Annotated in this window: 213 protein-coding genes, 3 tRNA genes, 3 rRNA genes and 1 riboswitch (2 of these 220 only partly in view); of the genes, 171 read left to right on the forward strand and 48 right to left on the reverse strand. The window is 70.1% G+C overall.

Annotated elements, in window-relative coordinates:
* A protein-coding gene (locus NFX31_RS06140; RefSeq protein WP_262957012.1) for an alpha/beta hydrolase family protein crosses the window boundary here: on the reverse strand, positions 1–841 show its start. It extends 1,061 nt beyond the left edge of the window; only the first 841 of its 1,902 coding nucleotides appear in the window; it begins with the start codon at positions 839–841; the stop codon falls past the left edge of the window.
* A gap of 159 nt (positions 842–1,000) precedes the next feature.
* Between NFX31_RS06140 and NFX31_RS06145 the strand changes: the two genes are divergently transcribed.
* Together NFX31_RS06145 and metE are read left to right on the forward strand one after the other, a co-directional pair.
* Positions 1,001–2,011 (forward strand): methylenetetrahydrofolate reductase, encoded by a 1,011-nt coding sequence (locus NFX31_RS06145; RefSeq protein ID WP_262957013.1) that lies wholly within the window; start codon positions 1,001–1,003, stop codon positions 2,009–2,011.
* Between the two features lie 35 nt (positions 2,012–2,046).
* Positions 2,047–4,368, forward strand: coding sequence for a 5-methyltetrahydropteroyltriglutamate--homocysteine S-methyltransferase (gene metE, locus NFX31_RS06150; protein WP_262957014.1), 2,322 nt, complete (start codon positions 2,047–2,049; stop codon positions 4,366–4,368).
* A gap of 61 nt (positions 4,369–4,429) precedes the next feature.
* Here metE and lexA read toward each other — a convergent pair whose 3' ends face one another.
* On the reverse strand, positions 4,430–5,116 hold the full coding sequence (gene lexA, locus NFX31_RS06155) for a transcriptional repressor LexA (protein ID WP_045249846.1): 687 nt from the start codon (positions 5,114–5,116) through the stop codon (positions 4,430–4,432).
* A gap of 321 nt (positions 5,117–5,437) precedes the next feature.
* On the opposite strand from lexA, the gene NFX31_RS06160 reads away from it, so the two are divergent.
* The 6 genes from NFX31_RS06160 to NFX31_RS06185 all read left to right on the forward strand — a co-directional run bounded on the left by NFX31_RS06160 (position 5,438) and on the right by NFX31_RS06185 (position 9,893).
* Positions 5,438–5,794: a LysM peptidoglycan-binding domain-containing protein gene (locus NFX31_RS06160; protein WP_045249845.1), complete on the forward strand. Its 357-nt coding sequence runs from the start codon at positions 5,438–5,440 to the stop codon at positions 5,792–5,794.
* A gap of 119 nt (positions 5,795–5,913) precedes the next feature.
* Positions 5,914–6,999 carry a histidinol-phosphate transaminase gene (locus NFX31_RS06165; protein ID WP_045249844.1) on the forward strand — a complete coding sequence of 362 codons (1,086 nt, stop codon included), beginning with the start codon at positions 5,914–5,916 and terminating at the stop codon, positions 6,997–6,999.
* Positions 6,996–7,598, forward strand: a complete 603-nt coding sequence (hisB, locus tag NFX31_RS06170) for an imidazoleglycerol-phosphate dehydratase HisB (protein WP_091740137.1) — start codon at positions 6,996–6,998, stop codon at positions 7,596–7,598. Before NFX31_RS06165 ends, hisB begins: the two co-directional genes overlap by 4 nt.
* Complete coding sequence (hisH, locus tag NFX31_RS06175) at positions 7,595–8,245, forward strand: imidazole glycerol phosphate synthase subunit HisH (RefSeq protein ID WP_045249842.1); 651 nt, start codon at positions 7,595–7,597, stop codon at positions 8,243–8,245. Before hisB ends, hisH begins: the two co-directional genes overlap by 4 nt.
* 111 nt (positions 8,246–8,356) lie before the next feature.
* Positions 8,357–9,103, forward strand: a complete 747-nt coding sequence (priA, locus tag NFX31_RS06180; protein WP_045249841.1) for a bifunctional 1-(5-phosphoribosyl)-5-((5-phosphoribosylamino)methylideneamino)imidazole-4-carboxamide isomerase/phosphoribosylanthranilate isomerase PriA — start codon at positions 8,357–8,359, stop codon at positions 9,101–9,103.
* Positions 9,087–9,893: an SseB family protein gene (locus NFX31_RS06185; protein ID WP_091480483.1), complete on the forward strand. Its 807-nt coding sequence runs from the start codon at positions 9,087–9,089 to the stop codon at positions 9,891–9,893. Before priA ends, NFX31_RS06185 begins: the two co-directional genes overlap by 17 nt.
* Positions 9,894–9,961: 68 nt before the next feature.
* Here the strand turns inward: NFX31_RS06185 and NFX31_RS06190 are convergent, their stop codons facing one another.
* Positions 9,962–10,342, reverse strand: coding sequence for a DUF1844 domain-containing protein (locus NFX31_RS06190; protein WP_045249885.1), 381 nt, complete (start codon positions 10,340–10,342; stop codon positions 9,962–9,964).
* Positions 10,343–10,654: 312 nt separating this feature from the next.
* Here NFX31_RS06190 and infC point away from each other — a divergent pair, with 312 nt between their 5' ends.
* The 25 genes from infC (at position 10,655) to rrf (ending at position 39,983) form a co-directional block, all read left to right on the forward strand.
* Positions 10,655–11,245 carry a translation initiation factor IF-3 gene (gene infC / locus NFX31_RS06195; protein WP_374703407.1) on the forward strand — a complete coding sequence of 197 codons (591 nt, stop codon included), beginning with the start codon at positions 10,655–10,657 and terminating at the stop codon, positions 11,243–11,245.
* A 90-nt stretch (positions 11,246–11,335) separates the two neighbouring features.
* Positions 11,336–11,530: a 50S ribosomal protein L35 gene (gene rpmI / locus NFX31_RS06200; protein ID WP_045249838.1), complete on the forward strand. Its 195-nt coding sequence runs from the start codon at positions 11,336–11,338 to the stop codon at positions 11,528–11,530.
* A gap of 33 nt (positions 11,531–11,563) precedes the next feature.
* Positions 11,564–11,950: a 50S ribosomal protein L20 gene (gene rplT / locus NFX31_RS06205; protein WP_045249837.1), complete on the forward strand. Its 387-nt coding sequence runs from the start codon at positions 11,564–11,566 to the stop codon at positions 11,948–11,950.
* A 100-nt stretch (positions 11,951–12,050) separates the two neighbouring features.
* A complete protein-coding gene (locus NFX31_RS06210; protein WP_262957015.1) occupies positions 12,051–12,851 on the forward strand; it encodes a TrmH family RNA methyltransferase in 801 nt (266 codons plus the stop codon).
* 21 nt (positions 12,852–12,872) lie between these two features.
* Positions 12,873–13,541 carry a response regulator transcription factor gene (locus NFX31_RS06215; RefSeq protein ID WP_045249836.1) on the forward strand — a complete coding sequence of 223 codons (669 nt, stop codon included), beginning with the start codon at positions 12,873–12,875 and terminating at the stop codon, positions 13,539–13,541.
* A 3-nt stretch (positions 13,542–13,544) separates the two neighbouring features.
* Positions 13,545–14,939, forward strand: a complete 1,395-nt coding sequence (locus tag NFX31_RS06220) for a HAMP domain-containing sensor histidine kinase (RefSeq protein ID WP_045249835.1) — start codon at positions 13,545–13,547, stop codon at positions 14,937–14,939.
* Positions 14,936–15,925 (forward strand): TAXI family TRAP transporter solute-binding subunit, encoded by a 990-nt coding sequence (locus NFX31_RS06225; RefSeq protein ID WP_248700389.1) that lies wholly within the window; start codon positions 14,936–14,938, stop codon positions 15,923–15,925. Before NFX31_RS06220 ends, NFX31_RS06225 begins: the two co-directional genes overlap by 4 nt.
* Before the next feature lie 174 nt (positions 15,926–16,099).
* Positions 16,100–16,864 carry an amino acid ABC transporter ATP-binding protein gene (locus tag NFX31_RS06230; protein ID WP_045249834.1) on the forward strand — a complete coding sequence of 255 codons (765 nt, stop codon included), beginning with the start codon at positions 16,100–16,102 and terminating at the stop codon, positions 16,862–16,864.
* Positions 16,865–16,905: 41 nt separating this feature from the next.
* A complete protein-coding gene (locus NFX31_RS06235) occupies positions 16,906–17,814 on the forward strand; it encodes a glutamate ABC transporter substrate-binding protein (RefSeq protein WP_045249833.1) in 909 nt (302 codons plus the stop codon).
* A gap of 89 nt (positions 17,815–17,903) precedes the next feature.
* Positions 17,904–18,560: an amino acid ABC transporter permease gene (locus tag NFX31_RS06240; protein WP_045249832.1), complete on the forward strand. Its 657-nt coding sequence runs from the start codon at positions 17,904–17,906 to the stop codon at positions 18,558–18,560.
* Positions 18,557–19,486 (forward strand): amino acid ABC transporter permease, encoded by a 930-nt coding sequence (locus NFX31_RS06245; protein ID WP_045249831.1) that lies wholly within the window; start codon positions 18,557–18,559, stop codon positions 19,484–19,486. Before NFX31_RS06240 ends, NFX31_RS06245 begins: the two co-directional genes overlap by 4 nt.
* A gap of 50 nt (positions 19,487–19,536) precedes the next feature.
* Positions 19,537–20,175, forward strand: coding sequence for a hypothetical protein (locus tag NFX31_RS06250; RefSeq protein WP_045249830.1), 639 nt, complete (start codon positions 19,537–19,539; stop codon positions 20,173–20,175).
* A gap of 48 nt (positions 20,176–20,223) precedes the next feature.
* Entirely contained in the window at positions 20,224–21,276 is a 1,053-nt protein-coding gene (pheS, locus tag NFX31_RS06255) for a phenylalanine--tRNA ligase subunit alpha (protein ID WP_045249829.1), read from the forward strand.
* A complete protein-coding gene (pheT, locus tag NFX31_RS06260; protein WP_262957016.1) occupies positions 21,276–23,819 on the forward strand; it encodes a phenylalanine--tRNA ligase subunit beta in 2,544 nt (847 codons plus the stop codon). The genes pheS and pheT overlap by 1 nt, the downstream gene beginning before the upstream one ends.
* A gap of 129 nt (positions 23,820–23,948) precedes the next feature.
* Positions 23,949–24,042, forward strand: a riboswitch (TPP riboswitch).
* Complete coding sequence (gene thiM, locus NFX31_RS06265; protein ID WP_262957017.1) at positions 24,033–24,881, forward strand: hydroxyethylthiazole kinase; 849 nt, start codon at positions 24,033–24,035, stop codon at positions 24,879–24,881. Its footprint overlaps the riboswitch before it by 10 nt.
* Complete coding sequence (locus NFX31_RS06270) at positions 24,878–27,085, forward strand: bifunctional hydroxymethylpyrimidine kinase/phosphomethylpyrimidine kinase (protein ID WP_262957018.1); 2,208 nt, start codon at positions 24,878–24,880, stop codon at positions 27,083–27,085. The genes thiM and NFX31_RS06270 overlap by 4 nt, the downstream gene beginning before the upstream one ends.
* Before the next feature lie 344 nt (positions 27,086–27,429).
* Positions 27,430–28,482: an N-acetyl-gamma-glutamyl-phosphate reductase gene (argC, locus tag NFX31_RS06275; protein ID WP_091480416.1), complete on the forward strand. Its 1,053-nt coding sequence runs from the start codon at positions 27,430–27,432 to the stop codon at positions 28,480–28,482.
* On the forward strand, positions 28,479–29,636 hold the full coding sequence (gene argJ, locus NFX31_RS06280; RefSeq protein WP_262957019.1) for a bifunctional glutamate N-acetyltransferase/amino-acid acetyltransferase ArgJ: 1,158 nt from the start codon (positions 28,479–28,481) through the stop codon (positions 29,634–29,636). The genes argC and argJ overlap by 4 nt, the downstream gene beginning before the upstream one ends.
* Complete coding sequence (argB, locus tag NFX31_RS06285; protein ID WP_045249824.1) at positions 29,633–30,532, forward strand: acetylglutamate kinase; 900 nt, start codon at positions 29,633–29,635, stop codon at positions 30,530–30,532. Before argJ ends, argB begins: the two co-directional genes overlap by 4 nt.
* Positions 30,529–31,767 (forward strand): acetylornithine transaminase, encoded by a 1,239-nt coding sequence (locus tag NFX31_RS06290; protein WP_262957020.1) that lies wholly within the window; start codon positions 30,529–30,531, stop codon positions 31,765–31,767. The genes argB and NFX31_RS06290 overlap by 4 nt, the downstream gene beginning before the upstream one ends.
* Positions 31,764–32,714 carry an ornithine carbamoyltransferase gene (gene argF / locus NFX31_RS06295; RefSeq protein WP_045249822.1) on the forward strand — a complete coding sequence of 317 codons (951 nt, stop codon included), beginning with the start codon at positions 31,764–31,766 and terminating at the stop codon, positions 32,712–32,714. The genes NFX31_RS06290 and argF overlap by 4 nt, the downstream gene beginning before the upstream one ends.
* The gene (argH, locus tag NFX31_RS06300; RefSeq protein ID WP_045249821.1) at positions 32,711–34,144 is read left to right on the forward strand and encodes an argininosuccinate lyase; all 1,434 of its coding nucleotides are present in this window, start codon (positions 32,711–32,713) and stop codon (positions 34,142–34,144) included. Before argF ends, argH begins: the two co-directional genes overlap by 4 nt.
* Positions 34,145–34,738: 594 nt before the next feature.
* Positions 34,739–36,263 (forward strand): 16S ribosomal RNA (locus NFX31_RS06305).
* A 401-nt stretch (positions 36,264–36,664) separates the two neighbouring features.
* Positions 36,665–39,762: ribosomal RNA gene (locus tag NFX31_RS06310) — 23S ribosomal RNA — on the forward strand.
* A gap of 104 nt (positions 39,763–39,866) precedes the next feature.
* Positions 39,867–39,983: ribosomal RNA gene (gene rrf, locus NFX31_RS06315) — 5S ribosomal RNA — on the forward strand.
* The 16S, 23S and 5S rRNA genes sit together here, the layout of an rRNA operon.
* Before the next feature lie 45 nt (positions 39,984–40,028).
* Here the strand turns inward: rrf and NFX31_RS06320 are convergent.
* Complete coding sequence (locus NFX31_RS06320; RefSeq protein WP_262957021.1) at positions 40,029–40,976, reverse strand: hypothetical protein; 948 nt, start codon at positions 40,974–40,976, stop codon at positions 40,029–40,031.
* Positions 40,977–40,982: 6 nt separating this feature from the next.
* Here NFX31_RS06320 and NFX31_RS06325 point away from each other — a divergent pair, with 6 nt between their 5' ends.
* Genes NFX31_RS06325 through recN form a run of 6 tightly spaced genes read left to right on the forward strand, consistent with a single transcriptional unit; the run spans position 40,983 to position 46,349 of the window.
* Positions 40,983–41,720: a hypothetical protein gene (locus NFX31_RS06325; protein ID WP_045249710.1), complete on the forward strand. Its 738-nt coding sequence runs from the start codon at positions 40,983–40,985 to the stop codon at positions 41,718–41,720.
* Positions 41,717–42,748 carry an HAD-IIA family hydrolase gene (locus NFX31_RS06330; RefSeq protein ID WP_045249711.1) on the forward strand — a complete coding sequence of 344 codons (1,032 nt, stop codon included), beginning with the start codon at positions 41,717–41,719 and terminating at the stop codon, positions 42,746–42,748. Before NFX31_RS06325 ends, NFX31_RS06330 begins: the two co-directional genes overlap by 4 nt.
* 37 nt (positions 42,749–42,785) lie before the next feature.
* On the forward strand, positions 42,786–42,950 hold the full coding sequence (locus NFX31_RS06335; RefSeq protein WP_169748211.1) for a hypothetical protein: 165 nt from the start codon (positions 42,786–42,788) through the stop codon (positions 42,948–42,950).
* Positions 42,947–43,747, forward strand: coding sequence for a TlyA family RNA methyltransferase (locus NFX31_RS06340; RefSeq protein ID WP_045249712.1), 801 nt, complete (start codon positions 42,947–42,949; stop codon positions 43,745–43,747). The genes NFX31_RS06335 and NFX31_RS06340 overlap by 4 nt, the downstream gene beginning before the upstream one ends.
* Entirely contained in the window at positions 43,744–44,667 is a 924-nt protein-coding gene (locus tag NFX31_RS06345; protein WP_045249713.1) for an NAD kinase, read from the forward strand. The genes NFX31_RS06340 and NFX31_RS06345 overlap by 4 nt, the downstream gene beginning before the upstream one ends.
* Entirely contained in the window at positions 44,664–46,349 is a 1,686-nt protein-coding gene (gene recN, locus NFX31_RS06350) for a DNA repair protein RecN (protein WP_091475567.1), read from the forward strand. The genes NFX31_RS06345 and recN overlap by 4 nt, the downstream gene beginning before the upstream one ends.
* Positions 46,350–46,377: 28 nt before the next feature.
* Here recN and NFX31_RS06355 read toward each other — a convergent pair whose 3' ends face one another.
* A complete protein-coding gene (locus NFX31_RS06355) occupies positions 46,378–47,397 on the reverse strand; it encodes a LacI family DNA-binding transcriptional regulator (protein WP_262957022.1) in 1,020 nt (339 codons plus the stop codon).
* Positions 47,398–47,577: 180 nt separating this feature from the next.
* Between NFX31_RS06355 and NFX31_RS06360 the strand changes: the two genes are divergently transcribed.
* The 22 genes from NFX31_RS06360 to der all read left to right on the forward strand — a co-directional run bounded on the left by NFX31_RS06360 (position 47,578) and on the right by der (position 71,349).
* Positions 47,578–48,990, forward strand: coding sequence for an ABC transporter substrate-binding protein (locus NFX31_RS06360; RefSeq protein WP_262957023.1), 1,413 nt, complete (start codon positions 47,578–47,580; stop codon positions 48,988–48,990).
* Between the two features lie 113 nt (positions 48,991–49,103).
* Positions 49,104–49,961, forward strand: a complete 858-nt coding sequence (locus tag NFX31_RS06365; RefSeq protein ID WP_262957024.1) for a carbohydrate ABC transporter permease — start codon at positions 49,104–49,106, stop codon at positions 49,959–49,961.
* Complete coding sequence (locus NFX31_RS06370; protein ID WP_045249718.1) at positions 49,958–50,845, forward strand: carbohydrate ABC transporter permease; 888 nt, start codon at positions 49,958–49,960, stop codon at positions 50,843–50,845. Before NFX31_RS06365 ends, NFX31_RS06370 begins: the two co-directional genes overlap by 4 nt.
* Before the next feature lie 88 nt (positions 50,846–50,933).
* Complete coding sequence (locus NFX31_RS06375) at positions 50,934–52,346, forward strand: glycoside hydrolase family 32 protein (RefSeq protein ID WP_262957025.1); 1,413 nt, start codon at positions 50,934–50,936, stop codon at positions 52,344–52,346.
* A 26-nt stretch (positions 52,347–52,372) separates the two neighbouring features.
* Positions 52,373–53,836, forward strand: coding sequence for a glycoside hydrolase family 32 protein (locus NFX31_RS06380; RefSeq protein WP_258955275.1), 1,464 nt, complete (start codon positions 52,373–52,375; stop codon positions 53,834–53,836).
* Complete coding sequence (locus NFX31_RS06385; protein WP_262957026.1) at positions 53,833–54,771, forward strand: carbohydrate kinase family protein; 939 nt, start codon at positions 53,833–53,835, stop codon at positions 54,769–54,771. The genes NFX31_RS06380 and NFX31_RS06385 overlap by 4 nt, the downstream gene beginning before the upstream one ends.
* Positions 54,772–54,797: 26 nt before the next feature.
* Positions 54,798–56,483: a CTP synthase gene (locus NFX31_RS06390; protein ID WP_045249722.1), complete on the forward strand. Its 1,686-nt coding sequence runs from the start codon at positions 54,798–54,800 to the stop codon at positions 56,481–56,483.
* A 1-nt stretch (position 56,484) separates the two neighbouring features.
* Positions 56,485–57,081 (forward strand): NUDIX domain-containing protein, encoded by a 597-nt coding sequence (locus tag NFX31_RS06395; RefSeq protein WP_262957027.1) that lies wholly within the window; start codon positions 56,485–56,487, stop codon positions 57,079–57,081.
* A gap of 17 nt (positions 57,082–57,098) precedes the next feature.
* Entirely contained in the window at positions 57,099–58,001 is a 903-nt protein-coding gene (gene xerD / locus NFX31_RS06400) for a site-specific tyrosine recombinase XerD (RefSeq protein WP_045249724.1), read from the forward strand.
* Positions 58,002–58,135: 134 nt separating this feature from the next.
* Positions 58,136–59,683 (forward strand): amino acid permease, encoded by a 1,548-nt coding sequence (locus NFX31_RS06405; RefSeq protein WP_045249725.1) that lies wholly within the window; start codon positions 58,136–58,138, stop codon positions 59,681–59,683.
* Between the two features lie 7 nt (positions 59,684–59,690).
* Positions 59,691–60,413: a FadR/GntR family transcriptional regulator gene (locus tag NFX31_RS06410; RefSeq protein ID WP_262957028.1), complete on the forward strand. Its 723-nt coding sequence runs from the start codon at positions 59,691–59,693 to the stop codon at positions 60,411–60,413.
* A 14-nt stretch (positions 60,414–60,427) separates the two neighbouring features.
* Positions 60,428–61,819: a glutamine synthetase family protein gene (locus NFX31_RS06415; RefSeq protein WP_262957029.1), complete on the forward strand. Its 1,392-nt coding sequence runs from the start codon at positions 60,428–60,430 to the stop codon at positions 61,817–61,819.
* Positions 61,820–61,853: 34 nt separating this feature from the next.
* Complete coding sequence (locus tag NFX31_RS06420) at positions 61,854–63,257, forward strand: aldehyde dehydrogenase family protein (RefSeq protein ID WP_262957030.1); 1,404 nt, start codon at positions 61,854–61,856, stop codon at positions 63,255–63,257.
* 33 nt (positions 63,258–63,290) lie between these two features.
* The gene (locus NFX31_RS06425; protein WP_262957031.1) at positions 63,291–64,070 is read left to right on the forward strand and encodes a 3-oxoacyl-ACP reductase; all 780 of its coding nucleotides are present in this window, start codon (positions 63,291–63,293) and stop codon (positions 64,068–64,070) included.
* A gap of 22 nt (positions 64,071–64,092) precedes the next feature.
* On the forward strand, positions 64,093–64,815 hold the full coding sequence (locus NFX31_RS06430) for a gamma-glutamyl-gamma-aminobutyrate hydrolase family protein (RefSeq protein WP_262957032.1): 723 nt from the start codon (positions 64,093–64,095) through the stop codon (positions 64,813–64,815).
* Between the two features lie 31 nt (positions 64,816–64,846).
* Positions 64,847–65,710: a ParA family protein gene (locus NFX31_RS06435; RefSeq protein WP_045249729.1), complete on the forward strand. Its 864-nt coding sequence runs from the start codon at positions 64,847–64,849 to the stop codon at positions 65,708–65,710.
* Complete coding sequence (locus NFX31_RS06440; protein ID WP_091475593.1) at positions 65,694–66,569, forward strand: segregation and condensation protein A; 876 nt, start codon at positions 65,694–65,696, stop codon at positions 66,567–66,569. The genes NFX31_RS06435 and NFX31_RS06440 overlap by 17 nt, the downstream gene beginning before the upstream one ends.
* A complete protein-coding gene (gene scpB, locus NFX31_RS06445) occupies positions 66,559–67,185 on the forward strand; it encodes an SMC-Scp complex subunit ScpB (RefSeq protein ID WP_045249731.1) in 627 nt (208 codons plus the stop codon). Before NFX31_RS06440 ends, scpB begins: the two co-directional genes overlap by 11 nt.
* Positions 67,185–68,003: a pseudouridine synthase gene (locus NFX31_RS06450; RefSeq protein ID WP_045249732.1), complete on the forward strand. Its 819-nt coding sequence runs from the start codon at positions 67,185–67,187 to the stop codon at positions 68,001–68,003. The genes scpB and NFX31_RS06450 overlap by 1 nt, the downstream gene beginning before the upstream one ends.
* Entirely contained in the window at positions 68,000–69,121 is a 1,122-nt protein-coding gene (locus NFX31_RS06455; RefSeq protein ID WP_045249733.1) for a prephenate dehydrogenase, read from the forward strand. The genes NFX31_RS06450 and NFX31_RS06455 overlap by 4 nt, the downstream gene beginning before the upstream one ends.
* Positions 69,114–69,836, forward strand: a complete 723-nt coding sequence (gene cmk / locus NFX31_RS06460; RefSeq protein ID WP_262957033.1) for a (d)CMP kinase — start codon at positions 69,114–69,116, stop codon at positions 69,834–69,836. Before NFX31_RS06455 ends, cmk begins: the two co-directional genes overlap by 8 nt.
* Entirely contained in the window at positions 69,829–71,349 is a 1,521-nt protein-coding gene (der, locus tag NFX31_RS06465; protein WP_045249735.1) for a ribosome biogenesis GTPase Der, read from the forward strand. Before cmk ends, der begins: the two co-directional genes overlap by 8 nt.
* A 19-nt stretch (positions 71,350–71,368) precedes the next feature.
* Here the strand turns inward: der and NFX31_RS06470 are convergent, their stop codons facing one another.
* Positions 71,369–71,803: a GNAT family N-acetyltransferase gene (locus NFX31_RS06470; protein WP_262957034.1), complete on the reverse strand. Its 435-nt coding sequence runs from the start codon at positions 71,801–71,803 to the stop codon at positions 71,369–71,371.
* Positions 71,804–71,917: 114 nt separating this feature from the next.
* Here NFX31_RS06470 and NFX31_RS06475 point away from each other — a divergent pair, with 114 nt between their 5' ends.
* Positions 71,918–72,895: an NUDIX domain-containing protein gene (locus NFX31_RS06475; RefSeq protein ID WP_262957035.1), complete on the forward strand. Its 978-nt coding sequence runs from the start codon at positions 71,918–71,920 to the stop codon at positions 72,893–72,895.
* Positions 72,896–72,933: 38 nt separating this feature from the next.
* On the opposite strand, the gene NFX31_RS06480 is transcribed toward NFX31_RS06475, so the two are convergent.
* The 4 genes from NFX31_RS06480 to NFX31_RS06495 form a co-directional block, all read right to left on the reverse strand.
* Positions 72,934–74,292: an HNH endonuclease signature motif containing protein gene (locus NFX31_RS06480; protein WP_045249738.1), complete on the reverse strand. Its 1,359-nt coding sequence runs from the start codon at positions 74,290–74,292 to the stop codon at positions 72,934–72,936.
* 64 nt (positions 74,293–74,356) lie between these two features.
* On the reverse strand, positions 74,357–74,740 hold the full coding sequence (locus NFX31_RS06485; protein WP_045249739.1) for an RNA-binding S4 domain-containing protein: 384 nt from the start codon (positions 74,738–74,740) through the stop codon (positions 74,357–74,359).
* Complete coding sequence (locus NFX31_RS06490; protein ID WP_262957036.1) at positions 74,737–75,453, reverse strand: lysoplasmalogenase family protein; 717 nt, start codon at positions 75,451–75,453, stop codon at positions 74,737–74,739. Before NFX31_RS06490 ends, NFX31_RS06485 begins: the two co-directional genes overlap by 4 nt.
* A 58-nt stretch (positions 75,454–75,511) precedes the next feature.
* Positions 75,512–76,096 carry a GNAT family N-acetyltransferase gene (locus NFX31_RS06495; RefSeq protein ID WP_262957037.1) on the reverse strand — a complete coding sequence of 195 codons (585 nt, stop codon included), beginning with the start codon at positions 76,094–76,096 and terminating at the stop codon, positions 75,512–75,514.
* Between the two features lie 120 nt (positions 76,097–76,216).
* Here NFX31_RS06495 and NFX31_RS06500 point away from each other — a divergent pair.
* The 6 genes from NFX31_RS06500 (at position 76,217) to NFX31_RS06525 (ending at position 82,129) form a co-directional block, all read left to right on the forward strand.
* Positions 76,217–76,290, forward strand: a tRNA-Pro gene (locus tag NFX31_RS06500).
* Between the two features lie 267 nt (positions 76,291–76,557).
* On the forward strand, positions 76,558–77,499 hold the full coding sequence (locus NFX31_RS06505) for a MerR family DNA-binding transcriptional regulator (RefSeq protein WP_262957038.1): 942 nt from the start codon (positions 76,558–76,560) through the stop codon (positions 77,497–77,499).
* 189 nt (positions 77,500–77,688) lie between these two features.
* A complete protein-coding gene (locus NFX31_RS06510; protein WP_262957196.1) occupies positions 77,689–78,366 on the forward strand; it encodes a GntR family transcriptional regulator in 678 nt (225 codons plus the stop codon).
* The gene (locus NFX31_RS06515) at positions 78,363–79,889 is read left to right on the forward strand and encodes an MmgE/PrpD family protein (protein ID WP_262957039.1); all 1,527 of its coding nucleotides are present in this window, start codon (positions 78,363–78,365) and stop codon (positions 79,887–79,889) included. Before NFX31_RS06510 ends, NFX31_RS06515 begins: the two co-directional genes overlap by 4 nt.
* Positions 79,890–80,004: 115 nt before the next feature.
* Positions 80,005–80,916 carry a methylisocitrate lyase gene (prpB, locus tag NFX31_RS06520; RefSeq protein WP_262957040.1) on the forward strand — a complete coding sequence of 304 codons (912 nt, stop codon included), beginning with the start codon at positions 80,005–80,007 and terminating at the stop codon, positions 80,914–80,916.
* 31 nt (positions 80,917–80,947) lie between these two features.
* The gene (locus tag NFX31_RS06525) at positions 80,948–82,129 is read left to right on the forward strand and encodes a bifunctional 2-methylcitrate synthase/citrate synthase (protein WP_045252409.1); all 1,182 of its coding nucleotides are present in this window, start codon (positions 80,948–80,950) and stop codon (positions 82,127–82,129) included.
* A gap of 18 nt (positions 82,130–82,147) precedes the next feature.
* Here the strand turns inward: NFX31_RS06525 and NFX31_RS06530 are convergent, their stop codons facing one another.
* A complete protein-coding gene (locus tag NFX31_RS06530; RefSeq protein ID WP_045252462.1) occupies positions 82,148–82,768 on the reverse strand; it encodes a TetR/AcrR family transcriptional regulator in 621 nt (206 codons plus the stop codon).
* A gap of 168 nt (positions 82,769–82,936) precedes the next feature.
* On the opposite strand from NFX31_RS06530, the gene NFX31_RS06535 reads away from it, so the two are divergent.
* From NFX31_RS06535 to NFX31_RS06550, 4 genes are all read left to right on the forward strand, one after another.
* On the forward strand, positions 82,937–83,722 hold the full coding sequence (locus NFX31_RS06535) for an SDR family NAD(P)-dependent oxidoreductase (protein WP_045252408.1): 786 nt from the start codon (positions 82,937–82,939) through the stop codon (positions 83,720–83,722).
* Positions 83,723–83,729: 7 nt separating this feature from the next.
* A complete protein-coding gene (locus NFX31_RS06540) occupies positions 83,730–84,848 on the forward strand; it encodes a DUF5938 domain-containing protein (RefSeq protein WP_262957041.1) in 1,119 nt (372 codons plus the stop codon).
* A 64-nt stretch (positions 84,849–84,912) separates the two neighbouring features.
* Positions 84,913–86,379: a class I adenylate-forming enzyme family protein gene (locus tag NFX31_RS06545; RefSeq protein ID WP_262957042.1), complete on the forward strand. Its 1,467-nt coding sequence runs from the start codon at positions 84,913–84,915 to the stop codon at positions 86,377–86,379.
* Positions 86,376–87,578 carry a lipid-transfer protein gene (locus NFX31_RS06550; protein ID WP_211256085.1) on the forward strand — a complete coding sequence of 401 codons (1,203 nt, stop codon included), beginning with the start codon at positions 86,376–86,378 and terminating at the stop codon, positions 87,576–87,578. Before NFX31_RS06545 ends, NFX31_RS06550 begins: the two co-directional genes overlap by 4 nt.
* On the opposite strand, the gene NFX31_RS06555 is transcribed toward NFX31_RS06550, so the two are convergent.
* From NFX31_RS06555 to NFX31_RS06575, 5 genes are all read right to left on the reverse strand, one after another.
* The gene (locus NFX31_RS06555) at positions 87,550–88,014 is read right to left on the reverse strand and encodes a VOC family protein (RefSeq protein WP_045252405.1); all 465 of its coding nucleotides are present in this window, start codon (positions 88,012–88,014) and stop codon (positions 87,550–87,552) included. The genes NFX31_RS06550 and NFX31_RS06555 overlap by 29 nt on opposite strands.
* 102 nt (positions 88,015–88,116) lie before the next feature.
* Positions 88,117–89,334: an SGNH/GDSL hydrolase family protein gene (locus tag NFX31_RS06560; protein WP_262957043.1), complete on the reverse strand. Its 1,218-nt coding sequence runs from the start codon at positions 89,332–89,334 to the stop codon at positions 88,117–88,119.
* Entirely contained in the window at positions 89,331–90,119 is a 789-nt protein-coding gene (locus NFX31_RS06565) for an alpha/beta hydrolase (protein ID WP_156156843.1), read from the reverse strand. Before NFX31_RS06565 ends, NFX31_RS06560 begins: the two co-directional genes overlap by 4 nt.
* Before the next feature lie 28 nt (positions 90,120–90,147).
* Positions 90,148–91,392, reverse strand: coding sequence for an MFS transporter (locus NFX31_RS06570; protein ID WP_262957044.1), 1,245 nt, complete (start codon positions 91,390–91,392; stop codon positions 90,148–90,150).
* 178 nt (positions 91,393–91,570) lie between these two features.
* Positions 91,571–92,641 (reverse strand): LacI family DNA-binding transcriptional regulator, encoded by a 1,071-nt coding sequence (locus NFX31_RS06575; RefSeq protein ID WP_262957045.1) that lies wholly within the window; start codon positions 92,639–92,641, stop codon positions 91,571–91,573.
* Between the two features lie 88 nt (positions 92,642–92,729).
* Here NFX31_RS06575 and NFX31_RS06580 point away from each other — a divergent pair, with 88 nt between their 5' ends.
* The 4 genes from NFX31_RS06580 to NFX31_RS06595 all read left to right on the forward strand — a co-directional run bounded on the left by NFX31_RS06580 (position 92,730) and on the right by NFX31_RS06595 (position 95,366).
* Positions 92,730–93,449 (forward strand): hypothetical protein, encoded by a 720-nt coding sequence (locus NFX31_RS06580; RefSeq protein WP_262957046.1) that lies wholly within the window; start codon positions 92,730–92,732, stop codon positions 93,447–93,449.
* A gap of 125 nt (positions 93,450–93,574) precedes the next feature.
* The gene (msrB, locus tag NFX31_RS06585) at positions 93,575–94,057 is read left to right on the forward strand and encodes a peptide-methionine (R)-S-oxide reductase MsrB (protein WP_045252400.1); all 483 of its coding nucleotides are present in this window, start codon (positions 93,575–93,577) and stop codon (positions 94,055–94,057) included.
* The gene (msrA, locus tag NFX31_RS06590) at positions 94,054–94,611 is read left to right on the forward strand and encodes a peptide-methionine (S)-S-oxide reductase MsrA (RefSeq protein WP_045252399.1); all 558 of its coding nucleotides are present in this window, start codon (positions 94,054–94,056) and stop codon (positions 94,609–94,611) included. Before msrB ends, msrA begins: the two co-directional genes overlap by 4 nt.
* Positions 94,612–94,727: 116 nt before the next feature.
* The gene (locus NFX31_RS06595) at positions 94,728–95,366 is read left to right on the forward strand and encodes a DUF1275 family protein (RefSeq protein ID WP_045252398.1); all 639 of its coding nucleotides are present in this window, start codon (positions 94,728–94,730) and stop codon (positions 95,364–95,366) included.
* A gap of 49 nt (positions 95,367–95,415) precedes the next feature.
* Here the strand turns inward: NFX31_RS06595 and NFX31_RS06600 are convergent, their stop codons facing one another.
* The 3 genes from NFX31_RS06600 to NFX31_RS06610 are packed head-to-tail and all read right to left on the reverse strand — an operon-like array spanning position 95,416 to position 97,796.
* The gene (locus NFX31_RS06600; protein WP_091475675.1) at positions 95,416–95,790 is read right to left on the reverse strand and encodes a UBP-type zinc finger domain-containing protein; all 375 of its coding nucleotides are present in this window, start codon (positions 95,788–95,790) and stop codon (positions 95,416–95,418) included.
* Between the two features lie 16 nt (positions 95,791–95,806).
* A complete protein-coding gene (locus tag NFX31_RS06605) occupies positions 95,807–96,280 on the reverse strand; it encodes a carboxymuconolactone decarboxylase family protein (protein ID WP_045252396.1) in 474 nt (157 codons plus the stop codon).
* Positions 96,281–96,317: 37 nt separating this feature from the next.
* Complete coding sequence (locus NFX31_RS06610) at positions 96,318–97,796, reverse strand: amino acid permease (RefSeq protein WP_045252395.1); 1,479 nt, start codon at positions 97,794–97,796, stop codon at positions 96,318–96,320.
* Between the two features lie 180 nt (positions 97,797–97,976).
* Between NFX31_RS06610 and NFX31_RS06615 the strand changes: the two genes are divergently transcribed.
* Complete coding sequence (locus NFX31_RS06615; RefSeq protein WP_091475682.1) at positions 97,977–98,756, forward strand: thioesterase family protein; 780 nt, start codon at positions 97,977–97,979, stop codon at positions 98,754–98,756.
* A gap of 8 nt (positions 98,757–98,764) precedes the next feature.
* Here the strand turns inward: NFX31_RS06615 and NFX31_RS06620 are convergent, their stop codons facing one another.
* Both NFX31_RS06620 and NFX31_RS06625 read right to left on the reverse strand, forming a co-directional pair.
* Positions 98,765–99,391, reverse strand: coding sequence for a GyrI-like domain-containing protein (locus NFX31_RS06620; RefSeq protein ID WP_045252393.1), 627 nt, complete (start codon positions 99,389–99,391; stop codon positions 98,765–98,767).
* Between the two features lie 55 nt (positions 99,392–99,446).
* The gene (locus tag NFX31_RS06625) at positions 99,447–99,794 is read right to left on the reverse strand and encodes a hypothetical protein (protein ID WP_091475685.1); all 348 of its coding nucleotides are present in this window, start codon (positions 99,792–99,794) and stop codon (positions 99,447–99,449) included.
* Between the two features lie 131 nt (positions 99,795–99,925).
* Here NFX31_RS06625 and NFX31_RS06630 point away from each other — a divergent pair, with 131 nt between their 5' ends.
* Both NFX31_RS06630 and NFX31_RS06635 read left to right on the forward strand, forming a co-directional pair.
* Positions 99,926–100,453: a flavin reductase family protein gene (locus tag NFX31_RS06630; protein WP_262957047.1), complete on the forward strand. Its 528-nt coding sequence runs from the start codon at positions 99,926–99,928 to the stop codon at positions 100,451–100,453.
* A gap of 61 nt (positions 100,454–100,514) precedes the next feature.
* Positions 100,515–100,889 carry a hypothetical protein gene (locus NFX31_RS06635; protein WP_052674506.1) on the forward strand — a complete coding sequence of 125 codons (375 nt, stop codon included), beginning with the start codon at positions 100,515–100,517 and terminating at the stop codon, positions 100,887–100,889.
* A gap of 66 nt (positions 100,890–100,955) precedes the next feature.
* Here the strand turns inward: NFX31_RS06635 and NFX31_RS06640 are convergent, their stop codons facing one another.
* The 4 genes from NFX31_RS06640 to NFX31_RS06655 all read right to left on the reverse strand — a co-directional run bounded on the left by NFX31_RS06640 (position 100,956) and on the right by NFX31_RS06655 (position 107,496).
* Positions 100,956–104,474, reverse strand: a complete 3,519-nt coding sequence (locus NFX31_RS06640; protein ID WP_262957048.1) for an error-prone DNA polymerase — start codon at positions 104,472–104,474, stop codon at positions 100,956–100,958.
* Positions 104,474–106,060, reverse strand: a complete 1,587-nt coding sequence (locus NFX31_RS06645; RefSeq protein WP_045252389.1) for a DNA polymerase Y family protein — start codon at positions 106,058–106,060, stop codon at positions 104,474–104,476. Before NFX31_RS06645 ends, NFX31_RS06640 begins: the two co-directional genes overlap by 1 nt.
* Positions 106,057–106,902, reverse strand: coding sequence for a hypothetical protein (locus NFX31_RS06650; RefSeq protein WP_262957049.1), 846 nt, complete (start codon positions 106,900–106,902; stop codon positions 106,057–106,059). The genes NFX31_RS06645 and NFX31_RS06650 overlap by 4 nt, the downstream gene beginning before the upstream one ends.
* A gap of 144 nt (positions 106,903–107,046) precedes the next feature.
* Entirely contained in the window at positions 107,047–107,496 is a 450-nt protein-coding gene (locus NFX31_RS06655) for a YybH family protein (RefSeq protein ID WP_045252457.1), read from the reverse strand.
* Positions 107,497–107,609: 113 nt separating this feature from the next.
* On the opposite strand from NFX31_RS06655, the gene NFX31_RS06660 reads away from it, so the two are divergent.
* The 7 genes from NFX31_RS06660 to NFX31_RS06690 all read left to right on the forward strand — a co-directional run bounded on the left by NFX31_RS06660 (position 107,610) and on the right by NFX31_RS06690 (position 112,970).
* Positions 107,610–108,464: a Rieske (2Fe-2S) protein gene (locus tag NFX31_RS06660; RefSeq protein WP_262957050.1), complete on the forward strand. Its 855-nt coding sequence runs from the start codon at positions 107,610–107,612 to the stop codon at positions 108,462–108,464.
* A gap of 68 nt (positions 108,465–108,532) precedes the next feature.
* A complete protein-coding gene (locus NFX31_RS06665) occupies positions 108,533–109,003 on the forward strand; it encodes a prepilin peptidase (RefSeq protein ID WP_045252388.1) in 471 nt (156 codons plus the stop codon).
* Between the two features lie 39 nt (positions 109,004–109,042).
* Positions 109,043–109,255 (forward strand): hypothetical protein, encoded by a 213-nt coding sequence (locus NFX31_RS06670; protein ID WP_045252387.1) that lies wholly within the window; start codon positions 109,043–109,045, stop codon positions 109,253–109,255.
* Positions 109,248–109,877 carry a CYTH domain-containing protein gene (locus tag NFX31_RS06675; RefSeq protein ID WP_262957051.1) on the forward strand — a complete coding sequence of 210 codons (630 nt, stop codon included), beginning with the start codon at positions 109,248–109,250 and terminating at the stop codon, positions 109,875–109,877. The genes NFX31_RS06670 and NFX31_RS06675 overlap by 8 nt, the downstream gene beginning before the upstream one ends.
* Positions 109,878–109,959: 82 nt before the next feature.
* Positions 109,960–111,114 (forward strand): type III polyketide synthase, encoded by a 1,155-nt coding sequence (locus tag NFX31_RS06680; protein WP_045252385.1) that lies wholly within the window; start codon positions 109,960–109,962, stop codon positions 111,112–111,114.
* Positions 111,104–111,844, forward strand: coding sequence for a methyltransferase domain-containing protein (locus NFX31_RS06685; RefSeq protein ID WP_045252384.1), 741 nt, complete (start codon positions 111,104–111,106; stop codon positions 111,842–111,844). The genes NFX31_RS06680 and NFX31_RS06685 overlap by 11 nt, the downstream gene beginning before the upstream one ends.
* 4 nt (positions 111,845–111,848) lie before the next feature.
* Entirely contained in the window at positions 111,849–112,970 is a 1,122-nt protein-coding gene (locus NFX31_RS06690; RefSeq protein ID WP_175491156.1) for an FAD-dependent oxidoreductase, read from the forward strand.
* A gap of 69 nt (positions 112,971–113,039) precedes the next feature.
* On the opposite strand, the gene lpdA is transcribed toward NFX31_RS06690, so the two are convergent.
* Positions 113,040–114,437: a dihydrolipoyl dehydrogenase gene (gene lpdA / locus NFX31_RS06695; protein ID WP_262957052.1), complete on the reverse strand. Its 1,398-nt coding sequence runs from the start codon at positions 114,435–114,437 to the stop codon at positions 113,040–113,042.
* Positions 114,438–114,549: 112 nt separating this feature from the next.
* Between lpdA and NFX31_RS06700 the strand changes: the two genes are divergently transcribed.
* The 3 genes from NFX31_RS06700 (at position 114,550) to NFX31_RS06710 (ending at position 116,382) form a co-directional block, all read left to right on the forward strand.
* Positions 114,550–115,026 (forward strand): FHA domain-containing protein, encoded by a 477-nt coding sequence (locus NFX31_RS06700; RefSeq protein ID WP_045252382.1) that lies wholly within the window; start codon positions 114,550–114,552, stop codon positions 115,024–115,026.
* Positions 115,026–115,703, forward strand: coding sequence for a transcriptional regulator FtsR (gene ftsR, locus NFX31_RS06705; protein ID WP_045252381.1), 678 nt, complete (start codon positions 115,026–115,028; stop codon positions 115,701–115,703). Before NFX31_RS06700 ends, ftsR begins: the two co-directional genes overlap by 1 nt.
* Before the next feature lie 133 nt (positions 115,704–115,836).
* Positions 115,837–116,382, forward strand: a complete 546-nt coding sequence (locus NFX31_RS06710; RefSeq protein WP_045252380.1) for a MerR family transcriptional regulator — start codon at positions 115,837–115,839, stop codon at positions 116,380–116,382.
* Positions 116,383–116,460: 78 nt separating this feature from the next.
* Here NFX31_RS06710 and NFX31_RS06715 read toward each other — a convergent pair whose 3' ends face one another.
* Positions 116,461–117,270, reverse strand: a complete 810-nt coding sequence (locus NFX31_RS06715) for a ParA family protein (protein ID WP_045252454.1) — start codon at positions 117,268–117,270, stop codon at positions 116,461–116,463.
* Between the two features lie 84 nt (positions 117,271–117,354).
* Between NFX31_RS06715 and NFX31_RS06720 the strand changes: the two genes are divergently transcribed.
* From NFX31_RS06720 to NFX31_RS06730, 3 genes are all read left to right on the forward strand, one after another.
* Positions 117,355–120,768: a pyruvate carboxylase gene (locus NFX31_RS06720; RefSeq protein ID WP_091475709.1), complete on the forward strand. Its 3,414-nt coding sequence runs from the start codon at positions 117,355–117,357 to the stop codon at positions 120,766–120,768.
* A gap of 130 nt (positions 120,769–120,898) precedes the next feature.
* Entirely contained in the window at positions 120,899–122,854 is a 1,956-nt protein-coding gene (locus tag NFX31_RS06725; RefSeq protein ID WP_262957053.1) for a MinD/ParA family ATP-binding protein, read from the forward strand.
* A complete protein-coding gene (locus NFX31_RS06730; RefSeq protein WP_045252377.1) occupies positions 122,854–123,345 on the forward strand; it encodes a peptide deformylase in 492 nt (163 codons plus the stop codon). Before NFX31_RS06725 ends, NFX31_RS06730 begins: the two co-directional genes overlap by 1 nt.
* A 73-nt stretch (positions 123,346–123,418) precedes the next feature.
* Here NFX31_RS06730 and NFX31_RS06735 read toward each other — a convergent pair whose 3' ends face one another.
* Positions 123,419–125,245, reverse strand: coding sequence for an AMP-dependent synthetase/ligase (locus NFX31_RS06735; protein ID WP_262957054.1), 1,827 nt, complete (start codon positions 125,243–125,245; stop codon positions 123,419–123,421).
* Positions 125,246–125,414: 169 nt separating this feature from the next.
* Here NFX31_RS06735 and NFX31_RS06740 point away from each other — a divergent pair, with 169 nt between their 5' ends.
* Positions 125,415–126,104, forward strand: coding sequence for a lysophospholipid acyltransferase family protein (locus NFX31_RS06740; RefSeq protein WP_045252375.1), 690 nt, complete (start codon positions 125,415–125,417; stop codon positions 126,102–126,104).
* A gap of 61 nt (positions 126,105–126,165) precedes the next feature.
* Positions 126,166–127,500: a class II 3-deoxy-7-phosphoheptulonate synthase gene (locus NFX31_RS06745; protein ID WP_091475717.1), complete on the forward strand. Its 1,335-nt coding sequence runs from the start codon at positions 126,166–126,168 to the stop codon at positions 127,498–127,500.
* A 62-nt stretch (positions 127,501–127,562) separates the two neighbouring features.
* Here NFX31_RS06745 and pknB read toward each other — a convergent pair whose 3' ends face one another.
* Both pknB and NFX31_RS06755 read right to left on the reverse strand, forming a co-directional pair.
* Positions 127,563–129,503, reverse strand: a complete 1,941-nt coding sequence (pknB, locus tag NFX31_RS06750) for a Stk1 family PASTA domain-containing Ser/Thr kinase (RefSeq protein ID WP_091475722.1) — start codon at positions 129,501–129,503, stop codon at positions 127,563–127,565.
* A gap of 115 nt (positions 129,504–129,618) precedes the next feature.
* Positions 129,619–130,653 (reverse strand): muramidase family protein, encoded by a 1,035-nt coding sequence (locus NFX31_RS06755; RefSeq protein WP_262957055.1) that lies wholly within the window; start codon positions 130,651–130,653, stop codon positions 129,619–129,621.
* A 189-nt stretch (positions 130,654–130,842) separates the two neighbouring features.
* Between NFX31_RS06755 and NFX31_RS06760 the strand changes: the two genes are divergently transcribed.
* Positions 130,843–131,178 (forward strand): Rv2175c family DNA-binding protein, encoded by a 336-nt coding sequence (locus NFX31_RS06760; protein WP_262957197.1) that lies wholly within the window; start codon positions 130,843–130,845, stop codon positions 131,176–131,178.
* 42 nt (positions 131,179–131,220) lie between these two features.
* Here NFX31_RS06760 and NFX31_RS06765 read toward each other — a convergent pair whose 3' ends face one another.
* Positions 131,221–132,243, reverse strand: coding sequence for a polyprenyl synthetase family protein (locus NFX31_RS06765; RefSeq protein WP_082072514.1), 1,023 nt, complete (start codon positions 132,241–132,243; stop codon positions 131,221–131,223).
* Between the two features lie 197 nt (positions 132,244–132,440).
* Here NFX31_RS06765 and NFX31_RS06770 point away from each other — a divergent pair, with 197 nt between their 5' ends.
* From NFX31_RS06770 to NFX31_RS06860, 19 genes are all read left to right on the forward strand, one after another.
* Positions 132,441–132,812 carry a DUF3040 domain-containing protein gene (locus NFX31_RS06770; RefSeq protein ID WP_045252369.1) on the forward strand — a complete coding sequence of 124 codons (372 nt, stop codon included), beginning with the start codon at positions 132,441–132,443 and terminating at the stop codon, positions 132,810–132,812.
* A gap of 273 nt (positions 132,813–133,085) precedes the next feature.
* A complete protein-coding gene (gene mraZ / locus NFX31_RS06775) occupies positions 133,086–133,517 on the forward strand; it encodes a division/cell wall cluster transcriptional repressor MraZ (RefSeq protein WP_045252368.1) in 432 nt (143 codons plus the stop codon).
* Between the two features lie 122 nt (positions 133,518–133,639).
* Positions 133,640–134,593: a 16S rRNA (cytosine(1402)-N(4))-methyltransferase RsmH gene (gene rsmH, locus NFX31_RS06780; RefSeq protein WP_262957056.1), complete on the forward strand. Its 954-nt coding sequence runs from the start codon at positions 133,640–133,642 to the stop codon at positions 134,591–134,593.
* Entirely contained in the window at positions 134,590–135,171 is a 582-nt protein-coding gene (gene ftsL, locus NFX31_RS06785; protein ID WP_045252366.1) for a cell division protein FtsL, read from the forward strand. The genes rsmH and ftsL overlap by 4 nt, the downstream gene beginning before the upstream one ends.
* Positions 135,172–135,233: 62 nt before the next feature.
* Positions 135,234–137,015: a peptidoglycan D,D-transpeptidase FtsI family protein gene (locus tag NFX31_RS06790; RefSeq protein WP_045252365.1), complete on the forward strand. Its 1,782-nt coding sequence runs from the start codon at positions 135,234–135,236 to the stop codon at positions 137,013–137,015.
* 48 nt (positions 137,016–137,063) lie between these two features.
* On the forward strand, positions 137,064–138,476 hold the full coding sequence (locus tag NFX31_RS06795; protein ID WP_045252364.1) for a UDP-N-acetylmuramoyl-tripeptide--D-alanyl-D-alanine ligase: 1,413 nt from the start codon (positions 137,064–137,066) through the stop codon (positions 138,474–138,476).
* Entirely contained in the window at positions 138,473–139,588 is a 1,116-nt protein-coding gene (gene mraY / locus NFX31_RS06800) for a phospho-N-acetylmuramoyl-pentapeptide-transferase (RefSeq protein WP_045252363.1), read from the forward strand. Before NFX31_RS06795 ends, mraY begins: the two co-directional genes overlap by 4 nt.
* A complete protein-coding gene (gene murD / locus NFX31_RS06805; protein ID WP_045252362.1) occupies positions 139,585–141,123 on the forward strand; it encodes a UDP-N-acetylmuramoyl-L-alanine--D-glutamate ligase in 1,539 nt (512 codons plus the stop codon). The genes mraY and murD overlap by 4 nt, the downstream gene beginning before the upstream one ends.
* Positions 141,086–142,312: an FtsW/RodA/SpoVE family cell cycle protein gene (locus tag NFX31_RS06810; RefSeq protein WP_045252361.1), complete on the forward strand. Its 1,227-nt coding sequence runs from the start codon at positions 141,086–141,088 to the stop codon at positions 142,310–142,312. The genes murD and NFX31_RS06810 overlap by 38 nt, the downstream gene beginning before the upstream one ends.
* A gap of 1 nt (position 142,313) precedes the next feature.
* The gene (locus tag NFX31_RS06815) at positions 142,314–143,387 is read left to right on the forward strand and encodes a UDP-N-acetylglucosamine--N-acetylmuramyl-(pentapeptide) pyrophosphoryl-undecaprenol N-acetylglucosamine transferase (RefSeq protein ID WP_045252360.1); all 1,074 of its coding nucleotides are present in this window, start codon (positions 142,314–142,316) and stop codon (positions 143,385–143,387) included.
* Positions 143,388–143,470: 83 nt separating this feature from the next.
* On the forward strand, positions 143,471–144,871 hold the full coding sequence (murC, locus tag NFX31_RS06820) for a UDP-N-acetylmuramate--L-alanine ligase (RefSeq protein WP_045252359.1): 1,401 nt from the start codon (positions 143,471–143,473) through the stop codon (positions 144,869–144,871).
* A 2-nt stretch (positions 144,872–144,873) separates the two neighbouring features.
* Positions 144,874–145,869 carry a cell division protein FtsQ/DivIB gene (locus NFX31_RS06825; protein ID WP_052674501.1) on the forward strand — a complete coding sequence of 332 codons (996 nt, stop codon included), beginning with the start codon at positions 144,874–144,876 and terminating at the stop codon, positions 145,867–145,869.
* Positions 145,870–146,037: 168 nt separating this feature from the next.
* Positions 146,038–147,198 (forward strand): cell division protein FtsZ, encoded by a 1,161-nt coding sequence (gene ftsZ / locus NFX31_RS06830; protein ID WP_091475739.1) that lies wholly within the window; start codon positions 146,038–146,040, stop codon positions 147,196–147,198.
* A 36-nt stretch (positions 147,199–147,234) separates the two neighbouring features.
* Entirely contained in the window at positions 147,235–147,933 is a 699-nt protein-coding gene (locus NFX31_RS06835) for a YggS family pyridoxal phosphate-dependent enzyme (protein WP_091477405.1), read from the forward strand.
* Between the two features lie 40 nt (positions 147,934–147,973).
* On the forward strand, positions 147,974–148,462 hold the full coding sequence (locus NFX31_RS06840; protein WP_091475743.1) for a cell division protein SepF: 489 nt from the start codon (positions 147,974–147,976) through the stop codon (positions 148,460–148,462).
* A gap of 27 nt (positions 148,463–148,489) precedes the next feature.
* Entirely contained in the window at positions 148,490–148,771 is a 282-nt protein-coding gene (locus NFX31_RS06845; RefSeq protein ID WP_374700504.1) for a YggT family protein, read from the forward strand.
* Between the two features lie 160 nt (positions 148,772–148,931).
* Positions 148,932–149,504, forward strand: coding sequence for a DivIVA domain-containing protein (locus NFX31_RS06850; protein ID WP_045252355.1), 573 nt, complete (start codon positions 148,932–148,934; stop codon positions 149,502–149,504).
* 9 nt (positions 149,505–149,513) lie between these two features.
* Positions 149,514–150,125: a signal peptidase II gene (gene lspA, locus NFX31_RS06855; protein ID WP_091475748.1), complete on the forward strand. Its 612-nt coding sequence runs from the start codon at positions 149,514–149,516 to the stop codon at positions 150,123–150,125.
* A gap of 2 nt (positions 150,126–150,127) precedes the next feature.
* On the forward strand, positions 150,128–151,051 hold the full coding sequence (locus NFX31_RS06860; RefSeq protein ID WP_091475751.1) for an RluA family pseudouridine synthase: 924 nt from the start codon (positions 150,128–150,130) through the stop codon (positions 151,049–151,051).
* A 20-nt stretch (positions 151,052–151,071) separates the two neighbouring features.
* Here the strand turns inward: NFX31_RS06860 and NFX31_RS06865 are convergent, their stop codons facing one another.
* Complete coding sequence (locus NFX31_RS06865) at positions 151,072–151,674, reverse strand: TetR/AcrR family transcriptional regulator (RefSeq protein WP_091475758.1); 603 nt, start codon at positions 151,672–151,674, stop codon at positions 151,072–151,074.
* A gap of 118 nt (positions 151,675–151,792) precedes the next feature.
* Here NFX31_RS06865 and NFX31_RS06870 point away from each other — a divergent pair, with 118 nt between their 5' ends.
* Genes NFX31_RS06870 through NFX31_RS06885 form a run of 4 tightly spaced genes read left to right on the forward strand, consistent with a single transcriptional unit; the run spans position 151,793 to position 154,281 of the window.
* Complete coding sequence (locus tag NFX31_RS06870) at positions 151,793–152,407, forward strand: DUF6230 family protein (protein WP_091475762.1); 615 nt, start codon at positions 151,793–151,795, stop codon at positions 152,405–152,407.
* A gap of 14 nt (positions 152,408–152,421) precedes the next feature.
* Positions 152,422–152,931 carry a DUF6114 domain-containing protein gene (locus NFX31_RS06875; protein WP_248700525.1) on the forward strand — a complete coding sequence of 170 codons (510 nt, stop codon included), beginning with the start codon at positions 152,422–152,424 and terminating at the stop codon, positions 152,929–152,931.
* Complete coding sequence (locus NFX31_RS06880) at positions 152,928–153,653, forward strand: hypothetical protein (protein ID WP_248700524.1); 726 nt, start codon at positions 152,928–152,930, stop codon at positions 153,651–153,653. The genes NFX31_RS06875 and NFX31_RS06880 overlap by 4 nt, the downstream gene beginning before the upstream one ends.
* A 55-nt stretch (positions 153,654–153,708) precedes the next feature.
* Positions 153,709–154,281: a GNAT family N-acetyltransferase gene (locus NFX31_RS06885; protein WP_045252350.1), complete on the forward strand. Its 573-nt coding sequence runs from the start codon at positions 153,709–153,711 to the stop codon at positions 154,279–154,281.
* On the opposite strand, the gene NFX31_RS06890 is transcribed toward NFX31_RS06885, so the two are convergent.
* Complete coding sequence (locus NFX31_RS06890; protein WP_091475765.1) at positions 154,278–154,784, reverse strand: NUDIX hydrolase; 507 nt, start codon at positions 154,782–154,784, stop codon at positions 154,278–154,280. The genes NFX31_RS06885 and NFX31_RS06890 overlap by 4 nt on opposite strands.
* Before the next feature lie 122 nt (positions 154,785–154,906).
* On the opposite strand from NFX31_RS06890, the gene NFX31_RS06895 reads away from it, so the two are divergent.
* The 7 genes from NFX31_RS06895 (at position 154,907) to NFX31_RS06925 (ending at position 164,592) form a co-directional block, all read left to right on the forward strand.
* Positions 154,907–155,509 carry an RNA polymerase sigma factor gene (locus NFX31_RS06895; RefSeq protein WP_091475768.1) on the forward strand — a complete coding sequence of 201 codons (603 nt, stop codon included), beginning with the start codon at positions 154,907–154,909 and terminating at the stop codon, positions 155,507–155,509.
* Positions 155,484–156,572, forward strand: a complete 1,089-nt coding sequence (locus NFX31_RS06900) for a hypothetical protein (protein ID WP_045252348.1) — start codon at positions 155,484–155,486, stop codon at positions 156,570–156,572. Before NFX31_RS06895 ends, NFX31_RS06900 begins: the two co-directional genes overlap by 26 nt.
* Positions 156,573–156,655: 83 nt before the next feature.
* On the forward strand, positions 156,656–160,174 hold the full coding sequence (gene dnaE, locus NFX31_RS06905) for a DNA polymerase III subunit alpha (protein ID WP_045252347.1): 3,519 nt from the start codon (positions 156,656–156,658) through the stop codon (positions 160,172–160,174).
* A gap of 136 nt (positions 160,175–160,310) precedes the next feature.
* Complete coding sequence (locus NFX31_RS06910; RefSeq protein ID WP_262957057.1) at positions 160,311–161,693, forward strand: hypothetical protein; 1,383 nt, start codon at positions 160,311–160,313, stop codon at positions 161,691–161,693.
* A 6-nt stretch (positions 161,694–161,699) separates the two neighbouring features.
* Positions 161,700–163,022 (forward strand): histidinol dehydrogenase, encoded by a 1,323-nt coding sequence (hisD, locus tag NFX31_RS06915; RefSeq protein WP_091475774.1) that lies wholly within the window; start codon positions 161,700–161,702, stop codon positions 163,020–163,022.
* A 10-nt stretch (positions 163,023–163,032) separates the two neighbouring features.
* Positions 163,033–163,506 carry a transcriptional regulator NrdR gene (gene nrdR, locus NFX31_RS06920; protein WP_045252345.1) on the forward strand — a complete coding sequence of 158 codons (474 nt, stop codon included), beginning with the start codon at positions 163,033–163,035 and terminating at the stop codon, positions 163,504–163,506.
* A gap of 63 nt (positions 163,507–163,569) precedes the next feature.
* Positions 163,570–164,592 (forward strand): quinone-dependent dihydroorotate dehydrogenase, encoded by a 1,023-nt coding sequence (locus tag NFX31_RS06925; RefSeq protein WP_262957058.1) that lies wholly within the window; start codon positions 163,570–163,572, stop codon positions 164,590–164,592.
* A 72-nt stretch (positions 164,593–164,664) separates the two neighbouring features.
* Here the strand turns inward: NFX31_RS06925 and NFX31_RS06930 are convergent, their stop codons facing one another.
* The gene (locus NFX31_RS06930; RefSeq protein ID WP_045252343.1) at positions 164,665–165,228 is read right to left on the reverse strand and encodes a DUF3043 domain-containing protein; all 564 of its coding nucleotides are present in this window, start codon (positions 165,226–165,228) and stop codon (positions 164,665–164,667) included.
* Between the two features lie 54 nt (positions 165,229–165,282).
* Between NFX31_RS06930 and NFX31_RS06935 the strand changes: the two genes are divergently transcribed.
* The 5 genes from NFX31_RS06935 to NFX31_RS06955 all read left to right on the forward strand — a co-directional run bounded on the left by NFX31_RS06935 (position 165,283) and on the right by NFX31_RS06955 (position 170,368).
* Positions 165,283–166,698: a dipeptidase gene (locus NFX31_RS06935; protein ID WP_262957059.1), complete on the forward strand. Its 1,416-nt coding sequence runs from the start codon at positions 165,283–165,285 to the stop codon at positions 166,696–166,698.
* A gap of 114 nt (positions 166,699–166,812) precedes the next feature.
* Positions 166,813–167,175 carry an iron-sulfur cluster insertion protein ErpA gene (erpA, locus tag NFX31_RS06940; protein ID WP_045252341.1) on the forward strand — a complete coding sequence of 121 codons (363 nt, stop codon included), beginning with the start codon at positions 166,813–166,815 and terminating at the stop codon, positions 167,173–167,175.
* Positions 167,176–167,297: 122 nt separating this feature from the next.
* Complete coding sequence (gene ctaC / locus NFX31_RS06945) at positions 167,298–168,197, forward strand: aa3-type cytochrome oxidase subunit II (protein ID WP_045252340.1); 900 nt, start codon at positions 167,298–167,300, stop codon at positions 168,195–168,197.
* A 5-nt stretch (positions 168,198–168,202) separates the two neighbouring features.
* Positions 168,203–169,930: an aa3-type cytochrome oxidase subunit I gene (gene ctaD / locus NFX31_RS06950; RefSeq protein ID WP_045252339.1), complete on the forward strand. Its 1,728-nt coding sequence runs from the start codon at positions 168,203–168,205 to the stop codon at positions 169,928–169,930.
* A gap of 3 nt (positions 169,931–169,933) precedes the next feature.
* Positions 169,934–170,368 carry a cytochrome c oxidase subunit 4 gene (locus NFX31_RS06955; protein ID WP_045252338.1) on the forward strand — a complete coding sequence of 145 codons (435 nt, stop codon included), beginning with the start codon at positions 169,934–169,936 and terminating at the stop codon, positions 170,366–170,368.
* Between the two features lie 188 nt (positions 170,369–170,556).
* On the opposite strand, the gene NFX31_RS06960 is transcribed toward NFX31_RS06955, so the two are convergent.
* The 5 genes from NFX31_RS06960 to ctaE form a co-directional block, all read right to left on the reverse strand.
* On the reverse strand, positions 170,557–170,973 hold the full coding sequence (locus tag NFX31_RS06960; RefSeq protein ID WP_045252337.1) for a rhodanese-like domain-containing protein: 417 nt from the start codon (positions 170,971–170,973) through the stop codon (positions 170,557–170,559).
* Between the two features lie 99 nt (positions 170,974–171,072).
* The gene (qcrB, locus tag NFX31_RS06965) at positions 171,073–172,884 is read right to left on the reverse strand and encodes a cytochrome bc1 complex cytochrome b subunit (protein ID WP_262957060.1); all 1,812 of its coding nucleotides are present in this window, start codon (positions 172,882–172,884) and stop codon (positions 171,073–171,075) included.
* Positions 172,881–173,954 (reverse strand): cytochrome bc1 complex Rieske iron-sulfur subunit, encoded by a 1,074-nt coding sequence (gene qcrA / locus NFX31_RS06970; RefSeq protein ID WP_045252335.1) that lies wholly within the window; start codon positions 173,952–173,954, stop codon positions 172,881–172,883. The genes qcrB and qcrA overlap by 4 nt, the downstream gene beginning before the upstream one ends.
* 33 nt (positions 173,955–173,987) lie before the next feature.
* Positions 173,988–174,785, reverse strand: coding sequence for a cytochrome bc1 complex diheme cytochrome c subunit (gene qcrC / locus NFX31_RS06975; protein ID WP_045252334.1), 798 nt, complete (start codon positions 174,783–174,785; stop codon positions 173,988–173,990).
* 21 nt (positions 174,786–174,806) lie between these two features.
* Positions 174,807–175,439 (reverse strand): aa3-type cytochrome oxidase subunit III, encoded by a 633-nt coding sequence (gene ctaE / locus NFX31_RS06980; protein WP_091475785.1) that lies wholly within the window; start codon positions 175,437–175,439, stop codon positions 174,807–174,809.
* A gap of 181 nt (positions 175,440–175,620) precedes the next feature.
* On the opposite strand from ctaE, the gene trpD reads away from it, so the two are divergent.
* Together trpD and NFX31_RS06990 are read left to right on the forward strand one after the other, a co-directional pair.
* Complete coding sequence (gene trpD / locus NFX31_RS06985; RefSeq protein WP_091475789.1) at positions 175,621–176,685, forward strand: anthranilate phosphoribosyltransferase; 1,065 nt, start codon at positions 175,621–175,623, stop codon at positions 176,683–176,685.
* A 15-nt stretch (positions 176,686–176,700) separates the two neighbouring features.
* Positions 176,701–177,687 (forward strand): PHP domain-containing protein, encoded by a 987-nt coding sequence (locus tag NFX31_RS06990; RefSeq protein WP_262957061.1) that lies wholly within the window; start codon positions 176,701–176,703, stop codon positions 177,685–177,687.
* A gap of 24 nt (positions 177,688–177,711) precedes the next feature.
* On the opposite strand, the gene NFX31_RS06995 is transcribed toward NFX31_RS06990, so the two are convergent.
* Positions 177,712–178,647 (reverse strand): 5'-3' exonuclease, encoded by a 936-nt coding sequence (locus NFX31_RS06995; RefSeq protein ID WP_262957062.1) that lies wholly within the window; start codon positions 178,645–178,647, stop codon positions 177,712–177,714.
* Between the two features lie 322 nt (positions 178,648–178,969).
* On the opposite strand from NFX31_RS06995, the gene rpsA reads away from it, so the two are divergent.
* The 4 genes from rpsA to NFX31_RS07015 all read left to right on the forward strand — a co-directional run bounded on the left by rpsA (position 178,970) and on the right by NFX31_RS07015 (position 183,251).
* The gene (rpsA, locus tag NFX31_RS07000) at positions 178,970–180,427 is read left to right on the forward strand and encodes a 30S ribosomal protein S1 (protein ID WP_045252330.1); all 1,458 of its coding nucleotides are present in this window, start codon (positions 178,970–178,972) and stop codon (positions 180,425–180,427) included.
* Positions 180,428–180,598: 171 nt separating this feature from the next.
* On the forward strand, positions 180,599–181,810 hold the full coding sequence (locus tag NFX31_RS07005; RefSeq protein ID WP_262957063.1) for an MFS transporter: 1,212 nt from the start codon (positions 180,599–180,601) through the stop codon (positions 181,808–181,810).
* A gap of 44 nt (positions 181,811–181,854) precedes the next feature.
* Positions 181,855–182,463, forward strand: coding sequence for a dephospho-CoA kinase (gene coaE / locus NFX31_RS07010; RefSeq protein WP_091475805.1), 609 nt, complete (start codon positions 181,855–181,857; stop codon positions 182,461–182,463).
* On the forward strand, positions 182,460–183,251 hold the full coding sequence (locus NFX31_RS07015; protein ID WP_262957064.1) for a GNAT family N-acetyltransferase: 792 nt from the start codon (positions 182,460–182,462) through the stop codon (positions 183,249–183,251). Before coaE ends, NFX31_RS07015 begins: the two co-directional genes overlap by 4 nt.
* Here NFX31_RS07015 and NFX31_RS07020 read toward each other — a convergent pair.
* Positions 183,248–183,847 carry a DUF4126 domain-containing protein gene (locus NFX31_RS07020; protein WP_262957065.1) on the reverse strand — a complete coding sequence of 200 codons (600 nt, stop codon included), beginning with the start codon at positions 183,845–183,847 and terminating at the stop codon, positions 183,248–183,250. The two genes, NFX31_RS07015 and NFX31_RS07020, sit on opposite strands and share 4 nt — an antisense overlap.
* Before the next feature lie 308 nt (positions 183,848–184,155).
* Between NFX31_RS07020 and NFX31_RS07025 the strand changes: the two genes are divergently transcribed.
* The 3 genes from NFX31_RS07025 to NFX31_RS07035 are packed head-to-tail and all read left to right on the forward strand — an operon-like array spanning position 184,156 to position 187,215.
* Entirely contained in the window at positions 184,156–184,710 is a 555-nt protein-coding gene (locus NFX31_RS07025; RefSeq protein WP_045252325.1) for a hypothetical protein, read from the forward strand.
* A gap of 58 nt (positions 184,711–184,768) precedes the next feature.
* A complete protein-coding gene (gene uvrB / locus NFX31_RS07030) occupies positions 184,769–186,838 on the forward strand; it encodes an excinuclease ABC subunit UvrB (protein WP_045252324.1) in 2,070 nt (689 codons plus the stop codon).
* Between the two features lie 44 nt (positions 186,839–186,882).
* Complete coding sequence (locus NFX31_RS07035) at positions 186,883–187,215, forward strand: TfoX/Sxy family protein (protein WP_045252323.1); 333 nt, start codon at positions 186,883–186,885, stop codon at positions 187,213–187,215.
* A 27-nt stretch (positions 187,216–187,242) separates the two neighbouring features.
* Here the strand turns inward: NFX31_RS07035 and NFX31_RS07040 are convergent, their stop codons facing one another.
* Positions 187,243–187,494, reverse strand: a complete 252-nt coding sequence (locus tag NFX31_RS07040; protein WP_420847429.1) for a hypothetical protein — start codon at positions 187,492–187,494, stop codon at positions 187,243–187,245.
* 41 nt (positions 187,495–187,535) lie between these two features.
* Between NFX31_RS07040 and NFX31_RS07045 the strand changes: the two genes are divergently transcribed.
* The 16 genes from NFX31_RS07045 to NFX31_RS07120 all read left to right on the forward strand — a co-directional run bounded on the left by NFX31_RS07045 (position 187,536) and on the right by NFX31_RS07120 (position 203,627).
* Positions 187,536–187,979, forward strand: a complete 444-nt coding sequence (locus NFX31_RS07045; protein ID WP_045252321.1) for a MarR family winged helix-turn-helix transcriptional regulator — start codon at positions 187,536–187,538, stop codon at positions 187,977–187,979.
* Between the two features lie 63 nt (positions 187,980–188,042).
* On the forward strand, positions 188,043–188,753 hold the full coding sequence (locus tag NFX31_RS07050) for a DUF4129 domain-containing protein (protein ID WP_262957067.1): 711 nt from the start codon (positions 188,043–188,045) through the stop codon (positions 188,751–188,753).
* Positions 188,750–189,223, forward strand: coding sequence for a hypothetical protein (locus tag NFX31_RS07055; RefSeq protein WP_262957068.1), 474 nt, complete (start codon positions 188,750–188,752; stop codon positions 189,221–189,223). Before NFX31_RS07050 ends, NFX31_RS07055 begins: the two co-directional genes overlap by 4 nt.
* Positions 189,220–190,215: an AAA family ATPase gene (locus NFX31_RS07060; protein ID WP_091475827.1), complete on the forward strand. Its 996-nt coding sequence runs from the start codon at positions 189,220–189,222 to the stop codon at positions 190,213–190,215. Before NFX31_RS07055 ends, NFX31_RS07060 begins: the two co-directional genes overlap by 4 nt.
* Positions 190,212–191,519 carry a DUF58 domain-containing protein gene (locus tag NFX31_RS07065; protein WP_262957069.1) on the forward strand — a complete coding sequence of 436 codons (1,308 nt, stop codon included), beginning with the start codon at positions 190,212–190,214 and terminating at the stop codon, positions 191,517–191,519. Before NFX31_RS07060 ends, NFX31_RS07065 begins: the two co-directional genes overlap by 4 nt.
* The gene (locus NFX31_RS07070) at positions 191,516–192,085 is read left to right on the forward strand and encodes a hypothetical protein (RefSeq protein ID WP_139168237.1); all 570 of its coding nucleotides are present in this window, start codon (positions 191,516–191,518) and stop codon (positions 192,083–192,085) included. Before NFX31_RS07065 ends, NFX31_RS07070 begins: the two co-directional genes overlap by 4 nt.
* Positions 192,086–192,094: 9 nt before the next feature.
* Entirely contained in the window at positions 192,095–195,013 is a 2,919-nt protein-coding gene (gene uvrA / locus NFX31_RS07075) for an excinuclease ABC subunit UvrA (protein ID WP_045252316.1), read from the forward strand.
* The gene (gene uvrC / locus NFX31_RS07080; RefSeq protein WP_082072502.1) at positions 195,013–197,007 is read left to right on the forward strand and encodes an excinuclease ABC subunit UvrC; all 1,995 of its coding nucleotides are present in this window, start codon (positions 195,013–195,015) and stop codon (positions 197,005–197,007) included. The genes uvrA and uvrC overlap by 1 nt, the downstream gene beginning before the upstream one ends.
* Before the next feature lie 27 nt (positions 197,008–197,034).
* A complete protein-coding gene (rapZ, locus tag NFX31_RS07085; RefSeq protein WP_045252315.1) occupies positions 197,035–197,904 on the forward strand; it encodes an RNase adapter RapZ in 870 nt (289 codons plus the stop codon).
* A gap of 87 nt (positions 197,905–197,991) precedes the next feature.
* Positions 197,992–198,969, forward strand: a complete 978-nt coding sequence (gene whiA / locus NFX31_RS07090; protein ID WP_045252314.1) for a DNA-binding protein WhiA — start codon at positions 197,992–197,994, stop codon at positions 198,967–198,969.
* 197 nt (positions 198,970–199,166) lie between these two features.
* Positions 199,167–199,793, forward strand: a complete 627-nt coding sequence (locus tag NFX31_RS07095; protein ID WP_045252313.1) for a superoxide dismutase — start codon at positions 199,167–199,169, stop codon at positions 199,791–199,793.
* A gap of 100 nt (positions 199,794–199,893) precedes the next feature.
* Complete coding sequence (gap, locus tag NFX31_RS07100; RefSeq protein WP_045252312.1) at positions 199,894–200,904, forward strand: type I glyceraldehyde-3-phosphate dehydrogenase; 1,011 nt, start codon at positions 199,894–199,896, stop codon at positions 200,902–200,904.
* Positions 200,905–200,914: 10 nt separating this feature from the next.
* On the forward strand, positions 200,915–202,141 hold the full coding sequence (locus tag NFX31_RS07105; RefSeq protein ID WP_091475839.1) for a phosphoglycerate kinase: 1,227 nt from the start codon (positions 200,915–200,917) through the stop codon (positions 202,139–202,141).
* Positions 202,132–202,923: a triose-phosphate isomerase gene (tpiA, locus tag NFX31_RS07110; RefSeq protein ID WP_045252310.1), complete on the forward strand. Its 792-nt coding sequence runs from the start codon at positions 202,132–202,134 to the stop codon at positions 202,921–202,923. The genes NFX31_RS07105 and tpiA overlap by 10 nt, the downstream gene beginning before the upstream one ends.
* Positions 202,924–203,022: 99 nt before the next feature.
* Positions 203,023–203,271, forward strand: coding sequence for a preprotein translocase subunit SecG (secG, locus tag NFX31_RS07115; RefSeq protein ID WP_045252309.1), 249 nt, complete (start codon positions 203,023–203,025; stop codon positions 203,269–203,271).
* Complete coding sequence (locus tag NFX31_RS07120) at positions 203,271–203,627, forward strand: RNA polymerase-binding protein RbpA (protein WP_045252308.1); 357 nt, start codon at positions 203,271–203,273, stop codon at positions 203,625–203,627. Before secG ends, NFX31_RS07120 begins: the two co-directional genes overlap by 1 nt.
* Positions 203,628–203,720: 93 nt before the next feature.
* On the opposite strand, the gene NFX31_RS07125 is transcribed toward NFX31_RS07120, so the two are convergent.
* Both NFX31_RS07125 and NFX31_RS07130 read right to left on the reverse strand, forming a co-directional pair.
* Positions 203,721–204,089, reverse strand: a complete 369-nt coding sequence (locus NFX31_RS07125; protein ID WP_262957070.1) for an A1S_2505 family phage non-structural protein — start codon at positions 204,087–204,089, stop codon at positions 203,721–203,723.
* 52 nt (positions 204,090–204,141) lie between these two features.
* Positions 204,142–204,215, reverse strand: a tRNA-Gly gene (locus NFX31_RS07130).
* Positions 204,216–204,348: 133 nt separating this feature from the next.
* Here NFX31_RS07130 and NFX31_RS07135 point away from each other — a divergent pair.
* The 11 genes from NFX31_RS07135 to clpX all read left to right on the forward strand — a co-directional run bounded on the left by NFX31_RS07135 (position 204,349) and on the right by clpX (position 215,333).
* A tRNA-Pro gene (locus NFX31_RS07135) sits at positions 204,349–204,422 on the forward strand.
* Positions 204,423–204,485: 63 nt separating this feature from the next.
* Entirely contained in the window at positions 204,486–205,970 is a 1,485-nt protein-coding gene (gene tig / locus NFX31_RS07140) for a trigger factor (RefSeq protein ID WP_262957071.1), read from the forward strand.
* A gap of 74 nt (positions 205,971–206,044) precedes the next feature.
* Positions 206,045–206,539, forward strand: coding sequence for a tetratricopeptide repeat protein (locus NFX31_RS07145; protein WP_262957072.1), 495 nt, complete (start codon positions 206,045–206,047; stop codon positions 206,537–206,539).
* Between the two features lie 80 nt (positions 206,540–206,619).
* Positions 206,620–207,219, forward strand: coding sequence for an ATP-dependent Clp protease proteolytic subunit (locus NFX31_RS07150; RefSeq protein ID WP_045252304.1), 600 nt, complete (start codon positions 206,620–206,622; stop codon positions 207,217–207,219).
* A gap of 17 nt (positions 207,220–207,236) precedes the next feature.
* A complete protein-coding gene (locus NFX31_RS07155; protein ID WP_045252303.1) occupies positions 207,237–207,887 on the forward strand; it encodes an ATP-dependent Clp protease proteolytic subunit in 651 nt (216 codons plus the stop codon).
* Between the two features lie 146 nt (positions 207,888–208,033).
* Complete coding sequence (locus NFX31_RS07160) at positions 208,034–208,990, forward strand: sugar-binding transcriptional regulator (RefSeq protein ID WP_245762786.1); 957 nt, start codon at positions 208,034–208,036, stop codon at positions 208,988–208,990.
* A gap of 41 nt (positions 208,991–209,031) precedes the next feature.
* Positions 209,032–210,000: a deoxyribose-phosphate aldolase gene (deoC, locus tag NFX31_RS07165; RefSeq protein ID WP_248700528.1), complete on the forward strand. Its 969-nt coding sequence runs from the start codon at positions 209,032–209,034 to the stop codon at positions 209,998–210,000.
* A 13-nt stretch (positions 210,001–210,013) separates the two neighbouring features.
* Positions 210,014–211,528, forward strand: a complete 1,515-nt coding sequence (locus NFX31_RS07170; RefSeq protein WP_045252301.1) for an aldehyde dehydrogenase family protein — start codon at positions 210,014–210,016, stop codon at positions 211,526–211,528.
* A complete protein-coding gene (locus NFX31_RS07175; protein ID WP_091475847.1) occupies positions 211,525–212,376 on the forward strand; it encodes an aldehyde dehydrogenase family protein in 852 nt (283 codons plus the stop codon). Before NFX31_RS07170 ends, NFX31_RS07175 begins: the two co-directional genes overlap by 4 nt.
* Positions 212,377–212,506: 130 nt before the next feature.
* A complete protein-coding gene (locus NFX31_RS07180; protein ID WP_262957073.1) occupies positions 212,507–213,892 on the forward strand; it encodes an FG-GAP repeat domain-containing protein in 1,386 nt (461 codons plus the stop codon).
* A 172-nt stretch (positions 213,893–214,064) separates the two neighbouring features.
* Positions 214,065–215,333: an ATP-dependent Clp protease ATP-binding subunit ClpX gene (gene clpX, locus NFX31_RS07185; RefSeq protein ID WP_045252299.1), complete on the forward strand. Its 1,269-nt coding sequence runs from the start codon at positions 214,065–214,067 to the stop codon at positions 215,331–215,333.
* A 43-nt stretch (positions 215,334–215,376) separates the two neighbouring features.
* Here clpX and NFX31_RS07190 read toward each other — a convergent pair whose 3' ends face one another.
* Together NFX31_RS07190 and NFX31_RS07195 are read right to left on the reverse strand one after the other, a co-directional pair.
* Positions 215,377–217,428, reverse strand: coding sequence for a M3 family metallopeptidase (locus NFX31_RS07190; protein ID WP_262957074.1), 2,052 nt, complete (start codon positions 217,426–217,428; stop codon positions 215,377–215,379).
* 69 nt (positions 217,429–217,497) lie between these two features.
* Positions 217,498–218,400, reverse strand: a complete 903-nt coding sequence (locus NFX31_RS07195) for a LysR family transcriptional regulator (RefSeq protein ID WP_262957075.1) — start codon at positions 218,398–218,400, stop codon at positions 217,498–217,500.
* Positions 218,401–218,487: 87 nt separating this feature from the next.
* Here NFX31_RS07195 and tdh point away from each other — a divergent pair, with 87 nt between their 5' ends.
* The 4 genes from tdh to NFX31_RS07215 all read left to right on the forward strand — a co-directional run bounded on the left by tdh (position 218,488) and on the right by NFX31_RS07215 (position 221,737).
* Positions 218,488–219,531, forward strand: a complete 1,044-nt coding sequence (gene tdh, locus NFX31_RS07200) for an L-threonine 3-dehydrogenase (protein ID WP_045252296.1) — start codon at positions 218,488–218,490, stop codon at positions 219,529–219,531.
* Between the two features lie 8 nt (positions 219,532–219,539).
* Positions 219,540–220,718: a glycine C-acetyltransferase gene (locus NFX31_RS07205; protein ID WP_045252295.1), complete on the forward strand. Its 1,179-nt coding sequence runs from the start codon at positions 219,540–219,542 to the stop codon at positions 220,716–220,718.
* 147 nt (positions 220,719–220,865) lie between these two features.
* Positions 220,866–221,522 (forward strand): ArsR/SmtB family transcription factor, encoded by a 657-nt coding sequence (locus NFX31_RS07210; RefSeq protein WP_262957076.1) that lies wholly within the window; start codon positions 220,866–220,868, stop codon positions 221,520–221,522.
* Positions 221,519–221,737 (forward strand): hypothetical protein, encoded by a 219-nt coding sequence (locus NFX31_RS07215; protein WP_262957077.1) that lies wholly within the window; start codon positions 221,519–221,521, stop codon positions 221,735–221,737. Before NFX31_RS07210 ends, NFX31_RS07215 begins: the two co-directional genes overlap by 4 nt.
* A gap of 28 nt (positions 221,738–221,765) precedes the next feature.
* Here the strand turns inward: NFX31_RS07215 and NFX31_RS07220 are convergent, their stop codons facing one another.
* The gene (locus NFX31_RS07220) at positions 221,766–222,026 is read right to left on the reverse strand and encodes a hypothetical protein (RefSeq protein WP_262957078.1); all 261 of its coding nucleotides are present in this window, start codon (positions 222,024–222,026) and stop codon (positions 221,766–221,768) included.
* Positions 222,026–224,647, reverse strand: coding sequence for a valine--tRNA ligase (valS, locus tag NFX31_RS07225; RefSeq protein ID WP_262957079.1), 2,622 nt, complete (start codon positions 224,645–224,647; stop codon positions 222,026–222,028). The genes NFX31_RS07220 and valS overlap by 1 nt, the downstream gene beginning before the upstream one ends.
* A 164-nt stretch (positions 224,648–224,811) precedes the next feature.
* Between valS and NFX31_RS07230 the strand changes: the two genes are divergently transcribed.
* A protein-coding gene (locus tag NFX31_RS07230; RefSeq protein ID WP_262957080.1) for an ABC transporter substrate-binding protein crosses the window boundary here: on the forward strand, positions 224,812–225,593 show its start. It continues 838 nt past the right edge of the window; the window shows 782 of its 1,620 coding nt (coding positions 1–782); it begins with the start codon at positions 224,812–224,814; its stop codon lies beyond the right edge, outside the window.

The raw sequence follows: 225,593 nt of genomic DNA on the forward strand, positions 1-225,593 counted from the left end.
AGCGCTGGCCGAGCACCCAGAGACCGCCGCCCGTGTCGGCGTCGGCGGGGGCGAACGGCTCCGTGACCGCCGGCGGCGCCGGAGCGGGCGGCTCGGGCTGCACGCCGATGCGCGCGCGATGCAGGTTCCAGCGTCCCGTCGCGTCGTCGGCGAACAGCAGCTCGTCGTCGGAGATCCACTCGAGCTGCAACGCGGCCCTGGCCGGGATCGCGCTGTGCGCGCCGTCGGCGAGGTTCGCGACGACCCCGATCGCCGCCTCCCACGGCATGCGCGTCTCGCCCCACTCGACGACCGCGAGCCGGGTGCCGTCCGGGGAGAGCGCTGGATGGGCGAAGAAGCCGCTGCCGGAGCGGATCCGGCGGACCGCGGCGTCGTCATCCGCCGCCGAGCCGTCGACGGGGATCTCGGCGATCGCCCGCTCGTGGGGTGTCGGGCGCAGATCCTCCCGGACCGCGAAGAGGCGCCCCTGCTGCAGGCGCAGGCCGCCGTACTGCGCGCCGGCGGCGGTCAGCGGCACCGGGACGTCGGCGCCCGGATCCCATCGGTGCACGCGCTGGTCGTCGCCGTCCACGAAGAACAGCGTCCCGTCGTCGGCCACCGTCCACGCGCCGCCTCCGTACTCGTGCACGCGCGAGCGCGCGTTCCAGGGAGCGGGGAGCACCTCCTGAGCCGGTCCGTCCGCATCCTGCCGGAGCACGCGCATGCGTCCGCGCTCGGCAGGCACCGACTCGCTCCACCAGATGCCGCCCGCGGCGTACTGCGCGCCGTCGATCCGGATGCCGGCCGCGGCGAGGGCGGCGGCGGACAGCGGGGAGGGCCAGGAACCGTATGCAGCGCTCATGTCTCGAGCCTAGAAGAGCCGGTCGTCGGCGAGCCGCGCCGACCCGGCACGGCGGGACCCGACAGGGGCGGAACCGGGACCCGACACATGGTGAAACAGAGAATGCGTGCGACCCCGGCGCCGCCTAGCGTGGGGGGACCGCCCCGATGCTGGAGAGAGATGTCCTTCGACGTGCCGCCGTTCGCCCCGACCGGGGCCGTCTCGCCGCGCGTGCCGATCTCCTTCGAGCTGTACCCGCCGCGCACCCCCGCGCCGGTCGAGGCGCTTCACGAGACGATCCAGCAGCTGGCCTCCGTGTCGCCGCGCTTCATCTCGGTGACCTACGGTGCCGGCGGCTCCGTGGGCGGCCGGTCGCTGGACGTGCTGCGCTACATCCGCGAGCAGACCGCGGTCGAGCCGCTCGCGCACCTCACCTGCGTCGGCAGCACCTATGCGGGCGCGTCCCGGTTGATCCGGGAGTTCCTCGACGCCGGGATCCTCAGCTTCCTCGCGCTCCGCGGCGATCCGCCGCTGGGTGAGAGCGAGCCGTTCCTGGGGGATCTGGAGAGCTCGGCACAGCTGGTGCAGCTGATCGACCGCGCACAGGCGGAGCGTGCGCCGTATCAGGAGAGGCCGATCCCCGGCGTTCCCGGGGCGGTGCAGGTCACGCCGCGTCGCAAGGTGAACATCGCCGTGGCCGCCTACCCGAACGGGCACCCGCGCTCCACGTATCGCAATCAGGACATCGACGCGCTGCTCGCGAAGCAGGCGGCGGGGGCCACCCTCGCGATCACCCAGCTCTTCTTCCACCCCGACGACTACTTCGCCTTCGTCGAGCGCGCGCGTCGTGCCGGCGTCACGATCCCGATCCTGCCCGGCATCATGCCGATCACCTCGCCCGCCCGGCTCCGTCGCGTGCTGGAGCTCAGCGGTGAGGAGCTCCCGGCCGAGCTGTCGATCGCCCTCGAGGTCGAGCCGACCACCGAGGGGCGCACCGAGATCGGCGTCGCCCAGGCGGCCGCGCTCGTGCGCGAGCTCGTCGACGGCGGCGCACCCGGCGTGCACCTGTACGCGTTCAACCAGCACCGCACCGTGCTCGACGTGCTCGAGGAAGCAAGGGTGCTCGACGCGGCGCCTCCGGCGTCCCGCCATGTCGACCGGCGACCCGCGGTGCCCACAGGCCGGCGCTGAGCCGCATCTTCCCCCTTCCGTCAGAGAGGACCGTCATGACCGCATTCCCCGAGGGCACCGTTCTGGGCTACCCCCGCATCGGCCGCCGCCGCGAGCTCAAGAAGGCCGTCGAGGCGTTCTGGGCCGGACGGATCGACGAGACCGAACTCGAGCGCACCGCCGCCGAGCTGCGCGCCGCCACGCGCGAGCGTCTCGCCGCACAGGGGCTGGGCCGGAGCGACTCCGCGATCCCCGAGTCGTTCTCGTACTACGACCAGGTGCTCGACGCCGCCGTGACCGTGGGCGCGATCCCGGCGCGCTTCGAGGACCTGCGCGCCGAGGACGGCACGATCGGGCTGCCCGCGTACTTCACGATCGCACGCGGCGAGGGCGATCGCGCCCCGCTCGAGATGACGAAGTGGTTCGACACGAACTATCACTACCTCGTGCCGGAGATCGGTCCGGAAACCGTGTTCTCGCTCTCCAGCGACCGGATCGTGCGCCAGGTGCAGGAGGCGGCGGACGCCGGCTTCCGCACCCGTCCCGTGGTCGTCGGCCCTGTCACGTTCCTCGCGCTGGCCAAGGCCGCAGACGAGGCGCCGGAGGGCTTCGACCCGCTGTCCCGGCTCGACGACCTCGTGCCGGTCTACGCGGAGCTGCTCGGTGCGCTCAAGGCCGCGGGTGCCGAGTGGGTGCAGCTGGACGAGCCCGCCCTCGTGAGCGAGTCGCTGCCGGCTTCCGTCGCGGAGCTGGGCGCCGCCGCGGCGCGCGCCTACGCAGTCCTCGGCGGACTGGCCGAGCGCCCCGCGATCTTCGTCGCGGCGCCCTATGCCGCCCTCGATGCCAACCTCTCCGTGCTGGCCGCCGCGCCGATCGAGGCGATCGGTCTCGACCTCGTCCGCGGCACCGTGCCCGCGGCCGTTCCCGGCCTTGCGGACAAGGTGCTCGTCGGCGGTGTTATCGACGGCCACAACATCTGGCGGGGCGACCTCGCCGCGGCGTTCGACACCCTCGAGGTACTGCGAGGCCTCGGGGCGGCCGGAGTCTCCGCCGCGACCTCGACCTCGCTGCAGCACGTGCCGCACGACGTCGAGGACGAGTCCAAACTCGACGCCCGCCTGGTGAGCTGGCTCGCGTTCGCCGACCAGAAGGTCGCGCAGATCACGACGCTCGCCCGCGGTCTCGCCGAGGGGCGTGCCACGATCGGCGCCGAGCTCGACGCCGCCTCGGCCGCCCTGGCCGACCGTCTGAGCGCCCCGGGCGTGCGGGTCGATGCCGTCCGTGCGCGCACCGCGGCGCTGACCGAGGCCGACTTCACCCGCGGCGACTACGACGCCCGCGTGGCGGCGCAGTCGATCGCCCTGGATCTGCCGGCGCTGCCGCTCACCACGATCGGATCCTTCCCGCAGACCGGCGAGATCCGCCGAGCGCGCGCGCAGTTCACGAAGGGCGAGATCACGGCGGAGGAGTACGACGGCTTCCTCCGTGACGAGATCGGCCGCGTCGTCGCGCTGCAGGAGGAGCTGGGGCTGGACGTGCTCGTGCACGGCGAGCCCGAGCGCAACGACATGGTCCAGTACTTCGCCGAGAACCTCGACGGGTTCGACGTCACCGAGAACGGCTGGGTGCAGTCCTACGGATCCCGCGCCACGCGTCCGTCCATCCTCTGGGGCGACGTGTCGCGTCCCGCTCCGATCACGGTCGCCTGGTCGCAGTACGCCCAGTCGCTCACCGCGAAGCCGATGAAGGGCATGCTGACCGGCCCGGTGACGATCCTCGCGTGGTCGTTCGTCCGCGACGACCAGCCCCTGGCCGAGACGGCGAACCAGGTGGCGCTGGCGCTGCGCGACGAGATCGCCGACCTCGAGGCCGCCGGGATCGGCGTGATCCAGGTCGACGAGCCCGCCCTGCGCGAGCTGCTGCCGCTCAAGAAGGCCGACCAGCCCGCGTACCTGGATTGGTCCGTCGCCTCGTTCCGGCTCTCCACCGCGGGCGCCGAGACCGCGACCCAGGTGCACACGCACCTCTGCTACTCGGAGTTCGGCGTCGTCATCGACGCGATCCGCGCCCTCGACGCCGACGTGACCTCGATCGAGGCCGCGCGCAGCCGCATGGAGGTCGTGACCGACATCGCCGCGGCCGGCTTCGACCACGGCATCGGCCCGGGCGTCTACGACATCCACTCGCCGCGCGTGCCGGAGACCGCGGAGGTCGAGACGCTCCTGCGCCGCGCGGTCGCCGAGATCCCGACGCGCCAGCTCTGGGTCAACCCGGACTGCGGTCTGAAGACGCGCGGCTACGAGGAGACCAACGCGTCGCTGCGCAACATCGTGGAGGCGACCCGTCGCGTCCGTGAGGACGTCTCGGTCGCCGTCTGAGCGAAAAAAGACGAAGCCCTCCCGGATCCGCTCCGGGAGGGCTTCGTCGTGAGGGAGGGCGTCAGACGGCGCGCAGCACCGCGACGACCTTGCCGAGCACGGTGGCGTCGTCGCCGAGGATGGGCTCGAACGCGCTGTTGCGGGGCAGCAGCCACACGTGACCGTCGCGGCGCCGGAAGGTCTTCACCGTGGCCTCGCCGTCGAGCATGGCGGCGACGATCTCGCCGTTCTCCGCGGTGCCCTGGGAGCGCACGACCACCCAGTCGCCGTCGCAGATCGCCGCGTCGATCATCGACTCGCCGGAGACCTTGAGCATGAACAGCTCGCCCTTGCCGACCAGCTGGCGGGGGAGCGGGAAGATCTCCTCGACCTGCTGCTCCGCGGTGATGGGGACTCCGGCCGCGATCCGGCCCACGAGCGGCACCAGCGCGGCGTCGCCCACGGAGGGCGTCGTGTCGGCGGGGTTCTCCGTGGAGGTGCCTGGCAGGTCGATCAGCACCTCCATGGCGCGCGTCTTGCCCGCATCGCGGCGGAGGTAGCCGCTCAGCTCGAGCTGGCCGAGCTGATGGGTCACGCTGCTCAGGGACTTGAGGCCGACGGCGTCGCCGATCTCGCGCATGCTCGGCGGGTATCCGTACCGGGCGATCGAGGTCTGGATGACCTCGAGGATCGCCATCTGCTTCGCACTGAGGCTCTTGCGGCGCCGCGTCCGCGGGGCCTCGGAGCCGGGGGTCGCGCCGTCGCTCATGCCATCTCCTTCGTGTGCGTCGTGCCCCGCGGATCCGGTCGAACGAGCCGATCTCGCGGGCGGCGATTCGAATGTCGGTGGTCCGTGATGGGGTCTTCGTATCGAAACCGTATCCGAGATCGGGGCGGAATCGGTAGATCTGTTCGAGCGTGTCGGCGAAGTGGGTGAACCGAATTTCGAAGAACGCTTGACAGATGTTCGAACTCGAAAGTAGTTTCGGAACGTAGGTTCGCCTCTCCAGAGGCCCGGATCCCCAGATCGTCACACAGAGGATCGGGATCCGGGGAGAGGCGGACCCGCACCACACAGAGGAGAAGCACCATGAGCAGCATCACCTTCGCCGGTCCGGTCACCGCCACGCGCCTGCGGATCACCCCGCGCGGACGACGCGTGCTGGCTGCGCTGGTGGCGCTGCCTGTCGCTGGTGCGATCGCGTTCGCGGCTCTCAGCGGCGGATCGGCCCTCGCCTCGGGCGAGCACACGGCGGGCGACGGCTTCGCGACCGTCACGGTGCAGCCGGGCGACACGCTGTGGTCGATCGCCGGCGAGGTCGCTCCCGACGCCGACCCGCGCGACGTGGTCGCGGAGATCTCCAAGCTGAACATGGTCGACGGCGGCGTGATCGAAGTCGGTCAGCACCTGGCGATCCCGGCCCGGTACGGTGCCACCGGCCGCTGAGCCCCCGCAAGGAGCTCAGCAACCGTGCTTCGACGGAGCTCAGCAACGGTGCTTCGACGGAGCTCAGCAACCGCTGACATCTGTGCTCGGCGCACAGCGGAGCCGCCTAGCATGGCAGGGTGACTGTCTCGCTCGACGACTTACCCCTCCGTGACGATCTCCGCGGTCTGCGCCCGTACGGCGCACCGCAGGCACCGCTTCCCGTGGCGCTCAACGTGAACGAGAACACGCATCCGGTGCCCGAGCACGTCGCCAGCGACATCCTCGACGACATCGCCGTCGCACTGCGCGATGTCAACCGCTACCCGGATCGCGAGTTCACCGAGCTTCGGCGGGCCTTCGCCGGCTACCTCGGGCACGATCTCGACGCATCGAACATCTGGGCGGGCAACGGCTCCAACGAGGTGCTGCAGCACATCCTTCAGGCGTTCGCGGGCCCCGGTCGCACGGTCTTCGGGTTCGCCCCGACCTACTCGATGTATCCGCTGCTCGCGCAGGGGACCGGCGCGACCTGGGTCGCGGGCACCCGGCACCCGGATTACGAGATCACGGTCGACGAGGCGGTCTCCCAGGTACGCCGGCACGATCCCGACGTGATCCTGCTGTGCGCGCCGAACAACCCCACGGGCACGCCCCTTCCGCTCGACGTGATCGAAGCGGTCTACGAGGCCGCCCGGGGGATCGTGATCGTCGACGAGGCGTACCAGGAGTTCGCCCCGCGTGACTCGCCCTCCGCCCTCACGCTGCTCGAGGGCCGCCCGCGGCTCGCCGTCTCGCGCACCATGAGCAAGGCCTTCGCCTTCGCCGGCGCGCGCGTCGGATATCTCGCCGCCGATCCCGCCTTCATCGACGCGCTCCGGCTTGTCCGCCTGCCGTACCACCTGAGCGCTCTCACGCAGGCGGCCGCCGTCGCGGCGCTGCGCAACGCACCGACCATGCTGGCGATGGTCGATGAGATCGTGGCTCAGCGGGATCGGATCACGGCGACCCTGGAGGCCCTGGGGTACGCGCCGCACCGCTCCTGGTCGAACTTCGTGCTGTTCGGCGGGGTCGCCGATCCCGCCGCGACGTGGCGCGCCCTCTACGACAAGGGCGTGCTGATCCGCGACGTCGGGATCCCGAACCACCTCCGCGTCACGGCCGGCACCGAGGCCGAGACCACCGCGTTCCTGGACGCGCTCGCCTCGATAGGATCGGCCTCATGACCGCTCGCACCGCCCGCCGCACCCGCTCCACGTCCGAGTCGACGATCGAGCTCGAGCTGAACCTCGACGGCACCGGGCAGAGCCACATCGACACCTCGGTGCCGTTCTTCGACCACCTCCTCACGGCGTTCGCGAAGCACTCGCTGACCGACCTCACGGTCCGCGCCTCGGGGGACACCCACATCGACGCGCACCACACCGTCGAGGACGTCGCGATCGTGCTCGGACAGGCGATCCGGGAGGCGCTCGGAGACAAGTCCGGCATCTCCCGCTACGGCGACGCGCTCGTCCCGCTGGACGAGGCGCTCGTGCAGGCCGTCGTCGACATCTCCGGACGCCCGTACCTCGTGCACGAGGGCGAGCCCGCCGGCTACGAGCACCACCTCATCGGCGGTCACTTCACCGGATCCCTGGTGCGGCACGTCTTCGAGGCGATCGCTTACAACGCCGCGCTCACCGTGCACGTGCGCGTGATCAGCGGACGCGACCCGCACCACATCGCGGAGGCCGAGTTCAAGGCGTTCGCGCGGGCGTTCCGCCAGGCCAAGGCGCTCGATCCGCTGGTGGTCGGGGTGCCCTCGACCAAGGGCGCACTGTGACCGCCGCCGCCGAGGGGCGCCGCCCCACCGTGGCCGTGTTCGACTACGGCTCCGGCAACGTGCACTCCGCGGTGAAGGCCCTGATCCGCGCCGGCGCGGACGCCGAGCTCACGGGCGACCGCACCGCGGCGCTCGAAGCGGACGGCCTCGTGGTGCCGGGCGTGGGTGCCTTCGCCGCGGTCCGTGAGGCCCTGGCCGCACACCACGGCGACGAGATCATCGAGCGCCGCCTGGCCGGCGGGCGCCCCGTGCTGGGCATCTGCGTCGGCATGCAGGTGCTGTTCGCAGGGGGAGTGGAACGCGGCGCGGAGGTCGACGGCCTCGGTGAATGGCCCGGCGTCGTCACCGAGCTCGACGCCCCGGTGCTGCCGCACATGGGCTGGAACACCGTCGAGCCCGATGCGGGCAGCGTGCTGTTCCGCGGCATCGAGCACGAGCGGTTCTACTTCGTGCATTCGTTCGCCGCGCAGTCGTGGGAGCTCGACGTCATCCCGCCGTTCCCGCAGCCGAGGCTGACCTGGGCCGAGCACGGCTCCCGCTTCCTCGCCGCGGTGGAGAACGGCCCGCTCTCGGCGACGCAGTTCCACCCGGAGAAGTCCGGAGAGGCCGGCATCCAGCTGCTGCGCAACTGGATCTCGACGCTCTGAACACCCGGGCCGTGCGACGGCGGGGGATTGGTGCCCCGTCGACGCCCGGACTACTCTCTTCTCTCGTGCCGCGCCCGCAGCGGGCCGGCGCATCGTGACCCGAAGGACGACATGAACGAGTTCGCGCAGTCCCCCTCCCTGACCCTGCTCCCGGCCGTCGACGTAGCCGGAGGACAGGCCGTGCGCCTGACCCAGGGCGAGGCCGGAAGCGAGACCAGCTACGGCGACCCGATCGACGCCGCTGCCGAGTGGGTCGACCAGGGGGCGGAGTGGATCCACCTCGTCGACCTCGACGCCGCCTTCGGACGCGGCAGCAACGCGCCGATCCTGCGTCGCGTGATCAAGCAGTTCCGCAGCGTCAACGTGGAGCTCTCCGGCGGGATCCGCGACGACGCCAGCCTCGAGGCGGCGATGGAGTCCGGTGCGGCCAGGATCAACCTCGGCACCGCTGCACTCGAGAACCCCGAATGGGCCGCCGACGTGATCGCGCGCTACGGCGACGCCGTCGCGGTCGGCCTCGACGTGCGTGGCACGACGCTCGCCGCCCGCGGCTGGACGAAGGAGGGCGGCGACCTCTGGACGGTGCTCGACCGTCTCGAGGACGCCGGCTGCAGTCGTTACGTCGTCACCGACGTCACCAAGGACGGAACCCTCAAGGGCCCGAACCTCGAACTCCTCCGCGAGATCACCGCGCGCACCCCGAAGCCTGTCGTGGCGTCGGGCGGGATCGCCAACCTCGACGACATCGCGGCGCTGCGCGAGCTCGTGCCGCTGGGCGTCGAGGGCGCGATCGTCGGCAAGGCACTGTATGCGGGTGCGTTCACCCTGGCCGAGGCCCTGGATGTCGCCGGATCCTGATCGTCCGTCCGCAGCCTGCGACCACGGCGATCACGCGGGCGCGGCGGACTCCGCCGGCGTCCCGTGGGCGGGGCGCTCCTTCCAGGAGAACACGCGAGCGGCGGATGACGGGTCGGCCGACCCTGCGCTCTCGGCGGCTCTGACGCGCTTCCGCGCCGGCGAGGGCTCGCAGTCGGAGGTGGTCGACGCGTTCCGCGCCGCCCGCGTGCTCGTGCCCCTCGTCGCGGAGAAGGGCGAGGAGGGGGTCGCTCCCTCGGGGCTCGCCGTCGACAAGACCCAGGAGTTGTCGCTCGTGACGGTCGCCGCACCCGATGGGCGCACCGTGCAGCCCGCGTTCACGAGCGTCGACACCATGCGCTCGTGGGATCCGATCGCACGGCCGATCCCGGTCGAGGCCGCCCGCGTCGCGCTCTCCGCCTCGTCCGGCGACGCGGAGCTGATCGTGCTCGATCCCGGATCCGAGACCGAGTTCGTGCTGCGGCGGCCCGCGGTGTGGGCGGTCGCCCAGGGGCAGCACTGGGAGCCGAGCTTCCTCTCGCCCGAGGTCTACGCCGGTCTCCAGGAGAGCGTGGGCAGCGAGCTCGCCGTGATCGACGTGGCGGTGTCCGCCGGGGATCCGGAGGCGCGACTGCGCGGCCCGGAGCTCGTCGTCACCCTCGAGCTCGTCGAAGGGCTGGACCGCGAGACCCTCGACGCCGTGCTGGCCCGACTGGCCCAGCGCTGGGCCGCGGATGACCGCATCGCGGTGCTCGTCGACTCGCTCACCGTGCGGCTGCGCGCGAGCGCCTGATCCGCGTCACGTCGCCGGGTCCGGGCGACGCGGTCGCACCCCGGCGGGCGCGGCCGCGTCGCGCGCGCTCAGCTGACCGGACCGGTCCACTTCTCGCCCGGACCCTGACCGATCGGGTCGGGGATGACGGACGCCTCGCGGAACGCGAGCTGGACCGAGCGCAGCCCGTCGCGCAGGGAGCGCGCGTGCATGTCGCTGATCTCCGGAGCGGCGGCGGTGATGAGGCCGGCCAGCGCGTTGATCAGCTTGCGCGCCTCGTCCAGGTCCTTCTGGGCCTCCGGGTCATCGGCGAGGCCGACCTTGACGGCGGCGGCGCTGAGCAGGTGCACGGCGGCGGTCGTGATCACCTCGACGGCCGCGACGTCGGCGATGTCGCGCGCGGCGCTCACGGCGCCGTCGTCGTTCGCGGAGGTGGGGGAGACGTGCTCGTGGCCGTCGGGCGCGGGAATGCTCACTGTGCCGGCTTTCCGAAGGTCTTGCCTTCTGATAGACTCTTGCGGGCTCCGGGGCTTATGTCCCGGCACGAAAGAGGATTCACTTCCCACCCGCGCTTGCCGCTCAAGGCTACCGGGTCCAGCACTCCGCCGATTCACGTCGGTAGCCGTCGCGCAGCGAGAGCTGCACGACGGGTCAGGGTGCCGCCGACGTCTGAGTGTCGGCGGGTGGGACGATTCCGCTTTCGCCCGTGATCCGTCCGGATCACGGTGGCCGAAACCATCGTCTAAGGAGTCCGCATCAGCGATCCCCGCACCAATGAGCGCATCCGCGTCCCCGAGGTCCGCCTCGTCGGCCCCGCGGGTGAGCAGATCGGCGTCGTCCGTATCGAGGCGGCGCTGCGTCTTGCGCAGGAAGCCGACCTCGATCTCGTCGAGGTCGCCCCGAACTCGAAGCCTCCCGTGGTCAAGATCATGGACTACGGCAAGTTCAAGTACGAGGCTGCGCAGAAGGCGAAGGAAGCTCGCCGCAACCAGGCGAACACCATCCTCAAGGAGGTGCGCTTCCGTCTGAAGATCGAGGCGCACGACTACACGACCAAGCTCAAGCGCGCCGAGGGCTTCCTCAAGTCCGGCGACAAGGTGAAGGCCATGATCCTGTTCCGTGGTCGTGAGCAGTCCCGCCCCGAGCAGGGCGTCCGGCTGCTCCGCAAGTTCGCAGAGGACGTCGCGGAGTTCGGAACGGTGGAGTCCAACCCCACCATCGACGGACGCAACATGGTCATGGTGATCGCCCCGCTGAAGAACAAGTCCGAGGCGAAGGCCGAGCAGAACGCGGTGCGTGCGGCGAACAAGCAGGCCGCGCGCGACGCCAAGGCGCCGGCCGAGCCGGCCGCGCCGGCCGCCCCGGCCGAGTGATCCACCGGATCCCGTAGCCCCACACAGACCTCCCGCAGCATGCGGGCAGAACCCTGTCGCCCAGCTGGGCGCCATACGAAGGAAGAGAAGATGCCGAAGCAGAAGACCCACTCGGGTGCCAAGAAGCGCTTCAAGATCACCGGCAGCGGCAAGCTGAAGAAGCAGCAGGCCGGGATGCGCCACAACCTCGAGCTGAAGTCGAGCCGTCGCACCCGCCGCCTGAACCAGGACGAGGTGCTGTCGAAGGCAGACACCAAGGTCGCCAAGAAGCTCCTCGGCCGCTGACGCGCCCGAACGCACGAATAGGAACACACGAAAATGGCTAGAGTCAAGCGCGCCGTCAACGCTCAGAAGAAGCGCCGCGTCATCCTCGAGCGCGCCTCGGGTTACCGTGGCCAGCGCTCGCGCCTGTACCGCAAGGCGAAGGAGCAGGTCACCCACTCCCTCGTCTACGCGTACCGCGACCGTCGCAAGCGCAAGGGCGACTTCCGTCGTCTGTGGATCCAGCGCATCAACGCCGCTGCCCGCCAGAACGGCATCACGTACAACCGCTTCATCCAGGGCCTCGGTCTCGCCGGCGTCCAGGTCGACCGCCGCATGCTCGCCGAGCTCGCGGTGAACGAGCCGGCGACGTTCGCCGCTCTCGTCGAGACGGCCCGCAAGGCTCTGCCGGCGGACGTCAACGCGCCCAAGTCGGCTGCGTAAGCGCGGCTCGACAGGCTCAGCGACCGAGCACCGCACGGGGCGTCATCCTTCGGGGTGGCGCCCCGTCGTCGCACCCGCCCGGTATCCGTAGACTGTGACCGTGCTGGAGAACCCTCGATCCCCGCGCGTGCGCGCCGTCGCCAAGCTCACCAAGCGCAGTGCCCGCACCGAGACCGGCCTGTTCCTGCTGGAGGGACCTCAGGCCGTCCGCGAGGCGCTGTCCTACCGGCCGGATGCGATCGTCGAGCTCTTCGCGACGCCCGCCGCCTGGGACAGGCACAGCGATCTGCGCCACGCGGCGGCCCAGGCGGACGTGCGTCTCGAGTACGTGACCGAGTTCGTACTCGCCGCGATGGCCGACACCGTGACCCCGCAGGGGGTCGTGGCCGTCGCCCGGCAGACGCCGACCTCGGTGCGCGACATCTTCGCGGCCGCGCCGCGGCTCGTCGCGATCTGCGAGGAGGTGCGCGATCCGGGCAACCTCGGCACGATCATCCGCGCCGCCGATGCCACGGGCGCCGACGCGGTCGTGCTCACCGGTCGCACCGTCGACCTCTACAACCCGAAGGTCGTCCGCTCGACGACCGGATCCCTGTTCCACCTGCCGGTCTCGGTCGGCGGCGACCTCGCCGATGTCGTCTCCCGCGCGCACGAGGCCGGGCTCCAGGTGGTCGCCGCGGACGTGAAGGGCGACGACCTGCTCGCGGCGCGCGCCGAGGGCGCCCTCGCGCGTCCCACGGCGTGGCTGTTCGGCAACGAGGCGCGCGGACTCGAGGACGAGGCCCTGGCGCTGGCGGACCGCGCGCTGCGGCTGCCCATCTTCGGACGGGCCGAATCCCTCAACCTGGCGACGGCGGCGAGCGTCTGCCTCTACGAGAGTGCTTTCGCGCAACGCGCCTAGGGCAGGAGACCTGCGTCCGGTATGAAGATCCTCATCGTCGAAGACGACGAACGCGTGGCCGATGCCCTCGCCGGCTTCCTCGGCCGCGCCGGCTACGCGGTCGAGCGAGCGGGCGACGGGCGCGCCGCGCTCGAGATGCTCGGAACCGACACCGAGGCGGTGATCCTGGATCTGGGCCTCCCCGACGTCGACGGCATCGATCTGTGCCGCCGGATCCGCGCGGTCAGCGGCGTGCCGATCCTCATCGCCACGGCGCGCAGCCAGGTGCACGAGCGCATCCGCGGGCTCCGCGCCGGGGCGGACGACTTTCTGGTGAAGCCCTACGACGTGCAGGAGCTGCTCGCCCGGATCGAGGCGGTGACTCGCAGGACCCAGGCCATCCCGGGGGAGGTCGGTCCGGTCGGCATCGACATCGACGGGGTGCGGATCGACCTGGTCGCCCGTCGCGTGCTGGTCGACGGCGAACAGGTCGAGCTCACCCGCAAGGAGTTCGACATCGTCGCGGTGCTGGCGCGCTACCCCGGTGTCGCGGTGCCGAGGGAGCGGCTCATCCGCGAGGTGTGGAACACCGACTGGCAGAGCTTCGCGCGCTCGCTCGAGGTGCACGTCGCCTCGATCCGCCGCAAGCTCGGCCGGCCCGCGCTCATCGAGACCGTGCGCGGCGTCGGATACCGCCTGACGGGACTCTGAGCCGTGCGCCGGCGCCTGTTCATCGTCTTCCTCGTGCCGCTGGCGGCGGTGCTGCTCCTGCTCGGCGGTGCCTACGGCTGGGCGGCGTCGCGCAGCGTCCAGCAGTCGTTCTACACGCAGCAGATCGGCGACATCGGCACGTTCGTGACGAGTGCGCGGCAGGCGCTGCTGTCGGGGAGCGCCGAGGTGCTGGACGGCGAGCTGCGCCGGTACCACGAGCTCTACGGCACGCAGGTGGTCGTGGTCGACCGCTCGGGCCGGTCCTGGTCGCCGCAGCAGGCGGACACGGAGCTGTGGGACCAGGCCACCGCCGACAAGGTGCAGCTGGCGCTGTCCGGCCGCCGCAGCGACCTTCCGGAGCCGGTGCTGCTGCCCTGGCAGTTCTCCGAGCAGTCGCTCGTGGAGCCGATCTTCGACGGCGGAGACGTGATCGGCGCCGTGATCATGTCGGCGAGCGTGGACGCTCCGCGTGCCGAGATCGTGCGGCAGTGGATCCTGCTCGGAATCGTGAGCGTGCTCGCGATCGGCTTCGGCCTGCTCGTGGTGGTACGCCTGGCCGGGTGGGTGCTGCGGCCGGTGCGGCGCGTGGACGAGGCGATGGAGGCCATCGAACGCGGCGACATGGAGGCGAGGATCGCCGACGACACGGGACCTCCCGAGCTGCACCGCATGATCCTGCTCTTCAACCGGATGGCCGAGGAGATCGAGCGCGTGGTGTCGCGGCAGCAGGAGTTCGCGCTGAACGCCTCGCACGAGCTGCGCAACCCGCTGAGCGCCCTCCTGCTGCGCGTCGAGTCGCTGGCCACGGGCCTGGACCGCAGCTGGGCCCCTGAGGTCGAGGCGACCAGGGAGGAGGGGCGGCGCATGACGCGGATCCTGGACACCCTGCTCGCCTTCGCGCGCGGCGCGGATCCCGCCCCGTCGCGCGATCCGATCGACCTGGTGGCTCTCGCCGAGCGCCGGGTCGCGGCCTGGCGGGATGCCGCCGCGGCGAACGGCGTGGATCTCGCGCTGCACGTCGACGGCGCGGGTCCCGACGGCCGGGTGCTGTCGGCGACGGACGAGACCATCGCCGAGAGCGCCCTGGACGCCGTCATCGACAACGCGGTCAAGTTCTCGCCGTCCGGCACCCGCATCGACGTCACCGCGTCGCACGCCGACGATCGGTGCGAGCTGGCCGTCCGCGACCACGGCCCCGGTCTGCCCGAGGAGGAGCTCGCGCACGCCGCCGACCGCTACTGGCGCAGCGACCGCACCCGCACCGTGCCGGGATCGGGACTGGGCCTCGCGATCGCGACGGATCTGCTCGCCACGGTCGATGCGCGCGTGCGGTTCGAGGCGCCCGACGGCGGAGGGCTCCGCGTCGTGCTGGAGCTCCCTGCGGCGGAGACGCGATGAGCGCCGCGACGGGGCGCCTCCTGCGCGCGGGCGGCGTCGTGCGCCTGCTCGCGATGCTGCTGTGCCTGGTGAGCGCCCTCGGCCTCGGCGCGTGCGCGCCCGCGGACCGCAGCTGGGCGGACAAGCCGCAGGCCATCGCCGGCGGGGGAGCGACGGGCGTGTACTACGCGTACGGACAGCAGTTCGCCCGGGCGCTGAGCACGCATCTCGGCGCGACGTTCACCGCGCAGCGCACGAACGGATCGGTTGACAACCTCGAGCGCGTCGGGGACGGCACCGCGGTGCTCGGCTTCGCCCAGGGCGACGCCGTGGCGGACGCGGTCGCGGGCACGGGCGCGTTCCACGAGCCGATACCGATCGTCGCGGTCGCGCGGCTGTACGACGAGTACGTGCACATCGTCGTGCGGTCCGGCTCCGACGTGCACGATCTCCGCGACCTCGCCGGGCGCGCCGTCTCGCTCGGCGCGAGAGGCTCCGGCGTCGAGCTGGTCGCCCGGAGGATCCTCAGCGCCGCCGACGTGGATCCGGCGTCGATCCGCAACCCCGAGCTCGGATTGGAGGCCTCGATCGGGGCGCTGCGGCGAGGAGAGATCGACGGCTTCTTCTGGGTCGGCGGACTGCCCACTCCCGGCATCGCGGCGCTCGCCGCGGACACCCCGATCCGCCTGCTGTCGATCCCGCCGGCCGTCGTCGATGCGGTCAACGCGGCGCACGCGGGCGCCTACCGCCAGGCCGATTTCCCGATCGGCGCGTACGGCGTCGACAGCGCGACCGTGACCATGACGGTGCCCAACTACCTGGTCGCGCGCGCCGACGCGCCGGAGGCGCTGATCCACGACGCCACCGCCGTGCTGTTCGAGCAGCGCGCCGTGATCGCGCGCGGCGCTCCGGCCGCCGCCCTGCTCGACCGCAGGCAGGCGATCTTCACCGATCCGATCGCCCTGCACAGCGGCGCCGCGCGGTACTACCGCGAGACCCACGACTGACCGTCGGACGCCTCCGCGGGAACACCGCTGTCGCCTGCCGGAAACGGCACGGAAACCTGAGCGACGAAACCCTCAAGGAATCCTCAAGCGCAGTGCTCCTGCGGGCGCGGAGCCAATAACGTCATCGGCACCCCGCGGTCTCATCCGCCCCGCTCGTCCTCACGGAGTTCCGACATGCCCGATTCCCGCCCTGCCTCCGTCGGTGCGCCCCTGGTCGTCGTCGACCACGTGCAGAAGCACTACGGCGACTTCCAGGCCCTGACCGACATCGACCTCACCGTGCACAAGGGCGAGGTGGTCGTCATCATCGGCCCGTCCGGATCCGGCAAGTCGACGCTCTGCCGGACGATCAACCGCCTGGAGACGATCACCAGCGGCTCGATCACGATCGACGGCAAGGAGCTCCCGGCCGAGGGCAAGGGGCTCGCGCAGCTGCGCGCGGACGTGGGCATGGTGTTCCAGTCGTTCAACCTGTTCGCGCACCTCACGATCCTTGAGAACGTCACGCTCGGGCCGATCAAGGTGCGCGGGATGAAGAAGGCGGATGCGGAGAAGGAGGCCATGCAGCTCCTCGAGCGCGTCGGCGTCGCGAAGCAGGCCGCCAAGCTCCCCGCGCAGCTCTCCGGAGGCCAGCAGCAGCGCGTGGCGATCGCCCGCGCGCTGGCCATGCACCCCAAGGTGATGCTCTTCGACGAGCCGACCAGCGCGCTGGATCCGGAGATGATCACCGAGGTCCTCGACGTCATGGTCGAGCTCGCCGCGAGCGGCATGACGATGATCGTCGTCACGCACGAGATGGGCTTCGCCCGCAAGGCGGCGAACCGCGTCGTGTTCATGGCCGACGGCCGGATCCTCGAGGAGGCCGGCCCCGAGGAGTTCTTCACGAACCCGAAGTCGGACCGGGCCAAGGACTTCCTGTCCAAGCTGCTCACCCACTGACCTGATCCCGCACCACAGCACCTGCACCGAAGGAGAAGCACATGCGCAAGTCACGGATCCTCACCGGCGTCGGCATCGCCGCCGTCGCCCTGATCGCCCTCACGGGCTGCAACAGCGGCAGCCCGACCAGCCCGGGCGCGACCGGCGAAGGCGTCGCGCCGACCAGCGACAAGCCCCTGTTCGAGGTGGCCAAGGACGTGAAGCTCGAGGGCAGCCCCACGTTCGACCGGATCACCAAGAACGGCAAGATCACCGTCGGCGTCAAGGAGGACCAGCCCGGTCTCGGCTTCAAGGACGCGACCACCGGCAAGCGGAGCGGTTTCGACATCGACATCGCGCGCTGGATCGCCGCGTCGCTCGGCTACAGCGAGGACAAGATCGAGTTCAAGCCGATCCCGTCGGCCAACCGCGAGCAGTCGATCGTGAACGGCGACATCGACTACTACGTCGGCACCTACTCGATCACCGACAAGCGCAAGGCCGTGATCGACTTCGCCGGACCGTACTTCGTCACGGGCCAGGGCCTGCTGGTCCGCAAGAGCGAGGACACGATCAAGAGCGAGAAGGACCTGGCGGGCAAGACCGTCTGCTCCGCGACCGGATCCACCCCGCTGCAGAACATCCAGGCGAACTTCCCCGACACCAAGACGGTCGGACTCGACCTGTACTCCGCCTGCGTCGAGCAGCTGATCAACAAGCAGGTCGACGCGGTCACCACCGACCAGGCGATCCTGATCGGCTACGCCTCGCAGGACCCGGAGGAGCTGAAGGTCGTCGGCGAGCCGTTCACGACGGAGAAGTACGGCGTGGGCCTGGCGAAGGGCGACACGGCGCTGCAGACGTTCATCGACACGATGTTCACCGACGGAGGGGACACCTGGAAGGCGATCTTCGAGAAGAACCTGGGCGCGAGCGGCATGAAGGTCACTCAGCCCGCGGTCGAGAAGTGACCCGCGGCGGCCGGCGGGACTGACCCGCCGGCCGCCTCTTCCTCCGGCGTCCTCGGACGCCCCCGACCCGAACCCGAAAGAGAGAACGCGTGGACGCACTCCTGGGCAATCTCGACCTGTGGGGGCAGGCGACCCTCAACACCGTCGTGCTGTTCCTCGGCGGCGGGGCGCTCGCCCTCGCGCTGGGCACCATCGTCGGCGCCATGCGCGTGTCGCCCGTGCCGATCGCCCGCGCCGTGGGCACCGTGTATGTGAACCTGGTGCGCAACACCCCGCTCACCCTGGTGTTCTTCTTCTTCGTCTTCGGATACCCGAAGCTCGATCTTCCGGAGATCCCGTTCATGCCGCTGGGCATCATCGCCCTCGGCATCTACACCGCGACGTACGTCGCGGAGGTCCTCCGCGCCGGCATCAACACGGTGCCGGTCGGTCAGGCCGAGGCCGCACGCGCGATCGGTCTGTCGTTCGGCCAGGTCATGACCCTGGTGGTCGTGCCGCAGGCCTTCCGCTCCGTGGTGCCGCCCATGATGAGCGTGTTCATCGCCCTGCTGAAGAACACGACGGTGGCCGCCGGCTTCTCCATCGCCGAGCTCGCGGCGCTCCGCGCCACGGTCGCCGATTCGCCGAACCGGCCGGGGACCGTGATGGAGATCCTGCTCTGGGTCGCCGTCGTGTTCGTCGTCCTGGTGACGCTGCTGAGCCTGGTTCAGCGGCACTTCGAGAAGAAGTGGAGGATCGTCCGATGAGCGGCGCATCCGTGCTCTACGACGTCCCCGGCCCGAAGGCCGTGCGGCGCAACCGGCTCCTCGGCCTCGTCACGGTGCTGGTCGTGCTCGCCGTCGTCGGCTTCATCGTCTACCGCTTCGCGGTGACCGGCCAGTTCGACGCCGCGCGCTGGAACCTCTTCACCTACACCCTCGTGTGGCAGGGCATGGCGCAGGCGCTGTGGGCCACCGTGAGCGCCTTCCTCGCCGCAGGCGTCGGAAGCATCGTCCTCGGCTTCGTGCTGGCGATCGGTCGGCTCTCCGACCACGCCTGGGTGCGCGTGCCGGTCACGCTCGTCATCGAGCTGCTGCGCGCCGTGCCGGTGCTGGTCATGATGATGATCTTCTTCTACGGCGTGAACTCGATCCCCGGATCCACGTTCCGGATGTCGGCGTACGCCGCGGTCGTGATCGGGCTCGTGCTCTACAACGGCTCGGTGCTCGCCGAGGCGCTGCGCGCGGGTGTGGAGGCGCTGCCGAAGGGGCAGAAGGAAGCGGGCTACGCGATCGGGCTGCGCAAGTCGGGCGTGATGGCGTTCATCCTGCTGCCTCAGGCGATCCGGGCGATGCTGCCGGTGATCGTGGCGCAGCTCGTGGTGACGCTCAAGGACACGGCGCTCGGCTTCATCATCACCTACCCCGAGCTCATCTACTACGCGAAGTACCTCAGCTCGCAGCCCGGACGTCCGCTGCTGCAGGCAGGGCTGATCGTCGCCGTCATCTACATCTCCATGTGCCTTCTCCTGTCGGGAGTCGCGAAGTGGCTCGAAGTGCGCACCCGGCGCTCGCCGAAGGTGCCGCACGGGCCCGGGGGCAACGCGGCGGCCGACGACGAGTCCACGCTGACCGAGGTGATCGCGCTCCAGGGACGGGCCGGTCGCCTCGACGCCGGCGGGGGACCCCGCTGACTCCGGCGCGCTCAGCCGGGGGGCCTGAGCGCGCCGGTAGGCTCGCACCCATGCAGCGCGTCGATCCGGTCTCCGCGTATCCGCCTGCGTCGAGCCGGACCATCGAGCAGTGGCTGGATCCCGACCTCGGATCGCGGTACTCCGCGGAGTTCGGCACCCGTCTGCGCGAGATCGCCGACGCCCGCGCCGGCGTCGCCGCCATGTGGGCAGCCTTCCTGAGCCTGGGCCTCTCGGCCGTGCTGTTCGCCCTCGTCATGCTCGCGGTCACCGCACGCGTCGACGCCACGGTCCCGTGGATGATCGCCGGGGCGGCCGTCGCCGCGGTCAGCGCGCTGTTCCTGCGCAGGGTGCGGCGCTGGATGCCGAGACCGGGGGCGTCCGTGGCGAGCCGCGGTCCGGGGGACCTGCGCGGCGGACTGTGGGCCGCAGGGGCGATCCTCGTCGCGCTCAACGCCCTCTTCGCGATCAGCGTGCTCACCACGGGCGACTTCGGTCCGATCCTGTTCGTCGACCTCGGCACGGTGCTGCTCCTTGCGTCGGCGTTCATCGTCCCGCCGGCGATCATCGGCAGGAGCCGGGAGACGCTGCGGCGGCAGGCGGCGAAGGATCCGCGGCTCCTCGCCACCCTGGAGCGGGAGCGGCTCACCTGGACGCCCCGCCCGGGGACGTCGATGTTCGGTCCGCTCTGAGCGGGCCTGCTCCAAGGGGGCGCGGACGCGCCGGTAGACTCGGTTCTCGTGTCCGACAACGCACAGAACTCTCCCGACATCACGCCCGAGGCGGTGGAATCCGCCGTCGAGGCCGCGCTCGCCGCGATCGGATCCGCGGCCGACACGGCCCAGCTCAAAGCCGCGCGCGCCGCGCACGTCGCCGAAGGGTCGCCGCTCGCGGTCCTGAACGCGTCGATGCGCCAGGTCGCGCCCGAGCACAAGGCCGCCTTCGGCAAGCTCATCGGGCAGGGCCGCGGCCGGGTCACGCAGGCGCTCGCGGCCAAGGAGGCGGAGCTCGCTGAGGCGGAGACCGCCGCCCGCCTGGAGGCGGAGCGCGTCGACATCACCGCCGTGGCCTCGCGCACCCCGGTCGGCGCCCGGCACCCGCTCACCCTGCTGCAGGAGCAGATCAGCGACGTGTTCGTCGGCATGGGCTGGGAGATCGCGGAGGGGCCCGAGCTCGAGCACGAGTGGTTCAACTTCGACGCGCTGAACTTCGACGTCGATCACCCCGCGCGGCAGGAGCAGGACACCTTCTACGTGGATCCGGCCTCGCGCCACCTCGTGATGCGCACGCACACGAGCCCGGTCCAGGTGCGCTCGATGCTCGACCGCGAGGTGCCGATCTACGTGCTCTGCCCCGGCCGGGTGTACCGCACCGACGAGTTCGACGCGACGCACCTTCCGGTGTTCACGCAGTTCGAGGGCCTCGTCGTCGACAAGGGCATCTCGATGGCGCACCTGAAGGGCACGCTCGACCACGTCGCGCGTCAGCTCTTCGGCCCGGAGGCGAAGACGCGCTTCCGCACGAACTTCTTCCCCTTCACCGAGCCGTCCGCCGAGCTCGACCTGTGGCACCCCACCTTCAAGGGCGGTGCGCGCTGGATCGAGTGGGGCGGCTGCGGGATGATCAACCCCAATGTGCTGCGCGCCGCGGGCATCGACCCCGACGTGTACAGCGGCTTCGCGTTCGGCATGGGCGTGGAGCGCGCTTTGATGTTCCGCAGCGACGTGCAGGACATGCGGGACATGGCCGAGGGCGATGTCCGTTTCAGCGAGCAGTTCGGGATGGTGGTGTGATGCGCGTCCCGCTTTCGTGGCTGCGTGAGTACGTGGATGTGGCCGACTCGGTCACGCCGGACGACGTCTTCGCCGCGCTCGTCGCGGTGGGCTTCGAGGAGGAGGAGCTGCACGGCTTCGGCATCTCGGGCCCGGTCGTCGTCGGGCAGGTGCTCTCCTTCGAGGAGGAGTCGCAGTCCAACGGCAAGACGATCCGCTGGTGCCAGGTCGACGTCGGCGAGGCGGACGCTTCGACGGGCTCATCGACCGATCCGGCCCATCCGGGCCGCGATATCCGAGGCATCGTCTGCGGCGCCCGCAACTTCGCCGTCGGCGACAAGGTCGTCGTGACGCTGCCCGGCGCGGTGCTGCCCGGCCCGTTCCCGATCGCGGCCCGCAAGACCTACGGCCACGTCTCCGACGGGATGATCGCCTCGGCGCGCGAGCTGGGCCTCGGCGACGAGCACAACGGGATCCTGATCCTGGCCGAGCTCGGCATCGACGCCCCCGTCGGCGCCGACGCGATCGCGCTTCTCGGGCTCGACGACGTGGCCGTCGACATCAACGTCACGCCCGACCGCGGCTACGCGTTCTCGATCCGCGGGGTGGCGCGCGAGTACGCGCACGCCACGGGCGCATCCTTCCGCGACCCGGCCGAGCGCGACTTCGCGGAGCTGCAGCCCGGCACCGGCTTCACGGCGGTGGTCGAGGACGCGGCGCCCATCCGCGGCGCCGTGGGAGCGACCGAGTTCGTCACGCGCGTGGTGCGCGGCGTGGATCCGTCCCGCCCCACCCCGCCGTGGATGATCGCCCGGCTGACGCTCGCGGGCATGCGCTCGCTCGGGGTGCTCATCGACATCACCAACTACGTCATGCTCGAGCTCGGCAACCCCGTGCACGGCTACGACCTCGACAAGCTGGACGGCGGCATCGTGGTGCGTCGCGCCGCGGCGGGGGAGACCATGGTCACCCTCGACGGTCAGGAGCGCACGCTCAGCGACGAGGATCTGCTCATCACCGACGGATCCGGACCGATCGGCCTCGCCGGCGTCATGGGCGGCGGCACCACCGAGATGAGCGACACCACGCGCAACGTGCTGATCGAGGCGGCCACGTTCGACCCGATCACCATCGCGCGCTCGGCCCGCCGTCACAAGCTGCCCAGCGAGGCGTCCAAGCGCTTCGAGCGCGGCGTGGACCCGCTCATCCCGTTCGCCGCGGCGCGGCGGGTGGCCGACCTGATGGTCGAGCTCGCCGGCGGCACCCTGACCGAGGAGGGCGGGGCCCTCTTCGCCGAGGTGTTCATCGAGGGCATCGATCTGCCGTCCGGCTTCGTGCAGGGGCTCATCGGCGTCGACTACGACGACGACGAGGTGACCGGCGCGCTCGAGACGATCGGCGCCGAGGTCACGGCGGTCGACGGCGGCTGGAACGTCATCCCGCCGAGCTGGCGGCCCGATCTCACCGACAAGTGGACGCTGGCCGAAGAGGTGGCGCGCATCCACGGGCTGGACCGCATCCCCTCGGTGCTGCCGACGCCGCCCTCGGGTCGCGGTCTCACCGAGCTGCAGCAGGGACGCCGCCGCGTCGCGAACGCCCTCGCCGCCGCAGGACTCGTGGAGACCCCCGCGTTCCCGTTCACCACGCAGGAGCAGAACGACCTGCACGGCTCCGCGTCGGGCGAGAGCCTCCCGGGCGTCCGCCTGGCGAACCCCCTCGACGGGCAGGCGCCGTTCCTGCGCCGTTCGCTCGTCCCCGGCCTGCTGCAGATCGCGCACCGCAACATCGCCCGCGGGCTGGTGGATCTGGCGATCTTCGAGACCGGCGTCGTGTTCCTGCCCGAGCCGGGCGTCGTGTACGGCACGGAGGACGTTCCTCCGCTGGGGATCCGTCCTTCGGACGAGACCCTTGCCGCCCTGAACGCATCGATCCCGCCGCAGGCGCGCCACGTGGCGGCGCTGTTCACGGGGCACGTCACCCCGCGTCAGCCGGGCCGCGCGGCCGAGGAGTACGGCCTCAGCGAGGCGCTCGACGCCGTGCGCGTGATCGCGGATGCCGCCGGCGTGCCGATCGACGTGGTGCAGGGCAGCCGCGCGGCGCTGCACCCCGGCCGCACCGGCGTGCTGCAGGTGCGCGGCGCCGAGGTCGGCTACGTCGGGGAGCTGCACCCGCAGGTCGCCGCGGACGCGGATCTGCCGGGTCGCGCCGTCGTCCTCGAGCTCGACCTCGACGGCGTGCTGGCGATGGCCGGCGAGCGCGTCGTCGCGGCGTCGCTGTCCACGTACCCGGCCGCCACGCAGGACGTCTCGCTCGTGGTCGCCGCCGAGGTCCCGGCGGCCGACGTCCGCGCGGCGCTGGCCGAGGGCTCCGGGGCGCTGCTCGAGTCCGTCCGCCTCGTCGACGACTACCGCGGCGAAGGCGTGCCGTCCGGGTCCAAGAGCCTGACCTTCGCGCTGCGCTTCCGCGCCGACGACCGCACGCTCACCGCGGCCGAGGCAACGGAGGCGAAGCTCGCCGGCGTCGCGGTGGCGACCGAGCGGCTCGGGGCGCAGATCCGAGACTGAGACGCGACGCGCACGACGCGGGAACGCCTGCACGACCCGGATCCACGGATCCATCGTGCAGGCGTTCTCCCGTCCTGCACCCGGCGCACGGCGGACGCTGCGCCGGAGGCGTTCGTGGCTAGACTGACCGGCAGTGACACGGGGTGCCGCATCCGCGGCTGAGATCACACCCGTCGAACCTGATCTAGGTCGTACTAGCGAAGGGATGTCGCGATGAACGCGCGTCTGGAATTGTCGTCCGAGTCCGTGGTGGAGTCCGCCGCGGGCCTTCTCGAAGAGCTGCGGGCCGAGCCTCCGCTCGTGCACTGCATCACGAACTCGGTGGTGACCGGCTTCACGGCGAACGTGCTGCTCGCCCTCGGCGCCGCACCCGCGATGGTGGACATCACGGGTGAGGCCGGCATGTTCGCGGCGATCTCGTCCGGACTGCTCGTCAATCTCGGCACCCCGACGCCCGAGCAGCGCTCTGCGAGCCTCGAAGCCGTCGGAGGAGCACGCACGGCGGGGACGCCCTGGGTGCTCGACCCGGTCGCGGTCGGCGCCCTGCCGGTGCGCACGGCGCTGGCGCAGGATCTGCTGGCTCTGCGCCCGACGGTGATCCGCGGCAACGCCTCCGAGATCCTGGCCCTCGCCGGCGTCTCCCAGGGCGGTCGCGGTGTGGACGCCCTGGACTCGACCGAGGCCGCGGCCGACGCCGCCCGCGACCTCGCCCGCCGGACCGGGGGAGCGGTCGCCGTCTCCGGTCCCGTCGACCTCCTGGTCGATGCGGACCGCGAGCTGCGCCTGGGCAACGGCGATGCCCTGCTCACACGGGTCACGGGAGGCGGCTGCGCGCTCGGCGCCGTGATGGCGGCGTTCCTCGGCACCGCCCGCCGCACGGGCGACAGCCCGCTCCTGGCCGCGTCCGCAGCGACGCTGGTCTACACCCTCGCCGCGGAGGACGCCGCGGCGAGGGCCGCGGGGCCGGGCTCGTTCGCGGTAGGTCTGCTCGATGCGCTGTCGGCGGTCGAACCCGGGCGGATCGCGGCGCGGGCCCGCGTCGAGACGGGTGTCGCCGCATGACCGCCGTCGACCTGCTCGACGCGGTGCCCGCCCCCGAGACGGCTCCGCCGGAGCGCGGAGGCGACGCGCTCGCGTCCCGTCTGCGCGCAGACGATCTCGCGCTGTACCTGGTGACCGATCCGGTGCTCAGCGGTGAGCGGGGCGTGGCCGCCGTGGTCGACGCGGCGGTGACGGCGGGCGTGCGGATCGTCCAGCTGCGCGACAAGGAGGCAGACCACGCGTCGTTCGTCGCACAGCTCGAGGTGCTGTCCCGCGTGATCGACGGGCGGGCGCTGCTCGTCGCCGACGACCGCCTCGACGCGGTCCTCGAGGCGCGGCGCCGTGGTGCCCGGGTGGACGGCATCCACCTCGGCCAGTCGGACGCGTCGCCGACGGCGGCGCGTTCGCTGCTCGGTCCGGAGGCGATCGTCGGCCTCACGGCGAACCGTCCGGAGCATCTGGACGCCGTGCGCGCGCTGCCGCCCGGGACGGTGGACTATCTCGGCGTCGGCGTCATCCGCCCCACGAGCACCAAGCCGGATCATCCTGAGCCTCTCGGCGTGGCGGGGTTCGCGGCCTTCGCCGCGCAGAGCCCGCTGCCCTGCGTCGCGATCGGCGGGATCGGGTACGACGACGTCGCCCCGCTGCGGGCGGCCGGCGCGGCCGGCGTCGCCGTGGTGTCCGCGCTGTGCGCGGCGCCGGATCCGCAGGGGGCCGCCCGAGGACTGCTGCGGGCGTGGGGCGCCGGCGGGGTTCCGCGGGTGCTCTCGATCGCCGGCAGCGACCCGTCCGGAGGTGCGGGCATCCAGGCCGACCTCAAGGCGATCGCCGCGAACGGCGGCTACGGGATGGCGGTGATCACGGCGCTGACCGCGCAGAACACCCGCGGCGTGAGCGCGGTGCACGTGCCGCCGGCGGAGTTCCTGCGCGCCCAGCTCGACGCGATCGGCGAGGACGTGCGCGTCGACGCCGTCAAGATCGGCATGCTCGCCGGATCCGCCGTGATCGCCGAGGTCGCGTCCTGGCTGCGCTCCCATCGCCCGCCGACGGTCGTGCTGGATCCGGTCATGGTCGCCACCTCCGGTCACAGGCTCCTCGACGACGATGCCGAGCAGGCGCTCCGGGAGCTCCTGCCGCTGGCGGATCTGATCACGCCGAACCTGCCCGAGCTGGCGGTCCTGCTCGGCGAGCCGCCGGCTGCCGACTGGGCCGCCGCGCGCGGTCAGGCCCAGCGGCTCGCGGCCGCGTCCGGCGCCCTGGTGCTGGTCAAGGGCGGCCACCTCGGCACAGCCGAGGCCCCGGACGCGCTCGTCGGCCCCCGGGGAACGCTGCGCGACTATCCGGGTCCGCGCCTGCGGACGACCAGCACCCACGGCACCGGGTGCTCGCTGTCCGCGGGCGTGGCCACGCGCCGCGCCGCCGATCACGAGTGGCGTGACGCGGTCGCGGAGGTGCGGGAATGGCTGCGGGAGTCGATCGCGGCGGGCACGGAGCTGCAGGTCGGATCCGGTCACGGACCCGTCAGCCACTTCTCCGGGCTCTGGCGGCGCGGCGGCCTGACCACGGCACCCGCCGCGGATGCCGTTGCGGCCGAGTGGTGGGAGACCATCGCGCCGATCCGTCGCGCCATCGACGAGCTGCCGTTCCTGCGCCGGATGGCGGACGGGACGCTTCCCGTGCCGACGTTCCTCGGCTACCTCGCGCAGGACGCGCTCTATCTGCGGGAGTACGCGCGCACGCTGGCCGAAGCGGCCCGCATCGCGCCGACGCCGCAGGAGCAGGCGTTCTGGGCCCGGTGCGCCGAGCAGTCCGTGATCGCCGAGCTGCAGCTGCACGCGAGCCTGCTGTCCCCCGAGGGGATCGGCGCCGCGACGTTCGACGCACCCGCCGCGCCCGCCACCGTCGCCTACCTCGACCACCTGCGCGGGGCGGCCTTCGACGGAGACTACGGCGTGCTCGTCGCTGCCCTGCTGCCCTGCTTCTGGATCTACGCCGACGTGGGCACGCGCCTGCACGCCGAGGCGGGAGGGGATCCGTCGCATCCGTTCGCGGCCTGGCTGGACGAGTATGCGGATCCGCGGTTCGCGGAGGCGACCGCGCAGGCGATAGACATCGTCACCGGGCATGCCGGGCGCGTCGACGCGGCGACGCGGGATCGGATGCGGGTCGCGTTCGTGCGCTCGAGCGAGCACGAGCGGGCCTTCTTCGCCGCGGCCGCTCCCTGAGCGGACGCACCGGTCCCTGAGCGAGCGCCGCGAGACGACGCACCGCCGCCCCTCGTCTGGCCGGGCAACGCGCTCAGGGACCGCCCGCTCCGCCCTCGATTTGGCGGAGGAGGCCGCGCCGCGATATCGTCGCGGCATGCTCACGGCTCCGTACACGACCGCCCCGAAGGGCGCTGTCGTCGCGCGTCGACGCCGTTCGGGCGACCGCCGACTCTAGGCGACCCCGCGCTCCCGCGTCGCTCGCGGTCGAGTGCCGGCGTCGCCGCCTCCGGCCCCGCACCGCACTCCTGTCGCACGCCGTCTTCATGGGCGTCGTCGGCAGACCCGACCGTTAAGGTGGAAGCATGACGTATTCCGTCGCCGTCTCCGGCGCATCCGGTTATGCGGGCGGCGAGATCCTTCGCCTGCTCGCGAACCATCCCGACATCGAGATCCGCACCGTCACGGCGCACTCGAACGCCGGTCAGAAGCTCTCCGAGCACCAGCCGCACCTGCGCTCCCTCGCTCACCTCACCCTCCAGGAAACGACGCCGGAGACCCTCGCCGGGCACGACATCGTCTTCCTCGCCCTCCCGCACGGCCAGTCCGGGCAGTACACCGACGCGCTCGGCGATGTCCCGCTCGTGATCGATGCCGGAGCGGACCACCGGCTGACGTCGCAGAGCGCGTGGGACGCGTTCTACGGCGGCGCCTTCCACGAGCCGTGGACGTATGGCGTCCCGGAGCTGCTCGTCGCCGGCGCCAAGCAGCGCGAACAGCTCCGCGGCGCGACCCGCATCGCGGCCCCCGGCTGCAATGCGTCCACGGTGAGCCTGAGCCTCGCGCCCGGCGTCGCAGCGGGAGTGATCGACCCCTCCGACATCGTGACCGTGCTCGCCGTCGGCCCGTCCGGTGCGGGCAAGAGCCTCAAGACCCACCTGCTGGGCAGCGAGATCCTCGGATCCGCGAACCCGTACGCCGTCGGCGGGTCGCACCGGCACATCCCAGAGATCCGGCAGGCGCTCGCCGCCGCGTCCGGCGCCGAGCCCGACGGGATCCGGATCTCCTTCACGCCCGTCATCGTGCCGATGGCCCGCGGGATCCTCGCGACCTCGACCGCGCCGATCGCCCCGGGCGTCACGGACGCGGAGATCCGCGCGGCCTGGGAGAGCGCCTACGGAGGCGAGACCTTCGTGCAGCTGCTCCCCGAGGGATCCCTGCCGCGCACGGCCGACGTGCTCGGCGCCAACACCGCGCTCCTCGGTCTCGCGATCGATCGTGCGGCGAATCGCGTCGTGGTCGTCGCCGCCGTCGACAACCTCGTGAAGGGCACGGCGGGAGCCGCCATCCAGTCCATGAACATCGCGCTCGGTCTCGCCGAGACCACGGCGCTCAGCATCAACGGAGTCGCCCCATGAGCGTGACCGCACCCCAGGGTTTCGAGGCGGCCGGCGTCGTCGCAGGCCTCAAGTCGACCGGCAAGCCCGACGTCGCCGTGGTGGTGAACCGGGGCCCGCGCAAGGTGGGCGCGGCCGTGTTCACCAGCAACCGCGCCAAGGCCAACCCGGTCATCTGGTCCCAGGAGGTCGTCAAGGACGGCGTCGTCGAGGCCGTCGTGCTGAACTCGGGGGGAGCGAACTGCTTCACCGGGCCGTTCGGCTTCCAGACCAGCCACCTCACGGCGGAGCGTGCGGCCGAACTGCTCGGCGTGAGCGCCGGCGACGTGGTGGTCTGCTCGACCGGGCTCATCGGGACCGGCGACGAGGTCTTCCGCAGCAAGGTGCTCGCAGGGGTCGAGGCGGGAGTCGCCCAGCTCAGCGTCGACGGCGGCCAGGCCGCGGCCGAGGCGATCATGACGACCGACACCGTGGCGAAGACCGTCGTGGTGAGCCGCGACGGCTGGACGATCGGCGGCATGGCGAAGGGCGCGGGCATGCTCGCACCCGGCCTCGCGACGATGCTCGTCGTGCTCACGACCGACGCCGAGCTCGATGCCGGCGAGGCGCATGCGCTGCTGCTTCGCGCGACCGGCACGACGTTCGACCGCCTCGACTCCGACGGATGCATGTCGACCAACGACCAGGTCACGCTCCTCGCCAACGGAGCGAGCGGGATCCGTCCCGACCTCGACGCGTTCGCCGCAGCCCTGACCGAGGTCTCCGATGAGCTGGCGCGCAAGCTCCAGGACGACGCGGAAGGCGCCAGCCACGCCATCTCGATCGAGGTGGTGCACGCGCGGAGCGAGCAGGATGCCGTGGAGGTGGGCCGCTCGGTCGCCCGCAACAACCTGTTCAAGGCGGCGATCTTCGGAAACGACCCCAACTGGGGGCGGGTGCTCGCCGCGATCGGCACCACGACGGCGGAATTCGACCCGTACGACGTCGACGTGTGGATGAACGGCGTGCGCGTGTGCACGGCGGGCGGGCCGGACCGGCCGCGCGAGGAGGTCGACCTGACTTCACGGGCGACGCACGTGCTGATCGACCTCAAGGTCGGCGACGCGGCGGCCACGATCCGCACCAACGACCTGACCCACGACTACGTGCACGAGAACAGCGCCTACTCCTCATGAGCGACCTTCAGGACACCGCCCCCGAAGAAGCCGCGGTCAAGGCGCAGACCCTCATCGAGTCCCTGCCGTGGCTGAAGAAGTTCCGCGACCAGATCGTGGTCGTCAAGTACGGCGGCAACGCCATGATCTCCGACGAGCTGCAGGAGGCCTTCGCGCAGGACATCGCGTATCTGCGCTACGTCGGCGTGCAGCCGGTGGTCGTGCACGGCGGCGGCCCGCAGATCTCCCACATGCTGGATCGCCTCGCGATCCCGAGCGAGTTCAAGGGCGGCTACCGCGTCACCTCGACCGAGGCGATCAGCGTGGTGCGGATGGTGCTCACCGGGCACATCAACCCGCAGCTCGTCGCGAAGATCAACAGCCACGGCCCGATCGCCACGGGGCTCAGCGGTGAGGACGCCGGCCTGTTCGGCGGCCGTCGTCGCGGCGTCGTCGTCGACGGGGAGGAAGTGGATCTCGGTCGCGTCGGCGACGTCGTCCAGGTGGATCCGACGCCGGTGCTCGACCACCTCGCTGCGGGCCGGATCCCGGTCGTGTCCAGCATCGCGCCGGACCTCGACCACCCCGGCCAGTCGCTCAACGTGAACGCCGACGCCGCCGCGGCCGCCCTGGCCACGGCGCTCGGCGCGGTCAAGCTCGTGATCCTCACCGACGTCGCGGGCCTGTACGCCGACTGGCCGAACCGCGACTCCCTGGTCTCGCATCTGACCACGGGGGAGCTGAAGCGGCTGCTGCCGTCGCTCGAGTCGGGCATGATCCCGAAGATGACCGCGTGCCTCGAGGCCGTGGAGTCCGGGGTGCACGCGGCGGCCATCATCGACGGACGGGTGCCGCACTCGGTGCTCGTCGAACTCTTCACCAGCAAGGGAATCGGAACGGAGGTGGTGGCGGGATGACCTCGCACGCCGCACAGACATCGGAGACGGCACAGGCCTGGCAGGACGCGGCCGACCGCGACCTGATCCTGAACGCCGGACCGCGATTCGAGCTGCTCGTCCGCGGCGAGGGCTCGCACCTGTGGGACGGCGAAGGCCGGCGCTACCTCGACTTCCTCGCGGGGATCGCGGTCACCGCACTCGGTCACGCCCACCCCGTGTTCGTGGAGGCCGTGTCGCGCCAGGCGGGCACCCTCGCCCACGTCTCGAACTACTTCGCCACGCCGCCGCAGCTCGAGCTGGCCGCGCGGCTCAAGCGGCTGGCCGGCACGGGGGACGCGGGCCGCGTCTTCTTCGGCAATTCCGGCACCGAGGCCAACGAGGCGGCGTTCAAGCTCGCCCGGCTGCACGGAGGAGTCGAGCGCCCGCGGATCCTGTCGCTCGACAACGCGTTCCACGGCCGCACGATCGGCGCGCTCGCGCTGACCGCGAAGGCGTCCATGCGGGATCCGTTCCAGCCGCTTCCCGGCGGCGTCGAGCACATCCCCGCGACCATCGAAGCGCTCGAAGCCGCGATGGACGACCGCGTCGCCGCACTCTTCGTCGAGCCCATCCAGGGCGAGGCCGGCGTGCTCGAGCTGCCGGAGGGGTACCTCCGCGCCGCCCGCGAGCTCACCACCGCCCACGGTGCGCTGCTCATCGTCGACGAGATCCAGACCGGCGCCGGCCGCACGGGTGACTGGTTCGCCTTCCAGCACGACGGCATCGTGCCCGACGCGATCACGCTCGCGAAGGGCATCGGCGGAGGCTTCCCGATCGGCGCGCTCGTCGCGTTCGGCGAGGCCGCGGCGCTGCTGCAGCCCGGTTCGCACGGCTCGACCTTCGGGGGCAATCCGCTCGCCACGGCGGTGAGCAACGCGGTGCTCGAGGAGATCGAGCAGTCGGGTCTCGTGCAGAACGCGCGCGACCGCGGCGCGCAGGTGCGCGCGGCGGTCGGGGGGATCGGATCCCCGCTGGTCGCTGGCGTGCGCGGCCGCGGACTGCTGATCGGCGTCGCGCTGTCGGCTCCCGTTGCCGGTCAGGTGGTGGCCGCGGCGCAGCGCCTCGGCCTGATCGTGAACGCCGCGAACCCCTCCTCGGTGCGTATCGCGCCCGCGCTCACCATCGGCGACGCCGAGATCGCCGAGTTCACCGACCTGTTCACCGCCGCCCTCGCCGAGGTCGCGGCCGCCGCCCCTACGGAGACCCCGAAGTGACCCGCCACCTGCTGCGCGACGACGATCTGACCACCGCCGAACAGACGGAGATCCTCGATCTCGCGCTCGAGCTCAAGAAGGACCGCTGGGCCGACAAGACCCTCGCGGGCCCGCAGACGGTCGCGGTGATCTTCGACAAGTCGTCCACGCGCACCCGCGTCTCCTTCGCGGTGGGGATCGCGGATCTGGGCGGCTCCCCGCTCATCATCTCGACGGCGAACAGCCAGCTCGGCGGCAAGGAGACCCCGGCGGACACGGCTCGGGTGCTGGAGCGTCAGGTGGCTGCGATCGTGTGGCGCACTTACGCGCAGGCGGGCCTGGAGGAGATGGCCGCGGGCACCAGGGTTCCCGTGATCAACGCGCTGTCCGACGACTTCCACCCCTGTCAGCTGCTCGCCGACCTGCTCACGATCCGCGAGCACAAGGGCGACCTGAAGGGGCTGACGCTGTCGTTCTTCGGCGACGGACGCAGCAACATGGCGCACTCCTACGTGCTGGCCGGCGTGACCGCGGGCATGCACGTGCGGGTGGCGTCGCCCGAGGCGTACGCCCCCCGGGCGGACGTCGTGGCGGATGCGCACCGGAGGGCCGCGGAGACCGGGGGATCGCTGACCCTCGTCACGGACCCGGACGCGGCCGCCGACGGCGCCGACGTGATCGTGACCGACACCTGGGTGTCCATGGGCAAGGAGGAGGAGAAGGCGCAGCGCCTGCGCGACCTCGGCGGCTACAAGGTGACCGCCGCGACGATGGCGCGCGCGGACTCCGCGGCGATCTTCATCCACTGCCTGCCGGCCGATCGCGGCTACGAGGTCGACTCCGAGGTCATCGACGGCCCGCAGAGCGTGGTCTGGGACGAGGCGGAGAACCGTCTGCACGCCCAGAAGGCGCTGCTGGTGTGGCTGATCGGGAAGTCCTCGGAATCGTCGAGCGAGGGGGCGAAGTGACGAAGAGCGACGCCGCGCACGGCACCAACCAGGGCGCGCTCTGGGGCGGCCGGTTCGCCGGAGGCCCGAGCCCCGAGCTCGCCGAGCTCAGCCGCTCGACGCACTTCGACTGGATCCTCGCCCCCTACGACATCGCGGGATCGCACGCGCACGCGACCGCCCTCGAAGCCGCCGGATACCTTGAGGCCGACGAGGCCGTGCGGATGCACGCCGGACTGGACGCGCTCGCCGCGCGCATCGCCGACGGCACGCTGCTCCCGCAGCCGGGGGACGAGGACGTGCACGGGGCGCTCGAGGCGGCGCTCATCGCAGAGGTCGGTGCGGATCTGGGCGGGCGCCTGCGCGCGGGCCGCAGCCGCAACGACCAGATCGCCACGCTCGTGCGGATGTACCTGATCGACCACGCGCGGATCATCGCCCGCGAGGTCCTCGGCCTCATCGACGCGCTGGTCGCCCAGGCCCAGGCCCACGAGAAAGCGATCCTGCCCGGGCGCACGCATCTGCAGCACGCGCAGCCGGTGCTTCTCGCGCACCACCTGCAGGCGCACGCCTGGCCGCTGGTGCGCGACCTGGAACGCCTGGTCGACTGGCGCGCCCGCGCCGGCGTCTCGCCGTACGGCGGGGGAGCGCTCGCCGGCTCCACTCTGGGGCTCGACCCGGCGCTCGTCGCCCGTGAGCTGGGGCTCGACCGCCCGGCCGAGAACTCGCTCGACGGCACCGCGTCCCGTGACGTGGTCGCCGAATTCGCGTTCATCACCGCGATGATCGGCATCAACCTGTCGCGGCTCTCCGAGGAGATCATCCTCTGGAACACGCGTGAGTTCGGCTTCGTCACGCTCGACGACGGCTACTCGACCGGATCCAGCATCATGCCGCAGAAGAAGAACCCGGACATCGCCGAGCTCGCGCGCGGCAAGTCCGGCCGGCTGATCGGCAACCTCTCCGGCCTGATGGCGACGCTCAAGGGACTGCCGCTCGCGTACAACCGCGATCTGCAGGAGGACAAGGAGCCGGTCTTCGACTCCGTGCGCACCCTCGAGGTGGTGCTTCCCGCCTTCACCGGCATGATCGCGACGCTGCGCTTCGACACTGAGCGGATGGCGGCGCTCGCCCCTCAGGGATTCTCGCTCGCGACCGACGTCGCCGAGTGGCTGGTCAAGAACCGGGTTCCGTTCCGCGAGGCGCACGAGATCTCCGGATCGCTGGTGCGCGCGTGCGAGCAGCGGGGGATCGGTCTCGAAGACGCGGACGACGCGCTCCTCGCAGAGGTCTCTCCGCACCTCACTCCGGATGTGCGTGAGGTTCTGACGATCGAGGGCTCGGTCGCAAGCCGTGACGGCGTGGGCGGCACTGCTCCGGTGCGAGTCGCCGAGCAGCGCACCGAGCTCGTCGCCCGTGCACAGTCCGCCGCGCACGCGCTCGGCATGTGACGAGCGGAACCCCGCTCGAGGCACCCGATGAAGCATCGAAACCCCCTCCTGGTCGCCGGCCGGTAGGGGGTTTCGTCGTTCATCAGGTGTTTCACCGGGGAGGAGCGGAAACCCCCGATGCCCGACACGCCCGGGATGCGGCCCGGATTTGCCGGAACCCCGGGATCCGCGTAACTTATTACTTGTTCGCCCCAAGCGGTAGAGCGAAGGGCCGGAAGGCCTGACTCCCCAAGCGGCGAACGAACCCCCATCTCGATGAAGAACTTCCCTTGCGGAAGAACTTCAGCTATGATGGGGAACTCCCAGCTCAGGTTCGCCGCAAGGCGCAGCGAGCGGGAGTGAGATCAAGCCCTACTTGTGATGCCGCGAGGCTGAACTGTAGGAGCATCCGATCCTTGAGAACTCAACAGCGTGCACTTGTCAAATGCCAATTTATTCCTCGTCCAGTCTTCGGGCTGGTTGAGAAATTCCTTTGGATCAAAGACCAGCCCTTCGGGGTTGGCATTCGGATGAAGTCAGCAATGATGTCATCTCTTTGGTCAGTTTCAAACTCGCTGCGTTACTGGTTTTCCCTGGTTTCGTATGCTTTTCTTTTTTACGGAGAGTTTGATCCTGGCTCAGGATGAACGCTGGCGGCGTGCTTAACACATGCAAGTCGAACGATGAACCCGAAGCTTGCTTTGGGGGATTAGTGGCGAACGGGTGAGTAACACGTGAGCAACCTGCCCCTCACTCTGGGATAAGCGCTGGAAACGGCGTCTAATACTGGATACGAGACGCGACCGCATGGTCAGTGTCTGGAAAGATTTTTTGGTGGGGGATGGGCTCGCGGCCTATCAGCTTGTTGGTGAGGTAATGGCTCACCAAGGCGTCGACGGGTAGCCGGCCTGAGAGGGTGACCGGCCACACTGGGACTGAGACACGGCCCAGACTCCTACGGGAGGCAGCAGTGGGGAATATTGCACAATGGGCGGAAGCCTGATGCAGCAACGCCGCGTGAGGGATGACGGCCTTCGGGTTGTAAACCTCTTTTAGCAGGGAAGAAGCGAAAGTGACGGTACCTGCAGAAAAAGCACCGGCTAACTACGTGCCAGCAGCCGCGGTAATACGTAGGGTGCAAGCGTTATCCGGAATTATTGGGCGTAAAGAGCTCGTAGGCGGTTTGTCGCGTCTGCTGTGAAATCCCGAGGCTCAACCTCGGGCCTGCAGTGGGTACGGGCAGACTAGAGTGCGGTAGGGGAGATTGGAATTCCTGGTGTAGCGGTGGAATGCGCAGATATCAGGAGGAACACCGATGGCGAAGGCAGATCTCTGGGCCGTAACTGACGCTGAGGAGCGAAAGGGTGGGGAGCAAACAGGCTTAGATACCCTGGTAGTCCACCCCGTAAACGTTGGGAACTAGTTGTGGGGTCCTTTCCACGGATTCCGTGACGCAGCTAACGCATTAAGTTCCCCGCCTGGGGAGTACGGCCGCAAGGCTAAAACTCAAAGGAATTGACGGGGACCCGCACAAGCGGCGGAGCATGCGGATTAATTCGATGCAACGCGAAGAACCTTACCAAGGCTTGACATACACGAGAACGGGCCAGAAATGGTCAACTCTTTGGACACTCGTGAACAGGTGGTGCATGGTTGTCGTCAGCTCGTGTCGTGAGATGTTGGGTTAAGTCCCGCAACGAGCGCAACCCTCGTTCTATGTTGCCAGCACGTAATGGTGGGAACTCATGGGATACTGCCGGGGTCAACTCGGAGGAAGGTGGGGATGACGTCAAATCATCATGCCCCTTATGTCTTGGGCTTCACGCATGCTACAATGGCCGGTACAAAGGGCTGCAATACCGTGAGGTGGAGCGAATCCCAAAAAGCCGGTCCCAGTTCGGATTGAGGTCTGCAACTCGACCTCATGAAGTCGGAGTCGCTAGTAATCGCAGATCAGCAACGCTGCGGTGAATACGTTCCCGGGTCTTGTACACACCGCCCGTCAAGTCATGAAAGTCGGTAACACCTGAAGCCGGTGGCCTAACCCTTGTGGAGGGAGCCGTCGAAGGTGGGATCGGTAATTAGGACTAAGTCGTAACAAGGTAGCCGTACCGGAAGGTGCGGCTGGATCACCTCCTTTCTAAGGAGCATCTGACTCTTCGGAGTCCAGAACCCAGATCGAAGGCACACGTTCTTCGCTGGGAGCTCATGGGTGGAACATTTGACATGGCTCTCGTTGAGTCTTCTGGTTTTAGTACGCCGCTTGCGGTGGGAACGGACTGGGGGATGATGTGGGGGCCTGCACGCTGTTGGGTCCTGAGGGACCGGGTGTGGGAACACATGCGGTACTTCTGGCCTTCATGCCTTTCACTGCGGTGAGGGGGTGGGGGACCGCCCGTACTTTGAGAACTACACAGTGGACGCGAGCATCTTCAGCATGACCCTTTGGGGTTGTGTTGTATTGATGATCTTAAAGATCATTAGTCAATTTCGAACTGGATCCTTCGGGGTCTGGTACCGATTCTTGATGAACTCATGTGATTTCAAGTCTTTAAGAGCAAACGGTGGATGCCTTGGCATCTGGAGCCGAAGAAGGACGTAGCAATCTGCGATAAGCCTCGGGGAACTGATAAGCGAGTTTTGATCCGAGGGTGTCCGAATGGGGAAACCCCGCTGGGCGGCGTGCCGACCTAGTGACTCCCGCCTGAATATATAGGGCGGGTAGAGGGAACGTGGGGAAGTGAAACATCTCAGTACCCACAGGAAGAGAAAACAACATGTGATTCCGTGAGTAGTGGCGAGCGAAAGCGGATGAGGCTAAACCGGGTGTGTGTGATAGCCGGCAGGCGTTGCATGCTCGGGGTTGTGGGACTTTTCTGATTGTTCTGCCGAACTTTCAGCGTTACAAGCAGGTATAGACGAACGGTTTTGAATGGCCGGTCATAGAGGGTGCGAACCCCGTAGTCGAAATGCCTGGCTTGGCGTGAAGAGTATCCCAAGTAGCACGGGGCCCGAGAAATCCCGTGTGAATCTGTCAGGACCACCTGATAAGCCTAAATACTCCCAGATGACCGATAGCGGACAAGTACCGTGAGGGAAAGGTGAAAAGTACCCCGGGAGGGGAGTGAAATAGTACCTGAAACCGTTTGCTTACAAACCGTTGGAGCCTCCTTAGTAGGGGTGACAGCGTGCCTTTTGAAGAATGAGCCTGCGAGTTAGTGATACGTGGCGAGGTTAACCCGTGTGGGGTAGCCGTAGCGAAAGCGAGTCTGAATAGGGCGATTCAGTCGCGTGTCCTAGACCCGAAGCGAAGTGATCTATCCATGGCCAGGCTGAAGCGACGGTAAGACGTCGTGGAGGGCCGAACCCACTTAGGTTGAAAACTGAGGGGATGAGCTGTGGATAGGGGTGAAAGGCCAATCAAACTTCGTGATAGCTGGTTCTCTCCGAAATGCATTTAGGTGCAGCGTTGCGTGTTTCTTGCCGGAGGTAGAGCTACTGGATGGCCGATGGGCCCTACAAGGTTACTGACGTCAGCCAAACTCCGAATGCCGGTAAGTGAGAGCGCAGCAGTGAGACTGTGGGGGATAAGCTTCATAGTCGAGAGGGAAACAACCCAGACCACCAACTAAGGTCCCTAAGCGCGTGCTAAGTGGGAAAGGATGTGGAGTTGCTGTGACAACCAGGAGGTTGGCTTAGAAGCAGCCACCCTTGAAAGAGTGCGTAATAGCTCACTGGTCAAGTGATTCCGCGCCGACAATGTAACGGGGCTCAAGCACGCCACCGAAGTTGTGGCATTGACATTAATGGTAGGCCTTCGTGGTCCAGCCGTGTTGATGGGTAGGAGAGCGTCGTGTGGCGAGTGAAGCGGCGGAGTGATCCAGCCGTGGACGCTACACGAGTGAGAATGCAGGCATGAGTAGCGAAAGACGTGTGAGAAACACGTCCTCCGGAAGACCAAGGGTTCCAGGGTCAAGCTAATCTTCCCTGGGTAAGTCGGGACCTAAGGCGAGGCCGACAGGCGTAGTCGATGGACAACGGGTTGATATTCCCGTACCGGCGAAGAACCGCCCACATGAAATCAGGAGTGCTAAGCATCCCAAGACGCGTGGATCCCTTCGGGGACGATCGTGAGGCGGCATGCGACCCCATCTGGTGGAGTGAGCGTATTAACAGGTGTGACGCAGGAAGGTAGCCCAAGCCAGGCGATGGTTGTCCTGGTGCAAGTGCGTAGGCCGAGAGATAGGCAAATCCGTCTCTCATTCAGGCTGAGACACGATGCGGATAAAAAGTGGGTGATCCTATGCTGCCGAGAAAAGCATCGACGCGAGGTTCTAGCCGCCCGTACCCCAAACCGACTCAGGTGGTCAGGTAGAGAATACCAAGGAGATCGAGAGAATCGTGGTTAAGGAACTCGGCAAAATGCCCCCGTAACTTCGGGAGAAGGGGGGCCACCCGCTTATACGGATTTACTCCGAAAAGGGCGTGGTGGCCGCAGAGACTAGTGGGTAGCGACTGTTTACTAAAAACACAGGTCCGTGCCAAGTCGCAAGACGATGTATACGGACTGACGCCTGCCCGGTGCTGGAAGGTTAAGAGGACGGGTTAGCTTCGGCGAAGCTCAGAATTTAAGCCCCAGTAAACGGCGGTGGTAACTATAACCATCCTAAGGTAGCGAAATTCCTTGTCGGGTAAGTTCCGACCTGCACGAATGGCGTAACGACTTCCCAACTGTCTCAACCGCGAACTCGGCGAAATTGCATTACGAGTAAAGATGCTCGTTACGCGCAGCAGGACGGAAAGACCCCGTGACCTTTACTACAGCTTGGTATTGGTGTTCGGTGTGGCTTGTGTAGGATAGGTGGGAGACTGTGAAGCATGGACGCCAGTTCATGTGGAGTCATTGTTGAAATACCACTCTGGTCACTCTGGATATCTAACTTCGAACCGTGATCCGGTTCAGGGACAGTGCCTGGTGGGTAGTTTAACTGGGGCGGTTGCCTCCCAAAAAGTAACGGAGGCGCCCAAAGGTTCCCTCAACCTGGTTGGCAATCAGGTGTCGAGTGTAAGTGCACAAGGGAGCTTGACTGTGAGACTGACAGGTCGAGCAGGGACGAAAGTCGGGACTAGTGATCCGGCAGTGGCTTGTGGAAGCGCTGTCGCTCAACGGATAAAAGGTACCTCGGGGATAACAGGCTGATCTTGCCCAAGAGTCCATATCGACGGCATGGTTTGGCACCTCGATGTCGGCTCGTCGCATCCTGGGGCTGGAGTAGGTCCCAAGGGTTGGGCTGTTCGCCCATTAAAGCGGTACGCGAGCTGGGTTTAGAACGTCGTGAGACAGTTCGGTCCCTATCCGCTGCGCGCGTAGGAAGTTTGAGAGGATCTGACCCTAGTACGAGAGGACCGGGTTGGACGAACCTCTGGTGTGCCAGTTGTTCCGCCAGGAGCACCGCTGGTTAGCTACGTTCGGGATGGATAACCGCTGAAAGCATCTAAGCGGGAAGCCGGCCTCAAGATGAGACTTCCATACCTTCGGGTGAGAGGCTCCCAGCCAGACTACTGGGTTGATAGGCCAGATGTGGAAGCGTGGTAACACGTGCAGCTGACTGGTACTAATAAGCCGATGACTTGATAACACACCGTTCTTGGTGCTTGCGTCCACTTTGTGGTTCTCGACGTACGGTCGAAAACCAAACAACAACACACATGCTTGTGTTTGTTTGAGACACGTCAATAGTGTTTCGGCGGCCATAGCGTGAGGGAAACGCCCGGTCACATTCCGAACCCGGAAGCTAAGCCTCACAGCGCCGATGGTACTGCAGGGGGGACCCTGTGGGAGAGTAGGACACCGCCGGACTTCCTTTAACAGAAAGGCCACCCAACGCAGGGTGGCCTTTCTGCGTTAACATGCTCGAACGGAAGGAGTCACGACATGGCCGATGACGGCAAGCCCTCGCGCGACCGCAAGGAAGGCGGTGCGGGGCGTCCCCGCCGCTATGTCGATGGCGACCGTTCCGAGCGTACGTTCCGTCCACGTCAGGATGGCGATCGCCCGTTCCGCAGTAATGACGATCGTCCTCGCCGTGACGGCGACCGGCCGTTCCGCGGCAATGACGATCGTCCTCGCCGTGACGGTGATCGTCCGTTCCGTGGTGCCGGCGAGCGTTCCGATCGTCCGCGTCGTGACGGTGATCGTCCGTTCCGCAGCAACGATGACCGTCCGCGCCGTGAGGGGGACCGCCCGTTCCGTGGTGCCGGCGAGCGTTCCGATCGTCCGCGTCGTGACGGCGACCGGCCGTTCCGCGGCAATGACGATCGTCCTCGCCGTGACGGTGACCGTCCGTTCCGTGGTGCCGGCGAGCGTTCCGACCGTCCCCGCCGCGACGGTGATCGTCCGTTCCGCGGCGCCGGCGAGCGTTCCGACCGTCCGCGTCGTGACGGGGACCGGCCGTTCCGCAGCAATGACGACCGTCCCCGCCGGGACGGGGATCGCCCGTTCCGTGGCAACGACGACCGTCCCCGCCGGGACGGGGATCGCCCGTTCCGTGGCAATGACGACCGTCCCCGCCGGGATGGAGACCGGCCGTTCCGCGGTGGCGAGCGGTCCGACCGTCCGCGTCGTGACGGGGACCGGCCGTTCCGCGGCAATGACGACCGTCCTCGCCGGGATGGAGACCGGCCGTTCCGCGGTGGCGAGCGTTCCGATCGTCCGCGTCGCGACACCTACGCGAGCGACCGTCCGCGTGACCCCGAACTTCCCGAGGAGATCACGGCACGTGATCTGCACCCGTCGGCCCGTAATGAGCTGAAGACTCTCAGCAAGGAGAACGCCGAGCAGGTGGCGCGTCATCTTGCGATGGCAGCACGGCTCATCGACGAGGACCCGGAGCGCGCGCATCAGCATGCGCTGGCGGCGTCGCGTCGTGCCGGTCGCGTCGCGGTGGTGCGTGAGTCCGTGGCGATCACCGCCTACGCGATGGGCGACTTCGCGCTCGCTCTGCGCGAGCTGCGCACCTACCGTCGCATCTCCGGGAACGACGACCAGATCGCCCTCATCGTCGACAGCGAGCGGGGCATGGGCCGCCCCGATCGCGCGCTCGAGGAGGCGCGTTCGGTCGATCGCTCTGCGCTTCCGACGCCGACGCGCGTCGCACTCGCGATCGCGATGTCGGGCGCGCGTCTCGATCGCGGCGAGCTCGAGCTGGCGCTGGGCGAGCTCGAGATCCCCGAGCTGAACCCTGACCTCGCCTTCGAGTGGAGTCCCGCGCTGTTCGACGCACGTGCGGCCGTCCTTGAGGATCTCGGCCGCACGGACGAGGCGGCGTTCTGGCGCGAGCGCGCCGAGGTCGCCTCCGCGGCGCTCGGCCACGGCGACGACGACGAGATGATCATCGAAGACGCCTACGAGGATCTTCCCGACGACCCGCAGACCGACGACGACGCGGAGACTGACGACGACGCGGCACCCGAGGATCCCACGGAGGACAGCGCGGTGGACGGCAGCGTGGCGGAGGAGCAGCGCGCCGAGGCCGATCCCGTCGACCCCGCGGCGCCGGCGTCCGATGACGCGGAGGACGCGGAGCGCGCCGAGTGAGTCTGTTCACCCGGTCGCGCCGCACGCCGCTCTCCGACGTCGACGTGGTCCTCGCGGACCTCGACGGCGTGGTCTACGCCGGAGCGGGTGCGATCCCGTACGCGATCGACAGCCTGAAGCAGGTCGAGGCCACGCGTCGTCTCGGCTACATCACCAACAACGCCTCGCGCACCGACGCCTCCGTCGCCGCGCACCTCAGCGAGCTCGGCCTCACGGTCGCTCCGGACGAGGTGGTCACCAGCCCGCAGGCGGCGATGCGACTCGTCAGCGGTCTCATCCCCGCGGGGTCCACGATCCTGGTCGTGGGCGGGGAGGGCCTCGTGCACGAGGTGCGCAAGGCGGGGTTCGAGGTGACCCGCAGCGCCGACGACGCGCCGGCGGCCGTCGTCCAGGGCTTCGCGCCGGAGGTGGGCTGGTCCGATCTCGCTGAGGCGGCGTTCGCGTTGAAGGTCCCGGAGAACGAGGGCGGCATCCCGTGGATCGCCACCAACACGGACTGGACGATCCCGCAGTCGCGCGGAGTGGCCCCGGGCAACGGGACGCTGGTGTCGGCCGTGCACACGGCCATCGGTCGCCTCGCGACGGTCGCAGGAAAGCCCGAGACGCCGATCTTCGAGGAGGCCGTCGCCCGGTTCGGCGCGAAGCATCCGCTGTTCATCGGCGACCGCCTCGACACCGACATCGCCGGGGCGTCCCGTGCGGGGATCGAGTCCGCGCTCGTGCTCACCGGCATCGACCGCCCCAAGCACGTGCTCGCCGCGGCCGAGGGACAGCGCCCGACCTACATCCTCGGCGACCTGCGCGAACTGCACGAGCCGTATCCCGAGGTGAAGGTCACGGGCGATACAGTCACCGTGCGCGACGCCGCGGTGCGCGTGGACGGCGTCGACGTCACGATCCTCCGGGAGGGGGACCGGCCCATCGATCTCGTCCGCGCCGGAGCGGAGGCGATCTGGCGCACAGGGCGGCAGATCTTCGGCTTCCGCGTGCCCGAGCGGCTGTACGCGGACCCGTTCCACCGCCCGTAATCCGCCGGAACCGAGCGGACCCCCGTAGGCTGGTCAGGTGAGCGAGAACACCGAACCGGACCCGGCGGACGGGCTCTGGAGCCGGCTGCGCCTCATCGAGGGCCAGCCGCTGGAGTCGCGCGCCGCCGCATATCAGGCGCTGCACGACGATCTCGCGCGGCGCCTGGAGAGCGCCCCGAAGACCGCTTCCGACCGCGGATGACGGCCCGCCTGGACGCCGCGCTCGCGGAACGCGGGCTCGCCCGGTCCCGCACCCACGCGGCGACCCTCATCGGCGACGGTCTGGTGACCGTCAACGGCGCACCGGTCGTGAAGGCCTCGATGAAGGTCGAGGACAGTGACGTCCTGGAGGTCGCAGGCGCCGATCACTACGTCAGCCGCGGCGCGCACAAGCTCATCGCCGCCCTGGACGGATTCAGCATCGCGGTCGACGGCGTCCTCGCCCTGGACATGGGGGCCTCGACCGGCGGCTTCACCCAGGTGCTGCGCGAACGCGGCGCTCGGCGGGTGCTCGCGGTCGATGTGGGACATGACCAGCTCGCCGCCGTGGTCCGCGCGGATCCGGGCGTCGTGGCCGTCGAGGGCTTCAACGTCCGGCACATGGACGCGCGTCTCCTGGCCGAGGCGACGGGGGAGCCGCAGCGGCCGACGCTGGTGGTCGGGGACCTCTCGTTCATCTCGCTCGACCTGGTGCTCCCGGCGGTCGCGGCGACCGCGGCCGAGGATGCCGACGTCGTGCTGCTCATCAAGCCGCAGTTCGAGGTCGGGCGCACCGCGGTGCGCGGCGGTCTCGTGACCAATCCGACCATCCGCGCCGATGCGGTCGCGCGCGTGCTGTGGACCGCGTGGGATCAGGGCTTCGGCGTGCTCGGTCTGCTGCCGTCGCCCATCCTCGGGACGCATGGCAACGCAGAGTACCTGGTGCATCTCGCCCGCGGGCAGGGGAGCAATCCGACAGAATGGTTGAGCACGATCGACCACATGGCAGGAGGCCGATGAACGAGCGCAGGATCCTCGTCGTCGCACACGCGCGCCGGGACGACACGGTGCAGGCGGCCCACCGGGTCGTCGCCGCTCTGCGCGCCGCGGGTGCGACGCCCGTGCTCTCCGCCGAGGACCGCGACGAACTCGCGGCCGCGGACCCGCTCTTCCGCGACGTCGAGCTGCTGGCGGACCGGACCGGCGAGGGCGGTGTGCCCGTCGAGGACATCGAGCTCGCCATCGTGCTCGGCGGCGACGGCACGATCCTGCGTGCCGCGGAGCTCGTCCGCGAGGGGACCGCGCCCATCCTCGGCATCAACATGGGCCACGTCGGCTTCCTCGCGGAGATCGAGCGAGACGACATGGACGCCGCCGTCGCCCGCGTCATCGATCGCGACTACTCCGTCGAGGAGCGCATGGCTCTCGCCGTGCGGGTGAAGGACGCCGAGGGCGCCGTCGTCTACAGCACCTGGGCGCTGAACGAGGCCACCGTCGAGAAGAGCAGCCGGGAGCGGATGATCGAGGTCGTCGTCGAGATCGACGGCCGCCCCCTGACGAGCTTCGGGTGCGACGGAATGGTGGTCTCCACGCCCACCGGCGCCACCGCCTACAACTTCTCCGCCGGGGGACCGGTGATCTGGCCCGGGGTCGAGGCCATCGCCGTCGTCCCGCTGTCGGCTCACGCCCTCTTCGCACGCCCTCTCGTCGTCGCGCCGGGAGCCCCGGTCGCGATCGAGCTCCTGGACCGCAACGACGGCAACGCGATCCTCTGGTGCGACGGCCGGCGCTCGCACGATCTGCCCCGCGGCGCCAGGGTCATCGTGCGCCGGTCGTCGCGCCCGGTCCGCCTCGCGCGGCTGCACCCGAGCGTGTTCACCGACCGCCTGGTGCGCAAGTTCCAGCTGCCCGTCTCCGGCTGGCGAGGAGCCGACTCATGATCGAGGAGATGCGCCTGCGCGATCTGGGCGTGATCGCCGAGGCGGTGCTGCCGATCGGTCCGGGATTCACCGCGATCACGGGTGAGACCGGCGCGGGCAAGACGATGGTCGTGACCGGTCTGGGGCTGCTGCTGGGTGCCCGCGCCGATTCCGGCGCCGTCCGCGCCGGGGCCGCGCAGGCCTCGGTCGCCGGGGTGTGGATCGTGCCGAGCACCGGATCCGTGGCGGACACGGTCGCCGATGCCGGTGGCGAGCTCGAGCCCTACGACGACGATCGAGGCGAGCTGTACGTGTCCCGCACGCTCACCGCCGAGGGGCGCAGCCGTGCGAGCGTGGGCGGACGTGCCGCTCCGGCCGGCGTGCTGGCCGACCTGGCCGATGATCTCGTCGTCGTGCACGGGCAGTCCGAGCAGCTGCGTCTGCGGTCCGCGGCGGCGCAGCGCGACGCGCTCGACCGTTTCGGGGGGTCCGCGATCGCCGTCGTCCGCGCCGAGTACGAGGCGACGTGGGAGCGCTGGCGCTCGCTCTCCGCGCAGCTCGACGAGATCGCGGGCAATCGTGAGCGCCGCCAGGCCGAGGCCGAGGAGCTGCGCCAGGCCCTCGCGCTCATCGAGGCGACGGATCCGCAGCCGGGGGAGGACGACGCGCTCGCCGAACGCGCCGAGCGTCTCGCCAATGCGGAGGAGCTGCGTCAGGCCGCGGCCGTCGCGCGGTCCGCGCTCTCGGACGAGGACGGCGAGAACGACGTGTCCACGCTCGCGGCGGAGGCTCGCCGTGCACTCGAGCGTGCCAGCGACCCCGCTCTCGCCGAGATCGCCGAGAGCATCGCCGAGATCGGCTATCGCGCGACGGACATCGCCGCGCAGCTGAGCGGATACCTCGCCGACCTGGACGAGTCGGGGCCGCACGAGCTGGCTGCCGTCGAGGAGCGCCGCTCGGCGCTCGCGGCGCTCGTCCGCGCACACGGCACTCTCGATGCCGCCCTCGACCTCTGGAACACCGGTTCGGCGCGTCTCGCCGAGCTCGACGACGATTCCGACCACATCGAGCGGCTCACGGCCGAACGAGACGCCGCCCGCGCGGCCCTCGACGAGGCGGCGGCCGCGCTGACGGCCACGCGGACAGAGGCGGCCGGGCGACTGGGCGCGGCGGTGACGGAGGAGCTGCACGCCCTCGCGATGCCGGACGCTCGCCTCGTGGTCGCCGTCACCGAGGGCGCCGAGAGCGCGCACGGCCGCGACGACGTCGCGATCCTGCTTGCACCGCACCCCGGCGCCGAGCCGCGCTCGGTGGCCAAGGGCGCGTCGGGCGGCGAGCTCTCTCGTGTCATGCTCGCGATCGAGGTCGTCATCGCCGGAACGGATCCGGTGCCGACCTTCGTCTTCGACGAGGTGGATGCCGGCATCGGCGGCGCCGCCGCGATCGAGGTGGGCCGGCGGCTCGCCCGCCTCGCACGCAGCTCGCAGGTCATCGCCGTCACGCACTTGGCGCAGGTGGCGGCGTTCGCCAACAACCACCTGAGCGTGGTGAAGGCGAACGACGGGCAGGTCACCGCGTCGAGCGTGCGTCGGCTGGACGGTGAGGACCGCGAAGCCGAGATGGCGCGCCTGCTCTCCGGGCTCACCGACTCGGATGCCGCTCTCGAGCACGCCCGCGAGCTGCTCGCCCTGCGCGAGGACTGAGCTCCACCCGCGATCGGATCCCGGCGCGTCAGCGCAGGTCGCGCACCGATTCCCGCATGATCAGGGGCATCGGGAGGAGCTCATGAGCCAGGTCGCGCTCGCCGAGCAGCATCTCCACGCCGACACGCGCCATCTGCTCGTAGGGCAGTCGAGCGGTGGTGAGCCCTGGACGGACCAGGGAGGCGAGATCCTCGTCGTCGAACGACACGACCGAGATGTCGTGCGGGATGCGCAGGCCGCGCTCGTTCAGCGCCTGGTAGATCCCGAACGCCACCCCGTCGGTCGCGGCGATGATCGCCGTCAGGTCCGGATGCGCGTCCAGCATCTGCGGCGCGTGCGCGAAGCCGATCGCCGTCGTCCAGTTCTCGACGACGACCTCGACCGGACCGGCGACGCCGCGCTCGGCGAACGCGTCGCGGATGCCCTGGAGGCGTCGCGCGATCGTGACGGACCGGCGCGGGTCCCCGGCGACATGCGGGATGTCGCCGATGAAGCCGACGCGCACGTGACCAGCGTCGAGCAGCACGGAGGCCATCGCGTGGCCCGCCGCGTATTCGTCCGGCAGCACGCTGGGCAGGTCGTCGGGGGTGCGGCCGTTGACGATCACGACGGGGATGCCTCGGGGAGCGGCGGGCACGTCGACCATGCGGGCGGCCATCAGGCCGACGATCACGCCGTCGACCCGCCGGTCGATGAGCTCGTCGAACGCTGCGGCCAGCTGGCTGGGGTCGTCGCCGGTCTCCGTGATGAGCACGGTGTGATCCAGCTCCCGGGCGGCGCGAAGCGTGCCGCGCACCATCGCGGAGGCGAAGCGGGTGATGGTGACCTGGTCGGAGATGAACCCGATCGAGCGGGTCTTGCCCGAGCGCAGGCTCTGCGCGGCCGGATTCGGCTTGTAGCCCAGCTGTGCCGCAGCGGTGCGGACGCGCTCCACCGCGTCGTCGGAGAGCCGGGACGGGCGATCGTTGAGGATGAGGCTGACCGCCGTCTTCGACAGGCCGGAGAGCCGGGCGACATCGGCGAGCGTCGGTCTCGGTGCCGTGGACATCGGCAGCCCTCCTCTCCCGTGCGTCCTCCCAATCTAGCGGATCCATGCGATTGGTGAATTAATTTAGCAACACTGCTTGCGCGGCTTCTCGGGGGAGTGTTACCGTCGGATAAATCGGTTCACCACCCATTGATCTGCGCATGAGGCGCAAGCCGATTCACTCTCAGAGAGGAGAAGTTGATGGCACGAGAGTTCGGGCCTGTGATGGGCCGCCGTGATCTTCTGCGGCTCGGAGGCTACGGCCTCGCGGGCGCCGCACTGCTGGGGATGGGTGCGGGCCTGACGGGCTGCGCCCCCTCCGGCGGCGGGTCTCAGAGCGGCACCCTGACGATGCTGTACTTCGGCGATCAGAAGTCGGCCACCACCCTGCAGAACGCCCTCCAGCCCAAGGTCAAGAAGATCGACAAGGATCTCTCGCTGAAGGTCAGCGCGATCAACGGCAAGGACTGGAACGACTTCCTCGCCAAGGTCCTCACCCTCATCGCGTCGGGTCAGGCGCCCGACATCGTGAGCGTCGCCACCGAGGGCCTGCAGCTGATGGTCGGCAAGAAGCTGATCACCCCGCTGGACAGCTACGTCACCAAGGACATGTCGACGCTGAAGTCGAGCTACTTCAACGACATCCATCCGGCGCTCATCGAGGCCATGATGGTCGACGGGCATCTCTACAACATGCCGGACAGCTTCAACGCGGGCAGCATGTTCTACAACTCCGACGTGCTGCAGAAGGCGGGCGCCGCGGCCCCCGCCGCGGGCTGGACGATCGACGATTTCCACTCCACGGCGGAGAAGATCTCGAAGCTGGGCGGCGACATCCTGCCGTTCGACTGGGTGGTGCGCCTCTGGGGCAGCTGGACCTCGTTCCTCTACGCCAACGACGGCAACCTCATCGAAGAGGGCAAGTACGGCGGCGGCGACTGGCTGTGGAGCAAGGCGTACGAAGCCGGCGACAAGAGCATCGAGGGCCGCAAGGGCGGATGGAAGTGGGGGGCGCCGACGGCGAACTCCGACGCCGCGATCGAGGCCCTCCAGTACGTCATCGATCTGCAGAAGGCCGGCTACTCGCCCTCGCCCGACGTGGGCGGCGGCGGCACCCTGCAGGGGCTGTTCTCGTCGGGCCGCATCGGCATGACGATCGGCGGCGGGTTCTGGGCCGGGGGTCTGCACAACGCAGGCATGAAGGACGGCAGCTTCGAGGTGCAGGCCTTCCCGACGTGGAAGAGCAACAAGTCGCTCTTCGGCACGGGCGGGTACTCGATCTTCGAGTCGTCGAAGAAGAAGGACGCCGCGTGGGAGGTCATCAAGATGATGATCGAGGCCGAGACCTTCGACATCATGTTCCCGGGCAACATCACCACCACGGGACGCAAGTCGCTGATGACCGCCGAACGCTACGCGAGCACCGGTCCGAAGAACTGGCAGGTGTTCTACGACCAGCTCGACGGCTCCGTCCCGATCTCGGCGCCCTCGTACTACAACGCCCTCGCGACCTCGCTCAACCAGCGCACGACCGAGGCGATCTCCTCCGGGAACGCGAAGGCCGCGCTCGACGCGATGCAGTCGGACCTGGAGAAGGTGGCGAAGGGCAGCTGATGTCCGCCCCCGTCTCCGCCCCGCACGCGGTCCTGCGTGTCTCGTCGCGCGAGGTGAAGCCTCCTCGGCCCGTCCGCCGCCCCGGTGCGCGGCGGGCGGCCCGGAGGGAGGGGATGTTCGGCTACGCGATGATCGCGCTGTCGATGCTGTTCGTGACGGTGTTCACGTTCATCCCGATCCTCGCTTCGCTCGGCCTGTCGTTCTTCCACTGGGACGTCATCTCCCCGCCCACCTGGGCGGGGCTGGAGAACTACCAGAGGTTCTTCACGGACGCTCCCGTGCTGCAGTCCTTCGGTGTCACGATCGTCATGGCGATCGCGATCGTCGCCCTGCAGCTCACGATCGGACTCTTCCTGGCGGTCCTCGTGAACCAGCGGACATCCACCTTCGGCAGGACGTTCTTCCGCACGGCGTTCTACCTGCCGCTGCTCGCCTCGACGGCGGCTGTCGCGATCTTCATGGGCTACCTGTTTGACGCGAAGTTCGGCGCGATCAATTACTACCTCGGCCTCCTCGGGATGTCGGGCGTGCCGTGGCTGACCAGCCCCTTCGGTGCGCAGGTGACGATCGTGCTGATCGTGGTCTGGCAGCAGGTCGGCTTCACCTTCGTGCTGTTCGTCTCGGCCCTCATGGCGGTGCCGACGGACGTGCTCGAGGCGTCGTCGATCGACGGCGCAGGCCCGCTGCGCACGCTGTTCCGGATCAAGATCCCGTTGATCAGCCCCACGATCCTCTTCGCCGCGGTGATCGCGTTCATCAACGCGATGCAGCTGTTCGACCAGCCCTTCATCATGACCAAGGGCGGGCCGGGCACGGCCACCACGACCGCGACCATCTCGATGTACCAGACCGGGTTCCAGAATCTGCAGTTCGGCTACTCATCGGCGATCGCGATCATCCTCCTCCTGCTGATCCTCGCGATCACCGGGATCCAGTTCCTCGCCTCCCGGAAGCTGGTGTTCTACCAATGAGCGCGACATCCCTGATCGTGACGGGCCGCCGCCGGCGGCCCCGCAGCGGCGGCCCCGGAGCCCGCTTCTGGAGTCTCGGCAAGATCGCCGGCCTGATCGCCCTGATCGTCGCCGCCGTGTTCGCCCTCGGTCCGCTGCTGTGGACGGTGACGACATCGTTGCGCTCGCCGTCGCAGGCGTTCGACAATCCGCCGCAGTGGATCCCGTTCGACGCCGACTTCAGCAACTACGCGGCGGTGTTCGACCAGATCCCGATCGGGCAGTTCTTCCTGAACAGCACGATCGTGACGCTGCTGATCGTTGTCGGTCAGACGATCACCTGCACGCTGAGCGGGTACGCGTTCGCGATGATCTCGTTCCCCGGCAAGAACGTGATCTTCGGGGCGTTCCTGGCGACCATGATGGTGCCGCTGCAGACGATCATCATCCCGGTGTTCCTCATCGTGAAGTCGCTGGGCCTCCAGGACGGTCTCGGTTCCCTGATCGTCCCGGCGCTGGGCAGCGCCTTCGGCACGTTCCTGATGCGGCAGTACTTCATGCAGATGCCCAGGGAGCTCGGCGAGGCCGCGCGGATCGACGGTGCGACGCAGTTCGGCGTGTTCTTCCACGTGTACGCGCGGATGGCGGCGCCGGCGATCTCGACGCTCGCGATCCTGAACTTCTCGGGGTTCTGGGCCGAGTTCTACCGGCCCCTGATCTTCCTGCAGGATCAGAGCACCTTCACCCTGCCGCTCGGCCTGGTCGGCCTGCAGGGGAACCTGGGCACCGGATCGATCTCGGTCGTCCTCGCCGGCGTGGTGCTCTCGATGATCCCGAGCGTGCTGCTGTTCATCGTCGCCCAGCGCTACTTCATCGCGGGCGTGACCGCGGGCTCGTCCCGCTAGCACCCCCGCTCTCGTCCCCGACACGATCGAGGCGCCCCGCCCGGGGCGCGCTCGTCCCTTCCCGACCACCCGAAACGGAGCAGTCCCGATGACCGACACCGTCTTCTTCCGTCCCGACGGAGGCTGGGTCGGAGATGTCATCCCGTTCCAGCGCGATGGCGTCTTCCACCTCTGGTACCTCTTCGACGACAGAGAAGTGCCGAAGACCGGCATGCCGTGGCATCTCGTCACGACGACCGACTTCGTGCACTTCGAGGATCGCGGTCTCGCGGTGCCCAGCGGCGGCCCGGACGCCGAGGACTTCAACGTCTACACCGGATCCGTGGTGATCGACGACGACGGGGTCGCGCACCTGTTCTCCACCGCCCAGAACCCGACGCGGCGGGGCGCCGACGGGCGCCCGCTGCAGCTGGTCGCGCATGCCGTCAGCACCACCGGACTGGAGGGATGGATCAAGCATCCGGAGCTCACGGTGGGCGCCCCCGAGGGGTACGAGACGGGGGACTGGCGCGATCCGTTCGTGTTCCGCGACGGCGACCGCTGGCGGATGCTGGTCGCCGCCCGGCACTCCGACGGGCCGGAGCGCCGGCGCGGCACGATCGCGCAGCTCACCTCGACGGATCTCGATTCGTGGATCCCCGTCGAGCCCTTCTGGGACCCGCGTCGATACATCGCCCACGAGTGCCCGGACGTGTTCCGGTGGGGCGAGTGGTGGTACCTGGTGTACTCGGAGTTCTCCGACGCGTTCTGCACGCGCTACCGGATCGCACGCTCCCTGGACGGGCCGTGGCTCGCGCCGGACGACGACACGGTCGACGCCCGCCCGTTCTACGCGGCCAAGACGGTCGAGCGCGACGGACGCCGCTTCTTCGTCGGCTGGATCGCCACCCGGGAGGGCCACGCCGACGACGGAGCATGGCAGTGGGCCGGGACGATGTCGACCCTCGAGGCGACGCAGCGTGCGGACGGCACCCTGGCGTTTCACCTGCCGGACGAGTTCCTCGGATCCTTCACCGTGCCCGTGGCCTCCGGCGTGCCGGTGCCCGCGCATCTGGACGGCACGGACCGCTTCGTGCAGAGCATCGGCGACCTCGACCTCCCCGACACCTGCCTGCTGACCGCCGAGTTCGACATCGCCGACGGAACAGAGGAGGTCGGGATCCTGCTCCGCGCCACGGCCGACGGCGAGGAGGCGGGAGCGATCCGGCTCGAGCCGCGTCGCAACCGGGTGGTGTTCGATCGCTGGCCCCGCACCTGCACCGGCGACGAGCAGTGGCAGATCTCCGGCGACGTGCCGTTCGTGCTCGAGCGTCCCTGCCCGCTGCCGGCGGGCCGGCATCGGGTCGAGGTCGTCGTGTCCGGCGACATCCTCGTCGCGGTCGTCGACCGCCGCGTGGCGCTGAGCACCCGCCTGTATCGGCGGGCCGGGGAGCGCGTCGGGGTGTTCGTCAACGGAGGGGCCGCCGACCTGGTGTCCCTCGAGATCCGCACGCGCCCATGACGACATCCGCGCTGGAGGCCTCGCCCGTGACACGTCCGCTCATCCACTTCTCCTCGGCCCGCAACTGGCTGAACGATCCCAACGGCCTGATCTTCCACGACGGTCGCTACCACCTGTACTTCCAGTACAACCCGAACGGCGCCGAGCACGGATACATGAGCTGGGGTCACGCCTCGAGCCGGGATCTCGTGCGGTGGGAGGAGCACCCCGTCGCGCTGCGGTACACCTCGGAGCACGAGATCTTCTCGGGTTCCGCGGTGTTCGACGCGCGCGACACCAGCGGCCTCGGCGTCGACGGCCAACCGCCCCTGATCGCCGTGTTCACGCTCGCCGATCAGACGGGCGGACATCAGTCGCAGGGGATCGCCTCGAGCGCGGACGGCGGAGAGACCTGGGCGATGCACGCCGGCAATCCTGTCCTGGACCGCGGTTCGGCCGACTTCCGCGACCCCAAGGTGTTCCGCTACACGGGCGCCGCGGGCGAGTACTGGGTGATGGTGGCCGTCGAAGCGGTCGAGCGCAAGGTCGTGCTCTACCGCTCGGCGGATCTGCGGCACTGGGAGTTCCTGTCCGACTACGGGCCGCGCGGCACGGCTCTCGGGGTGTGGGAGTGCCCAGACCTGTTCCCGCTGGCGGTGGACGGCGATCCGGACGACGTGCGCTGGGTGCTGATCATCAGCATGAACCCCGGCGGCCTGGCCGGCGGGTCGGGGACGATGTACGTCATCGGCTCCTTCGACGGCGTGCGCTTCGTCCCCGACACCCCGGTCCCGGACGTCGCTCCGGGAGACGAGACGGGCGCCGCCGAGCTGGCGGCCCTGGACTGGATCGACTACGGCCGGGACTGCTACGCGGGAGTCACGTTCTCGGGACTCCCGGACGACGAGCGGACGCTCATCGCCTGGATGAGCAACTGGGAGTACGCCGGGGCGATGCCGCCCGCGGGGCCCGAGCCGCAGCGCGGAGCGATGACGCTCGCGCGACGGCTGTCGCTCGTGACCGCGGGCGGGCGGATCCGGCTGCGTCAGGACCCGGTCGGCCCCGCGGTGGTGCCGATCGTGGCGATCACGGGTGCCGAGGTGCGGCCGGGTGCGCCGCGGATCCTCGATGCGCCTCCGGTGGCGCGGATCCGGCTGCGGCTCCGGCTGGACGACGGCGCCTCGGCCGAGCTGCGCCTCGGCGACGGCGCCGCACCGATCGCGATCCTGCGCGTGCGCGACGGGGAGCTCTCCCTGGATCGCCGGGTCGGCGCCGCGGGGCTCCCGGAAGCGTTCGGCAGCGTCGAGCACCTGCCCCTGCAGCCGGGCGGACTCGACGCCGTGCTCTGGCTGGACCACGGGTCGATCGAGGTCTTCGCCGATGACGGGACCGCCGTGCTCACGGACAGACTCGCCGACCGGACGTGCTCGCGCTTCGAGGTGCGCGCGGTGAGCGGTAGTGTGCGGATCGACGAACTCGTCGTCGAGGCGGGAGAGGGGCTCCAGGCATGAACCAGGCGCGGATCGCGGTCATCGGGGAGGCGCTCGTCGACATCGTCGTCGGTGGTGGGGCCCATGCGGGCGGGTCGCCGATGAACGTGGCCGTCGGCCTCGCACGGCTCGGCCGGCCGCCGGTGCTGCACGCCAGGATCGGCAACGACGCGTACGGGGATCTGATCCGTGCGCACCTCGCGGAGGACCGCGTCGGCGTCGGGGCGCACACGCTCGTCGACGGTCCGTCGTGGACGGCGACCGCGACGATCGCCGAGGACGGCAGTGCCGATTACGACTTCGCGCTGGCCGGCGAGATCGCGGTGCCGGAACTGGACGAGCTCGCCCTCGTGCACACCGGATCGATCGGCGCGCTGCGCGAGCCGGGTTCGAGCGCTCTGCTCGCGGCCTACCGCGACGCGCCCGCGGGCACGCTGAGATCGTTCGACCCGAACATCCGCGCCGACGTCATCGGCCCGGCGGACGCCGCACGCCGGCGGGTCTTCGAGCTCGCCGCGGCCTCACAGGTCGTCAAGCTCAGCGACGAGGACGCCGCGTGGCTGCGGCCCGGCGCGAGCCTCGAGGACGTCCTGGACGCGCTCGCCGAAGGCGGCACGCGCTTCGTCGTGATCACGCGCGGCGCGCAGGGAGCCGTGGCGCTCGTCGACGGCGTGCGGTACGAGCGTCCCGCCGTGAGAGTGGACGTCGTCGACACGATCGGCGCCGGCGACGCGTTCATGTCCGGGCTGCTGTTCGGCCTGCTGCGCGACGGCACGGACCGCCTGCTCGTGGACGGCGCGCCGATCCCGGCGGAGGACGTCGTCGCGGCGCTGGACACGGCGCTCGTGTCCGGCGCGATCACGGTGTCGCGCGCCGGTGCCAACCCGCCGCGCCCGGCCGAGCTCGAGGAACGTCTCGACGCGACGCGCGCCGTGTCCGACGGTGACGGCCGCTGATCCGGCTGATAGGATAAAAGCCCGTGATGCAGAACTCAGCCGCGCGGACAGACAACGACACCACCAAGCACATCTTCGTGACGGGCGGTGTCGTTTCCTCGTTGGGCAAGGGGCTGACGGCGGCCAGCCTCGGCAACCTGCTCACCGCCCGCGGACTGCGCGTCGTGATGCAGAAGCTGGATCCCTATCTGAACGTGGACCCGGGCACGATGAACCCGTTCCAGCACGGCGAGGTCTTCGTCACGGACGACGGCGCGGAGACCGACCTCGACATCGGCCACTACGAGCGCTTCCTCGACATCGAGCTCAGCCAGGCCGCCAACGTCACCACCGGCCAGATCTACTCGCAGGTCATCGCCAAGGAGCGCCGCGGCGAGTACCTCGGCGACACCGTGCAGGTGATCCCGCACATCACCGACGAGATCAAGCGCCGCATGCGCCTGCAGGCCGACGAGACGCCGAAGCCGGACGTCATCATCACCGAGATCGGCGGCACCGTCGGCGACATCGAGTCGCAGCCGTTCATCGAGTCGGCCCGCCAGATCCGTCACGAGCTCGGCCGCAAGAACGTGTTCTTCGTGCACGTCTCGCTCGTGCCCTTCATGGGCGCCTCCGGCGAGCAGAAGACCAAGCCGACCCAGCACTCCGTCGCAGCCCTCCGCTCGATCGGGATCCAGCCCGACGCGCTCGTGCTGCGCAGCGACCGCCCCGTCACCGAGTCGAACAAGCGCAAGATCGCCCTCATGTGCGACGTCGACGAGGACGCCGTCGTGAACGCGGTCGACGTGCCGAGCATCTACGACATCCCGACGATGCTGCACGACCAGGGGCTCGACGACTACATCGTGGACGCCCTCGGCCTCACCAAGGCCGACGACGTGGACTGGTCGCGCTGGCAGAAGGTGCTCCAGGCGGTGCACAACCCGAAGCACGAGGTCACGATCGGTCTCGTCGGCAAGTACATCGATCTGCCCGACGCGTACCTCTCGGTCACCGAGGCGCTCAAGGCCGGCGGCTTCGCCCATGAGGTCGCGGTGAAGATCCGCTGGATCCCGTCCGACTCCTGCGAGACGCCCGAGGGCGCCGCGAAGGCGCTCGCCGACGTGGACGGCATCTGCGTGCCCGGCGGCTTCGGCATCCGCGGCATCGAGGGCAAGCTCGGCGCGCTGCGCTTCGCCCGCGAGCAGGGCATCCCCGCCCTCGGCCTGTGCCTGGGACTGCAGTGCATGGTCATCGAGTACGCGCGAAACGTCGCCGGCATCGAGGGCGCGTCCTCCAGCGAGTTCGACCCGGACACCGCCGAGCCGGTCATCGCGACGATGGCCGAGCAGGTCGAGATCCTCGACGGGGGCGACCTCGGCGGCACCATGCGCCTGGGCCTGTACAGGGCGGCGCTCGGCGAGGGCTCGCTCGCGGCCGAGCTCTACGGCGCGTCCGAGGCGTCCGAGCGTCACCGTCACCGCTACGAGGTGAACAACGCCTACCGCGGCCGTCTCTCCGACGCCGGACTCTCGTTCTCGGGCCTCAACCCTGAGCTCGACCTGGTCGAGTACGTGGAACTGCCGCGCGACGTGCACCCGTTCTACATCGCCACCCAGGCGCACCCGGAGCTGCGCTCGCGGCCGACCGAGCCGCACCCGCTGTTCCGGGGCCTCGTGGGCGCCGCGATCGAGCGGCACCGTTCCAGCGAGCTGTTCGACGACGAGAGCTGACGTGAGCGACTCCGGCGCCGCGCCGCAGGACGAGACGTTCGAGCCCGAGGTGCTCGGGAGCCGCGAGGTCTACCGCGGCGCGGTGTGGAGCGTGCGTGAGGACCGCGTCCGGTACGGTGACGGCGAGATCGTACGGCAGTACATCGATCACAGCGGAGCCGTCGCGGTCGTCGCGATGGACGAGGAAGGGCGGGTGCTGCTGATCCAGCAGTACCGGCATCCGATCCGCGAGCGCGACTGGGAGCTGCCGGCAGGACTGCTCGACGTCGTCGGCGAGGACCCCATGGCCGCCGCGCGCCGGGAGCTCGCCGAGGAGGCCGACCTGACGGCGTCGGGCTGGGAGCCGCTCGTGTCGACGTACACGACGCCCGGCAGCAACTCCGAGATCATCCATATCTACCTGGCGACGGGGCTGGCCGCGGCCGACGAGGCGTTCGCGCGCACCGACGAGGAGGCGGACATCCGCCTCGCCTGGGTGCCGCTCGCCGAGGCCGCGGATGCGGTCGTGGCGGGGCGCCTGCGCAACGGGATCCTCGCGGTCGGCGTGCTGGCCGCGGAACGGCGCCTGTCGTCGGGACGGGCCCGCCGCGAGGCCTGACGTGCGGGAGGCCTGAGGTGCAGCTCGACCGCGCGCTCGACGCGTACCTGCGGCATGTGACGATCGAGCGCGGCCTCGCCGAGCACACCCTCGCCGCCTATCGTCGAGACCTCGGCGGCTACCTGGCGTGGCTCGGCGAGCAGGGCATCGACGACACCGAGGCGATCACCCCGGAGGTCGTCGCCGCCTTCGCCGCGGAGCGCGCGAGCGCCGAGCCGCCGCCGGCGGCGTCGAGCCTCGCGCGCCTGCAGTCCTCGGTGCGGGGCTGGCACCGCTTCCTCGCGCGGGAGGGCGTCGCCGTGGCGGACCCCAGTGCGCGGCTGCGCCCGCCCAAGCAGCCCCGCCGTCTGCCCAAGGCGCTCACGATCGACCAGGTCGAGCGTCTGCTCGCCGCGCCCTCGGCGGACGAGCCGATCGGGATCCGTGATCGGGCGCTGCTCGAGCTGCTCTACGCGACCGGCGCCCGCGTCTCCGAAGCGATCTCGCTGGACGTCGACGACCTGGCGCACGGCGATGTGCTGCGCCTGCGCGGCAAGGGATCCAAGGAGCGCATCGTTCCCGTGGGATCGTTCGCGCGGGCGGCGGTCGACGCCTACCTCACCCGGGTGCGTCCTGCACTGGCGAGCTCGGGGCGCGCCTCGGCGAAGCTGTTCCTCGGCGCCAGGGGGGCGCCGCTCAGCCGACAGAGCGCATGGCTGATCATCCGCGCCGCGGCCGAGCGGGCGCAGATCACGACGGAGATCTCGCCGCATACACTGCGGCACTCGTTCGCGACGCACCTGCTCCAGGGCGGCGCCGACGTGCGCGTCGTGCAGGAGCTGCTCGGGCACGCCTCGGTCGCGACGACGCAGATCTACACCCACGTGTCTGTGGACACGCTCCGTGACGTGTACGTGACCGCGCATCCCCGGGCGCGCTGACGTGTCGGGGGAGGTCCCGCGTGTTTCCGGCGTGTGACATCTCAAAAGGTTTGAAGTCAGACCATTGACAGTGAAGGAGTCGAGTCGCCAGAATCGCTGCACACGCTCCCTCCACTGAAAGCAGGCAGCACTCCATGAGCGAATCGACAAAGGCGCCCGACTCACACCCGATCGACGACGACGCCGCAGCCCTGGCCGCCCTGGGCTACAAGCAGGAACTGCACCGGGGGATGTCGGGGTTCAGCAACTTCGCCGTCTCCTTCTCGATCATCTCGATCCTCGCGGGATGCATCACCTCGTACGCGATCGCCCTGAAGTCCGGCGGCCCGTCCGCCATCAACATCGGCTGGCCGCTCGTCGGCGTCTTCGTGCTCATGGTCGCGCTCGCGATGGCCGAGGTGTGCTCGAAGTACCCGACGGCCGGCGGCCTCTACTTCTGGGCCGGACGGCTCGCGAAGCGGAACAAGCGCCAGTGGGCCTGGACGGTCGGCTGGTTCAACTTCCTCGGCGAGGTCGCGGTCACCGCCGCGATCGACTTCGGCGCGGCGACCACGATGATGGCGTTCGCGAACCTGGTCTGGGGCGTCGAGGTCAACCCGTTCAACACCTTCGGGCTCTTCGTCGTGCTGATCGTGATCCATGGTCTGCTCAACACCTTCGGCGTCAACCTCGTGAGCCTCCTCTCGAACGTCTCCGCCTGGTGGCACATCGTCGGCGTGCTCATCATCGTCGCGGCGCTGTGGATCATGCCCACGCAGCACCAGTCGGTCGGCTGGACCTTCACCGGCTTCTATAACGGGACCGGCTGGTCGTTCGCACCGTACGTGTTCCTGATGGGTCTGCTGATGGCGCAGTACACGTACACCGGGTACGACGCCTCGGCGCACGTCGCGGAGGAGACGAAGAACGCCTCGATCGCGGCGCCCAAGGGCATCGTGATGAGCGTCGTGATCTCGATCGTCGGCGGCTGGATCCTGCTCTACTCGATCACCGCGGCCATCCAGGACTCGTCGGACAAGGGCATCGACAAGCTGCTCGGCAGCGCGACCGGCCTTCCTCCCGCCCAGATCTTCCTCGACGCGCTGAACAACCCGACGATGGCGAAGTTCCTGCTGTTCATCGTGTGCGGCGCCCAGTTCTTCTGCGGCATGGCCTCGGTCACCGCGAACTCGCGGATGAGCTACGCGTTCTCCCGCGACAACGCGATCCCCGGCTCGCGTCTGTGGGCCAAGGTGAACCCGCGCACCGGGACGCCGACGAACTCGATCTGGCTCTGCGTCGCGCTCTCGATCATCCTGACCGTTCCCGCGATGTGGAACCTGACGGCCTACCTCGCCGTGACGTCGATCGCGGTCATCGGGCTCTACATCGCGTACGTCACCCCGGTCTTCCTGCGCCGCCTCGACAAGAGCTTCGTGCCCGGGCCGTGGAACCTCGGACGCTGGAGCGGGATCGTCGGCTGGATCGCCGTCGTGTGGGTCGTGATCATCATCATCCTGTTCGTGCTGCCGCCGGTGAACCCGATCACCATCGACACGTTCAACTACGCGCCCATCGCGGTCGTCGTGGTGGCGCTGCTCGCGGCGGTCCTGTGGTTCGCTTACGGAAAGCGCGACTTCATGGCTTCGAGCGTCGAGGCCGAGCACCTCACGGTGGCGCCCGAGCAGCTGCTGGAGGAATGATCCCCGAATGACCGACACGATGGACTCTCCTCTGGTGGATGCCGCGCTGCACCCGGTCCGGGGCCACATGGCCTTCGAGAGCTGCGTGGAGCAGCTGGGATCGGCGATCCGGCTCGGGATCTTCCGGGTGGGGACGAAGCTTCCGGGCGAGCGCGAGCTCGCCGAGAAGCTCAACGTCTCCCGCGCCACCCTGAGAGAGGCCATCAGCGCCCTCCGCGCCGCCGGGCTCGTCGCCACGACCCGGGGGCGCGGAGGGGGCACGGTCGTCCAGCCGGCCACGGAGCAGTGGCCGGCGGACCAGACCCCGCCCCGCCGGGCCGAGATCGACGACGTGATCGTGTTCCGCTCCGTCATCGAACCCGGTGCCGCGTACCGCGCGGCGCTGACGCCCCTGGACGAGGCGCAGCGTGCTCTGCTCGCCGACAGCCTCGCCGACCTCGCGGCCGCGCAGACCCCGTCCGACTACCGGCAGGCCGACGCCCGCCTGCACCTGGCGATCGCCACCGTATGCGGATCCGACGAGCTCTCCCGCAGCTGCAGCGAGGTGCAGGTGCGGATCCATCAGCTGCTCGCCGAGATCCCCTTCCTCAAGACCAACATCGACCACTCCGAGACCGAGCATCGCGCGATCGTCGCCGCGATCCTGGACGGCGACGCCGACCGGGCCCGCGACATCATGACCGCGCACTGCGATGCCACCGCTGCACTCCTCAAGGGCCTTCTGAAGTAAAGGACACCGCCGCAATGACCACCTCCGATCTGAGCACCCCTGCCCGCAACGACCGCATGCTCACCGTCGAGCAGCTGCGCGGGAGCATCCGGGACGGATCCGTCGACACCGTGATCCTCGCGTTCACCGACATGCAGGGGCGCCTGCAGGGCAAGCTCCTGCACGCCCGCTTCTTCCTCGACTCGGTGCTCGGACACGGCACCGAGGGCTGCAACTACCTGCTCGCCGTCGACGTCGACATGAACACGGTCGACGGCTATGCGCACGCCTCGTGGGCGGACGGCTACGGCGACATGGAGTTCGAGCTCGACCTCGCGACCATCCGGCCGATGCCCCACCGCCCCGGCACCGTGATGATCCAGTGCGACCTCGCAGGCACCGGCGGAGACCCTGTGCGGGTGTCGCCGCGCGAGATCCTGCGCGCGCAGACCCAGCGGGCCGCCGCGCACGGCTGGAAGGCCCTCGCCGGCACGGAGCTCGAGTTCGTGATCTTCAACACCCCCTACGAACGCGCCTGGGACAGCGGCTACCGCGACCTGGAGCCGGCCAACCGCTACAACGTCGACTACTCGATCCTCGGTTCCACGCTCGTCGAGCCGCTGCTGCGGGAGATCCGCAACACCATGTACGCCTCCGGCCTGAACGTGGAGTCGGCCAAGGGGGAGTGCAACTTCGGTCAGCACGAGATCGCGTTCCTCTACGACGAGGTCATCACCACGGCGGACAACCACGCCTACTACAAGACCGCGTCGAAGGACATCGCACGCCAGCACGGGCAGTCGATCACCTTCATGGCCAAGCCGAACCAGCGCGAGGGCAACTCCTGCCACGTGCACATGTCGCTGCGCGGCAAGGACGACGACGCGCTCGTGTTCTGGGATGCGGAGCGCGGAACCCGCTCCGCCCTCTACGACCACTTCATCGCCGGGGTCCTGGCGACGATGCGGGACTTCACGCTCTTCTACGCCCCCAACATCAACTCCTACAAGCGCTTCGTGAAGGGGTCGTTCGCCCCGACCGCGATCGCCTGGGGCATCGACAACCGCACGAGCTCGGTGCGCCTGGTCGGGAAGGGGGCAGGCGCCCGCATGGAGAACCGCCTCCCGGGCGGCGACATGAACCCGTATCTGGGCCTCGCGGCGATGCTCGCCGGCGGCCTCTACGGCATCGAGCACGAGCTCGCGCTCGAGCCGGAGACCCGGGGCAACGCCTACGAGTCCGGGGCGCCGACGGTGCCGTCGACGATGCGCGAGGCGCGTGAGGCCCTCGCGCAGTCCGCGATCGCGAACGAGGTGTTCGGCGAGGACGTCGTGCAGCACTACGTGAACTATGCCGACGTGGAGATCGCCGCCTTCGACGCGGCCGTCACCGACTGGGAGCTGCGCCGCGGCTTCGAGCGGCTGTGAACGCGTTCATCGGAGACTTCGAAAGGCTGTGGGCATGAGGATCCCTTCTTCCCGATTCGGCGCGGGCGGCGCCTTCACCGTCCTCAACCCGGCGACGGGCCGCCCCGTGGCGGACGTGGGTCTCGCCGATCTGGGCGAGACCGATGCGGCGATCGCGCGCGCTCATCGCGCCTACCCTGCCTGGCGCGCGGTCGCGCCGGGGGAGAGGGCGCAGCTGCTGCGGTCGTTCGCCGCGGTCGTGGAGGCGCACATCGACGAGCTCGCCGCGCTCGAGGTGGCCAACGCGGGCCACACGATCGGCAACGCCCGCTGGGAGGCCGGCAACGTGCGCGACGTGCTGAACTACTACAGTGCGAGCCCGGAGCGGCACTTCGGCAAGCAGATCCCCGTGCCCGGTGGCATCGACGTGACCTTCCACGAGCCGCTCGGCGTGGTCGGCATCATCGTGCCCTGGAACTTCCCGATGCCGATCGCCGGCTGGGGGTTCGCCCCCGCGCTCGCCGCAGGCAACACGGTGGTGCTCAAGCCGGCCGAGCTCACCCCGCTCACCGCGATGCGCCTGGGTGAGCTCGCCCTCGAAGCGGGCCTCCCCGAGGGCGTGTTCACCGTGATCACCGGCAAGGGCAGCGTGGTCGGCGATCGCTTCGTCACCAACCCGCTCGTGCGCAAGGTGTGCTTCACCGGGTCGACCGAGGTCGGCAAGGGGATCATGCGCGGCTGCGCGGATCAGGTCAAGCGCCTCACGCTCGAGCTCGGCGGCAAGAACGCGAACATCGTGTTCGACGACGCGGACCTGGAGGCCGCGGCTGCGGCGGCCCCCGGGGGCGGCCTCGACAACGCCGGCCAGGACTGCTGCGCACGCTCGCGGATCCTCGTCCAGGAGACGGTCTACGAGCGGTTCCTCGAACTGCTGCAGCCCGCGGTCGAGGGCTTCCGCGTGAAGGATCCGACCGCCGAGGACGCGGAGATGGGACCGATGGTCTCGGCCGCGCAGCGCGATGCGGTCGCCGCGCACCTGGACGGCGCGGACATCGCGTTCCGCGGCCAGAGCGGTGCGGGCGCGGACGGGGACGGCGGATTCTGGCTCGCACCCGCGGTCGTGCTGCCCCGGGACGCCGCGGACCCCGTCTGGTCCCAGGAGCTGTTCGGCCCGGTGCTCGCGGTCATGCCATTCCGCGACGAGGCCGACGCGATCGCCAAGGCCAACGACACCGAGTACGGACTGAGCGGATCCATCTTCAGCCGGGACATCGGTCGCGCCCTGCGCGTCGCCCGCGGCGTGGAGAGCGGGAACCTCTCCATCAACTCGCACTCCTCGGTGCGCTACTGGACCCCGTTCGGCGGGTTCAAGCAGTCCGGACTCGGGCGCGAGCTCGGACCCGACGCGCCGGACTCCTTCTCCGAGGTGAAGAACGTCTTCATCTCGACGACGTACTGAACCCCTCCCCACACAGCGAAAGGCAACACAGGAATGGGAAAGCTCGAAGGCAAGGTCGGCGTCATCACCGGCGGCTGCAGCGGCATCGGACTGGCGACGGCGAAGAAGTTCGTCGCGGAGGGTGCGAAGGTCGTGATCGGCGATCTCGACGAGACCAACGGCTCGCGCATCGCGGAAGAGCTCGGCGGTACGTTCGTGAAGGTGAACGTCACCGACCAGGCCGAGGTCGAGAACCTGTTCAAGGTCGCGCACGACACCTACGGCCGCATCGACATCGCCTTCAACAACGCCGGGATCTCGCCCGCCTCGGACGACTCGATCCTGAAGACCGGCATCGAGGCGTGGAACCTCGTGCAGGACGTGAATCTCACCAGCGTCTACTACTGCTGCAAGGCGGTGCTGCCCTACATGCTGGAGCAGGGCAGCGGATCCATCATCAACACCGCGTCGTTCGTGGCGATCATGGGCGCGGCGACCTCGCAGATCTCGTACACGGCGTCGAAGGGCGGCGTGCTCGCGATGACCCGCGAGCTCGGTGTGCAGTTCGCCCGCAAGGGGATCCGCGTGAACGCGCTGTGCCCCGGCCCGGTGAACACGCCGCTGCTGCAGGAGCTGTTCGCGAAGGACCCGGAGCGCGCCGCACGGCGTCTCGTGCACGTCCCGATGGGGCGCTTCGCCGAGCCGGAGGAGATCGCGAACGCCGTCGCCTTCCTCGGCAGCGACGAGTCGAGCTTCATCACCGCGATGGACTTCCTCGTCGACGGGGGGCTCTCGAACGCGTACGTCACGCCGCTGGATTCGGACTTTGACTGACCCTTCGACGGGCTCGGGGACCGTGACTCCGATCATCGGGCTCACGACCTACCGCCAGGCCGCAGACTGGGGCACCTGGCGGCAGGTCGAGGCCGATCTGCTGCCGAGCGACTACGCGCGCTCGATCGAGCGCGCCGGCGGGATCCCCGTCCTGCTGCCGCCGGTCGCCGCCCCGGACGCGGCCGCCGACGTGCTCGCCCGGCTCGACGGCATCCTCATCGCGGGGGGCGCCGATGTGAACCCCGAGCGCTACGGCCAGCAGCCCGATCCGAGCGTGGTGCGCTGGTACGACGACCGCGACGCCTGGGAGCTCGCGCTCCTGGCCGAGGCGGAGCGGATCCGGCTGCCGCTGCTCGGGATCTGCCGGGGCATGCAGCTCATGGCCGTGGCGTCCGGCGGTGCTCTCGTGCAGCACCTGCCCGACGTCGTGGGGCACGACCGGCACGCCGGCGGACCGACCTCGTACGGCACGGCCGAGGTGCGCGTGGACGCGGAGGGCCGGGTCGCGGAGCTGGTGGCGCCGGAGCTCACGGTCCCCGTGCACCACCACCAGGCCGTCGCGCAGCACCCCGGCTATCGTGCGGTCGCCCACGACACGGACGGCGTGCTCCAGGCGATCGAGGGGGAGGGGGATCGGTTCGCGGTCGGGGTGCAGTGGCATCCCGAGACGCACGACGACCCCGCTCTGTTCGACGGATTGGTCGCCGCGGCGCGGGAGCGCGTGCAGAACCGGGGGCACGGCTAGACTCGTCCGAGCACGACCGAGCAGGAGAGACGTGGCGAAGAAGACGAAGGACGACACCCCGATCGGGCCGACCGGCCGTCCCTACCAGGGATTCCCCATCCCCGCCCCGCTGAAGGCGCATGGCCCTGCGCGCATCATCGCGCTCTGCAACCAGAAGGGCGGCGTCGGCAAGACGACCACGTCGATCAACCTGGCGGCGTCGCTCGCCGAATACGGACGCAAGGTGCTCGCGGTGGACTTCGACCCGCAGGGCGCGCTCTCCGCCGGTCTTGGGATCCCGACGCACGACATCCCCACGGTCTACGACCTGCTGCTGGACACCAAGCGCGACGCGCACGACGCGATCGTGCACACGGGCGTCGAGGGCCTCGACCTCATCCCGGCCAACATCGACCTCTCCGCGGCCGAGGTGCACCTGGTGAACGAGGTCGCCCGGGAGACCATCCTCTCGCGCGTGCTGCGCCAGGTGGCCGGGGAGTACGACGTCATCCTCATCGACTGCCAGCCGTCGCTCGGGCTGCTCACGGTCAACGCCCTCACCGCGGCCCACGGCGTGCTGATCCCGCTGGAGTGCGAGTTCTTCGCGCTGCGCGGCGTCGCCCTGCTCATCGAGACCATCGACAAGGTGCGCGACCGGCTCAACCCGTCGATCCAGCTCGACGGCCTGCTCGCCACGATGTACGACGCGCGCACGCTGCACTCCCGCGAGGTGCTGGAGCGGGTCGTCGAGGCGTTCGGCGACGACGTGCTGGAGACCGTGATCGGGCGCACCGTGAAGTTCCCCGACGCCTCGGTGTCGGGCGTGCCGATCACCGAGTTCGCGCCGGAGCATCCCGCCGCACAGGCGTACCTGCGACTGGCCCGGGAGCTGGTCGCGCGTGGCGCCGTCGCCTGACACGGCTCCTGAGCCTGTCGAGGGGCCGGCCGCCGGCAGCGGGACGGGACTCGAGCCCGATACCGGGTTCCGGGTGTCCCTCTCGAACTTCGACGGGCCGTTCGACCTGCTCCTCACCCTCATCTCGAAGCATGAGATGGACATCACCGAGGTGTCGCTGAGCAAGGTGACCGACGAGTTCATCGCCTACCTGCGCGAGCTCGGTCCGGACCCTTCCACGGGCTCAGGGGCCGATCTCGACGAGACGAGCGAGTTCCTCGTCGTCGCCGCGACGCTGCTCGACATGAAGGTCGCCGGCCTCCTGCCGCAGGGCGAGCTGGTCGATGCGGAATCCGTCGCCCTCCTCGAGGCCAGGGATCTGCTGTTCGCGCGTCTGCTGCAGTACCGCGCGTTCAAGGAGGTCTCCGCGTGGTTCGCGCGCAGCCTCCAGTACGAGGACCGGCGGCACGCCCGCGCGGTACGCCTCGACGAGAAGCACCGTGCGCGCACCCCCGAGCTGGTCTGGACGCTGACCGCCTCCGACTTCGCCACTCTCGCGCTGCTGGCGTTCGCTCCGAAGGAGATCCCGACCGTCGGCCTGGACCACCTGCACGCGCCGCTCGTGAGCATCCGCGAGCAGGCGGCGATCGTGGTGACCCTGCTGCGCAGCGCGGAGTCCGTCACCTTCCGCGAGATCGTCGCGGGCGCCACCGAGCCCGGGATCGTGGTGGCGCGTTTCCTGTCCGTGCTCGAGCTGTACCGCCACGCCGCGCTCAGCTTCGAGCAGCTCGAGCCGCTCGGCGAGCTGACCCTGCGCTGGTCGGCGGAGCACTGGTCCGACGAGATGCTGGCGACGTTGGGAGCCGACTATGACCGATGACCGATCGACGGGGGCCGTGCCGGTGACGGACGGGCCGACGGACGAGGTCCGGGCGGCGACCGCCGAGGCGCCCCTGACCGAGCGCCTCGAGGCGATCCTGCTCATCATCGAGGAGCCGCACAGCCTGGTCTCGCTCGCCGCCGCCGTGGGCGCACCGGTGCCCGCCGTGCGGCAGGCGATCGAGTCGCTCGTCGACGAGTACGACGGCCGGGGCCAGGGGCCGCGTCGCGGCTTCGAGCTGCGCGAGGTCGGCGGCGGCTGGCGGCTGTACGTGCGCGAGGACTACGACGACCTCGTCGCGGACTTCGTCGGCGGCCAGGCGCCCGCAAGGCTCTCGCAGGCCGCGCTCGAGACGCTCGCCGTGATCGCCTACAAGCAGCCCGTGACCCGCAGCCAGGTCGCATCGATCCGGGCCGTGAACGTCGACTCCGTGGTGCGCACGCTGGTGGGACGCGGTCTCATCACGGAGCTCTTCCAGGACTCCGAGACCGGCGCGATCAACTACGGCACGACCGACCTGCTGCTGCAGAACCTCGGCATCAACTCGCTCGACGAGCTGCCGCCGATCTCCCCGCTGCTCGACGACGGCTCGGAAGGATTCACCGAAAGGGCATGATGACTGAACTTCCTGATGGCGTGCGCCTGCAGAAGGTGCTCGCGAACGCGGGCGTCGCCTCGCGACGCGTGATCGAGCAGTACATCGTCGAAGGACGGATCCGGGTGAACGGATCCGTCGTGACGGAGCTGGGGACCCGGATCGACCCCGAGAAGGACCTCGTCGACGTCGACGGCACGGCGGTGCAGCTGGACACCGGCAAGCGCTACGTGATGCTCAACAAGCCCACCGGCGTGGTCTCGTCGATGAAGGACGAGAAGGGGCGCCCGGATCTGCGCCGCTTCACCCGGGAGTACGAGGAGCGCCTCTACAACGTCGGACGCCTGGACGCGGAGACCAGCGGCCTGCTCATCCTCACGAACGACGGCGACCTCGCGCACGTGCTCGCGCACCCGTCGTTCGGCGTGACCAAGGTCTACATCGCGAAGGTCGACGGGCGGGTCACCCCGCAGACCATCGCGAAGCTCACGCGCGGGATCGAACTCGAGGACGGCCCCATCGCCGCCGACAAGGCGCGCCTGCTGGACGCCTCGGCGGGCTCGGCAGCCGGAGGCGGATCCAGCCTCGTCGAGCTCACCCTGCACTCCGGACGCAACCGCATCGTGCGCCGGATGCTCGCCGCTGTCGGACATCCGGTCACGGAACTCGTGCGCCGCCAGTTCGGCCCGCTGCACCTGGGAACCCTCCCGGCGGGGAAGTCGCGCGAACTGACTAAAATCGAACTCGGCGCGCTTCTGACCCTGTCGCGCCAGGAATCCCCCGCGGGCGGCGCTTCAGATCCTACGAGCCCGCGCGGAGACGCACAGGAGAACGAGTGAGCGACACGAGCAGGACGCCCCTCGAGCGCGCCGCGAGACTTTCCGGAACCGTCCGGATCGTCGGCGCGGGGCTGCTCGGCGCCAGCATCGGGCACGCGCTCACCGCGAAGGGCGTCGATGTCGCGCTCTCCGACACGTCGCCGGCGCAGCTGCGCCTGGCCATCGACTACGGAGCGGGTCGCGCAGCGCGGGACGACGACGCCCCCGCGCTCGTCGTCGTCGCCGTGCCGCCGGACGTCACGGCCGACGTGATCGAGGCCGAGCTGTCGCGCTACCCCGACGCCGTGGTGACGGATGTCGCGAGCGTCAAGCTCGAACCGCTGCGTGCGCTGCGCGAGCGCGGCGTCGACCTGACGCGCTACATCGGATCCCACCCGCTCGCCGGACGCGAGCGCGGGGGAGCGATCTCCGCACGCGCCGACATCTTCATCGGCCGCCCCTGGGTGGTGTGCCGCGACGAGGAGACGCGTCCTGCGGATCTCGCTCTCGTGGAAGGGCTCGCGCTCGATCTCGAGGCGATGCCGCTCGAGATGACCCCGGAGGAGCACGACCGTGCGGTGGCGCTCACCTCCCACGTGCCCCAGGTCGTCGCGAGCCTGCTCGCCGCGCGCCTCGCCGACGCCGAGGACGGCTCGCTCCGCCTCGCCGGACAGGGAGTGCGCGACACCACGCGCATCGCCGCGTCCGCGCCCGAGCTGTGGGTGCAGATCCTCGGGGCGAACGCCGCTCCCGTCGTTTCGGTGCTCGACGCGCTCGCCGCCGACCTCGCCGACGTCGCGGACGCGCTGCGCGATCCCGACCGGGCGGGCTCCCGGCGCACGGTCGCCGAGACCATCCGGCACGGCAACGAGGGCGTCGAGCGACTGCCGGGCAAGCACGGCCAGAACCGCCGATTCGAGTCGTTCGTGGTCATGATCGACGACACCGCGGGCCAGCTCGGACGCCTGTTCGGCGAGCTCGGCGAGCTCGAGGTCAACGTCGAGGACCTGCGCCTGGAGCACTCTCCGGGCGCGCAGTTCGGTCTCGCCGAGATCAGCGTCGCTCCCGCGGCGCTGCGCGGTGCGGTCGAGGGACTGGAGGCCAGGGGATGGCGGATTGCGAGCATGCCGGATGACTGACTCGACCTCGAACTCCGGGACCGCGACGCCCTTCATCGTCGCGGTCGACGGACCCGCTGGATCCGGGAAGTCCAGCGTCTCCAAGGCCGTCGCGCGACGCCTCGGCTACGGCTTCCTCGACACGGGGGCCGCGTATCGCGCACTGGCCTGGCACGTGCTGGACCGTGGCGCGGACACCGCGGACGAGGACGCGGTGCTCGCGGCTGCCGCGGACTTCCCCTTCCGTCAAGGACTTGATCCCGACGACCGTCTCGTGCACGTCGGCGATGTGGACGTCACGACGGCGATCCGCGAGCCGCGGGTGTCGGGGGCGGTGAGCGGCGTCGCGCGCGTGCCCGCCGTCCGCGTGCAGGTGAACGACGCGTTCCGACGCATCGTGCGCGAGTCGGACTACCCCGCCGTGGTGGTGGAGGGGCGCGACATCACGACCGTCGTCGCCCCCGACGCACCGGTGCGGATTCTGCTCACGGCGGCGCCCGAGGTGCGCGCCGCACGGCGGGCGGCGGAGCTCGATGCGGAGGACGCGGCCGCGGTCGCGGCGGCGCTGCATCGGCGCGACGCCAAGGACAGCGCGGTGGTGGACTTCCTCACCGCCGCAGAGGGCGTGGAGGTCGTGGATTCGACCGACCTCGACTTCGACCAGACCATCGACGCCGTGATCGCGGTGATCGAGAGATGTGCGCCCGAGGCGCAGCGAGGAGCCGATCATGGCTGACGAAGAGTACGAAGGCGGCGAGGACCGCCTCGCCGAGAAGCTGGACGCGATGGACGAGGAGCTCGTCGAGTCGCGCGCCGCGACTCTGCGCGCCGGCCTCGAGGACTACGAGCTGGACGACGAGGACGCCGAACTGCTGGCCGGCCTCGTCGGTGGCGAGGACGGCATCGAGATCCTGCCGGCGCTGCCGGTGGTCGCGATCGTCGGCCGGCCCAACGTCGGCAAGTCCGCGCTGGTGAACCGCATCCTGGGCCGCCGCGAAGCAGTGGTGGAGGACACCCCGGGGGTGACCCGCGACCGCGTCACGTACAAGGCCGAGTGGATGGACCGCCGCTTCACGCTGGTCGACACCGGCGGCTGGGAGCCCGACGCCAAGGGCATCGACCGCTCGGTCGCCGCGCAGGCCGAGGTCGCGATCGACCTCAGCGACGTGGTGCTCTTCGTCGTCGACGCGATGGTCGGGGCCACCTCGACCGACGAGCACGTGGTGAGGCTGCTGCGCAAGAGCGGCAAGCCGGTGTTCCTGGTCGCGAACAAGATCGACGACGCCCGGCAGGAGCCCGAGGCCGCGGCGCTGTGGAACCTCGGTCTCGGAGAGCCGTACCCGGTGTCCGCGATCCATGGTCGCGGAGTCGCGGACCTGCTCGACGCGATCATGGAGAAGCTCCCCGAGGTCTCCGCGGTGGCGAAGCAGGAGATCGGCGGACCTCGTCGCGTCGCGATCCTGGGGCGTCCGAACGTGGGCAAGTCGTCCCTCCTGAACAAGGCGGCGGGGGAGGAGCGCGTGGTCGTCAACGACCTCGCCGGCACCACCCGCGACCCGGTGGACGAGATCGTCGAGCTCGGCGGCAAGATGTGGCGCTTCGTCGACACCGCCGGCATCCGCCGCCGCGTGCACCTGCAGCAGGGCGCGGACTTCTATGCGTCGCTGCGCACCTCGGCCGCGCTGGAGAAGGCCGAGGTCGCTGTGGTCGTGCTCGATGTGAGCCAGCCGATCAGCGTGCAGGACCTCAACATCATCGACCTGGTGCTCGAATCGGGCCGGGCGCTCGTGCTGGCGTTCAACAAGTGGGACCGCCTGTTCGACGACGACATGGAGAACCAGGACCGCCGGCGGTACCTGGAGCGCGAGATCGAGCAGGACCTGGCGCACGTCGCCTGGGCGCCCCGCGTGAACATCTCGGCCAAGACGGGCCGTCACCTGGATAAGCTCGTGCCGGCGCTGGAGACCGCGCTGGAGAACTGGGACCGCCGCATCCCCACCGGCAAGTTCAACGCCTTCCTCACCGAGCTCGTGGCCGCCCACCCGCACCCGCTGCGCGGCGGCAAGCAGCCGCGGATCCTGTTCGGCACCCAGGCGTCGACGCGACCGCCGACATTCGTGCTGTTCACGACCGGCTTCCTGGACCCGGGCTACCGCCGGTTCATCCAGCGGCGCCTGCGCGAGCTGTACGACTTCGAGGGCACGCCCATCGTGATCAACATGCGGGTGCGCGAGCGCCGGCAGCGCTGAGGCACGCGGCCCGCGTCGCTCAGGCGATGCGGGCCGGGCGCACCATCGCGGTGCGATCGGGTTCGGTGAACCCGTACTGCCGGTACAGGCCGTGCGCATCGCTCGTGAACAGCGTCCAGCGCATGTCCGCACCGGGACCGTCATCGATCATGAGCTGCATCAGGCGCTTGCCCAGACCGTGGCCGCGGTGCTCGTCGAGCACGTAGACGTCGGCGAGGTAGGCGAAGCCGACACCATCCGAGACGGCGCGGGCGAAACCGACCTGCGCGCCGGTGTCGGTGCGGTACACGCCGACCATCCGCCACGCGTTCGCGATCTGCGTTTCCACGTCGGCGCGGGTGCGCCACCGGCCCCAGTACGCCTCGGTCGAGAGCCACTCCCACACCGCGTCGACCTGGATCCGCGTCGGGTCGTCGTCGAGTTCGTAGGCGTCGGATTCCTGGGCTGCGCTCATGTGCACCATTCTTGCAAGGGCCGGGGCGCCCGGCCGCCGCGAGCCGTCGGCGTCGTGTCTGCAACTTGCCGTCGCACTCGGCCACCGCTCGACGGCGTGTGAAAGGCTGGAAGAGTGACGATCGTTCCCCCCGCTCCCGGCGAACCCCGGCGCCCGTTCGGGCCGCTCGATTCGGGTGACGCCTGGGTGGTGTCGCCGACGGGAGAGCGCTACTGGGGGCGGTTCGGCGCGGCGGGTCTGCTCGCCTACGATCCCGACCGCGGAGTCCTGCTGCAGCACCGGGTCGCCTGGTCCCACCACGGCGGGACCTGGGCGCTCCCGGGCGGCGCGAAGCACGCCGACGAGTCCGCGCGCGAGGGGGCGATCCGAGAGGCGCAGGAGGAGGCCGGTGTTCCCGACGGCGCCGTGCGGGCGCGGTTCGAGAGCGTGATGGATCTCGGCATCTGGAGCTACACGACCGTCGTCGCCGACGTGGTGGTGCCGTTCGAGCCGGTGATCAGCGATCCCGAGAGCCTTGCGCTCGAGTGGGTGCCCGTCGACGAGGTCGACGCCCGGCCGCTCCACCCCGGTTTCGCGTCGGCGTGGCCCGAGCTGCGTGCGCTGCTGACCGTACGCCCCGTCGTGGTGGTCGATGCGGCGAACGTGGTCGGATCCGTTCCCGACGGCTGGTGGAAAGATCGCGCGGGCGCGACCGCGAGACTGCGCGACCGTCTCGACGTCTGGGCCCAGCGCGGGGTCGAGGCGTCGCGCGTCGCCCTCGACTCCACGCGCTGGCACCCGCGCGTGGTGCTGGTCACCGAGGGGGCGGCCAGGGACGTCGCCGATCCCGAGGATCGGGACGACGTGGCGTGCGCCGTGGAGATCGTCCGGGCGCCGGCGGCGGGCGACGACAGCATCGTCGCGGTCGTGGCAGAGCACGTCGCGGCCGGGGACCGGGTGTTCGCGGTCACGAGCGATCGCGGCCTGACCGAACGGATCGAGGCGCTGCCGGGTGACGGAGACCCCGCCGAAGTGCGCCCCGTGCGGTGGCTGCTCGATCAGCTCGACCAGGTGCCCGTCGCGGAATCGTCGGTGCCGACCGCCGGGAACTGAGCAAGTCGGCCGGCGTTCAGCCCGTCGGGTGAGCGCGGTCATGTGAACATGACCCGTCGCGGCGGGTGGTCGTCATAGCTGCGGCCGAGTGGGCTGGTCCAGCGCACGGCGCCGTCGGGGAGCTGATGCGCCGTCCAGCGCAGGACCTCGTGCAGATCCGGATGCTTGAGCGGATGGTGGCTCGGACAGAAGTCCGCGAGGTTCGATGGCTCGGTCCGCCCGCCCTTCGCGTAGTCGTGGTTGTGGTCGATCTCGCATCGCGTGACGGGGATCGGGCACCCGGGGAACCGGCAGCGCTGGTCCCGCGCCCGGAGGAGTCTTTTCATCGCCTCCGTCGGCGTGTAGCGGTCGACCGCGGTGATGACTCCCTCCGGGTCCAGGAACAACCGGTTCCACCCGGTAACGGTTCGTGCGAATTCCCGGGCGATGTCGGGAAGCAGCGGGCCGTGCCCGTCGAGCTCGGCGAGCCGCTCGTCCTCGCCGGTCAGCGTTGTCGCCGCAACGGTGACCTGCACCGTGGCGCGGATCGAGTCCGGGCCTGCGCCGAGCACGTCCGAGGGATCGGCGGCGAGAAGCAGGTCGACGAGCGCGTCCGCCTCGAGCTGCGCTCCGGTGCGACCGCCTGTTGCGGGGAAGAGCTCGTCAGAGGCCGACCGTTCCTCGCGATCGGCGCCGTCAGGGATCATGGAAGCCGCATCGGGGGAAGGCGATGCCGAGGCCTTACCCGGAGCCCTGTCCCGCGATGTCCCGGTGATCGCTTTGGCGACACGGCGCAGCCGGTCCTTGATGGCGACCGCATACACCTCGGGCAGCACAGCCGTGAGCAGAGCCATGCCCTCGTCCAGGGGGCGTACGGTCACGCAGCGTTCGTCGAGGGCCCTGCGGTGCCGCTCGCTCAGCGATCCTCCCGCGATGACCGCGGCGATCTGCCGGGCGGTCACTCGGGTGCGCGTTGGGGAGTCCCGCTCCGCTACGGCGAGGCATGCCTGCTCGTAGGTCACGAACGCCGCCGCGTCGATGCGCCGATTGCGTACCGCATCGCGGACCGGATCGGATGCCGACAGGATCGCCCGTACGTGCTGCACCGCGATCGTTCCGCGCCGCAGCGCGTCATGCACACCGGGGAAGTGCATCGACAGTGCCTCGGCATCGGCGAACGCGCTCTCCACGGCGCCGGATCCGATGTGACCGGCTGCGGCGTACTCGGCGATCATCGAACGGCGCGCCATGTCTCGATGCACGGGGTGTTCCGCGACATCCTGATCGAACAGCGCCGCTCGTGTGGCGAGCAGATCCGCTGCCTCCGCCTCGAGGCGGGCGATCCGGGCCCGCTTCGCCACCCACGCGTCCAGCAGCACGGTGCGGTCTGCGACCGGTGGGCGCGTGTGTCGTGGCATACCGCAAGCTTAGAACATGCGTTCGAAAGTGTGGGATGCCCTGTGGATAACTCGCCAGCCGTGGTCAGGGAGATTCGCGGCCGCGGAGACGATCGATGTCGCGCCGTTCCCGCTTGGTCGGCCGACCCGCCCCGCGGTCCCGCAGGCCTGCCGCGGCGACGGGGTCGCGTGGCGGCGTGCGGTCCTCGGCCGCGACGGCGGCCAACGGAGCGCCCACGCGCTTCACGAGCGTCTGCCGCACGATCAGGATGCGGTCGAAGCCGCTGATCCGGATCCGCAGCTCGTCGCCGATCTTCACGGTCTGCGCTGCCTTCACACGGTCCCCGTTGAGGCGCACGTGTCCCGCGCGGCAGGCGGTGGTCGCCGCGGAGCGGGTCTTGAACACGCGCACCGCCCACAGCCAGCTGTCGATGCGGACGGGCCCGTTCGCCCACGGTTCGGCGTTCATGCCATCGCCTCCCGAGTGTCGTCGGCTGCGGGGCGCCGGGCGTCGACGGCGTCCCTGCCGTGGCGGAGAGCGCGGAGGGCGCCCGCCACGATCAGACCCTGGCCGATCGCGTAGGTGACCATCACCGCGGGGCTGGTCCAGTCCGGCATGGCGGCGGGGAGGAACAGCCGGAAGGCGAGGATCGTGTCGCTGGAGAGGAAGAAGGCGCCGCCCCACGCGATCATCGATCCGCAGCGCGCCGACGTCGCCGCGGTTCCGGCGAGCACGACGCCGTAGGCGCCGACGGCCGCGAGCAGCGACCCAGTGTGCGGCCCGAGCACCATGATCATCAGCAGCCACCAGAGCACGAAGACCACGGTCCACAGCGGGAGGCGTCGCACGCGCAGATGACGCAGGAAGAGCGCGATGTAGGCGAGGTGGGCGAGCCCGAAGAACCCCAGCATCAGCGACAGCTCCGGGGCGAAGGGGAAGAACAGCCCGGCCTCGTCGCCGAGCCACGAGAAGAACAGCGCCGCGAGCAGCAGCATCACGGCCGCGCGCGGGGCGAGGGATTTCCAGGCCAGCAGCACCGGCAGTGCGAGCAGCGGCATCAGCAGCGCCTTCGTCGGCGTCGTCAGCGGCCCGTGCGTCGCGTTCGAGGCGACGTGGATCAGTGACATCGCCAAGTACGGGATGAACGGCCACAGGGCGCGAAGTCGGGTGCGGCTCTGCATCCCTCCATCGTAGGAGCGTGGTGCCTTGCGCTCGGACGGATTCGGATTCACGCGCCGGTCAGGAGGCGAGATCCAGAGCGACCAGCGGGCGCCCTGAGCGCAGTTCGCCGACGACCGAGAAGCCGGCGCCCACGAACGTGGACAGTGCTCCGTGGAACAGGTCGTTCGACGACACCTTCACCGCGGCGGTGTCGACCGGGTAGCCCTCGACGAGGCGCGCGCCCGCACCGCGGGCGTAGTCGACGGCGGCTGCGAGCAGTGCCGCGTTGAGCCCCTTGCCGCGATGGTCGCGCCGCACCGAGAAGCAGGTGACGGCCCAGACGCTGCCGTCCTCGAACGGCTCCTGCGTGGCTGCGGCGATCGCACGCGTGTACGCCAGACGCGCCTGCGCGGGGCGCGGACCGATGCGGATCCAGCCTGCGGCCTCGCCGTCGACGTACGCGACGATGCCCGGCGGGGGACCGTTCGTGATCTCGTCGCGCAGGATCTCGACGCGCTGCTCCTTGGTCGTGGCGTTCCAGTCCTTGTTGCGCAGCAACGGCCAGACGCACTGGCAGGAGGCGCCGTCGCCTCCTCCGGTGAGGGCCCGCTGCACGTCATCCCACTCCGTGGGCGTCGCTGCCTTCGTCGTGATCGTGGTCATGCCGTCGACCCTACGCGCGGCCGCCGACATCCGCGCCGCGCCCGGGACTGCACCGGTTCGCGGAGCCCCCGGGAGTCGGCTACGATGGGGGAGTTGCCCGCGCTCCGGCGCGGTCGTCCACGGGCTGTGGCGCAGCTTGGTAGCGCACTTGACTGGGGGTCAAGGGGTCGCAGGTTCAAATCCTGTCAGCCCGACAGAAAAGCCCCGGCGGATCTCAGGATCCGCCGGGGCTTCGTCGTTCCCGGCGGCGGATTCCGAGCCGCGCCAAACCTTCGCCGGTGAGACTTGATCCGGTCATCGCCAGTGCGACCGATGGCGTGTTGAGCAGCCTTAGGAGGCCGTCGGCTGCGACCGGCTCTGAACGCCGCGCGCCTCCCATGGCGTCACGCGCGCCGTGCGAGGCGGCGCTTGACTTTGCCCCGTGGGGCAGGGTTTACCGTCGTATCGGGAGGTGAAGCGGGATGCGTATCGGTGAGTTGGCACGGCTGGCCGGAGTGACGACGAAGGCTGTGCGCTACTACGAGAGCCTGGGGCTGCTCGTGCCGCACCGCCTGCCGAATGGCTACCGCGACTACGACGAGGGCCACCTGCGTGTGGTGATCGAGATCCGCGAGCTTGCGGCGACCGGGATCTCCGCCCGGCAGGCGGCGCCGTTCGTCGAGTGTCTGGGGCTGGGCCACGAGCATGGCGACGATTGCGTATCGTCGCTCGCTGCGTATCGCGACAGCATCGCCGAGATCGACCGGATCGTCGCCATCCTTCACACCAGACGGACACACCTCGTGGAACGTCTCGAGGAGAGCGCGTCCCGCACATTCACGAAGGAGAAGCCGTTGACGGACTATGTGACTCTGCCCGCAGGTCTTCCCGTGCCCCAGGACGATGGAGCCGCGGCTCACCTGCCCGGACTCGGGATGCCCTCGATCGATTTGCCGGCAGGCGGTGGAGGCGTCGTGCGTCTGGGGGATCTCGGTTCCGGACGGACCGTGATCTATCTCTACCCGCTCACCGGACGGCCGGGCTCAGACCTGCCGGAGGGCTGGGACTCGATCCCGGGCGCACGTGGCTGCACCACCGAGGCCTGCGACTTCCGCGACCACCACGACGAATTGCGCGATGTCGGCGTGGAAGCGGTCTACGGGCTCTCCAGTCAGGCGACCGCATATCAAGCGGAAGTCGTGGATCGGCTCCGGTTGCCGTTCGAGATGCTCTCCGACGAACATTTTCAGCTCGCCGATGCCATGGACCTGCCCACCTTCCGCGCTCCCGGGCATGAGCGGCTCTATTCTCGGCTGACCCTCATCGTGCGGGACGGGCGCATCGAGCATGTCTTCTATCCGATCTTCCCGCCCAACACTCACGCACAGCAGGTCCTGGACTGGCTCACGCAGAACCCGACCTGAGCCGCGCATGGCGGTGTGACCGCGACAAGGGCGCGGGTCGCAACCTGATCCTGGAAGGCGGCGTGTAGAACCTCCTCGGCCGCCGCTCCGCGCGACAAATGTATACGTAAGTCGAAATCTCCGTCAGTATCGTGCCGCCGACCGGGATTTGTGTATACAATAACCCTCGTGACCATCATCGCCGAAGGGATGCGCGCGGGGGAGTTCGCCTATCGCGCGCTGCTCGAGGAGATCCAGTCCGGATCCCTCCCCGCCGGCACCGTGCTCGGCGAGGTGGAGCAGGCGGAGCGGCTCGGCGTGAGCCGCACGCCGCTGCGTGAGGCGCTGCGCCGGCTGACGGCGGACGGGCTCGTCGAGCAGCTGTCGCCGCGGGTGACCGTGGTCGCGGCGATCGACGCCGACGACATCCGCGACCTGTTCGTGCTGCGCCGCGCACTGGAGGAGACCACGGCACGCGCCGCGGCCACCGCACCCGGCAGGGAGGAGTTCGGCGCCCTCGCCGACCGCTTCGCCGAAGCCGCCCGCTCTCTCGACGATGAGGAGTCCCGCGCGCGCTACTACGCGCTCATCGCCCGCTTCGACGAGGCGCTCGACGCAGCCGTCGGCAACGACTACCTCACCGCGGCGCTGCGCACCGTGCGCACCCACCTCGTGCGCGTGCGCCGCATGGCCAAGGACAAGCCCGACCGCCTGGCCGCGAGCGCCGCCGAGCACCGTCTTATCGCCGAGGCGATCTCCTCCGGCGACGGCGATCTCGCTGCGCACGCCACCCACGTCCACCTGCACAACGCGCTGGCGAGCATCCTCGACTCGCTCGGCGACGCAGGCACCCATTCCACGACCGAAGGAAAGAAGGCCGGAGCATGACCGTCACCCACCACCTCCGCGTGCACCGCAGCGACGAGCAGCTCGCCCGCGAGGGGCAGCTCGCCTGGCGCATCGCCGAGATCGCGGCCGACCCGGTCGAGGTCGACGCCGACGTCGTCGACATGATCATCAACCGCGTCATCGACAACGCCGCCGTCGCCGCCGCCTCTCTCACCCGCGCGCCTGTCAGCGCCGCGCGGCAGCAGGCGCTCGACCACCCGGTCTCCGTCAACGGGACCGGATCCACGGTGTTCGGCTGCGCGCTCGAGCGCCGCACCAGCCCGGAGTGGGCGGCATGGGCGAACGGCGTGGCGGTGCGCGAGCTCGACTACCACGACACCTTCCTCGCCGCGGAGTACTCGCACCCCGGCGACAACATCCCGCCGATCCTCGCCGTCGCGCAGCACGTCGGCGCGGACGGGCGGGCACTGGTCCGCGGGATCGCGACGGGCTACGAGATCCAGGTGGATCTGGTCAAGGCGATCAGCCTGCACGCGCACAAGATCGACCACGTCGCGCACCTCGGCCCGTCGGCTGCGGCCGGCATCGGCACCCTGCTCGGCCTGAGCATCGAGACGATCTATCAGGCGGTGGGCCAGGCACTGCACACCACCACCGCCACCCGTCAGAGCCGCAAGGGCGAGATCTCCACCTGGAAGGCGCATGCCCCCGCGTTCGCCGGGAAGATGGCGGTCGAGGCCGTCGACCGGGCGATGCGCGGCGAGACGTCGCCGAGCCCGATCTACGAGGGCGAGGACGGGGTGATCGCCTGGATGCTCGACGGTCCCGACGCCTCCTACGACGTCCCGCTGCCCGCCGACGGCGAGGCCAAGCGCGCGATCCTCGACACGTACACGAAGGAGCACTCGGCGGAGTATCAGGCGCAGGCGTGGATCGACCTCGCCCGCAAGCTGCACCACGAGCGCCCGGAACTCGCCGACCCGGCGAACGTCGAGTCGATCGTGATCCACACCAGCCACCACACCCACTACGTGATCGGCTCCGGGGCGAACGATCCGCAGAAGTACGACCCGCGGGCCTCGCGCGAGACGCTGGATCACTCGATCCCGTACATCTTCGCGGTGGCGCTCCAGGACGGCACCTGGCACCATGTCGACTCCTACGCGCCCGAGCGTGCGCAGCGCGAGGACACCGTGGCGCTGTGGCACAAGATCACCACGGCGGAGGACGAGGAGTGGACCCGCCGGTACCACTCGATCGACCCCGCCGAGAAGGCGTTCGGCGGCCGCGTCGAGATCCGCCTGACGAACGGCGAGACCGTGACCGATGAGATCGCCGTCGCCGACGCGCACCCCCTCGGCGCCCGCCCGTTCGCCCGCGAGGACTACATCCGGAAGTTCCGGATCCTGGCGGAGCCGGTGCTCGAGCCGGCCGAGATCGAGCGCTTCCTCGAGCTCGTGCAGCGTCTGCCCGAGCTCACGGCCGAGGAGGTCGGACAGCTGTCGATCGTGGCCGCTCCTGGCGTCCTCGCCTCGGCGCCCGCCCCTCGGGGGCTGTTCTGATGAGGCGCTTGGACACGACGCAGGAGATCCTGCCGTCGACGGCTGGATCCGGGCGGAACGTGACGGCATCTCCTGCGTTGTGTTCCGTGGCCCGGCGTGACTCGGGGGTGAACTGATGCTGTACTCCACGACTCCGGCAGCGGAGAAGCGGCGGATCCTGCGCGAGCGGCTCGCCGCGGGGGAGCTGCTGCGCTTCCCCGGGGCGTTCAACCCGCTGAGCGCCCGGCTGATCGAGCGCAAGGGCTTCGACGGCGTCTACATCTCCGGGGCGGTGCTCTCGGCGGACCTGGGGCTGCCCGACATCGGCCTGACCACGCTCACCGAGGTGGCGGGACGCGGGCAGCAGATCGCCCGGATGACCGAGCTTCCCGCGATCATCGATGCCGACACCGGCTTCGGCGAGCCGATGAACGTCGCCCGCACGATCCAGACCCTGGAGGACGCGGGGCTGGCCGGCACGCACATCGAGGACCAGATCAACCCGAAACGCTGCGGTCACCTCGACGGCAAGGCCGTGGTGGACGAGTCGACGGCGGCCAAGCGGATCCGCGCCGCGGTCGACGCCCGGCGGGATCCGAACTTCCTCATCATGGCGCGCACCGACATCCGCGCCGTGGAGGGCATGGACGCCGCGGTCGACCGGGCCAAGGCCCTCGTCGACGCCGGGGCGGACGCGATCTTCCCGGAGGCGATGCGCACGCTCGCCGAGTTCGAGCGGATGGCTTCCGAGCTCGACGTCCCGATCCTGGCCAACATGACCGAGTTCGGCAAGAGCGAGCTGTTCACGACGCAGCAGCTGAAGGACGCGGGCGTCAGCATCGTGATCTGGCCGGTCTCGATGCTCCGGATCGCGATGGGCGCCACCGGGCGCGCGCTGGATACCCTGAACGCGGAGGGGCACCTGACCTCCACGCTCGGCGAGATGCAGCACCGGTCGGATCTGTACGACCTCATCGACTACGAGTCCTACAACCACTTCGACACGAACGTCTTCAACTTCACCATCGACAAGGAGCTCGGTCTCTGAGATTCTCGGAGACCGCGCACGAAGGAGTGACATGAGCGACCCCGACATCAAGAAGGGCCTCGCGGGCGTCGTCGTCGACACGACGGCGATCTCGAAGGTCAACCCCGAGACGAACAGCCTGCTCTACCGCGGCTACCCCGTGCAGGAGCTGGCGGCGACGCAGCCCTTCGAGGCGGTCGCGTATCTGCTCTGGCACGGCGAGCTGCCCACGCCCGAGCAGCTGGCGGCGTTCGAGGCGCAGGAGCGCGCGTTCCGCCCGCTCGACCCGCGTACGGTGGCGCTGCTCGACCTCATCCCCGCCGAGGCGCACCCGATGGACGTGCTGCGCACCGCGGTCAGCCAGCTCGGCACCTTCGATGCGAGCCTGAACCGCCCGGGCGGCTGGACCGACCGCGATCTCGACTTCGGACGCTCGGTGTACCTGCTCGCCCAGATCCCGACGATCGTCGCCGCCGTGCAGCGCCGCCGCTGGGGTCTTGCGCCGATCCCGCCGCGTGCCGATCTCGACTACTCCACGAACTTCCTCTGGATGACGTTCGGGGTGCTGCCGTCGGCCGCCGCCGTGGACGTCTTCCGGATCTCGATGGTGCTCTACGCCGAGCACTCCTTCAACGCCTCCACGTTCACGGCCCGCGTGATCGCGTCCACCACGTCCGACCTGTACTCCGCCGTCGTCGGTGCGATCGGGGCGCTCAAGGGACCGCTGCACGGCGGCGCGAACGAGGCCGTGATGCACATCTTCGAGGAGATCGGATCCGCCGACCGGGTCGTGCCCTGGCTCGACGACGCGCTCGCCCACAAGCGCAAGATCATGGGGTTCGGCCACCGGGTCTACAAGCGCGGCGATTCGCGGGTTCCGACCATGAAGGCGGCCCTGGACCGGCTCATCGCCGACTCGGGGCGGACGGATCTGGCAGAGCTGTATGCGACCCTCGAGTCCGAGTTCGTCGCGCGCAAGGGCATCTACCCGAACCTCGACTACCCGTCCGGCCCGGCGTATCACCTGCTCGGCTTCGAGACCGAGATCTTCACCCCGCTGTTCATCGCGGCGCGCGTGACCGGGTGGACCGCCCACATCATGGAGCAGGCAGCGTCCAACGCGCTGATCCGCCCGCTGTCCGCCTACGACGGCGTGCCGGAGCGGCACATCGACGGCTACGTCTCCGATCCGGCCGAGATCGACACGGCGCAGCGCGCCGAGGAGAAGGACTGAGCGGCGGCGGGCGGCCGCTCAGCTCCTGATCGCCGAGGCGAGCAGGCGGCCGCTGCTGTCGCGGATGCGGTCGAGCGCACTGAGATCGCCGCGGAGATACGCGATGAGGCAGTTGAGGAACAGCCCGTCGAAGAGGGCGTAGGCCTCGACCCTGTCGACGACGGGTGACGCGTCGCGCAGCTCGGCATAGCGGGTGACGACGGCCCAGACCATGTCGCGCAGGAGGTCGTCGATCGCGACGATCGTCTCGCGGAAGCCGTCGTCGAATAGGGCTTGGTTTCGCAGGTCGTACCAGAGCCGGTGCATGTCGGACTCGTCGCGCAGGGTGGCGGTCATCTCCGCGGAGAAGCGTTCGACGAGCTCGCTCGCGCTCACCGCGGTCTCGACGATCGGGTCGTACCGCCGCGCGCACTCGGACTTGTACTGCCAGATCGCCTGGCGGATGATGTCGTCCTTGTCCTCGAAGTAATAGTGCAGCGCACCGTGCGAGAGCGCGGAGTGCGCGGCGATGTCGCGCATCCCGGTCCGGGCGTACCCCTGTTCGGCGATGGCCGCCAAAGCCGAGTCGGCGAGCTCGCGGCGGCGCGTGGCGAACTTGTCCACGCTCGCGCGTTCCGCCCTGGTCCCTGCTCCGCTCATGTTCGCCTCCTCGCGCATCCCGATTCTAAGCGCGCCGCAGCGGCGTCTGGGGATCCGAAAGGGTGCCGCCACGGCGCTTATGACAAGTGTCCAGATTTTCCTTGCCAACTGTCAAGGTTTCTGTTCTGCTGTACGCATCACTTTCACCGGCGAAAGGAGCGGACACCGATGTCCACGGATCTGGCAGGAAAGCGCGTCGTCGTCACCGGCGGGGCGAGGGGGCTGGGGCTGCGCGAAGCGCGGCGGATCGTCGACGGAGGCGGGGCGGTCGTGCTCGCGGACGTCGACGAGCAGACGGGGCGCGCAGCGGCCGACGAGCTCGGGGCCGGCTTCGTCCGGATCGACGTCACCGACGACGCGTCGTGGCAGGACGGGATGGCGGCCGCGGTCGCGCATCTCGGCGGGCTCGACGGACTCGTCAACAACGCGGGGATCGAGATCTCGGATCTGCTGGTCGATCTCGATCCCGACAACATGCGGCGCGTCCTCGAGGTCAATGTGCTCGGCACCGCGCTCGGAGTCAAGCACGCGTTCCGCGCGATGCGGCCGGGCGGCGCCGCGGGTGCCGGCGGTGCGATCGTGAACATCGCCTCGGTCGCCGCCACGATCGCCTTCCCCGGCATCGCCGCCTACTCCGCCTCGAAGTCCGCGGTGGAGCGGCTCACGAAGGTCGCGGCCGCCGAATCCGGGCGTCTCGGCTACGGGGTGCGGGTGAACACGGTGTGCCCCGGCCTCGTGCCCAACGCGATGGGCGCGCAGCTCGCCGGCGACATGGAGCGCCTCGGGCTCTTCCCGACGGCGGACGACGCCGTCACCGCGGTCGTCGGGCTGACCCCGTCGGGACGCCTCGCGACCGAGGACGACATCGCCGACGGCGTGGCGTTCCTGCTCTCCGAGCGCTCGGTGTTCGTCAACGGCGCGACGCTGTCCATCGACGGCGCGATGGGGATGTGAGGGGATCATGGCAACCGACAAGCCCGTCGTCGTCTACGGCGTGAGCGGATACACCGGCCGGCTCATCTGCGAGTACCTGCGCGAGCTCGGCGTGCCCTTCGTCGCGGCCGGCCGCGACGAAGACCGGGTGCGCGAGGTCGTGGAGCGCATCCCCGGCATCGAGACCGCCGACTACGAGATCATCGCGGTCGACAACGATGCGGACGCGATGGCGAGTGCGTTCGAGGGGGCGCAGGTCATCTGCAACACTGCAGGTCCGTTCATCAAGTTCGGCCCCGCGGTCGTCGAGGCGGCGCTGCGCATCGGCGCGCACTACCTCGACACCACGGGGGAGCAGGACTGGGTGCTGGCCGCCCGGGACCGGTGGGGCGCAGGCTTCGCCGAGAAGGGCAGGCTGCTCGCCCCCGGCGTCGCGCACATGTACACGACGAGTGAGATCGCGGCGAACATCGCGCTCGAGCCCGGCGGGTACGACACGCTCGACATCCTGGTGCTGTGGAAGGGGTTCCCGACCTTCGCGTCCACGCAGACGATCTTCACGATCCTCAAGGCGGACTGGTTCTACCTCGAGCAGAACCGTCTGGTGGAGTGGGACCACACCTCCGCGTTCCAGGTGCCGGTGCCCGGCTATCACGAGCTCGCGACGGCGGTGCCGTGGGGCGGGATGTCGCACCCGATCTGGTTCCAGCACGATCCGCGCGTGAGCAACGTCCGGGCGATCGGCGGCGTCTTCGCTCCCGAGGTCATGGCGAACGTGGCTCTCACGGTGCAGATGTTCGAGGAGCAGATCCGCCCGCTCGACCCCGAGGCGCAGGAGGCCGCGCTCGCCGAGGTGGCCGCCTCGGTGCAGGCCGGCATGCCGCCGCGGGAGAACCCGAGGATCAACCGTTCCCTCGACTCGGTGCACGCCTCGGGCCCGCTCGGCCGCTCGCACGTGGTCATCCACGGCAACAGCAACTACAAGCAGACCGGGCTCCTGCAGGCCTACGCCGCCTACTCGCTGATCCAGCAGGCCCCGCTCCGCGTCGGCTTCGCGTCGGCGTGCCAGGCGTTCGGGCACCGGGAGCTGCTCGGGCAGCTCCGGGCGTTCGGCCTCGTCGCGGAGCCCGTGGTCACCCGCGTCTGAGCTCGTCACGACATCACCGATGATCGGGCGGCGCCGGTGACGGCGCCGCCCCCAAGGGGGCAACATGCATTTCACCGATCTGCCGCACGGGCGGGCGCTGGTCGATCCTCACGGTCCCGCGCTCGCCGATGACACCGGCGCGCTGGACAACGCGGCGTTCCTCGACCGCACCGAGCGCGCGGCCGCGGCGCTCGCCGCCCGGGGGATCGCGGAGGGGGACGTGGTGGCGGTGCTGCTGCCCAACCGGGTGGAGCTGATCATCGCGCTGTTCGCCGCGTGGCGGATCGGCGCGGTCGTGACGCCGATCAACCCGGTGCTCGGCGCGGCCGAGGCGCGGTACCAGGTCGAGGACGCCGGGGCGCGACTGGTCGTCACCGACGGCGAGGAGCGCGGTCGTGAGCTCGGCGCGCCGACGATGCTCCTGGCCGAACTGGCCGCGGGGCGCATCGAGGATCTGCCGGATCGCCGCGCAAGGCCCGCGTCGGATCTCGCGCTGCTCATCTACACGAGCGGGACGACGGGCAGCCCGAAAGGGGTCATGCTCACGCATGCGAACCTCGACGCGATGACCGTCTCGTTCGCGGAGTGGTTCGAGCTCGGCCCCGAGGACCACAGCCTGCTCGTGCTGCCGCTCTTCCACGCCAACGGGATTGTGCTGGGCACGCTCACGCCGCTCCGCGCGGGCGGGCGTGTCACCATCACCGGACGCTTCGCGCGGGACCGGTTCTTCGACGACGTCGAGCGTGTGCGGCCGACGTACTTCTCCGCCGTCCCGGCGATCTACGCGCTCCTGTCGACCCTGCCGGAGGACGTCCGCCCGGACACCTCGTCCCTCCGCTTCGCGGTCTGCGGCGCCGCGCCCATGCCGGTCGAGGCGATCGAGAGGTTCGAGACGCGGTTCGGGGTCACGATCGTCGAGGGCTACGGGCTGAGCGAGAGCACCACGGCGTCCACGATCAACCCGCTCCGCGGGCCCCGCAAGCCGGGGACGGTCGGGCTCCCCCTCCCGGGGCAGCGTGTGGAGGTCGTCGATGCCGACGGCCGTGCGGTGCCGACGGGGGAGCGTGGCGAGGTCGTGATCTCCGGACCGGTCGTCATGGCCGGCTATCTCAGGCGCCCGGATGAGACCGCCAGGACGATCGTCGACGGTCGGCTGCACACGGGCGACATCGGCTGCTTCGACGACGACGGCTACCTGCGCATCGTGGACCGGATCAAGGACATGATCATCCGCGGCGGGGAGAACGTGTATCCGAAGGAGATCGAGAACGCGCTCTACACGCATCCCGATGTGCACGAGGCGGCGGTGGTGGGGCGCGCCGACGAGGTGCTCGGAGAGGTGCCCGTCGCCTTCGTGTCGCTCGTGCCGGGATCGCCGGCGAACGCGCCGGAGCTGTCCGCCCACGCCGCACGCCTCCTCGCCCGCTTCAAGCAGCCGGAGGTGATCGAGATCCTCGCCGAGCTGCCGAAGAACGCCGTGGGCAAGATCGACAAGCCGACGCTGCGGCGCATGCTCCGGGAGCGGGTGTGAGCGTCGTCGTCGCGGGCGTCGGCATGATCCCGTTCGCGACGCCCCGTACCAGCGGGACCTACGACGCGATGGGTGCCGAGGCGGCTCGGCGCGCGCTCGCCGACGCGGGGATCGGCATCGAGGACGTCGGACAGGCTTACGCGGGATACGTCTATGCCGACTCCGCCGCGGGCCAGACCGCCCTCTACGGACTCGGCCCCACCGGGATCCCCGTCGTGAACGTGAACAACTGGTGTGCGAGCGGATCCACCGCGCTGTGGCTCGGCCGCCAGGCGATCCTCTCAGGGACGGCGGACTGTGTGCTCGTGGTCGGCTTCGAGCAGATGGCGCGCGGCGCGATCGCGCCGACCTACGCGGACCGTCCGGATGCGCTCTGGCGGTTCACGGAGCTGCTCGGGCCGGAGGAGACGGAGGCGCCGGTCGCCGCGCGCTTCTTCGGGGCCGCCGGCCGGGCCTATCTCGATCGGTACGACGCCGATGTCTCGCTGTTCGCCGAGGTCGCCGTCAAGGCCCGCCGGCACGCGCGGGCGAACCCGGCCGCGGTCTTCCGCGATCCGGTGACGATCGAGGAGGTGCTGGCCTCGCCCCATGTGTTCGGCCCGCTGACCCGTCTGCAGTGCTGCCCTCCCACCTGCGGGGCGGCGGCCGCGGTGCTGTGCTCCGAGGACTTCGCCCGTGCGCGCGGCCTCGACGCAGGCGTGCGGATCCGCGCCCAGGCGATGACGAGCGATCGCGCCGACTCGTTCGAGGGCGACCCGATGGCGCTGATCGGGGCCGGGATCGCGCGCCGCGCGGCGGACGCCGTCTACGAGGCGGCCGGCGTCGCGCCCGAGGAGATCCCGGTCGTCGAGCTGCACGACTGCTTCACTGCGAACGAGGTGATCTCGTACGAGGCGCTCCGGCTCACGCCGGAGGGGACGGCGGCGCGCTTCGTCCGCGACGGGCAGAACACGTATGGGGGTCGGGTCGTGACGAATCCGTCCGGAGGTCTGCTGTCGAAGGGGCACCCGCTCGGCGCGACGGGGCTCGCCCAATGCACCGAGCTCGTGCAGCAGCTCCGCGGACGCGCGGGGGAGCGTCAGGTGGACGGCGCGACGCTGGCCCTGCAGCACAACCTCGGCCTCGGCAGCGCCTGCGTCGTCACGCTCTACGAGCGCGTCGGCGCCGCGGTCAGCGGGTCCGCGCGTCGTCGGTCGTGAAGCCGTCGCGCGACGCGCGCTCCTCCAGCGTCTCCAGCTCCTGGAAGAACGTCACCTGCCAGCCGGCCGGGCCCTGGACCCGGGCGTTGAGGCTCTGGAAGGGGGTCTTCACCGGCGGGGCGATCACGTCGGCGCCGGCCTGGCGCGCGACCGCGACGGCCTCCTCGGTGTCGTCGACCTCCAGGGCGATCCGCAGCGTCCCCGGGCTGTGCGGGGCGCCCTCGACGTCGTCGATGTTCTCCGCGTGCGTGGGGGTGGCGAGCTCGATCGTCGCGATCCCGGCGTGCAGGATCGCGACGCGGTCGTCGCCCTCGGTCGCGAAGGCGAGCTGCTCGGGCATGCCGAGCACATCGCGGTAGAACCGGAGGGCGCTGTCGAAGTCGTCGGTCTCGATGATCAGGCGCAGCTGCTTGGGGGACGGCGTGAGCGATGTCATCCCCTCATCCTGCCCGTTCCGGGGCGCGGCGGATCCGTGGCGACAGTGCGGGGAGGGCACGGACCCGCTCCGCACCTTCCCCGCGTCTCCCCGGCACCGCTGCTACGCCGTGCGGCCGATCGCCGCTCTCGGGTAGAGGCCCTCGTCGCCGAAGACGCGCTGGGCGAATCGGCGACCGATCTCCTCGTAGAGGGCCGTGTCGGGGTGCAGGGAGTCGGGAAGCGGGTGCCGCTCGACGTCGCCCGGGCCGTACAGGGCGAGCCCGTCGAGGTAGGAGATGTTCTCGCCCGCGGCACGGCGGACCTCGACGACGTGCTCGATGTGGCGGCGGGACTCGGCGAGGGTCAGCGCGCCCTTGCCGATGTCGGCGGGGTCGCCCGCGGTGAAGCAGCGGATGCCGCCGTCGTCGAAGAACTCCACGTCGCTGGGTCCCGGGGTGTCGTCGCTGCCCGGCCACAGGATCGAGGAGCACAGGACGAGCGGGGTGTCGGGATGGCCGGCGCGGATCCGATCGATGAATCCGTGCAGCGCCGGCACGAAGGTCCGCTGATCCATCGCTCGCGCGCCGACGATGTTGACGCCCACCTTGAGCGAGATGAGATCGGCGGGAGCTGCGGCGATGGCGTCGGCGACGAAGGGGTCGAGCATGCAGTGGCCGCCGAACCCGAGGTTGACGACATCGAGCTCCGCGAGCTCCGAGGCGACCACGGGCCACACGCTCGTGGGCAGCTCGGCCTCTGCACCGTGGCTGATGGAGCTGCCGTGGTGCACCCACACCGGGCGACCGCTCGGGGCAGCAGCCGTCACGTCGGCATCGCCCACGATGTCGAGGAGGTCGACGGTCATGCCCTGCGGCAGGAAGACGGTGACGACCTTCCGCCCTGCGGGAAGCGGGGCGAGCTCGATCAGCGAGTCCCCGGCGTGCGAGACCAGAGCGGCCTCGTCGCCCGCGGGCGAGATCGCGAGGGTCTGGGTGTCGGGCGCCGCCGCGACGGCGACGTCCACGCCGTCGACGCGGGCGACGAAGGCGTCTCCCGGGCGCACCGCCTCAGCGATCCGGATGCGGGTGCAGCGGACGCGCAGCGTCAGGCGCGTCGCCTCGGTCTCCACGCGCAGCCGCACGCCGCTCGCGCTCGAGGCCATGGCGCGCAGCACCTCACCGGCGGGAGGGAAATGCGTCCAGTGGCGCACCGGGATCCGCACCGGACGGATGCCGTCCGCCGTGGCGACCAGGTCGAGGTGGCCCTCCACGCGCACGCTCCCGTTCGGGAGCGACACGACGGTGCCGTGGTCTGAGGTGCCGTGGTCTGAGGTGGTCATTCGGTCTCCGTTCGGCGGCTGTGGTCGCGGATGAACTCGGTGGTGCGCGAGAGCAGGATGTCGCGCTGGGGCACCTGCGCCCAGCCGTGATCCGCTCCGTCCACGACGATCAGATCGGCGCGCTCTCCGTACACGTCGAGGTAGCGCTCGGCGTAGCCGACCGGGACGAAGTCGTCGGTCCCGTGCAGCAGCCGTGCGGGGCCGGCATAGCCGGAGGCTCTCCCGTAGACGTCGAAGGTGAGCGCGTCGTCACGCATTGCGGGGCCCAGGCGCATGCCGAGGAAGTCGAAGTAGCCCTCGGTGTCGAGCGTGTCGAGCGATCGACCCTGCAGGGTGCCCCCGCGGATCTCGTCGGCGAACACTGCTGCGGTGGACCAGAGGGTGAGAGACCGCAGCGCGAGATCGGTCTCGGCCGCCACCACGGAGGCGATCACGGCACCGAGGCTCATGCCGACGAGGTGGAGATCGTGCGCGTCGACCGTGTCCAGATCCGCGATCGCCGCGAGCACCTGGTGGGCGTGACGGACGTCCCTCGACACCGAGGTGTCGTAGAACTCGCCGTCGCTCTCGCCGTGGCCCGCGCGGTCGTATGCGACGGCGGCGAATCCGGCTTCTGCGAGGCGCCTCGCGAGCGCGACGAACACCGAGGAGAACTCGACGTGCGAGGCGCCGAAGCCGTGGAAGAGCACGGCGGTGGGGAAGGGACCGGGGCCCGCCGGCAGATACTGCGCGCCGCGCAGTCGGATGCCCTCGGCAAGCGCCTCGAACGGGGTGACGGTGATCATGGCGCGTCCTTTCGCGGGAGGCGGAGCGTCATGCCGCTCGCGCCTGGGTCTGGAGTGCGGACGTCACGAGCTCGGTCTCGAGATCGAACTCGTTGCGCGTGTTCCGGCGGAAACCGAGCCACCCCACGAGGAAGCCCGCTCCGGCGAGCACCGCGACGCCGATGTACAGCATGCTCGGGTTGAGGAGCACGAGGGCGGGCGTGACGATGTTCAGGGCCGCCGTGGCGAACCGGGAGACGGCGTAGATCGTGCCCTGAGCCGTGGCGCGGAGCATCGTGGGGAACGACTCCTGGGTCCAGACCTTCATGATCGTCTCGAAGCAGAACGCGCCGAAGAACACGGTGGACACCGTGGCGATGATGATCGACAGGAGCGTGAAGTTCAGGAAGACGGGGAGCAGGTTGGCCACGACCACGCCGACCGCACCGATGACGTAGTACGACATCCGCAGTCGCGTGTCCACCACGGCCATGAACCACAGCGCGCCGACGACGGCTGCGGGCATCGCGAGGATCGTCCAGGAGTTGTACTCCGCGATCGAGGCGTGCGAGACGTTGACCGCGACGAAGGTGCCGAAGCTGCCGGCCACGCTCGTGGCCATCGCGGCGAGGGTGTAGTAGCCGATCAGCGTCAGGAACGGGCGGCGGTACGCGGGGCGCGCGAAGTCGCGGAGGCGTCCGCGTTCCGCGCGCACGGTGTGGACCCCCGCGCGTCGTTCGTCCCGCGCGGTCAGCCAGGCGGCCGACTCCGGGATGGTGAGCCGCAGGGCGAGCACGCCGAGTGCGATGGCGGCGAAGACGCCGAAGATGATCAGGCCTCCGCGCGGGCCTGCCGCGCCGACGTTGATGGCCAGCAGCACGGCCAGCAGGATCCCGAATCCGCCGAGCAGATTGGAGAAGACGAGGATCTTGCCGCGATTGCGGTCCTGAGCCGCCTCGGCGATGGTCGCGAGGGCGACCGGCAGGTCGGCGCCGACGCCGATCCCGACGAGCGAGATCCCGATCACGAGCAGGGGGAGACCCAGGCCGAGCAGCGGCGCGGCTGCGCCGAGCACGATGACGGCCATGGTCAGCAGGAACACCGTGCGGCGCCCCCAGCGGTCTCCGAGACGGCCGCCGAGCAGCGAGCCGATCGCGACGCCCGCGGTGAGCACGCCGGTGAGCAGGCCCACGTCGTTCGGGGTGAGACCGGGCTGCCCGGCGCCCGGCGCCTGGAACAGGACCAGGGCGATCGGGATGCCGGTGGTCACGCCGGTGTCGACGAACGTGGCCATACCGCAGACGAATCCGACCCACCATGCGCTCAGAGAGCCTCTGCCGGACCTTGATGTGAACATGCGAATACTCCTTCGTAGCCGGTCGCGGTCCTGGCCCCCTCGCTCACCGCGTCACGTCATGGTGCTATACGGGTATAGCACCTGTCAAGTCGCGGGGGATGCGGCGCGGACGAGATCAGTCGCGCGGAGCGGGAGAAGCGATCGAGGCGCCCGGGACCAGAGGCATCGGAACCCGGTGGGGACGCGACGCAGGATCGCCCTGGAGCAGCATCCCTGCCGCGATCCTGCCGAGCTCCTCGTAGGGCAGCGCCACCGAGGTCAGCCGGGGGAGCACGGCCTGCGTCAGAGCGCTGCCGTCGAACCCGATCACCGAGACGTCCTCGGGGACCTGCAGCCCCGCGACAGAGAGCGCGTGATAGGCGCCGACCGCGAGCGCGTCGTTGGCGCAGATCAGCGCGGACGGCCGGGCGCCGGAGCCGAGGAGGCGGGTGACGGCGGCGCGGCCGTTCTCGACGTCCCAATCGGTCTCGATCGGCGCCGTGCCCGCCAGGGCGGTCCCCGCAGCGGCGAGCCGGGCCTGGATCCCGTCGAGCCGCTCCGTGAGGGCGAGCGGACTCCAGCCGTTCCACACTGCGGCGCCGGTGAACCCCGGCGGGAAGGATCCGACGAACCAGATCGCGTCGCGATGGCCGGCGTCGAGAAGGGCCGCTGCCGCGGTCTCGCCGGCACCGCGCTCATCCGGGATCACCGCGGGGATGTCGGGGGACGCGCAGTTCAGCAGCACGAGCGGCGCGTTCCGCGTGAGCGGCGGGACGTCGACCTGGCGCGTGAACATCGAGGCGTACAGGAAGCCGTCGACGTCCCGGTCGAGGAGGTTCTGCAGCAGCTTCGCCTCGACGTCGGGGTCGCCCTGCGTGTCGACCGTGTAGAGCAGCGTGTCCGCATCGCGGAGCGTCTGCAGCGCGCCGCGCACCATCGCGTTCGCGAACGAGGTCGTGCCGATGAAGTCCGAGATGAGCGCGACGGTGCCCGACTTGCCCGTGCGCAGCGTCCGCGCCGTCGTGTTGGGGCTGTAGCCGAGTTCCTCGGCCGCACGGCGCACGCGCGCGGAGGTCTCTTCGGAGATGCGCAGATCCGTGCGCCCGTTGAGCGCGAAGGACGCCGCCGACCTCGACACCCCCGCGCGGCGGGCGACCTCGGTCAGCGTGACGCGCCGGGAACCGCCCTGGCCATCGCTCGAAGCCATCCGCCCTCCTCAACCTCTTCAGGATAAGGGCGGGCGAGCGCCGCCCGGGGACCCTTCCGCTGCTGTGGCCGCGGTGGGACCATGAGGCATGGCGACGCATGCCGACGACGGCGGCGCCGACGCGGCCCTGGCGCGCCGGCTGCAGATCCTCGCGACCGAGCACTGGGGGCTGCTCGCCGCGCGGAGCACCGCGCAGAGCGAGGTGCTCACGCGCATCACGATCCATCTCACCCTCGTGTCCGCAGGGCTCGTGACGATCGGGCTGCTCGGACAGGCCTCGCACTTCGCGGACTGGTTCCCCGCCGCGGCACTCGGCATCCTCGGGTTCCTCTCGGCTGTCGGCCTCCTCACACTGTTGCGTGTGCTCGCCGTCTCGGAGGAGGACTTCATGTATGTGACCGCGATGAACCGGATCCGCGCCGCGTACGCCGGCATCGACCCGGGCGTGGCCGCGTTCTTCCTCGACTCGGTGCACGACGACGAGCTGGGGATGCGCGTGACCTATTCGTTCTTCCGTCACCGCGGCGCGGGGGAGCAGGTGCTCGGCTCCTCGTCGATGCTGAGCATCCTCGTGAACGCCGTCGTGTCCGGCATGTTCGCCGGCGGCCTGTGCACCGCTCTGCGGGCTTCGATCCCGGTCGCCGTCATCGGCGGCGTGGTGGTCGGGCTCTGCATCGTCGCGGCCGCGGTCTGGTACGCCGGCTACCGCTACACCTCCGCGTGGCGCAGCTACGAGCCTCTGAGCCCGAGCGAGGAGTGGCCGCGGCAGTGGCGCGCGGTGCCGGGTGCACGCGCGCGACTCCGGTAGCCGCCCATCGCCGGCAGAACGCGGAAACTCACAGTCGGCGCACAGCTTCGCGGGACCAAAACCGGAGTCGTGCTCGTTCTCTCTGATGACGCCGCAGCCAGCGGCGTCAGAGGAGGAGCACCACGATGAACCCCACCGACTACCGCCGCACGGCCGAGGCGCTGAACGCCCTGACCGAGCATCAGTACCGGGTCACCCAGGAGGGCGGCACCGAGCCGGCGTTCCGCAACGAGTACTGGAACAACCACGACGCGGGCATCTACGTCGACGTGGTGTCGGGACAGCCGCTGTTCTCGTCCACCGACAAGTTCGACAGCGGCACGGGCTGGCCGAGCTTCACCCGGCCGATCGAGTCCGATGCCGTGACCACCAAGACGGATCGCACCTTCGGCATGGTGCGGACCGAGGCGATCTCCGCAGGAGCGGGCAGCCACCTCGGCCACGTCTTCGACGACGGCCCGCGCGACGCCGGGGGCCTGAGATACTGCATGAACTCGGCGGCGCTGCGCTTCGTGCCCGCGGCCGAGCTCGAGGAGCAGGGCTACGGCGCGTACCGTGGACTGTTCGAGACCACCACCCCGCAGACCGCAGAGGAGAACGCATCATGACCAGCGGACCCGCCGACACCGGATCCATCACCCAGGTCCCGGGCGCCGAGACCGCCGTACTCGCGGGCGGCTGCTTCTGGGGCGTCGAGGATCTGATCCGCCGCCAGCCCGGAGTGCTCGGCACGCGCGTCGGGTACACCGGCGGCAGCAACGACCACGCCACGTACCGGAACCACCCCGGCCACGCGGAGGCCGTCGAGATCGTCTTCGATCCCTCGAAGACGACGTACCGCGACATCCTCTCGTTCTTCTTCCAGATCCACGACCCGTCGACGCTGAACCGTCAGGGCAACGACATCGGCACCAGCTACCGCTCGGCGATCTTCCCGCTGAGTCCGGAGCAGGAGCGGGTCGCGCGCGACACCATCGCCGACGTCGACGCCTCCGGGCTGTGGCCGGCCAAGGCCGTCACCACGATCGAGCCGTCCGGCCCGTTCTGGGAGGCCGAGCCCGAGCACCAGGACTACCTGGTGCGCTACCCCGACGGCTACACGTGCCACTTCCCGCGCGCGGGCTGGGTGCTGCCGCGTCGGGACGAGGTCGCGGCCTCGTAACAGCATCGTCCTCTGTCGGGCCCGTCGGATCCTCCGGCGGGCCCGATGTCGTCCGGTTTGCCGCGGGTCGCCGCCGGACCGCAGGATGGACCCGTGCGAGTGAACGGACGGACGGCATGAGGGAGGTCTCCCGGCGCGGGCTCGCGCTCTCGCTGGCGCTCAGCGGCGTGGCAGGATACGTCGACGCCGTCGGGTTCATCGAGACCGGTGGGCTGTTCGTCTCCTTCATGAGCGGCAACTCGACCCAAGCCGGCGTCGAGGTGTGGGCGGACGGCCCGTTGCGCGCCCTGCTCCCGCTCGGGCTCGTCGTGGCCTTCGTGGCGGGAGTGGCCGCGGGAGGCGTCGTGGTGGGTGCGCGCGCCCAGCGTCGGGGCGTCGTCGTCGCAGGCAGTGCGGCTGCGGTCGCCCTCTGCGCGATCGTGGGCTTCGTCGTCCCCCATTCGGAGTGGCGGTTCGCGCTGCTCGCCGCCGCCATGGGCGCCCTGAACACGCTGTATCTCGCCGACGGACGCGCCCGGATCGCCATCACCTACGCCACCGGGACCCTGGTGAGCCTCGGCCTCGCGCTCGCCGCGCTGGTCACCGGCCGATCCTCGACCGCATGGCGCCGTCCGCTGCTGCTCTGGGCGTCCCTGGCGGCGGGAGCCGTGGCGGGGGCGGCGGCACACCGCTGGCTGGGGGACGGGGCGCTGCTCGCCGCTGCTCTGGCCCTGGCCGCGCTCGCCGTGGCCGTGGGAGCCGCAGCCCGGCGCTGACGCAGCCGGCCCTGCGAACGATCAGGATCCGCTCAGCCGGAACGACGCTTCAGCCGGAACGCCCGGCGCGTTCGGATCGGGCCCGGAGCAGCTGGTCCTGCCAGTCGGCGGGCACGCGCTCCCGGGGGCCGGGCACCGTCTGCTCCGCCGGATGACTTCGCGGCGGGGCCAATTCGGGGCCGTCGACCATCTGCGCCGTGCGGTAGTCCCAGAACCAGTCCTCGCCCGGCTCGTAGCTCTGGATGAACCGGTGTCCGCTCTCCTCGGCGTGTGCGCTGGCGTGCTGTCCGAGCGAGTCGTCGCAGCAGCCCACGTGCCCGCACTCCGTGCATCGCCGGAGGTGGAACCACCAGCTGCCGTCGCGTTCGCATTCCACGCATCCCGGGCCGGACGGCGGCCTGCGTGTGTCGATTCCCTGGATCATGTCGCCTCCGTGGTGGTCAGCGGATGAGGTTGCCGTCGGTGTCGCGCGGACGCACAGGGTGCTCGCTGAGGATCGAGAGCCGGTTGAACATGTTGATCGTCAGCGCGACCCACTCGGCGGCGGCGAACACCTCGTCGCCGAGAACGCCGCGTGCCGCGGCCAGATCCGCCTCCCCGTCCTCGCCGAGCGGCATCCGCGTGGCGGCCTCCGCGATCGCGAGCACCGCCTTCTCCCGCTCGGAGAACAGCGAGGACTCGCGCCAGGCCGGCAGCACGTCGAGCTGCTGCTGGGTGATGCCCGCCGCACGGGACTCGCGCGCGTGCAGGTCGAGGCAGAAGGCGCAGGCGTTGAGCTGCGAGGCGCGCACCTTGATGAACTCCGCCTCGGCCGTGGTGAGGCCGTGCTCCGCCGTCGCCTTCGCCACCGCATCCGAGTAGGCGGAGGCGGCCTTCCACGCTTCCGGGATCGCCTTGTCCAGGTAGGGGCGCATGCTGTTCCTCTCGTACGAGTCGATCTGCTCGACGAGATCAACGTATCGCGGGTCCCGATGTTCCCGCCTGGCCGGTCCCGTCGTCTGCTCCGGTCCGGTGCCGAGGGCTGTCCGGGGAGAGCAGCGAGTGCCGCTTCGAATAGGCGAAGTAGACGATGAGCCCCAGCACGAACCACACCGCGAAACGGACCCACGTCTCCCAGTGCAGGTAGGAGATCAGCCACAGAGAGGCGATCACGCCCACCACCGGGACCACCGGCATGAGCGGCAGACGGAACCGCCGCGGGATATCCGGACGCCGGTATCGCAGCACGATCACGGAGGCGCAGACGACCACGAACGCGAGCAGGATCCCGATGTTGGTCAGCTCGGCGACCGTCGAGATCGGCACCACGCCGGCGAGGACCGCCGAGGCGATGCCCACGATCCAGGTCACGCGCGTCGGCACCCTGCGCCGGGGACTCGTCTTCGCGAACCACTCGGGAAGCAGGCCGTCGCGGCTCATCGAGAACCACACGCGGGTGACCCCGAGCATGAACGTCAGCAGCACCGTGATGATGCCGATGATCGCGCCGACCGCGATGATGTTCGCGGCACCGCCCAGGCCGACCGAGGCGAAGGCGCTCGCGAACCCGCTCTTCGGGTCGATCTTCGTGTAGTTCTGCATGCCGGTCAGCACGAGGGTGGCGAGCACATACAGCACCATCGCGATCGCCAGGGACAGGAGGATCGCCTTCGGCATGTGCTTGCGCGCGTCCTTCGACTCCTCGGCGGCGGTGCTCATCGCGTCGTAGCCGAACACCGCGAAGAACACCGTCGCGGCCCCGGTCATCACCCCGCCGAAGCCGAACGGGAAGTACGGGTGGTAGTTCGCACTGTCGATGTGGAACACGCCGAGCACGATGATCAGTACGACGATGAGCACCTTGATGCCCACCGCGACGAACTCGAAGCGTGCGGCGCTGCGGATCCCTCTGGTCAGCACGAACGCCGTGAGCAGGCACAGCAGCACCGCGAACACGTCGACCACACGACCCGGACCCGTGCCCGCGGCGCCGAGCATCCATTCCGGCAGCTGCACGCCGAGCTGGGTCACCAGGAAGCCGATGTAGCCGGAGATCCCGATCGCCACGACCGCGACGATCGCGGTGTACTCGAGCAGGAGATCCCACCCGATGAACCATCCGACGAACTCGCCGAGCACCGCATAGCCGTACGTGTAGGCGGATCCCGCCTTCGGGATCATGCCGGCGAACTCCGCGTAGGAGAGCGCGGCGGCCGCACTGGCGATCCCCGCGATGAGGAACGAGATCAGCACGGCGGGCCCGGCCGTCTGATGCGCGACCTCACCGGCCAGGGTGAAGATCCCGGCGCCGATGATGCCGCCGACGCCGATGGCCGTCAGCTGCCAGAGGCCCAGCTCGCGCTTGAGCCCGCCGGTCTCGTCCTCGTCCTCGATCTGATCGATCGGCTTCCTGCGGAAGATCCCGCGCGAGCCGCTGCTGGTCGTACTCATCTCGATCCGCCCTTCATCGAGCGCCCCCTCGTCACGCTACCCCCGGTCGCGCGCGCAGGGGAGGGTGCACGGCGATCCGCATCCGACGCGCACGCCTCCCGGCCGGCCGGCCGGCGCGGCGCCGGGGTCGGCGTCGGCGTCGTGCGGGGGCCGGCGTCATGCGAGACATAGGATCCGATCATGTCCGCGTACTTCGAGCGCCTCGGCGCGACCGCCTTCCGCCCGACGTCAGCGGTCGAAGGGGCGTGGAGCACACAGGAGCAGCACATCGCGCCGGCTCTCGGGCTCATCGCGCACGCGATCGAACAGGACCACCTGGATCGGCGTGGCGGAGAGCTGCAGCTCGGCCGGATCTCCTACGACATCCTCGGCACGATGCCGATCGAGCGGGTCGACATCGAAGTGCGCCTGCGGCGCGCGGGACGCACGATCGAGCTCGTCGAGGCCGTGCTCAGCCACGACGGACGCGCCGCGGTCATCGCCCGGGCCTGGCTGCTGCAGGCCGTCGACACGCGCGAACTGGCGGGCAGCGCTCTGGCCGCGATGCCGCGCCGAGACGAGCTGGACCTCTGGGAGATGGGCGACCACTGGCAGGGCGAGGCCGTGCGCAGCGTGGAATTCCATCGCCGGCAGCGCGAAGCCGGGCACGCCTGGGCCTGGTTGCGGCCGCGGATCCCGCTCCTCCTGGACGAGCCGATCGGACCGGTCTCCCGCCTGCTGGGTCTGGTCGACTTCGCGAACGGGCTCACGCTCCGTCTGGAGCCCCGAGAGGTCGCCTTCCCGAACGTCGATCTCACCTGCCACCTGCTCGGCGCGCCGCAGGGCGAGTGGATCGGCTTCGACACCACGGTCTCGATCGGTCCGACGGGGCTCGGCCTGACCGACACCGTGCTGCACGACGAGCGCGGCCCGGTCGGAACGGTGCAGCAGATCCTCACGGTGCGCCCGATGCGCCCCTGAGGCGACGATCAGACCGGGGCGACCGGCTGGCGCAGGATCGTGCGGCGCCTCTCGGGGGCCACGCGACGGGCGTCGCTCAGATAGATCTCGTGGTGCAGTCCCGCCAGACGCAGACCCTGCCCGGGGATCACTTCGTCGTGCAGGCGCTGGAGGAGCGGGGCCTCGTCGTCGTAGGAGCCGATGTGCAGCGTCTGCAGGCAGGTCCCCTCGGACAACGGCAGGATCCGCAGGTCGTCGATCCGCGCCGGACTCTTCTTCGTGCGGACCGTCGTGATGGCCTCGTCGACGAGAGGATCGCCGACCCATTCGGGGACGAGGATCATCATGGTCCAGTCCCAGCGCGATTTGTCCCGGGCGCTTGTGAAGGCGTCCATGTCCTCCGCCCACCACAGGCCCTCCAGCGGCGGGACGACGTAGTCCCTGTCGAGTTCGCGTCTGCTCGCGAACTTCAGCGCATAGGCGACCGGATACAGCGCCTCCAGCGCCTGCGCGTAGGCGGGCGCCGTGTTCGGATCTCCATGGCCGTCGATCGCGAGATAGCGGCTCGGCGGGAGCTCGAGGAGGCGGAACTCGCCGAGGCGTGCGTGATACCCGTCCAGGGTCTTGGTGAGATCCGTCTTCGTCGCCGTCGTCATGGGGTCATTCCAGCAGGGGGCACCGACATCGATGGCTCATCGCCGCCCGCAGCCGTCACGCCCCGGTCGAGCGGACGAATACGAACAGCAGGACCGCTCCGGCGCCCATCGCCGCCCCCACGATCATGGCGAGCAGGCCCCACATCAGGGCTCTGCCCGAGCCGGGCAGGCCGCGCAGATCGTCGTGATCCATGACCTTGGCGAGGCCGTAGAGGAAGATCCCGAGCGCCGCGGATCCCGTCCAAGCCAGGGTCAGCCAGGAGGCCTGCACGAAGACGTCGATCCCGGCCAGGACGCCGCCGAGCGTGAGAAGAGGAGTGTGCAGCAGGACGGCGGCGATGTACACGAGCTTGTAGGGCATGCCGTGCTCACGGATGAGGGGGGCGTCGTTCGAGCCGTCCATGATCTCAGCCTGCCATGGAGCCGCGGCGATGACGTCAAGCGACGGGATCGCATCCGGTGCCCTCGGAACAGGCATACCGTTGAGTGCAGGGCGCGAACGCGGCGTCCGTGGCAACGACAGAGAGAAGCAGGATGAGCACCCCCGGTCTGGAAGAGGACGTCACCGAGAAGTTCAAGGGCGCGTTCCGCCACCACCCTGCCGGCGTGGCGCTGGTGACCGGCGTCGCCCCGGACGGCCCCGTCGGACTCACGCTGTCGAGCGTCGCCTCGGTGAGCGCCGACCCCGCCGTGCTCGTCTTCTCGGTCACCCGTGCGACCGGCAGCGCGGGCGGGATCCTCTCCGCGCCCAGCGCGCTGGTGCATTTCCTCGTGGCAGGGCAGGAGTCGATCGCGGACGCGTTCGCCCGCTCCGGGCAGCCGCGCTTCACGCCGGAGCAGGGGTTCCGCACGCTGCCCACCCGGGAGCCCTTCCTGCCCGCCGCGCGGGTGGCGGTGCGCGGCACGATCCGCGAGACGCATCCGGTCGGGCCGTCGTCCCTCGTGCTGCTCGATGTGCTCGACGTGATCGAGGGCACCCCCGGCGCGCCGCTGCTCTATGTCGATCGGCACTACGACAGCCTCGTCTCCTCGAGCACGGAGTCGCTGGCAGCGCAGAGCTGAACGCGGCCGGGCGCGGCAGGTGCGTCTTGCCCGCCCGGCCCATCTGAACGAAGGTGGAGGCATGGCCGTCACGCTGATCCTCCCTCTGGGCGCGCCGCTCGGCGTCGGGCGCATCATCGCGGTCGACGAGGACGCCGGCGCCGTGCGGATCCGCGACCTGACCACGGGCGTCGTCTACCGGGTGCCGGGATCCGTGCTCCCCGAGCTCGGGGCGCTGCCCTGGCGCGGTCGCGTCGAGGCGTGCACGGTGGAAGCGTCGGCCGAGGGGGTGGTCACGGAGCTCGTGCTGGACGCCAACCCCGTCGGGGCGGAGCGCCGCGGGGCCGCGGATGCGCTGCGCGGCGCCCAGCAGGCGGCGGACGACGCACGGGACCAGGCGGCGAACTGGGGCGGCACCGACCGCCGTGCGCACGAGATGCCGGAGCGCTTCTGGTGACACCGGCACCGGCACCGCGAGACGCCGGTGTGGAAGCGTTCGGAGTCGCCGCGACCGGATCCGGGCTCATTGGAAGTCACGGGAGTGGTGCGGCACGCCCACCTGCAGTGCTTCGAACGCGTCGGCGAGCAGGTTCGTGACCCCCTCGGGCGAGCGCTCCAGGATGCCGCGCACGATCAGCGCCGGCGCTTCGCGTGCGATCCGGCGGTAGCGCATCCACACCCCCTGGGTGCAGATCACGTTCACCAGCCCGTGCTCGTCCTCGAGATTGAGGAAGGTGACCCCGCCCGCCGTCGACGGGCGCTGCCGATGCGTCACCAGCCCTGCCGTCTCGACCCGCCGGCCGTTCTCGTGGGTGCGCAGCGAGGCCGAGGTGAGCACCCCGCGTGCGTCCAGCTCGGGTCGGAAGTGGGCGAGCGGATGGTCGTCGGTGGAGACCCCGGTGGCCCAGAGGTCGGCGGTGAGGAGCTCGTAGCTGGTCTGATCGCCGAACAGCGGCGGCTGCACGGCGACGACCGTGTCGGGCAGATACCGCGCGCGGTCCTCCGCAGCGGACCCGGCCAGCCAGATCGCCTCCCGGCGCTGCAGGCCGAGGGAGTCGAACGCCCCCGCGGTGGCCAGGGCCTCCACCTGTGCGGCGGTGAGATCGGTGCGCCGTACGAGATCGTTCAGGTCGCGGTACGGCCCCCGGGCGTCGCGCTCGGCCACGATCCGCTCGGCCGTCTTCTCGCCGATCCCGATGACGCCCGCGAGGCCCAGCCGCACGGCGAAGCGGCCGTCCCTGCGGTGCGCCGCGCTCTCGTCGGGCGCCTTCGGATCGAACGGATCCGCCTTCGTGCCGGGAGGACGCGGCGCGCGCTGGTGCACGCAGGCATCCAGACCGGTGCGCCCCGTCACGGCGGGGTCGACGGGTTCCAGGGTCTCGGCCGCACCGGACAGCCGGATGTCCGGGCGGCGCACCTCCACCCCGTGCCGCCGGGCGTCGCCGGTGAGCGTCGCCGCGGAGTAGAAGCCCATGGGCTGGGAGCGCAGGAGGCCGGCGAGGAACGCCGCGGGGTAGTGCAGCTTCAGCCAGGAGCTCGCATACACGAGCAGCGCGAAAGAGAGCGAGTGCGACTCCGCGAAGCCGAAATCGGAGAACGCCTGGATCTGCGCGTAGATGCGGTCGGAGGTCTCCTCGTCCAGCCCGTGCCGGCGCATGCCGGAGTACAGGCTCTCCCGGATGCTGTCGATCTTCTCCAGCCCCCGTTTCGAGCCCATCGCCCGACGCAGGGTGTCGGCCTCGTCGGCGGTGCAGTCGCCCAGAGTGGTCGCCATCTGGATGAGCTGTTCCTGGAACACCGGGATGCCCAGCGTGCGCTCGAGCACCGGCTTCAGCTTCGGGTGCGCGTAGACGACGGTCTCCTTGCCGAGCTTGCGACGCACGAACGGGTGCACCGCGCCGCCCTGGATGGGGCCGGGGCGGATGAGCGCGATCTGGATCGCGAGCTCGTAGAACTCCCGCGGCTGCAGACGGGGGAGGAGCCCCATCTGCGCGCGGGACTCGACCTGGAAAACTCCGATCGTGTCGGCGCGGCAGAGCATGTCGTAGACCGCGGGCTCCTCCTTGGGCAGCGAGTCCAGCGTCCACTCCTCGCCGGTGGCCTCGCGGACCAGGTCGAAGCAGTGCCGCAGGGCGGAGAGCATCCCGAGCCCCAGCAGATCGAACTTCACCAGGCCCATCCAGGCCGCCGCGTCCTTGTCCCACTGGATCACGGTGCGCTTGTCCATGCGGGCGTGCTCGACCGGGACGACCTCGCCGACGGGCCGCCGGGTCAGCACCATGCCGCCCGAGTGGATGCCCAGATGACGGGGCGCCCGCAGCAGCTCGTCGGCGTAGGAGACCACCTGCTCCGGGATGTCGTGATCGGGCACGGGACTCAGATCCAGCCCCCAGCGCTCCACTTGACGCGACCAGGCGTCCTGCTGTCCCGGGGAATGCCCGAGGGCGCGGGCCATGTCGCGCACCGCGTTCTTCGGACGGTACTGGATGACGTTCGCGACCTGCGCCGCGTTCTCCCGGCCGTACTCCTCGTAGACCCACTGGATGATCTCCTCGCGCCGCCCCGAGTCGAAGTCCACGTCGATGTCGGGCTCCTCGGTGCGGGTCGTGGCGAGGAACCGCTCGAAGGGAAGCCCGTACAGGATCGGATCCACCGCGGTGATGCCGAGCAGATAGCAGACCACGCTCGCGGCGGCGGAACCGCGTCCCTGGCAGAGGATCCCTCGTCTCTTCGCCTCCGTGACGATCCCGTGCACGATGAGGAAGTAGCCGGGGAAGTCCTTCTCCTCGATCACGTCCAGCTCGCGGGCGATGCGGGCGCGGCCCTCGGCGGTGAGCGCCTTGGGGCCGCCCTCGGGATAGACCGAGGGCACCGCCGCCCAGACGAGGGCGCGCAGGTGGCTCATCGGGGTCTCGCCCGCAGGCACGCTCATGGTGGGCAGGGCGGGTTTGGCGCGACGCAGCGGGAAGGCGCACGCCTCGGCGATCTGCAGGCCATGCGCGATCGCCCCCGGATACCGGGCGAAGCGGGCCGCCATCTCCGCCCCCGACCGCAGATGGGCCGAGCCATGGGCCGGCAGCCAGCCCTCGAGCTCGCGCATGCTGCGGGTGGCGCGCACCGCGGAGATCGCCTCGGCGAGCTCCGCCCGATCGGGGGTGGCGTAGTGCACGTTGTTCGTCGCCACCACGGGCAGACGGTAGCGGGCGGCGAGCTCGGCGAGGGCGTCGTTGCGGCGGGTGTCCCGCGGATCCCCGTGGTCGATGAGCTCGACGGCGACCCGGTCCGCGCCGAACAGGTCGACGAGGGTGCGCAGCGCCCGCTCCGCCCCCTCCGGTCCTTCTCGTTCGAGGGCGGAGCGGACGGCGCCCTTGCGGCAGCCGGTGAGGATCGTCCAGTGTCCCTCCGCGCGGTTCGCGAGCGCTTCGATGTCATAGAACGGGCGCCCCTTCTCACCCCCGCGCAGCTGCGCCTCGGTGATCGCGGCGGACAGCCGGTGGTATCCCTCCTCTCCGCGGGCGAGCACGAGCAGATGCTCGCCCAGCGGATCCGGAAGACCGCGGCGCTCCGGAGGCGGCCGGCGGACGGTGCCTCCCCGGGCGCCGGATTCGTCCGGCGCGGAGCCGGGGAGCGACAGCTCCGCGCCGAACACCGTCTGCAGCGGCGGGACGGGATCGGCCTCCGTCGTCCCCGGCTCCGAGTCCTGCTCCGCGTTCAGGAGGGATTCCGCGGCCTCGGCGAAGGCCGCGGCTCCGTAGAAGCCGTCGTGGTCGGTGATCGCGAGGGCGGTGAGCCCCAGCCGCTGCGCCTCGGCGATGAGGTCCTCGGGGGAGGAGGCCCCGTCGAGGAAGGAGTACGAGGAGTGGGCGTGCAGTTCGGCATAGGGCACGGCGTCCGCAGGCCGAGGGATCCGGCCCAGCCGGATCGGCGGGCGCTTGTGCATGCGGGACGGGGCGTCCACGGCGATCTGCTGATGCAGCGGCTCCTTCCCGCTGAGGGTGCGCTCGAGCGCCGACCAGGACATGTCAGGGTTGTGGAAGCCCATCAGTGGTACCTCCCCTCGGCCAGCCATCGCCCGCCGCGATCTTCTTCGGGATCGACGCCGCCCCCGCCGGCATCGGCGAGATGCAGCACGAGCCAGGCCCTGTCCTGCTCGTCGACGAGCTGCAGGCGCTCGCCGCGGAGCGCTCCCGTCGCATCCCCGCGCCGATCCCGCACCGGCCACGGCCCTGCCCAGGACCGCACCGGGCAGGAGTCCACCGCCGCCGGAGCCGCGCTGAGCAGACCCCGCGCATCGACGGAGACCGGGGTGCCGTCGGCCGCGGTCACCGTGATCGGCCGAGGCGGCACGAACACCTCCGCCGGGAGCGGGTCGGGCAGCTGTCCCGGCCAGGGGTGATCGGCGGGGCGCGCAGGCACCGCCCGCTCGCCCCAGGGGGTGAGCTGCTGCCGGTCGGCGACGAGGCGCCCTCCGGCGACGATCGCCGTGACCACGCCCTCGTGCCCCAGCAGGGTCTGCACCCGTGAGACCGCGTGGTGCAGGCGCTCGTCGGTGCCGGATCCGAACAGGCCCGGCTGGTGATGGGCGGCGTCGTCGACGGCCACCGGGGCGATCCGCACCCGGGCGATGCCGCGGAAGCGATGCGCCTCGTCGTCGTCCCCGGCCGCGGCGGCGGCCAGCGACTCCAGCTGCCAGCGCACCCGGTCGACGAGGTCCGAGGCCTCGAAGCATGTCGGATGCAGCCAGGTGCGCGAGGTCACCTCGTCGTCGTCGTCCGTGAGGTCGATCCGCACCTCCGTGCACACCAGAGAGGCCTTCGCGAGGGCGAGGATCACGGCATCGGCGCTCTGCCGGACGGCGAAGGCGATCTGGTCGGACTGGGCCAGCGGAGTCTCGAACTCGATCTCCGCGGCGAGTTCCGGATCCGGGGGGCGTGGAACCACGGGGCGGGAGTCCGCTCCTGCGGCCAGCGCATGCAGACGCGCCCCGTGCTCGCCGAAGCGCTCCCGCAGCCGTGCGGCCCCCAGGGCGGCGAGCTCGCCGAGGGTGCGCACACCGAGGCGGAGCAGCAGCGCCGTCACCTCCGGATCCTGCAGGGCGTGCACGGGCAGCGGAGCGAGGAACGCGGCGGACGCTCCGGCCTCCACCACGAGCACCGGATCCGCCCCGCGCGCGGCGAGCTCGGCGGTGAACGGACCGTCGGCGATCCCGATCCGCACGTCGGGATGCCCTTCCGACGCGAGCAGGGCGTGCAGGGCGCCGGCGGCCTCCGCCTCGCCGCCGTGGAAGCGGGCGATCCCGCGGGCGCGGAGCAGGGCGAGACCGGGGCGGAGCAGCTGCACGCCGGGGGCCTGCGCCTCGATCAGGCGCAGCACGGGGAGGAACGCGCGTTCGTCGCGGCCCGGATCCGCGGGGACGATGCGCAGGCTCGGCAGCAGCCCCTGCGCTTCGCGGCGGCGCTGCCCGATCCGCACCCCCTGCGCCCGCGCCGCCGCGCTGCAGGCGACGACCCTGTTCGCGTGCAGGATCGCCGCGGGCTCGGTCGAGGAGGCCCCCAGTGCGGCGCGCAGCGGCCAGTCGGGGAACCACAGCACGATCACCCGGACCGGTTCCCGCGTGGGGCCGCTCATCCGGCCACCGCCAGGAGCTCCGGCGCAGCGACGGACGGACGCGCATCGGCGGCCGCGGGCGGCCGCGGATCGGCGGAGGCGGACGGGAGCGGAACGAGCCGGGGCGTGACGGGGGCGATGACCTCGACCTCGCCGGGAGCACCGGATTCCACCCGGCCGTGGGGATCGGGCAGCCGCACGCGCACGCTCTGCGGGATCGGGGACCGCCGGGTGTGCGCGGTGACCGTCACCTCGCATTCCTCCAGGACTCCCCAGCCGTCGCCGAGCCCCTGCCAGCAGGGGTCGTGGACGCGGATCGACCCCTCGCTCTGGGGCCAGCCCGCGAACCCGGCGTCCGGGGTGCCCGCGACGGTTCCGGACACGACCAGCAGCGTGCAGCCGCGATCCCGCAGCCGGGCGTTCAGGCGGCTCAGCTCCGCCTCCCGCACGGCGGTGGAGGGGCGGACCGCGATGAGCGGGATCACCTCGCTCAGCGCGGAGACGACCGAGAGCCAGCGGGCACCGGGTGCGGGCACCAGCAGGAGTCGCTCCAGATCCACGCCGTGCCCGGCCAGCGCTTCCACGCCCAGGGTGGGCATGCCGACGGCGGCGCACCACGCCCCGGTGCGAGAGGCTCCGGCGAGCAGGGCGCCGATGAGTCCGGGGGAGGGGGAGAGCGAGTAGGCGGTGCCGACCTGGAGGCCGCCTTCGGGCAGGATCGGCTCGAGCGCCGTGGGCACCGGGATCAGCGGCAGGTCGCTCCGTCGTCGCTGCATCCGGGTGATCTCCCGGCGCAGGCGCAGCACATCCGCGACCCGGTCGTCGGTGTCGGCGGCGGGGGCGATCATGGAAGCGAGAGCCATCCCCATGCACTCCATTCTCGAATATCTCTTCGAATACTGCAACGACAGAGACGACGATAATCCGTACATCCGACATGGTCGAATCGAATGGGAGCGAGGGGCGGACGGCTACGCCGGGCCGGTGCGGATCGAGTTCGACATCGCTCAGACGAGCGGGCCGGCCTCCTGGCGGACGTCCTCGTGCAGATGGGCGATGCGCAGCGCCGAGTCCGCATCACGGCGCAGCACGGCGGTGTTGCGGGACAGCTCGGGGGAGACCACGGCCCCCTGCGCATCCGTTCCGTCCACTCGCAGCCACCACGTCGCGACGACGACGCCGCCGATCTCCCGCACGCCGAGGTCGACGATCGTGAGGGCCGTCTCCGTCCAGGCCGGCGAGGGCGGATCCGACAGGCTCGAGGCCCTGCTCCGGCGCAGCGCGGCGAGCTCGTCCAGGCCGGTCACCAGGGGGTCCGCGGCGGAGTCGAAGATCGTCACGTCCTCGGCGAGACGGGCGTCGATCGCCGCGGGATCACCGCGCAGGTAGTCCTCGTACATCGCGGACAGCAGCCGGTGCACATCCGCATGCAGTGCGGCGGGGGAGGTCTGATCCATCGAGCGCGAGGCTACCAGCTGCACGTGCAAGGGCCGTCTGTCAACCCTTTGACCCTCTCCGGCCGCGCGGGTAGACAGGAGGTTCCGGCGACGCGATGCGGAGGAGGGACCCCATGCGGGTGAAAGCGGCGATGCAGTCCCTGATCCGGACGATCGGGAAGACCAAGGAGCTCGATCCGGCCGCGGAGAAGCTCAGCGGCTGGGTGGATGCGGCCACCCGATCCCCGGCCGTGAAGAACGCGCTCTCCGGAGCCTGGCTCGGTCATCAGGTGCACCCGATGCTCACCGACCTGCCGATCGGCGCCTGGGGCGCCGCCGCCGTGCTCGACCTCACGGGGGCGGATCCGGCGGCCTCGCGCCGCCTCGTCGGGCTCGGCATCCTCGCATCCGCGCCGACGGCGGCGGCAGGGGCGTCGGACTGGTCGGCCACGATCGGATCCGCCAAACGGGTGGGACTCGTCCACGCCGCAGCGAACGCGACCGCCTCCGCCCTGCAGATCACATCGTGGCTCCTGCGCCGCCGGGGGCACCACGGCGCAGGGAAGGCGCTCAGCCTGCTGGGGCTCGGGCTCACCCTGGGCTCGTCCTATCTCGGCGGCCACCTGTCGTTCGTGCGCGGCACCGGGGTCAATCACACGGCGTTCCAGCCGACGGTCCGGCGCTGGATCGACGTGGGCGCAGACGCCGATCTCGCCGAAGGCGCGCGGACACGGGTCATGGCGGGCGACGTCCCGGTGCTGCTGGTGCGCATCAACGCCCGGCTGCATGCGATCTCGGCCGTCTGCACGCACGCCGGCGGCCCCCTGGACGAGGGCGAGCTCGGGGCGGACGGGTGCGTCACCTGCCCGTGGCACGGCAGCCGGTTCCGCATCGACGACGGCGCGGTGCGGCGCGGACCGGCGAGCGTTCCCCAGCCGCGCTGGGAGGCGAAGATCGAGGACGGGCGGATCCTGCTCCGCTCGGCCTGAAACGCTCCTCGGCCCGGTTCTCCACAGGGCAGGAACGCGCGCTCCGCGGATCTGCGAAGGTGGCCCGCATGGATCCTGCAGGCGTCATCGTCGTCCTTGCGCACCTCGGGCTGCTCGGCGTCGGCGTCCGGCTGACCGTGATCGACGTGAGCACGCACCGGCTCCCCGACCGGATCGTGCTGCCCGCGCTCGCCGGTGCGCTCCTGCTCGCGCTCGCCGGAGCGCTGTTCTCGACGATGGGCGGGCGGCTGCTCGGGGCGCTGTGGGGCATGCTGCTGCTCGGCGGCTTCTACGCCGTGCTGCGCGCGATCAGCCATGGCGGCATGGGCGGGGGCGACGTGAAGCTTGCCGCCCTGCTCGGCTTGGTGCTGGGATGGCATGGATGGTCGGCGCTCGTCGTCGGTGCCGCTGCGGCGTTCGTGCTCGGTGCCGTCCATGCGCTCGCGCTGCTCCTCCTGCGCCGCGCCACCCGGTCGACGCACATCGCGTTCGGGCCGTGGATGATCGTCGGCGGTGTGCTCGGCGTCGCCGCGGCGTGATCGCGCTCCTCGGCGACGCCGGGGGATTAGGGTGAGCACATGGCACTCGCACGGCTTCACGGCGGCCCGCTGGACGGGCAGATCATCCCCCTCGGATCGGCGGACGACGAGATCGCGGTCCCCTACAGCGAGACGCTGCTCGTCTACAACAAGCGCGGCGAGCCGACCCACACCGGAGAGCACGACGGGCCCACCGAGTACGCGTACTGGTACCAGGGATCCCAGGACGACCTCAATCCTGCGGATGTCTGAGCCCTCCCGCACCGTCGAGATCGAGCGCAAGTACGACGTCGACGGCAGTACCCCGCTGCCGTCGTGGGACGCGATCCCCGGTGTCGACGCGGTGTCCGAGGGCGAGCTCCGCGAGCTGGACGCACGCTACTTCGACACCTCCGGGGGAGACCTCGCGCGTGCCGGCGTCGCGCTGCGGCGCCGCAGCGGGGGACCGGATGAGGGGTGGCACGTCAAGGGCCCGCGCACCGGCGACGGGCGCGTCGAGCTGGGCTGGCCGCTCGGCACCTCCGATGAGATGCCGGCGCCGCTCGCCGAGGTCGTCGCCCAGTGGACGACGGCGCCGCTGCTCCCTCTCGCCCGCATCGAGAACGCCCGCACGGCGTACCGGCTCCTCGGCCCCGGCGGCGTGGTCGCGGAGTTCGTCGACGACCGCGTCCGCGGCACGGATCTGCGCGGGCTCTTCGGCCCCGCGGGGACGACGCGCGAGTGGCGCGAATGGGAGATGGAGCTGGGCCCCGCGGCGCCTTCGGACCCGCAGGGCCGGAGCGCCTTCTTCCGTGCGGTGGAGCAGGCTGTGGCCGCAGCCGGCGGACGCCCGTCGCCGTCGGGATCGAAGCTGGCCCGCGCGCTCGGCTACTGAGGGCACGCCCGGGCCTGACAGCTCGGGCGAGGATCCGCAAGACCCTTCCCGCGGGTGCGGGAGGCGTGCTTGAGTGGGCAGCATGAGCAGCCCCGCGGTGCTGAGGTCCCTGCAGACGGTCGTCCCGGAGACGGTCCTGCACCAGAACGAGGTGCGCGACGTCTTCGCCGCGCAGCCGGAGCTGTCGCGGCTCGCGCGGCGCATCGTCAGCACGTCCTTCGACGGATCCGGCATCGACACCCGGCGCACGGTGCTCGGCGAGCTCACCCTGGCCGACACCGGGGCGGATCCCGTCTTCTTCGACCGGTCCACGGGGACCCTGCTGTCGCCCGCCACGGGCGTCCGCAACGACATCTACGTCCGTGAGGCCCGTCGGCTGTTCGTCGCCGCGGCGCGGGCGGCCCTCGACGCCGACCCGGAGATCGGCCCGGCCGACGTGACCCACGTGATCACCGTCTCCTGCACGGGCTTCCATGCGCCGGGGCCGGAGTACGAGATCGTGCGCGCGCTCGGCCTCTCGGACGCGGTGCAGCGCTTCCACCTGGGCTTCATGGGCTGCTACGCGTCGATGCCGGCGCTGCGGGCGGCGAGCCAGTTCTGCGCCGCGGATCCGGACGCCGTGGTGCTGGTGGTCAGCGTCGAGCTGTGCACGCTGCACCTGCGCTCCTCGGAGGATCCGGATGTGATCGTCGCCTCCTCGCTCTTCGCCGACGGGGCGGCGGCGGGCATCGTCACGGCCCGCCCGTCCGCCGTGCCCGGCCTGCGGCTCGATCGCTTCCACACCGCGATCGCCCCGGAGGGGGAGAAGGACATGGCGTGGACGATCGGCGACCACGGCTTCGAGATGATCCTCTCCCCGCGTGTGCCCCAGGTCATCGGCGAGACGATCGTGGCGGCGCTGCGTCCGCTGTACGCCGAGGAGCTGAGCGCCCCGTTCGAGGACGGCGCGATCGGCGAGCACGTGCGGCACTGGGCGATCCATCCCGGTGGGCGCAGCATCCTCGACCGCGTGCAGGACCGGCTGGGGCTCAGCGACGCGCAACTGCACCCCGCGAGGGAGACCCTGCGGACGAACGGCAACATGTCGAGCGCGACCGTGCTCTTCGTGCTGCGGCGCATCCTCGAGGAGGAGGGCGCACAAGACGGGGATCGCGTGTCGGCGATGGCCTTCGGGCCCGGGCTGACCGCCGAGAGCGCCCTGATGACCGTGGTCGGCGCGGAAGGCGATGGGCGCTGACCTCTCCGCACGCGCCGTCGGCGTGAGCGAGCTCATGGACGATCCCGCCGCGGATGCGCGCATGCTGGAGCGCACCTATCGGCGATTCGGAGCGGTGAACGCGGTGGTGTCGCGGCCCGGGGCGCTCTACCGTGCGGATGTGCGCCCCCGGGCGCGGCGACGACGTGACACGGGATCCGGCCGGCTGCGGATCCTCGACGTGGGGGCCGGCGGCGGGGATCTGTGCCGCGCGCTCGCCGTCCGCCTTCGCCGTGACGGGTTCCCGGCCGAGATCACGGCGCTCGACGTGGATCCGCGTGCCGTGTCCTGGGCGCAGGCGCACGATCGGGGCGCCGGCATCGGGTATCGCTGCGCACCCGTGGCGGAGCTGGTCCGCGACGGGGAGGTGTTCGACGTGGTGCTGTCGAACCACGTGCTGCATCACCTGGACGAGGACGGCCTTGCCGGGATGCTGGAGGACACCCGACGTCTCGCTGCCCCGCACGGGCTCGTCGCGCATCACGACATCTCCCGCAGCAGGGGCGGATACGTCGCGTTCGCGGCGGGGACGTGGCTGCTCGCCGGCACGGTCCTGGCCGGGTCGTTCATCCGCGAGGACGGTCTGACCAGCATCCGCCGCTCCTACACTCCCGACGAGCTCGCCGCCGTCGCGCCGGCCGGATGGGAGGTGCGCCGCGGATTCCCCTCGCGGCTGGAACTGCGCTGGGAGCAGGACGATGCCGTCGCCTGAACCTGTGCTCGATCACGAGGTCGTCGTCGTCGGCGCCGGCCCCGTGGGGCTGCTGCTGGCCTGCCTGCTCGCGCAGGAGGGCATCGACGTCGTGGTCTGCGAGCAGCGCGACGGCGAAGACGCCCGCAGCCGGGCGATCGGGATCCACCCGCCCGGGCTGGAGGTGCTCGAGCGGGCGGGGGTCGGGGCTGCCGCGCGCGCCGAGGCGCTGGCGCTCACCGGAGGCGACGTGCTCAGTCGCGGGAGGGTGCTCGCATCGCTCGCGTTCTCCGCGGCGAGGCCGGTGCTGGTGCTCCCGCAGCGGCGCACCCACGCGCTGCTGCGGGAGCGGCTCGACACGATGGCGCCGACGGTGCTGCAGGCGGGCCGTGCCGTGCGAGGCGTGCGCGACGAGGGTGACTTCGTACGGCTCCGGATCGATGCGGGCGGAAGACGCCGCGAGCTCACGGCCGCCTTCGCCGTGCTCGCGGACGGCGTGCACAGCGGCCTGCGCACCGAGCTCGGCATCGCCTGGCGGCGACGCGCGGGGCGTGCGCGGTACGCGATGGCCGACGTCCCGGATCCGCAGGCGGGGACCAGGGCACTGCTGCACTGCGGGCCCGCGGGTCTGGTGGAGTCGTTCCCGCTGCCGGCGGGCATGCGGCGATGGGTGGTCCGCTCGGCCGACGGTGAAGACCTCGCCACCGGGTCCGGATTCCGAGACGCGATCCGCCGACGCACGGGGGAGGATCCCGAGATCGGATCCGACATCGCGCCGGTCGCGTTCGTGGCCGCGCAGCACCTCGCCGGCGCGGCGGCGCGGGGCCGTATCGCGCTGGTCGGCGACGCCGCCCATGAGATCAGTCCGATCGGCGGACAGGGGATGAACCTGGGCTGGGTCGACGCGGGCCGGCTCGCGACGACGCTGCGCGATGCGCTCGCCCGACGTGACGCGGATCTCGGCGACTACGCGCGCGTGACGGTGCGCGCGGCACGGGCCGCCCAGCGACGCAGCGCGTTCTACATGGCGATGGGCGCCCCGGCGGGCGGACTCCCGCTGCTCCTGCGCGAGACGGTGATCCGCACCCTCGGCTCGCGTCCGCTGCAGAGCTGGGCGGCGGGCCTGGTCACGATGCGCGGACTCTGAGCGCCGCCGGGACGACGAGGGCCGGCCGCGCAGGAAGCGCGACCGGCCCTCGTCCCGATCGGGATCCGATCAGAGGTTGATCATGTGGCCTGCGAGGCCGTGGAAGGCCTCCTGCAGGGCCTCGGACAGCGTCGGGTGCGTGTGCACGTTGCGGGCCGCCTCGAGAGCGGTGAGGTCCCACTTCTGCGCGAGGGTCAGCTCGGGCAGGAGCTCGGACACGTCGGGGCCGATCAGGTGCCCGCCGATGAGCTCCAGGTGCTCGGCGTCGGCGATGAGCTTGACGAAGCCGACCGGCTCGCCCAGGCCGTTCGCCTTGCCGTTCGCGCTGAACGGGAACTTCGCGACCTTGATCTCGCGGCCCTCGGCGCGCGCCTGCTCCTCGGTGAGGCCGAAGCTGGCCACCTGCGGCTGGCAGAACGTGGCGCGCGGCATCATGCGGTAGTCGCCCAGCGTCATGGTCTCGGCCTTGCCGATGGTCTCGGCGGCCACGACCGCCTGGGCCTCGGCGACATGGGCGAGCTGCAGCTTGGCGGTCACGTCGCCGATGGCGTAGATGCCGTCGACGTTGGTGCGCATGTGGTCGTCGATGTCGATGGCGCCGCGGTCGGTGAGCTTCACTCCGGTCTTGTCGAGGCCGTAGCCGTCGACGTTCGGCGCGAAGCCGACCGACATCAGGACCTTGCCGGCGGTGATCTCGCCGGGCTGGCCGTCGCGGGTCTCGTACGTGACGTGCACGGAGGAGCCGTTGTCGGTCACGGTCTTCACCGCGGTGGAGGTGAGGATGTCGATGCCGAGCTTCTTGTACTGCTTCTGGATCTCCTTGGAGACCTCGACGTCCTCGTTCGGGAGGGCGCGGTCGAGGAACTCGATGATGGTGACCTTGACGCCGTAGTTCGCCAGGACGTAGCCGAACTCCATGCCGATCGCGCCGGCGCCGACGATGACGATCGACTCGGGCAGGTCGCGGGTGAGGATCTGCTCCTCGAAGGTCACGACGTTGTCGCTGAGCTGCACGCCGGGGAGCAGGCGCACGGTCGAGCCGGTGGCGATGATCACGTTGTCGAACGTGAGCTCCTCGGTCGACCCGTCCGGCTTGGCGACCGAGATCGACTTCGGACCGGTGAAGGTGCCGCGGCCGTCGTACTCGGTGACCTTGTTCTTCTTCATCAGGAAGTGGATGCCCTTGACGTGGGTCTCCGCGACCTTGCGGCTGCGGTCGAACGCCGCGCCGAAGTCGAAGTGCACGTCGCCGGAGATGCCGAAGAACTCCGCCTTGTGGGTGAAGGTGTGCGCGATCTCGGCGTTCTTGAGGAGCGACTTCGAAGGGATGCACCCCACGTTGAGGCAGATGCCGCCCCAGTACTTCTCCTCGATGATCGCGGTGGACAGGCCGAGCTGGGCGCTGCGGACAGCGGCGACGTAGCCGCCGGGGCCAGCGCCGAGGATGACGACGTCGTAGTGTGGCATGCCCCCAGCCTACCGTTCGCCGAAGGCGCTCCGGGCGGAGGTTGCGGGCCTGAACCGGCTCCCGATGGCGGCGGGCTTCCGATAGGCTGGAACGCCAGAGGAGGGGTGCACAGTGACTCAGAACGACGTTCCCGAAGGCGCCGTCCGCCGCGGCGGAGAACCCGCGCACGACACCACGCAGACGTTCGGACACGACTCCGACCTGTCGTTCGTCCCGTTCGGCGCCGAGCTGACGGAGGTCGAGCAGGCCGCGATCGCGGCGCTCCCTTCCGGCTCGGCCCTGCTGCTGGTCCGCTCCGGCGCGCTCGCCGGTGCCCGTTACCTGCTGGACACCGCGGTGACCACGGTCGGCCGGCACCCCGAAGCCGACATCTTCTTCGACGACGTGACCGTGTCGCGCCGTCACGCCGAGGTCATCCGCACCGGCACGGCGTTCGAGATCATCGACCAGCGCTCGCTGAACGGGACCTACGTGAACGGCGAGCGGGTGGACCGCAGCGCGCTGCGGAACGGGTACGAGGTGCGGGTCGGCAAGTTCCGGCTGAACTTCTTCGCCTCGCCCGTGGACCTCGCGCAGGCGAACGACTGATGGCGGCATCAGCCGCCGAGCGCGCCGCCCCGGCAGGGCTGCTGAGCATCGGCCAGGTGCTGGCGCGCCTCACCCCGGAGTTCCCCGATGTGCGCGCCTCGAAGCTGCGCTTCCTCGAGGAGAAGGGGATCGTGAACCCGGTGCGCACCGCGTCCGGGTATCGCAAGTTCTCCGCGGCCGACCTCGAGCGCATCCGCATCGCCCTCACCCTGCAGCGCGACCAGTACCTGCCGCTCAAGGTGATCCGCGAGCACCTCGACGCCCTCGAGGCGTCCGGTGCGACGCCGGAGCTTCCGGCGTCGATCGTGCACGGCCCGCGACGCTACCGTCGCGATGAGCTGGTGAGCGCCGCAGGCGCCACGCACGCCCTGCTGGGCGACGCCGTCTCGAGTGGCATGCTGCCGGCGGCTGAGGCCTACCCCGAGTCCGCGGTGTCCCTGCTGCGGGCGCTCGTGGCTCTGGAGGGGCACGGCATCGGGCCGCGCCATCTCCGGCCCCTGCGGCAGAGCGCCGAGCGCGACGTGGCGCTGGTGCAGTCGGCGCTGTCTGCTCTGCTGCGCCGCACGGACACGCCGTCGCGCGCACGGGCGAGCGAGATGGCCCCGGAGCTGGCCTCCCGCCTGGACGAGGTGCGCGCCCTGCTGGTCAAGGACGGCATCGGCCGACTGCTGTCGTAACGAACTGATTGCGACACACCCTCCGCTCCCACCGGATGTCGTTGTCGCCGGTGCTGGGCTGTTCTAGCGTGGAGTCATCGACTTTCAGGTTGTGGTTGAAGGATCTTGTGCCTTCGGGATTGAGGAGGATGCCATGAGCGCCGAGGAACGGGGCGATGGACCGTCGTTCGGGGACGATCTCCTCTTCACCGACGGCCTCCCGGCCATGGACGACGAGGTGGGGTACCGCGGTGCGGTGGCCGCCCGCGCCGCCGGCATCACCTACCGTCAGCTCGACTACTGGGCCCGCACCGAGCTGGTCGTCCCGACCGTCCGCGGAGCGAGCGGATCCGGATCCCAGCGCCTCTACGGCTTCCGCGACATCCTCGTCCTGAAGCTCGTCAAGGAGCTGCTGAACACGGGCATCTCGCTGCAGCAGATCCGCACGGCCGTCGATCAGCTCCGTGCCGCCGGGATCCGCGATCTCGCCGGCACCACGCTGATGAGCGACGGCGCGTCGGTGTACCTGTGCACGTCGAACGACGAGGTCATCGACCTCCTCAGCCGCGGCCAGGGCGTGTTCGGCATCGCCGTGGGCAAGGTCTTCCACGAGGTCGAGGCGACGCTCGTCGAGTTCGACGCACTCGTGCCGGATCCCCTCGACGACCTCGCCGCGCGCCGCGCCCGTCGCACCGCCTGAGCACCACTCCTCAAGCGAAAGAGCCGGCCCCCGAGGGGACCGGCTCTTTCGCTGTGCGCGGTCGTCGCTATCGGCGCGTCAGACGCGCGTGTCGTCGGGCAGGGCGATGCGCCCCGTGCGGATCACGCGGTCCAGGAGGGTGTCGAAGTCGGCCGCGAGCTCCTGCGCGGAGTCGCCGGGCCAGATGTGCAGCGGCTTCGCCGCGCCCTGCGCCTGCTGCAGGGAGGTGCGCTCGGGCAGCTGCGGGCTCAGTACGAGAGGGCCGAACATGTCGCGCAGCTCCTTGATCCGGAACTGGTGCTCGATCGACTGCGGCCGCACGCGGTTGACCACGATGCCGAGCGGCTGCAGACGGGGCGAGAGGCCGCGACGGATCTCCTCGATCGCACGGAGGGCGCGGTCGGCGGCGGCGACGGAGAACAGTCCCGGCTCGGTGACGACCATGACGCGGTCGCTGGCAGCCCAGGCCGTGCGGGTGAGCGCGTTCAGCGACGGTGCACAGTCGATGAGCACGAGGTCGTAGTCGGCCTCGACGGCCGCGAGGGCCTCCTCGAGCTTCCAGACGTCGCGCACGCTCGGGTGCGGGCCGTCGAAGTTGATCGCGGACGGGCTCCCGATGAGCACGTCGATGGTTCCGGGGTGCACCTTGGCCCAGCCGGAGGAGGTGATGGCCTGTCGGACCACCTTCTCCTTGGGGTTGGCCAGGACATCGGCGATGTTGAGACGGCCGGCGACCTGGATGTCCATGCCGGTGGAGACGTCGGACTGCGGATCGAGGTCGACCACGAGGGTCCGGACACCGCGGGCGAACGCGGCCGAGGCGAGGCCGAGGGTCACGGTCGTCTTGCCGACACCGCCCTTGAGGGAACTGACGCTGAGTACGTGCACGGACTCCACGTTACCTTCCTCTAGGCTGAGGAAACACTCAGCCCCCCGATGCGCGTCGTCGCGCAGAACAGTGTTCGAGGTGCCATGTTCCAAAAGATCCTTGTGGCCAATCGTGGTGAGATCGCCATTCGCGCGTTCCGAGCCGCTTTCGAGGTGGGTGCGAAGACGGTCGCCGTCTTCCCCTGGGAGGACCGCGGGTCTCTCCACCGCCAGAAGGCGGACGAGTCCTATCAGATCGGCGAGGTCGGGCACCCGGTGCGGGCGTACCTCGACGTCGAGGAGATCATCCGCGTGGCGCTGTCCAGCGGCGCGGACGCGATCTACCCCGGCTACGGCTTCCTGTCGGAGAACCCCGAGCTGGCCGCTCGCGCGGCGGAGAACGGCATCGCCTTCATCGGCCCGCCGGCGCGCGTGCTGGAGATGGCCGGCAACAAGGTGACCGCGAAGCAGCATGCGGTCGCCGCGGGCGTCCCGGTGCTGCGCTCGACCGACGCCTCGGATGATGTCGACGCACTGGTCGCGCAGGCGGAGGGGATCGGATTCCCGATCTTCGTCAAGGCGGTCGCCGGAGGCGGAGGGCGCGGCATGCGCCGCGTCGAGTCGATCGGCGATCTCGCGCCGGCGCTGGCCGAGGCCATGCGGGAGGCGGGGAGCGCGTTCGGCGACCCCCGGGTCTTCCTGGAGCAGGCGGTGCAGCGTCCGCGGCACATCGAGGTGCAGGTGCTCGCGGACGGCACGGGGAACACCGTGCACCTCTTCGAGCGCGACTGCTCGGTGCAGCGGCGTCACCAGAAGGTGGTCGAGATCGCCCCGGCCCCGAACCTCGACGAGTCGATCCGCACGGCGCTGCATCGGCATGCCGTGGCCTTCGCCCGCTCCATCGGCTACGAGAACGCCGGCACGGTCGAGTTCCTGCTGGAGACGGCGGGGGAGCGCGCCGGCGAGGTCGTGTTCATCGAGATGAACCCGCGGATCCAGGTCGAGCACACGGTCACCGAGGAGGTCACCGACGTCGACCTCGTGCAGTCGCAGATCCGGATCGCGGCGGGGGAGACGCTCATCGACCTGGGCCTGGAGCAGGACGACATCCAGCTCCGCGGCGCGGCGCTCCAGTGCCGCATCACGACCGAGGACCCGGCACAGGGCTTCCGCCCCGACACCGGCCGCATCACGACCTACCGCTCACCCGGCGGGGCGGGGATCCGCCTCGACGGAGGCACGACGGCGGCGGGATCGCAGATCAGCCCGCACTTCGACTCGATGCTCGCGAAGCTCACCTGTCGTGGCCGTGACTTCCCCGCCGCGGTCGCGCGCGCGAAGCGCGCCCTCGCCGAGTTCCGCATCCGCGGGGTCTCCACCAACATCCCCTTCCTGCGCGCCGTGCTGGACGACCCGGCCTTCGTCGTCGGCGACCTCTCGACGCTGTTCATCGAGGAGCGGCCGCAGCTGCTCACCAGCAACCCCTCGAGGGATCGCGCGACCCGGCTCCTGAAGTGGCTCGGCGACGTGACGGTGAACCGGCCCTACGGCGACAAGCCGCTGTCCCCGTCGCCGGGCAGCAAGCTGCCGGCCATCGATCTGAGCGCGGCGCCGCCCGCCGGTGCACGCGATCGGCTGCTGCAGCTCGGTCCGGCGGGCTTCGCGCGTGCCCTGCGCGAGCAGACGGCGCTCGCGGTGACGGAGACGACGTTCCGCGACGCGCATCAGTCCCTGCTCGCCACCCGGGTGCGCACGCGCGACCTGGTGCGGGTGGCGCCGCACGTGGCGCGCATGACGCCGCAGCTGCTCTCGATCGAGGCATGGGGCGGCGCCACCTACGACGTCGCGCTGCGCTTCCTCGCCGAGGACCCGTGGGAGCGCCTGGAGGCGCTGCGCGAGGCGCTGCCCAACATCCCGCTGCAGATGCTGCTGCGCGGCCGCAACACGGTGGGGTACACGCCGCGTCCGGTCGAGGTCACGAACGCTTTCGTGCGCGAGGCCGCGTCGACCGGGGTGGACATCTTCCGCATCTTCGACGCGCTCAACGACGTCGCGCAGATGCGCCCCGCGATCGATGCGGTGCTGGAGACGGGGACCGCGGTCGCCGAGGTCGCCCTCTGCTACACCGGCGACCTGCTGGATCCCGCGGAGGACCTGTACACGCTCGACTACTACCTGCGCCTCGCGGAGCAGATCGTCGAGTCCGGCGCCCACATCCTCGCGATCAAGGACATGGCGGGGCTGCTCCGGCCTGCGGCGGCCGCGCGACTCGTCGCCGCGCTGCGAGAGCGGTTCGACCTTCCTGTCCAGGTGCACACGCACGACACCGCGGGCGGGCAGCTCGCCACGCTGCTGGCGGCGAGTGCCGCCGGCGCCGACGCGGTCGACGCGGCCGCGGCTCCCATGTCCGGCACGACCAGTCAGCCGTCGCTGTCGGCGCTCGTGGCGGCGCTCGCGCACACCGACCGCGACACCGGGCTGGATCTCCAGGCGGTCAGCGACCTGGAGCCCTACTGGGAGGGCGTGCGTCAGCTCTACCGTCCCTTCGAATCGGGTCTGCCCGCTCCGACCGGGCGGGTGTACCACCACGAGATCCCGGGCGGACAGCTGTCGAACTTGCGGCAGCAGGCGATCGCCCTGGGCCTCGCGGACCACTTCGAGCGCATCGAGGACATGTACGCCGCGGCGGACCGGATCCTCGGGCGGATCCCCAAGGTGACCCCGTCGTCGAAGGTCGTGGGCGATCTCGCACTGGCCCTCGTCGCCGCCGGCGCCGACCCGGCCGACTTCGAGCAGAACCCGCAGAACTACGACATCCCCGACTCGGTGGTCGGCTTCATGGCCGGTGAGCTGGGCGACCTGCCCGGCGGATGGCCCGAGCCGTTCCGCTCCAAGGCGCTGGCCGGCCGCACCGTGTCGATCGACGTGGTCCCCCTCTCGGAGGAGGAGCAGCGCGCGCTCGACGGGGAGAGCCTGGAGCGGCGCCGCACGCTCAACCACCTGCTCTTCCCCGGGCCCGCCGCGGAGTTCGAGCGCACCCGCGCGGCGTTCGGAGATCTCTCCGCGCTCGGCACGCCCGACTACCTGTACGGGCTCATCCCCGGCGAGGAGCATGTCGCGGAGATCGATCCGGGCGTCCAGCTCTACGTGGGCCTCGAGGCGATCGGCGAGGCTGACGAGAAGGGCATCCGCACCGTGATGACCACGCTCAACGGACAGCTGCGCCCGGTGTTCGTGCGGGATCGCTCGATCAAGGTCGACGCGCGCGAGGTGGAGAAAGCCGACACGTCGAAGCCCGGCCAGGTGGCGGCGCCCTTCTCGGGAGTGGTCACGCTGAAGGCCGAGGTCGGCGCCACCGTGACCGCCGGCGAGCCGGTCGCCTCGATCGAGGCGATGAAGATGGAGGCGGCGATCACCGCTCCGGTCGACGGCGTCGTCGAGCGCCTCGCGATCGGGGCCACGCAGCAGGTCGACGCGGGGGATCTGCTCATCGTCATCCGGCCGGCCCAGACCGCCTGACGCTCCGGGCGGGCGGCGCGATGCCGCCGCCCGCCCGGCTCCCCGTCGTGTGCGCGTCCATGAGCGTGCACTAATCTTGTGCGGGCGATGCGCTCGGCCAGAGCGCGTCGCGGGGGAGAAGCAGAGCACCATGACCACAGACCGCAGACACACGCAGAGCGAGGACGCCGAGGATACGCTCGGGGTCCTCGACAGCACCGGCGCCATCGGCACGGCCGACATCGGGCTGCTCGGCGAGGCGACCGCACAGGTCCCCGTCGCGCTTCCCGTCACCGACGAGGACGATCTCGTCGACGACGATGTGACCGAGGGCGAGGCGTTCGCCGACCTCGTGCTCGAAGCAGATCCTGCCGCGTTCGTCCGGGAGGACGACGGCATCGGCCGGATCCACCAGGGCGCGGGCATCTCCGACATCGTGATCGAGATCCCCGCGATCGCCGCGGACGAGGCGGTCGTCGTGGCGGAGCTCGTCGACAACGACGAATCCGCGGAGGAGCCGACGTCGACCGCCGTACCCGAGGGCGACGTGGACGACGCGCCCGAGGGCGTCGCTGAGCACGCACCGGGTCAGGACGCGAGCCCTGAGCCCGACGAGGAGCCGGAGTCCGACGCGTCACCGGAGCCGGAGTCGGAACCCGAAGAGGAGCCCGAGCCGGAGTCCGACGTCGCACCGGTCGACGCGGACGCGCATCCCGACGAGGTCGACGACGCCGCCGACGCCGCGCCCGAGGACCTCCCCGTCGCGGACGTCGCGGACGCCCCTGAGGAGCCGTACGCGGAGCCGGACCCGGTCTCCGAGGTCTCGGAGCGCGCTGCCGATCCCGCCGAGGACCGCACCGCCCGCGAATCCGAGGACATCGAGGTCGAGGTCAAGGGATCCGGATCCTTCGCTGCCCGGCCCACGCCCGCCGAGCCGACCCCGCCGGCCGCGGACCTGTCCGAGGTCCCGGTCGACGCCGATCCTGCGGACGGGACCTCCGACGAGGCGGTCGTGCTGCGCGCGGTCGAGCCCGTTCTCGCGCCGGTCCCCGCGGCGCACATCGCCGCTCCCGCGGTCGAGGAGGAGATCATGACCGATGATCACGCCCGTGTGCCCGAGCCCGAGCTCGCCGCGCGCCGGCTGGACCAGCTGAGCGACCGGCAGAGGGAGAGCGCGGATCTGCTCACCGCCGACCGGCTGCTGGACACGTCGCGCCTCGCGGGGCCCGAGCCGGAAGGGCTGTGGAGCCACCTGCTGTACACGATCTCCGGCCGCCGCATCAATCTCGGCGACGGCAAGCGCGCGCAGCAGCGGAAGGCGCTGAGCGCCCGCATCGCCGCGCCCCTGCCCGGCACGGCCCGCTTCGTCCCGGTGCTGAGCCGCAAGGGAGGCGTGGGCAAGACGACCGTGACGGCGCTGCTCGGCATGGCGCTCGCGGACGCCCGCGAGGACCGGGTCATCGCGGTCGACGCGAACCCCGACCGCGGCACGCTCGCCGATCGCATCGCGCGCACCAACACCAAGACCGTGCGCGACCTGGTGCGCATCCACGACCAGGTCACCGGCTACCACGACATCTCCGCCGTGGTCTCCCGGGACGCGACCCGTCTGGACGTGCTCGCGTCGGACACCGATCCGCGCGTCTCGGAGGCGTTCAACGACGAGGACTACGACCAGGTCGCCTCGGTCGCCGCCCACTACTACTCGCTCGTGCTCACCGACACCGGCACCGGAATCGTGCACGCGGTGATGGGGGCGACGCTGGATCGCGCGGACACCATCGTGATCGTGGCCGGCCTCAGCGTCGACGAGGCGCGTCTCGCCTCCGAGACGCTGACGTGGCTGGAGACCAACGGCTATGCGGACAAGGTCCGCGACGCCGTCGTGGTGCTCAATCAGTCCACCCCCGGATCCCCGATGGTCCGGCTGAGCGAGCTCGAGGCGCACTTCCGCACCCGGGTCGCGCATGTGCTGCGGATCCCGTACGACCCGCGCATCGCCGCGGGCAGTGCGATCTCGTTCGCGGCGCTCCAGCCCGAGACCCGGCAGGCGGCACGCGAGCTGGCGGCGGTCGTGGTCGAGGGCCTGAGAGCGCAGGCCGCCTGATGACGGTCCGTGAGATCCGCCTGTTCGGCGACCCCGTGCTGCGCACCGTCTGCGCCGAGATCGAGACCATCGACGACGGCGTGCGTGCGCTCGTCGCCGACCTCGTCGACACCGTCGAGCTGCCGGGGCGCGCCGGCGTCGCCGCCCCTCAGATCGGGGTGGCGCTGCGGGCGTTCAGCTACAACATCGACGGCGACATCGGCTACGTGCTGAACCCGGTGCTCACGGAGGTGCGCGGCGAGCCAGTGCCCACGGGCGAGGGCTGCCTCTCGGTGCCGGGTCTCTGGCATGATGCGCTGCGGCACCCGTGGGCCCGTGTGGAGGGCATCGATCTCGACGGCGAGCCCGTCGTGCTCGAAGGGGAGGGTCTTCTCGCGCAGGCGCTGCAGCACGAGACCGACCACCTCGACGGGAAGGTGTACCTGTCCCGGCTGGATCCGGAGACGCGCAGGATCGCGATGCGCGAGGTGCGCGAGAGCTCCTGGTTCTGACGCGGCGCGTCGCGACGAACGAGGAAGGCCCGGGGATCCGCAGCGGATCCCCGGGCCTTCCTCGTCGAGGCACTCAGCCCAGCGGCACCGTCGTGGTGGCGGTGGTCTCGTTGTAGATCTCGGCGACCTGCGGGGCGAAGTCCTTGAGGATCACGTTCCGCTTGATCGACAGCTTCGGGGTCAGGTGGCCGCTGGTTTCCGTCCACTCCGTCGGCAGGATGGTGAACTTGCGGATCGACTCGGCCCGCGACACCCGGGTGTTCGCGGTGTCGATCGCGCGCTGCACCTCGGCGCGCACCGCGTCGTTCGTCGCGGCGTCGGCGAGGGACATGTCGGCGGGCAGGCCGTTGTTCGCGAGCCAGGCCGGCAGCATCTCCGGGTCGAGCGTCACGAGGGCGCCGATGAACGGCTTCTGGTCGCCGACGACGACCACCTGGCCGACGATCGGGTTGGCGCGGATCGGATCCTCCAGCGCTGCGGGGGAGACGTTCTTCCCGCCCGCGGTCACGATGATCTCCTTCTTGCGCCCGGTGATGGTGAGGAAGCCGTCGTCGTCGAACGATCCCAGGTCGCCGGTGCGGAACCAGCCGTCGTCGAACGCCGCCTCCGTGGCCTCGGGGTTGTTCCAGTACTCCTTGAACACGTTGACGCCGCGCACCTCGATCTCGCCGTCATCGGCGAGGCGCAGGCCCACGCCCGGCAGTGCGGGGCCGACGGTGCCGATCTTCGCCTTGTGCGCGGTGTTCACGGTCGCGGGCGCGGTGGTCTCCGTGAGTCCGTAGCCCTCCAGGATCGTGATGCCCAGGCTGTGGAAGAAGTGGCCGAGCCGGGCGCCGAGCGGCGCCGAGCCGGAGATCGCATACTGCACGTTGCCGCCCATCGCGGCGCGCAGCTTCGCGTACACGAGCTTGTCGAACAGGGCGAACTTGATCCGCATCCCGAGCGGGATCTTCGCGCCCTCCTCGAGGAGGCGGGAGTGCTCGATGGCCACGGCGGCGGCGGCGCGGAAGATCTTGCCCTTGCCCTCGCCCTCCGCCTTCTGCTCGGCGGAGTTGTACACCTTCTCGAAGACGCGCGGCACGGCGAGCAGGAACGTGGGCTTGAAGGAGCCGAGGGCGGGGAGCAGCTGCTTCGTGTCCGGCTGGTGTCCGGTGCGCACGCCCGCGTGGATGTCCAGGATGGAGATGAACCGGGCGAACACGTGCGCCGTGGTGATGAACAGCACGGTCGACGCGCCTTGGATCGAGACCACGTCGTCGAGCGACTTGGCCGCGTTGCGGGAGAGCTCGACAAAGTTGCTGTGCGTGAGCACGCAGCCCTTCGGGCGTCCCGTCGAGCCCGACGTGTAGATGAGCGTGGCGATGTCGGCGCCGTTCGCGATGTTGCGCCGGCGCTCGATCTCGTCGTCGGCCACCTCGGAGCCCTGCGCCGTGAGCTGGGCGATGGCCCCCAGGTGCATCTGCCAGACGTCGCGGATGAGGGGCAGATCTCCGCGGACCTCGTCGAAGCGCGTGAAGTGCTCGGGAGACTCGACCAGGAGCGAGATCGCTCCCGAGTCCTCCAGGATCCACTGGATCTGCGACGGCGAGCTGGTCTCGTAGATGGGCACCATGACCGCGCCGGCGTAGAAGAGGGCGAAGTCGACCAGCGTCCACTCGTAGGTGGTGCGAGCCAGGAAGCCCACCTTCTCGCCCGGCTGGATGCCGGCGGCGACGAAGCCCTTCGCGAGGGCGACGACCTGGGTGCGGAACTCGCTCGCCGTGATGTCGCGCCAGCCACCCCGCTCCGGGACGGAGAACAGCGCGAGATTCGGGGTCTTCTGCACCCGCTGCTCCAGGAGATCGGTGATGTTGTCCTCGGGTGCGGCTTTCACGATCGCGGGGACTTCGAACTGGACCACGGCAACTCCTTCGGGGCCGGACGGGTACGTGCTTCTCAGGAGTCTATGCCACGCGGCGCCTGGGGACGAGGCGGCACCGGTGGGATCCAGTCGCACGAAGTGTGAAACTGCGTCGCACGGCTCGAGCTCGCCCTCGTCAGGGCCGCGACGGCGGGATAGACTGCGGGCGATGATCTACTGGTTCATGAAGTACATCGCCATCGGTCCGCTGGTGAAGGCGATCTTCCGCCCGTGGATCGTGGGCCGTCAGCACGTTCCCGCGACGGGGGCGGCGATCATGGCGAGCAACCACCTGTCCTTCTCCGATTCGATCTTCCTGCCGCTCATGCTCGATCGGAAGATGTCGTTCCTCGCCAAGAGCGACTACTTCACCGGCAAGGGCCTGAAGGGGTGGGCCACCCGCATGTTCATGAAGGGCACCGGTCAGCTGCCCATCGACCGGTCGGGCGGCAAGGCCTCGGAAGCGTCGCTGAACACGGGCCTCAGCGTGCTCGGACGCGGGGATCTGCTCGGGATCTATCCCGAAGGCACCCGCAGCCCCGACGGCAAGCTCTACCGCGGACGCACCGGGATCGCCCGGATGGCGCTCGAGGCCAAGGTCCCGGTGATCCCGGTGGTGATGGTCGACACGGACATCGCGATGCCGACCGGGCAGCGCATCCCGCGCATCATGCGCGTGGGCATGGTGATCGGCGAACCCCTGGACTTCTCCCGCTACGCCGGGATGGAGAACGACCGCTACATCCTCCGCTCGGTCACGGACGAGATCATGGTCGCCCTCCAGCGCCTGGGGGAGCAGCACTATGAGGACGTGTACGCGTCGACGGTCAAGGAGCGCCTCGCGGCGCAGGCGTCGTAGCCGGCGCCGGGCGGGCTTCACAGAGCGATCGGCACCCTTCGCGGCACTCTAGGATGGGGGGATGCCTCAGCCTCTCGATCTCGACTCGTGGCGCGCCCTCCCGATCAAGCAGCAGCCCCAATGGCCCGACGCCGAGCGCGTCGCCGAGGTCTCCGCCCAGATCGAGGCCCTTCCGCCGCTCGTGTTCGCCGGTGAGGTCGACAACCTCCGCGACCGTCTCGCCCGCGCGGCGAGCGGGAAGGCGTTCCTGCTGCAGGGCGGCGACTGCGCCGAGACCTTCGCGGGGGCGACCGCCGACCAGATCCGCAACCGCATCAAGACGGTGCTGCAGATGGCGGTGGTGCTGACGTACGGCGCCTCGATGCCCGTGGTGAAGATGGGGCGCATGGCGGGCCAGTTCGCCAAGCCGCGCTCGAGCGACACCGAGACCCGCGGCGAGGTCACGCTGCCCGCCTACCGCGGCGACATCGTCAACGGCTACGACTTCACCGAAGGGTCGCGCGAGGCGAACCCCTCGCGGCTGCTGCAGGGGTACCACACCGCCGCGTCGACGCTGAATCTCATCCGCGCATTCACCCAGGGCGGGTTCGCGGATCTCCGCGAGGTGCACTCCTGGAACAAGGGCTTCGCGCAGAACCCGGCCAACCAGCGCTACGAGCGGATGGCGGCCGAGATCGACCGCGCGATCAAGTTCATGGAGGCGGCGGGCGCCGACTTCGACGAGCTCAAGCGCGTGGAGTTCTTCACCGGCCACGAGGGCCTGCTGATGGACTACGAGCGGCCGATGACCCGGATCGACTCGCGGACCCTCACTCCGTACAACACCTCGGCCCACTTCCTGTGGATCGGCGAGCGCACGCGCGAGCTCGACGGCGCGCACGTGGACTACTTCTCCCGCATCCGCAACCCCATCGGCGTCAAGCTCGGCCCGACCACGAGTCCCGACACGGCGCTCGCGCTCATCGACAAGCTCGATCCGAACCGCGAGCCCGGACGCCTGACCTTCATCACGCGCATGGGTGCGGGCAAGATCCGCGACGCGCTGCCGCCGCTGCTGCAGGCCGTCAAGGACTCCGGTGCGCAGCCGCTGTGGGTCACCGACCCGATGCACGGCAACGGGATCACCACGCCCACCGGCTACAAGACCCGTCGCTTCGACGACGTGGTCGAGGAGGTCCGTGGCTTCTTCGAGGCGCACCGCGCCGTCGGCACCTTCCCGGGCGGCATCCATGTCGAGCTCACCGGTGACGACGTGACGGAGTGCCTCGGTGGTTCCGAGCAGATCGACGAGGCCGCGCTGGCGACTCGCTACGAGTCGCTCTGCGACCCCCGCCTGAACCACATGCAGTCGCTCGAGCTCGCGTTCCTCGTCGCCGAGGAGCTCGAGAAGCGCTGACCGTCCTGCGACTCGGGGGCCCGGACCGCATCGCGGTTCCGGGCCCCCGTCGCAGTCAGGGGTCAGCCGCTGACCTTCACGCGGACCGTGGAGTTCTTCTCCACGCTCTCGCCCGCCTTGGGATCCGTCCCCGTCACCTGGAAGAGGCTCCAGACGACCTCGGGCACGCTGGTCTGCGGATTGAGGCCCGCATCGGTCAGCGTCTTCATCGCGTCAGCCAGGTTCGCGCCGACGACGTTCGGCACCGTGATCGGCTCCGGTCCCTTGGAGACGTTCAGCGTGATCGTGTCCCCGGGGCGCCAGTTGCCGCCGCCGTCACGGTCGCCGTAGCCGATCACGCGGTCCTTCGGCACGGAGTCGCTGTAGGAGGAGTTCGAGTCGGGGTTGACCTTGAGTCCCACCGCCGTGAGCTTGCCGGTGGCGTCTCCGACCGTCATTCCCGACACGTCGGGAACCGGCCCCAGCGACACCAGGAGGCGGATCTGATCGCCCTCGAAGACGCTGCACCCTTCGCCGCACTCGTATCCGGCCGCACCCGAGCGCGGCGTGACCTCGGCGTTGATCACGATGCCGTTGTCCGCACCGGAGAACAGCGCCACGGAATCCTGCAGCTGCAGGTGGAACGGCGCGAGCGCCTTCTTGCCCTGCTCCTCGGTCATGCCGTCGAGCTTGGGCAGATCGTGCTTCGCGGGGCCCGCCGAGATCATGACGGTGACCTTGGCCTTCTTGTCGACGCGGGTGCCCGCGGCGGGGTCCGTGCGGATGGCCTGACCGGCCGGCACCTTCACCGAGTTCTCGCTGCCCTGGACCGGCGTCAGCCCGTCCTTCGTGATCGCGGCCGCCGCGACCTCCCAGGTCTTGCCCGCCACGTCCGGGACCGACAGCTTCGATCCGGGACCGGATCCGAACCACCAGCCCGTGCCCGCGGCAACGACGGCGAGCAGCAGCACGAGGGTGAGCAGCAGCGCACCGCGGGAGCGGCGCTGCGCGGTGCGGCGACGCAGCAGCGTCGCGTTGTCCAGCGGTGCGTCCGCGGTCGTCGTCGGAGCGGGGGCCGGGGCCGTGGCGCCGGGCAGGACCAGCGTCTGATCGCCGGTGTCGCGCAGCGGCAGGGCGGTGGTCTTGGCGGTCGTCGTGGCGGTGGGCGCGGGGACGACGCCGAGCTCGCGTTCGATCACGCGAAGCCGGTCGAGCATCTCCTGCGCGTCGTTCGGGCGCTCGTCGGGCGTCTTCTCTGTCGCCCAGAGCACGAGCTCGTCGAGCTGCTCGGGCACACCCGGGTTGCGCACGCTCGGGCGAGGCACGGAGTCGGTGGCGTGCTGGAAGGCGATCTGCATCGGCTGCTCGCCCTTGTACGGCTGCTCGCCGGTCAGCATCTCGTAGAGCATGATGCCGAGCGCGTAGATGTCGCTGCGGGCGTCGGCCGTGCCACGGGTGACGAGCTCCGGCGCGAGGTAGGCGATCGTGCCCATCAGCTGCGCCCCGGACGCGGTGTTCGCCGTGGTCGCGCGGGCGAGCCCGAAGTCGCCGATCTTGATGCGACCGTCCTCGGCCAGCAGCACGTTCTCCGGCTTGACGTCGCGATGCACGATGCCGGCGCGATGCGCCGCGGCGAGGCCGGACAGCACGGCGTCCATGATCGTGATCGTCTGCGGCACCGTCAGCCGGCGCTGCTCGCGCATGAGCTCGCGCAGCGTGATCCCGGGAAGGTACTCCATGACGAGATACGCAAGTTCGCCGTCCTGGCCCTGGTCGAAGACGTTGACCACGTGCGGGTCGGCCAGCCGGGCCGCGGCCCGCGCTTCCTGGATGAAGCGGCTCTGGAACACCGAGTCGTCGCTCAGGTGGCCGTGCATCACCTTCAGTGCGATCCGGCGCTCCAGGCGCAGATCGGTGGCGACGTACACGGTGGCCATGCCGCCGCGGGCGATCCGGGCGCGGACGCGGTAGCGACCGTCGACGAGCCGCCCGATGAGGGGGTCGGCTTGTTGGCTGGTCGTCACGAAAAGAGTCTAGGGAGAACTCGCTGGGAGCCTGGGCAACGGCTCGCGGGCACGCGGTTTTCCGTACGCCCCGGCTGACCGGCGGGCGTCCGCGACGGCAGCTCGGCAGGCGCGCTCAGCCCAGGGCGGCGAGCCAGGCCTCCGCCTGAGGCTGCCACAGGGCGTAGCGGGCGGGGTAGGCGGAGATCTGCACCTCCTGCGCGGCCTCGCCGAACCCGAGGCCCTGCCAGCCGGGGATGTCCAGGAGGCCGTTCGTGTGCGCGGTGCCGGTGAAGAAGGCCTGTGCCGCATAGGACGGGTCGGCGATCTGCTCCGGGGTGCCCCAACCGGTGCTCGGGCGCTGCTGGAACAGGCCGATCGAATCGCGGTCGCCCGCGGGCGCGTTGGTGAGCCGGGACTCGACCATCGCGGTCGCCAGGGCGATCGCGATGCCGTGCTCCGGCACGCCGAGCTGACGCCCGATCTGGATGATGAGCCGGGCGTTCGCGACCTGCTCGTCGCTGAGCACGACCTGGGGTGCGGTGTAGGTGTCGACGGCCGGGGCCGAATCGGCGGTGGACGTGCTCGCCGGTGCCGGTGCCGGTGCCGGAGCGGGCACCGGGGCGGCGAACCGCAGCGTCTGTCCCGGGTAGATGATCGAGTCGGGCGACAGCCCGTTGGCGGCGAACAGCTCGGCCAGCGAGACGCCGTGCTGCTGGGCGATCGACCACAGGGTGTCGCCGGCGGCGACCTCGTACCCGGCCGCGGCGTCGGCGGCGGGCGCAGGAGCCTCCGCCGGAGCCTCCGCGGGTGCGGGGGCAGGGCCGCCGAGGGACAGGACCTGCCCCGGATGAATGATGGACCCGGATCCGAGCCCGTTGGCGGCGTACAGGGCGGCGACCGTGGTGCCGTGCGCCCGCGCGATGTCCCAGAGGGTGTCGCCCTCCTGCACGGTGTAGTCGGCGGGAGGTGCGACCTCGGCCGGCACGGTCCTGGCCGCGAGCGCCGCGAGCACCGCACCCGTGGGCAGTGCGACGAGCGGTGTGCGTGCGGCGGACTCCGTCGCCTGCGCGTGCGCCGGCGTCGCGACGAGCGCGCTGGCCACCGCCGTCAGCAGCACGGTCGGCGCGGTGACGCCGAGGAGGCGGCGCGTACTCGTTGCGGTCGTCATGGATCCCCCGATTCAGACGGTTTCTGCCGGTGCGCAGCGTCGCGCGTCAGCCCTTCGACGCTGGCACGGAAGTGATCTCAAGTCAACAGAAGTGATGAATGTTAAAAGAGTGATCAACGCGACGGAGCGAAGGCGGGGCGACGGCGAATGCGACGGGGATGAGAACATTGCAGGGTGTCTGAAACCGCAATGCCGACCCCAGAGGTCGAATGGCTGACCCTTCCCGACCTCGTCGAGATCCTCGGAGGGCCGCTCGGTCGCGTGCATCGGCTCTTCGACGAGCAGCACCTGGTCGGTTCCCGGCGCCACGGGGCGCTGGCCGTGCCGGCGCTCTTCGTCAAGGACGCGCAGCCCCTCGGCTCTCTGCGCGGGACGATCATCGTGCTGAAGGACGCCGGGTTCAGCGATGACGAGGTCATCGACTGGCTGCTCGCCGAGGAGGAGTCCATCGGCCGCTCGCCGATCGCCGCACTGCGCGACGGCCACAAGAGCGAAGTGCGCAGGATCGCCCGGACCCTGGCCTGATCCCGCGCCAGGGTCGGATCGCGCGTCGGAAGGGATCGTGACTCAGGCGGTGCGCTGCGTCGCGTCCCGCGCGAGACCGCGCAGCAGCTCGAGAGCGCGCGCGTCCAGCGGGGCGTCCTGGAGGGCGGCCTCGCCGGCGGCGGCGTACTCGGAGATCAGCTGCTCCATGCGGTTCAGCGCTCCCGACTCGGTGATGATCGCCTGAAGGCTCGCGATCTGATCCGCGGTCAGAAGCGGGTCTCCCAGCAGCTCGTCCACGACCCGCCGGCCCTGCGGCGCCAGCGCCTGGCGCGTCCACGCGATGAGAAGGGTGCGCTTGCCCTCGCGCAGATCGTCCCCGGCGGGCTTGCCGGTGAGCTGCTCGTCGCCGAAGACGCCGAGCACGTCGTCGCGCAGCTGGAAGGCCATGCCGAGCGGATGGCCGAACGCCCGCAGCGCCGCCTGCTGGGCCTCGTCGGCGCCGGCGATGGCCGCACCGATCAGCAGCGGCTGCTCGACGCTGTAGCGGGCAGCCTTGAGCGACACGACTCTGAGGGCGCGTTCGGCGTGACTGTCGTCGTCGCTCACGCTCCACGCCGACTCCTCGGCGATGTCGAGGAACTGCCCGATCGTGACGTCCCTCCGCATGCGCGCGTACTCGGCGCGGACCGCGTGCGCATGCGGGCTTGCGGCGATCCCCGCCTCGAGCAGATCGTCGCTCCATGCCACCAGGAGGTCGCCGAGGAGGACGGCGGCCGCGCGGCCGAACTCGACGGCGTTTCCGCTCCAGCCCTGACCGACGTGCGAGGTCTCGAGGGCGCGATGGGCCGAGGGGCGACCGCGGCGGGTGTCGGAGTTGTCGATGAGGTCGTCGTGCACGAGTGCGGCCGACTGGAACACCTCGAGTGCGGCGCAGGCATCCCAGAGCGCGTCCGGCTCGGCATCCGCACCCGCGAGACCGGCGACGGACGCCCAGCCGGCATGGCAGAACCGTGCACGCAGGCGCTTGCCGCCGCGCAGCGTCGCCTCGGCCGAAGCGACGAATGCCGACGCGTCCGGGCCGTAGGTCGCCGTCTCCTCGCGCATCCGGGCGACGAACGCCTGGAGTCGGGCGGAGACCTGTTCGATCACAGCGGAGGATGCCACGCGTTCAGCCTACCGAGCGGCACCGGTGCCGGCGGGGGAGCCATGCGGCGAGGTGATGCGCAACTCCCAGCGGAATCCCTACCCCGGCGCATCATCTCGCGCGTAGACTGGGAGGAAGACCACCCGAGGGGGACGAAATGCCACTCTCCGAACAGGAGCAGCGCATGCTCGATGAGATGGAACGCCATCTCATGCAGAACGACGCAGACGTCGTTTCCGCGCACGCAGGAGACCGCGCGCTCAGTTATCGCAATCTCATCTATGGAGCGGTGCTGCTGCTCGCCGGCATCGGCGGCCTGATCGTGGGCGTCGTGGTCGGCAACGTCGGCGGCATCATCATCGGCGTCGTCGCCTTCGCGGCCATGCTCGGCGGCCTGATGCTCGCGCTCACCCCGGTGCATCGCACCGGAGCCCGCGACGCCGCAGCCGGGACGGGCTCGAAGGAGCCGTCGCCGTCGTTCATGGATCGCATGAACGACCGTTGGGATCGGCGTCACGAGGAACGCTGATCCGCACTTCGTGATCTGACGAAGGGCCTGGCGCGCTGAGGCGGCCGGGCCCTTCGTCGTGTTCCGGATCCGGCGCCTCCCGGAGGCTTCACGTTCCTCCACCGTCGCCCACCGAGCCCTCCACCCTCCTCCACCGGCCCCTGTCCCGCGTCTTTCCGCGGGACAGGGGCCTTCGTCGTGCGCGCGGACGTGCCCGCCAGGACACAAATGGGTATCGAAATGGAGGGATGTGGAGTAAAGTGGAGGAAACGGCGGCGAAAGGGGGAGAGGCGCATGTTGCTCGGCACGCATTCCCCCAAGCTCGACGACAAGGGCCGCGTGATCCTCCCCGCCAAGTTCCGCGAGGACCTCGCCGGAGGCATCGTCGTCACCCGCGGTCAGGACCGCTGCCTCTACGTGTTCAGCACCTCGGAGTTCGAGAGCGTGCACGAGCGCATCCGGCAGGCGCCCCTGGCGAACAAGGAGGCCAGGGCCTTCCTGCGCATGTTCCTCTCCGGCGCGAGCGCCGAGATGCCGGACAGCCAGAACCGCATCACGATCCCCGCCCACCTGCGCTCCTACGCCGGCCTGGAGAAGGAGCTCATCGTCACCGGCGTCGGCGCCCACGCCGAGATCTGGGACGCCGCGGCCTGGAACGCCTACGCCGAAGGCCACGAAGACGCTTTCGCCGAGCTCGAGGAGGAGGTGATCCCCGGCCTGTTCTGAACGGGCCCCTGGCTGTGACTCCCAGCCGCTCCCGCCCCGGCGCACCTTCCCCGGTGCCGGGTCGAGCGGATGGGGATCAGAGTCAGGGACCGCTCTGAAGAGAACGACGAGCCGAAGGAATCATGGACATCCGCCGCATCCACACCCCCGTGATGCTCGACCGCTGCGTCGAGCTGCTCGCGCCCGCCCTGCAGCACGACGGCGCGATCCTCGTCGACGCCACGCTCGGTATGGGCGGCCACTCCGAGGCGTTCCTCGAGCGGCTGCCGAACATCCGGCTCGTGGGCCTGGATCGCGACACCGACGCCCTGCGGATCGCGGGGGAGCGGCTGGCCCGCTTCGGCGACCGCGTGACGCTCGTGCACACCGTCTACGACGCGATCGGCGAACACGCCGAGGGCGCCTCCGGGATCCTCTTCGACCTCGGCGTCTCCTCCCTGCAGCTCGACGAGGCGGATCGCGGTTTCGCGTACGCGAAGGACGCGCCGCTGGACATGCGCATGGACCAGTCGAGCGGCGTCACCGCCGCCGAGGTCCTCGCGACCTACAGCGAAGGCCAGCTGCGCCGCATCTTCGAGCGCTACGGCGAGGAGAAGCTGGCCGGGCGCTACGCGCGGGCGATCGTGCAGGCCAGGACGCAGGCTCCTCTCGAACGCTCCGGACGACTGGTGGAGGTGCTGCAGGAGGCCACGCCGGCCGCCGTGCAGCGGGCCGGGCACCCGGCCAAGCGGGTGTTCCAGGCACTGCGGATCGAAGTGAACCGTGAGCTGAACGTGCTCGCCGACGCGATCCCCGCGGCGATGCGCGCGCTCACGGTCGGGGGCCGCATCGTCGTGATGTCGTACCAGTCCCTCGAAGACCGGCTCGTCAAGCAGGCGTTCGCAGCGGCCTCCGCCTCGACGGCGCCGGCGGGGCTGCCCGTCGAGCTTCCCGAACACGCGCCGCGGTTCCGGACGCTGACCAAGGGCGCCGAGCTGGCGGACGACGCCGAGCGCGCCGCCAACCCGCGTGCCATTCCCGTGCGACTGCGCGCGGCCGAACGTGTGAGAGACGATCAGAGGAGCAGCTCGCGATGAGCCTGGCACAGAACGCCCTGCAGCGGCCCCGCATCGACGAGGCGCTGCCCTCGCGCCATCTCCACGCCGTCGAGCGGCCCGCGCGGCGCCGCCGTCCGCGCATGGCCTACGCCCTCGTCGCCCTGGCCGGCGCTGCTCTCATCGGAGGAGCCCAGATCGCGCTCACGATCGCGACCACGCAGGATTCGTTCGAGGTCGCCAAGCTGAGCCAGCAGAACAAGCAGCTGACGTGGCAGGCGCAGGCCGCGGCGCAGGATCTGGACGGCATCAGCTCGCCTCAGGCGCTCGCCACGGCGGCGTCGAAGCTCGGGCTCGTCGTGGGAGGGAGCGCGAGCTACCTGCGCCTCAGCGACGGAAGCGTGATCGGTGCGCAGGGCTCCGCACCCTGGACCTCGACGGTCAACCCCTCCGGGACGAACGGCGTGCCGAACGCGCTCATCCGCGACACACCGCCTGCGACCACGACCCACGCCGGGGGAGCAGGCGTAGAACCGAAGTCACAGGAGCAGGCTCCGGTGCAGAACCAGCCGGTCGCCCCGCCGACGGCCGAGGGACTTCCCACGCCGACCATCCGCTGACATGAGCATCCGACGCACCAGCCCGACACGATGACGGACCGCGAGTCCCGGACGGAGATCCGATGAAACCCCGAGCCAGCCGGACGTCGCGCCGGCGGACCGTCCTCGCCCTCGCCGTGATCCTGGCCGTGATGTGCGGCTTCCTGGTGCGGCTCGTCGACGTGCAGGTGCTCAGCGCATCCGCGAACGTCAAGCAGTCGGTGGACTGGAGCCTCGGGAGCACGCGGGAGATCGACGGCGCCCGGGGGAAGATCGTCGACTCCAACGGGACCGTGCTCGCCGAGAGCCAGCTCGTCTACGACATCGACATGGACCCCTCCATCATGCGCGGCCTGGAGACCGGTAAGACGAAGCCCAAGCTGCCCTGGGCGCAGGCCTCCGAGAAGATCGCCGCGATCCTCGGCGAGAAGGGCGACGCGGTGCGCACCATCGTCGCGGACCGCCTGAAGGAGGATCCCGAGGCGAAGTGGGTCGAGCTCAAGAAGGGCGTGAGCGCGGATCAGTTCCTCAAGCTCCGCGCCCTCGGCCTGCCGTACCTGCAGCCCAATCCGCGCTCGGTGCGGGTGTACCCGAACGGCGCCGTCGCCGGCAACCTCATCGGCTTCATCGCGGGCAACGGCGACCGGGAGGGCCTCGAAGAGGCGCAGAACCAGTGCCTCAGCGCCACCAAGGGCAAGGAGAGCTACCTCACCGGCAAGGACGGGGTCGTGATCCCCGGCAGCCAGACGGAGAAGCCCGCGGTCGACGGCGGCACGGTCACACTGACGATCAACACGGAGCTGCAGTGGTATCTGCAGCAGATGATCTCCGAGGAGGTCGCGGCACAGGGCGCGAAGGCCGGCACCGTGACGGTGGTCGAGGTCGGCACGGGCAAGATCCGCGCGGCCGCGGAGTATCCGACGGTGGACCCCAACGATCCCGGCGCCGCGAACCCCGAGGACCGCGGCTCGCGGATCTTCAGCACGAGCTTCGAGCCCGGATCGACGTTCAAGGCGATCACCGCCGCGTCGGTCATGGAGTACGCGAACGCCAACGCCTCGACTGTGGTCACCGGCGCGTCCAGCCACGAGGAGTTCCCGAACGGCGCCGTCATCAACGACGCGTTCGAGCACCCCGCCTACGACTACACGCTCGCGGGCGCGCTCATCGACTCCTCGAACGTGGCGCTGTCGAAGTTCGGCGACATGGTCACGGATCAGCAGCGCTACGACGAGCTGGTGAAGTTCGGCGTCGGGAGCAAGACCGCGATCGACTTCCCCGGCGAGGCCTCCGGAGTGATCCACCCGGTCAAAGACTGGGACTACCAGTCGCACTACACGACGACGTTCGGCCAGTACTACACGGTGACCGCGCCGCAGGTCGCCAGCGCCTACCAGGCCATCGCCAACGGGGGCGTCAAGATCCCGCTGTCCCTCGTCGAGTCGTGCACGGCCGCCGACGGCAAGGTCTCCGCCGCGCCCGCGCCGAAGCCGCAGCGCATCTTCGACGCGACCAAGGACGCCGAGCTCAGCCGCATGATCGAGAACGTGGCTGCACAGGGCAGTGTGTCGGACATGATCAAGGTGCCCGGCTACCGCATCGCGGCCAAGACCGGTACGGCTCAGAAGCCGGACCCCACCACCGGTGCGTACAAGGAGGGGATCTACTTCACGAGCATGGTCGGATACGCCCCTGCGGACCACCCCGAGTACGTGGTCGTGGTCACCCTCGACGAGCCGACTAGGGTAACGTCGTCTGCGGCCACCGCGCCCGCCTTCCAGAAGGCCATGACGCAGGTGTTGAAGACCTATCGCGTGCAGCCGTCCACCACCCCTATGGAACCGCTGCTGCCCAAGTACCAGTGATGACCGCCGTCATCTGACCCGGCGGCACCGCCCGGAGGATCCCTTCCCATGATCGCTCTGTCCCTCGCGGAGATCGCCGAGATCGTCGGCGGCGACCTGCGCCCTGCTGCAGGTCACGATCCCGCGTCGATCGTCACCGGCGTCGTCGACACCGACTCGCGCCAGATGGCCGCCGGCGGCATCTTCGTCGCGAAGCCCGGCGAGCACACCGACGGTCACCGCTTCGTCGGCGCGGCGCTCGAGAACGGTGCCGTGCTCGCGATCGTCGAGCGTCCCGTCGATGACGAGATCTCGCAGATCGTGGTCGCCGACGTGATCGACGCGATCGCCGAGCTCGCCCGTGCCGTCGTCGCACGCGTGCGCGCCGCGGGCGACCTGCGGATCGTGGGCGTGACCGGATCCAACGGCAAGACGACCACCAAGAACTTCCTCGCGCGGATCCTGCAGGACGAGGGGGAGACCGTCGCGCCGATCGCCTCGTACAACAACGAGGTCGGGGCGCCGCTGACGATGCTGCGGATCACCGACGGCACGCGTTACCTGGTGTGCGAGTTCGGTGCGAGCGCACCGGGCGAGATCGCCCGACTGGCGGGCCTTGTGAACCCCGACGTGGTGATCGAGCTCATGGTCGGCCTCGCGCACGCCGGCGGGTTCGGCGGCATCGAGGAGACCGCGCGCGCCAAGGCCGAGCTCATCGAGGCGGCAGCCCCCGGCGGAACGGCGATCCTGAACCTCGACGACGCGCGCGTGGCCGGCATGGCGCCCCTTGCGGAGCGCCGCGGATTGCGCATCGTCGGCTTCGGTCAGGGATCCGCCGCCGACGTCAGGGCTGCCGGGATCGACGTGACCGCATCCGGGACGTCGTGCACCGTGCACGTGGACGACCAGGCGCTGCCGCTGCGGCTGCAGGTGCTGGGGGCGCATCACGTGAACAACGCCCTCGCCGCGATCGCGGCCACACGCGCCCTCGGGGTGGCGCCGGCCGACGCGATCGCGCGCCTGGAGACCGTCCCGCTCGCCGAGCGGTGGCGGATGCAGCCCATGGGCGGATCCGAGGTGCGCATCATCAACGACGCGTACAACGCCAGCCCGGACTCCATGGCGGCGGCCCTGCGCACGCTGGCCCAGATCACCGGTCCCGGTGAGCGCACGGTCGCCGTGCTCGGGGCCATGAGCGAGCTCGGCGAGACCGCGGGGGACGAGCACGACCGCATCGGACTGCTCGCCGTGCGCCTCAACATCCAGCGCATCGTCGTCGTGGGCGCCGAGGCGCGTCGACTCTTCCTGGCCGCCGTGGGCGAGGGGTCCTGGGACGGCGAGGCCGTGCACCTGCCCGACGCCGACGCCGCGTTCGAATACCTCCAGGGCGAGCTGCGCCCCGGCGACCGGGTGCTCGTGAAGTCGTCCAACTCCGCGGGGCTCCGGTTCCTCGGCGATCGTCTGGGAGAATCGTTCTCGTGAGATCTCTGCTGACCGCCGCCGCGATCTCCCTCGCGTTCACCCTCCTGCTCACGCCGGTCTTCCTCCGGCTGTTCCGGAAATGGGGCTGGGGACAGGTCATCCGCACGCCGGAGTCGATCGCCAACCCCAGTCACCAGGCCAAGCGCGGCACCCCCACCATGGGCGGTGTGATCTTCATCCTCGGCACGATCGTCGGCTACGGCATCGGGACGTTCACCGGCGGCAGCTATCCGACGGCGTCGGGGCTGCTCGTGATCTGGCTGATGGTGGGCTTCGGCGTCGTCGGCTTCATCGACGACCACATGAAGCTGCGGCAGCAGCAGAGCGCGGGCCTGTCCGGATGGCGCAAGATCCTCGGCCAGGTGCTGGTCATGGTGCCGTTCGGCATCGTGGCGCTTCTGGTGCGGAGCCCGGCGGGCTACACGCCCGCGAGCGGCTTCATCTCGCTCTTCCGCGACATCCCGGTGCTGTGGTTGTTCGCGCTCGGCCCGATCGTCGGCTGGCTGCTCTACCTGCTGTGGATCTCGCTGATCGGCATCGCGACCTCCAACAGCGTGAACCTCACGGACGGCCTGGACGGGCTCGCCGCCGGATGCGCGGTGTTCGTCATCGGGGCGTACAGCCTGATCTCGTTCTGGCAGTTCAAGCAGTCCTGCGCCGTCGAGTCGCTCTCCAAGTCGTCGCTCGCCGGGTGCTACGACGTGGCCCATCCGTTCGATCTCGCCGTCGTCTCTGCGTCGTTCGTCGGCGCGCTCATCGGCTTCCTGTGGTGGAACGCGCCCAAGGCCAAGGTCTTCATGGGCGATGTCGGATCCATGTCGATCGGCGGCGTGATCACCGCGCTGGCGATCCTGACCCGCACCGAGCTGCTGCTGGTGCTGCTGGCGGGCGTCTTCATCATCGCGTCCGGCTCCGTGATCGTGCAGCTCACCTACTTCAAGCTCACTCGCGGCAAGCGCCTGTTCCTGCAGAGCCCGTTCCACCATCATCTCGAGATGCGCGGGTGGCCCGAGGCGACGATCGTGGTGCGCATGTGGATCATCGCGGGGCTGCTGTCGGTCTCCGCCTTCGGCCTGTTCTACGTCGAGTGGCTGAGGCTGACCAGCTCATGAGCCGCGACCTGGACGCCCTGACCAGCTGGCACGCGGACTGGAAGGGCCTGCGGGTGGCCGTGCTCGGGCTCTCGGTGACGGGCTTCTCGGTCGCCGACACCCTCGCCGAGCTCGGCGCCGAGGTGCTCGTCCTCTCCGAGAGCGCGACGGAGGAATACGCGCGACTGGTGCCGCTGATCGGCGCAGAGCTCTGGATCGGCGACCTCGGCTCGGTGCCGGAGCGGCTGTCCGAGTTCGCCCCGGACGTCGTCGTCGCCTCTCCCGGCTTCTCGCCGACGCATCCGGTGATCGTGTGGACGAGGGAGCAGTCGATCGCGCTCTGGGGCGACATCGAGCTCGCCTGGCGCGTGCGGGACAAGGTCCTCCGCCCCGACGGCACTCCGGCGGAGTGGGTGTTCATCACGGGCACCAACGGCAAGACGACCACCACGCAGCTCACGGCGACCATGCTCGTCGAAGGCGGCCTGCGCGCGGCCCCGTGCGGCAACATCGGCGTGCCGGTGCTGGACGCCGTGCGCGATCCGGGCGGATTCGACGTCCTCGTCGTCGAGCTGTCCAGCCATCAGCTCTGGTATCTCGGCCTCACCGACCCCGCCGCGCAGCCGGTGCCGTGGGCGGCGACGTGCCTCAACCTGGCGGACGACCACCTCGTCTGGCACGGCAGCGCGGAGGCCTACCGCGCCGCGAAGGCGCTCGTCTACCGCAACACCCGCGTCGCGTGCGTGTACAACAAGGCCGATGCGGCCACCCAGCGCATGGTCGAGGATGCGGACGTCATCGAGGGCGCCCGTGCCATCGGCTTCGGGCTGGGCATCCCCGGCCCGAGCGACGTCGGCGTCGTCGAGGGGATCCTGGCCGACCGCGCGTTCCTGGACGACCGGCGCAACAGCGCGCTCGAGCTGACCACCGTCGCGGCGCTGGCGGCACGCGGCCTGGACGCGCCCCACATCGTGCAGAACATCCTGGCGGCGGCGGCGCTGGCGCGTTCGCTCGGCGTCGAGCCCGCGCACATCGCCGACGCGCTGGACGGCTTCCGGCTGGACGCGCACCGTATCGAGGTGGTGGCCCGTGCCGGCGGCATCACGTGGGTGGACGACTCCAAGGCGACCAACCCGCACGCCGCGCAGTCCTCCCTCCGGGCGTTCCCCGGGGCGATCTGGATCGTCGGCGGGGATCTCAAGGGCGTCGACCTGTCCGAGCTGGTGGCCGGCGCCGGTGCGACCGCGCGCGCCGCGCTCGTGATCGGGGTGGATCGGGGGCACCTGCTCGAGGCGTTCGCACGACACGCGCCCGGGGTGCAGGTGCTGGAGGTCGTGCCCGGCGACACTGAAGAGGTCATGACCCGTGTCGTCGAACTGGCGGCGGGCATCGCCCAGGACGGGGACACCGTGCTCCTCGCTCCGGCGGCGGCGTCCTTCGACCAGTTCGCCAGCTATGCGGATCGCGGACACCGCTTCGCCGAGGCGGTGCGGCAGTGGATCGATCAGGGGAGCGCCGGTGACGCAGCTGGGAGCACGTCCGGCGCCGACGCCTGAGCCGCGGGTCGACGGTCTCGCCGCCCGCGTGAGGCTGGGCCGGGTGTTCCGCCCGGTGTCCGCGGAGTTCGCGCTGATCGCGTCGACCTCGCTCCTGCTCACGGTGTTCGGCCTCGTCATGATCCTGTCGGCCTCGAGCGCGAACGCGGTCGAGGGCGGACAGGATCCGTTCGCGATCGTGATGACCCAGGCGCTCGTCGCGGCGATCGGCGTTCCGCTCATGTTCCTGATGAGCCGGTTCCCCGTCCGCTTCTGGAAGCGCATGGCCTGGCTCATCCTCATCGGCGCAGTGGGCCTGCAGATGCTCGTCTACACCCCTCTCGGGTACGAGAACGACGGCAACACGAACTGGCTGAGGATCGCCGGCCAGGTGGTCCAGCCGTCCGAGTTCATCAAGCTCGCCCTCGCCGTGTGGGCCGGGTTCATCCTGTGGCGCAAGCAGGAGCTGCTCGGACGGTGGAAGCACGTCTTCATCCCGCTCATCCCGGTCGGCTTCCTCGCCATCGCCGCCGTGCTCGGGGGCAAGGACCTCGGCACGTCGATGATCCTGTTCCTCGTCATCCTCGGGGCGCTGTTCTTCTCGGGTGTGCGACTGCGGATCTTCATCCTCCCGCTCCTGATCTCGCTCGTGGCGGTGCTCGGATTCGCCTTCGCCGACGAGCGCCGGCGGGCCCTGATCCTCGGTGTGTTCGACGCCTCCAACGACACGAGCTGCTACCTCACCTCGTGCTACCAGCAGGTGCACGCGATCTGGGGCATGGCCAACGGCGGCATCTTCGGCCTCGGGCTGGGGAACTCGCGCGAGAAGTACGGCTGGCTCCCCGCCGCCTCCAACGACTACATCTTCGCGATCGTCGGCGAGGAGCTGGGGCTGATCGGCTGCGCCCTCGTGCTCGCGCTGTTCGTGCTTTTCGCCGTCGCGGTGTTCCGCATGATCCGCAAGACGGACGACCTGTTCATCCGCGTCACCTCCGGCGGGATCGTGGTGTGGATCCTCTCGCAGGCGCTCATCAACATCGGCGTCGTCCTGCGCGTGGTCCCGGTGCTCGGGGTGCCGCTGCCGTTCATGTCGCAGGGCGGCACGTCGCTGCTGTCGGTGCTCCTCGCCTGCGGCGTCCTGCTGTCGTTCGCCCGGACGCTGCCGGCGCCTGCTCCACGCTTCGCGCAGGCCGGTCCGGTACGCTCCTGAAGTGACCACGTACCTTCTCGCCGGCGGCGGCACCGCCGGTCATGTGAACCCCCTGCTCGCCGTCGCGGACGCCCTGCGCACCCGCGATCCCGAGGCAGGCGTTCTCGTGCTTGGCACTCGGGAGGGACTCGAGTCGAGGCTCGTGCCGCAGCGCGGGTACGAGCTGCTCACCGTCGACAAGGTGCCGTTCCCGCGTCGCCCGAACGGGGCGGCTCTCGCGTTCCCCGCCCGTTTCTCGCGTGCCGTGAAGCAGGTGCGCGCCTACATCCGCGAGCACGGGGTCGACGAGGTCATCGGCTTCGGCGGCTACGCATCGGCTCCGGCCTATGTCGCGGCGCGCCGGGAGCGCATCCCCTTCGTCGTGCACGAGGCCAACGCCCGTCCCGGGATGGCCAACGTACTCGGCGCCAGGACGGCGGCAGCGGTGGGCGTGGCGTTCCCCGGCACGCCCCTGCGCGGCGGCGAGGTCGTGGGCATGCCGCTGCGACGCGAGATCATCGATCTGGACCGGGCCGCGCTCCGCGCCGAGGCGGCGGCGGAGTTCGGGCTGGATCCCGAGCAACCGGTGCTGCTCGTGTTCGGCGGCTCGCTCGGCGCGCAGCGGTTGAACGAGGCGATCGCCGGATCCTGGCAGAGCATCCTCGATGCGGGATGGCAGATCCTGCACGCGACCGGCGACCGCTCCGACATGCCCGACCCGGGGGCTCCGGGATATGCCCTGCGCCGCTACCTGGACCGCATGGACCTCGCGTTCGCCCTGGCGGACCTCGTGCTCTCGCGCTCCGGATCCGCGACGGTGAGCGAGATCAGCGCACTCGGCATCCCCGCGGTCTACGTGCCGTACGCGGTCGGCAACGGCGAGCAGCGCCTCAACGCCGCCGCGGCCATCGAGGCCGGGGCCGCGATGCTCATCGACGACGCGCAGCTCACGCCCGATCGCGTCCGCAGCGAGGTCGTGCCGCTCCTGCAGGACGCCCCGCGGCGTGCCGCGATGCAGCGGGCCGCGGAGGAGGTCGGATCCCGCACCGGCACCGAGGACCTCATCGCCCTGGCCGACCGCGCGCTGGCGCGCTGACCGGAGCCGGCGGCCCGGCGAGCCAGGACCCCTGCCCTGGCTCCTCGACTTAGGATTGTTCAGCCCGTAAGGACGAAAGAGCCATGATCAGACCCGACCTCTCCCTGCCGATCCCCGAAGACATCACCGCTGCGCATTTCATCGGCATCGGCGGTTCCGGCATGTCGGGGCTCGCCCGCATGTTCCTCGACGCGGGCATCCGGGTCTCCGGCAGCGACCGCGCCGACAGCGCCAACCTGCAGGCTCTCGCGGCGCTCGGGGCTGACGTGCACGTGGGGCACGACGCCGCGCACCTCGGCGATGCCGACACCGTCGTGCACACCGGCGCGATCTGGCCCGAGAACCCGGAGTTCGTGCTCGCCAAGGAGCGCGGGCTGCACGTCATCCATCGCTCCCAGGCGCTGCATTGGCTGATCGGCGGCCGCCGCCTGGTCTCGGTGGCGGGCGCGCACGGCAAGACCAGCTCGACCGGGATGATCGTCACCGCCCTCCGCGAGCTGGGGGCCGACCCCAACTTCGTGAACGGCGGAGTGATCGAGCAGCTCGGCACGTCCAGCTCCTCGGGGACCGACGAGCTCTTCGTGATCGAGGCCGACGAGTCCGACGGCACCTTCCTGCTCTACGACACCTCGGTCGCCCTGATCACCAACGTCGATCCCGACCATCTCGACCACTACGGATCCGACGAGGCCTTCCACGAGGCGTTCGTGACGTTCGCGAACGGGGCGAGCGAGGCCGTCGTCATCTCCAGCGATGACCCGGGCGCCCTGCGCGTCCGGGCCGGCATCACCCATCCCCACGTGATCTCGTTCGGGTTCGCCGACGATGCGGATCTGCGGATCACGGACGTCGTCACGGACGGGCCCGTCGCGGCGACCCTGACGATGCGCGGGGAGTCCGCGCGCATGCAGCTGACGGTGCCCGGCGTGCACAACGCGATCAACGCCGCCGGCGCGGTCGCCGTGCTCACCGCCCTCGGATACTCGCTGACCGATGCCGCACAGGCTGTGCAGGGCTTCGCCGGCACCGTGCGTCGGCTCGAGCTGCACGGCGTCGCGCGCGGTGTGAGCGTCTACGACGACTACTCGCACCATCCCACCGAGGTCCGTGCCGCGCTCGAGGCGATGCGCACGATCGTGGGCGACGGGCGCATCATCGCGATCCAGCAGCCGCACACCTACTCTCGCACGCAGCACATGTTCCGTGAGTTCGCCGAGGTGCTGGAGACGTACGCCGACCACACCGTGATGCTCGACGTCTACGGCGCCCGCGAGGATCCCGTGCCCGGGGTCACCGGCGAGCTGGTGAGCGGCGCGTTCGCGGATCAGGGCAACGTGCACTACGTGGCGGACTGGCAGCAGGCCGCCGACTACACCGCGGCAGTGGCCCGCGACGGCGACTACGTGATCACGCTCGGCTGCGGCAACGTCTACCAGATCATCCCGCAGGTGCTGGACGCGCTGCGCACCACCGCCGAGGGCTGATCGTGCGCCGGCCGTCCGCGATCCCCGCCTCCGCGCCGCCCGTCGAGACCGACGACGTCCACGAGGCGGAGCAGGAGCGCGTCGGACGTCGTGGCGTGGGTGCTTCCGAGGGCGGCATCGCACCGGAGGCGGCCGTGTCCTCCGGCGCGGACGACGGCGGCGCCGGGCCGATCCCGCTCGGCCGCCGTACGGGGGATCCGTCCGTGGAGGACGACGCGGCCGGGGCCGGAGGCGGCACTCCACTGACGGCGCGGGACCTCTGGCAGGCGTCGCGTGCGCGTCGTCGTGCGCTGCGCAGCGAGATCCGTCGCTTCACGCAGCGTTCCCGCCGGCGCCGGATCGGATGGATCGTCGGCGCCGCGCTCGCGCTGCTCGTCGTCGGCGGCAGCGTCGGCGCCGCCTACAGCCCACTCTTCGCCGTGCGGACGATCACCGTGGAGGGCACCGGCGCCCTCAAGCCGGGCGACGTGCAGAAGGCCCTCGCGGATCAGCTCGGCCGGCCGCTCGCCCTCGTGGACCCGAGCGCGGTCAAGGCCGCCCTTGTCCGGTTCCCTTTGATCGAGACCTACCGCCTGGAGGCGCATCCTCCGCACGACCTCGTCGTGCGCATCGTGGAGCGCACGCCGGTCGGCGCGGTCGCGCAGAAGGACGGCCGGTTCACGGTCGTCGACGTCGCCGGCGTCGTGCTGTCGACCGCAGAGCAGCGCCCCGCCGGCTACGCCCTCATCGAGACTCCGGACGGCACCGGCACCCCCGCTTTCGCGGCGGTCGGCACCGCCCTGCGCTCGCTCCCGGCCGAACTGCGCGCGCAGGTCGACACGGCGACCGCCTCGACGCCCGACGACATCGTGCTGCAGCTCGCCGGCGGCGCGAAGATCGTGTGGGGGAGTGCCGACCAGTCGGCCGAGAAGACCCTCGCCCTCCAGGCGCTGATGAAGGCGAATCCCGCCGCGACGTCCTACGACGTGTCCTCGCCCGGCGTCGGCGTCGTCGGCTGACCACGAATATCCGAAACGATCGCGCGCAGTCGCGTGTCGCTTGGGCTCTGCGCCCCCTGCGCCGCTTACCTTCGATCCAGAGAAAGCAATACCGGGAAATACTTTAACCTTCTGCTTGAGGTTTAAGGTTGCCCTCGGCTCGAGGCTCGAAATACATCGGAGGACGGGATGAGCCAGAACCAGAACTACCTCGCCGTGATCAAGGTCGTCGGTGTCGGCGGTGGTGGCGTCAATGCTGTCAACCGCATGATCGAGCTCGGCCTGCGAGGCGTCGAGTTCATCGCCATCAACACCGATGCGCAGGCGCTGCTCATGAGCGACGCCGACGTCAAGCTCGACGTCGGGCGCGACCTCACCCGCGGCCTCGGCGCCGGAGCGGATCCCGAAGTCGGCCGCCGCGCCGCGGAAGACCACGCGGAGGAGATCGAGCAGGCCCTGACCGGCGCCGACATGGTCTTCGTGACTGCGGGCGAGGGCGGCGGTACCGGAACCGGAGGTGCGCCGATCGTCGCGCGCATCGCCAAGTCGATCGGCGCCCTGACCATCGGCGTCGTGACCAAGCCGTTCTCCTTCGAGGGCCGCCGCCGGCAGAGTCAGGCCGACGCGGGCGTCGCGAAGCTGAAGGAAGAGGTCGACACCCTCATCGTCGTGCCCAACGACCGTCTGCTCGAGATCAGCGACCGCGGCATCTCGATGATCGAGGCGTTCGCCACGGCCGACCAGGTGCTCCTCGCCGGCGTGCAGGGCATCACCGACCTGATCACCACGCCCGGTCTGATCAACCTCGACTTCAACGACGTCAAGTCCGTCATGCAGGGCGCCGGATCCGCGCTCATGGGCATCGGATCGGCGCGCGGCGCCGATCGTGCGATCAAGGCCGCCGAGCTCGCGGTGGAGTCGCCGCTGCTGGAGGCGTCGATCGAGGGCGCCCACGGCGTGCTGCTGTCGATCCAGGGCGGATCGAACCTCGGCATCTTCGAGATCCACGACGCGGCGGACCTCGTCAAGGAGGCCGCGCACCCCGAGGCGAACATCATCTTCGGAACGGTCATCGACGACACCCTCGGCGACGAGGTGCGCGTCACGGTGATCGCGGCAGGGTTCGACAGCGGAGAGCCCACGCTGCGCCTCGACCCGCAGATCTTCTCGCGCACGTCGGCTCCCGCCGTGGCCGAGAAGCCTGCGGCCGAGGACGTCGAGGAGTCGGCCGTCGAGGAGTCGCCCCGCGAGACGGCGCCCGTGAGCGTGCCGTCGATCCCGCCGGTGCACACCAGCATCGAGCCGGCCTTCGACGAGAGCGACCTCGACATCCCCGAGTTCCTCAAGTGACCCTTCGACAGGCGCAGGGTGAACGATCAGCGTGAGCTGAGCGTCGCCGAGCGGCTGTCCGCGATCGATGCAGCGATCGCGGACGCCGCACGGCGCGCGGGGCGCGATCCGGAGGACATCACCCGGATCGTGGTGACGAAGTTCCACCCCGTCTCCCTGGTCCGCGAGCTCTACGCCCTGGGCGTCCGCGAGTTCGGCGAGAACCGCCAGCAGGAGCTCTCGGCGAAGTCCGACGCCCTGCGGGAGGAGTCTGAGGGATCGGGTTTCGACGACCTGCGCTGGCACTTCATCGGGCAGGCGCAGACGAACAAGGCCGGGCAGATCCGCCGGGCGGCCCACGCGGTGCACTCGGTCGACCGGCCGCGGATCGCCGACGCCCTCGACCGCGTCGCCGACGGGGGAGCACCGCTCGATGTGCTGCTGCAGATCAACCTCACCGATGACCCCGGCCGCGGCGGGGTCGCCCCGGCCGAGCTCGAGCAGCTCGCCGAGCACGTGTTCGGGCTGCCCACCCTGCGGCTGCGCGGGGTGATGGCCGTCGCGCCGCTCGACGAGGATCCGGCCTCCGCGTTCGCGCGCGTCCACGACTACGCCGCGCGGCTGCGCGCGGTCGCGCCGGAGGCCGACTGGATCTCTGCCGGGATGACCGGGGATTTCGCCGAGGCGATCGCGGCCGGCGCGACACACCTTCGCATCGGCTCCGCAATCACGGGGCCGCGCCCTGCCCAGGGTTAGCCTCGAATCAGAACCACCCCGCACACGTTCGGAGGACACGATGGGGAACCCGCTGAAGAAGACCATGGTGTACCTCGGCCTCGCCGATGAGGAAGAGGTCTACGAGGACGCTCCCGTCGCGCACGGCACGCGTCAGGAGCACGAGCCCGTTCGTCGTGAGGAGATCCGTCGTGAGCGCGAAGAGGTCAAGGCCGCACCGGTCACGCCGCTGCGTCGTCCGGCTGCGATCCGTCAGCCCTCGGCGGGCACGGTGAACGAGATCCTCACGGTGCACCCCAAGCAGTACCGCGACGCGCAGGTCATCGCGGAGAGCTTCCGTGACGGCATCCCCGTGATCATCAACCTGTCGCAGATGAGCGACGCCGATGCCCGTCGTCTGATCGACTTCGCGAGCGGCCTCTCCCTCGGCCTCTACGGCCGGATCGAGCGGGTCACCAGCAAGGTCTTCCTGCTGTCGCCCGAGAGCATCGCGGTGTCGGGGCAGGGTGGGATCGCCGGGGGCGACGAGCCCGCGCTCGCGCACTCCTGACAGGTGGTGGTGGCGCCCGCGATCTCTGTGATCGCAGCGATCCTCAACATCCTGCTGCTGCTCTACCTGCTCACGCTCTTCGTGCGCGTGATCCTGGAGTGGATCCCCGTGTTCAATCGTTCCTGGCGTCCGCGCGGCGCCGGGTTGATCGCGGCCGAGATCGTCTACACGATCACGGACCCGCCGATCCGGATGTTCCGACGCCTCATTCCTCCGCTGAGGATCGGACCCGTCGCGCTCGACATGGGACTCACCCTCACGATGATCGTCGTGCTGATCCTGATCTCGATCACTCGATCGTTCATCTGACCCCGACATATTGCATGACCTCCGACATATCGCTCCGCGCGTCTCCGCGCGCCTTCGCGGCCGCGGTTTTGGACGGCTATGCTTTTCTGAAGGTGCCGGCCGACCAGCGGGCGCCGCTGTCCACCCGGCCACCGAGAACTCATCGAAAGAGGAGCCACCAATGGCACTGACCCCGGATGACGTCGTCACCAAGCAGTTCCAGCACGTCCGTTTCAAGGACGGCTTCGACCCGGACGAGGTCGACGACTTCCTCGACGAGGTCGTGCTCGAGTGGCGTAAGGCGCTCGACGAGAACGCCGAGCTGAAGGCCAAGCTGGCCGCCTACGAGTCGGGGGAGAAGGCTGCTCCGGTCGCCGAGGTCCCGGCCGCTCAGGCCCCCGTCGCCGCCCCCGCTCCCGCCGCCGAAGGCGGGGCACCCGCCGCGGCGACCGCCGGCATCATCGAGCTCGCGCAGCGCCTGCACGACGAGCACGTCGCGGAGGGCAAGTCGCAGCGCGACCAGCTCATCGCCGACGCCAAGGCCCAGGCCTCGAAGATCCTCTCCGACGCCGAGCAGAAGTCGCGCGAGGAGGCTGCCCGCCTGGAGCGCGAGCGCAGCGTTCTCGAGAGCAAGATCGCCGAGCTGCACGACTTCGAGCGCTCGTACCGCACGCAGCTGCGCAGCTACATCGAGGGTCAGCTCCGCGACCTCGACGAGAAGGGCGGCCCCGGCGGGGACGCCTCCGCGCAGTAAGGAGCCCTGTTGGCCCGGCGTCAACCGCTTCCTGGTTCGGCGGCCGGCACGATCATCGCGATTCTCGCGGTGGTGGTGCTGGCCGCCGACCAGTTTGTGAAGTACCTCACCATCACGCATCTCCCGGAGCAGAAGGCCGTCCCGGTCCTCGGAGAGTTCCTGCAGCTGTACTCCATCCGCAACTCCGGAGCGGCGTTCTCCATCGGCGCGGGCTACACCTGGATCTTCACCATCGCGCTCGCGGTCGTCGCGTGCGTGATCGTGTGGAAGGCGTTCTCGGTCCGTTCCCGTCTGTGGTCGGTCGTGCTCGGCGCGCTTCTCGGCGGCGTCCTGGGCAATCTGTCCGACCGTGTCTTCCGCGAGCCCGGATTCCCCGTCGGCCATGTCGTCGACATGATCTCGATGCCGTGGATGCTCCCGGCGATCTTCAACGTCGCCGACATCTTCATCGTCACCGGCATGATCTCGATCGCGCTGCTGATCATCGCGGGCCTCCGGCTCGACGGCTCGCGCGAGCGCGACCACGCCGCATCCGATGACGCGGCCGGCCCCGCCGACAGCGAGGACGCGCCCGACGCGACCGGGAGCGAGAGCCCGCATCCCACCGAAGCGGGGAGCTGACCGTGGAGTCCCGCGCGCTTCCCGTCCCCGACGGACTGGACGGCGTCCGCGTCGACGCCGCGCTGGCCAAGATGCTCGGCTTCTCGCGGACCTTCGCCGCCGACGTCGCCGAGGCCGGGGGAGTGGCGCTCGACGGTGTCACCCTCGGCAAGTCCGACAAGCTGCGCGCGGGCGGATGGCTGGAGGTGGAGTGGGCTCCCAAGCAGGAGCCCCGCATCGAGCCGATCGCCGTGCCCGAGCTCGGAATCGTCTACGACGATGACGACATCGTCGTGGTCGACAAGCCCACCGGCGTCGCAGCCCATCCTTCCCTCGGCTGGGAAGGGCCGACCGTCGTCGGGGCCCTCGCCGCAGCCGGCTTCCGGATCGCGACGAGCGGCGCCCCGGAGCGGCAGGGCGTCGTGCACCGGCTCGACGTCGGAACGAGCGGACTCATGGTCGTCGCCAAGACCGAGGCCGCCTACTCCGCGCTCAAGCGCGCGTTCAAGGAGCGCACGGTCGAGAAGATCTATCACGCCGTCGTGCAGGGTCATCCGGACCCCCTGGCGGGGACGATCGACGCCCCGATCGGGCGGCACCCGAACCACTCGTGGAAGTTCGCGGTGATCCCCGATGGCAAGCCGTCGGTCACGCACTACGAGACGCTCGAGGCGTTCCCCGGCGCGTCGCTGCTGGAGATCCATCTGGAGACCGGCCGCACCCACCAGATCCGCGTGCACATGGCCGCTCATCGCCATCCCTGCGTCGGCGACCCCCTCTACGGCGCCGACCCGACCCTTTCGGCGCGCCTGGGACTCACGCGGCAGTGGCTGCACGCGCATCGGCTGGGCTTCGCGCATCCGGTCACCGGCGAGTGGGTGCAGACCGAGTCGCCGTACCCCGCCGACTTCCAGCACGCGCTGGACGTGCTCCGCGGGGAGGCCTGAGGCCGAGATCGGCCGGGCGGTCAGCCGAGCTGCAGCGCCCCTGTGGCGGCCACGACGCCGTCGAGCGTCCCCTCGAGGAACCGCACGACCTGCTCCGGATCCTCGTCGCGGTCGATCACGAGGCTGAGCAGCGTCTCCTCCGTGAACGCGACCCAGGATCGCATCGCGACACGCAGCGCCGGCGTGTCCGGCGTGCCGAGCTCCGTGAAGGCATCGATCAGACGCTGGGCGTTGAGATCCCGGGATTCGTCCACGACGCGGCGGACCGCCGGATCACCGCTCGCGATGCCCCGCACGAGGGAGTGGAAGGTGCTCTGGTGCTGGCGCACGAACTCCGTGATGCGCAGCAGCGTGTCGCGGATCCGGTCCCGCGGCTCGAGGTCGTCCCGCGGCTCCGAGGCCCGCAGCAGGCTGTCGCGCGCCATCGTGACCACCGCGAGGTGCATGCCCTGCCGCGTGTCGAAGTAGTGGAAGAGCAGCGGTCGGGAGACCCCGGCGCGCTGCGCGAGCACGTCCATGGTGAGCTCATCGAGGGGATGGTCCGCGAGGAAGTTGACTCCGGTCGCGACCAGCTGGGCGCGACGCTCGTCCGGAGTCAGGCGGGCACGTCGCTCCTCAGGCATGCTCTGAGCCTAGCGGCGCGGCGCGGGGTCTCGCACCGCGTATTGACTCTGAGTCAATGAGCAATATACTCGACGTGGTGAGCGCCGCCACGGCTGTCGGCGCACAGGAGGAGGATCGATGAAGTTCCCGAAGTCCGACCGGGTCCGCAAGCTCGGCTCGTCGCACGCCGGCCGCATCGCGCTCGTCGCGGTTCCCGCAGGAGTCGTGGCCGCGGCCCTCATGGGCGGCGTCGCCCAGGGTGCCGTCCCCGTGTCGTTCGCGGTGTCGGGGAGCCAGTTCCAGATCAGCGCATCGCAGCTGGAGGGCACCGGTTTCTCGCAGTACGCCGGAGTGGCGAAGGACACCGAAGGCAAGGAGCACACGGTCGCGATCGCGAACATCAAGAGCGCGACGCTGGCGGATCTGTGCCAGTCGGTGATCACCGACACGCCTCTCGGCAAGGTCGGTGTGCTCATCAAGGCGGGCGGGAACGGAAACCCCGCATCGGCGAGCGATCTGCAGATCGGCATGACCGGGCTCAAGGGCGATGCCTCGTTCGGCGCCATCCGCATCGGCGTCGACGCCTCCACCGTCAATACCGACGCCAAGGGCAGTGCCGGCGACTTCGCCCAGGACGCCGACACGGTCTCCATCAAGAACCTGCAGCAGACGGCCTGGAGCACTCAGGCCTCGGTGTTCACGCTCACGGGCATGACGCTGGAGCTGACGGACGGTTCGCAGGGATGCTTCTGAGGAACGCCGCCACGATGACCGACGAGACGGACGAGCGGGGATCCGCGCGGCGCGAGCGTCGGAAGCCCGAGACGAGCGCGATGCCGCCCGTGCGCGGTGCGGAGTCCGAGGAGGGCGCCGCCGCGGCGACGCCCGCCGATCGGGCGCCGGCCGGCGGCTTCCGGCATTGGCGCAGGCAGCGCCCGTTCGTCGGCGGGCTGCTGGTCGCTCTCGGCGGCATCGAGATGTTCTTCTCGGGCCAGCTCGACATCGGCCACCTGCACGTGCAGCTCGGGATCGAAGGACTGCAGGCCACGATCATCCCCATCGCCCTGCTGCTCCTCGGGATCCTTGCGATCACGATGCCGGCGCATCACGTGTTCTACGGGATCCTCGCCCTGGTCGTCGCGATCTACTCGCTGATCGGCGTCAACCTCGGCGGCTTCATCGTCGGCATGCTGCTCGCCGGAACGGGCGCCGTGCTGGTCGTGGCCTGGATGGGCCCACGCGTGCCGGCACCAGAGGTCGCGGAGAGCACGACGTGATCCGCGTGCCCCGCGCCGGCGTCCTGGCCATCGCGGTCCTCGCCCTGGTCGCGCCGATGACGCTCGGCGCTGCCGCGGCGCCTGCGGCGCATCCCGCGGGCCTGTGCATCCCGCTGATCTGGTGCCCGTCGCCGAGTCCGACGCCTGCGCCGACGCCCACCTCGGGGGTGCCGGGGCTCCCGGGAGTTCCCGGAGTCCCTGCGGTGCCCGGCACGCCGTCCGCACCCGGGACGACGCCCGCCGCGCCGGGGGAGACGACCCCGACGCCCGCGCCGACACCGGTCGTCGCCGCCAAGGACGAGGGCGCGCCGATCTTCACCAAGACGCCCGCGTCGATGGGATCCCAGGGGCTGTCGTTCACGGGATTGAGCGGCATCGCGATCGTGGATGTGCCGACGATCGACGGCAGCACCGTGCGCGCTCTGAAGATCTCCGCGGATTCCATCACCATCAGCGGCTTCTCGCTCACCGTGCGTCCGCCCGACAAGGCGGGACTCGTCACGAACGCCGACACGATGACTCTCAAAGGGCATGTCAGCGTCTACCTCGGATCGATCACGGCGACGACGCAGGACGGACGTGCGCTCACTCTCGGTACGGACACGCCTCCACCGCTGGACGATGTCTCACCGGGACTACTCCGGGTGACGATGGGGCTCGTCGGCACGGTGGCCGACTCGATCAGTTACACCAACACCGATCAGCGCATCGTCGAGCCGTGATGTCTGCCCCGAGGCGGCGGATGCGAATGTCGATGCCACGGAGCAGACTGAGCCCATGAGCATCGAGGTGCGGCCGGCGAACGTCTTCCAGGACGTCGCGACGCTGGTGGGGCCGAAGAACCCGACATCGCAGTCCTGCTTCTGCCTGAGCTACCGGATCCCGAGTAAGGAGAGCCTGTCTCTGCGCGGCGAGGCCCGGGCGGAGCGTGTGCGCGGGCTCTGTGCCGAGGATCCGCCTCCCGGCGTGATCGCCTATCTGGACGACGAGCCGGTCGGCTGGGCCGCGGTGCATCCGCGGCGGGACACCGCTTTTGCGGCCAATCGGCTGATCCCGCACGTCGATGAGCTCGACGTGTGGTCATTGTGGTGCCTGCGTGTCCGGCCGGGGTATCGCAAGCAGGGCATCACCCACACCCTCATCGAAGGCGCGGTCTCCTTCGCACGCGCGTACGGCGCTCCCGCCGTCGAGGCGTATCCCGTCGACAACCAGGGCGCGAAGGTCGACCTCACGATGGCGTACGTGGGCACCCGCGCACTGTTCGAGTCCGCCGGATTCACCAAGGCAGCCGACACCGAATCGGTGATCAACAAGTTCCCCCGTGTGCTGATGCGGCTGGATCTCCGTTAGTCGCGTGCGGCGGGCGCGTCCAACCGGGGCGGCCTTCCGCCCCGGAAGTGCGCGGGGTCGTCCTCCGCCACCGCCAGGGCGATCTTGCGCACGTGCGCGTCGTCGATGTCGCCCATCGCGGCGAGGTCGTAGAAGCCGACCTCGGTCAGCTCTCCGTCGGCGGGATGCGGCTCGCCCGCGATCCAGGAGCAGCGGAACACCAGATCCAGGTAGTCGACTTCGTCGCCGTTCGCGTAGGTGACCCGGGGGAGCTGCTGCACGAGTGCGAGGCGCTCGACCTTCACGGTCACGCCTGCCTCCTCGAGGCACTCCCGCACGGCGGTGTCGGCGGGCTCCTCGCCCGGCTCGACGATGCCGGAGATCGCCTGCCAGGCGCCGTTGTCGGCGCGCTTGCCGAGCAGCACCTTCTCGTCGCGGAACACGATCGCCGTCACTCCGACGAGATTCAGCGGGGAGTGGCCGACGTGCTCGCGGAGTGCGACGACGAAGTCGGGAGTGGTCATGGATCCAGGCTAGCCTCGTCCATCGCGCGGCATCCTGCGAGTCCCGGAGAATACGAACAGCGTCCGGAGAAAGCCCGTGCACGATTTTCGAACCGTCATCAACCGTTCAGGCAATACATAGTGTGAGCACAGACAGCGAGATCATTCAGCGTTCGCTCGGGAACCCCCGAGCCTTCGCCGAATTGTTCGACCGGCACGCCGGGATGCTGGGCGGCTACGCCGCCCGGCGGCTCGGTGCGGACGCCGGGCAGGACATCCTGAGCGAGACGTTCCTGGTGGCGTTCGCGCGGCGCACCTCCTTCGACACCGCGTGGGATTCGGCCCTTCCGTGGTTGTACGGAATCGCCTCCCGGCTGATCAGGAAACACCGTGCGACGGAGGCGAAGCACCTGCGCTCGAGTGCGGAGTTCGCCCGCCGAGAGGAACTCATCTCCCACGGCGACCTCGACTCGACGATCTCCCGGCTCGATGCCGAGCTCTCGACGAGAGAGCTCGCGCCTCGCATCGCTGCGCTGTCCGGCAAGGAGCGCGAGACGCTGCTTCTCTATGCCTGGGGCGACCTGACCTACGAGGAAGTAGCGGAGGCGCTCGGCGTGCCCGTGGGAACGGTGCGGTCGAGGATGAATCGCATTCGCACGAAGCTGCACCCCGCCGGTGCGATCGCTTCGGTGCGGAACACCAGCAGGAAAGGGGAAGTCGATGGACGTTTTCGAGCGCGTGCGTGAGGTGAACACAGGGGCGGAGCTGACGTCGGCACAGATCTCCGCGGCGCGTTCGCGGCTCCTGGCCGGGATCGACGACCAGCATGCCGCAGTTCGGACGCACGTGTCTCGGCGCCCGATGCTTCTCATCGCCGGAGGCCTCGTCGGAGTCGCCGCGATCACGACGGCGGTTCTGGTCGTCACCCACGGCACGGCGTCCGGGCCGCGGGTCGACGCGGTGCCTGCTCCGACCGCGAGCGCCGCGACGACCCCGGCACCGACCGCCGGCCCCACCTCCTCTCAGAGCAGCGGAGCGGGCGCTGTCGGAGCGGAGCCCTTCCCGGGTACCACCCCGCACGCGGGGCAGTACCTCAAGCTCTCCACCACGGCTCAGGTGCTCCTCTATCACGGCCCCGAAGGCACGGCGTATCAGTGGTCCTTTCGAGACCCCACGATCCCCCTTCCGTCCTCCGCGGTCGTCGTCCAGGACAGCAGTGCGCTCTATGTCCCCGCGGATCGCGCATCCGACTGGGTCCAGTCGACCGGCCGCAGCGCGCAGCGGGTCGGCTCCTTTCCGGATCCGCAGTCGGCGGCGGACTCGGCGGCGTGGGACACACTGATCCCGGCGAGAGACGACATGCTCTCCCGCGCGCCGGGAGGGGTGTTCGAGGGGCAGTCGGCTCCGATCGACTTCACCGACTACCCGACGGATCCTGGCGCTCTGCTGGAGCGGATCCGCCAGGAGCACGCGGATGCGGGCCCCGACCAGGATGAACGCACGGTGAGCTGGATCATCCGGGTGCTGAGATCGAACCTCGCGCCGGCGACGCTGCGCGATGGTCTCCTCCAGGCGCTGGAGCTCACAGGGCGGAGCACGGTCACCTCGATCCAGGGAACCTCGACGACGTATGCGGTGGACTTCACCGCCACAGGAGTCCGCCGGGAGACGATCACGATCGATGCCAGAACCGGATGGGCCGCCGAATACACGGTCACGTCCCCTCGGACGGACGGTGGCCTGGTCCCCGCGGAAGTGCCGGATGTGCGTTTCATCCTGAGCCAGGAGATCGTCGACTCGGCGCCGTAGCCGAGGATCGCGGGCTCCGTCGTCGAACCCACGACGACGGAGCCCGCGCGGCTCGCGTCAGAGGTCGAACGTAGACTCGAAGCATGGCATCAGACTCCTTCGTCCACCTGCACGTGCACAGCGAGTACTCGATGCTGGACGGGGCCGCGCGCATCCAGCCGCTCGTGCAGGAGGCGGTCGCGCAGGGCATGCCTGCCGTCGCCGTGACCGACCACGGCAACACGTTCGCTGCCTTCGAGTTCTACAAGGCGGCGCAGGCCGCGGGCGTCAAGCCGATCATCGGGATCGAGGCGTATGTGACGCCCGGCACGCACCGCAGCGACAAGTCCCGGGTGCAGTGGGGAACGCCGGAGCAGCGCAGCGACGACGTCTCCGGATCCGGTGCGTACACCCACATGACGCTGCTCTCCGAGACGACGGAGGGCATGCACAACCTGTTCCGGCTCTCGTCGATCTCGAGCCTCGAGGGCTACTACTTCAAGCCCCGCATGGACCGGGAGATCCTGCAGAAGTACTCGAAGGGCCTCATCGCCACGACGGGCTGCCCGTCCGGCGAGATCCAGACGCGGCTGCGCCTGGGCCAGTACGACGCGGCACGGGCGGCGGCCGCCGAGTTCCAGGACATCTTCGGCAAGGAGAACTACTTCGCCGAGATCATGGACCACGGCCTCGAGATCGAGCGGCGCGTCACCGGCGACCTGCTCCGCATCGCGAAGGATCTGGGGATCCCGCTGGTCGGCACCAACGACCTGCACTACACGCACCAGCACGACGCGAAGAGCCACGAGGCGCTGCTGTGCGTGCAGTCGGGATCGACCCTGGCCGACCCGAACCGGTTCAAGTTCGACGGCGACGGCTACTACGTGAAGTCGGCTGCCGAGATGCGCCAGATCTTCCGCGACAACCCGGAGGCGTGCGACAACACGCTGCTCATCGCCGAGCGGTGCGACGTGTCGTTCAACACGAGCGCGAACTTCATGCCGCGCTTCCCGGTCCCCGACGGGGAGACCGAGGAGAGCTGGTTCATCAAGGAGGTCGAGAAGGGCCTGCACATCCGCTATCCCGGGGGCATCCCGGACGCGGTGCGCAAGCAGGCCAACTACGAGGTCGAGGTCATCAGCTCGATGGGCTTCCCCGGCTACTTCCTGGTCGTCGCCGACTTCATCAACTGGGCCAAGGACAACGGCGTGCGCGTCGGACCGGGCCGTGGCTCCGGTGCCGGATCCATGGCCGCCTACGCGATGCGGATCACCGACCTCGACCCGCTCGAGCACGGCCTCATCTTCGAGCGCTTCCTCAACCCCGACCGCGTCTCGATGCCCGACTTCGACGTCGACTTCGACGACCGCCGTCGTGGCGAGGTGATCCAGTACGTCACCGAGAAGTACGGCGACGAGCGCGTCGCGCAGATCGTCACCTACGGCACGATCAAGGCGAAGCAGGCCCTGAAGGACGCCGGCCGCGTGCTCGGCTTCCCCTTCAGCATGGGGGAGAAGCTGACCAAGGCGATGCCGCCGGCGGTCATGGGCAAGGACATGCCGCTGGACGGGATGTTCAATCCCGAGCACCCCCGGTACAAGGAGGCCAGCGAGTTCCGCGTCGTGATCGAGACGGATCCCGAGGCGAAGACGGTGTTCGACACGGCCCTGGGCCTGGAGAACCTGAAGCGCCAGTGGGGCGTGCACGCGGCCGGCGTCATCATGTCGTCGCACCCTCTGATCGACATCATCCCGATCATGAAGCGCGAGCAGGACGGGCAGATCGTCACCCAGTTCGACTACCCGTCGTGCGAGTCCCTGGGCCTGATCAAGATGGACTTCCTGGGGCTGCGCAACCTCACGATCATCTCGGACGCCCTCGCGAACATCCGGATGAACCGCGGGGAGGAGCTCGTCCTCGAGGATCTCGCGCTCGACGACCGCCCCTCCTACGACCTGCTCACCCGCGGTGACTCGCTCGGCGTGTTCCAGCTCGACGGCGGGCCGATGCGCGCGCTCATGCGGCTCATGAAGCCGGACAACTTCGGTGACATCTCGGCCCTCATCGCGCTGTACCGGCCGGGCCCGATGGGCGCCAACTCGCACACCAACTACGCGCTCCGCAAGAACGGGCTCCAGGAGATCACGCCGATCCACCCGGAGTTCGCGGAATCGCTGAAGGACATCCTGGAGGAGAGCTACGGCCTCATCATCTACCAGGAGCAGGTGATGGCGATCGCCCAGCGCGTGGCCGGGTTCTCGCTCGGTCAGGCAGACATCCTCCGCCGCGCGATGGGCAAGAAGAAGAAGTCCGAGCTGGACAAGCAGTTCGAGGGCTTCCAGGCGGGCATGCACGCCAACGGCTACTCCGACGGCGCGGTGAACGCCCTGTGGGAGATCCTGCTGCCGTTCTCCGACTACGCCTTCAACAAAGCCCACTCGGCTGCCTACGGCGTGATCTCCTACTGGACCGCGTACCTGAAGGCGCATTACCCCGCCGAGTACATGGCGGCGCTGCTGACCAGCGTCGGCGACTCCAAGGACAAGATGGCGCTGTACCTCAACGAATGCCGCCGCATGGGCATCAAGGTGCTGCCGCCGGATGTGCGCGAGTCGATCAACTTCTTCGCGGCCGTCGGCGAGGACATCCGCTTCGGGCTCGGAGCCGTCCGCAACGTCGGATCCAACGTCGTCGACGGCATCGTGAAGGCGCGCCAGGAGGAGAACTTCACCTCGTTCCACGACTTCCTCAAGAAGGTCCCGCTGCACGTCGCGAACAAGCGCACGGTGGAGTCGCTGATCAAGGCCGGCGCCTTCGACTCCATGGGCGACACCCGCCGTGCGCTCGTCGAGATCCATGAGGACGCTGTCGAGGCCTCGGTCGACCAGAAGCGCAACGAGGCCCAGGGCGCCATCGGCTTCGACTTCGACAGCCTGTACGACGAGGTCGAGGAGGTCGCTCCGCCCAAGGTGCCGAACCGGCCGGAGTGGACCAAGAAGGACAAGCTCGCGTTCGAGCGCGACATGCTGGGCCTGTACGTGTCCGACCATCCGCTGGCGGGGCTCGAGGTGCCGCTCGCCAAGCACGCGTCCATCGCGATCAACGCGCTGCTCGAGTCGGAGGATCTGCAGGACGGCGACCAGGTGACGGTGGCGGGACTCGTGACCAGCGTGCAGCACCGCGTCGCGAAGGCCAGCGGCAACCCGTACGGCATGATCACGGTGGAGGACTTCCATGGCGAGATCACGATCATGTTCATGGGCAAGACGTACCTCGAGTTCCAGAGCATGCTGCAGCAGGACGCGATCCTCGCCGTGCGAGGCCGCGTCTCGCGCCGTGACGACGGGATGAACCTGCACGCCCAGTCCGCGTTCACGCCGGATGTCGGCGCGTTCGACGCCGCCGGTCCGCTGTCGCTGATCGTCCCGGAGCAGCGCGCCACGGAGCGCGTGATCGAAGACCTCGCCGAGGTGCTCCGGCGCCATGCCGGCGACACCGAGGTCATGCTCAAGATGCATCGCGGCGGGCGCGCGAAGGTGTTCGAAGTGCCGCTTCCCGTCACCGTCACCGCGGACCTCTTCGGCGATCTGAAGTCGCTGCTCGGCCCGCAGTGCCTGGGCTGAGCCGCGACTCACGCAGCCACGCAGCCGGACATCCCGTCGTGCGACTCCGCTCAGGAGGCGTCCAAACCTGCCCGGTAGTATCTGGTCGCGTTCGACGGCCGACCCCCAGACGGCCGCACGACGAAAGGAAGCACTGATGACCAGCGACGCCCCCTTCGCTGAGACGACGCAGGACGACGACACCTCGACGCCGGCTCCCGAGTCCCTCACCGGCGACGCGCTCCCGGGGGACGCTCTGCCCGCCGCAGCGCCTCAGCAGGGCTACTTCGGATTCACCCTGCGCGAGCTGATCATCGTCGGGCTGTGGCTCCTCGCGTTCGTGCTGTCCTTCGTCCCGGCCGCGGGGAGCGTGCTGGACGGCTCGGCCACCGTGTGGACGATGAACGGCGCCTGGCTGCTCGCCATCGGCGTGCCCACGGCCGCCGTGTTCCTGATCGTGCTGCGCCGCCTGTCGCCCGAAGGGATCCGCCGCGTCGGCTCCCTCGGCATCGACCAGTTCGCGTCGGTCGCCTTCTCGGTCGCCCTCGTCAACGGGGGTGTGCTGCTGTGGCAGCAGCTCGACCTCGTCGCGGCCCAGCGACGCAGCGCGCTCCCCACGTGGCCGCTGTGGCTGGAGCTCCTCTTCCTGCTCGGGCTGGTCGTGGTCACGGTGTTCGCGACGCTCATCCCCGGGATCCGCGAGGACTTCGAAGGACGTACCGACACCCTCGCGCACCGCAGCGCGAACCCCGTACGCCCGGTGTTCACCCGCCCGCGCCCGGTGCGCGCGCGGGGGAGCGTCTCTGATCCGCAGAACGAGGACGACGTGGATCCGGGTCTCCTGCACGAGAACGAGGTCGGAGCGAACGCGCATCTGTCCGCAGGCACGACGGGCGCCGCGATCGCGGGTGCGGCCGGCTACGTGCCGGAGCATCACCGCGAGTCGTTCCTCGCCTCGGCGGAAAGCACCGAAGGCGTCGCGCTCGCCGATGCGGCCGAAGCGCCGCCCGCCGCCGAGGCGCTGACCGAGGCCATCCCGTACGCCGGTGCGCCGACGATCGTCGACAGCGAGGCCGAGCCGGCGGTGCCGTCCTCCTCGGAGGACGAGCCCGCCACACGTGCCGACGCGCGCCGCGGTGCGACGGCCTCGGAATCGGCGCCGATCGTCGACTTCGCGGAGCCCTCGCCGGCGGACGACGCCCCGGCGGAGGCGGAGCCCGCGCCGCGCGACCTGTCGGACACCATGACCGAGGTGCTCGGCGACCTTCTCGAGCCCGCTCCGGCCGACGACGTGGCCACGCACGCGGTCGACGTGGTCGCGGAGGACGGCGCCGCGGCGCCGTCCGGACAGTCCCAGCCCTTCTGGGCGCTGGCGCCCGACACCCGCGCGGTCCATGACGCGCGAGGCGAGGAGATTTTCACGATCGGGCCCGATGCGTGGATCCTTGTACTCGAGGACCGCGGCGGAGCCTTCGTCGTGCGGCACGACGACGGCCGCGTCGGCTACCTGCACGACACCGACAACATGACCCGAGGCTGAGGACGCATGCAGACGATCGACCTGAGGGGACGCTCCCTCTCCACCGCCGAGATGCTCGCGGCGGTGCCGCGCGCCACGGCCGCCCGCGCCGAAGCGCTGGCGACCGCGACAGAGATCGTGGAGGACGTGCGCGTCCGCGGCGAGGAGTCCCTGCGCGAGCAGGCGGAGCGGTTCGACCGGGTCACGGGGCACGCCATCCGCGTTCCGCGAGAGCACCTCCAGGAGGCTCTCGCCGCCGTGGCGCCGGAGGTGCGTGCCGCGCTGGAGGCCGCGATCGAGCGGGTCCGCCGCGGATCCGCCGCTCAGGTGCCGGAGGATCGGGAGACGCAGATCGGTCCCGGCGCCCGCATCGTCCAGCGCTGGCAGCCGGTCGGCCGGGTCGGCGTCTACATCCCTGGCGGCAAAGCCCCCCTCGCGTCGAGCGTCGTGATGAACGTGGTCCCGGCGCAGGTCGCCGGGGTCGGCAGCATCGCGCTCGCCTCTCCGCCGCAGCAGAGCGAGGGCGGGCGGATCCACCCGACGATCCTCGCCGCGGCCGCTCTGCTGGGAATCGACGAGGTCTATGCCATCGGCGGTGCCGGGGCGATCGGCGCCTTCGCCCACGGGGTCAGCGCGGTCGGGCTCGACCCGGTCGACGTGATCTCCGGCCCCGGGAACAACTTCGTCGCCTCCGCGAAGCGCGCCGTCGCCGGCGTCGTCGGCACCGACTCCGAGGCCGGCGCCACCGAGATCCTCATCGTCGCCGACGACCAGGCCGATCCACGCCTCATCGCGGCCGATCTGATCAGCCAGGCGGAGCACGACGAGCAGGCCTCCGCCGTTTTCGTCACGGATGCCCCGGCGCTCGCCGAGCGCGTCGCTCACGAGGTCGAGGAGCAGGCCGGCCGCACCCGGCACGCCGAGCGCGTGCGGGCGGCCCTGAGCGGTCCGCAGTCCGCGATCGTGCTGGTGGACGACCGTGCCGCGGCGGTCGCGTTCAGCAACGCCTACGCGCCCGAGCACCTCGAGCTGCACCTCGTCGACGCGGCGCAGGCGGCTGCCTCCTTCACGAGCGCGGGCGCCGTCTTCGTGGGCGACCAGACCCCGGTCAGCCTCGGCGACTACATGGCGGGCAGCAACCACGTGCTGCCGACCGGCGGCCAGGCGCGCTACGCGTCCGGGCTCGGGGCGTACACGTTCCTCCGTCCGCAGCAGGTCGTGGCGTACGACCACGCAGCGCTCACCGAAGCGCGCGCCGGTGTGGCGGCGCTGGCCTCCGCAGAGCTGCTGCCGGCGCACGGCGAAGCGGTCGAGGCACGGTTCGCGCCGGTGCCGGTCACCGAGGCGTAGGCTTTCACGAATGCACTGCCCGTTCTGCCGTCACCCGGACTCCCGCGTCATCGACTCCCGCACGAGCGATGACGGTCTGTCGATCCGGAGGCGCCGCCAGTGCCCGGAGTGCGGGGGGCGGTTCACGACCACCGAGACCGCGAGCCTGAACGTGATCAAGCGCAGCGGCGTGATGGAGCCGTTCAGCCGCGAGAAGGTGATCTCCGGCGTGCGCAAGGCGTGCCAGGGGCGGCCCGTGACGGAGGCCGATCTGGCGATCCTCGCGCAGCGTGTCGAGGAGGCGGTGCGGCAGACGGGGGTGTCCCAGCTCGACACGAACGAGATCGGGCTGGCCATCCTGGGGCCGCTGCGCGACCTCGACGAGGTCGCCTACCTGCGGTTCGCGAGCGTGTACCAGGCGTTCGACTCGCTGGAGGACTTCGAGGCGTCGATCGCCGAGCTCCGCGCCGATCACCACGCCGCCGCGGAGCAGACCGCGCTCTGAGGCGGGAGCGGGCGCCTCGGCGGCGGTCGGGATCCACGGCCGCGGACCGGTAGCCTGGCAGGGATGTATGCGCTGCTCTTCCGCCTCGTCCTCGCGCGCTTCGACCCGGAGTTCGCACACCACGCCGGCATGGCCGTGGTGCGCATCCTCGGCGTGCCTCCGTTCTCCTGGATCGCGCGGTCGCTGACGCGCCCATTGCCGGACGACGAGGTCCGGACGCTGGGGCTGACGTTCCCCACACCGTTCGGCATCGCCGCCGGCTTCGACAAGAACGCGGTCGGCGTGCGCGGGCTCTCGGCCCTCGGGTTCGGGCACGTCGAGGTGGGCACCATCACCGCGATCCCGCAGCCGGGCAACCCGAAGCCGCGCCTGTTCCGCCTCATCGCGGATCGCGCGGTCGTCAACCGGATGGGCTTCAACAACGCGGGGGCCGAAGCCGCGGAGAAGCGGCTCTGGAAGCTGCGGCGTTGCCGTCCCTCCGCCGTGATCGGCGTGAACATCGGCAAGAGCCGAGTGGTGGCGGTGGAGGACGCCACCGCCGACTACGTCGCCTCGGCGGTGCGTCTGGCACCGCTCGCCGACTACCTCGCCATCAACGTGTCCTCGCCCAACACACCCGGGCTGCGCGGACTGCAGGCGGTCGAGACGCTGGCGCCGCTGCTGCGCGCGGTGAAGGCCGCCGCGGGCGCGACCCCGCTGCTGGTCAAGATCGCACCGGATCTGCCCGATGACGAGGTCACCGCGATCGCAGAGCTCGCCGTCGCCGAGGGGCTGGACGGACTGATCGCGACGAACACGACGATCTCCCGCGAGGGCCTGGTGACGGATCCCGCGAAGGTCGCCGCCGCGGGGGAGGGCGGGCTCTCCGGCGCGCCGCTCAAGGAGCGTTCCCTCGCCGTGCTGCGCCTGGTGCGCGCCGCGGTGCCGGCGGAGTTCTGCGTGATCTCCGTGGGTGGTGTCGAGACGGGCGCCGAGGTGCGCGAGCGTCTGGAGGCCGGCGCCACGCTCGTGCAGGGCTACACGGCGTTCCTCTACCGCGGACCGTTCTGGGCCCGGCAGATCCGCGCCGGCCTGCGCGCACGCTGACCGGCGGACGAAGAGAAGATCCCGGGCGCATCACGCGCACCGGGATCTTCGTCGTTCTGAGCGGGGGCCGGATCAGTCCGGGTACTGGCCGCGCTTGACCTGCGGCTTCGGCAGGCGCATGAAGCGCATCTGCAGGGAGCGCATCGCCGCGTACCAGGCCAGGCCGCGCTCGCGCTTGTCCTTGCCGAACTTGTCGGCGATCCGGCGGTTCACGCGGATCCCGAGGAAGACCATGTCGATGATCGCGATCGCGATGAAGCCCCACAGACCGACGAACGCCCAGTACGCCACGAGCGTGTTCGGGATCAGCGACACGATGATCACGACGACCATGAGCGCCATGATCCATTCGCTGACGTGCCAGCCGGCGTCGACGTAGTCGCGCACCCAGCGGCGCTGCGGACCGCGGTCCCGGACCGGGAGGTACTTCTCCTCGCCGTTGGCCATCCCGATGCGCTGACGCTCCTGGCGCTGGCGCAGCTCGGCGCGCGCCTGCGCCTTGGCCTCCTTCGTGTCCGGCACCAGCGGACGGCGCCGGGCGGCCTCCTGCTCCGCGCGCGTGGGCGTGCGGCGACCCTTGCCGCTCGTCGCCTCGTCGGCGGAGTCGTCGGGGGCGGGGGTGGGAGTGCTGGGCACGAAGGCTCCTGGATGTCGAGAGAGGAGAAACGGGTGTTCCCTAAGATTACCTGCATGACTTCTCCCTCCTCCTCGGTCACCGCACCCGGTGACGTCGAAGCCGCCGTCGCCGCCGCCGTCTCCACCGGGATCCCCGCCGCGCTGAGCGACCTCGGAGACCTCGTGCGCATCCCCGGCATCGCGTGGCCGGCGTTCGACCAGACGCAGCTGGTGCGCAGCGCGGCCGCGGTCGCGGAGCTCGCCGAGGGCACGGGCGTGTTCGACAGCGTGCGCGTGCTGCGCTCGGCGATCCCCGGCACCGACGAGGTCGGCCAGCCGGCCGTGCTCGCCCGCCGGGCCGCGCGCAACGGCAAGCCGACGATCCTGCTCTACGCGCACCACGACGTCCAGCCCCCGGGGGCGGACGAGCTGTGGGAGACCCCGCCGTTCGAGCCCACGGTGCGCGACGGCCGGCTGTACGGTCGCGGCGCGGCCGACGACAAGGCCGGCATCATGGCGCACATCGCGTCGATCCGCGCGGTCGCGGAATCGCTCGGCGACGACCTCGATCTCGGGATCGCGATGTTCATCGAGGGGGAGGAGGAGTACGGCTCCCGGTCGTTCGCCCAGTTCCTCACCGACAACGAGGACGCCCTCCGCGCCGACGCGATCGTCGTGGCCGACTCGGGCAACTGGGACTCTTCCACGCCCGGCCTCACGGTCTCGCTGCGCGGCGCGGTGCGCTTCACGCTCACCGTGCGCACTCTCGGTCACGCCTCGCACTCAGGCATGTTCGGGGGAGCGGTGCCCGACGCGATGCTCGCCACGATCCGCCTGCTCGACACGCTCTGGGACGAGAACGGATCCGTCGCCGTCGAGGGGCTCACGGTGCGCGACGCCGAGACCCCCGAGTACAGCGAGGAGACGCTGCGCGATGAGACCGGGCTGCTCCCCGGCGTCTCGCCCAGCGGCGACGGGACGATCCTCAGCCGCATCTGGAACAAGCCGTCGGTCACCGTCATCGGCATCGACGCCACCTCGGTGGCCGCCGCGTCCAACACGCTCGCCCCCGAGACCACCGTGGTGCTGAGCTGCCGCATCGCGCCCGGCCAGAGCGCAGACGAGGCGTATGCGGCGCTCGAGGCGCACCTGCGGGCGCACGCCCCCTTCGGCGCCCAGCTGTCCTTCTCAGACCTCGATCTCGGCAACCCCTTCCTCGTCGACACGTCGGGCTGGGCTGTGGGGCTGACGCGCGGGGCGATGGCCGACGGCTACGGCAAGGACCCGGTCGATCTCGGCGTCGGCGGATCCATCCCGTTCATCGCCGACCTCGTCGAGCGGTTCCCGGGCGCGGAGATCCTGGTGACCGGCGTCGAGGACCCGCACGCGCGCGCACACAGCCCGAACGAGTCGCTGCACCTGCAGACCTTCCGCAACGCGGTCGCGACCGAGGCGCTGCTGCTGGCGCGGATGAACGAGATCACCCTCTGACACGCCCGGCATCGAGACGCGGTCGTGACGGCCGCGCTCGATGCCACCCCCGTGCGCGGCGGTAGACTCGAGGGACGGAAACCGTGCCGCTGCACGGCCGATCCAAGGAGCGACATGAGCGACATCACCCTCACCCCCGAGACCACCACCGCGCACGGTGTGAAGCTCACCGACGCCGCTGCGGCGAAGGTGAAGAGCCTGCTGGAGCAGGAAGGCCGCGACGACCTCCGCCTGCGCGTCGCCGTGCAGCCCGGCGGCTGCTCCGGCCTGATCTACCAGCTCTACTTCGACGAGCGCTATCTCGAAGGCGACGAGACCGTCGATTTCGACGGCGTCGAGGTGATCGTCGACAACATGAGCGTGCCGTATCTGGACGGTGCCTCGATCGACTTCAAGGACACGATCTCGGAGCAGGGGTTCACCATCGACAACCCCAACGCGCAGGGCTCCTGCGCCTGCGGCGACAGCTTCCACTGACCCGCGGAATCCCCCTCTCCCACCCCTGCGCCATCCACGCCGAACCTGCGTGGATGGCGTGAATCGGGTGTGAGCTTGCCCTAGACTGGGGTAGCCCACGTCCGTGATCTGAAAGGTGCATCGTGCCCTCGAAACGCCGCCTTCGTTGGGCCGCACTCCCCTTGGGAGTCGCGGCAGCCGTGGCCCTCGCGGGATGCTCTCCCACAGAGCTCCACGGATTCCTTCCGGGCTTCGTCGCCGATGGCACACCCGCCACCAACCAGACCGATCGCGTCGCCGCGCTCTGGGTCAACTCGTGGATCGTTCTCCTCGTCGTCGGCCTCATCACCTGGGGTCTGATGGGCTGGGCCGCGATCGCGTACCGCCGTCGCAAGGGCCAGACCGGCCTGCCGGTGCAGCTGCGCTACAACATGCCGATCGAGATCTTCTACACGATCGTGCCGCTGATCCTCATCTTCGGGATGTTCGCGTTCACGGCTCGTGACCAGACGATCATCGAGACCCAGTACGAGAAGCCCGATGTGTCGATCACCGCGATCGGCAAGCAGTGGGCCTGGGACTTCCAGTACGACGGCACGGAGAAGGACAACTCCGACGCGGTCTGGACCATGGGCGTCCAGGCGCAGCCGGACAAGGCCGGCAACATCGACCAGGCGGCTCTTCCGACGCTGTACCTGCCGGTGAATAAGAAGGTGCACATCACGCTGCAGTCGCGCGACGTGATCCACTCTTTCTGGATCATCGACTTCCTGTACAAGAAGGACATGTACATCGGGAAGGACAACTCGTGGTCCTTCACCCCGACGCGTGAGGGCACCTACCAGGGCAAGTGCGCCGAGCTCTGCGGCGAGTACCACTCGATGATGCTCTTCAACGTGAAGGTCGTCAGCGACGCCGAGTACCAGGCCTACCTGACCAAGCTCAAGGACGAGGGGAACACGGGCGACATCACCGACGCCTACGACCGCCTCACCAACTTCCCCGGCACCGGGAAGCCCACGACCGACTCGGAAGCGAAGTAAGCAGAATGACGAGCACTCTTCCCGACACGTCTGAGGTCGGCGCGCGTCCGACGACGATCCCGCCGCGTCAGGCGGCCCTGCTCAGCTCGACCCGCGTCGAGCAGAAGGGCAACATCGTCGTCAAGTGGATCACCTCCACGGACCACAAGACCATCGGGTACATGTACCTGATCGCCTCGGTGCTGTTCTTCCTCCTCGGCGGCGTGATGGCGCTCATCATCCGCGCCGAGCTGTTCTCGCCGGGCATGCAGATCATCCCGACCAAGGAGCAGTACAACCAGCTGTTCACGATGCACGGCACGATCATGCTGCTCATGTTCGCGACGCCGCTGTTCGCGGGCTTCGCGAACGCGATCCTGCCGCTGCAGATCGGTGCTCCCGATGTGGCCTTCCCGCGTCTGAACGCCTTCGCGTTCTGGCTGTTCCTGTTCGGCTCGACCATCGCGGTCGCTGGATTCCTCACCCCGCAGGGCGCGGCGTCGTTCGGCTGGTTCGCGTATCAGCCCCTCGCCAGCGCCTCGTTCACACCGGGTGCGGGTGGAAACCTGTGGATGCTCGGCCTCGGCATGTCCGGTTTCGGCACGATCCTCGGTGCGGTGAACTTCATCACCACGATCATCACGATGCGCGCCCCGGGCATGACGATGTGGCGCATGCCGATCTTCTCGTGGAACACGCTGATCACGAGCCTCCTCATCCTGATGGCGTTCCCGGTGCTCGCCGCGGCGATGCTGGCTGCGGCCGCCGACCGCGTCCTCGGCGCGCACATCTACGACCCGGCCAACGGCGGCGTCCTGCTCTGGCAGCACCTGTTCTGGTTCTTCGGCCACCCCGAGGTCTACATCATCGCGCTGCCGTTCTTCGGCATCGTCTCCGAGATCTTCCCGGTGTTCAGCCGCAAGCCGATCTTCGGGTACAAGACCCTCGTCTACGCGACGATCGCCATCGCGGCCCTGTCGGTCGCGGTGTGGGCGCACCACATGTACGTCACCGGCGGTGTGCTGCTGCCGTTCTTCGCTCTGATGACGATGCTCATCGCCGTCCCGACCGGTGTGAAGATCTTCAACTGGATCGGCACGCTGTGGCGAGGATCCGTGACGTTCGAGACGCCGATGGTGTTCTCGCTCGGCTTCCTGGTGTCGTTCGTCTTCGGTGGTCTGACCGGTGTGATCCTGGCCTCCCCGCCGCTGGACTTCTTCCTCTCGGACTCCTACTTCGTCGTGGCCCACTTCCACTACGTGGTGTTCGGAACCGTCGTGTTCGCGATGTTCGCCGGCTTCTACTTCTGGTGGCCGAAGTGGACGGGTCGCATGCTCAACGAGCGCCTCGGCTACGTGCACTTCTGGATGCTGTTCATCGGCTTCCACATGACGTTCCTCATCCAGCACTGGCTGGGCGTCGACGGCATGCCTCGTCGTTACGCGGACTACTCCGCGTACGACAACTGGACGTGGGAGAACCAGGTCTCGACGATCGGCGCGATCATCCTGGGCGCTTCGATGCTGCCGTTCTTCCTGAACGTCTGGCTCACCGCGCGCAAGGCGCCGAAGGTCACCGTGAACGACCCGTGGGGATACGGCGCGTCGCTCGAGTGGGCGACGTCGTGCCCGCCGCCGCGGCACAACTTCACGTCGATCCCGCGCATCCGCAGCGAGCGTCCCGCATTCGACCTCAACCACCCGGAGGCCGCAGAGCACCCGGTTGCCGCGGCCGCCGACGGAAAGGGCCACTGACCCATGCGCGACAACATCGTCCTGTGGTGGATCCTCACCGCCTTCTTCGCCCTCATGGGCGTGACGTACACGGTCTGGAACCTCATCGCGCACGCCGGTGAGCCGCCTGTGAAGGCGATCGAATGGGTCGGCACCGTCGCCCTGTTCTTCGCCGCGTTCATGGGCGCGATGGTGGCGTTCTACCTCGACCGCACCCACAAGGCTCAGGGCGGCACGCTGCCCGAGGACATCCTCACGAGCGACATCGACGACGGCGACCCGGAGCTGGGCGAGTTCAGCCCCTGGTCCTGGTGGCCGATCGTGCTGGCCGGCGCCGCCGCTGTCGGCATGATCGCCCTCGCTGTCGGTGTCTTCCTCTTCCCCGTCGCCCTTGCGATCTTCGTCGTGGCGATCGTCGGCTGGGTGTACGAGTACTACCGCGGTCACTTCGCTCGCTGAGCGAAGGTCGTCGAGAGGCCCTGGAGCATCGCTCCAGGGCCTCTTTCGTGCATGGGCGACTGCGTCGAGAGAACGCGCCCCCGTCCCTTGCGCATCGCGCGCGAAACGGATGCCCGACGTCCGTGAGCGATCAGGCGGGAGTCCGGTCAAAGAAAGAGCCACCGCGCTGCTGCGGGGCGCGGACCTCGTCAGGCGCGGGTTCGGATGCGGGCGATGCCGGTGAGGGCGTCCACGGGGCGGCGATGGACACCGTCGGCGTCCTCGACGGGGTAGCCCTCGCGCACCCAGTACTCGAATCCGCCGATCATCACCTTCACCTCGTAGCCGAGCTGTGCGAAGGCCAGCGCCCCCTTGTCGGCCGCGTTGCAGCCGGGGCTCCAGCAGTACACGACCACGGGGGTGTCCAGAGGGATCTCCTGAGGAGCGCGTGCGGGGATCTCGCTGTAGTGCATGTGGATGGCGTCCATGACGCGTCCCTGTGCCCAAGCCTCGTCGCTGCGCACGTCGACGACGGCGATCCGTTCGCCGGCTTTGCGGGCTGCGTGCAGATCGCTCGCATCGGTCTCGTGGGCGAGCTTCGCGGCGAAATAGTCGGCGGAGGTCATGAGGTCAGCGTATCCGCTGCGAGGGGCGGGAATCGCGTATGAGACGGCAACGACGAAGGCCCCGTCAAACGACGGGGCCTTCGAGCGTGCGGGGGAGGGTTACTCGCCCTGTTCCTTCTTGGGGAGCGACTCCGGCGCGAGCGCGGAGCTCGGCGTGTTCGGCGTCTCGCTGACGTGCGAGGTGTCGGCCGGAGCGATCTGGTCCTCGCTCACACCCGCGCGGGCGTGGGAGGCGACGATCTCCTCGTGCGCGCCCTCGTTCACGTCGTGCAGCGTGTGACGCTGGTGGGCGTCCGCTGCCGCGATCTCCGCCTGCGTGAGCGGGGAGAGACGGTCCTCGAAGAACCACCGCGAGATCGAGGAGCGCAGGTTCTGCGTCCACGGGATGCGGCCCTTGGCGTTGGGGCGGACGACAAGCGGCTCGTACACCTCGGTGTCGACGAGCTTCCAGCGGTCGTACACGTCGACGGGCTTGTGCACCTCGATGTACTCGCCGCCGGGGAGGCGGACGATGCGACCCGACTCGTAGCCGTGCAGGACGATCTCACGATCCTTCTTCTGCAGAGCGATGCAGATGCGCTTCGTGACGAAGTAGCTGAGCACCGGACCGACGAAGAGCAGGGCCTGGAGCGTGTGGATGACACCCTCCATCGTGAGCGAGAAGTGCGTCGCGATCAGGTCGGACGACGCCGCCGCCCACAGGGTCGCGTAGAAGACCACGCCAGCGACGCCGATCGCGGTGCGCGTCGCCGAGGTGCGGGGACGCTGCGCGATGTGGTGCTCGCGCTTGTCACCGGTGATCCACGCCTCGATGAAGGGGTAGACGGCGACGAGCACGATGAACAGACCCAGCACCAGTACCGGGATGATGATGCCGAACGACCAGGTGTGGTCGAGGAACACCACGTCGAGGTTCGACGGAGCCAGACGCAGGGCGCCGTCGGCGAAGCCGATGTACCAGTCCGGCTGGGTGCCCGCCGAGACGGGGGAGGGGTCGTACGGCCCGTAGTTCCAGATCGGGTTGATCTGGAAGAGCGAGGCGATCAGGACGATGACGCCGAAGGTGATGAACAGGAATCCGCCCATCTTCGACATGTAGATCGGCATCATCGGGTAGCCGACGACGTTCTCCTCGGTGCGGCCGGGGCCGGCGAACTGCGTGTGCTTGTTGATGACCATGAGCATCAAGTGCAGCACGACCAGGCCGATGACCAGCAGCGGGAGGATCAGGATGTGCAGCGTGTACAGGCGCCCGACGATCTGGTCGCCCGGGAACTCGCCGCCGAAGAGCATGAACGAGGTCCAGGTGCCGATCAGCGGGAGGCCCTTGATCATGCCGTCGATGATGCGCAGACCGTTGCCCGAGAGCAGGTCGTCGGGGAGCGAGTAGCCGGTGAAGCCCTCGGCCATGGCGAGGACGAAGAGCACGAAGCCGATCACCCAGTTGAGCTCACGCGGCTTGCGGAACGCACCCGTGAAGAAGACGCGAAGCATGTGCACACCGATGCCGGCTACGAACGTCAGGGCCGCCCAGTGGTGGATCTGACGGACCAGCAGGCCGCCGCGGATGTCGAACGAGATGCGCAGGGTCGAGTCCAGCGCGGCCGACATCTCGACACCCCGCATCGGGGGGTAGGCGCCGGAGTAGTGCGTCGGCACCATCGAGGCCTGGAAGAAGAACGTCAGGAACGTGCCGGAGAGCAGCACGACGACGAAGCTCCAGAGCGCGATCTCGCCGAGCATGAACGACCAGTGATCCGGGAAGATCTTGCGGCCGAGCTCCTTGACGAAGCCCGAGAGGCTCGTCCGCTCATCGATGTAGTTCGAGAGGCCGCCGACGAATCGGCCGCCCAGAGGCGCCTCCGAGGGCTTCTCCGAGGACTTCGGCTCGGTAACAGTTGCGGTGCTCAATGACGCTCCCAGAAGCTCGGACCGACGGGTTCGTGGAAATCGCTCTGCGCGACGAGGTAGCCCTCGTCGTCGACCGTGATCGGCAGCTGCGGCAACGGACGCGCCGCCGGGCCGAAGATGACCTTGGCGTGCTCCGTGACGTCGAACTGCGACTGGTGGCACGGGCAGAGCAGGTGGTGGGTCTGCTGCTCGTAGAGCGCGACGGGGCAGCCGACGTGGGTGCAGACCTTGGAGTACGCGACGATGCCGTTGTACGACCAGCTCTTGCGCTCCTCGGACTCGATGAGCTGCTCGGGGAGCAGACGCATGAGCAGCACGATGGCCTTGGCCTTCTCCTCGAGGTAGCCGTCCTCGTGGGCCACCTTGCCGAGGGGCTCGGGGATCACGTGCACGGCCGAGCCGATCGTGATGTCCGCCGCGCGGATGGGGGTGCCGTCGGGGTCGTGCGCGAGGCGCATGCCCTTCTCCCACATCGTGTGCTGCAGGAGCTTCACCGGCTGGCCCGCGATCGGGTTCTCCGGAGTGTCCTGGGGGGCGAGACCGCGGAACAGGGCGAGGCCGGGAACGACCGACGCCACGACGGCCGCGATGAGCGAGTTGCGGATCATCACGCGACGTCCGAAGCCGGACTCCTCGTTCGCGTCGGCGAACGCCTGGATCGCGGCCGCACGCGTCGAATCGCGACCGCGCGTGGGGTGGCGGTACTCGACGTGCTCGTGGTCGGCCATGATCGCCTTCGACCAGTGGATCGCGCCGATGCCGAGGGCGAGCAGCGCGAGGGCGATGCCGAGACCGATGAACAGATTGTTGTAGCGCACATCGATGAGCGAGCCGCTCTCGATCGGGAACAGCATGTAGGCGGCGACCGCCCAGATGCTGCCCGCGAGCGACAGGTAGAAGAGCGTGTAGACCGTGCGGACGGCGGCCTTCATCGCCTTCGGGTCCTGGTCGGTGACGCGAGCGCGGTGCGGGGGCAGCCCGGGGTTCAGCGCGGGGTCGCTGACGTCGACGCTCAGCCCAGCCGGAGCCTGATAGGTCCGGTCAAGAGCGTGCGGGTCGTCGTGTGCCATGGTTCTCCTCGTACGTTCTTCGATAAGCCGGCGTCAGTTGGACTTCGCCGTGATCCACACGGTGATGGCGACGAGTGCGCCGATGCCGAAGATCCAGATGAACAGACCCTCCGAGACGGGGCCGAGGGATCCGAGATCCATGCCGCCCACCTGAGTCGCCTTCTGCTGGAAGAGCAGCGCCGAGATGATGTCGCGCTTGTCCTCGGGCGTCAGGTTCATGTCGCCGAAGACCGGCATGTTCTGCGGGCCGGTGACCATCGCCGCGTACATGTGCAGGGCGCTGGTCTTCATGAGACCGGGGGCGTACTTGCCCTCGGTCAGCGCGCCGCCGGCGCCGGCGACGTTGTGGCACATCGCGCAGTTGATTCGGAAGAGCTCGGCGCCGTGCGCCACATCGCCCTTGCCGTCGGTGATCTTCTCATCGGGGTAGGTGGGGCCGGGCGCGACCGACTGCACCCAGGCCGCGACGTTCTTGATCTGCTCCTCGGTGAACTGCGGGTGCTTCTGCGGCGCCTGCGGTCCCTGCATCTGCAGCGGCATGCGTCCCGTCGACATCTGGAACTCGACGGCCAGCTCGCCCACGCCGTAGAGGCTGGGACCGGTCGACGTGCCCTGCAGGTTCATGCCGTGGCAGGTCGCGCAGTTCGCCTGGAACAGCTTCTGGCCGTCCTCGGTCGACACCGCGGCGGTGACGGACGCCGGCTCGGTGGCGGCGAACGCCGCGCTCGCACCGGCGTAGACGCCGCCGGTGATCATCAGGCCTGCGCCGATCAGCGCCGCCGCGGCCAGGGGGCTGCGACGGCCGGTACGGCGCTTCTTCTCACGTGCCATGTCGGGAATCCGCTCCGCTTCTTACTTGAGGAAATAGATGACGAAGAACAGCACGATCCAGACGACGTCGACGAAGTGCCAGTAGTAGGACACCACGATCGCGGTCGTCGCCTCCTTGTGCGTGAAGTTCTTGACGGCGAAGGCGCGGCCCAGGGTCAGCAGGAACGCGACCAGGCCGCCGGTGACGTGCAGAGCGTGGAAGCCGGTGGTGATGTAGAACGCAGAGGCGTAGGAGTCGGCCGAGATCGGCATGCCCTCCGCGACGAGCTGCGAGTACTCCCACACCTGGCCGGACACGAAGAACGCGCCCATGATGAAGGTCAGCCAGAACCACGGGACCATGCCCCAGCGCTTGCGGCCCTTGTCGTTCACGGCCGTGTACGGCTGCATGCGCTCGGCGGCGAACACGCCCATCTGGCAGGTGAACGATGACGCCACCAGGACCAGGGTGTTGATCGCGGCGAACGGCACGTTCAGGTGCTCGGTGCGCGAGGCCCAGAGCTCCGGAGAGGTGCTGCGCAGGGTGAAGTAGATCGCGAAGAGTCCCGCGAAGAACATCACCTCACTGCCGAGCCAGACAATGGTTCCCACAGCCACCGGGTTGGGGCGCTTGATCGTTCTCGCCGCCGGGGCATACGTCGCTGAGGTCGTCACCCGTCCATTATGGCCGATCCGCGGGGCCGATTGTCGCACCGGGCCCGGCGGTTCAGCCCGCCCCAGCCTCGGTGCGACCTCGGAACCCGCCGCGAATCCCCTGAGAGACGCGGCATGGCGGGGGAGCGCCGGGATCCTGACCCCGCGATCACGACTGCATCACATCGATAGGATCTCTGGCATGGCGGAAGCTCTGACCTGGCCCGATGTCCTCTCCACCCTGCTCGCCGGACGTGATCTGAGCGTCTACGAGTCCACGTGGGCGATGCGTCAGGTGATGCGCGGCCAGGCCACCGAGGCGCAGCTCGCCGGATTCCTCATCGGCCTCCGCGCGAAGGGGGAGACGATCGACGAGGTCGTCGGCTTCCGCGACGCGATCCTCGAGGCGGCGGTGCCCCTGCCGGTCTCCTCGGACGTGCTCGACATCGTCGGCACCGGCGGCGACCGGATCGGGACCGTGAACGTGTCGACGACCGCGGCGATCATCATCGGCGCGACCGGCGTGCCCGTGGTCAAGCACGGCAACCGCGCCGCGAGCTCCTCCTCGGGGTCGTCCGACGTGCTGGGCGCGCTGGGACTGCAGCTCACGCTGGATCCGCAGTCCGTCTCCGAGATCCTCGATCGCACCGGCATCACCTTCGCGTGGGCCGGCGCCTTCCACCCGGGCTTCAAGAACGCGGCAGCGGTGCGTTCGGAGCTGGGCGTGCCGACCGTGTTCAACATGCTCGGCCCGCTCTGCAACCCGGCGCGCGCCGAGGCGAACGCCGTGGGCGTCGCCCAGCTCGACCGCGTCCCGCTGATCACCGGCGTCTTCCGCACGCGCGGCGCCACGGCGCTCGTGTTCCGCGGCGACGACGGGCTCGACGAGCTGACGACCACGGGGCACAGCCGGATCTGGGAGGTCACCCGCGGCGACATCCACGAGCATGACCTCGATCCCCGCGATCTCGGCATCCCGCTCGCCGAGCTCGAGGACCTCATCGGAGGCTCGCCCGAGCACAACGCGGGCGTGCTGCGCCGCACGCTGGAGGGCGAGCGTGGGGCCGTCCGCGACATCGTGCTGCTGAACGCCGCGGCCGGCATCGTGGCGTACGAGCTGTCGCACGACGCCGCGCAGGCGCAGGTGCCGATCGTGCAGCGTCTGCGCGACGCGCTCACGAAGGCCGAGGCCGCCGTGGACGACGGGAGCGCGCTGGCCAAGCTCGACGCCTGGGTGGCGGCGTCGCGGGAGCTCGCCGCGAGCTGACGGCGGGAGGCCGGGATGGATCCGCAGGAGGCGCTGCTCGAGATCGCGAGGCTGCTGGAGCGCGAGCGCGCGTCGAGGTACCGGGCGAAGGCGTTCCGCGCCGCGGCGGCGACGTACGAGGCCCTTCCCGACGACGCGAGGCAGGACCTGGGGCGGATCCAGCAGGCCAAGGGGATCGGCGCGTCGACGTTCGAGGTGATCCGGCAGGCCCTCGCCGGCGAGACGCCGTCGTACTTGGTGGAGCTGCGCGGCGAGGTCGAGCCGGAGATCGTCTCCGAGCTGCGCTCCCGGCTGCGCGGCGATCTGCACGCGCACACCGAGTGGTCGGACGGGACGACGCCGATCGCGGCGATGGCGGACGCGGCGCGGGCGCTGGGCCACGAGTACCTCGCCATCACCGACCACTCGCCGCGTCTCCGTGTCGCGCGGGGCCTGACCGCGGAACGGCTGCGCACCCAGATCCCCGAGGTGCGTGCGCTCAGCGGAGACGGCCTGACCATGCTCGCGGGGATCGAGGTCGACATCCTCGAAGACGGACGCCTGGATCAGGAGGACGCCCTGCTCGGCGAGCTCGACGTGGTGGTCGCCTCCGTGCACTCCAAGCTCGCGATGGAGCCGGGGCCGATGACCAGGCGCATGATCGCCGCGGTGTCGGATCCGCGCGTCAGCGTGCTCGGGCACGTCACGGGGCGGCTCGTGCAGGGGGAGCGGGGCACGCGGCCGCCGTCGAGGTTCGACGCCCGTGCGGTCTTCGAGGCGTGCGCCGAGCACGGCGTCGCGGTCGAGATCAACTCCCGCCCGGAGCGGCAGGACCCGCCCGACGAGCTCATCGCGGTCGCGCTCGAGGCGGGCTGCCTCTTCTCGATCGACTCCGATGCGCATGCTCCCGGGCAGTTGTCCCTCCTGGACCACGGCGCGCAGCGCGCGGAACGTGCCGGGGTCCCCGCGGAGCGGATCGTCACCACGTGGGGGCTCGAGCGACTGCGGCGCTGGGCCGGCTGAACCGATCCGAGCGACGCGCGGGCGTCAGGCGGTGCGCTCGAGGGCTTCGAGCGCGCGCGCCATCGACGTGCCGAGGTTCCACCGCTCGGCGACGGCGACCGCGGCGGCGGTCTCCGCCGTGTCCAGCGGGCGCAGGGCGTCGGTCGGCACCGAGATCGGGAGCGCCGTGGCGACGCGCACGACGGTCGGAGCCACGTCGAGGTAGTCGGACGACGCGAGGATCTTGTTCGCCACGCCGGCGGACATGCCCGTCGCCGTCTCGGCGGCGGCGCGGATCGCGGGGAGGTCTCCGTGCACGGCCAGGAGGTTGGCCGCCGTCTTCTCGCCCACCCCGGCGACGCCGGGGAGCCCGTCCGAGGCGTCGCCGCGCATCGTGGCGAAGTCGGCGTACTGGCTCGGCAGCACGCCGTACTTCGTGACGACCGTCTCCTCGGTGACCGTCTCCAGGTTGCTCATCCCGCGGGCCGTGTAGATCACGCGCACCGCGCGGCCGTCGTCGACGAGCTGGAACAGGTCGCGATCTCCGGTGACGATGTCGACCGGCATTCCCGCGATCGTCGCCAGGGTGCCGATCACGTCGTCTGCCTCGTGCTCCGCGACGCCGATGATCGGGATCCGCAGCGCGCCCAGGGCCTGTCGGATGATCGGGATCTGCGCCTCGAGGGGGTCCGGCACCTCCTCGACGTCGGCGCCGCCCGGGACGACCTCGACCACCCGGTGCGCCTTGTAGCTGGGGATGAGGTCGACGCGCCACTGCGGGCGCCAGTCGTCGTCCCAGCATGCGACGAGATGCGTGGGGCGATAGGCGCCGACCAGTTTCGCGATCATGTCGAGAAGGCCGCGTGCCGCGTTCACCGAGGTGCCGTCAGGAGCCTTGACCGCATCGGGCACCCCGTAGAACGCACGGAAGTACAGGCTGGCGGTGTCGAGCAGGAGCAGCTTCGGAGCGGCGTCGGTCATGCCCACAGTCTGCCAGGCGGGGGCACGCGGCTGTCGGAACGCGGGCCGCACGACGCCCGGGGGCCGGGTGATGCTCCGGGAACACCGTGCCCGGAGTCCGTGTTGCATCCGCTGTGCGCAGAGTCCGCCACGCCGCCTGATCCGCCTGCGAATGCGGTTTCCGCAGCTCACGGCGACCTGATAGCATGAACTGTCACCCGTGGGGGCTTCCTCACGTGTGCGTGACGAACAACACACATCCATTTCGCCGCGACGCGATCCTGTGCTCCCTGAGGAGCGCGCGTCGTGGCCCGAGTATCCATCAACAAGGACAACCCACTACATGACTACCGCAACGGCCGCCCCGGCCACCAAGCAGGTCGCGATCAACGACATCGGATCTGCCGAGGACTTCCTGGCTGCGGTCGAGAAGACTCTGAAGTTCTTCAACGACGGCGACATCATCGAGGGCACGATCGTCAAGATCGACCGCGACGAGGTGCTGCTGGACGTCGGCTACAAGACCGAGGGCGTCATCCCCTCGCGCGAGCTGAGCATCAAGCACGACGTCGACCCCAACGAGGTCGTCTCCGTCGGCGACCAGGTCGAGGCCCTCGTCCTCCAGAAGGAGGACAAGGAAGGCCGTCTGATCCTGTCCAAGAAGCGCGCCCAGTACGAGCGCGCCTGGGGCGACGTGGAGAAGATCAAGGAGAACGACGGCGTCGTCACCGGTCAGGTCATCGAGGTCGTCAAGGGTGGACTCATCGTCGACATCGGCCTCCGCGGCTTCCTGCCGGCCTCGCTCATCGAGCTGCGCCGCGTCCGCGACCTCACGCCGTACCTCGGCCAGGAGCTCGAGGCCAAGATCCTCGAGCTCGACAAGAACCGCAACAACGTGGTCCTCTCGCGCCGCGCCCTGCTCGAGCAGACGCAGTCCGAGTCGCGCACCACGTTCCTCAACAACCTGCACAAGGGCCAGGTCCGCAAGGGCGTCGTCTCGTCGATCGTCAACTTCGGTGCGTTCGTCGACCTCGGCGGCGTGGACGGCCTCGTGCACGTCTCCGAGCTGTCCTGGAAGCACATCGAGCACGCCTCCGAGGTCGTCGAGGTGGGCCAGGAGGTCACCGTCGAGATCCTCGAGGTCGACCTCGACCGCGAGCGCGTCTCCCTGTCGCTGAAGGCGACGCAGGAGGACCCGTGGCAGGTCTTCGCCCGCACCCACGCCATCGGCCAGGTCACCCCGGGCAAGGTCACCAAGCTCGTCCCGTTCGGTGCGTTCGTCCGCGTCGCGGACGGCATCGAGGGCCTCGTGCACATCTCCGAGCTGTCCAGCAAGCACGTCGAGCTGGCCGAGCAGGTCGTCTCGGTGGGCGAAGAGGTGTTCGTCAAGGTCATCGACATCGACCTCGAGCGTCGCCGCATCTCGCTGTCGCTGAAGCAGGCCAACGAGTCGGTCGACCCGTACGGCACCGAGTTCGACCCGGCTCTGTACGGCATGCTCGCCGAGTACGACGAGAACGGCGAGTACAAGTACCCGGAGGGCTTCGACGCCGAGACCGGTGCGTGGAAGGAAGGCTTCGACGCCCAGCGCGAGGCTTGGGAGCAGGAGTACGCCGCTGCCCAGGCTCGCTGGGAGGCGCACAAGGCTCAGGTGCTCAAGGCCGCCGAGGCCGAGGCTGCCGCGGGCGACGACTTCGGGGGCGCGCAGTCGTTCTCGAGCGAGTCCACCGGCGCCGGCACGCTCGCCGACGACGAGGCTCTCGCGGCTCTCCGCGAGAAGCTCTCGGGCGGCAACGCGTAAGCATCGCCTCATCGGAACGGGCCGTCACCTCGCCTTCGGGCGGGTGGCGGCCCTTTCCGCATCCTCGACGCGCCTCCCGTCGGAGCGACGCCGCCGGCATGTGAGGATGGAGCACATGGATCCGCTCCTGCCGCGTCCCCCTCGCGGCACGCGAATGCGGATCCTCGCCCCATGAGCTTCGCGGGTCACGCGCCCGGTTCCGCGGAGTACCGGCGGCTGATCCTCGGACTGTTCTTCGCTGGAGTCGCGACCTTCGCGCAGCTCTACGCGCCCCAGGCCGTGCTGCCTCAGATGGCCCGTAATCTCGCGATCCCGCCGGCCACGGCGGCGCTGAGCGTCTCGGCCGCGACCCTGGGGCTCGCCGCCTCGGTCATCGGCTGGTCGGTCGTCGCCGACCGCGTCGGACGCGTGCCGGTGATGGCGGTCGGAGTGATCGCTGCGACGGTGCTGGGCCTGCTCGCTCCCTTCAGCGGGAGCATCGTCGTGCTGCTCGTGGTGCGCGGCGCCGAGGGTGTGGCCCTGGGCGCGGTCCCCGCCGTCGCGCTGGCCTACCTCGCGGAGGAGGTGGGGCCGCGTCACGCCGCGGCGGCCGCAGGCAGCTACATCGCCGGCACGACCGTCGGCGGCCTCGCGGGGCGCATCGTCTCGGGCCTCGTGGCGGAAGGCGGCGGGTGGCGCGCCGGGGTGTGGACGGCGACCGGGCTCTGCGCGGTGGCGGCCGTGCTGTTCCTGTGGCTGGCGCCGCGCTCGCAGGGGTTCGTCCCACGGATCCCGGGGAGCGAGCGCGGCGCAGGTGTCCCGGCACGCCTGCGTCGCCTGCTGCGCTCGCCTCGCCAGCGCGCGCTCTACGCGCAGGGGTTCCTGCTCATGGGGGCCTTCGTCGCCGTGTACAACTATCTGGGCTTCCACCTCGCCGCGCCGCCGTTCGCCCTGCCGGCCTGGTTCGTGACGCTGCTCTTCCTCGCGTATCTCGCCGGCACGTTCTCCTCACCCTGGGCCGGCGTGCTCGCCTCCCGCATCGGGCGGTATCCGGTGCTGCTGGGCGCGATCGCCGTCATGGCGTGCGGAGCGCTGCTCCTGCTGGCGTCGAGCACGATCGCGGTGCTCGCCGGCCTGCTGCTGTTCACCGCGGGCTTCTTCGGCGCGCACGCGGTGGCATCGGGGTGGACCTCGGTCGCCACGGAGGCCGACAGCCGCGCCCAGGCGTCGTCCCTCTACTACTTCGCCTACTACGCCGGATCGAGTCTGTTCGGCTGGATCCTGGGAGTCGTGTTCGGCTCCGCGGGATGGGCGTGGTTCGCGGCGATCGTCATCGCGATGTGCGCTCTGGCCGCGCTGGCCGCCGCCTCCGCCCTGCGCGGCGCCGACCCGTCACGGCGGTGATCCCGCGCGCACGGCGCCCGGCGGCACCGTGCGAGACTGGCAGCATGCCCCTCATCGCACTCACCGGCGGGATCGCGTCGGGCAAGTCCACGATCGCCGCCCGGCTGGCGGAGCACGGCGCCGTCGTCGTCGATGCCGATCGGATCGTCCGCGACGTGCAGGCACCGGGCTCCCCGGTGCTCGACCGCATCGCCGCAGAGTTCGGCGAGGATATGATCCGGGCCGATGGCGAACTGGACCGTGCCGCGCTCGGCGCACGGGTGTTCGGCGACGCTGAGGCCCTCGGCCGGCTCAACGCGATCGTCCATCCCGCCGTCAAGGCCGAGTCGCAGCGCCGCTTCGCGGCCGCGCGGGATGCGGATCCTGCGGCGGTCGTGGTCTACGACGTGCCCCTGCTCGTCGAGGCGCGGGTCGACGATCCCTGGGATCTGATCGTCGTCGCCGACGCACCGGCCGCGGAGCGCGAGGAGAGGCTCGTGCGTGAGCGCGGCCTCGATCGTGCCGAGGCGCGCAAGCGCATCGCCTCGCAGGTCTCCGACGAGAAGCGCCGGGAGATCGCGGACGTCGTCATCGACACCGCGGGCAGCCTCGACGACACGCTCCGGCAGACGGACGGCCTCTGGCGTCGCCTGAGCGCGGGGGAGACTGCGTGACGGATCTGCTCGCGGCATACGATGCGCAGCTGCGCGGGGAGGCCGAGCTCCAGGGGGCCGACGACGTGCAGACGATCGGCCCGGTGTCGGTCGGGATCTTCCCCGGCGGAGCCGGCTTCGCGAGCTATCGAGACCTGGACGGGCTCGGCGAGCGCCGGATCCGGTCCCTCGTCGTCCAGGTCAGGGAGCACTTCACCCGGCACCCGGCCGTGCGCACGGCGGAGTGGAAGACACGCGGGCACGACGTCGCGCCCGGGCTCGACGCGGCCCTGCACGACGCAGGGTTCGAGCCAGAGGAGACGGAGTCGGTCATGCTGGGCGAGGCGGCGGCGCTCGCGGCCGACCTGTCCCTGCCGGACGGGGTCGTCCTGCGTGAGATCCGTGACGCCCGGGACATCCGCGCGATGGAGCAGATGGAGGCGGCCGTCTTCGGACACGGTGACGGGGAGGCCAGGGCGGAGCACATGATCGAGCGGCTCGCCGAGGGGGAGGACGTCGTCCTCTGGATCGCGGAGGCCGGCGGACGCGTGATCAGCGCCGGGCGCCTGGAGCCGGTGGCGGGCACGGAGTTCGCGGGCATCTGGGGAGGTGCGACCGTTCCGGAGTGGCGCGGGCGCGGCGTCTACCGCGCGCTCACCGCGAAGCGCGCGCAGGCGGCGCTGGCACGGGGGCTGCGATTCCTGCACTCGGACTCCACCGAGTTCTCCCGTCCCATCCTGGAACGCTCCGGCATGCGCCGGTTCACGACCACCACCCCGTGGGTGTGGACGCGGGAGGCGACCGGCTAGTCCCCGGTCGCCGTCGTCCTCCGCCGGCGGGTGCGCCGTCGCACGAGCACGACGACGGCGACGATCAGGCCCACGAGCAGCGCGGCGGCGAGGAGCGGCACGAGGATCGCGGCCGCGGCGAGGACGAACGACACGACGTCCTCCGCGGTGCTCAGCGCGGGCGCGGCGATCCCTGCGGTCGCGGTGTTCGCCGCGACGCGACCCGTCGCCTTCACGACGTGCACCGCCAGCGCGATGAGGACTCCCGCGACGATCGGGATCCAGGCGTGCGTGGAGAAGAAAGTCCCTGGATCGTCGACGGCGACGGTCTGCGCGCTCGCGCCCGCCCCGAAAGCGATGCCGCCCGCCGCGGGCCGGATGATGCTGTGCACGATGTCGTTCAGCGAGTCGAGTGCCGGGATCTTGTCCGCGACGATCTCCAGCACGAGCAGGAGGCCGATGATCCAGAGCGCGAGATCGCTGCTCAGCCAGGTCCATCCCGCGGGGAGCGTGACGGCGGGGAGCAGGCGAGCCGCGAGTCCGAGCAGGAACAGGGGGATCCACGCGTTCAGGCCCGCGGCCGCGGCGAGACTGGATCCGATCACGAACTCGATCACGGCACCACTGTAGGGGCGGGGACCGTCGGTGCGCCCAGGATCGCGCGTCGCTCACTGTCCGGAGCGTGTCTACGAGTGGAGAAACCAACCGATCGGACAGTTTGTACGGATGGTTTGCAATATTCGCCGCGATCGTATATCTTCGTCGGTGGGGCAGTGCGGGGAAGCGCTGTGGGGACAATGGGGAAAAGCTCTGGGGAACTCTGGGGGCTGGACGCACTGCGTCTCCGTCGCGCGCATCGAACCCGCGACGTGCGCGATCTCGGTATCTGAGCTGTGGGCTCAACCGATATCTGGAGTGCAACAGAATGACTGACCTCAAGAGCGGCCTCTCGCGCCGCACCGTGATCAAGGGGGCCGCGTGGTCGGTGCCCGTCATCGCCGTCGCGGCGGCCGCGCCGATGGCTGCGGCGAGCACCACCCCGAACAGCGTCGGATCGCTCGTCGAGTCCTCGCCGAACGTGAAGGACACCGTCCTGTCGGCCTCTTCGTCCCGCGTCGAGTCCTGTTTCCCCGCCAACACGTTCTCCGCGCCGTTCAACCTGATCGCCACGATCACGTACGACAACAGCGACCCTGCGTTCTCGCTCGCCGGCAGCACCGTCACCTCGGCGGGCAGCGTGTGGACGGTCGCCAGCCGGTCCGCGACGTCCGTGACGCTCACCGCCACGCAGACGGTGACCTGCTTCGTCGGGATCACCGGCTTCGACCTGGCCTACAACGCCGGCTCCGCGGTGCCGCCGCTGAACTCGCTGACGCTGAACATCTCGGGCGTGAGCACGGACGGCACGCTGAAGATCGACGGACTCGTGTCGGCGCTCGACGGCGGCCCGGTGGTCGGGCCCAAGGTGCACGACGCCTGAGTCTGCTCTGCGAGGGGCTTCCGGCGCCGATGTCGGAAGCCCCTCGTAGTGTTAAGGGATGCAACCCACACGTTCGGTCCGGCCGTTCGAAGTCGTCTCGGAGTACGCGCCCGCGGGAGATCAGCCGCAGGCGATCGCCGAGCTTGCGGCGCGCATCAACGCCGGTGAGACCGACGTGGTGCTGCTCGGCGCCACGGGAACGGGAAAGTCCGCGACGACAGCCTGGCTCATCGAGCAGGTGCAGCGGCCCACGCTCGTCCTCGCGCACAACAAGACGCTCGCCGCCCAGCTCGCGAACGAGTTCCGCGACCTCATGCCGAACAACGCGGTCGAGTACTTCGTCTCGTACTACGACTACTACCAGCCCGAGGCGTACGTGCCGCAGACGGACACCTTCATCGAGAAGGACTCGTCGGTCAACGCCGAGGTCGAGCGCCTGCGCCACTCGACGACGAATTCACTCCTCAGCCGCCGCGACGTAGTGGTCGTCTCGACCGTCTCGTGCATCTACGGTCTCGGTGCTCCCGAGGAGTACCTGCGCGCGATGGTGGCGCTGCAGGTGGGGGAGCGGTACGACCGCGACGCTCTCATCCGCCAGTTCATCGCCATGCAGTACAACCGCAACGACGTCGACTTCTCCCGCGGGAACTTCCGCGTGCGCGGCGACACCATCGAGATCATCCCGGTCTACGAGGAGCATGCGATCCGCATCGAGCTGTTCGGCGACGAGATCGAGGCGCTGTACTCGCTGCACCCGCTGACCGGTGAGGTGATCGCGAAGCTCGACTCCGTGCCGATCTTCCCGGCGTCGCACTATGTGGCCGGCACCGACGTGGTGCAGCGTGCGATCGGCCAGATCGAGGACGAGCTCACGGAGCGCCTCGCAGAACTCGAGCGGCAGGGCAAGCTGCTGGAGGCGCAGCGACTGCGCATGCGGACGACGTTCGATCTCGAGATGCTGCAGCAGCTCGGCTTCTGCTCCGGCATCGAGAACTACTCGCGGCACATGGACGGCCGCGAGGCCGGAGAGCCGCCGCACACCCTGCTCGACTTCTTCCCCGACGACTTCCTGCTCGTCATCGACGAGTCGCACGTCACCGTGCCGCAGATCGGCGCGATGTACGAGGGCGACGCGTCGCGCAAGCGCACTCTCGTCGACCACGGCTTCCGGCTGCCGAGCGCCCTGGACAACCGCCCGCTGCGATGGGATGAGTTCACCAAGCGCATCGGGCAGACCGTCTACCTCTCCGCGACGCCGGGGAAGTACGAGATGGGCATCGCAGACGGCGTGGTCGAGCAGATCATCCGGCCGACGGGCCTCGTCGATCCCGAGATCGTGGTGAAGCCGTCGAAGGGGCAGATCGACGATCTGCTCGAGGAGATCCGGATCCGGGTCGCGCGGGACGAGCGCGTGCTGGTCACCACCCTCACCAAGAAGATGGCGGAGGAGCTGACCGACTTCCTCGGCGAGCACGGGGTCCGCGTGCGCTATCTGCACTCGGACGTCGACACGCTGCGACGCGTGGAGCTGCTCACCGAACTCCGAGCCGGCGTCTACGACGTCCTGGTCGGCATCAACCTGCTCCGGGAAGGACTCGACCTGCCCGAGGTGTCGCTCGTCGCGATCCTCGACGCAGACAAGGAGGGCTTCCTCCGCAGCGGCACCTCGCTCATCCAGACGATCGGCCGCGCCGCCCGCAACGTGTCGGGCCAGGTGCACATGTATGCCGACACGGTCACCGACTCGATGGCGAAGGCGATCGAGGAGACCGAGCGGCGGCGGGAGAAGCAGATCGCGTACAACACCGCCAACGGCATCGATCCGCAGCCGCTGCGCAAGCGTATCGCCGACATCACCGATGTGCTCGCGCGCGAAGGCGCCGACACGGCCGAGCTGCTGTCCAAGCGTACGAAGTCGGGCCGGGGCAAGTCGCCGACGCCGAATCTGCGCCGCGAAGGCATCGCCGCCGAGGGTGCGATCCAGCTGGAGGAGACGATCGCGGATCTCTCCTCGCAGATGCTCGCCGCGGCGGGTGAGCTCAAGTTCGAGCTCGCAGCGCGACTGCGTGACGAAGTGCAGGACCTGAAGAAGGAACTGCGCGCGATGGAGCGGGCGGGACACGCCTGAGGCGTGTCTGAGCGCGCAAGGCGACGCTGAGGAAGGCGGGGAGCATGGCGGATCCGGCGGTCGTCGAGCTGGCGGACCGCATCCGCGCGCTGCTCGGCGGTGAGGGCGAGATCGAGGAGCGGGCGATGTTCGGCAGTCGCGCCTTCCTGAGCGAAGGCCGGATCCTCGTCGGCGCGCGCAAAGGCGGCACGCTGCTCGTGCGGGTCGCGGCGGAGCGCGCGGCCGCCCTGATCACCGAGCCCGGAGTGTCGCGCGCGGTGATGGGGGCGCGCACGATGAGCGACAACTGGCTCGACGTCTCAGCCGAGGCCGTCGCCGACGACGCGGCGCTCATGGGCTGGATCGACCTCGCCCGCGAGGACGCGGAAGGCGTCTGACGGGCAGGTCCGGCGGCTGCTGCGTGCTCAGGGGCAGTGCATGAGCGGTTTCGGCCCGCTGCGGTCGATCTCGTGCGCCGTCATCGGCGCGCCGCACAGCGGGCAGCCGCGCTGAGCGCGCTCGGCGTCGGACGGCGGCGGCGTCGCCTCGTACGGGCCGACGGAAGCCGGACCGGCGAACCGGATGAGGTTCGTGTTGATCCAGGCGTAGAGTCCACCCGCATCACGGATGCGCTGGCGGAGCGGCGTGTGCTCGGTCGGAGTTTTCACCATGATCATTAGTGTACTAACGATTAGGGCAGTTTGGTACCATCGGATCCGTGAGCGAGACCACGACCGATGACCTTCTCCGGCTGGACAACCAGCTGTGCTTCGCGCTCGTGACCGCAGCCCGCAACGTGGTGGCGGTGTACCGCCCGATCCTCGAGCCGCTCGGCCTGACGCATCCGCAGTACCTCGCGATGCTGGCGCTCTGGGAGGAATCGCCGCGCTCGCTCGGGGATCTGGCTGCGGCACTCGCCATGGAGCCGGCGACCGCCTCGCCCCTGGTCAAGCGGCTGGAGGCGGACGGCCTCATCGAGCGGCGGCGCAGCAGCGCGGATGAGCGCCGGCTCGACATCGCGCTCACTCCGAAGGGCGTCGCGCTCAGGGCCAAGGCAGTGGACGTCCCTCGCCAGGTCATGGCGCGGCTCGGCATGACGGTGCCGGAGGTCGAAGCGGTCCGCGACGCTCTGACCCGGTTCGCGGGCGCCGTCGACCTCTGAGCCCGAGGCGCCGACCTGACACGGCGTCGCACGGCCGGGCCGACCGCCGCATAGGGTGAGGACATGGTCCACGACGACCGGCGTCTGCGGTCGCTCCCGCTCCCGGGAGCGCTGGCGCTCGTGGTGCTCGTGACCGTGCTGCTCATGGCCATCGCCTCGCTCCAGGGCGTGCCCCAGTTCGGCAACCTCCTGCTCGATCGCAGGCCTCCGGCGCCCACCCCGTCGTCCGGCGGACAGACGGCGGGGCCGTCGATCGGTCAGCGGCTGCCGGATCTCCCGCTGCTCGCGGCCATCGCATCGGTCATCGCGATCGTGATGGCAGTCGTCGGGCTGCTGCTGCTCGGCTGGCTGTTCTGGCGCGTGGTCCGGGCGCTCTGGGCGGCGCGGCCGCTGGGTCGCCAGGAGGGCGGCGCGGTCGATGTCGGCCAGCCTGCGGTGGCCTCCGACGACAGCGTCGACGCCGGTGCGATCCGGGACGCCGCCGTCGACGCGCAGCGGGCGATCGACGAGCACCGGGATCCGAGCGATGCGATCGTCGCCGCCTGGGTGGAGCTGGAGCAGGCGTCCGCACGCGCTGGCCGGGCGAGGGCCGAGTCGGAGACGCCCGGAGAGTTCACCGTGAGGATCCTGCGGCGACGCCCCGGGCTGGATGCCGAGCTGGAGACGCTGCTGGCCCTCTACGAGTCGGTGCGGTTCGGCGGGGTGCCCGCAGACGAGCGGGCGCGCGCCGCCGCGCGACGATGCCTCGCTGCCATCGAGGAGGGATGGCGATGAGGCGTCCGATCGTGCTGGCGGCCGTCTGGATCCTCCTCGGCGTCCCCGTCGTGCTGTTCCTCGGTTTCCTCGGAGTGCCGCCGGTCTTCGGCGCGGCGTGGATCCTGGTCTTCGCCGCCGCGCTGCTGATCGCACGGCAGAGCTTCCTCGATGAGGATGGTCCCTGGCCGCCGCCTCCGCCGCAGCCGCTGCAGCGGGGATCGGAGGCCGCTCGGCTCGCCTGGTCGATCGACACCCGCACGGGGATGGTCGGGCCGTCGCTCCGTCGCCGGATCACTGCGCTCGCCGAACGGCGTCTGCGCGAGCACGGACTCCCGCCGGAGACGGCGGACCCGGCCGGCGTGGACGCCGTTCTCGGCGCCGGAGCGCATGCGGCCCTGACCGGACCGGTCCTGCGCCGTGAAGACCTCGAGAGCCTGCTGCGCGCTCTCGAGCAGCCCCTCGTCCCTTCGACCCAGGAGAGCCCATGACCTCGGAGCAGACCGGCGACGACATCACGGACATCACGCGGACGGCCGCGCAGATCCTCGACCGCGTGCGCGCGGTGGTGGTCGGCATGGACGAGCCGCTCACCCTGGCGCTCGCCACGATCCTCGCGGGGGGCCACGTGCTGTTCGAGGACGTCCCCGGCCTGGGCAAGACCCTTGCCGCCCGCAGCCTCGCGGCCGCCCTGGGGCTGGAGTTCCGCCGGCTGCAGTGCACGCCCGACATGCTGCCCGGCGACGTCACCGGGTCGTTCGTCTACGCGCCGGACACGGGGGACTTCCGGTTCCGGCCGGGGCCGATCTTCACCGGCCTGCTGCTCGCGGACGAGATCAACCGCACCACCCCGAAGACGCAGTCCGCGATGCTCGAGGCCATGGCCGAGCGTCAGGTGACGGTCGAGGGCCGCCGCTATCCGCTCCCCGAGCCCTTCCACGTGATCGCGACCTCGAACCCCATCGAGTACGAGGGCACCTTTGCGCTGCCCGAGGCTCAGCTGGACCGCTTCATGGTGCGGCTGGCCGTGGGGTACCCCGTCCAGGAGGACGAGGTGGGGATCGTCGCCCAGCGCATCCGGCGCCGGCGCGAGCACGCCGAGGTGGACGCGGTCATCGACGCGGAGGAGCTGAGGCGGATCCAGGCGGCCGTCGAACGGATCCATGTCGAGGCGGATCTCATCCGCTACGCGGTGGCGCTCGCCCGGGGCACCCGCACGGCGCAGAACGTCGCGGTCGGGGCGTCGCCACGAGGGTCTCAGGCGCTGATCCTGCTCGCGCGTGCCGTCGCGGCGATCGAGGGGCGCGGGTACGTGCGGCCCGACGACCTCAAGCGCGTCGCCGTCCCCGTGCTGGCCCACCGCCTCACGCTGACGCCTCAGGCATGGGCGCAGGGAGTGGATCCGGCGACCGTCGTCGCGGGCGTCGTCGGGGCGACCCCCGTTCCGCCCACGGTCGCGCGGGAGGGAGCACTCCGCGCATGATCGGCGTGCGCTCGACGAAGGACGCTCCGCTGCACTGGAGGCGGACGCCCGTTCCCGCGTCGGCGCTCGCCGGTGCGGTTCTCCTCGCCGGCGCGGGCCTCGTGCTGGGCCGCCCTGATGTCATCGCGGTGGGCCTCCCGCTCGCCCTCGCCGGCGCCTGGGCTCTGTTCCGGCCTCCGCATGCCGGATCCGTGCAGCTCGCTCTGACGCTCGACGCGGAGCCGGACACCGGCGCCGTGGAGGGGCGGATCGAGGTCGGAGGAGACGCCGAGTGGATCCAGCTCGTGGTCGATCAGGGCGGCGAGCGCACCGGAGCCGTCGAGACGGGACCGGGGGAGGCGGCGACCGCGCGCACGCGGATCCTGCATTCCGGTCCGGGGGAGGCCCTGGCGGTGACCGCTCGTGCCTTGCAGCACGACGCATCGTGGGCGAGCATCCCGCTCCCGCGGGTGGCGGCGATCTGGAACGCCGCCCCGGGAACGCGCCGTGCGGCCGAACTGCCGCTGTCGCCGCGGCTGATCGGTCTGCACGGCGGGCACGAGGGGCGGCGCGGGGGCAGTGGAGGGGACTTCCGCGACATCCATCCGTTCGGGCCCGGTGACGAGCTGCGCCGGGTGGACTGGCGTGCGACCGCGCGCATGGCGCGGCGTCCGGGAGACCTCCTGGTGCGGCGCACGAACGCCCTCAGCGACAGCGCCGTCGTCGTCGCCCTGGATGCGGTCGACGACCTCGGGGCCGTCGTGGCGACGTGGGGGAGCGGCGCGACGGCGCGCAGCGGGCCCACCTCGATGGATCTCGGGCGTGAAGCGGCCCTGTCGATCGCCGCGTCGGCGATCGACGCCGGGGATCGTGTGGCCTTCCACGCTCTTGCACCCGGCGGGCGCTCGGTGCGGAGCGGCTCCGGCGCACGTCATCTGGAGCGGTTGCGCGGCGTGATCGCCGGCGTCGGCGCAGACGGCGACGGCACGCGGTACCGGCGCACCCCGCCGGTGCCGCCGGGGTCGATCGTCTTCATCCTGTCGACCTTCTTCGACGGGGCGGCGGCCGACCTCGCACTGCGCTGGAGCGCGAGCGGGCAGGCCGTGGTCGCCGTCGACGTGCTGCCTCCTCCGCGGACCGAGCGCCTGACAGCCGTGCAGACCCTCGCGATGCGGACCCTCCTGCTCGAGCGCGCCGGCGTCCTCCAGGACCTTCGGGGCGCCGGGGTGGAGGTCGTCGCGTGGTCGGCGGAGGACGCGGCGACGGACCTGAGGATCGCGGCCCGCCGGATGCAGCGGGAACGCGGGCGGAGGGCGGGACGATGACGCACGCTCATGAGCTGCGGGTTCCGGGGTCGATGCCGGCGCCGGTGCTGCGGGTGGGCGCGGCGGGGCTGATCGTCGGCGGCGTGCTGCTGCTGAACCCTTATCCGATGTGGTGGACGATCGCGGTCCTCTCCGCACTGCTCTCGGTGCTGATCCCGCGAACGATGGGGTCGTGGGTCGCCATCGCCTGTCTGGCGATGGGGGTGGTCCTGACCGAGCCGTCCGCGGTGCGCACCGCGCTGGCCGTGCTGCTGGTGCACGTCGCGCACGTCGTCGCGTCCTGGGCCTGGGCGGTGCCGTGGCACTCGCGGATCCGGCTCCGCGTGCTGCTCCCCGGCGTGCGGCGGCTGCTCGTGATCCAGGCGATCGCGCAGACGGTGGCGGCGGTGGTCGTGCTGGCCGTTCCGCCCCTGCACGGCCCGGGGTTCTCCTGGCTGGCACCGCTCGGCGCGGCGGTGCTCGCGGGTGCGAGCGCGACCGTGCTGCGGCTGTCCACGGTCGCCGGACCGGATCCGGCGAGCACCGACGATCCGGCGACCGGCGCCAATGTCGGAGGCCGCTCCTAGACTTGACGGGTGCCGATCGTACCCGTAACCAGCCCCGGAAGACTCAGCGTCCGAGGCGCTCGTGTCCACAACCTCCGCAACGTCGACCTCGAGATTCCGCGCGACTCCCTGGTCGTCTTCACCGGGCTGTCCGGATCCGGGAAGTCGAGCCTCGCGTTCGACACGATCTTCGCCGAGGGGCAGCGCCGCTACGTCGAGTCGCTGAGCGCCTACGCCCGCCAGTTCCTGGGACAGGTCGACCGTCCCGACGTCGACTTCATCGAGGGGCTCAGCCCCGCCGTGTCCATCGACCAGAAGTCGACGAACCGGAACCCGCGCTCTACGGTGGGCACCATCACCGAGATCTACGACTACATGCGCCTGCTCTGGGCGCGCATCGGGGTGCCGCACTGTCCGCAGTGCGGCGAGCGCATCCAGCGCCAGACCGTGCAGCAGATCGCCGATCAGCTCATGGAGCTGCCCGAGCGCACCCGCTATCAGATCGTCGCTCCCGTCGTCAGCCAGAAGAAGGGGGAGTTCGTCGACCTCTTCCGCGAGCTCGGGGCGAAGGGCTACGCACGCGCGATCGTCGACGGCGAGCTCGTGCAGCTGGCCGAGCCTCCCGTGCTGAAGAAGAGCTACAAGCACGACATCGGCGTGGTGGTCGACCGCCTCGTCGCGGCCCCCGACATCCTGGGTCGCGTCACCGATTCGGTGGAGACGGCGCTGGGACTCGCCGGCGGCGTCGTGCAGGTGAACTTCGTGGACGAGGAGGGCGACGACGCCTGGCAGTCGTTCTCCGAGAAGCTGGCGTGCCCCAACGGGCACCCGATCACGCTCACCGAGATCGAGCCCCGCACCTTCTCCTTCAACGCCCCGTTCGGCGCATGCCCCGCCTGCTCCGGTCTCGGCACCCGGATGTCGGTGGACGTCGACCTCATGCTCGGCGACGAGTCGCTCTCGATCCGCGAGGGTGCCATCATCCCGTGGACGACCCAGGGCAAGGGTCTGTTCCAGTACTACGAGCGGCTGCTCGAGGGCCTGGCGGTGGATCTCGACTTCTCCCTCGACACCCCGTGGCAGGATCTGCACTCCGACGTGAAGGAGGCGGTGCTCCACGGCGAGAACTACAAGGTCACCGTCAAGTGGAAGAACCGCTACGGCCGCGAGATGCGGTACTCGTCGGGGTTCGAGGGCGTGGTGCCCTACATCGAGCGTCAGTATCAGCAGGCTGAGAGCGACACCCAGCGCAGCCGCTGGGGCGAGTACCTGCGCGAGGTGCCCTGCCCGGTGTGCGACGGCGACCGGCTCAAGCCCGAGGTGCTCGCGGTGCGGGTGCACGGGCACTCCATCGCCGAGGTGTCGCACAAGAGCCTCGCCGAGGCGCAGGACTTCATGCAGCGCCTCGAGCTCAGCCCGCGCGAGGCGAAGATCGCCGCACAGGTGCTGCGCGAGATCCGTCTGCGCCTGGACTTCCTGCTGCAGGTCGGCCTGTCCTACCTCAACCTCAGCCGCTCGGCCGGGTCGCTGTCGGGCGGCGAGGCGCAGCGGATCCGTCTCGCGACGCAGATCGGCTCCGGGCTCACGGGCGTGCTCTACGTGCTCGACGAGCCGTCGATCGGCCTGCATCAGCGCGACAACCGTCGCCTGATCGAGACGCTCCTCACGCTGCGAGACCTCGGCAACACCCTGATCGTCGTCGAGCACGACGAGGAGACCATCGAGGCGGCCGACTGGGTCGTCGACATCGGCCCCGGTGCGGGCGTGAACGGCGGGCTCGTGGTGCACTCCGGTCCGTACGACGCTCTGCTGCGCGAGAAGGGCTCGATGACGGGAGACTACCTCGCAGGTCGTCGTGAGATCGTCACGCCCAGGAAGCGCCGTCGCATCGACCGCAAGCGCATGCTCAGCGTGGTCGGGGCGAAGGAGAACAACCTCCGCAACGTCACGGCCGACTTCCCGCTCGGAGTGCTCACTGCCGTCACCGGCGTGAGCGGATCCGGCAAGTCCTCGCTCGTGAACGACATCCTGTACCGGGTGCTCGCGTCGCGGTTGAACGGCGCACGCACGGTTCCCGGCAAGCACACCAGGGTGACCGGGCTCGACAACCTCGACAAGGTCGTGCACGTCGACCAGGCGCCGATCGGCCGCACCCCGCGCTCGAACCCCGCCACCTACACGGGCGTCTTCGACCGGATCCGCACGCTCTTCAGTGAGACGCCCGAGGCGAAGGTGCGCGGCTATCAGCCGGGACGGTTCAGCTTCAACGTCAAGGGCGGTCGCTGCGAGGCGTGCTCCGGCGACGGCACGATCAAGATCGAGATGAACTTCCTGCCCGACGTGTACGTCGACTGCGAGGTCTGCCACGGCAAGCGGTACAACCGTGACACCCTGGCCGTCCACTACAAGGGCAAGAACATCGCCGAGGTGCTGGAGATGCCGATCGAGGAGGCAGCGGAGTTCTTCGAGCCGATCCAGGCGATCCACCGCTACATGAAGACCCTGGTCGACGTCGGTCTCGGCTACGTGCGTCTCGGCCAGTCGGCGACCACGCTGTCCGGTGGCGAGGCGCAGCGCGTGAAGCTCGCCACCGAGCTCCAGCGCCGCAGCAACGGCCGGTCGATCTACGTGCTCGACGAGCCGACCACGGGTCTGCACTTCGAAGACGTCCGCAAGCTCCTCGAGGTGCTGAACGGGCTGGTCGACAAGGGCAACACCGTGATCGTGATCGAGCACAACCTCGACGTCATCAAGTCCGCGGACTGGGTGATCGATCTCGGTCCGGAGGGCGGGTCCGGCGGAGGCCAGATCATCGCGACGGGCACGCCGGAGCAGGTGGCGCGCAACGCCGACAGCCACACCGGCGCATTCCTCGCGGAGATCCTCGACGGCGCCGTCGCCGCAGGGCGTCCCGGCGCGCGGCGGGTGCTCGAGCGCAAGGCGGGCTGATGGCCGCAGAACTCCCGTACAAGCCCAGGCCGGGGGAGATCCCGACGGATCCCGGGGTGTACCGGTTCCGCGACGCGCAGGGGCGCGTGCTCTACGTCGGCAAGGCGAAGAACCTGCGTCAGCGACTGTCGAACTACTTCGCACCGCTGCGCACGCTCCATGAGCGCACGCGGCGGATGGTCACGACGGCGGCCTCGGTCGAGTGGACCGTCGTGCCGACCGACGTCGACTCGCTGCAGCTCGAGTACATGTGGATCAAGGAGTTCGATCCGCCCTTCAACGTGCGCTACAAGGACGACAAGTCGTACCCGTTCATGGCGATCACGCTCGCCGATGAGGCGCCCAGGGTGATCGTCACGCGCAATCGGCGGATCCCGGGGGCGAAGTACTTCGGCCCGTACCCGAAGGTGTGGACCGTCCACGACACGATCGATCAGATGATCAGGGTCTTCCCGATCCGCACCTGCAGCGATGCGAGCTATCGGAAGGCGATGGCGACGGGGCGTCCGTGCTTCCCCGGGCAGATCGGGAAGTGCGGCGGCCCGTGCTCGATGACGGTGACGATCGCAGAGCACCGTGCGATGGTCGACGACTTCATCGCGTTCATGGAGGGCGGTGACGAGCGGTTCACGCGTGACCTCACGCGGCGGATGCACGAGGCGTCGGCCGCGATGGACTACGAGAGCGCCGCGAAGTACCGCGACAGGCTCGCGTCGATCGACGCGGTGCTGGGCCGCAGCGCCCTGGTGCTGCCGCAGGACGAGGACGCGGATCTGTTCGGCGTCGCCGAGGACGAGCTGTCCGCTGCGATCCAGCACTTCGTGATCCGCGGAGGCCGCGTGCGCGGCGTGCGGGCGTCCACCCTCGACAAGGAGATCGACATCTCGGGGGCGGATCTCGTGGACCAGATCCTCCAGCGCGCGTATGGCGAGGCGAGCGGCGATCAGGTCCCGCGACGCGTGCTCGTGCCTTCGCTCCCCGAGGACGCCGCGGAGCTGGAGGAGTGGCTGCGGGAGCGCCGCGGCCGGAAGGTCGAGATCGCCGTCGCGCAGCGCGGTCAGCGTGCGGAGCTCATGCGCACCGCCACCCTCAACGCGCAGCAGGCGCTGATCCGGCACAAGACGCGCCGATCGAGCGATTACACCACCCGCACGCAGGCGCTCACGGATCTGCAGGAGGCGCTCGGACTCGACGAGGCGCCGCTGCGGATCGAGTGCTACGACATCTCGCACCTCGGCGGCACGAACGTCGTCGCATCGATGGTGGTGTTCGAGGACGGACTGCCCCGCAAGGATCAGTACCGCTCCTTCAACATCGCGGAGACCACCGACGACACCGACTCGATCTACCAGGTGCTGCGTCGTCGCCTCGCGCACATCGATGCTCCCGAGGAGCCCGAGGAGGCGCGGCCGGTCGGCGCTCTCCATCAGGCTCAGGAACCGGGCGAGGAGCTGGTCGTCACGGAGCGGCGCAGGCCGCGGTTCGCGTATCCGCCCCAACTGCTGATCGTCGACGGCGGCAAGCCCCAGGTCGAGGCGGCGGCGCGCGCGCTCCGGGATGCCGGACGATCGGACATCGCGCTGTGCGGCATCGCCAAGCGGCTGGAGGAGCTCTGGCTGCCGGGCGACGAGTACCCCGTCATCCTGCCGCGGACCAGCGAGGCCCTCTATCTCGTGCAGCGGCTGCGCGACGAGGCGCACCGCTTCGCGATCACCCACCAGCGCAAGCGGCGCAAGCGCGACATCGCCTCCATCCTGGGCGAGGTCCCGGGTCTGGGCGCCGCGCGGATCAAGTCTCTGCTGCGGCACTTCGGGTCGGTCGCCGCGCTGCGACGGGCCAGTGCCGCGGAGATCCAGGAGGTGCAGGGGATCGGTCCGGCTCTGGCCGAGGCGATCCGGGTGCACCTCGCGTCCGAGGCGGTCCCCGCCAAGGAGCTCGCGATGGCCGGTGCCGGATCCGATTCCGATGCCTCGGCGACCCCGCCTTCTGACTAGGCTGGGAGGGAGCGAGGAGGAGAGCAGATGAGCGCCGACCAGGGTGAGTTCCTGATCGTCACCGGAATGTCGGGCGCTGGTCGCTCGACCGTCGCCAACGCGCTCGAGGATCTCGGGTGGTACGTCGTGGACAACCTCCCGCCGCAGATGCTCCGGCCGCTGCTCGACCTCGCCAACCTCGGAGGCGCGGCGCTGCCGAAGGTCGCCGCGGTGGTCGACGTGCGCGGCCGCGATCTGTTCGACGGGTTCCCCGGCGTGGCCAGGGCGCTGCGCGAGCACGGCTCGGTCCAGGTCGTCTTCCTGGACGCCTCGGACGACGTGCTGGTGCGCCGTTTCGAGTCGGTCCGCCGCCCGCACCCGCTGCAGGGCGACGGCACGCTGCTCGACGGCATCCGCACCGAGCGGACCAGGGTCGCGCCGCTGCGCGAGGCGGCCGACATCGTCATCGACACCTCGAACTTCAACGTGCACCAGCTCGCGACCAAGGTCAACGAGGTGTTCGCCGAGGAGGGCGCCGCGCGGCACAAGCTCACCGTCATGAGCTTCGGCTTCAAGTACGGACTGCCCTCGGATGCCGACCTCGTGGCGGACATGCGCTTCCTGCCGAACCCGTTCTGGATCGATGAGCTGCGCGGATCGACCGGGCTCGATGCCGAGGTGCGCGACTACGTGCTCAGCCGGGAGGGCGCTCAGGAGTTCCTGGACGCGTACACGGCCGCGCTCCGACCGATCCTCGAGGGCTACCAGCGCGAGAACAAGAGCCACTCCACGGTCGCGATCGGCTGCACCGGCGGCAAGCACCGCTCCGTCGCGATGGTGGAGGAGCTCGCGGCTCGTCTCGGTCAGATCCCGGGCGTCGCCGTGACCGTGCGGCACCGCGACCTCGGGCGCGAGTGAGACGCTGCCCCGCAGGTGCGGGGGGCCTCGGCCGGGTAAGCTGATCCCTTGCGCCGAGATCCGGCGCCGCCCGTGAGAAGGAGACCCGTGGCACTCACCACCGACGTCAAGGCCGAGCTCGTCAGCATCCGGAACGCACCGCCCTCGGTGCGCGTCGCGGAGGTGACGGCAGTGCTGAGGTTCGCCGGGGGGCTGCACCAGATCGCCAACCGCATCGCGGTCGAGGCAGAGGTGGATGCGGAGCTGCTCGCGCGGCGTGTCGCGCGCGACCTCGCCGAGCTCTTCGGCGTGCGGCCGGAGATCGCCCCGATCCAGGGCGCGTCCAGCCACGATGGGGCGAAGTACGCCGTGCGCGTCATCGCCGCGGGGGAGACTCTGGCCCGTCAGACGGGCCTGCTCGATCAGCGTCGCCGTCCTGTGCGCGGCCTGCCGAACCGCCTCACCACCGGCTCCCGTGAGGAGCTCGCCGGCCTGTGGCGCGGAGCGTTCCTCGCCGCGGGGTCGCTCAGCGAGCCCGGCCGCTCCGCGGTGCTGGAGGTCGCGTGCCCGTCCTCCGAGGCCGCGATGGCCCTCGTCGGCGCCGCGCACCGCATCGGCGTCGCGGCGAAGGCCCGTGAAGTGCGCGGCATGCCCCGCGTGGTGGTCCGTGAGCCCGAGGGCATCCGCGCGATCCTCGCGCTGATGGGCGCGTCGAAGACGGCCGCGGCGTGGGAGGAGATGCGCCAGCGCCGCGAGGTGCGCGCGGGCGTCAACCGTCTCGTCAACTTCGACGACGCGAACCTGCGTCGCTCCGCGCAGGCCGCCGTGGCCGCCTGCGCTCGTGTCGAGCGTGCACTCGAGATCCTGGGCGACGACGTGCCCGAGCACCTGCGCACGGCGGGGGCGCTGCGCCTCGCGCACCGCGACGCGAGCCTGGACGAGCTCGGGCACCACGCCGACCCGCCCCTCACCAAGGACGCCGTCGCAGGACGGATCCGCCGCCTGTTGGCGATGGCCGACAAGCGCGCGCAGACCGAGGGGATCCCCGGCACGGAGGCAGCCGTTCCGGCCGGACTCGACGTCTGACCTCGTCCTTCGCGGGCTTTCGTTCCGGAACGTGGAAACGCGCCCGGGCGAGGCCCGCGAAGGCGTCACATCCGGAAGGATCCGGGGAATCCGCGCGTTGCCGTCAGTAGGATGAAAGACGTCCGCCCCGTGCGCACCACCGCGCTTCGGGGGACCGGCAAGCGCCGCGAGCGCGGCGCGGATTGGATGACATCGACATGGCGATCTACACGCTGCCCGACCTTCCCTACGACTTCGCGGCCCTGGAGCCGCACATCAGCGGCAAGATCATGGAGCTGCACCATGACAAGCACCACGCCGCCTACGTCGCCGGTGCGAACGCGGCGCTCGAGTCCCTCGCCGAGGCGCGCGAGAGCGGCAATCTCGCGAACGTGAACAAGCTCGAGAAGGACCTGGCCTTCAACCTCGGCGGCCACGTGAACCACTCGATCTTCTGGACCAACCTGTCGCCGAACGGCGGCGGCGAGCCCGAGGGCGAGCTGCGTGCGGCGATCGACGAGTTCTTCGGCTCGTTCGAGAAGTTCCAGGCGCACTTCACCGCCGCGGCCATGGGCATCCAGGGCTCGGGCTGGTCCGTGCTGAGCTGGGACCCGATCGGCGCGCGCCTGATCATCCAGCAGCTGTTCGACCAGCAGGGCAACACCGCGCAGGGCACCGTGCCGCTGTTCCAGCTGGACATGTGGGAGCACGCGTTCTACCTGGACTACCTCAACGTGAAGGCCGACTACGTCAAGGCCGCGTGGAACATCGCGAACTGGGAGAACGTGGCTCAGCGCTTCGCGGCAGCGCGCGAAAAGACCAACGGACTGCTGGTACTGTCGTAAAAGATGGGCGTCCTGATGGGCGAAAAACCCATCAGGACGCCGTTGTCCGCGTTATCTGCAAGAATCACGCACTTCCTTGAGTAAGAACCAGGAGACTTTCGTGTCTGTCAAGATCGGTATCAACGGCTTCGGCCGCATCGGACGCAACTACTTCCGCGCAGCTCTGGAACAGGGCGCCGACCTCGAGATCGTCGCGGTCAACGACCTCACCGACAACAAGACCCTCGCGCATCTGCTCAAGTACGACTCCGTGGGCGGAGTCCTGAAGGCGGACGTGAGCTACGACGACGAGAGCATCACCGTCGACGGGCACCACATCAAGGCGTTCGCAGAGCGCGATCCCGCGAACCTGCCCTGGGGCGAGCTGGGCGTCGACATCGTCATCGAGTCGACCGGCTTCTTCACCAAGGCCGAGCTCGCGAAGAAGCACATCGAGGCCGGCGCCAAGAAGGTGCTGATCTCCGCTCCTGCGACCGGTGACGACGCGACCATCGTCATGGGCGTCAACGAGGAGACGTACAACCCGGAGACCGACCACATCATCTCCAACGCCTCGTGCACCACGAACTGCCTCGCCCCGCTCGCGAAGGTGTTCAACGACGAGTTCGGCATCGTGCGCGGCTTCATGATGACCGCGCACGCGTACACCGCCGACCAGAACCTGCAGGACGGACCGCACAGCGACCTGCGCCGCGCCCGTGCCGCCGCGATCAACATCGTCCCTGCGTCGACCGGCGCGGCCAAGGCCATCGGCCTCGTGCTGCCGGAGCTGAACGGCAAGCTCAGCGGTTCCTCCTACCGCGTGCCCGTTCCCACCGGCTCGATCGTCGACCTGACGCTCATCACCGAGCGCGAGGACCTGACCGCTGACGAGGTCAACGCCGCGTACGCGAAGGCCGCCGCCGAGGGACGTCTCAACGGCTACCTGCAGTACAACGAGGACCAGATCGTCTCCAGCGACATCCAGGGCAACCCGTTCTCCTCGATCTTCGACTCCACGCTGACCAATGTGTCGGGCAACCTGGTCAAGGTCTCCAGCTGGTACGACAACGAGTGGGGCTACTCCAACCGTCTCGTCGACCTCACCGAGTACGTGGCCGAGCGGCTCTAAGCTCATTTCCATGACTCTGCGCACCCTCGAATCCCTGAAGGAATCGGTCGGTTCGCTCGACGGAACACGCGTCATCGTCCGTTGTGACCTCAACGTCCCCCTGCGGGACGGGGTCATCACGGACGATGGCCGTGTTCGTGCGTCGGTGCCGACCCTCAAGGCCCTCATCGACCAGGGGGCGCGTGTCATCGTGTGCTCCCACCTCGGTCGTCCCGACGGCGCCCCGGACCCGCAGTACAGCCTGGCGCCGGTCGCGGCCCGCCTCGGCGAGCTGCTCGGGCAGTCGGTGGCGTTCGCGACCGACACCGTCGGCGCTTCGGCGCAGGAAGCGGTCGCCGCCCTGCAGCCGGGCGGCGTGCTCGTGCTGGAGAACCTCCGTTTCAACCCGGGGGAGACCGCGAAGGACGACGCGGAGCGCCGCGCCTTCGCGGAGCAGCTCGCCACCCTCGGCGACGCCCTGGTCTCCGACGGCTTCGGCGTCGTGCACCGCAAGCAGGCCAGCGTCTACGAGCTCGCCCAGATCCTGCCCTCCGCGGCGGGCCTCCTCATCGAGGCGGAGCTCACGGTCCTCGACCGGCTCACCGAGAACCCCGAGCGCCCCTACACGGTGGTGCTCGGCGGCTCGAAGGTCTCCGACAAGCTCGGCGTGATCTCGCACCTGCTGCCGCGCGTCGACCGTCTGCTCGTGGGCGGCGGGATGCTGTTCACGTTCCTCGCGGCCCAGGGCCACGCCGTCGCCTCCAGCCTGCTGGAGAAGGATCAGCTCGACACGGTCCGCGGCTACATCGCCGAGGCCGCCGAGCGCGGCGTCGAGCTCGTGCTGCCCACCGACGTCGTCGTCGCCGCCTCGTTCTCCGCGGACGCGGCGCACGAGACCGCGGCGGCGGACGCGATCGAGTCCACCTCCTTCGGCTCCTCGGGCATCGGCCTCGACATCGGGCCGGAGACGGCCGCGCGCTTCGCCGAGGCGATCCGCGGATCCAAGACGGTGTTCTGGAACGGTCCGATGGGCGTGTTCGAGTTCCCCGCCTTCGCGGCCGGCACCCGGACCGTCGCCGAAGCGCTGACGGAGACCCAGGGCCTCAGTGTCGTCGGCGGAGGCGACTCCGCCGCGGCCGTGCGCCAGCTCGGTTTCGCCGACGACCAGTTCGGTCACATCTCGACGGGCGGGGGCGCCAGCCTCGAGTTCCTGGAAGGCAAGAAACTCCCCGGACTGGAGGTCCTCGGATGGCAGTGAACAGTCGTACCCCCCTCATCGCGGGCAACTGGAAGATGAACCTCGACCACCTGCAGGCGGTGGCGTTCGTGCAGAAGCTGCACTGGACGCTCAAGGACGCCAAGCACGAGGACGGAACGGTCGAGGTGGCGATCTTCCCGCCGTTCACGGACCTGCGCAGCGTGCAGACGCTCATCGACGCCGACAAGATCCCGTTCGCGTTCGGTGCACAGGACCTGTCGCAGCACGACTCCGGCGCCTACACGGGGGAGATCTCCGGCGCGTTCCTCGCCAAGCTCGACGCGAGCTACGTGATCATCGGGCATTCCGAGCGACGCGAGTACCACGCCGAGAGCGACGAGATCGTGGCGGCGAAGACCAAGGCGGCCATCACGCACGGCCTCGTGCCGGTGATCTGCGTGGGCGAGACGGCGGAGGATCTGGAGAAGTTCGGCGCCAGCGCCGTGCCCGCCGGTCAGCTCGAGACGGCCCTGCAGGGTCTGGACGCCAAGGCGGACATCGTCATCGCGTACGAGCCCGTCTGGGCCATCGGATCCGGTCAGGCCGCCACGCCGCAGCAGGCGCAGGACGTCTGCGCCGTGCTGCGCGGCGTGATCGCGAAGGTCCTCGGCGACGAGGCGGCCGCACGGACCCGCATCCTCTACGGCGGCTCGGTGAAGTCGGCGAACATCGCAGGCTTCATGCGTGAGCCGGATGTGGACGGCGCCCTCGTCGGCGGTGCCAGCCTCGTGGTCGACGAGTTCGCCGCGATCGTCCGCTATCAGAAGCACGTCGGGGTCTGACACGCGTCCCCGCCCTCAGGGGCGGGGACGTCTCGACGTATAATTGACCGTTACCCGGGATCCTGCACGCCCGTGCGGGCCCGAGCGAAAGGCCGATCCGTGGATATCATCCAGTTCATCCTGCAGGTGCTGCTGGGCATCACCAGCGTCCTGCTGACCCTTCTGATCCTGCTCCACAAGGGGCGCGGCGGAGGCCTCTCCGACATGTTCGGCGGCGGCATGTCGTCGGCGGTCGGCTCCAGCGGACTCGCCGAGCGCAACCTCAACAGGTTCACGGTGGTCCTGGCCCTGGTCTGGTTCGTCGCGATCGTCGGACTCGGCCTCATCACGAAGTTCGAGGCGATCTGATGGCTACCGGCGGCAACGCAATCCGAGGGACGAGGGTCGGCTCCGGCCCCATGGGCGAGCAGGACCACGGCTACCACGCCGACCGCATCGCGATCTCGTACTGGGACGGACTCGGCAACGAGACCGTGCGGTACTTCGCGGCGGGGCTGCCCGAGGAGGAGATCCCGGACATCATCGACCACCCGCATTCGGGTCTGCCGGCAGGGCGCGACAAGGAGAACCCGCCGGAGATCGCCAAGGCGGAGCCCTACAAGACGCACCTCGCGTACGTGAAGGAGCGTCGCACCGACGAGGAGGCCGAGCAGCTGCTCGGCGACGCGCTCGCGCAGCTGCGCGAGCGTCGCGGCCAGGGCTGATCCGCTCGGCGCCGTCTGCTTTCCGAAGGCCCCCGCTCGGCGGGGGCCTTCGGCGTTCGCGGGAGCCCGAGCTCGGGGCGCCGGCGGCGTCGCTCAGAGGAAGGGGACGAAGCTGCGCGGAACCGTCACGTTGTCGGGGAGCCCCGTGAACAGGGGAGCGACCTGGTCCGGCCGGTATCCGGCGATCCCGCAGCCCACCGGGGTCAGCAGGAATCGTCGCTCGGGGTGTGCGGCGGCGTACTCCGCGAACGTGCGCGCCTCGGCGGCGAGCACCTCGAGGCCGCTCATCGTGTCGATGGCGTAGGTGTCGCCGTGATGGCCGTGCCCCTCGCCCCATACCGCGCCGAAGTCGCGGTACGCGATGAGCGCGGCGCCGCCTCCATGGTGCCCTTCCGCGTTCGACCCGAAGACGAACACCTCGTCGGGTCGGAGCGCGGTGACGCGCTCCGGTGTGATCCGCATGTCGCTGCTCCTTCCGACGGAGCGAACTCTACGCCGTGGAGGAGGGAGGAAGTGGAGGGGGTGACGGGAATCGAACCCGCGCAATCAGTTTGGAAGACTGAGACTCTACCATTGAGCTACACCCCCGGACCTTGCGCCATCGGCGCCGGGACCGACCCGGGCGAACGCCGCGGGACTCCATCGAGCATACCTGACTGACGGGGGTGCTCCGTTCCGTTAGACTCGTGAAGGCCGTTCCCGCGCGCGCGGGTTGCCAACCCGGGGCGTAGCTCAGCTTGGTAGAGCGCCCGCTTTGGGAGCGGGAGGTCGCAGGTTCAAATCCTGTCGCCCCGACGTTCACATACGTCGCACTCGCGGGGATTTCCGCGCGGGACATTCACAAGGAGACACACCAGCATGGCGAACAGCACCGTCGAGAAGCTTGCCCCGACCCGGGTCAAGCTGCACATCACGGTCACCCCGGAAGACCTCAAGCCCAGCATCGCGCACGCGTACGAGCACATCGCGCAGGACGTGCAGATCCCCGGCTTCCGCAAGGGCAAGGTGCCCGCGCCCATCATCGACCAGCGCGTCGGCCGTGGCGCCGTCATCGAGCACGCCGTCAACGAGGGTCTCGACACCTTCTTCCGCGAGGCGACCCTCGAGCACAACCTCCGCGTCGTCGGCCGTCCGTCGGCCGAGGTCGTCGAGTGGCCGAACGAGAAGGACTTCTCCGGCGACCTCAAGGTCGAGGTCGAGGTCGACGTCCGTCCGGAGATCGAGGTCCCCTCGCTCGACGGCATCACGCTGACCGTCGACGCCGTCGAGGCCGACGACGCGGCGCTCGACGCAGAGCTGGACCGCCTGCGCTCCCGCTTCGGCACGCTCGTGCCCGTCGACCGTCCGGCCACGTCCGGCGACTTCGTCGAGCTCGACCTGGTCGCCGCGATCGACGGCGCCGAGATCGACCGCGCCGAGGGCGTGTCGTACGAGGTCGGCTCGGGTGAGCTGCTCGAGGGCATCGACGACGCGATCGAGTCGCTCACCGCCGGTGAGGACACCACGTTCCGCTCCAAGCTCGTCGGCGGCGACCACGCCGGCGAGGAGGCCGAGGTCTCCGTCACGGTCAAGGCCGTCAAGGAGCGCGAGCTCCCCGAGGCGGACGACGACTTCGCGCAGATCGCGAGCGAGTTCGACACCATCGGTGAGCTGCGCGACAGCCTGCGCGAGTCGGTCTCGCAGCAGGGCGTGTTCACGCAGGCGTCTGCCGCGCGCGACAAGCTCGTCGAGACGCTGCTCGAGCAGATCGACATCCCCGTCCCGCCGCAGCTCATCGAGGACGAGGTGCACAACCACCTCGAGGGCGAAGGCCGCCTCGAGGACGACGAGCACCGCGCAGAGGTGACCGAGGCCAGCACCAAGCAGTTCAAGACGCAGGTGCTGCTGGACGCGATCGCCGAGGACGCGAACGTCCAGGTCTCGCAGGACGAGCTGAGCCAGTACCTGATCCAGTCCGCCGCGCAGTACGGCATGGCGCCGCAGGAGTTCGTCGAGGCCCTGCAGTCCGCGAACCAGCTGCCGGTGCTCGTCGGAGAGGTCGCCCGCAACAAGGCGCTCGCCGTCGCGCTGGGCAAGGTCACCGTCGTCGACTCGAACGGCAAGCCCGTCGACCTGACCGGCTTCGTGGCCGTCGAGGACGAGGCCGAGCAGGCCGAGGAAGCCCCGGCGGAGAAGGCCCCGGCCAAGAAGGCGCCCGCCAAGAAGGCTCCGGCGAAGAAGGCCGCCGCCAAGGCCGAGGACGCCGCCGAGGCTCCGGCCGACGAGAAGCCCGCCGCCAAGAAGCCGGCTGCGCGCAAGGCTCCGGCCAAGAAGGCGGCGGAGAAGGCTGCGGACGCCGAGTAATCCTCGGATCCGAGATCCCGGAAGAGGGCGGGTGCCGTGCGCACCCGCCCTCTTCGCATCCCTGGAGGAGACGCATGGACGACTGGCAGGAGCGCATCGACGCCGTCTGGGAGGCCGCCGCGGGCGGACTCGTCGACGAGGAGGTCATCGCCCGCATCGACGCGATCGCGGCCGAGCGTGCACCTGACGATGCGGAGGCGGCGTTCGAGCGGGCGGGTGCCCGCGACTCGGGCGACCTCCCCGAGGACGCGGTGCCGCTGTACCGGCTCGCCCTCGCCCGCGGCCTCGACGACGACCGGCGCGCGCAGGCGACGATCCAGCTCGCCAGCACGCTGCGCAACCTCGGTCAGGTGGACGAGGCCCTCGCGCTCATCGCCGCCGAACAGGAGTCGCACCCGGATTCGCCCTACCGGGACGCGATCGCGGCGATGCACGCCCTCGCGCTGGTGAGCGCAGGCCGGCCTGAGGAAGGCGTCGGCGTCGCGATTCTCGCGCTCGTGGAGCACATGCCGCGCTACCGCCGCTCGATGACCGCCTACGCCGAGGAGATCGCGCGCCGCGGCGCCTGATATGCCGACGGCGAACACGGCCGGGCGTGCGCGTTGTCGCCGGTAGATTCGAATCACCGAACACGGAAACAGGAGCGGAAATGGCTGAACCCCTGGTCGCGACGAGCGTCTTCGACAGGCTGCTCAAGGATCGCATCATCTGGCTGGGATCCGAGGTGCGGGACGAGAACGCCAACGAGATCTGTGCGAAGATCCTCCTTCTCGCCGCCGAGGACCCTGAGAAGGACATCTACCTCTACATCAACTCGCCCGGCGGCTCCATCACCGCAGGCATGGCGATCTACGACACGATGCAGTTCGTTCCGAACGACATCGTCACGGTGGGCATCGGAATGGCCGCCTCGATGGGCCAGCTGCTGCTGACCAGCGGCACCAAGGGCAAGCGCTACATCACCCCGAACGCCCGCGTGCTGCTCCACCAGCCGCACGGCGGATTCGGCGGCACTGCGAGCGACATCCAGACGCAGGCGCAGCTCATCCTCGACATGAAGAAGCGTCTCGCCGAGATCACCGCCTCGCAGACGGGCAAGACCGTCGAGCAGATCAACGCCGACGGCGACCGGGACCGCTGGTTCTCGGCGCAGGAGGCCCTCGAGTACGGCTTCGTCGACCACATGCGCGAGCACGCCAGTGACGTGCACGGCGGTGGCGGCACCGGCGCCGACGGCTCGGACAAGTAAGGCTGGAGAGGACACCCATGTACACACCCACGTTCCGCTCCGCCGGCACCCTGCCCTCGAGCCGCTACGTCCTTCCTCAGTTCGAGGAGCGCACCGCTTACGGCTTCAAGCGCCAGGACCCGTACAACAAGCTGTTCGAGGATCGAGTGATCTTCCTCGGCGTGCAGGTGGACGACGCGTCCGCCGACGACGTGATGGCGCAGCTCCTCGTCCTGGAGAGCCAGGACTCCGAGCGCGACATCACGATGTACATCAATTCGCCCGGTGGATCCTTCACCGCGATGACCGCGATCTACGACACGATGCAGTACGTCGCGCCGCAGATCCAGACGGTCGTGCTGGGGCAGGCCGCATCGGCCGCCTCGGTGCTGCTCGCGGCGGGCGCCCCCGGCAAGCGTCTCGCGCTGCCCAACGCCCGCGTGCTGATGCACCAGCCCGCGATGGGCGAGGCGGGGCACGGCCAGGCGTCGGACATCGAGATCCAGGCGGCGGAGATCCTCCGGATGCGCACCTGGCTCGAGGAGACGATGGCCAAGCACACCGGCAAGCCGGTCGAGCAGGTCAACCGTGACATCGATCGCGACAAGATCCTCTCGGCCGAGGAGGCCAAGGACTACGGCATCGTCGACCAGGTGCTGTCCAGCCGCAAGCGCCAGGCGCTGAGCTGACCCGCTGAAACCACGCCGCAGGGCGGCCCGGATCGATTCCGGGCCGCCCTGCGGCGTTCGCGCTCCGGTTGCGCGAGTGAGCGTCGCCACCTGCTCATATGAGCAGATCCGTGCGCGTGCGTGTGGTCACGCGGTACCCTCGGAGCATGCCCCGTATCGCCATCGACGACGACGAACTGCTCGCCGTCCGTGTCGCGGAGCTCTACTACGACGAGGACAAGACGCAGGACGAGATCGGCGGTCTCCTGGGCATCTCGCGCTGGAAGGTCGGGCGCCTCCTGCAGCAGGCGCGCGCGGACGGCATCGTCCGCATCGAGATCGTCCACCCGCGCGCCCGCAAGCTGGGCATCGAGCGGGATCTGCGCGAGCGCTTCGGCCTCGCCGACGCCGTGGTGGTGCCGAACGGCCCCAGCGACACGGAGACCCTGGGACGGGTCGCCCAGGGGGCGGCCGACCACCTCGCCGCCCTCCGTCCCGTCCCGAAGACGCTCGCCGTGAGCTGGGGGCGCACTCTCACCGCGGTCGCCGACCGCATGGCCGACGGATGGGCGCGCAGCGTGACCGTCGTGCAGATGAACGGCGGCGTGAGTGTCAACCGGCGCCCCGGCGGCGCGGCCTCCCTCGCCGCGACGATCGCGCAGCGCGCCGCCGGCCAGGTCGCCCTGCTGCCCAGCCCCGCGATCCTGGAGCGGCTCGAGACGAAGCAGGCCATCGAGCGCGACCGCACTGTCGCCGGCGTGCTCGAGCAGGCCGCGCAGGCCGACGCGTACCTGTTCACGGCGGGGGTCTGCGACGCCGGATCCGCGCACGTCGAGAACGGATACCTGACGGTTCAGGACATCGACGAGCTGGCCCGTCGCGGCGCGGTCGGAGACGTCCTCGGTCGCTACATCGACGCGGACGGCAACATCGTCGATCCCGAACTCGACGCCCGGACGGTGGGACTGAGCCTCGAACGGCTGCGCGACGCGCGCACCGCCGTCTTCGTCACGGCGGGAGAGGCGAAGCACGACATCGCCCGGACCGTCGTGGCCTCGAAACTGTGCACGATGGTGGTCACCGATGAGGCGACCGCCCTGACTCTCCTGGAGCTGGACAAGTGACCGGAACTGTGACGACGACCGAACTCGCGCGGCGCACCGCGCTGGAGGTGCTCGGCGGCGCCCCCGACGACCTCACGCTGCGGCGCTTCCTGCACGGACTGCCGGGTGTGGACGCGGTGGGGCTCGAGCAGCGCTCCGCGGGACTCGGCACCCGCTCGATCAAGACCACGTCCAAGGCGTGGGCGCTGGACACGATCATCCGCCTCATCGACCTCACCACGCTCGAGGGCGCGGACACACCGGGCAAGGTGCGGTCCCTCGTCTCCAAGGCGAAGCTGCCGGACGCCTCCGACCCGAGCTGCCCCTCCGTCGCGGCGGTGTGCGTCTACGGCGACATGGTGCCGCACGCGGTCGAGGCGCTGGGCTCCCGTCACGGCGACCCCGATGACGGCGGCATCTCCGTCGCGGCGGTCGCGACCGCCTTCCCGAGCGGTCGTGCCTCGCTCGCCGTCAAGCTCGCGGACACCCGCGACGCGGTGCAGGCGGGCGCCGACGAGATCGACATGGTGATCGACCGCGGCGCTTTCCTCGCAGGGCGCTACGGGCAGGTGTTCGATCAGATCGTCGCGGTCAAGGACGCCTGCCGCCGCGAGGACGGCACGTCCGCCTCGCTCAAGGTCATCCTCGAGACCGGCGAGCTGAACACGTACGACAACATCAAGCGCGCGTCGTGGCTCGGCATCCTGGCCGGCGGCGACTTCATCAAGACGTCGACCGGCAAGGTCTCGCCGGCGGCGACGCTGCCGGTCACCCTCCTCATGCTGGAGGCCGTGCGCGACTGGCATCGGCTGACCGGCGCGAAGGTCGGCGTGAAGCCGGCCGGCGGCATCCGGTCCTCGAAGGACGCGGTGAAGTACCTCGTGCACGTCGCCGAGACCGTAGGGGAGGAGTGGCTGCAGCCGCACCTGTTCCGGTTCGGCGCCTCCAGCCTGCTCAACGACGTGCTGCTGCAGCGGCAGAAGCTGACCACCGGCCACTACTCCGGCCCCGACTACGTCACGATCGACTGACGGAGGACCACGCATGGGATTCCTGGATTACGCGCCCGCGCCCGAGTCGCGGAGCATCCTCGCACTGAAGGACGAATACGGCCTCTTCATCGACGGCGAGTTCGTCGAGGGACGCGGGGCGTCGTTCGCGACCATCTCGCCTGCCGATGAATCGCGCATCGCGATGATCGCGCACGCCTCCGACGAGGACGTCGACCTCGCCGTCGCCGCCGCGCGCCGCGCCTACACCAAGGTGTGGTCGAAGATGAGCGGGCGCGACCGCGGGAAGTACCTCTTCCGCATCGCCCGCCTCGTACAGGAGCGTGCTCGCGAGCTCGCCGTCGCGGAGAGCCTGGACAACGGCAAGCCGATCAAGGAGTCGCGCGACGTCGACGTGCCGCTCGTCGCCTCGTGGTTCTTCTACTACGCGGGCTGGGCGGACAAGCTCGACTATGCGGGTGCGGGTCCGAATCCGCAGGCGCACGGCGTGGCCGGTCAGGTCATCCCGTGGAACTTCCCGCTGCTGATGCTGGCGTGGAAGGTCGCCCCGGCTCTCGCGGCAGGCAACACGGTGGTGCTGAAGCCGGCCGAGACGACGTCGCTCACCGCACTGATCTTCGCGGAGATCCTGCAGCAGGCCGATCTGCCGGCGGGTGTCGTGAACATCGTCACCGGGGCAGGCGCGACCGGCGCGGCGGTCGTCCGCCATCCCGACGTCGACAAGGTGGCCTTCACCGGATCCACCGCGGTGGGGCGCGAGATCGCGCGCGCCGTCGCGGGCACCGGCAAGGCGCTGACCCTGGAGCTCGGCGGCAAGGCGGCGAACATCGTGTTCGACGACGCGCCGATCGACCAGGCGATCGAGGGCATCGTCAACGGCATCTTCTTCAACCAGGGGCACGTGTGCTGTGCGGGCAGCCGCCTGCTGGTGCAGGAGTCGATCCATGACGAGGTCATCGACCGGCTCAAGGAGCGCCTGTCGACGCTCCGCCTCGGAGACCCGCTCGACAAGAACACCGACATCGGCGCGATCAACTCCGCCGAGCAGCTGGCCCGCATCCGCGAGCTCAGCCAGGTCGGCGAGGACGAGGGCGCCGAGCGCTGGACGGCCGACTGCGTCATCCCGGACAAGGGCTTCTGGTTCGCTCCGACGATCTTCACCGGCGTCGAGGCCTCGCACCGGATCGCACGCGAGGAGGTGTTCGGCCCGGTCCTGTCGGTGCTGACCTTCCGCACCCCCGCGGAGGCGATCGCGAAGGCGAACAACACGCCGTACGGCCTGTCCGCAGGGATCTGGAGCGACAAGGGATCCCGGATCCTGGCCGTCGCCGACCAGCTGCGCGCCGGTGTGGTGTGGGCCAACACGTTCAACCGGTTCGATCCGTCGAGTCCGTTCGGAGGCTACAAGGAGTCGGGCTACGGCCGTGAGGGCGGCAAGCAGGGCCTGGCCGCGTACCTGCGTCCGGCATCGGCCGCGCCGCGCGCCGTGGCCGGACGGACGGACGCGAAGGGCGAAGCCGTCGCCGCGAAGAAGGGGGGCGCGGCATGAGCGCGCGACTGACCGTTCCCAAGACCTACAAGCTCGCGATCGGCGGGGCGTTCCCCCGGAGCGAGTCCGGCCGCACCTACGAGGTCACGACTCCGAAGGGCGCGTTCCTGGCCAACGCCGCGAAGGCCTCGCGCAAGGACGCCCGCGACGCGGTCAAGGCCGCCCGCAGCGCACAGGGCGGGTGGGCCAAGGCCACCGCGTACAACCGCGGTCAGGTGCTGTACCGGGTGGCCGAGGTGCTCGAGGGGCGCCGCGCCCAGTTCGTCGACGAGATCGTGGCGCAGCAGGGCGTGTCCGCGGCCGTCGCGGGCGCACAGGTCGACGAGGCCATCGACCTGTGGGTCTGGTACGCGGGCTGGTGCGACAAGTACGCGCAGGTCGCGGGCAACCTGAACCCGGTCGCGGGCGCCTACTTCAACATCTCCGCGCCGGAACCCACGGGCGTCGTCGCGATCATCGCGCCGCAGGACTCGGCGCTGCTCGGCCTGGTCTCGGTCGTCGCGCCGGCCCTCGTCGCCGGGAACGCGGTGGTCGTCGTCGCCAGCGAGGCCTACCCTCTGTCGGCGATCAGCCTGGCGGAGGTGCTCGCCACGAGTGATCTGCCCGGCGGCGTCGTCAACGTGCTGACCGGATCTGCGGCGGAGCTCGCGCCGTGGCTCGCCGCGCACGCCGACGTGAACGCGCTGGATCTGTCCGGCGCCGGCGGGATCGACTGGGTCGATCTGCAGATCACGGCGGCGGACACGCTCAAGCGGGTGCTCACGCCGGGTGAGGTCGTCGCCTCCCCGCAGCGGATCGCGGCCTTCACCGAGGTCAAGACGGTCTGGCACCCGAAGAGCATGGTCTGAGCGAACCGCCGCGAGGCTTCCGCGGCTCTGAGGGCCCGCTCCGCTGTATGCGGGGCGGGCCCTGTCGTCGTGACGGCGAGGACGCGAGTGCGCGTTCGAGAGTGGTGAGCGCAGGCAATATATTGAACGCGTGAAGCGATTCGTGCACCCGAACTCCCTGCGGCGGCTCACGCTCGCGATTCTTGCTGCCGCCCTCGTGGCGACGAGTGTCGTCGTGCCGAGGAGCGCCGCGTCGGCGACGGCCCCTCCGACCGCGTCCCAGACTCTGGCGCAGCAGATCGTCAACAGCGGCATGCTGAGCGGGAATCCGGAGCCGATGGCGCAGATCCGCGGGTACGCGAACGGCGCGCTGTTCTCTCACGTCGTCGGCGGCCAGGTACGCGACTGCCTCATCGACCCGGTGATCCTCCAAGCGCTCAAGACGACGATCGTCGACAGGAAGTTCTCCCTCTACGTCGCGTCGCTGAACAGGTTCTGCACCGGGGAACTCAGCTCGATCGGGACCAGCAGCTATCACTGGAGATCGGGAGGCGGCCACGCGGTGGACATCTCCCGCGTCAACGGCGTCCCTTCCACGGGCGCCACGGCGCAGGACCTTGCGCTGATCAACTCGATGTTCACCGCGCTGCCCGCCCCCGCAGGGCTCGGGCAGTATCAATGCCGCAGACCCCTCAGCGTCCCGGCGCAATGGACGCAGTTCGAGGATTCCTGCGATCACAACCACTTCGAATACCGCGGTGGGGTCGGCGGCCTGGCGCCGAACGGCCCCTTCGATCTGAACGGCGATATGAAGTCGGATCTGCTGGGAGTGCGCGACGACGGCTACCTGGTCGAGTACCTGAGCTACGGCCCCACGGGCGCGGTCGCGTTGACGGGCAACACGCTCGGCAACGGGTGGGAGACGACATCGGCGATCGTGCACGGCGATTTCAACGGGGACGGGGCCGGGGATCTGCTTCAGACGCGCACCGACGGCAGGCTGTTCTACTACTCCGGCGACGCATCGAGTCATTACAGCGGCCTGCAGGTCGGGTCGGGATGGACATCGGCCTACAGTCTGCTCACGGGCGGGGTGGATTTCACGGGCGACGGGCGGCCCGACCTCGTGACCCGAGGACCCGACGCCGCGCTGTACGCCTATCCCGGCCTGGGCAACGGCTGGTTCGGAGGCCGCGTCCAGATCGGCAACGGCTGGTCGGGGATGACGGCGCTCGTCGCAGGCGACTTCGACAACAACGGACGGGGCGATCTGATCGCCCGTGACGTGAACGGCGACCTGTGGGCCTACTTCGGACTCAGCACGGGATTCACCGCTCCGCGGAAGATCGGCTGGGGCTGGAACATTTTCTCGACGATCACCGGCGCCGGCGACTACGACGGCGACGGGAACGCAGACATCATCGGCCGCAACGGAACCGATCAGACCCTCTGGCTCTATCGGGGGACCGGATCGGGGACGATCGGCTCGTACCAGCAGATCGGCAACGGCTGGGGCGGGTTCCGCTTCATCAGCTGAGGGGTCGGAGTGTTCGCCGGGCGCGAAGCGGGGAAGGGCGGCGATCCGTGGCGATACGGCCCGATGTCGGGTGCAGCGGTTAGGCTCGAATCGCGGCTCCGCCGCACGGTGAATCACGTCGTGATCGCACGCGCTGCGGCGACCGCGGCCCACGTCTCGAAGGAGGACGCACATGGCACGAATCGGTGAGAGCGCCGACCTGTTCAAGTGCTCGTTCTGCGGCAAGAGCCAGAAGCAGGTGCAGCAGCTCATCGCGGGTCCCGGCGTCTACATCTGCGACGAGTGCGTCGAGCTCTGCAACGAGATCATCGAGGAGCGCATGGCAGAGTCGGCCAACGGCGAGGTCGCGGAGTTCGACCTGCCGAAGCCGCGCGAGATCTTCTCCTTCCTCGAGGAGTACGTCGTGGGGCAGGACCAGGCCAAGCGTGCCCTCTCGGTCGCGGTCTACAACCACTACAAGCGTGTTCGCGCACGCGGAACGCTGCAGCCGGCCGAGCAGAAGGCCGACGAGATCGAGATCGCCAAGAGCAACATCCTGATGATCGGGCCCACGGGCTGCGGCAAGACGTACCTCGCGCAGACGCTCGCCAAGCGGCTCAACGTGCCGTTCGCGGTGGCCGATGCGACGGCGCTCACCGAGGCGGGCTACGTCGGCGAGGACGTGGAGAACATCCTCCTGAAGCTCATCCAGGCCGCCGACTACGACGTCAAGCGCGCGGAGACCGGCATCATCTACATCGACGAGGTCGACAAGATCGCCCGCAAGGCGGAGAACCCCTCGATCACTCGCGACGTCTCCGGCGAGGGCGTGCAGCAGGCGCTGCTGAAGATCCTCGAGGGCACCGTCGCGTCGGTGCCGCCGCAGGGCGGACGCAAGCACCCGCACCAGGAATTCCTGCAGATCGACACGACGAACGTGCTCTTCATCGTGGCGGGCGCCTTCGCCGGCCTCGAAGACATCATCTCCTCGCGCGTCGGCAAGCACGGCGTCGGCTTCGGCGCCCCGCTGCACGACAAGGGCAAGGATCTGGACCTCTTCAGCGAGGTGCTGCCGGAGGACCTGCACAAGTTCGGCCTGATCCCGGAGTTCATCGGCCGGCTTCCCGTCGTCGCCTCGGTCACCCCGCTCGACCAGGCCGCCCTCATCGACATTCTCACCGGTCCGCGCAACGCCCTGGTCAAGCAGTACCAGCGCATGTTCCAGCTCGACGGCGTCGAACTGGAGTTCGAAGACGATGCGCTGCAGTCGATCGCCGACCTTGCTGTGGAGCGGAAGACGGGCGCCCGCGGTCTGCGCGCGATCCTGGAGGACGTGCTCGGACCGATCATGTTCGAGATCCCGTCGGCGGAAGACGTGCAGAAGGTCGTCGTGACCCGCGCCGCCGTCGACGAGGGCGCTCCTCCCACGCTCGTGCTGGCCCGCAAGCGCAAGAGCGCGTGAGCCCCTGCTGTGGGCGGGCGCCTGCGCGCCGCCCACAGCCGTCTCAGGCGTCCAGCCCGCGCCGCTTCAGCAGCGGGGCGATCTCCGCGTCCCGACCACGGAAGCCGCGGTAGGCCTCGAGCGGATCCTGGGAACCGCCGACCGCGAGCAGACGTCGGCGGAACCTCTCGCCGTTCGCGCGCGTGAGCCCGCCGTTCTCCCGGAACCACTCGACCGTGTCGGCATCCAGCACCTCGCTCCAGATGTACGAGTAGTAGCCGGCGCTGTAACCGCCGGCGAAGATGTGCGCGAAATAGGCGGACGAGTACCGCGTGGGCACGGCCGGGTCGGCGAGGCCGATGTCGACGAGGGCGTTCGCCTCGAACGCGGCGACGTCGTCGATCCGCATCCCCGCGCGCAGCGCGTGAAGCGCCTGGTCGAGCCAGGCCGCAGCGAGGTACTCGCTCGTCTCGAATCCCTGGTTGAAGGTCTCCGTCGCCTGGAGACGCGCGATCACGTCGGAGGGGAGCGGCTCGCCCGTCGCGTGGTGGCGGGCGTAGGCGCCCACGATGTCGGGCCAGAGCATCCACATCTCGTTGACCTGGCTCGGGAACTCGACGAAGTCGCGGAACACCTCCGTCCCGGAGAAGTGCGGATACGTCACGTCTGAGAACAGGCCGTGCAGCGCGTGCCCGAACTCGTGGAACAGCGTGTTGACCTCGTCCAGCGTCAGCAGCGTGGGCTCGCCGTCGGCGGGGCGCGCCACGTTCAGGTTGTTCGCGACCACCGGCTTCGTGCCGCGGAGGGCGGACTGGCTCACGATCTCGTTCATCCACGCGCCGCCCCGCTTGCTGTCGCGCGTGTACAGGTCGAGGACGTACAGGCCGAGCGGCGAGCCGTCCTCCTGGAACACCTCGAACGTGCGGGCGCCGGGGTGGTAGACGGGGAGGTCGGGCCGTTCCTGGAACGACAGGCCGTACAGCCGGCCCGCCGCGGCGAACACCCCGTCCTGCAGCACCCGCTCCGCCTCGAACCAGGCCCGCAGCGCCGCGGTGTCGATGTCGTAGCGCGCCGTGCGCAGCTTCTCGGTGTAATAGGCCCAGTCATGCGCCTCGAGGGGGAACGGCTCGTCCTCCGTCTCGTCGATGAGCTGCTGCAGCGCGGCGCGCTCCGTCTCGGCGTTGCGCGCCGCGGGTGCGGCGAGGTCGCGCAGCATGCGCTCGACCGCCTCGGGAGTGCCGGCCGTCTCATCGGCCGTCACCGCGGCCGCGTGACTGGGGTAGCCCAGCAGCGCCGCGCGCTCTGCGCGGAGCGCGACGATCTCGCTCAGGACGCCGCGGTTGTCGTGCTCGCCGCCGCGAGAGCCCCGCGACCGTGACGCCTCCATGATCCGGCGGCGGCTCTCCCGGTTCGTCAGCACGGCCAGAGCCGGATGCCCGGTGAACAGGGGGAGGGCGATCAGGTACCCGCCGTCGAGGCCGCGCTCGGCGGCCGCCCGTGCCGCGGCCGAGAGCTCGCCGGCGCTCAGGCCGTCCAGCTCGGCGGGGTCCTCGAACACCACGGCGAGCTCATTGGTGTCGGCGAGGAGGTTCTTCTCGAACGTCGCACTCAGCGAGGACAGACGCTGATTGAGGTCGGTGAGGCGCACCTTCGCCTCATCGTCGAGGGCGGCGCCGGCGAGGGTCATCTCGCGGTGCCAGCGCTCGACGAGACGGCGCTGCTCGGGTTCGAGCGGCAGGACGCCGAGTTGCGCGTGCAGCTGCGAGATCCGCCAGTACAGGGCGGCGTTCAGCAGGATCGCATCGTGATGGGCGGCCATGAGAGGCGCGAGCTCCTCGTCGATCGCCTGGATCTCGGCCGTGGCATCCGCGGAGCTGACGGTGTAGAACGCATGCGCGACGCGGTCCAGCAGCTCCCCGCTGCGTTCGAGGGCCTCCATCGTGTTCTCGAACGTGGGCATCGAGCGCGCCATCGTGATCCGCCGGATCTCCGCCAGCTGCTCGTCGAAACCCTGCCGGAAGGCCGGCAGGTAGTGCTCCGCGCGGATGCGCCCGTAGTCGGGCACGGCGTAGGGCAGCGGGGAGGGCGTGAGCAGCGGATTCGTCTCGACCGTCATGCTCCGAGCCTAGGAGACGCCCCGGGGCGCGTGTGCGCGGATCCGGGGATCGGCAGCAGGTTTCCGCCGTCAGCGGGCGAGTCGCGTCATCACCCGGCCGAGCGCCTCCGCGGTGAGCCGTACGGAGCGACGACGCAGGTTCTCCGGGCGCGCGAGGACGTCGATCATCCGGTTCGTGCTGACGTACTGCAGCGGGCGCCGCACCACGGCGTCGGTGCCCGGCGACGTGTAGCGGGGGAGCACGCCGATCACGTCGCCGGTCGCGATCACCGAGGCGGCGACGCCGTAGTCGTTGATGCGGTGCACGATCTCCGCCGGACGGTTCGTGATCGCGGAGATCGTGCGCAGCACGTCGTCGGGGGAGTACCCGGCGCGGCTCGTCACCCAGCGCTCGCCCACGACGTCGGACGGCTGCAGCGACGCGCGCTGCGCGAGCGGATGCTCCGGGGACAGCGCCACGTCCAGGGGCTCGGCGGCGAGGGTGAGCACGCGGATGCCGGTCTTCGGCCACGGCGGGCTGTGCTCCATGCGGTGGGCCAGGACGAGGTCGTAGCGCGCCGTGAGAGCCGGGAAGTCGCTCTGCGCCACGTCCTCGTCGGTGAAGCGGATCGCGGGGACGTCCGGACCGGATCCGAGCTCGCGCAGAAGCGGTCCGAACAGCGCCTGGGCCGCGCTCAGGAAGCCGCTGATCGTCACCACGCCGCCCTTGGCCGCCTCGAACTCGTCGACGGCGGATCGGGCAGCCGCCATGGCGTCGAGCGCGGCGGCGCCCGCCTCCGCGAGGGCCTCACCGGCGGGGGTGAGCACGAGCGTGCGCCCCTGCTTCCTGGTCAGCGGGGCGCGGACGCCGCGCTGCAGCGCGGCAAGCTGCTGGGACACCGCCGACGGCGTCACCCGCAGCGCCTCGGCGACGGCGGTCACGCTGCCGAGAGCGCCCAGCTCGCGCAGGATCTGGAGCTGCTGCAACTGCATATGATCATTCAAGCATGTAGCGATGCTTAATGGTTACTCCAGAAGGTAGGGATTGATCTACAGGGTTGTTCGCGGTGGGATCGAAGCATGAAGGCTCTCTACAAGGACGGCCCGCACGCGGGCCTCGAGCTCGTCGACAGGCCGGACCCCGTGGCCGGACCCGACGAGGTGGTCATCCGCGTGCTGCGTACCGGCATCTGCGGCACCGACCTGCACATCCAGCGCTGGGACGACTGGGCGGCGTCCGCGGTGAAGGCGCCGCTGATCCCCGGTCACGAGTTCTACGGCGAGGTGGTCGAGGTCGGCCCCCTCGTTCACGACATCGCGGTGGGCAACCGGGTCTCGGGCGAAGGGCACATCGTGTGCGGCATGTGCCGCAACTGCCGGGCCGGTCGCCGCCAGATGTGCATCCGCACCATCGGACTCGGCGTGCAGCGCGACGGCGCCTACGCCGAGTACCTCACGCTGCCCGCCACCAACGTCTGGGTGCATCACTCCGACGTGACCCCGGAGCTGGGCGCGATCTTCGATCCCCTCGGCAATGCAGTGCACACGGCGCTCGCGTTCCCGCTCGTCGGTGAAGACGTGCTGGTCACCGGCTGCGGCCCGATCGGCCTCATGGCGATCGCGATCGCGCGGCACGTGGGCGCGCGCTTCATCGCCGCGACGGACGTGAGCGCGCCCCGCCTCGAGCTCGCCCGGCAGATGGGCGCGGACGCGGTCGTCGACGTGTCCCGGGAGGACATCCGGGATGCGCAGCGTGCACTCGGCATGCGCGAGGGCTTCGACATCGGCTTCGAGATGAGCGGGGCGCCGAGTGCACTCCCCGCGATGATCGACAACATGAACCACGGCGGGCGGATCGCGATGCTGGGACTGCCCACCGGCCCGTTCGGCGTCGACTGGGGCAAGATCGTCACCCATATGCTCACGGTCAAGGGCATCTACGGGCGTGAGATGTTCGAGACCTGGAACGCGATGGGCGCGATGCTGCAGACCAGCCCCGTGCTGCGCGAGTCGATCTCCCGCATCATCGCGGAGGTGCTGCCCGCCCGCGAGTGGGAGAAGGGCTTCGCGGCGGCGGCCTCGGCCGGCACCGGCAAGATCATCCTCGACTGGACCGAACTGTAGGAGACACGATGTACGGAGCATTCCAGCAGCACCTGGCGGCGGAGCTCGCCGGGATCGACGAGGCGGGCCTCACCAAGCACGAGCGCGGGATCCGCGGTCCGCAGCGGGCGGAGATCATCGCCGACGGCGCCGAGGTGCTCAACTTCTGCGCGAACAACTACCTCGGCCTCGCGGACGACGACCGCCTTGTCGCCGCGGCGAAGGGAGCCCTCGACGACTGGGGATACGGTCTCGCCAGCGTCCGCTTCATCTGCGGGACGCAGGAGCAGCACCTCGAGCTGGAGCGGCGTCTGTCGGGCTTCCTCGGCACCGATGACGCGATCCTGTTCTCGTCGTGCTTCGATGCGAACGGCGGGGTCTTCGAGACCCTGTTCACGGCCGAGGACGCGATCATCTCGGATGAGCTCAACCACGCGTCGATCATCGACGGCATCCGGCTGTCGAAGGCGCGCCGCCTGCGCTACCGCAACCGCGACATGGCGGACCTGGAGGAGCAGCTCAAGGCCGCCGCGGACGCGCGGTTCCGCGTGATCGTCACCGATGGCGTGTTCTCGATGGACGGCTACATCGCGCCCCTCGCCGACATCTGCGATCTCGCGGAGCGCTATGACGCCCTCGTGTTCGTGGACGATTCGCACGCGGTGGGCTTCATCGGGGAGCACGGCCGCGGCACGCCTGAGCTGTGCGGCGTCGAGGGGCGCATCGACATCTATACGGGAACGTTCGGCAAGGCGCTCGGCGGCGCGAGCGGCGGCTATGTCGCAGGGCACCGCGACATCGTGGCGCTGCTGCGCCAGCGCGCGCGTCCGTACCTGTTCTCGAACACGCTCGCCCCGTCGATCGTCGCCGGGACGCTGCAGGCCCTGGACCTCGTGGAGGGATCGGGGTCGCTCCGCGCCGAGCTGCAGTCCAACGCCGCGCTGTTCCGCCGCCGGATGACGGAGGAGGGCTTCGAGCTGCTGCCCGGCGAGCACCCGATCGTGCCCGTGATGTTCGGCGACGCGGCGCTGACGGCACGCATCGCCGCGGAGATGCAGAAGCAGGGCGTCTACGTCACCGCGTTCAGCTTCCCCGTGGTGCCTCGGGGCCTGGCGCGCATCCGCGTGCAGCTGTCCGCGGCGCACACCGCGGAGCAGGTGGAGCGCTGCGTCGCGGCATTCGTGGCGGCGCGCGCCGCTGCCGCCTGATCGTTCTGTTCGCAGCGCCCCTCCGATCCGCGCCACTCGGCGACGGCGACCGGAGGGGCGCTGCTCTGCGTCCTCCGCGCATCGCGCAGACAACGTGGATGCAAAGAAACTCTTGCAAAGAGATGCGTGCAAAGCTATCTTTGCATCATGACCGCGAACGAGAACCCCGCGCAGGAGACCGCGACGGATGAGATGCGCACCCTCGATGCGAGTGCTCTGAAGGCGCTCGCGCATCCGCTGCGGGTCAGGATCCTGGATCTGCTCGCCGAACGCGGCCCGCAGACCGCGAGCTCGCTCGCCGCGCTGATCGGGGAGAGCTCGGGCGTCACCAGCTACCACCTGCGCGCACTCGCCGCCCGCGATCTGATCCGCGAAGTCGCGGGGCGGGGCACGGCGCGCGAGCGCTGGTGGGAGCGCCCGCGCGGCCGGATGTCGTTCTCCGGACCCAACGACGAGATGACGCCCTCGGGCCGGGCGGCCGCGCAGATCGTCGAGGACGAGTTCTTCCGCAACCGGCACCAGCGCCTCATGGATCACCTGCACCGCCCCCAGTCGGAGGTGCCCCAGGAGTGGCGCGACGCGGCGCATCACATGACGACGATGCTCGACATGACCGCGCCGCAGCTGCAGGAGCTGGCGCAGCAGATCGACGCCCTCGTCGAGGCGGCCGTGCAGCGCTACCGGGGACAGACCGGTCCCGGAGTGCGACGGGTCACCGTCCGTGCCGACCTGTTCGATCTTCCCGACGGACGCCCCGAGGGCGCCGTCGCCCTCCGCACCACTGAGACCGAGGAGCTGTCATGACCGCCGCCACGCTGCACATCGCCGCGCCCACCTTCGTCGAGCGGACGGGACTTCGTGTCGCCGACGCGATCACCATGCGGGTGCGCCGGCGCATCGAGCGCCGCGCCGAGCGCCGGCTGCTGGCGCTCGACCTGCTGCGGGAGCAGCAGTCGCGCCGGTCCGATCCCTACCTGCTCGAGCATGCGCTGCAGATGATCGGCTCGCGCTCGCGCTGAGGACGCGCCGACCGGGGCCGTCGGGAGGTCAGTCCCCGAAGGGCCGGACGACGACTTCGCCGGAGGCGGTGCGCAGCACTTCCCACCCCGTGTCGAGCTCGGCGATCGGCCGGCCCTCCAGCCAGGTGAGCGTCCAGGTGCCGCGCAGCACGTTCAAGGCCCCGGTCTGCAGGCTCAGGGTGCCGCCGGCCACGCTGAGCGCCTCCGCCTCGGCGATCGCCGGGCGCAGCGCCGCGGGGACCGAAGCCGGCGGCTCGGAACCCGCGGCCCAGCGCGTGCCGAGCTGCATCACGCCCCCTCGATGGGCGCCAGCTCGATGGCCGTGACGGCGAGATCGTCCGCCTCCGCGAAGGCGAGCTCGGCGATGCGGCCCACGGCGCGCAGGTCGTCGGCCGCCGCCTGGAGGGCGGCGATGTCGGCGACGGGCGCGCTGATCGTGGCCGAGGACACCGGGGTCTTCTGCGAGGCCTTGGCTTCGGTCTTCGCGCGGCGGATGCCGATCAGGGCCTTGCTCGCCGTCGCGAGGATCGCCGGGTCCCCGGCCTCGGCCGAACCGGGCAGCGGACCGAGCGGCTCGGGCCAGGCCGCCGTGTGCACCGAGCCGTCCTCGAACCAGCTCCACGCCTCCTCGGTCGCGAACGACACGATGGGCGCGAGCAGGCGCAGCAGCGCGGAGAGGGCGAGGCGCAGGGCGAGGGCGGCGGAGGCCTGACCCACGTTCGTCCGGTCGTAGGCGCGCTCCTTGACGAGCTCGAGGTAGTCGTCGCAGAACGTCCAGAAGAACGCCTCGGTGATCTCGAGCGCCCGGGCCTGGTCGTAGTTCTCGAACGCCGCCGTCGCGTCGCGGATCACCTCGTCGAGGGTGGCGAGCATCGACGCGTCCAGGGCGTGGGTGATCTCGGCGCCCTCCGGCACGGGGAACGACAGCACGAACTTGGCCGCGTTGAGGATCTTGATGGCCAGGCGGCGGCCGATCTTCACCTGCGTCGGGTTCTGCGGGTCGAACGCGGCATCGGCCCCGAGGCGGCTGGACGCCGACCAGTACCGCACGGCGTCGGATCCGTGTGCGTCGAGGATGTCCGCCGGGGTGACGACGTTGCCCTTCGACTTCGACATCTTCTTGCGGTCGGGATCGACGATGAAGCCGCTGATCGCCGCGTTGCGCCACGGCGTGCGCCCGTCTTCGAGGGTCGAGCGCAGCATGGTCGAGAACAGCCAGGTGCGGATGATGTCCTGGCCCTGCGGACGCAGATCCATCGGCGAGACGAGATCCCACAGCTCGGCGTCGCGCTCCCAGCCCCCCGCGAGCTGCGGGGTGAGCGAGGAGGTGGCCCAGGTGTCCAGGATGTCCGCCTCCGCGTCGAAGCCGCCCGGCACGCCGCGCTGCTCCGCGGTGTAGCCCGCAGGCACGTCGGAGGTGGGGTCGATCGGCAGCGACGCGAGATCCGGGGTGAGCACGCGGTCGTAGTCGCGCTCGCCGTTCTCGTCGAGGGCGTACCAGAGCGGGATCGGCACGCCGAAGAAGCGCTGCCGCGAGACGAGCCAGTCGCCGGTCAGGCCGCCCACCCAGTTCTCGTAGCGGACGCGCATGAACTCCGGGTGCCAGCTCAGCTCGGCGCCGTTCGCGAGCAGCTGCTCGCGGAGCTCGGCGTCGCGCGCGCCGTTGCGGATGTACCACTGGCGCGTGGAGACGATCTCGAGCGGCCGGTCGCCCTTCTCGAAGAACTTCACGGCGTGGTTGAACGGCTTGCCGACGGCGGTCATCGCGCCCGTCTCCTGCAGCTTCTCCACGAGGGCCTTGCGGGCGGAGAACACCGTCTTGCCCGCCATGTTCTCCCCGTACCAGGCCGCGGCGTCCGCGTCCGTCACCGAGGCCGGGGCATCGGGCAGGAAGCGGCCGTCCAGGCCGATCGTGGTCATGTTCGGCAGGTCGCGGCCGTCGGTCGTGCGCAGCTCGCGCCACCACACGATGTCGGTCACGTCGCCGAAGGTGCAGACCATGGCCGCACCCGTGCCCTTGTCGGGCTGGGCGAGGTGGTGGCCGTGGATCTCGATGTCCGCGTCGAAGAACGGAGTGCGCACCTTGGTGCCGATGAGGTGCTTGTGCGGGCCTTCGGGGTGCGTCACGATCGCCACGCAGGCGGGCAGCAGCTCCGGTCGCGTCGTCTCGATGGTGATGTGCCCTGAGCCGTCCGCGAAGGGGAAGTCGATCGTGTGGTACGAGGCCTGCTGGTCGCGGTCCTCGAGCTCGGCCTGAGCGATCGCGGAGCGGAAGTCCACATCCCACAGCGTCGGGGCGAGCGACTGGTACGCCTCGCCGCGCTCCAGGTTGCGCAGGAAGGCGAGCTGGCTCTGGCGGATCGACTCGTCGGAGATCGTGCGGTAGGTCTGCGTCCAGTCCACGCTGAGGCCGAGCTGGCGGAACAGCGCCTCGAAGTGCTTCTCGTCCTCCTCGGTGAGCTTCTCGCAGAGCTCGATGAAGTTGCGACGGCTGATCGGGAGCTGGTCGGCGGCGCGGGAGGACTTGTTGTCGCCGCCCTCGAAGGGCGGGGTGAAATCGGGGTCGTAGGGGAGCGACGGGTCGCAGCGCACGCCGTAGTAGTTCTGCACGCGGCGCTCGGTGGGCAGGCCGTTGTCGTCCCAGCCCATCGGGTAGAACACGTTCTTGCCGCGCATGCGCTCGAAACGCGCCTTGATGTCGGTGTGCGTGTAGCTGAACACATGCCCGATGTGCAGGCTGCCGCTCGCGGTGGGCGGCGGGGTGTCGATCGAGAAGACGCCGTCCCGACCGCTCTGCGCGGCGCGGATCCGGTCGAACAGGAACGTGCCGTCCGTCGACCAGCGCTCACCCCACTTCGCTTCGAGGCCTTCCAGCGCGGGCTTGTCGGGAATCGCGTTCAACGACGACATGGATCTCCTCGTGCGATGTGTGCGGCACCGTGTGAGCGTGCCTGAGTGTGGGGTGTGCCGACAGTCTACCGGCCGGGCCCCGCGTCGCCGTCCCCGATAGATCCACTCTGTCCACAAACCGGTAGCCTGGAGTGTCCCGCACACAGCACTCCCGAGGAACCCCCATGCCTTCTCCGCTCCGGCGTCGAATCCTGCCCCTCGCCGCGCTCGCCGCGGCCGCCGCGCTCGCGCTGAGCGCCTGCTCCGGGTCGTCCGGCGCGGCGTCCTCCGACGCGAACGGCGAGCTCGTCTGGGGCGTCGACGGCAGCCTCCTGTCGGCGGGGAAGATGGATCCGCAGACCAGCCAGCTCGACGTGACCGCGATGGTGCAGCGGGCGGTGCTGGACTCGCTCGTGTTCCAGAAGCCCGACGGATCCTTCGTCCCCTGGCTGGCGAAGAAGTGGGAGGTCTCCGAGGACGGGACCGCGTACACCTTCCACCTGCGCGACGACGTGACCTTCACGGACGGCGAGAAGTTCGACGCGGCGGCGGTCAAGGCCAACTTCGATCGGATCGCCGATCCGGCCACCAAGTCCGCGCAGGCGGCGAGCATGCTCGGCGGGGAGCTGTACAAGGGCACCGAGGTGATCGACCCGACGACCGTGAAGGTCACCTTCTCGCAGCCGTACGCGCCCTTCCTGCAGGCCGCGAGCACGGCGCAGCTCGGCTTCTACGCTCCCAAGGTGCTCAAGGAGAACGCGGCCGACCTCGCGGCGGGCGGCAAGGGCGTCACCGTCGGCACCGGCCCGTTCCGGATCTCGTCCTACACGCCGGACCAGGAGATCGTGTACACCCGCAACGCGAAGTACTCCTGGGCGCCGGAGGGCATGAAGGCGCCGGAGTTCACGACGCTGCGCGTGCAGATCCTGCCGGAGGCCTCGGTGCGCAGCGGGTCCGTCACCTCGGG

This window comes from Microbacterium azadirachtae, from assembly GCF_025583665.1.
GTDB lineage: Bacteria > Actinomycetota > Actinomycetes > Actinomycetales > Microbacteriaceae > Microbacterium > Microbacterium azadirachtae.

Excerpts from the sequence above, each read along its gene's own strand:
- NFX31_RS06925 (WP_262957058.1), top strand. The coding sequence starts at position 163,570 with ATGTATGCGCTGCTCTTCCGCCTCGTCCTCGCGCGCTTCGACCCGGAG.
- NFX31_RS06575 (WP_262957045.1), bottom strand. The coding sequence starts at position 92,641 with ATGGCTTCGAGCGATGGCCAGGGCGGTTCCCGGCGCGTCACGCTGACC.
- valS (WP_262957079.1), bottom strand. The coding sequence starts at position 224,647 with ATGTCGTCGTTGAACGCGATTCCCGACAAGCCCGCGCTGGAAGGCCTC.
- NFX31_RS07035 (WP_045252323.1), top strand. The coding sequence starts at position 186,883 with ATGGCGGATCCGGCGGTCGTCGAGCTGGCGGACCGCATCCGCGCGCTG.
- NFX31_RS06390 (WP_045249722.1), top strand. The coding sequence starts at position 54,798 with ATGCAGAACTCAGCCGCGCGGACAGACAACGACACCACCAAGCACATC.
- uvrC (WP_082072502.1), top strand. The coding sequence starts at position 195,013 with ATGGCCGCAGAACTCCCGTACAAGCCCAGGCCGGGGGAGATCCCGACG.
- NFX31_RS07175 (WP_091475847.1), top strand. The coding sequence starts at position 211,525 with ATGAGCGCGCGACTGACCGTTCCCAAGACCTACAAGCTCGCGATCGGC.
- NFX31_RS06480 (WP_045249738.1), bottom strand. The coding sequence starts at position 74,292 with ATGCCACGACACACGCGCCCACCGGTCGCAGACCGCACCGTGCTGCTG.
- msrA (WP_045252399.1), top strand. The coding sequence starts at position 94,054 with ATGACCAGCGGACCCGCCGACACCGGATCCATCACCCAGGTCCCGGGC.
- NFX31_RS06230 (WP_045249834.1), top strand. The coding sequence starts at position 16,100 with ATGCCCGATTCCCGCCCTGCCTCCGTCGGTGCGCCCCTGGTCGTCGTC.
- NFX31_RS06850 (WP_045252355.1), top strand. The coding sequence starts at position 148,932 with ATGGCACTGACCCCGGATGACGTCGTCACCAAGCAGTTCCAGCACGTC.
- NFX31_RS06890 (WP_091475765.1), bottom strand. The coding sequence starts at position 154,784 with ATGACCACTCCCGACTTCGTCGTCGCACTCCGCGAGCACGTCGGCCAC.
- NFX31_RS06660 (WP_262957050.1), top strand. The coding sequence starts at position 107,610 with ATGCGGGTGAAAGCGGCGATGCAGTCCCTGATCCGGACGATCGGGAAG.
- NFX31_RS07095 (WP_045252313.1), top strand. The coding sequence starts at position 199,167 with ATGGCGATCTACACGCTGCCCGACCTTCCCTACGACTTCGCGGCCCTG.
- scpB (WP_045249731.1), top strand. The coding sequence starts at position 66,559 with ATGACCGATGACCGATCGACGGGGGCCGTGCCGGTGACGGACGGGCCG.
- NFX31_RS07005 (WP_262957063.1), top strand. The coding sequence starts at position 180,599 with ATGAGCTTCGCGGGTCACGCGCCCGGTTCCGCGGAGTACCGGCGGCTG.
- NFX31_RS06865 (WP_091475758.1), bottom strand. The coding sequence starts at position 151,674 with ATGCCTGAGGAGCGACGTGCCCGCCTGACTCCGGACGAGCGTCGCGCC.
- NFX31_RS06730 (WP_045252377.1), top strand. The coding sequence starts at position 122,854 with ATGACGGTCCGTGAGATCCGCCTGTTCGGCGACCCCGTGCTGCGCACC.
- msrB (WP_045252400.1), top strand. The coding sequence starts at position 93,575 with ATGAACCCCACCGACTACCGCCGCACGGCCGAGGCGCTGAACGCCCTG.
- NFX31_RS07215 (WP_262957077.1), top strand. The coding sequence starts at position 221,519 with ATGACCGCCGCCACGCTGCACATCGCCGCGCCCACCTTCGTCGAGCGG.
- NFX31_RS06620 (WP_045252393.1), bottom strand. The coding sequence starts at position 99,391 with ATGACGACGGCGACGAAGACGGATCTCACCAAGACCCTGGACGGGTAT.
- NFX31_RS06145 (WP_262957013.1), top strand. The coding sequence starts at position 1,001 with ATGTCCTTCGACGTGCCGCCGTTCGCCCCGACCGGGGCCGTCTCGCCG.
- qcrA (WP_045252335.1), bottom strand. The coding sequence starts at position 173,954 with ATGGCACACGACGACCCGCACGCTCTTGACCGGACCTATCAGGCTCCG.
- NFX31_RS06990 (WP_262957061.1), top strand. The coding sequence starts at position 176,701 with ATGGATCCGCAGGAGGCGCTGCTCGAGATCGCGAGGCTGCTGGAGCGC.
- metE (WP_262957014.1), top strand. The coding sequence starts at position 2,047 with ATGACCGCATTCCCCGAGGGCACCGTTCTGGGCTACCCCCGCATCGGC.
- NFX31_RS06405 (WP_045249725.1), top strand. The coding sequence starts at position 58,136 with ATGAGCGAATCGACAAAGGCGCCCGACTCACACCCGATCGACGACGAC.
- NFX31_RS06645 (WP_045252389.1), bottom strand. The coding sequence starts at position 106,060 with ATGAGCGGCCCCACGCGGGAACCGGTCCGGGTGATCGTGCTGTGGTTC.
- NFX31_RS06840 (WP_091475743.1), top strand. The coding sequence starts at position 147,974 with ATGGGGAACCCGCTGAAGAAGACCATGGTGTACCTCGGCCTCGCCGAT.
- hisD (WP_091475774.1), top strand. The coding sequence starts at position 161,700 with ATGCAGACGATCGACCTGAGGGGACGCTCCCTCTCCACCGCCGAGATG.
- NFX31_RS06745 (WP_091475717.1), top strand. The coding sequence starts at position 126,166 with ATGCCTCAGCCTCTCGATCTCGACTCGTGGCGCGCCCTCCCGATCAAG.
- NFX31_RS06795 (WP_045252364.1), top strand. The coding sequence starts at position 137,064 with ATGATCGCTCTGTCCCTCGCGGAGATCGCCGAGATCGTCGGCGGCGAC.
- NFX31_RS06290 (WP_262957020.1), top strand. The coding sequence starts at position 30,529 with ATGACCTCGCACGCCGCACAGACATCGGAGACGGCACAGGCCTGGCAG.
- NFX31_RS07065 (WP_262957069.1), top strand. The coding sequence starts at position 190,212 with ATGATCGGCGTGCGCTCGACGAAGGACGCTCCGCTGCACTGGAGGCGG.
- rapZ (WP_045252315.1), top strand. The coding sequence starts at position 197,035 with ATGAGCGCCGACCAGGGTGAGTTCCTGATCGTCACCGGAATGTCGGGC.
- NFX31_RS06755 (WP_262957055.1), bottom strand. The coding sequence starts at position 130,653 with ATGACGACCGCAACGAGTACGCGCCGCCTCCTCGGCGTCACCGCGCCG.
- clpX (WP_045252299.1), top strand. The coding sequence starts at position 214,065 with ATGGCACGAATCGGTGAGAGCGCCGACCTGTTCAAGTGCTCGTTCTGC.
- NFX31_RS06355 (WP_262957022.1), bottom strand. The coding sequence starts at position 47,397 with ATGTCCACGGCACCGAGACCGACGCTCGCCGATGTCGCCCGGCTCTCC.
- NFX31_RS06770 (WP_045252369.1), top strand. The coding sequence starts at position 132,441 with ATGCCACTCTCCGAACAGGAGCAGCGCATGCTCGATGAGATGGAACGC.
- ftsL (WP_045252366.1), top strand. The coding sequence starts at position 134,590 with ATGAGCCTGGCACAGAACGCCCTGCAGCGGCCCCGCATCGACGAGGCG.
- NFX31_RS07150 (WP_045252304.1), top strand. The coding sequence starts at position 206,620 with ATGGCTGAACCCCTGGTCGCGACGAGCGTCTTCGACAGGCTGCTCAAG.
- NFX31_RS06595 (WP_045252398.1), top strand. The coding sequence starts at position 94,728 with ATGAGGGAGGTCTCCCGGCGCGGGCTCGCGCTCTCGCTGGCGCTCAGC.
- NFX31_RS07210 (WP_262957076.1), top strand. The coding sequence starts at position 220,866 with ATGACCGCGAACGAGAACCCCGCGCAGGAGACCGCGACGGATGAGATG.
- mraZ (WP_045252368.1), top strand. The coding sequence starts at position 133,086 with ATGTTGCTCGGCACGCATTCCCCCAAGCTCGACGACAAGGGCCGCGTG.
- NFX31_RS06450 (WP_045249732.1), top strand. The coding sequence starts at position 67,185 with ATGACTGAACTTCCTGATGGCGTGCGCCTGCAGAAGGTGCTCGCGAAC.
- NFX31_RS06525 (WP_045252409.1), top strand. The coding sequence starts at position 80,948 with ATGAGCGACCCCGACATCAAGAAGGGCCTCGCGGGCGTCGTCGTCGAC.
- NFX31_RS06215 (WP_045249836.1), top strand. The coding sequence starts at position 12,873 with ATGAAGATCCTCATCGTCGAAGACGACGAACGCGTGGCCGATGCCCTC.
- NFX31_RS06910 (WP_262957057.1), top strand. The coding sequence starts at position 160,311 with ATGACCAGCGACGCCCCCTTCGCTGAGACGACGCAGGACGACGACACC.
- NFX31_RS06420 (WP_262957030.1), top strand. The coding sequence starts at position 61,854 with ATGAGGATCCCTTCTTCCCGATTCGGCGCGGGCGGCGCCTTCACCGTC.
- NFX31_RS06470 (WP_262957034.1), bottom strand. The coding sequence starts at position 71,803 with ATGAGCGCAGCCCAGGAATCCGACGCCTACGAACTCGACGACGACCCG.
- NFX31_RS06610 (WP_045252395.1), bottom strand. The coding sequence starts at position 97,796 with ATGAGTACGACCAGCAGCGGCTCGCGCGGGATCTTCCGCAGGAAGCCG.
- lpdA (WP_262957052.1), bottom strand. The coding sequence starts at position 114,437 with ATGCCACACTACGACGTCGTCATCCTCGGCGCTGGCCCCGGCGGCTAC.
- qcrC (WP_045252334.1), bottom strand. The coding sequence starts at position 174,785 with ATGGCACGTGAGAAGAAGCGCCGTACCGGCCGTCGCAGCCCCCTGGCC.
- NFX31_RS06580 (WP_262957046.1), top strand. The coding sequence starts at position 92,730 with ATGGCGACGCATGCCGACGACGGCGGCGCCGACGCGGCCCTGGCGCGC.
- NFX31_RS07060 (WP_091475827.1), top strand. The coding sequence starts at position 189,220 with ATGACCTCGGAGCAGACCGGCGACGACATCACGGACATCACGCGGACG.
- rsmH (WP_262957056.1), top strand. The coding sequence starts at position 133,640 with ATGGACATCCGCCGCATCCACACCCCCGTGATGCTCGACCGCTGCGTC.
- NFX31_RS06885 (WP_045252350.1), top strand. The coding sequence starts at position 153,709 with ATGAGCATCGAGGTGCGGCCGGCGAACGTCTTCCAGGACGTCGCGACG.
- NFX31_RS06565 (WP_156156843.1), bottom strand. The coding sequence starts at position 90,119 with ATGATCACCGTCACCCCGTTCGAGGCGCTTGCCGAGGGCATCCGACTG.
- NFX31_RS07120 (WP_045252308.1), top strand. The coding sequence starts at position 203,271 with ATGGCTACCGGCGGCAACGCAATCCGAGGGACGAGGGTCGGCTCCGGC.
- NFX31_RS06760 (WP_262957197.1), top strand. The coding sequence starts at position 130,843 with ATGCCGACCCCAGAGGTCGAATGGCTGACCCTTCCCGACCTCGTCGAG.
- erpA (WP_045252341.1), top strand. The coding sequence starts at position 166,813 with ATGAGCGACATCACCCTCACCCCCGAGACCACCACCGCGCACGGTGTG.
- NFX31_RS06530 (WP_045252462.1), bottom strand. The coding sequence starts at position 82,768 with ATGAGCGGAGCAGGGACCAGGGCGGAACGCGCGAGCGTGGACAAGTTC.
- NFX31_RS07125 (WP_262957070.1), bottom strand. The coding sequence starts at position 204,089 with ATGCGGATCACACCGGAGCGCGTCACCGCGCTCCGACCCGACGAGGTG.
- NFX31_RS06655 (WP_045252457.1), bottom strand. The coding sequence starts at position 107,496 with ATGGATCAGACCTCCCCCGCCGCACTGCATGCGGATGTGCACCGGCTG.
- NFX31_RS07195 (WP_262957075.1), bottom strand. The coding sequence starts at position 218,400 with ATGCAGTTGCAGCAGCTCCAGATCCTGCGCGAGCTGGGCGCTCTCGGC.
- rpsA (WP_045252330.1), top strand. The coding sequence starts at position 178,970 with ATGACTACCGCAACGGCCGCCCCGGCCACCAAGCAGGTCGCGATCAAC.
- NFX31_RS06630 (WP_262957047.1), top strand. The coding sequence starts at position 99,926 with ATGAGCACCCCCGGTCTGGAAGAGGACGTCACCGAGAAGTTCAAGGGC.
- NFX31_RS07160 (WP_245762786.1), top strand. The coding sequence starts at position 208,034 with ATGCCCCGTATCGCCATCGACGACGACGAACTGCTCGCCGTCCGTGTC.
- NFX31_RS06490 (WP_262957036.1), bottom strand. The coding sequence starts at position 75,453 with ATGCAGAGCCGCACCCGACTTCGCGCCCTGTGGCCGTTCATCCCGTAC.
- rplT (WP_045249837.1), top strand. The coding sequence starts at position 11,564 with ATGGCTAGAGTCAAGCGCGCCGTCAACGCTCAGAAGAAGCGCCGCGTC.
- NFX31_RS06670 (WP_045252387.1), top strand. The coding sequence starts at position 109,043 with ATGGCACTCGCACGGCTTCACGGCGGCCCGCTGGACGGGCAGATCATC.
- NFX31_RS06510 (WP_262957196.1), top strand. The coding sequence starts at position 77,689 with ATGCGCGCGGGGGAGTTCGCCTATCGCGCGCTGCTCGAGGAGATCCAG.
- NFX31_RS06935 (WP_262957059.1), top strand. The coding sequence starts at position 165,283 with ATGACTTCTCCCTCCTCCTCGGTCACCGCACCCGGTGACGTCGAAGCC.
- NFX31_RS07055 (WP_262957068.1), top strand. The coding sequence starts at position 188,750 with ATGAGGCGTCCGATCGTGCTGGCGGCCGTCTGGATCCTCCTCGGCGTC.
- NFX31_RS06640 (WP_262957048.1), bottom strand. The coding sequence starts at position 104,474 with ATGGGCTTCCACAACCCTGACATGTCCTGGTCGGCGCTCGAGCGCACC.
- NFX31_RS06325 (WP_045249710.1), top strand. The coding sequence starts at position 40,983 with ATGGCAGCACGGCTCATCGACGAGGACCCGGAGCGCGCGCATCAGCAT.
- NFX31_RS06790 (WP_045252365.1), top strand. The coding sequence starts at position 135,234 with ATGAAACCCCGAGCCAGCCGGACGTCGCGCCGGCGGACCGTCCTCGCC.
- NFX31_RS06615 (WP_091475682.1), top strand. The coding sequence starts at position 97,977 with ATGTCCGCGTACTTCGAGCGCCTCGGCGCGACCGCCTTCCGCCCGACG.
- NFX31_RS06160 (WP_045249845.1), top strand. The coding sequence starts at position 5,438 with ATGAGCAGCATCACCTTCGCCGGTCCGGTCACCGCCACGCGCCTGCGG.
- NFX31_RS06740 (WP_045252375.1), top strand. The coding sequence starts at position 125,415 with ATGATCTACTGGTTCATGAAGTACATCGCCATCGGTCCGCTGGTGAAG.
- NFX31_RS07025 (WP_045252325.1), top strand. The coding sequence starts at position 184,156 with ATGACTGACCTCAAGAGCGGCCTCTCGCGCCGCACCGTGATCAAGGGG.
- prpB (WP_262957040.1), top strand. The coding sequence starts at position 80,005 with ATGCTGTACTCCACGACTCCGGCAGCGGAGAAGCGGCGGATCCTGCGC.
- trpD (WP_091475789.1), top strand. The coding sequence starts at position 175,621 with ATGGCGGAAGCTCTGACCTGGCCCGATGTCCTCTCCACCCTGCTCGCC.
- NFX31_RS06185 (WP_091480483.1), top strand. The coding sequence starts at position 9,087 with ATGTCGCCGGATCCTGATCGTCCGTCCGCAGCCTGCGACCACGGCGAT.
- NFX31_RS06675 (WP_262957051.1), top strand. The coding sequence starts at position 109,248 with ATGTCTGAGCCCTCCCGCACCGTCGAGATCGAGCGCAAGTACGACGTC.
- NFX31_RS07190 (WP_262957074.1), bottom strand. The coding sequence starts at position 217,428 with ATGACGGTCGAGACGAATCCGCTGCTCACGCCCTCCCCGCTGCCCTAC.
- ftsZ (WP_091475739.1), top strand. The coding sequence starts at position 146,038 with ATGAGCCAGAACCAGAACTACCTCGCCGTGATCAAGGTCGTCGGTGTC.
- ctaD (WP_045252339.1), top strand. The coding sequence starts at position 168,203 with ATGACGAGCACTCTTCCCGACACGTCTGAGGTCGGCGCGCGTCCGACG.
- NFX31_RS06385 (WP_262957026.1), top strand. The coding sequence starts at position 53,833 with ATGAACCAGGCGCGGATCGCGGTCATCGGGGAGGCGCTCGTCGACATC.
- NFX31_RS06635 (WP_052674506.1), top strand. The coding sequence starts at position 100,515 with ATGGCCGTCACGCTGATCCTCCCTCTGGGCGCGCCGCTCGGCGTCGGG.
- NFX31_RS06485 (WP_045249739.1), bottom strand. The coding sequence starts at position 74,740 with ATGAACGCCGAACCGTGGGCGAACGGGCCCGTCCGCATCGACAGCTGG.
- NFX31_RS06680 (WP_045252385.1), top strand. The coding sequence starts at position 109,960 with ATGAGCAGCCCCGCGGTGCTGAGGTCCCTGCAGACGGTCGTCCCGGAG.
- dnaE (WP_045252347.1), top strand. The coding sequence starts at position 156,656 with ATGGCATCAGACTCCTTCGTCCACCTGCACGTGCACAGCGAGTACTCG.
- NFX31_RS06410 (WP_262957028.1), top strand. The coding sequence starts at position 59,691 with ATGACCGACACGATGGACTCTCCTCTGGTGGATGCCGCGCTGCACCCG.
- NFX31_RS06365 (WP_262957024.1), top strand. The coding sequence starts at position 49,104 with ATGTTCGGCTACGCGATGATCGCGCTGTCGATGCTGTTCGTGACGGTG.
- cmk (WP_262957033.1), top strand. The coding sequence starts at position 69,114 with ATGACTGACTCGACCTCGAACTCCGGGACCGCGACGCCCTTCATCGTC.
- NFX31_RS06765 (WP_082072514.1), bottom strand. The coding sequence starts at position 132,243 with ATGCGCGAGGAGACGGCGACCTACGGCCCGGACGCGTCGGCATTCGTC.
- NFX31_RS06605 (WP_045252396.1), bottom strand. The coding sequence starts at position 96,280 with ATGCGCCCCTACCTGGACAAGGCGATCCCGGAAGCGTGGAAGGCCGCC.
- priA (WP_045249841.1), top strand. The coding sequence starts at position 8,357 with ATGAACGAGTTCGCGCAGTCCCCCTCCCTGACCCTGCTCCCGGCCGTC.
- NFX31_RS06545 (WP_262957042.1), top strand. The coding sequence starts at position 84,913 with ATGCATTTCACCGATCTGCCGCACGGGCGGGCGCTGGTCGATCCTCAC.
- NFX31_RS07170 (WP_045252301.1), top strand. The coding sequence starts at position 210,014 with ATGGGATTCCTGGATTACGCGCCCGCGCCCGAGTCGCGGAGCATCCTC.
- NFX31_RS06320 (WP_262957021.1), bottom strand. The coding sequence starts at position 40,976 with ATGACGCGCCACCTGCTCGGCGTTCTCCTTGCTGAGAGTCTTCAGCTC.
- murD (WP_045252362.1), top strand. The coding sequence starts at position 139,585 with ATGAGCCGCGACCTGGACGCCCTGACCAGCTGGCACGCGGACTGGAAG.
- ftsR (WP_045252381.1), top strand. The coding sequence starts at position 115,026 with ATGGCGGCATCAGCCGCCGAGCGCGCCGCCCCGGCAGGGCTGCTGAGC.
- NFX31_RS06960 (WP_045252337.1), bottom strand. The coding sequence starts at position 170,973 with ATGACCTCCGCCGACTATTTCGCCGCGAAGCTCGCCCACGAGACCGAT.
- NFX31_RS06555 (WP_045252405.1), bottom strand. The coding sequence starts at position 88,014 with ATGACATCGCTCACGCCGTCCCCCAAGCAGCTGCGCCTGATCATCGAG.
- lexA (WP_045249846.1), bottom strand. The coding sequence starts at position 5,116 with ATGAGCGACGGCGCGACCCCCGGCTCCGAGGCCCCGCGGACGCGGCGC.
- NFX31_RS06250 (WP_045249830.1), top strand. The coding sequence starts at position 19,537 with ATGCAGCGCGTCGATCCGGTCTCCGCGTATCCGCCTGCGTCGAGCCGG.
- NFX31_RS06540 (WP_262957041.1), top strand. The coding sequence starts at position 83,730 with ATGGCAACCGACAAGCCCGTCGTCGTCTACGGCGTGAGCGGATACACC.
- NFX31_RS06505 (WP_262957038.1), top strand. The coding sequence starts at position 76,558 with ATGCGTATCGGTGAGTTGGCACGGCTGGCCGGAGTGACGACGAAGGCT.
- pheT (WP_262957016.1), top strand. The coding sequence starts at position 21,276 with ATGCGCGTCCCGCTTTCGTGGCTGCGTGAGTACGTGGATGTGGCCGAC.
- NFX31_RS06650 (WP_262957049.1), bottom strand. The coding sequence starts at position 106,902 with ATGGCTCTCGCTTCCATGATCGCCCCCGCCGCCGACACCGACGACCGG.
- hisB (WP_091740137.1), top strand. The coding sequence starts at position 6,996 with ATGACCGCTCGCACCGCCCGCCGCACCCGCTCCACGTCCGAGTCGACG.
- NFX31_RS06955 (WP_045252338.1), top strand. The coding sequence starts at position 169,934 with ATGCGCGACAACATCGTCCTGTGGTGGATCCTCACCGCCTTCTTCGCC.
- NFX31_RS06415 (WP_262957029.1), top strand. The coding sequence starts at position 60,428 with ATGACCACCTCCGATCTGAGCACCCCTGCCCGCAACGACCGCATGCTC.
- NFX31_RS06515 (WP_262957039.1), top strand. The coding sequence starts at position 78,363 with ATGACCGTCACCCACCACCTCCGCGTGCACCGCAGCGACGAGCAGCTC.
- NFX31_RS07050 (WP_262957067.1), top strand. The coding sequence starts at position 188,043 with ATGGTCCACGACGACCGGCGTCTGCGGTCGCTCCCGCTCCCGGGAGCG.
- NFX31_RS06370 (WP_045249718.1), top strand. The coding sequence starts at position 49,958 with ATGAGCGCGACATCCCTGATCGTGACGGGCCGCCGCCGGCGGCCCCGC.
- NFX31_RS06665 (WP_045252388.1), top strand. The coding sequence starts at position 108,533 with ATGGATCCTGCAGGCGTCATCGTCGTCCTTGCGCACCTCGGGCTGCTC.
- NFX31_RS06900 (WP_045252348.1), top strand. The coding sequence starts at position 155,484 with ATGGACGTTTTCGAGCGCGTGCGTGAGGTGAACACAGGGGCGGAGCTG.
- NFX31_RS06725 (WP_262957053.1), top strand. The coding sequence starts at position 120,899 with ATGACCACAGACCGCAGACACACGCAGAGCGAGGACGCCGAGGATACG.
- NFX31_RS06425 (WP_262957031.1), top strand. The coding sequence starts at position 63,291 with ATGGGAAAGCTCGAAGGCAAGGTCGGCGTCATCACCGGCGGCTGCAGC.
- NFX31_RS07220 (WP_262957078.1), bottom strand. The coding sequence starts at position 222,026 with ATGCAGCTCGGCACGCGCTGGGCCGCGGGTTCCGAGCCGCCGGCTTCG.
- murC (WP_045252359.1), top strand. The coding sequence starts at position 143,471 with ATGATCAGACCCGACCTCTCCCTGCCGATCCCCGAAGACATCACCGCT.
- tpiA (WP_045252310.1), top strand. The coding sequence starts at position 202,132 with ATGGCAGTGAACAGTCGTACCCCCCTCATCGCGGGCAACTGGAAGATG.
- NFX31_RS06495 (WP_262957037.1), bottom strand. The coding sequence starts at position 76,096 with ATGACCACGATCACGACGAAGGCAGCGACGCCCACGGAGTGGGATGAC.
- argJ (WP_262957019.1), top strand. The coding sequence starts at position 28,479 with ATGAGCGTGACCGCACCCCAGGGTTTCGAGGCGGCCGGCGTCGTCGCA.
- NFX31_RS06600 (WP_091475675.1), bottom strand. The coding sequence starts at position 95,790 with ATGATCCAGGGAATCGACACACGCAGGCCGCCGTCCGGCCCGGGATGC.
- NFX31_RS06570 (WP_262957044.1), bottom strand. The coding sequence starts at position 91,392 with ATGGCCACGTTCGTCGACACCGGCGTGACCACCGGCATCCCGATCGCC.
- NFX31_RS06720 (WP_091475709.1), top strand. The coding sequence starts at position 117,355 with ATGTTCCAAAAGATCCTTGTGGCCAATCGTGGTGAGATCGCCATTCGC.
- NFX31_RS06535 (WP_045252408.1), top strand. The coding sequence starts at position 82,937 with ATGTCCACGGATCTGGCAGGAAAGCGCGTCGTCGTCACCGGCGGGGCG.
- rpmI (WP_045249838.1), top strand. The coding sequence starts at position 11,336 with ATGCCGAAGCAGAAGACCCACTCGGGTGCCAAGAAGCGCTTCAAGATC.
- NFX31_RS06360 (WP_262957023.1), top strand. The coding sequence starts at position 47,578 with ATGGCACGAGAGTTCGGGCCTGTGATGGGCCGCCGTGATCTTCTGCGG.
- NFX31_RS06225 (WP_248700389.1), top strand. The coding sequence starts at position 14,936 with ATGAGCGCCGCGACGGGGCGCCTCCTGCGCGCGGGCGGCGTCGTGCGC.
- NFX31_RS06560 (WP_262957043.1), bottom strand. The coding sequence starts at position 89,334 with ATGACCACCTCAGACCACGGCACCTCAGACCACGGCACCGTCGTGTCG.
- NFX31_RS07145 (WP_262957072.1), top strand. The coding sequence starts at position 206,045 with ATGGACGACTGGCAGGAGCGCATCGACGCCGTCTGGGAGGCCGCCGCG.
- NFX31_RS06875 (WP_248700525.1), top strand. The coding sequence starts at position 152,422 with ATGACCGACGAGACGGACGAGCGGGGATCCGCGCGGCGCGAGCGTCGG.
- NFX31_RS07205 (WP_045252295.1), top strand. The coding sequence starts at position 219,540 with ATGTACGGAGCATTCCAGCAGCACCTGGCGGCGGAGCTCGCCGGGATC.
- NFX31_RS06245 (WP_045249831.1), top strand. The coding sequence starts at position 18,557 with ATGAGCGGCGCATCCGTGCTCTACGACGTCCCCGGCCCGAAGGCCGTG.
- der (WP_045249735.1), top strand. The coding sequence starts at position 69,829 with ATGGCTGACGAAGAGTACGAAGGCGGCGAGGACCGCCTCGCCGAGAAG.
- NFX31_RS06235 (WP_045249833.1), top strand. The coding sequence starts at position 16,906 with ATGCGCAAGTCACGGATCCTCACCGGCGTCGGCATCGCCGCCGTCGCC.
- tdh (WP_045252296.1), top strand. The coding sequence starts at position 218,488 with ATGAAGGCTCTCTACAAGGACGGCCCGCACGCGGGCCTCGAGCTCGTC.
- recN (WP_091475567.1), top strand. The coding sequence starts at position 44,664 with ATGATCGAGGAGATGCGCCTGCGCGATCTGGGCGTGATCGCCGAGGCG.
- thiM (WP_262957017.1), top strand. The coding sequence starts at position 24,033 with ATGAACGCGCGTCTGGAATTGTCGTCCGAGTCCGTGGTGGAGTCCGCC.
- NFX31_RS06625 (WP_091475685.1), bottom strand. The coding sequence starts at position 99,794 with ATGGACGGCTCGAACGACGCCCCCCTCATCCGTGAGCACGGCATGCCC.
- NFX31_RS07070 (WP_139168237.1), top strand. The coding sequence starts at position 191,516 with ATGACGCACGCTCATGAGCTGCGGGTTCCGGGGTCGATGCCGGCGCCG.
- NFX31_RS06345 (WP_045249713.1), top strand. The coding sequence starts at position 43,744 with ATGAACGAGCGCAGGATCCTCGTCGTCGCACACGCGCGCCGGGACGAC.
- NFX31_RS06995 (WP_262957062.1), bottom strand. The coding sequence starts at position 178,647 with ATGACCGACGCCGCTCCGAAGCTGCTCCTGCTCGACACCGCCAGCCTG.
- argC (WP_091480416.1), top strand. The coding sequence starts at position 27,430 with ATGACGTATTCCGTCGCCGTCTCCGGCGCATCCGGTTATGCGGGCGGC.
- nrdR (WP_045252345.1), top strand. The coding sequence starts at position 163,033 with ATGCACTGCCCGTTCTGCCGTCACCCGGACTCCCGCGTCATCGACTCC.
- NFX31_RS06340 (WP_045249712.1), top strand. The coding sequence starts at position 42,947 with ATGACGGCCCGCCTGGACGCCGCGCTCGCGGAACGCGGGCTCGCCCGG.
- NFX31_RS07105 (WP_091475839.1), top strand. The coding sequence starts at position 200,915 with ATGACTCTGCGCACCCTCGAATCCCTGAAGGAATCGGTCGGTTCGCTC.
- NFX31_RS07040 (WP_420847429.1), bottom strand. The coding sequence starts at position 187,494 with ATGATCATGGTGAAAACTCCGACCGAGCACACGCCGCTCCGCCAGCGC.
- NFX31_RS06270 (WP_262957018.1), top strand. The coding sequence starts at position 24,878 with ATGACCGCCGTCGACCTGCTCGACGCGGTGCCCGCCCCCGAGACGGCT.
- coaE (WP_091475805.1), top strand. The coding sequence starts at position 181,855 with ATGCCCCTCATCGCACTCACCGGCGGGATCGCGTCGGGCAAGTCCACG.
- NFX31_RS06375 (WP_262957025.1), top strand. The coding sequence starts at position 50,934 with ATGACCGACACCGTCTTCTTCCGTCCCGACGGAGGCTGGGTCGGAGAT.
- NFX31_RS06870 (WP_091475762.1), top strand. The coding sequence starts at position 151,793 with ATGAAGTTCCCGAAGTCCGACCGGGTCCGCAAGCTCGGCTCGTCGCAC.
- tig (WP_262957071.1), top strand. The coding sequence starts at position 204,486 with ATGGCGAACAGCACCGTCGAGAAGCTTGCCCCGACCCGGGTCAAGCTG.
- NFX31_RS06685 (WP_045252384.1), top strand. The coding sequence starts at position 111,104 with ATGGGCGCTGACCTCTCCGCACGCGCCGTCGGCGTGAGCGAGCTCATG.
- NFX31_RS06710 (WP_045252380.1), top strand. The coding sequence starts at position 115,837 with ATGAGCGCCGAGGAACGGGGCGATGGACCGTCGTTCGGGGACGATCTC.
- uvrB (WP_045252324.1), top strand. The coding sequence starts at position 184,769 with ATGCAACCCACACGTTCGGTCCGGCCGTTCGAAGTCGTCTCGGAGTAC.
- argB (WP_045249824.1), top strand. The coding sequence starts at position 29,633 with ATGAGCGACCTTCAGGACACCGCCCCCGAAGAAGCCGCGGTCAAGGCG.
- NFX31_RS07155 (WP_045252303.1), top strand. The coding sequence starts at position 207,237 with ATGTACACACCCACGTTCCGCTCCGCCGGCACCCTGCCCTCGAGCCGC.